This window comes from Flavobacterium hibisci (assembly GCF_020026925.1).
GTDB classification, from domain to species: Bacteria; Bacteroidota; Bacteroidia; order Flavobacteriales; family Flavobacteriaceae; genus Flavobacterium; species Flavobacterium hibisci.
Genome location: NZ_JAIQDW010000003.1, coordinates 173,015 through 349,389, shown reverse-complemented (window position 1 = coordinate 349,389; position 176,375 = coordinate 173,015). Strand labels below are relative to the sequence as shown.

Sequence of the window (176,375 nt, the reverse complement as noted above, 5' to 3'; positions counted from 1 at the left end):
CTTGCCTAAAAATCAGTCAAAAAAAGGAAAATCATCTTTAAAGCCGAATTCCGAAAACCGAATTAATTTTTTATAGCTATCTTAATTTTTTATAAACGAAAAGAAGCTGTCCTTTTGAGACAGCCTCATTTTTGTTTTCAATAATTGATTTTTATACCTTGTTTTACTAATACTTGTATAAAAACCAAGATTAATCTACTACCTAATAATATAAGAAATGTTTTAATGTTTGTTTTACAAAAAGAGATTTCCTTTGGAATAAATTTCTAATTTATTTAACTTAAATTCCAATAAAAAGTACGAATTTAGATTCTTAAAAAATATATTTCTGTTTTATGACAAACAACAATCCTATAGGTGTTTTTGATTCCGGAATTGGAGGTACTTCAATATGGAGTGCCATTCACAAATTACTTCCAAATGAAAAAACAATTTATTTAGCAGATAGTAAAAATGCTCCTTATGGTCAAAAAACTAAAGAAGAAATTGTTGCTTTAAGTAAAAAAAACGTCGATTTTTTAATTGAAAACAACTGCAAATTAATTGTAGTTGCCTGTAATACGGCTACTACAAATGCAATCCAGGAACTTCGTGCAGATTATGACATTCCGTTTATAGGAATTGAACCGGCAATAAAACCAGCCGCACATAATTCAAAAACCCAGGTAATAGGTATATTAGCTACTAAAGGCACCCTGAATAGTGAGTTATTTAATAAAACTGCCGAGATGTTTCATGACACAAAAATCATCGAACAGGTAGGTTACGGACTGGTTCAGCTTATTGAAGAAGGCAATCTGAATTCACCGGAAATGACTATGTTACTAGAATCTTATTTACAGCCTATGATTGAGGCCAATATTGATTATCTGGTTTTGGGCTGCAGCCATTATCCGTATTTGATTCCGCAGATTAAAAAAATACTGCCACATCACATTCAAATTATAGATTCCGGAGAAGCAGTGGCCAGACAAACGAAAAATGTACTGCGTGAAAAAGTAGGTTTTTCAGATGCGGAACAAAGCGAACCTATATTTTATGTCAACTCAAATCCTGCTGTTCTTAATTCAATTTTAGATCATAAATACAACGTCATCGAAAGAGATTTTTAGTTGTTATTCAATTTTTCGCTTGACGAACCATATTCCGTCCAATGATAAATTGAGTGATAGTTTATGGTAGTTTTCCTTTATCAGACCATCTCCAATTTTGCCTTTCTGACCGTAAGAGTAAGAAATATGAAGAGCAGAAAACGTGTTGTCTACGGGTAAAGAAACTCCAATAGAAATTGCAGCATTATTAACTCTCTTTCCATCAACTTCCAGATAACCGGTATCAAAATTTACTCCTGCCCCATACTGAACACCATCCCAATAGCTTCGTAAATTTTTATTTCTTCGATAAGTAAAACCTAAAGCAAAGCGGTCCTGATTTACAAAATCACCATATAATTCTGATTGATTGGTATCATTCCATAAGCTTTTTTCATAATCAAGGGTCATATTAAGATTATTCTTGAAACGTTTACTGACTCCAAAACCTATCTCCAAAGGCATATAAAAATCATCTGTATCTGATACCGCATCTGATTCTATGGTACTTTCGCCTGAACTGCTTATAATTCCTAAAGACTGTACTTTTGATGCTTTAATTTTGGAAGGTGCCTTAAAAGTAGAGGCAATGGTAAGAGTCGAATCAATTTTATACTGAACTCCTAAAGTTGCACGTACACTGCTATAATCAGTTTTTTTATTAATCGAAGTTACTGAGTTTGAAATCGTATAACTTCTTTCATCAGTAGTATTTCCGAAAAGAACATTTCCTGTAAACCCGGCTGATAATTTTTTACTGATACGATATCCGTATGAAATATCAAAATTATTTAATCCCCCGGATCCTTCAGCGTTTAAAATATAATACTCTGAACTGTTTTCTACAGGTAATTTAAATTCTGAAATTTTGAATGATGCACTCGAATAAGGTCGCAGACTAATACTAAAAGCAGATTTTTTATTTACTGCAAAAGCAAAAGCGATATGTGAAAACTGAAAATTGTTGCGTTTCTCAGTTTTAGAACTGCTCTGAAAAGTGGTTTCAATTGCCTTTCCTCCTACTTCAAACATAAAATGATTGAGTGGTAAATAACCTAATGAAGCCGGATTTAAGTTATTAATAAAAGCATCTGATGGCAATGCAATCCCTGAAGAACCAATAGACGGAATTACTCCATAATCTGCATCATACAAACTTCCTAAACCGTACAATGAATAAGGAGAACTGGAAATACTTTGCGAAAAAGAAGTTGCATACATCAAAATGAAGCAACTTAAAAAGATTATTCTATTTTTCATTTAATAAGAGAGGTAGTAAATTTTCAATTGAATTTTATTATTCTGATGCTTCTGGTCACCCAAAACAATTCTGTTAACAGCTTTGTTAATATTAGGCAAAGCAAAAACTAATGAAGATTTAGAGTCTGATTGTTTTAGCATTTCTTTCTGAAGAAAACTGCCTACAGATAATGAATAACCCACATTTTCATTAAATTCATCACTTTGTTTGTTTAGTTTAGCATATAATGAGGCACCGGATGCATCATTTAATACGCCACTAATCCTGTTTAATTTATCAGCCACATATACCTGCAGGGAGTCCGATAAGGGAAATCCTTTGGAATATGTGTTATTGACAGGTTTTAAAATCAATTCGGCATCAACAATTGCACCTTTATCAGCAATATATTTTAGCTGCCTGATATTTGGAAAATCTACTCTGCAGGCAAGTCCCGTACCAGACTGAATATATCCCTGATTATTGGTTAACAAACTTGACAATCTACTATTTGAGGCAGGTAAATTCTGAATCAAAGTTCCTGTCTTATCTAAAGAGATAGCATTAAACTGTTTGGCAGCATCTACTATAGTAAAATCTTTTACATAAGAGTCTATGTCGTCACCAAGATATTTTGAATAATACAATCGTACTTTACTTGTCAGATTAAAACCAATTATACTTGAAGAATTAGCGGTTTGAGGAATAATTACAAGTCCTTTTAGATATTCAGCAAAACTATCGAAGTCCGTAATTTCTCTTTTCTTAAGTTTTAAAAAAAGTGCTTCTCCAAATGCAGCATCCATTTTTACATTTATAGAATCTTTTTCTATTGGCCTGGGTTTATATGAAATGGTCCCCAAACTTTCTGAGCTGTAATTCAAAGCTGAATTATTATAAAATGAATCATCATCAGTATTAGGTTTGACCTTTTGAATGAGTCTATGGATATTGAAAGTCTGTACCTTGGTTGTATCTCCATAATAGTAATTATCATATTTTAAAATCATCGAAATAGAATCAAAAACATAATTTGCTGATTCTGTATCACTGGTACTAATTAAAGAATATGAATCTGATGCAAGTTGAAAATAACTGCTTGATTTTACTTTGCCAAATAGAGGGTCGTCATAATTGCCTATCAAAATTCTACTCTTATTAGAAGTAATCAGGGAATCGAAATTGATGGTTGACATTTCAACTGTAACCGTATCAATTAAAATCACTTTGTTGTTTACCGACAGATAATCAGAGCCGACAACAAATTCGCCAGCGTCAGTATCTGTACCACATGAAACTACAGCAAATCCAAAAAACAACATCAATATAAACTTATACATAATCCGAATTTTTGAACAAATATAAAAGGCACATTTCTGGGCAACACTATAACATATACAAGCCTTCATTTTTATACTACAGAAAGCCCAAAAACATCTACAACATCCACTGGCAGACAAATAACTCTTTAAGCCAAAAAAAATGCCATTTGGTCTACCAAAATGCCTTATACATATATATTCTTTTTTTTAAAACAGACTCCCTCCTACTTTTGAACCAATTAAATAAATAATGAAAAAAAAGGATTTGGTCTTGGTGCTGTTTTGGATTAGCTTCCTTAATATGAAAGCGCAGGAAAAGCTTGTTGCTGATTTTAATTTAAAGACGGAGCCAACAGAAAAAATAAATTTTAATGAAATAAATACCGGTATCGCTGTTTATAAAAAAATAGATGATAAAAATGAGATTACAAATAAATTAGAGTACACAAATCTGAAAATAAAATACGACACACGAGCTTATTATGATTTTGAGAACCTGAATCAGTTTAATCAGATTCAAAACAAATTAGAAATATCACGTAAAATTTCTGAGTTGACGAGATTGAATTTTTCAGTTAAACCAACAATCAATTTTCAACAAAATTTAGACATTTCTGATGTAACCCTTTTAGGGAGCTTCCAATTGAAGCAGCAGCTGACTTCAAAAATAGGATTAAATATTGGCGTTGAAAGATCAACAATTTTTGGTAATCCTAAATTTATTCCGACGCTGTCTTTTTACGGTAAAATAAATCAAACCAATATTTTAATAGGTTTTCCAGATTCGGCAATATCTTATTCCAATAATGAGCGAAACAAATTTAGTGTAAGCAATAACTTCAATGGGAATTTTTATAATCTGGATAAATCTCTTGAATCATATAGTAAGGGAACCAAAATCAGCACTTCTCAAATTACAACAGCTTTTGAGTATGAAAGGAATATGGATAAAAACTGGTTTGTAAATTTTAAAGCAGGTTACGATTTTAACAAACAATACGATTTAGTAGACGAAAACAATCATAAACTATATGATTTTAATACAGGAAACGGCTACATTTTAAGCATTGGGATTAAGTACAAACAATAAATAAATTTAATACACTATGAATAATTTAAAAAAAGGAATATTATTCGCGACACTATTTTCAAGTCTGTTTTTTATAGGCTGCAGTAACGATGATGATGATGATGAATTAGTAGGGAACTGGATTAAAAAATCTGCGTTTGACGGACCTGCCAGATCTAGTGCAACAAGTTTTGTTATTGGAGATTATGCTTATGTGGCTACTGGTTACACAGGAGATGAATATTTAAAAGATTTATGGGCTTACAACTCAAATGGTGATTATTGGGAGCAAAAAGCTGATTTTGCCGGAACAGGAAGAAGTTCCGCATCTGCTTTTGAACTTAATGGTAAAGGCTATATTGGTCTTGGATATGATGGAACTAATAAGCTAAAAGACTTTTATCAATATGATCCTATTGGTAATACATGGGAACAAAAAACTGATTTTGCAGGAACTGCCCGTTATGGAGCCGTTGGTTTTCAGGTAGGTGGAAAAGCGTATTTTGGAACTGGATATGATGGAAATTATCTAAAAGATTTCTATCAGTATAACGACACTGACAATACATGGAAACTTGTAAGTGGATTTAGTGGTAACAAAAGACGAAACGCTACTGTATTCGTTATAAATGATTTAGCTTATCTAGGAACTGGTATAAATAACGGAACCTATCAGGAAGATTTCTATGAATTTAATCCTGCAACTGAAGTTTGGACAAAGCTGCGAGACATTGATCAGGACGACGATGACGATTACAGCTGGAACGATGACTATGCAATAACCCGTTCAAACGCATCGAGTTTCAGCCTGAATGGATTAGGTTATATCGTAGGCGGTGAGGGCATCAAAACGGTATGGGAATATAATCCTTCTACCGATTTATGGGTCGAAAGAACTGCACTTGAAGGAGCAGCCAGAACTGATGCCGTAGGTTTTGCCATTAACAACAGAGGCTTTTTAATGTTAGGACGAATTGGTTCAACGTACTTCGATGATGCCTGGGAGTTCAAACCTTTAGAAGAACAAAATGACGATGATAATTAATTCCCCAAATTTAAAATTCTTCCGGAGATTATTCTGGAAGAATTTGCTTTTTATTCTATTTTTCCTGCAGTTGACAGCTTGTACGCAAAAAAAAGCACTACATGCTGAATCTATAAAAACCGCCTCGGGCTGGGGATATACAATTTCGCATAAAGATAAAATTATAATCAAGCAAACCATAATTCCGGTTATTAGTGACGCGAAAAGTTTTAACTCAGAAGATGACGCCTTAAAAGTTGCCGGATTAGTTATAAAAAAACTCTCTCAAAACAGATCGCCATCGGTAACCAAAAATGATTTAATTTTATTAAAAATAAAAATGTAAATGAATATCGGTACCCTTAAAAATACAAATTCAAATAAAGTTTTATTCCATATTACTATATGGACGTTCTTTATACTGACATCATTGATTCAGTTTTACGAAAGTCCTTTTAGAATTAATAATGACTTCTATGTACAATGGGGAACCGGAATTATTTTATTTTATCTCAACTATTTTTATTTGGTACCCGTATTGCTTCTGGAAAAAAAATATTGGCTGTATTTTATTTTTGTCCTGGCACTGATTTTACTTTTTATGGTTATCAGGGTCAATTATTTTATTCCTGAATTCAATCATTTACGTATGCAAAACATGATGCCGCCTAAAATGATGCCTGAGGAAGCAAAGATGTTTTTGAAAGAAGGCAGAATGAAAATCCGTCCGCATAAACAGCCACTTTTTTTTAAAATTGGGCCGTCATTTTTCTATCTTTTAATTACGACCATTAGTGCGATAATTAGGACCTTAACGGAATTTTATCAAAACCAGCAAAACAAATTAATTGCCGAAACACACAGGACTAATACTGAATTGAATTATTTACGAAAACAGACTAATCCACATTTTTTATTTAATTCCCTCAACAGCATTTATTCTTTGGCTCATAAAAAATCTGATTTGGTTCCTGATGCCATCGTAACATTATCAGAATTAATGCGGTATATGCTGTATGAAACGGATAATAAAACGGTGGCTTTAGAAAAAGAAATCAATTATATTCAGAATTATATTGAATTACAAAAATTGAGACTCAACAATATTGAAGACATAGTTATAAATATTCACGGAGATCCTAGAAATAAATTCATCGAGCCTTTATTATTAATTTCATTTATTGAAAATGCCTTTAAATACGGTACTGATTATAAAGGAGCTGCTCATGTAAAAATCAAGATTATCATTATTGAAAATGATCTCGATTTTTGGACAGAGAATACAATTGAAAATTATGAAAAAGACCCTGAAAATTCAGGTATTGGTTTAGCAAACATTCAAAACAGGCTGGATTTGCTATATCCTAATGCACATGAGCTGACAATAAAACAAGACAGCCAATATTATCGCGTACATCTGAATTTGAAATTAGATAAAATACAAACTGACATTCAATAAATCAACAATAAACGAATAAGCTTACTCAATATTTAACTAAATTTTAAAATGTAAGTCGTTTGTTTAAAGCTACTTTTGACACGATTAATTTATTAAAATTTAAATCTAAAAAGATGAAATGTGTAATTATAGATGATGAACCTTTAGCAGTAGATTTGCTAAAAGATTTTGTTAGCAAAGTAGATTCATTAGAATTAATAAGCACTTTTAATAATGCTATTGATGCAGTGTCTTTTATTAATCAAAACAATGTAGATTTAATTTTTCTTGATATCCAGATGCCTCATTTTTCAGGTATTGAATTCTTAAATACTATCGAAAAAAAGCCTTTAATTATTTTCACAACAGCTTATTCTGATTATGCTGTTGAAGGTTTTAATCTTGGTGCTGTAGATTATTTAGTAAAACCAATTCCGTTTCACCGATTCCTGAAAGCTGTAGTCAGGGCACAGCAGGTTTTAAATCCTCCAACCGTTCAGGCTATTTCTGAAAACACTACAATTCCTGAATTAGAACAGGATTTTATGTTTGTAAGGGCTGAATATGAAAATGTTAAAATGAATTTCGCTGATATTTTATTTATCGAAGGTTTAAAAGATTACGTGAAAATTTATACAACAGACAATAAATTCACACTCACTCTGATTAGCCTGATAAAATTAGAAAATTTACTTTTCAGCAAAGGATTTTCGAGGATACACAGGTCTTATATTATCAACATCAAACATGTAAAATCAATACAAAAAAATAAAGTTTTGATTAGTGATAAACGAATTCCTATTAGCGAAAGCTACAAAAATGCGTTTTTCGAAAGAATCAATTTATAACGTTTTTTAAAATTTACAAACAAAAAATTCCAAATTCCAATATTGTTCAAATTCCATTAGAATTTAAATATTGTTTTTTTATATTTTGAAATTATTCTTTAAACCAGCCCGAATACATAACATAATTATTAGAGATACGTTCGATTTCTCCTGCAAAATCTGACTGATCAATATCTTTCACTTTTTTGGCAGGGACACCAGCATAAATACTTCCTGAGGTTACAACTGTATTTTGTGTTAAAACCGCTCCGGCTGCAATAATCGAATTACTTTCTACCACGCAATTGTCCATTATAATCGCTCCCATTCCAATCAAAACATTATCCTGAATAGTACAGCCATGTACAATAGCATTGTGTCCAATTGAAACATTATTGCCAATAATTGTGGGATGCTTTTGATACGTACAATGTATAATCGCCCCGTCCTGAATATTTACTTTATTTCCAATTTTAATAAAATTTACGTCTCCCCTAATTACAGCGTTAAACCAAACACTGCAGGAATCACCAAAAGTTACATCGCCAACAATAGTAGCATTTTCAGCAACATAACAATCATCAGGAATTACAGGAGATTTCCCGTTTACAGCTTTTATCAACATGATATTTTAAATTTAATTAACCGCTGGACATTTACAATCGTAGCGTTCTCTCTTACAGAATAAATTAATACCAAGAGTAATCTGGTGATATCCTCCTGTATCAAATTTTACATCACCCGTTACGTTTGAATAGGTATAAGCAAACATGAATTTTTTATAATTAAGACCAATAATAGGAGTTATATACTGTAATTTTTGGTCACCTGATCCGCTTCCTCCGCTGTATGTCGCTCCGTCAAAACTTCTTCTGTAAGACAATGCCGCCCATATACTTCCGAAATCCATGTTTTTATACGCTTTTAAATTCAGATCAATAGATTTTTCTTTTGTCTGATCAAAATACTGAAATAAAATTGAAGGTTCCCATGTAATATTTTCACTTTTTCCAAAAACATATCCTGCACTTAAAAGAAATTTTCTCAAATTATCACTTTCATAATCCGTATACAATTGCCTTCTGGTTTCAATAAGTCCCTGAACAGTTAAATGGGCATAAAAATCCAAAAAATTATAAGATGCCCCTACATCAACATTGAAATAAGAATCATTTTGTATTGATCCAAAAACAATTGGATCAAAAGTTCCTCCAAATGAAGTTTCATCCAGCTGACTCTGAATCATGCCTCCGCTAATACCAAAAGAAAGCTGATTCAAATCCAGCTCACTTCTTGAAAACATGATATGATGTGCATAAGTAAGCTTTACGCCTTTTTGTGAATGATATCCATTTTTATCGTTAAAAACAATAATCCCTGCACCGGATCTTTCTCCAATTCTTCCATTAAAACTTAACGTTTGTAAAGAGGGCGCATCATCCTGACCAAACCACTGCTTTCTGGCTGTAAGTCTTATTTTTGCACAATTTGCAGCACCGGCCATAGAAGGATGAATCAAGTAATAATTATCTGATAAATAATCAGAATATACCGGAATTCCTTCTTGTGAATAAGAATAGAATGAAGTAATTATAAAAACAAATAAGATTCTGATTTTCAATTTCATGCAAATAAACTTATTAGCTACCTTTTAAATTTAACAAGATTGATTACAAAAAGAATCTTAATTGTTTTATTAAAAAACCAAATATAGCTATTAGTAGAAGATAACTTTATTAAATTTACAAAAAATATAAAGACATGGCAAAAATCACTATAAAAGAAACTCAAAATCCTACCATTATAAAGTTTGAATTTGATGATTTCATTACACAAAATCAAAATTTTGAGTTTAAAAACATTGATGAAGCACAATCATCACCATTAGCCCAGCAGTTATTTTATCTTCCGTTTGTTAAGACCGTTTACATTTCTGGAAATTTTATCGCTGTAGAAAGATTCAGTATCGTAGAATGGGAAGATGTCCAGGATGCAGTAGCCGAGCAAATTGAAGCTTTTGTAAATAAAGGCGGAACTATTGTAAATATAGACGAAAACAAACCTAAAAAACAGCCAATTACAGTTTATGGGGAAACAACTCCAAATCCTGCTGCATTAAAATTTGTGGTAAGCAGAATGCTAACCCGAAATGCTGTTGAATACAAAAACATTGACCAGACAGCTTCTTCTCCGTTGGCTCAGGAATTATTCAAATTTCCTTATGTAAAAGAAGTTTTTATTGATGAAAATTACATTTCGGTAACCAAATACGAGATCAATAACTGGGAAGAAATTACACTTGAACTCAGAACTTTCATCAAACAATTTATTGAAAACGGAGGAACCGTTTTAGATGAAAGTTTAATTCAAACTGCTACTAAAAATGATGCAACCAAAGATGAAGCTTTTGACAAATTAGATGTTACTTCCCAACAAATCATTAACATCCTGGAGGAATATGTAAAACCAGCGGTTGCAGCAGATGGAGGAAACATTGCTTTTGATTCTTATAATGAAGACAATAAGGTTGTAAAAGTTATTTTACAGGGAGCCTGCAGCGGCTGTCCGTCTTCTACATTTACTTTAAAAAGTGGTATAGAAAACATGCTGAAAAGCATGCTAAATGATGAGCAGATCACTGTTGAAGCTCTAAACGCATAAAAAACAAATAATTTACCCACAAAAAAAGCGCCTTTATTAGGCGTTTTTTTATTCCTAATCCACATTGAATATTTTACTAAAATATAACACAATACTAAATTCAAAATACTTAATATTGTATTGTAACTTAATAAACTTTTTAACATGGGATTATCATCGTTTTTTAAAAATTTATTTAGCAAAAATCTGGAAACTTCAACTCAAATAGAAAACCCAGATCAACATACTGGTGAAAAAGCATACATTGAAAAAACAGAAAACTTAGTTGAAGAAACTTTAAACAAATTCAAAGAAGTTTCTGAACCAATACTCGAAGATGCTGCTGAGTTTACTAATCACGCCAAAGACATCCTAAGTGAATATGCAGAAAAAGCCGCTGACTCTATACACGACATCGTTGATGCTGTAAAAGAAAGCATAGAAAGTGATGATAAGCAGTCAATTGTTTATGATACTGTTGTAGATATTAGCGAAAAGCCAATAACAGAAACCGACTGATAACAGTTATATCTTGTAATGATTAAGACTTTTTTTCACAGCAAATTTTTATATTTGCACAATTAATATACCTTCTCATTTAGAAGGTTTTTTTATCTAAAATATGGATGTAAACCCGAACCAGCTTTCCAGTTACGCAACGAAATTTATTGACATTTTAATTGATTATTCACCGAAGTTGATCTCGGCATTTCTAATTTTATTTGTAGGCTTATATGCTATAAGACTGATAAACAGAATTATTAGAAAAATAATGGTCAAAAGACATTTAGACCCTACATTAACTAAGTTTCTTGCTGATATTTTACTTTGGGCCTTAAGAATATTGTTATTTGTAACCTTTATTTCAAAACTTGGAATCGAAACTTCATCATTTGTAGCCATTTTAGGAGCCATGGGACTTGCGGTTGGCTTATCACTACAGGGTTCACTTTCAAATTTTGCGGGCGGAATGCTAATCATCGTTTTTAAGCCTTTTAAAGTAGGGGACACAATTGAGGCACAAGGAGTGATTGCTACCGTAGTCGAAATTCAAATTTTTGTTACAAAATTAGTTACGGGTAATAACCAAACGGTTTTTGTACCAAATGGGGCTTTATCTAATGGAAATATAATCAATTATTCAATGCAGGGTGAGCGAAAAGCTGATTTGACCTTTTCTGTCTCTTATGATTCAGATATCAAAAAAGCTAAAGACATATTACTAGATGTTTTAATTAAGAATCCTAAGGTCCTCAAATCTCCTGCACCTGAAGTATTTGTAAAAAATTTATCGGCAAGTTCTATTGATTTTGCTGTTCGTCCCTGGGCAAAAAATGAAAATTACGGAGCCGTTTTTTCTGAAACTTTAGAGAATTGCAAAATAGCATTAGATGAAGCCGGTATTGCTATTCAGCCATATACCCTACAGAAATAAAAACCATTATTGTTTTTTTGGTGCAGCAACCATAAAATCTTTCAAATAATAAGGTTCAAAGTAAGCGACATCTACAGTGTCGCTTTTTTGATATTTATCGTAACTGATTTTACTCATTGCTGCAGCGGAAGGATATTTGATATCTTCTAAAAACACAAAATTCTCTTTAGTTAAAACTGTCTTGCATTTTTCTGTACAGTCACCAACAAAATACAGTGTTTCTGTGAAATCTTTAAATGAATTTTCATCAATTACTTCTGCAAGAATTGCTCTTTCAGTTTTTAATTCAGCACTAAAAATTGCACTGTACACTTCCATTCTCCGGGCGTCCAGCATTGGAATTATTTTGCCCTCAGAAATTTTAGCCTGAGATGCCAAGGTTTGTAAAGTATCTACTGCAATCAACGGAATATTTAAGGCAAAACACAATCCCTTTGCTGCTGATACCCCAATCCGAAGCCCGGTATAAGAACCTGGTCCCTGGCTTACAGCAACTGCGACTAAATCATGAACAGAAATCCCTGATTCAGCTATTATTTCTTCAATAAAAACATGTAGCTTTTCGGCATGGGAATACCCTTCTTCTGCTATTTCTTTGCATATAACTGTTTCGCCATTTTTAGCAATTGCTACTGAACAATTTTTGGTAGCGGTTTCGATATTAAGAATAAAAGACAAAATTTTTTATTTTAATTATTATTTGAAAAAAGAAAAACACATATTAAAAGCAAAAGCGGCAAAATACATAAATTAATCGCCAGAAAACTCAAATAGAGTATCACTTTCTTAGAGACAGAAAAATAAACATACTCTTCTTTGTAATATTGGCTATTATACACTTTATAATGACTAATAAAGACAAGGATTACAGCCAGAATAAGTCCGGTAATAAATGCCATCATAAAACTTGCCGGAGGGCTTCCACATAGTGAAATCATATCAATATTTTATTTTTTGGTAACTTCAGCTTTTTTAAGTTTTACCTTATCTCCCGAATTTAATTCTTTAGATACTGTCGTGTAAGGCCCGGTAATAACAACATCGCCTGGTTTCAATCCTGACGTCACCTCGATATTAGTATCATCCTGAATTCCGGTTTTGATAATTCTGATTTTTGCTTTATCACCCACTTTCACAAATACGCATTCGAACTTTTTATCGCTTTTTGGCGCTGTTTTTTTCTCATTCGGATCCTCAACTTTAAAATCTTTCACAGCAGTTGTATCCGATTTTACCACAACAGAGCTGATAGGCACAGCCAAAACATTTGTTTTAGTTGTTGTAATAATATCAACCGTTGCGGTCATTCCTGGTCTAAATGGCGAATACGAAGCTGGTTTTCCTTCTAATAAATCCTGATAGGATTCTTTTAAAATACGAACTTTCACCTTAAAATTAGTTACCTGATCTGATGTTAAAGCTGTACTTGCCGAATTAGAAATACTGGTTACAACACCTTTAAATTTCTTTTTTAGGTAGGCATCCACTTCAACATTTGCTTCGTCTCCAATTTTTATTTTTACAATATCATTCTCATTAACATCAACTTCAACCTCCATATTATTAAGGTTGGCCACTCTTAAAAGTTCAGTTCCTGCCATCTGCTGTGTTCCTAAAACTCGTTCACCCAATTCTACATTTAGTACAGAAATGGTTCCGTCTGCAGGAGAATATATGGTAGTACGGCCTAAATTATCTTTTGCTTCATTTACCGATGCAGAAGCACTCTGAACATTATAGTAAGAACTTTGTCTTGTAGCTTTTGCAACTTCAAAAGAAGCGATCGCTTTATCCCAGTCAGACTTAGAAATAACACCTTTGTCATACAAAGTTTTATTGCGTTCATAATTCGCTTTTGCTTCTTTAAAACTAGCCTCCGATTGTGTCAAACCAGCTTTTGTTCCTGATAAATTTGAAACTGAACGATTGTAACTTGAAGTGTATAAATCCGGATTTATTTTCACTAATAAATCTCCCTTCTTAACAACCTGACCCTCTTTTACATTTAATAAAATAATTTCGCCCGAAACTTCCGGGGAAATTTTAACTTCTATTTCAGGTTGAATTTTACCTGTAGCCGAAACGGTTTCAACAATTGTGGAAGCTACTACTTTTGATATCTCTACTTCTTTTCCTTCGTCCTTATTTCCTATCACTCCCGATTTTGAAAGTCCTATTAAAGCTGCAATTATAATTATTGCACCGCCAATTAAGAAATAAATTGTTTTTTTTGACATGATAATTAGTTTTTGATAATTGGGACAATTGGAATTCCGAAGTAGAATTCAAGTATCTTTATTTTAAACATGTAATCGTATTTTGCTCTAATTACATCTGATTGTGCGTTTGTTAACAAAGTTTGTGCCTGAGTAAAATCGAAAGAGTTCATCAAGCCAACATCATACTTTTCTTTAGCATAGTTATAAGACTGTTGTCTTGCTTCTAAAGTTATTGTTGCTGATTCATAAGCATTTAACGCTCCTTTTGCATCCGTAAAAGCAGTATAAACATTACGCTGCAAATCTAAACTTTTTTGCTCAAGATCAATTTTAGATTTTTCCAGGCTTACTTTATTACGTTCTACATTATTTCTTGCAGAGAATCCATTGAAAATCGGAATAGATAACTGAACTCCAAAAGACTGCCCTTTATTATTATCAAACTGATCCAGAATAGGCGCCGCATTTCCCAAAACAGGTGAGTAATTATTCTGTAACACAGACTGATTAGTTCCTTCAACAAAGCCTATTTGATTGGTTGGATTTGCCGTATTTAAAGTAGATCCTGTAATAATATCTGAATAGCTTGCTCTGGTATTAAAGTTATAAAAAGCACTCAAAGTTGGCTGATAAGCTCCTTTCGCAATGGATACATTTTTTTGCGCAATTTCCAGATTAGTTTGTGCAAGCTTTAATTCTGTTCTTGTTTCCTTTGCTTTATTATAAATATCAGTTGGGTTTTGCGCCATAATGTTATTTTCATCCTGTACATTGGTATTATCGGTAACATCAAAATCAGCAAATTCTTTAAGTTGTAATAACTGAGCCAAACTTAATTTAGAAATTAACAAACTATTCTCAGCTACAATAATAGCTTGTTGATCTGTTGCCACAGTAGCTTTTAAATCGAATAAATCTCCGCGAGGAATTGTACCCGCATTTACCATTTCTTCAGAACGCTTAAATCGTTTTTCATCAATAGCAAGCTGTTCCTTTTTTACTTTTAAATTTTCCTTATTGAAAAGAATTTCTAAAAATGCATTGGCGACATTTAATGAAATATCTTCTTGCATCTTTAATAATTGATATTTTGAAGCAATTATAGAAAGTTTAGCTCTTCTATAAGTATTCTGATTTTGTAAACCCTTGTAAATATCAACACCAACACTCGCCCCAATTGATGAATATTGTGTAGTTTGATTTTCAAGCAATCCTGTTGTAATATTTTGATTTAATCCAATATTCCATGAATGTGAAGCATTTGCATTTACAGCAGGAAGATAATTTCCCAGAGCTCCTCTTTTATCTATGACAGAATTCTTAACATCTAATTCAGATAGTTTGATTGTGATATTATTATCCAGTGCATAGCGCACACATTCTTCCAGTGTCCATTGTTTTGTTTGAGCCTGTGTAGATAATGCTAATCCAAACAGGAGAGCAAAAACAAAACTATTACATTTATTTATTTTCATATATTTTGAAATGAAAGCACAGCAGATACCATGCAAATTTAACGTTTTATAAGTCCAAAAATCGCTTTAAATAATCAAATTATTTTTTTTCGCCTTCTCCCTCATTGATGAGTCCCTGATTCCAGATTTTAATTTTATCAGATGCCTTAACACCGCTTTTAATCTGAACATAAATCCCGTCACTTACACCCAGAACTACATCTTTTCTTTGGAACTTTTGAGGTGCTGTTTCGATTTCAACATAAGGCTTTTGAGTTTTTTTGTCAAACTGAACCAATGATTCTTTAATAGCCAAAACTTTGTCTGCTTTTTCTAAAATAATAGAAGCATTTGCACTTAAGCCTGCTCTGATAAAAGTGGCATCATTATTTTCTAAAGAGGCTTTGATCTCAAACTGGATAGCTCCGTTTTCTACTACTCCCTTAGGAGCTATATAGGTTAAAACAGCCATAAATTTTTTGTTTTCAATTGCTCCAATTGTAATTTCAATAGGCATTCTTTCTTTTATTTTACCTACTTCAGATTCATCAATTTTTCCAACAAAAATCATTCTTCCAACATCTGCCACGCTTGCTATTGTAGTTCCCTCATTAAAATTATTACTTTCAATAACCTGATTTCCAACTTTTACAGGCACGTCTAAAACCATTCCGTTTACAGTAGAACGAATCAGTGTATTTGCATAGCTTCCTAATGAAGATGTAGTTCCTGTTTTTACGATATCCAGACTTTGTTTTGCTGACAGATAATTTTGTTTTGCCTGTTTATAAGCTAGTTGGGCTGCATCAAAATCATTTGCAGAAATTACATCTTTATCAAATAATGTTTTTTGTCTCTGATAGATTTTCTCCTGATTGTCTAATGCAATTTTAGCGGTCTGAACCTGATTTTGAGTACTGCTTACATTAGAAACATTAGCAACAACCCTGATTTTTGCAATCATATCTCCTGCTTTGATTTTTTCACCCGCCTTAATATAAACAGACTCAATAATACCTGAAATATTAGGTTTGATCAGAACCTCTTCATCTGGCTGGATATTTCCTGTTGCAATCGTATTTTTTACAATCGTTTTAATTTCAGCTTTTTCAGTTTTAAAAACAACTGGTGACTCCTGATTTTTAGCATACAGATAATAAAGTGCGCCAAAGAAAACTATAGCAATAAAAATTAAAATGGTTACGGTTACTCCTTTTTTCATTTTGTTAGTTGTTAATTCGATTATATTTTGATTGATAATTTATTCTGTTCGTAAAGCATCCACCGGTTTTACATTGATTGCTGTCTGAGCCGGTATAAATCCTGCCAGTAATCCTGAGCCAACAAGGATTAATAAAGCCACAAATACTACTCTTAAATCTACACTTGGATTTGCAAACATGGTATTGCTGTTTGGGGGCATTGAATCTAAAAACATATTTAAAAGCGCGATAAGCCCTGTTGCTACAGCAATTCCCAACATACCTGAAATGATTGTTAAAAATATAGATTCTGACAAAATCTGTCCTCTGATAGCGCCCGGAGTTGCCCCTAAAGCCCTTCGTATTCCTATTTCTTTAGTTCTTTCTTTTACCACAATAAGCATAATATTGGATATACCAATTACGCCTGAAATCAAAACCAAAGTCCCTACAAAATAGGCAATGATTTTTAAAATAGTAAAAAGACTTTGTACCTTGTTAAACTGTTCGTACAAATCGAAGTTTCCTACTGCACGATCATCTTTAGGATTTATAGAATGAAGTGCTTTTATTTTGTCCAAAATCTTTGGCTTTAAATCTGTAATGGAGGTTTCATCTTTTGCAGTAAGTGCCATCCAGCCTACTTTATCCCCATAATTAAAAGACTGCTGAAAAGTAGTAAAAGGGATGAAAATATTTTTTTGTTCCTGCTCTGCATTTCCTCCCTGTTGTTTCGATTTATAAACGCCAACAACCATAAAATTTATTCCGTTAATTTTCACATAAGTGCCAACAGCTTCTTCTTCTTTTCCATAAAGCTCCGCAATAACACCTTTTCCAATCACTGCTATTTTTCTTCTTTCAAGAATATCCTGCTGATTGATAAAACGTCCTTTTATGATATCCATCGGCTGTTGCTTAATCAGTTCGGGATAATCACCATAAATGGTAAATGCCGAAGTTTTTGTTCCCCTAACGACATTATTAGTTCCATTAAAATCGCCTAATTGATTTCGTGGGGAAACATATAATAAATCCGGAAAAGCCTCCTTTAAAGAAGCAACATCACTGTTTCTAAAATCATACCGGCGCACCTTGGGCAAGCCTTTATAAGCTTTTGATGTTGTCTGACTCCACATAAACATGGTGTTTGTCGCTATTCCGTCAAACCCTTTTTTTACACCGTTTTCGAGGCCGTTTCCTGCGGCAAGTAATATTACCAAAATAAATATACCCCAAAATACCCCGAATGCTGTCAGGACTGTTCTGAAAACGTTGGCGGTTAAAGCCTGTAAAATCTCATCCCAATTATCTTTACTAAACATATTTATTCGTCTCTAAGTGCTACAATAGGTTTTATTTTAGCAGCTCTGTATGCCGGAAAAAAGCCAGCCATTGCTCCTGCAAATACAAGCAAAACAAGCGTTGTTAAAGCCACGCCAAAATCTACTTCAGGATTTCTGAAATATTCGCTCTGAACCATTGGCCCAACAAATTCTAATAATAAAAGACTCGCCAATAAACCTGTAAAACCTGCTATAGTAGTTATAAAAATAGACTCATGAAGAATCATAGAAATAATAGAAAATGGTGATGCCCCAAGCGCTTTTCTAATTCCAATCTCTTTTGTTCTTTCCTTTACCACAATAAGCATAATGTTACTTACCCCTACAACTCCGGCGATGATGGTACAAATACCCACCCACCAAAAAAACAGTCTGATAAAAAGATTTAAATCATAAAATTGTTTGGCTTCTTCTACCGAATTATAAGCACGTATTCCACTATCATCATCAGGTGCAACCACATTTTTACTTTTTAAAAGTGCCTTTACCTCTTCTGTAAATTTTTTTGATTGTGCTAAAGCTTCATCATAATTCATTTTTTTATTTAAAACAAACTGCATACCGTTTATTTTATCTCCTGCACCAAAAGCCCGCTGATTGGTAGACATGGGCATATAAACCCTTGATTCTTCACGTTCTCCTGAAGGATCTGTAAAAACCCCAATTACTTTAAAATTAATATTATTGACTAAAATTTCTTTCCCTATCGGATCTTCTTCTTTAAACAGGTCCTGCTTTACCTTCAAACCAATAGCTACTACTTTCTCATTATTTATCATATCGCTATTATTAATAAAACGCCCATTAATAATAGTAGCATTTTCAAGAGACAAGTAATCCGGACTAATTCCTCTAAATTGGTAGTTTCCAGACTCTTTTCCATAACTTACAATCCCTCCCCAGGTACTGCGTACAGAAGATTTTTTATCAATCTCATCACCAAACTTTTTAACCGGAAGATCATAATCACTATTTCTTAACTGAATTTGCCTTCCTGGGTTAAGCCCCTTATATTGTTTGGTTGTTGTTTCGGACCAAACTTCAATTATTCCTTTGGCATCATTCTCGAACTGCTTTTCAATTCCGTTCTGAAGTCCCTTACCTGCACCCAGTAAAATGACCAAAATAAAAATTCCCGAAGCAACAGAAACTCCTGTCAAAAAAGTTCTTAACTTGTTTTTCGAGATTGCTTCAAATATTTCCTGCCAACGCTCAATATTAAACATACGCTGAAGCTCTAACTTGTTCTACTTTTTTATCATCAATGATCAATCCATCTTTCAGCACTACATTTCTTTTGCACATTGCAGCAATATCAGGTTCGTGGGTAACAATCAAAATGGTTTTTCCTTCATCATTAATTCCCTGAATAAGTTCCATAACTTCATAGGAGGTTTTTGTATCTAAAGCACCAGTTGGTTCATCTGCCAGTAAAACTTTTGGGTTTGATGCCAAAGCTCTTGCAATTGCAACACGTTGTTTTTGTCCTCCAGAAAGTTCATTTGGCAAATGATGTGAATGCGACCCCAGACCAACTTTCTCCAGATATTTCATCGCAATTTCATAACGTTCTTTCCTCTTAACGCCCTGATAATACAAGGGCATTGCAACATTATCTAGTGCGGTTTTATAATTTATCAAATTGAAAGACTGAAAAACAAATCCTAAAAATTTGTTTCGATATCTGGAAGCAATTGTTTCATTAAGTTTTTTTATAGGAGTTTTATCCAGGATATAGCTGCCAGAATCTGCTTCATCCAAAATCCCTAAAATATTCAGAAGGGTCGATTTTCCGGAACCCGAAGATCCCATTATAGCAACCAGCTCGCCTTCTTCTATATTAAAATTTATTCCTTTTAGTACGTGCAATTCTGAACTCCCCATTTTATAGGACTTATGCAAATCTTTGATTTCAATCATAATACCGCTGAATTTTAAGACAATAATAACATTTTAATTACGTATTTTATGGTAAGAAAAAGTTAATAAATTTTGTATGGCTTTTAGAATAAGACTTCATTATCGACTAATTGTTACACTTTTTTCAAAGAATATAATTGTTTTCTTAATTTTGCTTCATTAAAAAACCTTCAAATGAAATTTCTTTTTTCTTCAGTTCTTTTCATAATCTTAACATTATGCATCAGCTGTTCGACTTCTCAAAAGCTAGCTACTTTAAAACCTGAACCGGATGATGCAAGTCCGTTGATTTATGACAGTAATCCGTCTTTTATTAATTTACCAATCACGGTAAAATTAAAAGACATAGAAAATCAAACCAATGCTCTTTTAAATGGATTAATTTACGAAAACAATGACATTGAGGATGATGATATCGAAATAAAAATCTGGAAACAGGCGCCAATCAAAATTCAAAATGATCCTGCAAATACAGATAAAAAGATAAAAACTATTTTACCCTTAAAAGCAAATATCAAATACCGAATTGGCACTAAAAAAATGGGCGTTGCACTTTATGACACACGTGAATTCAATTTAAATGGCATCATTACTTTATCAAGCGAGGTCACTTTGACAAACTGGAAACTCAATACAAAAACAGCGTTCAAATCCCTTGACTGGAATGAAAGTCCAACGATGACTGTTTTTGGAAAAAATATGCCTATCACTTATTTAGCAAATCCGGCAATCTCAATGTTCAAATCCAAAATTGAAAAGAGCATAGATGATGCAATTGAAAAATCAATGGATTTTAAACCAAATGTTTTATCTGCTTTAGAAAAAATCTGCACTCCTTTTCAAATGAATGAAACTTATGAGAGCTGGCTCAGAATTGCTCCGGTAGAAATATATTCTACTAATGCCAAACTTAAAAATGATTCATTTTTACTGGACATGGGAATAAAATGCAATATGGAAACTGTTATTGGCAAACAACCCGAATCTAAATTTAATGCTTCAAAGATTGTTTTGAAACCAGTTGCTAAAATTCCAAATCAAATTACGACCAATATTGCTGCTATATCAAGTTATGTCGATACTTCAAAAATCATGACTAAAAATTTTGCAGGACAGGAATTCGGTTCGGGAAATAAAAAGGTAACGGTAAAAAATGTTGAAATTTGGCATAAAGATGCAAAAATGGTAATCGCACTGGATGTTTTAGGATCTGTCAACGGAACCATATATTTAAACGGATTTCCTCAATATAATCCTCAGACCAAAGAAATTTATTTTGATAAACTGGATTATGTTTTGGATACCAAAAGTAAATTGATGCGAACTGCAAACTGGCTTGCTCAGGGTTACATCTTAAAAAAAATGGAAGAAAACTGCCGATATTCCATACAGCCTAATTTAGAAGAGGGCAAAAAAACCATGGCCGCTTATCTTAAAAATTATTCCCCAATGCCTGGTGTATTTATTAATGGAAAAATGGAAGACATACAGTTTGATAAAATACAATTAACCAATCAGGCTATTATAGCATTTATAAAAATAAACGGAACAGTTAATGTTTCTGTTAATGGATTGAAATGAAAAAAGACCGAATTTATTCGGTCTTTTTGCTTTTTGATTGGTACATCTTATAAATTAAAACTCCAATTATAGCTACTAACAAATACGGAATGACCATTAAATAAACAATTCCATCATTTACTGCTTCGGCTTTTTTAATGTTAGACTCTCCTGAAAGCGCAGCACGGCACATGGCACACTGAGCATTTGAAGCAATTCCAATAAAGAAAAAGAAAATTCCAAAAACAAAAGTTTTAAATTTGGAATTTAAGATTTGAATATTTTTGTTTTTAGTGCGCATAATAAGGAGAAATCATTAAATAAACTATTACACCTGTAACGGCAACATATAACCAAAGTGGGAACGTAATTTTAGCAATTTTTCTATGCTTATCAAATCGTTTTGCTAAAGCTCTAACATAAGTGATCAAAACCAAAGGAATAATAGCAATCGACAATAATATGTGAGTGATCAAAATAAAGAAATAGATTAACTTAACAACTCCTTCTCCTCCAAACTTTGTTGAATCAGCCGTCATGTGATAGGCCACATACATTACTAAAAATGCTACTGATAATCCAATCGCAGTTGTCATTAAACGTTCATGGGTTTTCTGATTCCCTTTTTTAATTGCAACAACTGCCAAAACCAAAACAACAGCCGTAATACCATTTATAGCTGCATATATTGGAGGCAAAAACGATAGCGGTTCTACATTATAACCAAAATCTTTAAGTTTTACACCAAATAAAATGGCTACCACAACCGGAATTACAATTGAAACAGCAATGATAAATTTATTGTATTTTTTTTCTAATGAATGATCTTCCATTTTATTCTTCTAATAATATTTTAATATCCTGTTGAATGTCTCTTACTCCTTTTTTATCTAATCCGTCATAATATAAAATTGGATTCCCAAAGTCATCTTTTCTGCAACGGATGTTTCCTTCTTTATCAATTAAGGCAAATAATCCTGAATGCTCAAATCCTCCGTTCACTTTTGCATTTTCACCTGCATAAAGATTAAATCCTTTGTTTGACAAATCCATGATAGCTTCTTTATCTCCCGTTAGGAAATTCCATGTCGAAGATTTGACACCTAACAATTTTCTGTGATCTTTCAGTACCTGCGGTGTGTCATGAGCCGGATCAATAGTAATAGAAACAATTCCAAAATTAGGATTGCCAAAAAAGGTTTTTTCAATCTCTAACATACTCATATTCATCTTTGGGCAAATAGATGGACAGGTTGTAAAGAAAAATTCTAAAACATATACTTTTCCTTTATAAGTTTCATTTGAAACCTTAACATTATCCTGATTAATTAGCTCAAATTTTGGAGCCTTTCCTATTGTCAGTAATTTTGCGTCTCCATTAGAAGTTTTTTCACCTACGTTGTCTAACCGATTTCCTTTAACAACATCGCCATTTTTGATTCTGTCAACAATTTTAGGCACAGCATAAATTCCGAAGATTAAAATGATAAACGAAATTCCGATATATGATTTATTTTTAAACATTATAATTGAAATTTAGAGTTGTTTAGTAGCATTATGATTCTTTTTAAGAGCTGCACGGTATTCGTAAAGAATAATCTTAAAGTCGTCGAGCATCTCGTTGCTCAATTCAGAAGGATGAAAGGTATTATAGCCTTCTTTATATTCTTTATCATCTTTTCTCCCCCTTAAATTTCTTTCTTTATCAACGATAAAAACATTAGGAGTACCCAGATTTTCGTCCAGCTTCGCTTTTAAATGCAACTGATCATAAAACTTCTGAATATCTTGGTTTGATGCAAAAACAAAATTCCAGTTTTTCACATCTGTAAAAGGAGATAAAGCATCTACAATCTTCTGAGCTTGCTTTTCAGTTCCAAGCGGGCATAAAACTACAAACTGAAGATCTTCAAATCCGTTGTAACGTTTGTAAATTTTTTCGTTTAAGTTAAAATAATTACCACGATTGCTTAAAATATCGGAACCTGCAAAACCTAAAATCGTTATCTTTTTATCAAGTGAAATTTTTTTGCCATTTAAGGATTTCCAATTGCCAAAATCACTAATTTTTGGTGTAATTACAGGAAGTGTTGTAAAACTATTTACGCCGGAGGCAAAAAACAAATAGGCGACAATTGGCAAAACAAAAAGCACAAAGAGAACTATATTTTTTTTCATTGTAAGTGCGGAAATTATTGACTACAAAAATAAAAAAAGCTCCGTTAAACGGAGCTTCTTTTCGAATTAATATCATGTTAAAAATTCCATTTAATAGTAGAATCTTTAAAAACCCCATAAATATAATGTCCTTCAGTTAAGAGAATGAACAATAAATACAGAACAAGGAAAATAACAGGCGATACAACAGACCATCTAAGGCTGCTTTTTTCACCTTCCATGTGCATAAATGCCCATACAATATAGTAAGCTTTGAATATTGTTAAGATATAAAATATCCAGTTTAATAAATTCAAACCAATAAAATGATTAAACTCTAATGATGCTGGTTTATAAATACCAAGAATAACCTCTACTGTAGTTACTACTGATAGTAATGCAAAAACAAACCAGATTCTTTTTGTATTTGATACGTGCTCGTGTGACATAATGATTAAATTCTAAAATTAAACTAAGTAGAAAACTGTAAATACAAATACCCAAACTAAATCTACAAAGTGCCAGTATAAACCAACTTTCTCTACCATTTCATAGCTTCTTCTCTTTTCGTAAGTACCTAATAATACATTAAAGAATATAATGATATTAATGATAACCCCGGAAAATACGTGGAATCCGTGGAATCCTGTAATAAAGAAGAAAAAATCAGCAAATAATTTGCTTCCGTATTCATTTCTTGTCAGATTTGCACCTTCAACTACATATTTTGCATTTGCTAAATGAGTTTCAGACTCTTCTCTTGACAAAACAGTTTTTTTCTTATGTTCAGTTAATTTTTCAGTTCTGATTAATAATTCAGGATGTGCTTTAAAACCTGCCTGCACTTCAGCAACAGTATATGTTGGCTGCGTTTCAGCATCTTCCATAAACCAGGTCGAATGGCTTCTTGTTAAAGCTTCTCTTTGTTCTGGCAATTTTACTGCAAAATCTGCAAGCGCAACTCTTTTACCATCTTTGTCAACAAACTGCAACAAACTTCCACCTGCTGTTTCAATTGCACCATATTCACCTTTTATGAAGTTTTTCCACTCCCATGCCTGAGAGCCTACGAAAATAAAACCTCCAATAATAGTAAGGAACATATAAATTGCAACCTTTGTCTTTTTCAACTGATGACCTGCGTCAACTGCCAAAACCATAGTTACAGATGAGAAAATCAAAATAAAAGTCATTAAGGCCACATAATACATTGGAGCCGAAACACCATGCATAAATGGAAAGTGAGTAAACACTTCGTCAGCCAATGGCCATGTTTCAATAAATTTAAACCTAGAAAAACCATAAGCAGCAAGAAATCCAGAGAATGTCAAGGCATCTGATACGATAAAAAACCACATCATCATTTTACCATAACTTGCTCCTAATGGCTGGATATGCTCTCCGCCTCCCCAAGTTTTTTCGTCGTTATTTGCAGTAGTAACTGTCGCTTCCATAAAAGATATTCGTTAAAAAGTTCCCAAATTTACGTTTTTTTCTTATTTAAAGAAATATAAAAATAAAAATAAATAAACCCACAATAAGTCCAGAAAGTGCCAATACATCGCACCTAGTTCTATACCAAGAGTTTGAGTTGAATTGTATTTTTGTTTAAAATGATTATAAATTACAATTAAAAGAGAAATTAATCCCCCTGCAAGGTGCAATAAATGCGTAACAGTGACCACATAAAGAAAAGTAGTCGTTATAGAACTCCCTTTACCGGTAAAATAATATCCGCTTTTTACAATCTGACCAAAACCTTCAAACTGCAAAACCACAAATGCAATACCTAATAATAATGTAGCAAGCAGAAACCCTGTAGTAGCACTTCTTTTATCTTTTTGAATGGCTTTTTTTGCCAAATGAAAAGCAATACTACAACCAATAATTACAGCTGTACTATAATAAAACGCAGATGGCAATTCAAAATTCTTCAACCAGTCTGCCCTTGATTTACTTACCACAAACGCACTGGTAAGTCCGGCAAACATCATAGTCATACTCACCATTGCGAACAACAAAATCAGTTTTGCCGATTTTGATTTTCTTACTTGTTCTTCACTTATTTTCATTGTCATTTCCATAACTATCTTAAAAATTTATCTACTATAAATACTATTTGCAGTAACGAAATATACGAAACACTTACCAGCATTAATGTTCTGGCCGATTTTGCAGTTCTTAACTGATACAAACGCACAGCATAAAACAACATCCAGAGTCCTAATAAAAAAACTACGATTGCAGCAGTTCGCGTAAGAAATAATTGTCCTGTATATCCTAACATTGGTAACAGCGACGCAATTATCAGCCAAATTGTATATAAAATAACCTGCAAAGCTGTTCCTTTATCTTTTTTTCCTGTTGGAAGCATAAAAATACCCGCCTTTTCATAATCTTCATATAAAAACCATCCAATAGCCCAAAAATGAGGGAATTGCCAGAAAAACTGAATCAAAAATAAAGTACCTGCCTCTATCCCGAATTCACCTGTCGCCGCAACCCATCCTAACATAAACGGAATTGCCCCCGGAAAAGCCCCAACAAAAACAGACAATGAGGTTACCGTTTTTAAAGGTGTATAAACACTCGTATATAAAAATATTGAGATTGCTGCAAACATTGCAGACTTTGCATTGATCGTATATAACAAAACAATTCCTGTAATCGTTAGTAAACTTGCTACCAGCAAAGCCACTTTTGGAGACATACGCCCTGAAGGAACCGGGCGGTTTTTGGTACGATCCATTAAAGAATCAATATCTTTTTCGATTACCTGATTAAAAGCATTAGAAGCACCAACCATACAGTAGCCTCCAACCATTAAAACAGCTAAAACACTCCATTGAAAAGGATTTTCATTATTTACACCTAATAAATATCCTGCAATTGAAGAAAACAAAACACTGATAGCTAAACCAGCTTTGGTAATCTCTTTGAAATCCAGAAATATCGATTTAAGTGAAATTGTATTTTTAGTAGCGTTCAACCTGTAATTATTTGTCTATTTTTTTGAGTGGTGCAAATGTACAAATTAGATTATAGAATTCTGAACTATAAAATTAGAAATTCCAAATAAAAACCTTTTCAAAATAAGGACTTGCCAATCTTTAACACAATTATATCGAAAAGTCTTATTAATATTAATAATCAAAATACCAGTTGAAAAGATCAGAACGCAATCCTATTGTAAACCAGGTCGTACTTTGTTTAAAAGTAGTTGCTGTGTTCTGCATTGGGTCGAAATTTCTATAGATAAAACTTCCAAAAAGTTTCAGATTTGTCATTGGATTTATCAGATATCCTCCCTGAATATCGGCAATAAAAATATTGGTTTTATTGCCCTGACCTATCTTTACACCATTGTCATAAGGTCGTTTTTCTTCATAACTTTTATAAATATTACCTCCGTAGTTAAAAGAATCTTCTGCGGTATCAAAATCAAAACCTCTTTTTCCCACAGTAAATTTCGCATCAGCAAAAAGACGTCCTTTATGATAACGGCCAATCGCAACAAGTTCTTCAAAATTACCACCCCATTGATGACCAAGACTTTGATTATTGTGTGCATAATTAGTAATTACAGCACTATGAGAATATACGTAAGGACGAACATGATTGTATTCTAACTGAAGAAGCAGATCTTTAATTTTAAAGGCGTTAAAATATTTAGCACCCAACTGATATCCAATTTTATTTTTCCAGCTGTTATCTGCCGCTTTTATATCTCCAAATGAAAACTCATCAATCAATAACTGTCCATACAAATTGATATTATTATTCCATTTGTATTTAGATGTAATTCCCAAAAGCGCATTACCGCTTTTAGAAGATGATGCAAACTCAACAGAACGATAAAATATAATCGGATTAACAAAATTTACATCAAAACCTCTGTTATTGGTATCTGTCCACACTACCGATTCAAAGAAACCTAAATTCAGCTTATTTGAAACATTCCAGCTCAGATAATGATTTGCCATGTATTTTGATGCATACGTTTTGTCAACTGTAGCCTCAGGACGAACATCTTTTAGCCACATATACGTATTGGTATATTTTATTTTCCAAAAAGTCGTATTAATTTTAAAGTAAGGATAAGGACTAGCTCCATCGCTTTCCAATAATGAACGATATCCGTCTCCGATAAAATTTCTTCCGTAGCCTAAATGAAAATCGAAAAATTTACTTGGCGAATACGAAATATTTGCTTCCGCTAATGGAAAATCATACGAATCGGTTTTAAATTGTTTTGCAATTCCCATACCTGGAATGATCGCAGGATTTCCTCCTGAAGGCTTTAAGGAATTGGCATAATCATTAAAATATCCTGCAAATCTTCCCTGACTTTCAAAAATTGTGGTGGTAAAGTTGATTTGTTTTCCTAAACCTCCTCTGAAATTGATCGCACGTGTGTTTACATAAGTATAGGACGCATTCAGATCTGAAGCCTTACCGATTTGCAGATCAACAATTGGATTTAAAGACAACCAGTAATCTTCTCCCTGAATCTGAACCATATTTTCATTCCACCATTTTCTTCCTAACCAGCTAGAAGTCTTTTTTTGAAGCGACTCGTTTACTGCTTTTAAATTATAATATTTTGAAACTTCTGCATAAGTGTAAGGTTTGGATGCCGTATGATTGTTACTCCCCACCTGATTCATAGCTGCATCAAACTGTGCATAATAACTGTGTGAAAAAGGAATATTTAAATGACTTTCGAATTCAGGATTATTGTATTTTTTATACACAATACTATCCAGTTCAGTCATTGGCTTTTCTATTGGTTTTAAAATTTCTGCTGCAGCAAGATTCTCCGCAGCAATCTGCTCTGAGCTTTTTAATGGAACATCAATCGAAATGGTGTATTTAGAATAAGTTGCAGTACCATTATAAGTTGATGGCTTTATATTTGGAAATTTATCAAAAACACGTTTGGCTTCTTTCGCCAGATTGTCATTTGTCGCATTTACATAAATTACCTTAAAGACTCCATTTGCATCTACTTCAAAAAGCACCTTAACTTCACCTTTATAATTTGACTGTTTCAAATTTTCCGGAACTTCAAAATTGTTATATACAAAATCATGAACTTCTTTGTAAAAGCAGTTTTCCAGATTTTTAGACTCTAAATTTTCACAATTTGGAAAAACAGGGAAACGTTCAGCAGAAAAACCTGGCTTAACAGAAGATTTGCTTGTTTCCTGAGAAAAAACAGACATGCATAATAATGTCAGAAAGAACGTTAAAAAACTTTTATTCAAAATATTTTTGATTTTCATTACTATTCATTTGGGCTATTTTCTCCGTTTGCAATTGCTTTTGCAGATGAAGTGCCGATTCGTTTAACTCCTAATTCAATCATTTCCATTGCCTCTTTATAAGTCTTAACACCTCCCGAAGCTTTTATCGGCAATGGCGATGCATTTTCTAACATCATAATAATTTCCGGGATAGTTGCGCCATTTGGAGAACCGTCCTGGGTTTTATAAAATCCGGTTGACGATTTTACAAAAACCGATGCATAATCTTCCTCTTTAAAATTAGAAATAATAACGTTTTTTATCAAAGATGAAAGCTGAATAACTTCTTTTTCCGTTAAAGCGGCAGTTTCAATAATCCATTTTACTGTTTTATTGTTTGCCAGCCCTATTTGTGTTGCTATTAAAATCTCTTGTTTTACTAATTCTGTGTCACCGTTTTTAAAAGCTTCATAATTGCAAACAAAATCAAGATCATCTGCACCATTTGCTATTGCCTGATTCGCTTCTTTGATCTTTGTTTCTAAATCTGATTTGCCTTCGGGAAAATCAATAACAGTGCCTACGCTCAAATTTGAATTAGCCTGTAAAATCATTTTCTTGGCCAAAGCTACATACTCCGGCCGAATCATAATGACTTTAAATCCCTCATTAATAGCTTCAGTGATTGCATGTTGAACCACAATATCGTTTTCTATTTCTGAAATACCGGCCTGTGAAGCAGTCTTCAAGTAAGTGGAGTCTAAATATTGCCTGATATTCATATCAATTAAGATTCTGAGATAGCGCAAAAATACATTTAAAATTTAGAAAATAAAAAACCCACCGAAGTGGGAATTATTATATTTTGTCAATTTGCTTTTTAAAAGCTATTGCCGTAAAAACTGCAGCTGTAGCTCCAATGGCATTACCTAAAATATCAGCAACATCTGCTGCCCTGGTTTTGGTAAAAATACCTTGCAATATTTCGATAGTTATTCCAAAAAAAACTGAAAATATAAAGGATATTAAGTAGGCTTTAAAATCATCCGTAGTCTTACCTTTTAATTCTTTTTTGAAAAACAAAATCCATGAAATTGTAAAGCCAAAATGAAAACAGAAATGTACTATTTTATCAATGCTGGGAAAACTGACTGCAGGAATATTACTTGAGTCTGTCAGGCAAAGATAGGTAATTATCCCTGTGCAAATTATTGCCCACAATAAAAGCAGTTGTTTAGGCACCTATAAGTTGTTTGTATGCTTCATCTGACAATAATGAATCTATTTCTGAAGCGTTAGCAATTTTTACTTTAATCATCCATCCGGCTCCATAAGGATCAGAATTTACTGCTTCAGGAGTGCTTTCCAAATCTTCATTAAAAGCAATGATTTCTCCCGATAAAGGCAAGAATAAATCTGATACCGTTTTTACGGCTTCTACAGTTCCGAAAACTTCGTCTTTTTCAAGTGTCTGATCCAAAGTTTCTACTTCAACATACACGATATCCCCTAACTCTTTTTGAGCAAAATGAGTGATTCCTACTGTTGCAACATCACCATCTATGCTAACCCATTCGTGATCTTTTGTGTACTTTAAATTTGCCGGTATGCTCATATTATTATGTTTGAAATTGATATTTAATTTTAAAGTAACAAATGTAACAATCTTCTAATTAAAATTAGTTTATAATAACAAAATTAATTCCCAAAATTATATCGAAGTGTAAATCCTGAACGAATGTTTGTTAGTGGAAATGATGTAGAAATAACTGCTTTCGAAAACGAATGATCGTAATAGAAAATAGCCGTAAGGTTCTTGCTGAAAGCATAATCTGCAGTAAGTTTTAATGACCAGATATTTTGTCCGGCTGCCAATTGATTATTATCATAATCTAAATAGCGAACCAGAGTCTGGTTGTTTCTGTATGAAAAATCTGCCTTGATATTAATATCGCTTTTTATAATTCCGGTTGGATTATCGGCCAGAGTTGATGAAAAAATTACATCCTTAAAACGATACCCTAAACCTACCACATATTCAAGACCTTTAACTTCGGTCAATAAATTATTATCAAAACTCATAGATAAAGCTCTGTCTTTCTTTACTTCAGTAAGTACCCTCAATGATCCTTTCAATTCAAAATCAACACGTATTAACGGACTAAACTGTTCTACCAAATTGACATTTGACATAATAGTTTTATTGAAGAAATTGCCATTTACATCTGTACCATTTGGATTTTCGCTATAATCGAAATTAGATCTAAACTGATTAATTGTATAAGATGCCCTGTAATTGTGCTGTAAAGAGAAACGTTTGAATCTGTCTTTAAAATATTTATAACGCATCAATCCATTATATTTTATACTCCAGTTCGGGATAGGAAAATTTCTAAAAATCCCTGTCGAGGAACTCGATGCATCATTTCCTGAATACGCAGCTAAAAATGCGGGAAGCAAAACTGCCTGATTACTTTTTCCATAACCTACAGGATAGCCATCATTTGACTGAATCATCTTTCTATCAGGGTTATTTGGATTTGCAAGATTATCTATAGGGACATTTGTATCTTCAATTGGCAGAGTTCCAGCGTCGTATCGCGGAATTGTGCTTCCGTACCGATCTTCAGCCAAACGATTTGCTATTATTAGACGGTTATTTCTAAAATCATCAAAAGCAGCCGATACATTTTCATCACTTGTAGAAAAAGCGGTTTTAATTAATACCGTGGAAATAGAAAACATTCCATAAGTATAAGGAGATAAAGGCGTATATTCACCATTGACAACACTATACTGCTCTGAAGAATTTTCAGAATAAGACCTGTCCATACTCAAGTCTATTTTAAAATCCGGAAACAAATCAATATTTGCTGTTGCCTTCAAAAGCTTGTTATTGACCTGAGTATAATTTTGATTGAAATTATCGTAAGTTGTCAGCCAGCCATTTTTAGCCGATTCATATCGTATATCATCCTGACTACCAAAAATAAATCCTAACGTTGGTTTAGAGGTTCCTAAAAACCCTATCCCGGGAGTGTAACCTGGCAAGACTGTTCCGCTGTTTTCTGTATAATTTATCTGAATATTTTTAACACTGGTCAAAACCCCAATTAAACCATCATAAAACGGACTTCTAGTTGTTTGTGCTTTATTGGTATTCACTACTTTTTCTCCTGGTTTTGGTGGCCCCGCAGGTTTTGTTTTTGCTGCTTTTTTAGATCCGGGTGTCAAACCTAAATACTTATACAAAGTAGTCATATTAAAAGTAGTACTTAAAGTATTTGAATTGGCATTCTGAATCGTATTACCCAAATCATATGTTGTAAAAGACCCATCTGGATTTTCTTCTTCGTATTGTGATAAGGCAGTTGAAGAACGCTGCCAGTTGTAATCTGCAGTGTAAGAATAATTGGCTTTTATAAAACTAAGAACGGGCACTTTGTTAATTGGAATGTCATAATTTAAAACCAGCTGCTGTGTATGCTGATTTGGCGTTCCAAGATCAAAATAATCATCCCAAATGCTAAAATCTTCTTTAGGAGTATTATCATCATTCAAAAAGTTTTTAACAATGTTATTTGAGGATGCTGTATAATTTAATTTTAAAGATTTAGTCAGATTGAAACCGAATCCATATTGATAATTATGTGCAAAATTTCTTCTGTAAAGCGCATCAAGACCAATTCCCTGGACATCTTCAACCTGTCTGAATTGCTGGCGATTACTTTGTCTGATAATATTACTATTAAAAGAAATATTAGATGGTAAATAATTAAAATTGAAATCGCTTAACAGTTTCCAATATTCACTTTTTTTCATGAATTTGGTCTGCTTGAAAGGAGTTATTTCTTTTGGCTGAAATGTATAAGCATAATTTACAGATGAATTTGACAGTTCATCCTCATAATCCTCAATTTCATAATCATGACGTTCAACCTGATTGTAAGATTGAGAGAAAGTAAAATTCTCAACATCATAAACATGTGACTTTTGTTCAGGTGTCCTGTCCTTTCTAACGCCTATAAAATTGATGCTTTTGCGTTTGGTATAATCTATAGCCCTGTTTTTAATATTATCTTTTTGAGCCTGATCTGTGGTCTCATCGAGCAATTGTTTCAACTTAATATCCTGATTGAAGGGATCATATTCAGGTGTAATCACTTCTTCTCCAATTGCATAATTAAACGGAAGGTTTATACCCCATTTTGGAGGAAGTAATTTTCCTAAATTTAAATTCGTAACAATATTATACTGCTGGATATCTTCACGGTCTCTTTCATTTGCGCCTTCTTCAATAGATCCAAAACCAATTGTACTTTTACGTCCGGTTGCTGAAACTGTAGCAAAATCAGCCATGTTTGTATCAATGTTTAATATGGCTGCCATACCACCTTTGTTCTCCATATCAGACAAACGAAGCTCATTGAACCACACTTCCCCTTTTATTCTTTTATCAACGGTATTCCCATTTTTGATACCCACCATTAAATTTCGGACCAACCCGAAATTAGGATTTCCCTTAATACCCAATACTAATTTACTATCTCCATCACCTTCTGAAACATCAGGATCATTATCAGGGTAGTAAATCCCATTAATATCTCTTTTTGAAGAATTAATATCGATACTCATCCCTTTAATCTTCATCCTGGTGAGTAAATCAAGTGCCAGGTTCATTTCATTTGCTTGAGGCCAAACCAAGTCAGGATTTATACTACAGCCACCTCCAGTGACAGTTACTTTTAAAGGAATTTCTACCTGATAGAAGTTTTCTGTAAAATCATTTCCAAATCGAATAAAGGCTACCATTTCATTGTCTGCAACACTTGCTTCACCCTCCAGAGATTCAGCATGAAGAAACATTTTCAGTTTTTTATACTGACGCATATCAATACTGACATTTTTAAAAGCAGCCCTTGAATCCTGCGCTTCTAATCCGTTACCGGAAACACGTAATGCCAATGATTGTTCATTTTGATTGATAATCGTATTATTATTGTACAATTGTTCTCTTTGAACATTTGGCGGCATAACATAATTTACGGGGCATTTCGTACTGTTTTCCTGAATATTTACTGCCTGTACATCAAAATCAGTTCCGTCATTAGTTGGATCGGTATCAGCTTTATCCATAGTTCCGTCATATCTCCTCCACTCTCCTCTCACTAAATCTAATGCTCCAAAACGTACTGTAACCTGATCATTAAAGCCCGTCATAAACATTCTCATAAACCGTATAGACCTGAAATCAGAAATATTTCCAATAGTACTTTGAGGTTGTGCAACCGGTATTTTAAACTGGATCCATCTTGCTGTCGTACTTCCTCCATTAGGTAATTCAACATTATTTACCACTTTAATATCAGTAATGTAATTTTGCCCAATAGCCATATCCGGCTTAATATCAATACTATACTCATAATACGCATTGATTGTATTCATTGTATTGTCGCGATTAATATCTTCGACATCTGGCAAAGTTGTTGATCCTCGATTTGCATCATTTATATCTACAGGAGAGTTTCCTTCAACACCATTATACTTTTTATATCGATCCTGAACACCTCCGGTTGTGTTTAAGAAATAGGTATAATCGTCAGCTGCGGGGTCTGATTCTGCAGCATAATTAGTATAAATAGCACCTTCTCTTCCATTAGGAAGGCCATCTAAACCTACATCCTGATTGGTTCTGTTTCCGGTATTATTATCAAAAGCATAAATTAAAGATTGCGAAGCCGGAACCTCTCCCCAAATTGGCTTTACCACTAACTGATCCGGTCCAAGTCCGTTTTCATATTGTTTTCTTCCGTCTTTTAAAATATCCTCTGAGACTTCTCCTAAATTAAAATATATTTTTCCGACATTAGAAGGCTGTGCTGATGCATTTCCTACATAAGGATCGAGTATCCAAAATTGAATATACTCCACATTGCTTTGTTCAAAATTGGTTGAATTTAAAGAACGCATAATCCCTCCAAAATTACCATTTACGGGATCTGAACCAAAAGTTGGATTGTTATTATAAGGTCCTCTTTCTGAAGGATAATAACTCAAATCAAGCGTATTGATTACCTGTAATTGACCTTGCGCAATATCTGTGTTTGGATATAATTCTCTACTATAAATTCGTCTTGTAGTATTTAAAGACAAATCATCATTTGATATTCCGGATGGTTTTTGTGTGTAAAAAATAGGATCTATAGAATACCATGCGAGTTTAGCTCTTTTATATCCATAACTAAGAGTATTGGAGTCTGCACCAAAAGTAGTATCTGTATCAGAATTAATAAACGGTGTAGAAGCAAGACTCCAGGCGTAAGCAGATCGCATATCCACAGTAGATTGGGACCCCTCAAAATCATCTACATATATAGTAGCTTCTCCCTCAAAATCACTTGCTTTTGGGGCATCCGGTTTTAAAAAAGCAACTTCTCCTCTTATCGAAAGGGTTGAAGGTACATCTGTATCAATATTTGGCAGTTTATTTACTAATCTGGTGAAAAATGGAATTTCTGTAGAATAATTTCCATTAAATCCGAAAATTGTATTATTTACAGATTCCTGCCCATAACTCGATTTTTGAGTAAATGGCCTTTCTGTCATCTTCAAATAGGTTCCCCCAATAAGAAATTTATCTGAAATTTTATGCTCAACATTGAATCCCATAAACCTTCTTGTCTGTTGACCAAAAACAGAATTATTCTCTAAGGAAACTTCTATTGGTGTATTTGAAGCCTGTAAGGATGCATCCAGAATCTGAACTCTTCCCAGCTGATAATCGACGCTATAATCAATCCCTTCAACCAAAACTCTTCCACCGGCAGTAACTACAACAGAACCTTGCGGAACATTAAAGGCTCCTATCGGAATCCCGTCACTTCCGGATGATTTATATTTTCCTCTTAATAAAAACTTATTTTTATCACTGTCCTGTAAAGCCCCAGACTGTGTAGTCCTATACATATTCCTAAACACATATTTCCTCTGGTTTGGGTTATAAGTAGAAGGATCATTATAATTTTCTCCAGCTGCACCTGTGTTTAATTTATCAAATAATAACTTTCCAAATGGCTCTTTAGTAGTAAATATAATTCGTCCGTTTTGCGCATCAAAAGTAATGCCTTGCAGATAATCAAAGAAACCATCTCCACCTGCCTGTGGATCATTATTGTAATTTAATCTATCCAGATTAAAAACTTTCAATAATGGTGTGTCTTTTACTTCATTACCTGCGGTTGGATTAGAAGGAAAAGGATTTGCAGTATCAACTGGTGAAATATAATTGATTGGTGACGGATCAGTATAAAGGATATTAAATCTAAAATCGTCTTGTTTTATCTGATAAGCCCCAGGTATCTGATAGATGTTTTTCATCATCAGGTTCCAGACAGGATTATTAACATTCGTTAAACTGCTTTTTAGCATTTTCAAAATCAAACTTTGCGTGATAACGGCCTGATTGTTATTTTGAGAACTTCCTGTCACTACTGTACCATCAACTCCATCACTACCAAACTCCCCTACCTGATATACAACTCCTCCAACAGTATATTCATAGGCTACTGCTAAAATTTCATCATTCGCCAAACGCTGCTGCAATGAAATATACCCTAACTGAGGATTAAAAGTATATTCGTTTGAAGTTAATTTTCTGGCATTTTCAAGGACTGAATAATCCCTTCCTTCACTTCTGTTAGGGTCAGCATTATTAAAACCATTTTTTGCAGTAACAATTTCTCTAATGTTTGAATTTAAATATGATCCAGGCTGACCAATTGCAGCCGGATCATATTTATTGTTTTCATTATCTGTAGGTGAATCAACAGGCTTATTAGTATTAAAAAAACCCGTTGAAGGATTTATAACAACGACTTCAGAATCAGGCAATCCTGTAAGCTGTGCTTCTCCCAAATCCTGAAGTGCAATAATGTTTCGCAAATTATTACTTGTTGTACTTACACGATTTTGTTTGTTTGTTACCCAAACTTCCAATCTGGTAATTTGTACACGACTATCGATGAAAGGATAATTTCTTAACGATGCATCGTATTTATTTCTAAAATATTGTGATAAGAAGAAGTGCCTGTCATTGTCGTAATCCAGTGCGTATAAATCAAAGTTCTGAATTGTTCCGCCACCTTCAGCAACTATACTTTTTGTTTGCGATTTCTGCTCAGAGAAAACTCCTGTAACAGTTGTTTTCCCAAATTGAAGCTGTGTCTTAACACCAAACAAACTCTGTGCCCCACGAATTAAAGTACTATTTAAAGGCATACTCACATTACCTACTTCTACTTTCTGAATAATATCATCCTCTGTTGGAGTATAAGCCAGTTTGAAAAGATTTTGAAAAGCAAATGTAGATTGGGTATCATAATTGGCATTTACTTCTAATCTGGTACCTACCTTACCCATTAAGCTCATACTTATTCTTTGGTCAAAATCAAAAGTAAGACTTGATCTGTTTCTTGGCGAAAATGAAGGATTATCCTGTTTGCTATATCGTAATCCCAAGTCCATCTCAACTGATCCTGTGGGCTTTACATCAATTGTATTACTTCCAAAAATAGATTCAAAAAGGCTCGAATTAATATAATATCTTGGCAATAAATCTTTTTTTGCGTTTTCACTACCTGCTTTTTTCCCGTCAACAGCGATCATTTTTTGCCTGAAATAATTTCTTCTGGATTCCTTAAGCAGTAAATCTTCGTATTGTTTTGGGGTTAAAACCAGTGGATAATCAATAGAAAAACCGTCAACAGAACTCGTATAAATATAACGGTCTGTGACAGGATCGTATTTGTACCCGGAAAGTACGCTTGGGGGATTTTCTAATTCTAGTTTTCCAACAGAAAATCCTGTTTTAGTAGTATCCTGAATTGTTGGATTTACCTGTGCATGCAGAGCATTGCCACAAAATAAAACCAGTAAAAAAAGTAAAATTTTACGCATACAATTCAAGTGTCTTAATAGTAATTTATAAAGCTTTTAAAGCTTTTTTGATAATGGTTTCTACAGTAGCGTCCGGATCTTCTTTTACAATTTTCTCAACAACTTTTTCAGATGTCTTTCTAACAAAACCTAAAACTTCTAAAGCAGATAACGCTTCATCTCGGTTTGTATTGTTTTGAACAACAGAAACTTCATCCAAATCATATAATTTTAAGACTTTTTCTTTCAAATCCAATATCACTCTTTGAGCAGTTTTATTACCAATGCCCTTAATAGACTGAATAACACCAACATCTCCTGAAGCAATTGCATTGATAATTTGCTTTGGATCTATAGATGAAAGCATCGTCCTGGCAATATTAGCCCCAATTCCGGAAACAGATATAAGCATTCTAAATATTTCTCTTTCAGACTTTTCTACAAAACCATATAAAGTATGCGCATCTTCTTTGATTAGAAGATGCGTATATAATTTTATAAAATCAGTATTTGGAAGTAATGAAAAAGTATGCAGGGAGATATTAACCTGATACCCAACCCCTGCACAATCAATAATTACCTCTGTTAGATTTTTCTCCACCAATTTACCCTGCAAATGTGCTATCATAATATTATTTGTGGGGTCAAATATACTAAATTTAAGACAACATTAACAACCGTATAAACCCTCTTATTTCGCTAGTTTGATTTTCTTCAATTCTTTTCCCTGAGCATCAATAACTGCAATTGCTGCCATATTTACCATCTCTTCAACACTGGCACCTAGTTGAAAAATATGAACCGGTTTTCCCATTCCCATCATGATTGGTCCGATAGAATTTACTTTATACAACTCTTTTAATAGTTTGTAAGTAATATTTGCTGCCTCTAAGTTAGGAAATACGAGTGTGTTTACTTTCTTTCCTGCCAATTTAGAAAATTGAAATTTCTCCTCAAGCATTTCTGGATTCAAAGCAAAATCGGCCTGAATTTCGCCATCAACAATCATATCTGGATGATTTTTATGTAAATATGCAACAGCTTCCCTTACTTTTGAAGCATTTTGATGAGTCGATGATCCAAAATTTGAATAAGAGACCATTGCAATAACAGGCTCAATACCAAACATTTTAGCCGTTTTAGCAGTCATAATCGCAATATTAACCAAATCATCCGCAGATGGATTAATGTTTATTGCTGTATCAGCCAAAAACATTGGGCCACGTGCTGTAAGCATCATGTTTGTAGTAGCAACAAGAGATGCACCTTGTGCTTTTTCAATTAACTGCATCATTGGTTTTACAACACTTGGATAACTTCTTGAATATCCTGTAACCAAACCGTCTGCTTCGCCTTCGTTAACCAACATTGCTGCAAAATAATTTCTTTCGCGCATAAATCGCTGAGCATCCAGCAAAGAAACCCCTCTCCTTTCTCTTGTCTCCCAATATGAAGTTGCAAATCTGTTGCGCCTTGCTTCTTCTTCACTTGTCTTAGGATCGATTATTTCAACATCGGCATCAAAACCTAATTCCTTTTTAAGTTCTAAAATGATTTCTTTATTCCCTAATAGAATCGGAAAGCCAATACCTTCTTCGTAAACAATCTGAGCAGCTTTTAAAACATTCAAATGTTCTGCCTCAGCAAAAACCACTCGTTTTGGATCCATTTTTGCACGGTTTGTAATCAAACGGACCATCTTATTATCATTGCCCAAACGTTCCAAAAGCTTTTCTTCATAAGCTGCCCAGTCTGTAATCGGATTTTTGGCAACGCCTGATTCTATAGCTGCTTTCGCAACAGCAGGCGCAACTACGGCAATCAATCTTGGATCAAATGGCTTCGGAATAATATATTCACGGCCAAAACCTAATTTTGTTGCACCGTAAGCCACGTTAACCTGTTCCGGTACAGATTGTTTTGCTAATGAAGCCAGTGCTTTTACGGCTGCCATCTTCATAGCTTCATTAATTTTTGTTGCCCTAACATCCAAAGCTCCTCTAAAAATATAAGGGAAACCTAAAACATTATTGACCTGATTAGGAAAATCTGAACGGCCCGTAGCCATAATTACATCCTTGCGGGTTTCGACAGCTAAATTATAATCAATTTCAGGATTTGGATTTGCCATCGCAAAAACAATTGGACTTTCGGCCATTGAAAGCAGCATTTCAGGTGACAGAATATTTCCTGAAGATAGTCCTATGAAAACATCAGCATCTTTTACAGCATCCGCCAAATCAATTTTATCACCATCTACAGCATATTTCAACTGCAACTCTGAAAGCGAAGGATTATCTTTTGTTAAAAGTCCTTTACTGTTGAACATTAAAACATTCTCAACTTTTACACCAAGCAAAACATATAAATCCGTACAGGCTATAGCAGCAGATCCGGCTCCTGAAACTACAACTTTTATATCTTCAGCTTTTTTTCCTGCCAGTTCAAGTGCATTAATTAAGGCAGCCGAAGAAATAATAGCGGTTCCATGCTGATCGTCGTGCATTACCGGAATATCTAACTCCTCGATCAGCCTTCTTTCTATTTCGAAAGATTCAGGGGCTTTTATATCTTCTAGATTGATTCCTCCAAAAGTTGGGGCAATATTCTTTACAGTCTGAATAAATTCTTCAACATCTTTTGTTCCGATTTCAATATCGAAAACATCAATATCAGAGAAAATTTTAAAAAGCAAACCTTTTCCTTCCATTACCGGTTTTCCTGCTTCAGGACCTATATCCCCCAAACCTAAAACGGCTGTCCCGTTTGAAATTACAGCTACTAAATTTCCTTTTGCTGTGTATTTATAAACATCTTCAGGATTTGCTGCGATTTCTAAACATGGTTCTGCAACTCCCGGCGAATAAGCCAGAGACAAGTCTCTCTGAGTTGCATATTTTTTAGTTGGAACTACCTGAATTTTACCTGGAGTTGGCTCTGCATGATATAATAATGCTTCTCTTCTTTTTGTCTCTTTATTCATTCGTTTTCACTTTAATTATATTCTTACAAAGATATAAGACTTGAAATAAAACTGTTTGTTTTTGAGCATACTTTTACTAAAAATGTTTAAATTTTGGATAAAAAAATAGCCCGATACATTCGGACTATTTATAAACTTTTATTATTTTAATTCTTATTGAGAAATATATGAATTCAAATGATTTATCGTATCCTTTTGCAATTCGATAATAGCTTTTACAACATCACTAATCGAAATAATACCTACAACAATTTCGTTTTCTAAAACCGGAAGGTGTCGTATTCTTTTTGTGCTCATAAGTTCCATACAATTTTCTAAATTATCCGAAAGTTTTACTGTAAAAACAGTGCTTTCCATGATTTCATCAACTAAAGTTTCTTTTGATGATTTATCCTTTAAGACAATTTTTCTTGCATAATCCCTTTCAGACAATATTCCTTTTAACTCAGAATCATCGATAATCAGAATAGCGCCTATATTTTTTTCGCCCATTACCTTCAATGCTTCATAAACAGTTGTTGTTGAACGTACGGAATAAACATTTTTCCCTTTTGCGTTTAATATTTGATTTACAGTCATATCTGAAAAATTTTAAGGATTATAAAGTTAAAAAAAATTAAACATAAAAAGATAAGCCACCACATTTTTTAACACCTAACAAATTCATTTTTAAATCATTACAAGACATTTAACTATTTAGAAATATTCTCCTAAAGAAAAGAATCACTCAGAACCTTTTTTTTGTCAAAAATGCAACGTTTCAGTATTAAGTAAGAGCAAAAGGTCTTTCCTTAACTCAGAAAGACCTTACTGTAAAGTTTTTATTTTTTTCAACTACTACTCCAAAAACTTAATATTTCTCTTCAGACCATCGAATTTAGTTCTCTTAATAGGGGAATTTTTAAAAACTGAGCGAAAAGTTTCCTCTGTTATTTCAATCCAGTCTTTTTTGGAAAAAGAAAGTAACTCAGGATTCGGATTAAATAAAGGTTCAGCATGAGGTTTAGAAAAACGATTCCAGGGACAAACATCCTGACAGGTATCACATCCAAACATCCAATCATCGAATTTGCCTTTCATTTCGTTTGGAATATTTTCTTTAAGTTCAATGGTATAATAAGAGATGCATTTGCTTCCGTCAACGACATAAGGAGCGACTATTGCCTGTGTTGGGCAGGCATCAATACAGGCTGTACATGAACCGCAATGATCCGTTACTGCATGATCGTATTCTAGATCTAAGTCCAGAATAAGTTCAGCAATAAAATAAAACGAACCTACTTTCTGAGTTAATAAATTGCTGTTTTTACCAATCCATCCTAAACCGCTTTTTGCTGCCCAGGCCTTATCTAAAACAGGAGCCGAATCTACAAAAGCACGTCCCGAAACATCCCCTATATTTTCCTGGATTGAATGAAGAAATTCTTTGAGTTTTTCTTTAATTACAAAATGATAGTCCTGACCATAAGCATATTTTGAGATTTTGAAACTTTCATTATTCTGAACCTCTGCAGGGTAATAATTTAGTAAAAGCGAAACTACACTTTTGGCATCATCAACCAATAATGTTGGATCCAAACGTTTATCAAAATGGTTTTCCATATAGGCCATTTGACCATTATGATTATTTTTTAACCATTTCTCCAAACGAGGAGCTTCTTCTTCAAGAAATCCTGCTTTAGATATTCCACAGGAAATGAAACCAAGTCGTTTTGCTTCAGATTTAATAAATTTCGAATATGTCTCTTTAGAATTAATGGTCATCTTTTAGAGAATAGAACTTCAGCCCCAACGGGTTTTAAAGTAATTAACGGATTAAACCGTATTTCATTTTTAGTTGATTTAATCACGTATCTTTTCACAATATAAGAAAGTGTCAGACACATTTCATAAATAGCAAATCCTGCCCCAATACACATTCTTGGCCCGGCTCCAAAAGGATAAAAATATTGCAGCGATTTCTTTTTTTGTTTACCAATAAAACGTTCAGGAATAAACTCATTAGGATTTTCCCAATATTTAGGATTACGATGCAGTTCATAAAAAGAAACACCAATCAGGGTTCCTTTTTTAATATTAAAATCTCCCAGGGTATCATCATCGACATTTTCCCTGTCTGTAATCCAGGCAGGCGGATATAATCGCATTGACTCATTTAAAACTGCATTTGTATACGTCATTCTTTGCAGCTGCTCCACTACATTATCAGTATCTGATTCAATTTTGAATATTTCGTCGAATATCTTCTCCTGTACATCAGGATTATTTCCTAAAAGATGTAAGGTAAAAGTTAAAGCATTAGCGGTTGTTTCATGCCCTGCAATAAAAAGAATTTTTATCTCATCTATTAATTGTTCTACACACATTCCTTCACCACTATCCTCATAACGTGTTTCAAGAAGCATATTCAGCAAATCATTAACTTCTTTTTTTGAAACAATCCTTTCCTCTACAATTTCTCTAATAATTTTATTATTTTCATAAGCCAGCTCAAGATGTTTTTTTACCTGACCACTAATTGAAAACCACCACGCTTTATGTGGAAGCCTAATTTCTTTGATTAAGAAATTCTGAACCTCTTCGATAATAAATTTTATACGATTTAATTTTTCATCAGAGGTAGAAAGCTGAAATAATGATTTAGCCACAACATTAAAGGCTAGTTCGCTCATAACAGGAAAAAGATCAATAGGTTTTTCTGCCACTAGATCATTTAGTTCTGAAGCAATTATCTTTTCCATGTTTTCAACCAGCTCATTCATTTTTTGTTTATGAAAAGCTGGCTGAATGAGCCTTCTTTGTTTTAACCAAAATTCACCATCGACAGTTAGAAGTCCCTTACCTAAATATTTCGAAAGATATACAGACTGAAACTTTGATTTATGATAGTTCTTGTGATTTTTCTGCAAAATATATTCGGCAACATCATTGTCCCTGGACAAAATGATATATTTGGATTTTCCAATTCTAATAGAAAATGAATCCCCTAAAACATTAAAGTACCTATTGTGAAACGGAATAGGATTTTTACGTATCCCTTCAGCATCCAGAAAAAATCTTAAAATTGAAAGCTTATTTGGATAATTATATATTTTACTTAGGGACATTGTATAAATAAATTAAAATAATCCTCCTTGAATATTCGTGTTTATTTTTCCTAAGTGTTTATAGGCTTTATCTGTAACTTCACGACCACGGGGAGTACGCATAATGAAACCTTCCTGAATCAAAAATGGCTCGTAAACTTCTTCAATCGTCTCACTGCTTTCAGAGACTGCTGTTGCCAGAGTAGAAAGACCAACAGGGCCTCCTTTAAATTTATTAATAATAGTTAATAAAATTTTATTATCCATTTCATCAAGCCCATGCGCATCAACATTTAGTGCTTTAAGAGCATATCTTGATATTTCTAAGTCAATAATACCATTCCCTTTTATCTGCGCAAAATCACGTACACGACGTAGCAAAGCATTTGCAATACGAGGTGTACCGCGGCTGCGGCCTGCAATTTCTATTGCTGCTTCAAGATCGATCGGCATTTTCAAAATAGAAGCACTTCTTTCCACAATTGTAGTTAAAAGTTCGGTCGTATAATATTGCAAACGGGACGATATTCCAAAACGGGCACGCATAGGAGCAGTCAATAATCCTGAACGCGTAGTGGCCCCAATTAAGGTAAAAGGATTTAAATTAATTTGAACCGTTCTGGCATTAGGGCCGGATTCAATCATGATATCAATCTTAAAGTCCTCCATAGCAGAATATAAATATTCTTCAACAATAGGACTCAAACGATGAATTTCATCAATGAATAATACATCTCTTTCATCTAGATTTGTCAATAAACCTGCTAAATCACCCGGCTTATCTAAAACAGGACCAGAAGTAATTTTGATACCAACTTCAAGTTCGTTCGCTAAAATATTAGCTAAAGTAGTTTTTCCTAGTCCGGGAGGTCCGTGAAAAAGTGCATGATCAAGTGCTTCTCCTCGCTGATTAGCAGCTGCGACAAAAACCTTTAAATTTTCTAAAACCTGGTCTTGTCCGGCGAAATCATCAAATGACAGCGGACGCAATCTTTTTTCAAGATCTAACTCTTCTGGGTTGTATCCTTTTGTGGTAGGATCTAGATTTTCATTCATTTGACAAAGATATGCAAAGTAATCAGTTTGTAAAACAGTAAAAATTCACAGATAAAAACTTTTACAAAACAAAAAGACCATCATTTCTGATGGTCTCTTAAATATTTTTAGTGATGTAAAACTTCTTCACCTTCTTTCATGGGTACATTTTGAGGAACAAAATCTACATCATGATTTGGATTACTGTAGTCATACGGCCAACGATATACATGAGGAATTTCACCTGGCCAGTTACCGTGAATATGTTCAACCGGAGTTGTCCACTCTAATGTTGTAGATTTCCATGGATTCTGAACAGCTTTCTTACCGTAGAAAATACTACTAAAGAAGTTGTATAAGAATACTAATTGGAACGCACCTCCTACAAGAGCAAATGTTGTAATTAAAACATTCACATTTTGTAAATCATCAAATAATGGGAAGTTTGTATTTGTATAGTAGCGTCTTGGTAAACCAGCTAATCCAATAAAGTGCATTGGGAAGAATACTCCATAAGCACAAACTGCTGTTACCCAAAAGTGAATGTAACCTAAGTTTTTATTCAACATTCTTCCGTACATTTTAGGAAACCAGTGGTAAATACCAGCAAACATTCCGTAAAGTGCAGAAATACCCATTACTAAGTGAAAGTGTGCAATTACAAAGTAAGTATCGTGAACGTTAATATCCAGAGTACTATCTCCTAAAATGATTCCCGTTAAACCTCCAGTAATGAAAGTAGAAACCATTCCAATAGAAAATAACATTGCAGGATTGAACTGTAAGTTACCTTTCCATAAAGTTGTAATCCAGTTAAATGCTTTTACAGCAGATGGAATTGCAATCAATAATGTTGTAAATGTAAATACAGACCCTAAGAAAGGATTCATACCTGAAAGGAACATATGGTGTCCCCAAACAATAGTTGACAAGAATGCGATTGCAAGAACAGACATAATCATCGCTCTGTATCCAAAGATTGGTTTACGTGAATTCGTTGCCATAATTTCAGATACAAGACCCATTGCTGGTAAGATTACAATATAAACCTCAGGGTGACCTAAGAACCAGAATAAGTGTTCAAACAATACTGGAGAACCTCCTTGATAATGTAAAACTTCACCAGCGATATAAATATCAGATAAAAAGAATGAAGTACCAAAACTTCTATCAAAAATCAATAATAAAGCCGCAGATAATAAAACAGGGAATGAGATAACACCAATAATAGCTGTTACGAAAAATGTCCAGATAGTAAGAGGAAGTCTGGTCATAGACATTCCTTTAGTTCTTAAGTTAATTACAGTTACAATATAATTTAAAGATCCCATCAATGAAGATGCAATAAATATCGCCATTGAAACCAACCATAAGGTCATACCCGTACCAGATCCCGGAATTGCTTGTGGCAAAGCACTTAATGGCGGATAAATTGTCCAACCTGCAGAAGCTGGTCCAGCTTCAACAAATAAAGAACACAACATTACTACAGCAGATAAGAAAAATAGCCAGTATGAAATCATATTCATAAATCCTGAAGCCATATCTCTTGCACCAATTTGAAGAGGAATAAGTAAATTACTGAAAGTTCCACTCAAACCCGCCGTCAATACAAAGAATACCATAATAGTACCATGAATTGTAACTAAGGCCAAATAAATATCATTAGCCATTACACCATCAGGTGCGAATTTATCTCCTAATAAAACATTAAATATTTTAAAAGACTCTTCAGGCCAAGCTAATTGCATTCTGAAAAGTAAAGACATTACAATACCAATGATACCCATAATAATACCTGTAATCAAGTATTGTTTAGCAATCATTTTGTGATCAATACTAAAAATATATTTAGTAATGAATGTGTCTTTATGATGATGTTCGTGCTCGTGATCGTGTCCGTGATCGTGACCGTGCGCTTCTGCTGACATATAATTGTACTTTAAATTTTCTTAATAATATTATTTAACCGCAACTTTTGCTACAGCTGCTTTAACAGTATCAATAACTGCCTTTACAGTATCTTTTACCTTTGTAGTTGTATCTGTAGTAGGTTCAGCTCCTTCAGCTGGTTTTTCAGCCGCAGCTGCAGCTTTAATATCCTGAGCTAAAGTTGTTTTTTCACTTAACCATTTTTTATAATCTTCAGGAGAATCAACAACAACTTTCATTTGCATATTGTAGTGGGAAGCTCCACAAATTTTATTACACAACAATAAGTAATCAAATGTATATGGGTCTAAAGCTGTACCTCCTTTTGCTACTAATTCAGCACTTTTTTCATTTCTAAGTTTATTGATATGGGCTACTTTCTCAATCATAAAAGGCAGCTCTCTATATTCAGCAGTAGTATAAGTTGGAATAAAAGCAAATTCTGTAACCATTCCCGGAACACAGTTCATTTGTGCTCTAAAGTGAGGAAAATAAGCAGAGTGTAAAACATCCTGAGAACGCATTTTAAAATGAACTTTTTTCCCTTTTGGAATATGTAACTCAGTTACTACAATATCATCCTGAGCATTAGGATCAGACATATCAACACCCAAAGTATTGATACCCTCAATTAAACGAACATTTGCTTTACCTAAAACATTATCATGCCCTGCATATCTGGCAGTCCATTTAAATTGCTGAGCATATAATTCAATTTCTACTACATCTTCGTCTTTGTCAACAAACATGATGTTATTCCATGCATACAATCCGTAAAGTATTAAGATTGCTAATACAACAGAAGGAATTATACTCCAAATTGCTTCCAATTTATTACTATCAGCAAAAAACAAAGCTTTTTTATCTTTATTTCCTTTATATTTAAAAGAAAACCAATATAATAAACCCTGAGTAATAACCTGAACAGTAAAAATTAATACCCATGTAATATTCATTAAATTATCTACCAAAAGACCATGCTCAGAAGCAGGTGTATGAAGTGCCAAATTACCCCATTTTAGCAGACCGTAAATTGTGAAGATATAAATGAAAGCCAAAAAGCCAAACATAATATATCCCTGAACATTGTTATCATTATCAGACGCTACCTGAGAATCGTCCGAAGAAGCACCAACCTGAGTAAGATCGAAAATCTTGGTCAATTGCCATAATGCAACTGCTAATAAAACTAAAACTATAATTACCAACAAACTTGTCATCTGTTTACTTCTTTAAATATTAATAATGAAAATGTTTACTTTCTTCTATGAAAGGATTTCTTTTTGCTAACAGAGGAGATTTACTCAAAGCAGTAAACACTACGAAAATAAATAAACCTAAGAAGAAAAGAATAGATGCAATTTCAGAAACTCCAATAAACCATCTGTCACCAACGGTTCCAGGCATAATCATATTAAAGAAGTCAACATAGTGTCCTAACAAGATCACAATTCCAGCCATTACAATAACCCAGTTAAGACGTTTGAAATCTGTATTGATTAATATCAATAACGGGAAAACAAAATTCATAACTACAGCACCAAAGAAAGGCAGGTTATATAATTGAATTCTTGTTACGAAATAGGTTACCTCTTCAGGAATATTTGCGTACCAAATCAACATAAATTGAGAGAACCATAAATACGTCCAGAATACGCTAATACCAAACATAAATTTAGCTAAATCATGAATATGGCTTGTATTTACATACTCTAAATATCCTTTAGATTTTAAATAGACTGTAACTAATGCGATAGTAGTAATACCGCTTACAAAGAAAGAAGCAAATACATACCATCCAAATAATGTACTAAACCAGTGAGGATCAAAAGACATTATCCAGTCCCAAGACATAATAGACTCAGAAACTATAAAGAATACTAAGAAACCAGCAGACAACTTAAAGTTCTTTTTGTAATATAAATCATCATTAGCTTCATCCTGAGCCAGACAGTTTTTTCTAGAATAAATACGATATAAGTTCCAGCCTAATAAAAAGATAAATGCTCTGATGATCCAAAAAGGAAAATTTAAATAACCAGATTTTCCAGCAATGATAGCGTCATAATTTGGGCTTTTAGGATCAGTAACACCTTCACCTAACCAAACAAATATATGATTAAAGTGCAATCCACATAAAACCAAAATAATAAAGAAAATGATAGAACCAGCCGGTAAGTAAGCTGTAATTCCCTGCATAACTCTAAACAATACAGGAGACCATCCAGCCTGAGCTACTTGTTGAATAGCATAAAATGCTAAAACTCCCATAGTAAGCAATAAGAAGAAAATACAAGCAACATACAAAGCAGACCACGGTTTATTTTGCAATTGGTGTAAAACATGTTCAGCATGAGCTTTAGGATCATGATGAGAAACTTCTTTGTGCTTTTCTGCTTTTACTTCATGATTAGCAACTGCAGTTTCATGAGCTACTTCTGTTTTTGCTTCGTGAACTGTATCTGCATTTGCAACAACTGAATCTTTATTTACAGCAACCTGTGCATGTGTTTCTTCAGCTACTTCGTGATGAGCAACTTCTTGTGTTTTTTCTTCATGAGTAGCTTCAGCTTTTTCTTCATGATGTGCTGCTGCAGTTTCATGATGCCCACCACCGTGCTCTGATGCTTCTTTTTTAAGAAGAGTTTCTACCTCTTCAATATTTTTAGGAGCGTTTAAAAAACCATATCCAATCCCTAATATACCAACGGCCATTAGAATGATAGAAAAAGTTTTTAATTTACTTGAAAATGTGTACATATCTATTACGATCAGTTTGTTCAACAATTATAATTGGCTTTTTAGTTTTAGAACATAGTCAGCAACTAACCAACGTTCATGGGCACTTAATTGATTTGCATGTGAACCCATTGCATTTAAACCATAAGTTTCTACGTGAAAAATACTACCCTCAGTAATTTCCCTGTCTTTATAGCTAGGTACCCCAAGAAATTTTTCTCTTTCAACCAATTTACCTTTCCCATTTCCAGTTGCGCCATGGCAGCTGATACAATAAATCTCGAAAAGCTGTTTTCCTTTTTCAGAACTTTTTTCTTCCTCAGTCAAAGGTGATTTTAAATTAGCTTTAGCCAATTCATACCCTGCCGTTGAATTTTCGTACTCATAAGGTTCAAAACCTCTGTTAATAGTTCCTTCTACAGGAAGCTGTCCTTCTTTCCCTCCCTTAAATACTTTTGACTCTCCATAAGTTTCATATGCTACAGACTCATACATATTTGGGAAATACTGATAGTTTGGTGCCGAATTATTGTGGCAAGATGAAACTAAAATAGTTATACCAACTAAAAGTGTTATTTTATATATCCTTTTCATAGCTACAATTAATTCTTTTCAATTACTTTAACTTCAACAGCTCCTGTACCTTCAAAGAAAGAAACTAATTCAGCTTCATTATCGTTTACAGCCACTTCCATTAAGAAATGGTCATCTGTTGTTCTTACATCAGGATTCTCTGCTTGTTTAAATGGCCATAATCTACTTCTCATGTAAAAAGTAATAACCATTAAGTGAGCTGCAAAAAATACAGTCATTTCAAACATAATTGGCACAAAAGATGGCATATTTTGTATGAAACTAAAACTTGGTTTACCACCAATATCTTGTGGCCAGTCATGAATCATGATATAACTCATCATTGTTGTTGCAACAGAAATTCCAACACATCCATAAAGGAACGCACAAATTGCTAATCTTGTTGGTGCTAACCCCATAGCTTTATCCAATCCGTGAACTGGGAATGGAGTAAAAACTTCTTCTATATGATGGTGTGCAGCTCTGGTTTTCTTTACTGCGTCCATCAAAATATCATCGTCATTATAAATGGCGTATATTACTTTATTACTCATGATGTGAATCTTTACTATTTGCTCTTTCTCTAATGTAATTATCTCCTGTTCCTTTCAAAATTGTCTTAACCTCTGCCTGAGCAATTACAGGGAAAGTTCTTGAATATAATAAAAACAATACGAAGAAGAAACCAATTGTTCCAATGAAAATTCCAATATCAACAAATGTTGGCGAAAACATTGTCCAGGAAGATGGAAGATAATCCCTATGCAGAGAAGTAACAATAATTACAAATCTTTCAAACCACATCCCGATGTTTACTACAATCGAAATTACAAATGAAAACATGATACTTGTTCTTAGTTTTTTAAACCACATAAACTGGGGAGAGAAAACGTTACAAGTCATCATCGCCCAATATGCCCACCAGTAAGGTCCGGTAGCTCTGTTTAAGAATGCATATTGCTCATATTCCACACCTGAATACCAAGCCACAAATAACTCAGTAATATAAGCTACACCTACGATAGAACCAGTAATCATGATAATGATGTTCATTAACTCGATATGCTGTAATGTGATGTATGCTTCAAGATTAGAAACTTTTCTCATAACGATTAGCAACGTATTTACCATTGCAAATCCCGAGAAAACAGCTCCAGCAACGAAGTACGGAGGAAAAATTGTTGTATGCCATCCCGGAATTACAGAAGTAGCAAAGTCCATAGATACAATCGTGTGTACAGAAAGTACAAGAGGAGTAGCTAAACCAGCTAATACCAAAGATACTTCTTCAAAACGCTGCCAGTCTTTTGCTCTACCGCTCCATCCAAAACTTAAGATAGAATAAACTCTTTTGTTAAATGGAGTAATAGCTCTATCACGAAGCATTGCAAAGTCAGGTAACAAACCAGTCCACCAGAAAACTAATGATACTGAAAGATAAGTTGAAATCGCGAATACGTCCCAAAGTAAAGGGGAGTTAAAGTTTACCCATAAAGATCCAAATTGGTTTGGAATAGGTAATACCCAGTATGCTAACCAAGGACGTCCCATGTGAATAATTGGAAATAGACCCGCTTGTACTACAGAGAAAATAGTCATAGCTTCTGCAGAACGGTTGATAGCCATTCTCCAACGTTGACGGAAAAGTAATAATACCGCAGAAATTAATGTTCCGGCGTGACCAATACCTACCCACCAAACGAAGTTAGTGATATCCCAGGCCCAACCAACTGTTTTATTTAATCCCCATGTTCCGATACCGGTAGATACGGTGTAAATTATACAACCCAACCCCCAAAGGAAGGCTATTAATGCGATTGAAAATACAATCCACCATTGCTTATTTGCAGGACCTTCAACAGGTGCTGCCACATCTACAGTTACATCGTGATATGATTTATCACCTATAACTAAAGGTTTTCTAATGGGTGCTTCGTAGTGAGACGACATAATCCTTTATATTGTTTCTTAATTAATAATTTTACTAAGTATTTCTAACTTTAACATGGTAAACCACATTAGGTTTTGTACCTACATGCTCTAATAAGTGGTATGATCTTTCGTCAGCAGCTAATTTAGCAACTTTACTTTCTTTATCATTTACATCACCAAATATCATCGCCCCTGAAGAACAAGCACTAGAACAAGCTGTTTGGAATTCTCCATCTCTAACTGGACGGCCTTCATTTTTAGCTTTTAATTTAGTAGCCTGTGTCATTTGGATACACATAGAACATTTTTCCATAACACCACGAGAACGTACGTTAACGTCAGGATTTAATACCATACGGCCTAAATCATCGTTCATATGATAATCGAACTCAGTGTTTTTGTTGTATAAGAACCAGTTAAAACGACGTACTTTATATGGACAGTTGTTTGCACAGTAACGAGTACCAACACATCTGTTGTAAGCCATATGGTTTTGACCTTCACGGCCGTGAGAAGTTGCAGCAACCGGACAAACTGTTTCACAAGGTGCGTGATTACAGTGTTGACACATTACAGGCTGGAAAGCAACTTGAGGATTGTCTCCTGCTTTTTCCATTTCATTAAATGTAGATAATGAACTAGATAAACCAGCAATTCCTTCTTTTCTTTCGTTATCACCTTCAAAAGTACTTTCAGAAGAATAGTATCTATCAATACGCAACCAGTGCATATCACGACTTCTTCTTATCTCTGCTTTACCTACAACAGGAACGTTGTTTTCTGCATGACAAGCGATAACACAAGCTCCACATCCAGTACAAGCATTTAAGTCAATTGAAAGATTGAAGTGATGACCAGTTGTACGATCAAATGATTCCCAAAGATCTACAGTTGTAGCCTCAACTTCCTGGTGATCTAAAGATACCATTGGCTTTTCATTCCAATGCTCAGCATCTTTAGTATTGAATATTTCTAAAGTAGTTTCTTTAATGATATCTCCTCTACCCATTAAAGTTTTCTGGCCTTGAACACAAGCAAACTCATGAACTCCAGAGGCTTTAGCAATAGAAACTGACTGAACATTATTGAAACCTTTATATAAAGTGTAAGCATTTAAACCTACTTGCATTTCTTCTTTTAAAGCTGCTTTACGTCCGTACCCAAGAGCTAGACCTACAGTTCCAACTGCTTGTCCTGGCTGAACGATTACTGGAACGTTTTCTAATTTAACTCCATCAACAGTAATAGTAGCATAACTACCATTTAAACCTCCGTTTGCAACAATTTCGTTTGACAAACCAAGTTTTTTAGCATCTACATTAGAAACTGTAACGTAATTATCCCAAGAAACTCTTGTAATTGGATCTGGAAACTCTTGCAACCAAGGGTTGTTAGCATGCTGCCCGTCTCCTAATCCTGTTTTAGTGTATAACACTAATTCAAAATCACCAGCAGATTTAGATTTTGCAACAGCATTTGCAGCAGAAGCAGCATCAATAGCACCTCCTGATAATGCTGCAGCTCCAACTATTGCTACACCATCATGTAATACTTTATTCCAAGAAGCACCTGAAGTGTAAGCCCCAGAATTTACTTTTAGGTAGTCATAAAAAGTACCTGCTGTGCCATTTATTGACAATAAAACATCTTGAAATTGTTTTGTGTTAAAAATAGGACGAATCGTTGGCTGAGTCAAGCTGTAAGTTCCACTTGTTAACTCAAGATCTCCCCAAGACTCTAAGTAGTGAGGAGCTGGCGCAGCAATTGAAACAATTGATGCAGTTTCATCTTCTTTTAATGAAAAAGAAACAGACGTTTTAACTTTTTTCAATCCAGATACAAAAGCAGCTGAATCAGCTAAAGTATAAACAGGATTAACTCCACTCATAATTAAAGTATGAATACTTCCAGCATTCAAATCTTTAATTAACTGTGCAACAGCCACGTTAGAACCTTTTCTAATTTGTCTTGCCCCAGCAGTAGTAAAAGCCTCACTAGCTAATACCTGATTAATAGCTAAAACTAGTAATTGAGCATTTTTATCTTCAATTCCTGATACTAAAACTCCTTTTGAACCAGCAGCTTTAAGTTGCTGAGCAGCTTTAACTACTTCTACTTTAAATTTCTCATCTAAAGAAACAGGAACAGAAGCACCTGCAATAATATTATAAATTTGAACTAAAGCTTGCTTTTGAGCAGCTACAGTCATTGGAACTCGCTTATCAGCTGCAGCTCCAGACAATGTCATATTTGATTCAAACTGGAAGTGACGAGACATTTTTCCGTTTTGAGGAATACGCCCTTGCGCATATCCTGTATCATATCCCCCACCTTGCCAGTCTCCTAAGAAATCAGCACCAACAGATACGATTAATGAAGCTTTTGAAAAATCGTAATCAACTAAAGCTCTTTGACCGTAAACAGCTTCAAAAGCATCTAAAGCTTCAGATGATGAAACTGCATCATATACAACGTGCTTAGCGTTTGGATTTTTTGCAATAAACTCAGCAATTAATTTCTCTGTAGAAGGACTAGCTAAAGTATTAGTCAACAATACTACTTGTCCACCTTTTGCTTTAGCATCTGCTAAACTAGATTTAATTTTTAAATCAACTGCTGACCAGGTAGAATCTTTACCATCTACTTTAGGCTCTTTTAAACGCGTACTATCATATAATCCTAAAATAGAAGCATGAATTCTTGCGTTAGCTGCAAATTTAGCACCAGCAATTGTATTGTTTTCAATTTTAATTGGACGACCCTCACGAGTTTTAACCAAAAGATTAGCAAAATCAAAACCATCAAAAACGGTAGTTGCATAATAATCTGCAACACCAGGAATGATTTGTTCCGGTTGTAATACATAAGGGATAGACTTGTGAACAGGACCTTCGCATGCAGCCAATGTAACAGCTGCTGTACTAAACCCTACGTACTTTAAAAAGTCACGACGTGAAGTTCCAGATGTAGATAAAGCATCAGCGTTACCCAAAAACTCATCAGTAGGAATCTCTTCAACAAACTCGTTATTTCTAAGCGCCTCAACAATAGAGCTATTTTCTAGCTCCTCAACACTTTTCCAGTATTTTTTGTTTGATGACATTGTATATATATATTAAAATCTTAATAAATCGATTAATAGTGGCATTTACCACACTCTAAACCTCCCATTTGCGCTGCAGTTAATTTCTCTACACCGTATTTTTTAGAAAGCTCAGCATGAATTTTGTCATAATAAGCATTACCCTCCATCTTAACATCAGTTTTTCTATGGCAATCAACACACCATCCCATTGTTAATTTAGAGTATTGCTTCATAATTTCAAATTCCTGTACTGGCCCGTGACAAGTTTGACATTCAATACCTGCAACAGAAACGTGTTGAGAGTGATTGAAGTAAACAAAATCAGGCAAGTTATGAATACGTACCCATTTAACAGGCTGTGTTTTTCCGGTATAAACCTGTTTAGTTTTATCCCACCCAACAGCATCATATAATTTTTGGATCTGAGCATCATAGAATGCTTTACTGTATTCAGCAGTAGCCGTTGTTTCAGCAACCTCAGAAATATTTTTATGACAGTTCATACAAACATTTAACGAAGGAATACCAGCATTTTTACTTACACGAGCAGCAGAGTGACAATATTTACAATTAATCTCGTTATCGCCAGCGTGAATTTTATGAGAGTAATGAATTGGCTGAATTGGCTCATAATTCTGATCTACACCTACCTGCATTAAGTAACCATAAACAAAATAACCACTAGCCAAAAGCAAGAAAATTGCAGTTACTAAAACCAAGAATTGGTTTCTAGCGAAAGCTTTCCAGATTGGAAGCCTTACTTCTTTTGGAGCAACCTCAATACCATTTTTATTTGCAACTTTAGTTAAAACCTTGTTCACCATAAACAACATCACAACTAAAATAGCCATTACAAGAGCAAGAGCTCCTAAAATAATATTGTTTGAAATTCCACCACCTTCAACTTTCTGCCCAGGAGGAACAGTTCCAGGAGCTGTAGCAGGTTCAGCTTTTACTTCAGAAGTATAAGCAATAATATTATCAATATCTCCTTCAGACAATTGAGGAAAAGAAGTCATTACTGACTTATTATTCTCTTCAAAAAGTTTAACTGCAACAGGATCACCTGACTTAATCATGTCAGAACTGTTATGCACCCACTTGTAAATCCAAGCCATATCATGCTTAGCAGCAACCCCACGTAAAGCTGGACCAGTTGATTTAGCATCTAATTTGTGACATGCAGCGCAATTTGCATTAAAAAGTTCTTTCCCTTTTACCGGATCACCTCCAGATGCCGCAGCCGGAGCAGCAGCAGCTTCAGTCGCCGCAGGAGCTGCAGCAGGATCTTGAGCAAATGAAGTTAGGGAGAAAATCAGCGATAGCGACAAGCTAAGCATCAATTTTCTTGAGATCGAATTATGGTTACCCACCTTTTTCATATAGTATAAAATTATCTACTAATTTTTTGGTATGATTTTTTCTGTAATTAATCAGTTAAATCTAATACCGCTTTTTTAAAACCTGCACAAAAATACAATTTAAGTACTATTCTCAAAACCTTAAAATAGTCTTAAATATCAATTTATATCAATTCTAAATAGCACAAACTTTTCACATATAAATTTTAAACATTATTTTTGTATAAAAACCATCACATTATGAGAATTTTAACCCCTTCAAAAAAGATTTTATTACTATTACCCATGCTTACTTTAACACTCAATATTAATGCTCAGGACCAAAACATTACTTTGAATCAAGATCCTAAATTTGAGCAATTACTAAATGATAAGCGTAAAATTAACACGTCAATTAGTACCAATGACACTTACAAAATTCAAATTTTCAGTGGCAAAAGTGAAGAAGCAAAAAAGACTTTATCTAATTTCAAAAGGGAATTTAACAACATTGACGGAACTATAATTTTTAATACTCCAAACTATAAAGTAGTCGTTGGGAATTTTAAAACAAGAATTGAAGCAGAACGAAATTTAGAAGAAATTAGAAAGAAATACAAAAGCGTATTCCTTATTAAACCAAGCAAATAAATTTTAGGCAAACTCAATATAAAAATACTTGTTATTTGTTTGTACCTTTAAAAGTTAAATTCTACAACATTAAAAAAGACTTTTGTTTTGATTAATTTTAAGTAGTTCTAAGCATTAAATATTAAAAACAGCAAAGAGTAACACATTAAATTTACAGTCATTTTAAAAGCAAAAAAGTCCCGATTAAATCGGGACTTTTTTGCTTTTAAATATTATTTCAATTTCTTTTTAATCGCAACCTCATGATATGCTTCAATAACATCTCTTTCTTCGATATCATTAAAACCTTTGATCTGAATACCGCAATCATATCCTTTTGTCACTTCTTTAACATCATCTTTAAAACGTTTCAATGCTACAAGTTCTCCTGTATGCACCACAACACCTTCTCTGATAACCCTAATTTTAGACGATCTTAAAATTTTGCCGTCAGTTACCATACAACCAGCAATAGAACCTACTTTGGAAATTTTGAAAATCTCACGAATTTCTGCTGTACCAAGAATTTCTTCTTTCATCTCAGGAGCTAACATTCCTTCCATAGCATCTTTCAAGTCGTCGATAGCGGCATAGATAATAGAATAATAACGGATATCTATTTCTTCTTTATCTGCAAGCTGTCTTGCATTTCCAGCAGGTCGAACATTAAATCCGATAATAATAGCATCTGAAGCAGAAGCTAAGTTAACATCAGTTTCCGTAATTGCCCCAACCCCTTTGTGTATAATATTAATCTGGACTTCTTCTGTGGAAAGTTTAGAGAATGAGTCAGATAATGCCTCAACTGATCCATCAACGTCACCTTTAAGGATAACATTTAATTCTTTAAACTGACCAAGAGCAATACGACGTCCAATTTCATCAAGCGTAATATGTCTTTGAGTACGCACTGATTGCTCTCGCATTAACTGAGAACGTTTAGATGCAATTTGTTTTGCTTCTTTTTCGTCTTCAAACACATTGAATTTATCTCCAGCCGTAGCAGCTCCATCAAGACCTAAAACAGATACTGGAGTCGAAGGCCCAGCTTCTTTTACATTATGTCCACGCTCATCATGCATGGCTTTAATTTTACCATGATGTTTACCTGCCAACATGTAATCTCCAATTTTAAGAGTTCCCTGCTGCACTAATATCGTAGAAACATATCCTTTTCCTTTGTCCAGAAAAGCCTCAACAACAGTTCCCTGAGCAGCCTTATTTGGATTTGCTTTTAAATCAAGAATTTCAGCTTCTAACAATACTTTTTCCAGCAATTCCTTTACTCCTGTTCCTACTTTAGCAGAAATATCATGGGATTGAATTTTTCCACCCCAGTCTTCAACAAGTAAATTCATACCAGCCAAACGCTCTTTGATTTTCTCAACATTAGCATTTGGTTTATCAATTTTGTTGATAGCGAATATAATTGGAACTCCCGCAGCTTGTGCGTGAGAGATTGCTTCTTTTGTTTGCGGCATGATATCATCATCGGCAGCTACTACAATAATTGCGATATCTGTAACCTGAGCTCCACGTGCACGCATCGCGGTAAACGCCTCGTGACCAGGAGTATCTAAAAACGCAATTTTCTGACCATTATCCAAAGTTACTCCGTAAGCTCCAATGTGCTGCGTAATACCTCCGGACTCACCAGCGATAACATTTTCTTTACGGATATAATCCAGTAAAGATGTTTTACCGTGGTCAACGTGCCCCATTACTGTTACAATTGGGGCTCTAACCACTAAATCTTCTTCCCTATCTTCAACTACCTCGATAGCTTCTTCGATATCAACTGTGATAAACTCAACTTCATAACCAAACTCGTCAGCTACGATAGTTAGAGTTTCAGCATCTAAACGTTGGTTCATGGTAACCATTATACCAAGCGACATACAAGTTCCAATAACCTTAGTAATTGGCACATCCATCATGATTGCAATTTCACCTACAGTAACAAACTCAGTCACTTTAATAGTCTTACTTCCTTCGTCAAGTGCTCTTTGCTCTTCATCAGATTTCTGACGATGCGTATCTCTTTTATCTCTTCTGTATTTAGCCGCTTTTGATTTTCCACCTTTACCTTGTAGCTTTTCAAGAGTTTCTCTAATTTGGTTTTTTACTTCCTCCTCAGTAGGCTCAACTTTAGCAACTATAGCCGGACGGTTTCCTTTCACAAAGCCAGGTCTCGCACTTCTATTAGCGTTAAAACCACCACCTGTGTTTGGCGTAATTTTATTAGGATTTGGTGTTCCCGAAACATTACCTGTAACTGTTTTTTGCACCCCAGAAGTACCTGGTTTAGGAGCAATTCTTTTACGCTTATTTTTATTAGCGTTATTATTTGCACCCGGAGTACCCGGTTTATTCGGCGTTATCTTTGGATCCTCTTTCTTTTTCTTAGGTTTATTAAATTGAGATAAATCAATTGTCTGACCTGTAAGAGTCGTTCCCGATAATTTTTGATATTGTGTAGTGATCGTTTCTTCTGCAGTTTCGGGATCAGTTGAAACAACTGGATCTTTTGCTGTTTTAGAAGTTTCAGCTTTTATTTCTTTTTTCTCAGTAATAATAGGATCTGCTTTGTCTGCAGTTACCAGACCATCAGTTTTACCATCTTCTTTTTGAATTGGTTTTTCAACTTCCTTGTGAGCAACAACTTTTGACTCCTCAGTCTTAACCGGTTCTTCTGAAGGAGTAGCAACAACTGTCTTTTTTGGGTTTAAATCAATCTTACCCACCTGAACAGGCCCCGTTACAACAGCCTTCGCTTTTATAATCTCCTGTTGTTTTTGACGTTCTTCGTCTTGTCTGCGTTTATCTTCGATTTCCTTTTCGCGCTCAACACGCAATGCTTCTTTTTCCTTTCTTTTCTCTTCCCCTACTTCTTTGGAAGCTTCCTTATTCCCCTTATCGCCCGCAAATTGTCTTTGAAGGATATTAAATTCACTGTCAGAAATTTTAGCGTTTGGATTTGCATCAATAGCAATCCCCTTATCTTTTAGATAATCAACAGCTCTTTCTAACGAAATATTTAATTCCCTTAAAACCTTGTTTATTCTTATTACTCTCTCTTCAGACATATAACCTTTTTATTATTACCTTTTTCGTTGTGTTGTTAGAGCAGATACAACTAGTTATCAAACTCTTCTTTTAGTATTTTCATAACATCCAGAATTGTTTCCTCTTCTAAATCGGTTCTTCTTACTAAATCTTCTACTTCCTGACTCAAAATACTTTTTGCTGTATCCAGACCTATTTTAGCAAACTCTTCAATTACCCAGTCTTCAATTTCATCTGAAAACTCTGATAATTCAACATCATCTTCATCTGCAATTGCACCGGCAACATCTCCTTCTCGAATTACATCTAACTCATAACCTGTTAACTGGCCTGCTAATTTAATATTATGACCTCCTCTACCAATTGCTTTAGAAACTTCTTCTAATTTCAAGAAAACTTCAGCTCTTTTATTTTCCTCATCAATTTTAACTGATGAAACTTTGGCAGGACTTAAAGCTCTTGTAATAAACAATTGAATATTATTTGTATAATTGATTACGTCAATATTTTCATTTCCTAACTCACGAACAATTCCATGAATACGAGACCCTTTCATACCAACACAAGCTCCAACAGGATCTATTCTGTCATCATATGAATCTACAGCTACTTTTGCTTTTTCACCAGGAATACGGACTACATTTTTAACTGTAATTAAACCATCGAATACTTCAGGAATTTCCTGTTCAAATAATTTTTCTAAAAACTTCTCAGAAGTTCTTGACATGATGATTTGAGGTTTATTTCCTTTTAATTCAACGCTTTCAATAATTCCCCTAACATTATCTCCTTTTCGGAAAAAGTCAGATGGAATTTGTTTTTCTTTCGGAAGCACAATTTCATTCCCTTCATCATCCACCAAAATTACAACTCTTGGTCTTACGTGATGCACTTCTGCTGTATAAATATCACCAATAATATCTTTAAATTGTTTATAAAGATTAGTATTATCGTGTTCGTGTATTTTAGAAATCAAGTTCTGGCGAAGCGCTAAGATAGCCCTTCTTCCTAAATCAATCAATTTTACCTCTTCAGAAACCTCTTCACCAATTTCAAAATCCGCTTCAATTTTTCTTGCTTCAGTAAGTGTAATTTCTTCATTTTCAAAGTCAAGATCCTCATCAGCAACAATTACTCTTCTTCTCCATATCTCCATATCTCCTTTATCAGGATTTATGATAATGTCGAAGTTATCATCTGAACCGTATTTTTTCTTCAATGCATTTCTAAACACGTCCTCTAAAATTGCCATAAGCGTTACACGATCAATAAGTTTATTATCTTTAAACTCTGAGAATGAATCGATTAATGCTAAATTTTCCATGCGAATTCTTTAAATTAAAATGTTACTGTAACAATTGCCTCTTTAATTTCTGTATAAGGTATTTGTTGCGTTTTTTGAACTGTTTCCTTTCCTTTTCCTATTTTCTTCGGTTCTCTTGCTTCCCAAGACAAAATTATAAAAACATCATTAGCTTCTACCAATTCTGCTTCAATTTTTTCACTATTTGTAGTAACAATCAATGTTCTACCAATATTTTTCTTGTATTGTCTTGTAAATTTCAGCGGTGAACCAACTCCAACAGACGCTACTTCAAGTGAAAAATCCTGTTCTTCACGATCCAGATTATTCTCTATTGCACGGCTGATATCAATACAATCCTGCAACGCAACGCCATTATCTCCGTCTAAACCAACACTAATTTTAAAAGAATCCGAAACAGCCAGATCAATCAAAAAGATCGATGGCTTTTCCAGAAGCGCTTCATTAATTAATGCGTTTACTTTTTCTTTAAATGTCATAATTTTATAAAAAGAGGGGACAATTAGTCCCCTCATTATTTAGATTTTAATAAATAACGGTGCAAATATAGTGTTTTTTTTATAAATCAAATAATTAGATTGCTCTAATAATATTACTTACCTTCAATTTAACACAAAAATTATTCAACTCAATTGCAATGACATTAATTTATAGAGAAAGAAATTACTAATTTCTCAAACAGCATTAAGCCAATATTGTCAGAATACACACTTACAACAGAACCGGTTTTACCATTTTTCAATAGCAGTATTAACTAACAACTGGCAAACCATACTAAAATCTATTATAAAACTTAAGAAACAGATAAAATAATAAAATAAAAAATCCAATTTAAAACTAAAATGGATTTCTCTCTTTTCTATTTAGACTTTCTGGTTGACTCTCTTTCTTTTAGTTTTGTCTTAATAACAATCGTTTCATAGTCAGAAGTTTCTCCTTCTTCTTCCTCCAGCCTTGAAATTAATCGTTTAGCAGCAACCTCCCCTATTTCAATTCCGTGCTGACTTACAGTCGTTAAGCTTGGGGACAAACGTCTTGATGCTAAAATTCCATCAGCAAACCCTATAATCGAAATATCTTCAGGTACCTTAAATCCTTTTTTCAGACTTACCCTTAAAGCTGCAACTGAATCATTTTCATCTAAAGCAAAAATCCCATCAATTTCATGATCGAAAATCGCTTCAATTTTACTTTTCATATCTTCTTCTGAATTGGTACGAAGGATTATTTTTTCGTTTACCGGAATATTATTATCCTTTAATGCTTTCAAATATCCATCAGCCCTAAGTTTTCCTACACTCAAGTTATCTACCGAAGAAATTAGGGCGATATTTTTACATCCTAAATTTATTAAATGTTGGGTTGAATTTAAAGCCGAATCAAAATCATCAACAACAACTTTATCACATTCTACTCCATAAGCAATTCTGTCAAACATTACAATTGGAGTTCCATCATTTATAATTTCGGTAAAATGAGCATAATCTTCTAATTTTTGAGCCTCCTGCGAAACCGAAAGAATAAAACCATCTATAGTTCCGTTACTCAGCATTTCGAGTGTATGAATTTCTTTTTCTAAAGACTCATTCGAGATACAAGTAATTACATTGTATCCTTTTTTATCGGCTACTTTCTCAATTCCACTAAAAACTTTCGCAAAAAAAGAATTTAATATATTAGGTATAATTACACCAATTGTTTTGGTTTTTCTATTCTTTAAATTCAGACCTATAACATTTGGCTTATAATTTTTGAGTTTTGCATACTCCTTTATCTTCACCTTGGTTTGCTCACTAATTTCAGGACTATCATTTAATGCCTTAGATACAGTAGAAACAGACACACCAAGTTCTTTCGCAATTTGTTTTAGAGTTGCTTTAGCTTTCATCCAATTGAATTTTTTATGTAATTGATACAAATATAACAGAATTACCTAAAATAAAACAAAAAAACACATGCCAGTATTTAAACTGGGAGATTCATTTCAAAACAAAACCATATCAGACTATAATTTTATAAAATCCTGTAAAATATCTTTAGTTTTCCCTTTATAATAATGTAAACTAAATTTTCAGGGATTTAATTCCTTAACTGACAGCCTGATTTTCAGTATTTAAAATATTCTTTTAAGGTATTTGGTTTTAAAATAATTAATTGTACTTTTGCATCCCCTTTATTGGGGATGGAATGTTTAATTAAAATAATATTATGGACGCATTAAGCTACAAAACAGTTTCAGCAAGCAAAGCCACTGTAACTAAAGAGTGGATTGTTGTTGACGCTGAAGGTCATAACTTAGGACGTCTTGCTTCAAAGGTTGCGATGATCTTAAGAGGTAAGTACAAGCCAAGTTACACACCGCACGTTGACTGTGGAGATAACGTAATTGTTATCAACTCAGAAAAAATTAACCTTACAGGTACAAAAATGAATGACAAAATTTACATGCGTCATACAGGTTACCCAGGAGGACAAAGAACTTTAACTGCTAAAGTATTGCAAGCAAAAAACCCTGCATTATTAGTAGAAAAAGCGGTAAAAGGTATGTTACCTAAAAACAAATTAGGAGCAGAACTTTTCAGAAATCTAAATGTTGTTGTAGGATCTGAGCACACTCATGGAGCTCAAAAACCTAGAACTGTTAACCTAAATGATCTTAAGTAATGGGAGTTATTCACAAAATCGGTAGAAGAAAAACCGCTGTTGCACGTGTTTATGTTTCTGAAGGAACTGGAAACATCACTGTAAACAAAAAAGAATTCGCAACTTACTTTCCAACTGCAACTTTACAATACAAAGTATTACAACCGCTTTCTATGACAGAAAACGCTAGTAACTTTGATGTAAAAGTAAACGTTTACGGAGGTGGTACAACTGGTCAGGCAGAAGCTGTAAGAATGGCATTAGCACGCGTAATGTGTGAAGTTAACGCTGAAAACAGAGGAATCCTTAAACCAGAAGGTTTATTAACAAGAGACCCAAGAATGGTTGAACGTAAGAAATTCGGTCAGAAGAAAGCTCGTAAGAGATTCCAGTTCTCTAAACGTTAATATTACCTGTCTTGTTCAGATGGAACAAGACATTATCAATTATTTATTGAAATTAAAAAACACAGTTATTGTTGCTCTCCTATCGAGGTAGGATATAGTTTAGCATCTAAATGTATGAAGCCTGGGAAACCGCCATTTATACATTGCTAATCAACAGAACGTAAACTAGTACAAAAATGGCAAACAAAATAGAAGTAAAAGAATTACTAGAAGCAGGTGTTCACTTCGGACACATGACTAGAAAATGGGATCCAAACATGGCTCCTTACATTTATATGGAGCGTAATGGTATTCACATTATCAATCTATATAAAACTGCAGCTAAAATTGAAGAAGCTAACGAAGCTTTGAAAAAAATCGCTGCATCAGGTAGAAAAATCTTATTCGTAGCTACCAAAAAACAAGCAAAAGACATCGTTGCTGAAAAAGCAAAAGCTGCAAACATGCCTTACATCACTGAAAGATGGCCAGGCGGAATGCTGACTAACTTCGTAACTATCAGAAAGGCAGTTAAAAAAATGTCTTCTATCGATAAAATGAAGAAAGATGGTACTTTCAACACTCTATCTAAAAAAGAGCGCTTACAAGTTGATCGTCTACGTGCTAAATTAGAGAAAAACTTAGGTTCAATTGCTGATATGTCTAGACTACCTGCAGCATTGTTCGTAGTAGATATCAAAGCTGAACACATCGCAATAAAAGAAGCTCAAAAATTAAACATTCCAGTTTTCGCAATGGTTGATACGAATTCTGACCCAAGAGAGGTTGATTACGTGATTCCTGCAAATGATGACGCTTCTAAATCAATTGACAAAATTTTATCTTTAGTAACTACTGCTGTAATCGAAGGTCTTTCTGACAGAGGTGCTGAAAAAGAAACTGAAGTTGCTGCTGAAGAAGAAGCTGCTCCTGCTGTTGAGGCTGAAGCTGCTCCTGCAACTGAAGAATAAATCAAACTTTAAATTCCAAATTTTAAATTCCAGATTCCAAATAAAAAATTAAAAACGTTATGTTGATAATTTAATAAAATTGGATTTTGGGATTTAGAATATGGAATTTTTACTTTTAACATTAAAATTCAAAATATTATGGCAACAATTACTGCTGCAGACGTAAATAAATTAAGACAATCTACAGGTGCCGGAATGATGGACTGTAAAAAAGCTTTAGTTGAAGCTGAAGGAGATTTCGATAAAGCGATACAAATCCTTAGAGAAAAAGGACAAAAAGTTGCTGCTAACCGTTCTGACCGTGAGTCTTCTGAAGGAGCTGCTGTTTCTTTTATCAATGCTGACCACACTAAAGGAGCTATCATCACTTTAAACTGTGAAACTGACTTCGTAGGTAAAAACGAAGCTTTCGTAACTTTAGCTAAAGATTTAGTTGAAAGAGCTATCAATTTCTCTTCTAAAGAAGAATTATTAGCTTCTGATTTCAACGGAATCACTGTTGCTGAGAAATTAATCGAGCAAACTGGTGTTATCGGTGAAAAAATCGAAATCGGTGGTTTTGAAATTTTAGAAGGTGCTTACGTTGGATCTTACGTTCACGTTAACAAAATTGCTGCTTTAACTGCAATTTCTGCTCCAGTTGCTAATGCAGAAACTTTAACGAAAGATATCTCTATGCAAGTTGCTTCTATGGGAGCTGATACATTATCTTACAAAGATTTTGATCCTGCGTTCGTTGAATCAGAACTTGCTGCTCGTATTGCTGTAATCGAAAAAGACAATGAAGAAGCAAAACGTTTAGGAAAAACTTTAAAAAATGTTCCTAAATACATCTCTTACTCTCAATTAACTCCTGAAGTTATCAAACAAGCTGAAGAAGATGCTAAAGCTGAATTAAAAGCTGAAGGAAAGCCAGAGCAAATCTGGGATAAAATTCTTCCAGGAAAAGTACAACGTTTTATTTCTGACAACACTACTTTAGATCAGGAGAAAGCTTTATTAGATCAAAACTTCATCAAAGATGACAGTAAAAAAGTTGGTGATTACGTAAAAGGATTCAATGTTGAAATTACAGGTTTCAAAAGAGTTACTTTAGGTTAATATATTATTTTTTCAATACAAAAAGCCCGAATATTTAGTTATTATTCGGGCTTTTGTCATTTATGAAATATAACACATCGATTAGACGTTTTCTGGTCATTTATTTTTTAGTTCCAGCAACCGGAAAATTTCTGGCACGCATTAACGCGTCAGACTTTGGGGCTCTACCCCTGAAATTTTCATACGCTTTCTCCTGATCAATTGTATTTCCAACACTGAAAACAGTATCATATAGACGTTTTGCCACTGCTTTATCATAAGGGCCTTTTCCTTCTGTAAAAGCTTCCCAGGCATCTGCATTAATAACGTCAGCCCATAAATAACTGTAATATCCTGCAGAATAACCATCTCCTGAAAAGATATGTCCAAATTGCGGAATACGGTGACGCATTACAATTTCTGAAGGCATATGAAGCGCATCTAAAGTTTCCTTCTCAAATTTCTTCGGATCGATTTTTTCTGTAGCCAAATGCAGTTTCATATCAACCAATGAACTGGAAATAGTTTCCACTGTTGAAAATCCTTCTCCAAAATTTGCTGCTCTTTCAATTCTTTCTACAAAAGATTTAGGCAATGGTGCACCTGTTTTATAATGGAGCGCAAATTTATTTAATACTTCCGGAGTTGCTAACCAATGTTCTAACAATTGAGATGGAAATTCAACATAATCTCGAGCTACAGAAGTCCCTGCCAAACTTGGATAAGTAACATTTGAACATAACCCGTGAAGCGCATGTCCAAACTCATGAAATAAAGTCGAAGCATCGTCCCATGAAATTAAAATAGCTTCATTTGGAGCACCTTTTACGAAGTTACAGTTATTAGACACGATTGTCAGAACCTCTCCATCTAATCTCTGCTGGTTACGATAAGCATTCATCCAGGCTCCTGAACGTTTCCCAGCACGTGCATAGGGATCAAAATACCATAAACCAACTGCTTTCCCCGTTAATTTATTACTTACTTCCCAAACACGAACATCCGGATGATAAACCGGCACATTGGCAACTTGCTTAAAATTCAAATTAAATAATTCACCGGCCACCCAAAACATTCCTTCTCTCAATTTTTCTAATTGTAAGTATGGTTTAACTTCGTTTTGATCTAAATCATACTTGGCTTTTCTAACTTTTTCAGCATAATAACGATAATCCCATGGCTGGATTTTAAACTTACCCCCTTCTGCATCTACGATTTTTTGCATTTCTGCTACATCTTCATGCACTTTTTCAACTGCAGGTTCCCAAACAGAAAGCATTAAGTCTAAAGTTTTTTGCGGATCTTTTGCCATTTTGTTTGACAAACTCCAATGAGCAAAAGTTGGATAACCCAGTAATTTCGCTTTTTTAGTTCGTAATTCTAAAATAGAAACTAAAGTCGCATTATTATCATTTGCGTTTCCATTATCACCGCGTTTTACAAAAATTTCGAATGCTTTTTCTCTTAAATCCCTGCGTGTCGAAAAAGTCAAAAACGGCTCAATGGAAGAACGTGTATTAGCAATACACCCCATAACATTCAGCTTTCTTTCTTTAGCCTCAGCAATAGCAGCTTTTTTTACCTCCTCGGGCAAACCATCAAAGTCATTTTCTGTTTTTAATTCTACATATTGATTCTGCTCTTCGGCCAATAAATTTTGACTAAAAAGAGTAAAAAGAGACGCTAATTCTTTATTTACAGCGGCTACTTTCTCTTTATCCGTTTTATTTAATTTTGCTCCCTGACGAACAAAATTTGTATAATACAACCAAATCAAACGCTGCTGTTCGCTGGTTAATTTTTTACTTTCCTTAGAATTATATAAGGTTTCAATTCTTGTAAAAAGTTTTTTATTCTGATTGATTTTATCACTAAATTCAGAAAATTTAGGCGACATTTCTCTGTCAATAACATTAAATTCAGGACTACTTAAGTTTGACCTGTAAATTCCGTAAACGGCAGAAATTCGATCTATAGTTTTACCAGAACGTTCCAAAGCTGCAATTGTATTATCAAAAGTTGGCGCTTTTGGATTATTTGCAATCGCATCAATTTCATTTAGTTTTTCCTGAATTGCAAACTGAATTGCAGGTTTAAAATCTGAAACTTGATATGCGTCAAAAGCAGGAACACCTCCATAGGGACCTTTCCACTCCTTCAGCAATGGATTCTCAGTATTAGTTTGTGCGTTTGACGCAAAAAAGCTTGTACTCATGAGAAAAATTGTGATTATTTTTTTCATTACATTAAAGAATTTGTTTTTCATCATTAAAACGATTATTGTTTCAAAAATAACTAAAACAAACTATATGCATAAAAATTTAACTTTTAGAAACTTAAAAACAAACATTCCAATTTTAACAAACCATTTTTAATTATAAAGAAATAGCTTAAATTTGAAAGATTATTTACAAATTTATATGTTTAAAACAAAAAAAGAAATTGTATTTGTAATTCTGGCAGGGATATTTATAACTAATGCCGTTGTAGCAGAGCTTATTGGAGGAAAATTAATTCAGATAGGGCCATTTGTAATGAGCATCGGGATTTTACCCTGGCCTATTGTTTTTCTGACAACGGATCTAATTAATGAATATTTTGGAGAAAAAGGAGTTAAAAAACTATCATTTATTACGTCTTGCTTAATCGCATATTCGTTTTTAATATTGTTTATGGCAATAGCAATTCCGGCAGCAAAAGGGATTAGTCCGGTTAATGATGAACAGTTTCAGGCAGTTTTTGGACAAAGTATGTGGATTATCGTTGGAAGTATTATCGCTTTTATGGTATCTCAGCTTATTGATGTTAGTGTCTTTTGGTTCTTTAAAAATCGTACCGGCGACAAAAAAATATGGCTCAGAACAACAGGCTCAACCATAATTTCACAATTATTTGATTCGTTTATTGTTCTCGGAATCGCATTTTATCTGCCCGGGAAAATTGATTTTGATACTTTTCTGTCTTCTGCATTAGTTGGCTATACTTTTAAGCTTTCAATTGCAATAGTTTTAACACCTTTAATTTATTTGGGTCATTATTTGATCAAAAAATATTTAAATGAGCACACATCTTTAGTCGATTAGGATTATCTTCACAACATGAAAAATGCAGGGATAATCATATTAATCTCACTATCTTACTTCTTTTTAAGCTGTGGCAATGATGCAAATAAACAGCTTAAAAAGGAATTGATTGTTTCTGTAAATAAATTAAATCCTGCTCCTGAAAAAAAGACCAAAACAGGTTCTTTAGAAAAGCCGGATATAAACTATTTCATTAAAAATTACAATCCCCATAAAAAAAATATTCTTTCACAAAGCAAAGATTCCGAAGACAAATCCGTAATACCAAACTTCTACACTGATACAGAAAATTCCGAAATCAACAGAAAGGAATCAAACAAGAATCTAATGACGTTTGATAATTTAAAAAAAATATTGTCGAATAGCGAAATCGGAGAAACTTTTACCCAAAAAGAACTGATTGATAATTTCGAGATTCCAAAAGAAGCTGTCAAAATAGTTAAAAGCATTACAAAAACCGCTGATGACGAAATAGCTGTAAAATGGAAATCGACATGGCTTCTGGAAAAAGTTTCCGATGCAAAATTCGAAGACGGCATTATGAAAATTATTTTCAAAGCCAATAAGTTATATACTTCCGGAACTGCAATCGGAATAAAATACGAAAAAAGAATCTACAACAATCTGGTTATAGTTGGAAGTTCAGCTTATATTCCGGGTGTAAAAGGATACAGCTGGCAAATTGGCAAATAAAAAACCTAACAATCAGTATTTTATAAAATTTAACAAAATAAAACATAATAAAAACCTGTTAAGACTTGCTTTTCTTTTAAAAACATCTAATTTTGCCATCTTAATTTAACAAATAAAATCAAACAAAATGAAAAAAATTACAATTCTTTTTTTGTCAGTATTGACATTAGGTTTATCAGTAGCATCTTGTAGTAGTGATGACGACAATGATGGGGGTTCAGCTTCTGTTGAAGGAAAGTGGGAACTTAGCCAAGAAGGAGCAATTGTCGGTGGTAAGGAAGTATTAGTAGACGCTGAGAATGGATCTTGTGGTAAAGCTACATATGAATTCACAAACGATGGTAAGGTAAAAGAAACAACTTATTATTCTAACGATGGAAAGTGTGAAGCTGAAACTGACAATGGGACATGGACAAAAAACGGAAATACATTAACAGTTAAATTTACTGGAGATACTCAAGGAGACTCTTATGAAATTGAAGTATCAAGTAATAAAATTAAATTGAAAGAAACTTACACAGAAGGTGGTCAATCTTATACTTATGTGTATGTATATGTAAAAAAATAATTTTAAAAAAAATAATTTTTAAAACCTCAAACATTACGTTTGAGGTTTTTTTATACCTTTAAAATAAAAATTTTGAAACTAATTCGTTGCAGCTGGTGTACTTCCAGCGATTTATACAAAAAATACCATGACGAAGAATGGGGCGTTCCGGTTTATGATGACCCTACTCTGTTCGAATTTTTAATTCTTGAAACTTTTCAGGCCGGATTAAGCTGGATTACGATTTTAAATAAAAGAGAGAATTTCAGAAATGCTTTTGACCATTTTGATTATAAAAAAGTAGCCCATTATTGTGAGGGCAAAATCGAAGAATTGATGCAAAATACCGGAATCATCCGCAATAAACTAAAAATTAAAGCCGCTGTTTCAAACGCTCAGGCTTTTATGAAAATTCAGGAAGAATTTGGAAGTTTCTCTGATTATATCTGGAAATTTACCGATGGAAAACCTATCATAAACCATCCCAAAACTTCAAAAGATGTTCCGGCTACCACTCCGCTTTCTGATGAAATCAGCAAAGATTTAAAAAAAAGAGGTTTTAAATTCGTAGGCTCAACCGTAGTTTATGCCCACATGCAAGCCACCGGAATGATCAATGATCATGCGGAAGATTGCTGGACGAGAACTAAATAAAAAGTTCTTTTGTTTCAGGCTTCAGGTTTCAGGTTTGCTATGCTGATCGCATAAAAACTGCCAAAAACTTTAACTTGAAACCTAAAACTTTAAACAAAAATTATCTATATTTGCTTCACACTTTAGGGGTGTCTGCATTGCGCAGGCTGAGATTTTACCCTCTGAACCTGATCTAGTTCATACTAGCGTAGGGAAAAGTAAGATGACTTCTTCACGCATTTCTATGCGTAATTGTAGCCATTCCTAAGGTTTAGATGCACTACTGTGCATTTCTACAGTAACTAAATCAAAAGGGAATGGAACTAAAAATCAACCAACAAATCAAACAATTCAATGCTGAATCGCTTAGCGTTCAGTCATTGCTCGATCTCGAAATTCCAAACAAACAAAACGGAATCGCTGTTGCCATTAACAATACCGTTGTTCCAAAAGTAAACTGGAGCCAGCATTTTGTATCCGAAACCGACGAAATCCTAATTATTTCAGCTACTCAGGGAGGATAAATTTTAAATCCAAAATTTTGAGATTCCAAATTCTAATTTGGGACTAGAAAAGACGCACAGCAGTGCGTCCCTACATTCACATCTTACATTTTTACAATATATAACTTACAGACTATGACAAACGAAGAACAAATATCCAGAACCCCGTTTCCAAATTCCAAAAAAGTATATATAGACGGCGAAATCCATCCCATTAAAGTGGCCATGCGCGAAATTCAGTTAAGCGATACCAAACTTTCAAATGGAGGAATCGAAAAAAACCCTCCCGTAACCGTTTATGACACATCAGGCGCTTATACCGATCCAAATATTGAAATAAATATTCGAAAAGGTTTGCCACGTTTAAGGGAACAATGGATTTTAGACCGAAATGACGTTGAAATCCTCAGAGAAATTACCTCAGATTACGGGCAAACGCGTTTGAAAGATGAAAGCCTAAATCACCTTCGTTTCGAATATTTACATCAGCCAAAACGCGCAAAAAAAGGCGCAAACGTAACACAGTTGTATTACGCAAAACAAGGAATCATCACACCTGAAATGGAATATATTGCCATTCGTGAAAACCAGCGCATCGAACTTTTAAACGAACAAACCAACGCGATGCAGTGTCAGCACGGTGGACATAGTTTTGGTGCCAATACACCAAAAAGTAAAATAACACCCGAATTTGTCCGCTCTGAAGTAGCCTGCGGAAGAGCCATTATTCCAAATAACATCAATCATCCTGAAAGCGAACCGATGATCGTTGGCCGTAACTTTTTGGTGAAAATCAATGCCAATATCGGAAACAGCGCTGTGACTTCGAGCATTGAAGAAGAAGTAGAAAAAGCTGTCTGGGCTTGCCGATGGGGAGCTGATACCATTATGGATCTTTCGACAGGAAAAAATATTCATGAAACCAGAGAATGGATTATCCGTAATTCCCCTGTGCCAATTGGTACAGTTCCGATTTATCAGGCACTGGAAAAAGTAAAAGGAATTGCAGAAGATTTAACCTGGGAAATTTTCAGAGACACTTTGATTGAACAGGCAGAACAGGGTGTTTCCTACTTTACAATTCATGCCGGAGTTTTACTTCGTTATATCCATTTAACGGCAAATCGTGTTACCGGAATCGTTTCCCGGGGCGGTTCGATTATGGCAAAATGGTGTTTATTTCATCATAAAGAAAACTTCCTTTACACCCATTTTGAAGAAATCTGCGAAATCATGAAACAATACGATGTGGCTTTTTCTCTTGGCGACGGATTGCGTCCGGGTTCGATTGCAGATGCAAATGACGCTGCACAGTTTGCTGAATTAGAAACACTTGGCGAATTGACAAAAATTGCCTGGAAACATGATGTTCAGGTTTTTATTGAAGGTCCTGGTCACGTTCCAATGCACATGATCAAAGAAAACATGGACAAACAGTTAGAGCATTGCCATGAAGCTCCGTTTTATACTCTTGGCCCATTAACAACTGATATCGCCCCGGGTTATGACCATATCACCTCAGCAATTGGTGCTGCGATGATTGGATGGTACGGCTGTGCTATGTTATGTTATGTAACGCCAAAAGAACATCTTGGTTTACCAAATAAAAAAGACGTAAAAGACGGCGTAATCACTTATAAAATTTCCGCCCACGCTGCCGATTTAGCAAAAGGGCATCCCGGAGCGCAATATCGTGACAATGCTTTGAGTAAAGCCCGTTTTGAATTCCGCTGGGAAGACCAGTTCAATTTGGCATTAGACCCGGATACAGCAAGGGAATTTCATGATGAAACGCTTCCGGCGGATGGTGCAAAAGTGGCTCATTTCTGTTCGATGTGCGGACCGAAATTCTGCTCCATGAAAATATCTCAGGAAATTCGTGATGTAGCTGCAGCAGAAAAAGGCATGCAGGAGAAATCAGAAGAGTTTATCGAACACGGAAAAGAGATTTACATATAATGTGAGATGATACTTGTAAAATGTGAAAGGTCATAATTTTCACATTTTACATCTCACAAAAAACATTTTACTAAATATGATCGTAATTACAAATCCTTCGGCAGCCACAAATGAAATTGGCATTATTGATTCTTTATTTGAAGAAGGATTGTCTCTGCTTCATATTCGGAAGCCTAGTTTTTCAGAAGTAGAAACAGCAAAATTTATTCATCAGATAAAACATCAGTATCGAAGAAATCTAGTTTTGCATAACCATCATGAAATAGCAGCTGACTTTGGAATTAACAGAATTCATTTTTCAGAAGCAGAAAGAAAAAAAAAGATGAATTTTACTGGATTATCTGATCTCGTCTTGTCAACTTCAACGCATTCTATTCAGGATTTCAATGCTTTGGAAAACATTTTTGAATATGCTTTTTTGAGTCCGGTATTTCCCAGCATTTCGAAAGAAAATTACATTCCAAAAACTGATTTATTTCAAGATCTGAAATTGCGGGAAAATTTTAATGCTAAGGCTGTTGCTTTAGGCGGAGTACATTCAGGCAATATTCAAGAGACACTTCAAAATGTTTTTGATGATGTTGCCCTTTTAGGTACCATCTGGAATAGTCCAAATGCAATTAAAAATTTTAAACTATGTCAAAAAATCGTCCTTTCGCTCTCAGCATAGCAGGTTTAGATCCTTCAGGAGGTGCCGGAATTTTAGCCGATACCAAAACATTTGAGCAGCATCAGGTTCAGGGATTAGCTATAAGTACCGCAAATACAATTCAAACCGATTGTAAGTTCTACGAAATTGAATGGACGCCGATTGATTTTGTATTGCGTTCCATCAAAAAGTTATTCAAAAACTATTCGATAAAATCGGTTAAAATTGGTATTGTTCCTTCTTTTTTTTACCTAAATAAAGTGGTTTCTTTAATTAAAAAATTAAGTCCAAACACCCTTATTATTTGGGATACTGTATTGAAATCATCTACAGAATTTGAGTTTTTAGCCATCGAAAAACAATCAGATTTACAACAAATATTATCAAAAATTGATTTGATAACGCCCAATTATGAAGAAATACTACAGCTTTATCCCAATTTCATTTCTGAAAAACTTTGGGTCAAAAATGAACTTCCAACTGCTATTTTATTGAAAGGCGGTCATAATCATACTGCTTTGGGCACTGATTATTTATTCCTGAAAAATAATTTGATAGAACTCTCACCTTCTAAAGTTAACTTCCTCCCAAAACATGGTTCAGGGTGTGTTTTGTCATCAGCAATTGCTTCAAATTTAGCCTTGGGTTATGACTTAAAAACCGCTTGTTTAAAAGCTAAAGTATACATCGAAAAGTATTTAAACTCTACATCAACACTAATTGGACATCATTATGCTTAACAAATTACAATATATCTCACAAGGTGAAACTGCAGAAAAGCAATTGTATAACATTCATCAGGCACTTGATGCCGGCTGTAAATGGATACAAATGCGGTTTAAAAATCAAACTTTTGAAAAACGATTTGCTTTAGCTGAAGCTGTAAAAAAATTATGCGAAGAATATCTGGCAACTTTCCTTGTAAATGATGATGCCTTGCTTGCTCAGAAAATTGCTGCTGATGGTGTGCATTTAGGCTTGACTGACATGAGTATCCCGGCAGCGAGGGCTATTTTAGGAGATACTAAAATCATCGGTGCGACAGCAAATACTTTTGAAGATGTTCTTCTTCAAACAAAAAACGGCTGCGATTATATTGGTTTGGGACCTTTTCAATTTACCGAAACAAAAGAAAAACTAAGTCCCATTTTAGGAGCAGAAGGTTACGTTTCTATTCTAAATAAAATGAAATCAGAAAACATTACAACACCGGTTTATGCTATTGGCGGAATCTCTTTGGAAAATCTGGAACACCTTATGGAAACAGGAATTCACGGCATTGCTGTTTCCGGAATGATTACAAAAAGCCGTCAAAAAGAAAAATTGGTTCAACAACTTAACGACAAATTATATGCCAACGTCATTATTTAATATAGGAGATAAAACTTTTAATTCCCGATTATTTTTGGGAACGGGTAAATTTGGTTCTAACCTGCAAATGGAAGAAGCCATTTTAGCTTCAGAAAGCCAATTGGTCACAGTCGCCTTAAAACGCATTGATCTCGAAACAGATACGGATGCTATTTTATCACATTTACAACATCCAAACATCAATTTATTGCCTAATACATCAGGTGCCAGAAATGCCAAGGAAGCTGTTTTTGCCTCGCAATTAGCACGAGAAGCTTTAGAGACGAACTGGATTAAACTTGAGATTCATCCGGACCCAAAATATCTTATGCCGGATCCAATTGAAACTTTAAGAGCAACAGAAGAACTGGCGAAATTAGGATTTATTGTATTGCCTTATATTCACGCCGATCCAGTTTTGTGTAAACATTTAGAAGATGCCGGAACTGCTGCTGTAATGCCTTTAGGTTCACCAATTGGAAGTAATAAAGGCTTAAAAACAATTGATTTTTTAGAAATTATCATCGAACAAAGCAATGTACCCGTAATTGTAGATGCCGGAATTGGCGCCCCCTCTGATGCCGCAAAAGCGATGGAAATTGGGGCTGATGCCGTTTTGGTTAATACTGCAATTGCTGTAGCCGGAAATCCAAAATTAATGGCTGAAGCTTTTAAAGAAGCCGTAATTGCAGGAAGAAAAGCTTTTGAAGGCAAAATTGGAACTCAAAACAATCATGCTTCGGCTTCCAGTCCTTTGACATCTTTTCTTTATGAATAAGTTTTTACTCTCGCAGATTTTGGAGATTGAGCTGATTATTTTCTGGAATATTTAAATCAAAAGTAAGGTTTTTCGTTATTTTTGATATTTGCATCAAAAATAATTTTATGACTGAAAATGAAATTTCATATCAAATAAGAGGACCAATTTTTAAAGTTTATAATACACTTGGTCCTGACTTATTGGAATCAATTTATGAATGTGCTTTATTTTATCAATTAAAAAAAGACGGCCTAAATGTTATCAAACAGGTTGATGTACCTGTTAAGTACGGCTACGTATACTTAGATATTAATTTTCGATTAGACTTATTAGTAGAAGACAAAGTAATTATAGAATTAAAATCTATTGACGAAATTAAATCTATCCATTTTAAACAATCAAATACATATTTAAAATTGACAAACAAAAAATTAGGGTTGTTAGTCAATTTTAATTGTGGAAATATTCTCGATAATATTCATCGAGTAGTAAATAAAATATAATCTGCGAGATCTGCAAAATCTGCGAGATAAATCAAAATTAAATGAAAACATTCAAATCCATTTTTGAACAGTATGATTGGGATTCCATTCAATCAAAAATATACCAAACTACATCAAAAGATGTTGAATATTCTTTGTACAAAACTAAACGAAATCTGGAGGACTTTCTGGTTTTGATTTCACCTGCTGCTCAGTCTTATCTTGAGGAAATGGCGCAGAAATGCCATGAAATTACAAAAAAGCGTTTTGGTAAAACCATTCAGCTCTACGCTCCGCTTTATTTAAGCAATGAATGTCAAAATATCTGCACGTATTGTGGTTTTAGTTTAGATAACAAAATCAAAAGAAAAACACTTTTAGATTCAGAGATAAAACTAGAAGTTGAAGCACTGAAAAAAAACGGTTTCGATCATGTTTTATTGGTTACCGGTGAGGCTAATTTTACTGTAAATATTAATTATTTTCTAAATGCAATTGATTTAATAAAAGATCAGTTTTCAATTATTTCTGTTGAAGTTCAGCCACTTTCTACCGAAGAATACCAACGTTTGCATGAAGCTGGCGTATATTCGGTTTTGGTTTATCAGGAAACGTACCATCAGGAAGTATATAGAAAATACCATACTAAAGGCAAAAAATCAAATTTTGATTATCGGCTGGAAACGCCGGACCGAATTGGAACTGCAGGAATTCACAAAATAGGTTTGGGCGTTTTATTGGGTTTGGAAGAATGGCGTACAGACAGCTTTTTTAATGCCCTGCATCTGGATTATCTTCAAAAAAAATACTGGCAGACCAAATATTCGGTTTCTTTTCCGAGATTGCGTCCGGCTGAAGGCATTATCGAACCCAATTTCATAATGGACGATAAGGATCTTACACAGTTAATATGCGCTTATCGCTTATGGAACGAAGACTTGGAAATTTCGATCTCAACCCGTGAAAACGAAAAATTCAGAAATCATATTATTCCGATTGGTGTTACCAGCATGAGTGCAGGTTCAAAAACTAATCCCGGGGGTTATGTCGTTGATCCGCAATCTCTGGAACAATTTGAAATCAGCGACGAAAGATCTGCAGAAGAAATTAAACAAATCATAAAAAACTCAGGTTACGAACCCGTTTTGAAAGACTGGGACAGGAGTTTTAGTCATCAAGTCTAACATTTTACAATACACATTTTACAATACACATTTTACAGCAATGAGCATTATAAAAGAATTTTTACGTTACAACCGACAAACCATTTTACCGGAAATTGGCGACGAAGGCCAGGAAAAACTTAAAAGAGCAAGAGTTCTGGTTATTGGAGCCGGAGGTTTAGGTTGCCCTGTTTTACAATATATTGCCACTGCCGGAGTAGGTTTTATTGGAATAATGGATTTTGACACCATCGAAATCCATAATCTTCACCGACAAATATTATATACTGAAAGCGAAATTGGTCAGCGGAAAGCCATTGTCGCCCTAAATATGGTTTCGAAACTGAATCCTTTAATTCAGGCTGAAGCTATTGCTGAAAAATTAACGATTGAAAATGCAGCAGAGATAATTCAGCAATATGATATTGTAGTGGATGGTTCTGATAATTTTACGACCCGCTATCTTGTAAATGATACTTGTGTTGATTTAAACAAACCCCTGGTGTATGGAAGTATTTTAAAATTTGAAGGTCAGGTAGCTGTTTTTAATCATAACGGAAGCAAAAATCTCCGTGATTTATTTCCTGAAATGCCCGATCCAAAGTATGTTCCGAATTGTAATATAAACGGAGTTTTGGGCACTCTACCTGGAATTATCGGTACAATGATGGCACATGAAACGCTTAAATTAATTTTGGAATTGCCTTCTTTAAAGAATGAGCTGGTACTTTTTAATACCCTTGACTGGAGCTTTACAAAACTGAATTTTTAGAAAACAAGGGCGTCACCCACCTTAATTATTCCCGGATTTAAACCCACTATATTGGTCCCGAATAAAACAGAATTGTCGAAATTCCTGTATTTGCTTAACGTTTTCAGAGGTTCTTTTTTCACAATCCCATTCTGCGGATCATTGTTAACCATAATACATCTTCCGCACGGTTTTACATTTTTAAAATGAACTTCACCAACTTTAAAATGCTCAAAATGATCCTCCTCATGAGCATACTGAGTGCTTACAACAATATTCGGGCGAAATCTTTTTACAGTAATTTTTTCCTTTAGCTTTTCATTCAAAAAATCAAGACTTTTTGTCCCAATTAGTAAGTATGGGTATCCATCTGCGAGACTAACATTATACGTTTCTTTTGACCTGGAACTTTCGTGTTTGCGATCACCGGTTTTGATTATTTTAACTAATTTACATTCAAATCCTAAACAATCGCTAAACCATTTTGAAGTCGCCTTATTTACTTCAAAAACAAAACTTTTATCCTCCCATACTTTTGTGTAAATCTGATCATTTAAGTGCTCACTGATCGAAAATTCATGTTTTTGATCCTGAAAAGTAATCGTAATTTTTCCGTCTGAAATTTGCGGATAAAACTGACTCATTATGGGATATTCACGTTGTGTAATATGCTGATTATCTGAATCCAGCAACATCCAGCGACGGTCGTTTTCAAAACCCATTTCCTCAGCAAAAGCCTGTTGGCAGCTAATTCCGGCAAGGCTTTTTATCGGATAAATATAAATTTCTTTTACAATGTAAGCAGTGCTCATTTTATTCACTTTTTAAAATAGACATAAAATCGTCACGGTCAATTTCGCGACAGCCTAAACTTTCTAAATGTGGATTATAAACCTGACAATCTATTAGTTTGTAATTTTCCTTTTTTAAATAATTTACCAAAGCTATAAAAGCAACTTTGGAAGCATTTGAAACTTTAGAAAACATACTTTCGCCACAAAAAACATGGCCTAAATCAATTCCGTATAGGCCGCCAACCAAAACATCATCCTGCCAAACCTCAACCGATTTTGCAATTCCTTCAGTGTTTAATTTGCAATAGGCATCAATCATTTCGTTTGAAATCCACGTGCCGTTTTGACCATCACGTTTTATCTTTTGGCAATTGGAAATCACATCTTTAAAGCTTTGATTTAGAGTAACTTTAAACCGATTTCGGTTCAAAATATTCCGCATACTTTTAGAAACAATCAATTCATCTAAAAACAAAACCATTCTTGGATCAGGAGACCACCACAGAATTGGTTCACCTTCATTGAACCATGGAAAAATTCCACTTTTGTAAGCTAGATGCAATCTTTCTGAACTTAAATCTCCACCGATTGCCAGAATACCATCTTCATCGGCTACAGAAACTGGTGGAAAAAATAAATCATCCTGTCGTAAATAATACATCTGTAAAAATTCCAAAAATTAAACTCCAAATTCCAACTAAACACAATCTTCTTGTTTGTATATTTTGGAATTCTCCGTTGCAAAACTACTTTCAAAAAACAAAATTCCAAATCCCAATACGTTATGAATTTTGGAATTTGGAATTTTTAATTTTGGATTTTAAACTTTTTAGAATGGCAAATCGTCCGGTTCGTCTTCGTTTAAATTAGTTGCTGGAGCAAAAGTTTCTGCAGTTGGCATAGCTGGCGTTTGCACTGGGCCTTCAGGAGCTAATCTTTCGATTCTCCATCCCTGAATACTATTGAAATATCTGGTTTCTCCCTGTGGATTAACCCATTCTCTTCCTCTTAAATTGATAGAAACTTTTACAGCCTCACCTTGTTTGTAGCTACTTAATAAATCACATTTATCTTGTGTAAATTCGATTAAAATATGCTGTGGGTACTGCTCATCAGTAGTAACAACTAATTCTCTTTTTTTGAATGAGGCACTAACTTGCTGCTCCGGATTAACCACTTTTACTTTTCCTGTAACTTCCATCTTCTGTCTATATTAATTATTGTATCTTTTCTTTATTTCTTTGCCAAAAGCACTTTCCATGCTGATAAAACATCACCCTCATCGAGATATTTTTTGGCTTCTAAATGTATTTTTTTCTGGTCATCAGAGCTCAAAACCCCTTTTACCGAAAAATTTTCTTTCACAAATATACTAACTTCTTCTTTTGTGGGCAAGGCTTCTATGTTCCCTAATTTCCCAAAATCATTTCCGTTAAAAACAGGGCTTTCTTTGATAAAATTCGGAATTGCATCTACTCCCACACCCAAAGTTGTCAGTGGTTTTTCGACTTCAAAAAGTCCCTGGTTTGATCTCGAATACCAGTTATTTCCTAATCTTGAAACCAAATCAATTTTATACTGATCGATTGCCCCGTTTTCATCTAAAACAGATTCGTGAATATGAATTTTTACCACTTCACAAAGAATCAGGTTTCCCGCTCCGCCTTCTGTTCCCAAAGGAATAATCTGAGTCACTTTACATTCAAATTGTACGGGAGATTCTTTAACACGATAAGGTTTTACTATATCCGAAGGAATTTGTGTCACACCGGCTTTTATAAATTCGTTCACACCGTCGGCATATTCAGTACTTGCCAAAGAAGTCTGCTGAACCAAATCATAATTGACCACATTAATCACAACTTCACGTGTTGCTTCGGCATTCATCAAAGTGTGCTTAATAGTATTGTCCCGCACGCGCCTTGAAGGTGAAAAAACTAAAATTGGAGGATTCGCACTAAACACATTAAAGAAACTAAAAGGCGACAAATTGGGAATGCCTTTGGCACTAATTGTACTCGCCAAAGCAATTGGTCTTGGTCCTACAGCGCTTTGCAGATAGCTTTGTAATTTTACTGTTGCTATTTCTTTTGGGTTAATGCTAATCATATTTTCTCTTTTAACCGATCTGTTTTCAGTATATACAAAAGTATAGAAATGGTTTAAGTCAAGGAAATAGTTTCGTGCTTAAAAACAAAAATCTTTAAAGACTCACAAAATATAAAATGTGTTTATTTCGTTATATTTATACTCAAAAAAATCACTGTATGCATTTTTCTGAAAGCAGAAATACAACCCGTTGGACTATTATTTTTATTTCCTTTTCAATCATTTCACTGATACTCTGGAATACCTATACTTTTTTTCAAATATTCAAAAATGAAGAACGGTTAAAAATGAATATTCTCGCCAATGCACAAAAAACAATCATTAATGCTGACGAATATACTGATCTTGATTTACCTCTGGAAATAACAAATAGCAATTCTTCTGTTCCGGTAATTTTAGTGATGTACGATAAAGTTATTAATTCTAAAAATGTCCCTGAGGAAATTCTTAACGACAAAGCGAAATTTAAAGAACTTTTGAAAAAATTAAAAAATGAAAATGAACCTATTGTTTTTGAATATGCGCCCGGGAAACACCAACAGCTGTATTACGGAAATTCGGCATTACTAAACAAACTTAAATATTATCCCATTGCTCTGTTATTGATTATTTTTCTATTTGCAGCCTTAATTTATAATTTCTACAAAAGCACTAAAATAGCTACACAAAATAAACTTTGGGCTGGTATGGCTAAAGAAACTGCCCACCAAATTGGAACCCCTCTTTCTTCTTTAATAGGCTGGGTCGAAATATTAAAAACGGAAGAAATCGATCAGACTATTACATCTGAAATTGAAAAAGATGTAGAACGTCTACAGACAATCACCGACCGATTCTCTAAAATTGGTTCAGTTCCTGTTCTGGAAAATCATGATGTAGTTGCAGAGACCTTAAGTACTTTTGAGTATTTACAATTGCGTTTTTCGAAACAGGTAACCTTTTCTTATCAAATTCCGGACAAGCCTATTTTTGCACTGATCAATCCAACGCTTCATAGCTGGACTATCGAAAATCTGGTTAAAAATGCTATCGACGCCATGAAAGGAAAAGGCACTTTAGACCTCCAAATTGAACAGGACCATCATCATGTAAAAATAAACATAAAAGATTCCGGGACCGGAATTTCAAAAAACCAATTTAAAACTATTTTTGAACCTGGTTTTACGACTAAAAAACGCGGTTGGGGACTTGGACTTTCTTTAACCAAAAGAATTGTGGAAGAGTATCATAGCGGAAAAATCAAGGTTTTGCACTCTGAAATTGGTAAAGGAACCACATTTCAAATTTCACTAAATAAAAAAGTGCAGTAAAACTAATTTACTGCACTTTTCTAATTTTTATTATCTGCTGTATTAGAGATTCGCCTGAATACTTTTGGCTAAAGCCTCGAACTCATCTTTAGAAAGCGATACTTTGTTGATAAAGCGCATTTCATCCATTTCGTTTAACGGAATCAGATGTACGTGAGCGTGAGGAACTTCTAACCCAACGACTGCCATACCGACTCTTTTGCAGGGAACGGTTTTTTCTAAAGCAATTGCAATCTTCTTAGAAAATTTCATCAGACCTAAATACAGTTCATCTTCAATATCAAAAATTTTATCTATTTCCTGCTTCGGAATACAAAGTGTGTGTCCTTTAGCATTTGGATTTACATCTAAAAAAGCTAAAAAATTATCGTCTTCTGCAATTTTGTATGCCGGAATTTCTCCGTTTACTATTTTGGTAAATATCGATGCCATTGTTTATTTTTTCTTGATAGTGAAATTACTTGGTTCCTCACAATGACTTAGTCTCTTGAAATTTCAAGAATTTCAAATTTCAAAACACCGTTTGGCACTGTTATTTCTGCTACTTCACCAACTGATTTTCCCAACAATCCTTTTCCAATAGGAGAAGTTACCGAAATTTTTCCGGTTTTTAAATCTGCTTCACTTTCAGCAACAAGTGTATATTTCATTTCCATTCCGTTGCTTTGGTTTTTAATTTTCACACTCGAAAGAACCAAAACTTTAGAAACATCCAATTGAGATTCATCAATTAATCTTGCATTTGCGTAAACTTCTTCAAGTTTGGCAATTCTCATTTCTAATAAACCCTGCGCTTCTTTTGCAGCATCATATTCGGCGTTTTCAGACAAATCACCTTTATCTCTTGCTTCTGCTATATCCTGAGATGCCTTTGGACGCATTACACTTTTTAAATGCTCCAGTTCATCTTTTAATTTTTTTAACCCGTCTGCGGTGTAATAAGATACTTTACTCATAACTTCATCGTTTATATAAATACAAAAAATCCCATCGCGACGGGATTTTCTTATTACAAATATAGCATTATTTTTTATAGTACATAATTATATGTTAATCATATAGAATTCAAAAGCAAATAAATTATTTTTGTTTCACTAATCCCTTTTAAAAACAATGAAAAAAATCTTGTTTATAGCCGTTTTTATTTCTGTTCTTTTTTCATGCAGCGACAGTAGCAACAGTAATAAAAATCCAAATATACCTAATTATACTGTCGATTTGCGCTTAAATACAAACCTTCCTGCGTACAATAAGCTTATTTATCCAAGCAATCCTATTTATGAAGCAAGTCAAGGGGCAAAAGGGATAATAGTAATGATGACTGGTCCCGGAACCTATACTGCTTTTGACGCTGCCTGCCCAAACCAGGCGTTCAATTCCTGTACTGCAATGACAATTGACGGAATTAATGCAAAATGTTCGTGTGATAAAAGCTCTTATAGTTTATTTACCGGACTTGGATATGCAAAAGAAGAATATCCAATGAAACAATATCGGGTGGAAGCAAATGGAAATTTGATTCACGTATATAATTAAAAATAAAAGCCTGAAAATTTAAAACTTTCAGGCTTTTGTTTTTTGGATTTAGTCTTAGAATTTCAATGTCAGTCCAATTAAGAAATTGGTTCCTGCCTGTGGATAATAATAAGGATAAATATCCCACATAGCGCCATTCGATACATATTTTTTATCTAAAATATTATTTACCAAACCTGTAATCATTACCGATTTAAAAATAGATTTTGGTTTAATTTCAAAAGAAACATTCAAATCATTTACAAAATAATCCGCAAGTTTTGCTGCAGGCAATTCAATATTGTTCATATATTGTTCGCCAACATATTTTTGCAATAATGAAAAATGCAAATTCGGAATGGGGCTGTATACGATTATGTTTCCTGCAATAACTGAAGGTGAATACGCAATATCTGTTGTCCCGTAATTTTGGTCTTCTACATTTAAATCAACGTTTTTATTACTGCTTAAGGTGAAGTTTGGTCTAAGGATAAATTTATCTGAAAGTTTAATCGTTGCATCTACTTCAAAACCTAAACGATAGCTTTTATCGGTGTTGGAACGGATTGGATTTCCAACATCGTCTAATGTTCCGGTTAAAATCAATTGGTCTTTATAGCCCATATAATAGAAATTTGAATTCAACTGAAATTTCTCTGAATTGAACCTCCAGCCTAATTCAAAATCATTTAATTTTTCAGGTTTTACATTTCCTCCTTCATAATCAGTTCTGTTGGGTTCACGATTGGCTCTGGCATAAGAGAAATACAACGTATTTTTTTGATTGATTTCAAAATTTAAACCCGCTTTTGGGTTAAGGAAACTAAAATTATCATCTACCAGGCCTGTTTCCCAGCTATTGGCTTTATACTGAACTGTCCTGTATTGAAAGTCACCGTATAAACTCAACTTTTCAAATAATTGATAATTGGCTTTCAAAAAAATATTCCCGTCAACTTTTGTTGAAAAATCATCGTAATAGTGATCTCCCAGCTCTGATTGTGATGCATATCTTGCCCAGATTACTTTTCCGAAGTGGCTCCCTTCATATTTATTCCAGCCCTCTCCTAAAATAACATCCAGTTTTTCATCTTTATATTTTAATGAAAATGTTGCCCCGTAGAAATCATTATCTAGCCATTTTTGACGTACTAAATCTGTAGTTGTTACGGCTCCAACTGGCAGTAATCCATAATCGGCCATAGTGGCATCTTCTTTATAATTTTCGTAGTAGCCTTTTCCTTTCGTGTAATGAAACGCTAAATTAGTACTCCACTTATCGGTAAACGATTCGCTCCAATGCAGTTGATAATGATCCTGATTGTAATTATCTGTTTCATTATCATAAAAACGATCATTACCAGCTTCATCTTTGTAGGCCCCTGCAGAATTATATCTTCGGTTTTTATGTAAAGTTTCAGCATCAATTCCGTTCCAGGACTGATATGTCTTTTGGGTTCCGCCAAAAACCAAGGCCTTAATCAAAGTTGTTTTTCCCACATACGTTCCCTGTAAAAAATACGACTTCAAATCTGAACTTGCGCGATCTACATAACCATCAGATTTCATATTGGACAATCGTCCTGCCAATTCAAAATGATCGTTTAACAAACCTGTACTAAATTTTACGGTATGTTTATGCGAATTGAAACTGCCGAAAGAATTTGAAATTTCTCCATTTGCTTTTGTTGCATAATTATCAGTCAGCATATTTAAACTGGCGCCGAAAGCCCCTGAACCATTCGTTGATGTTCCAACACCGCGCTGCAATTGCAGACTTTCTACTGAAGAAGCAAAATCGGGCATATTTACCCAGAAGGTTCCCTGGCTTTCAGCATCATTATACGGAATTCCGTTTATGGTTATGTTTACCCTTGTCGCATCACTTCCACGCACACGGATTCCAGTGTACCCCATTCCGTTTCCGGCATCAGAAGTAGTTACGACTGATGGAAGATAATTCATTAATATTGGGATATCCTGACCTAAATTTCTGGTCTTAATATCTTTTTTGTCCAGATTACTAAAACTTACGGGCGTTTTTGTTGTAACACGTACAGCAGAAACCAATACATTATCTAACTGATTTACTTTGGTTGAATCCTGCTCTTGTGCGATAGAGAATAGAGTAAAGAATAAAGAGAATAGAGTAAAGAAAATAAACTTTTGGTTCAACTTCGAACCTTTGTAACTTAGTACCTTAGTACCTTTTAAAAAAGTTTTCATCCGTAAAGAATTACGAATAAAAGGGGGAATTATTCTTTTGTTAAATTAATAAATGTGTTTCACGACAAAATATAGCTTTACTAAATAATCGTCGTTTTTTCCCTTAGCAACATTACTCGCTCAGGTTCTTTGGGTATGATCTCAGCTCGTTATTTAGAGCACCCCTTTGAGACAGTGCAAAGGTAATGTTAAAATAATTAAAATTCCAAAAAAGAAATTCCTTTTAAAATTCCAAATTGTAAAATTCCAAATTCCAAAACAATGGCAATAAAGTTGATTTGGAATTTGGAGTTTTAAAAATTGAAAATTATTCTAAATTGGGTTTCTTACGGGATTGCTTCAATTCAGAAATATTCTTCTTTTCTTTAATTCTTTTCTTTATTACCGATTTCGGAACTTTTGTAGCTTTGCGAACCTTCGGGACATATAATCCTTTTTTAATAATTTCCAGAAACCGCTTTATAACAATATCTTTATTTTTAAGCTGGCTTCTGTCTTCATCACAATTTAAAATCAGAATATTTTCAGAAGTTAATCTTGTCGGTATATTTTCTTTTAAGAGTGTTTTTTCTTCATCGGATAAAGCCTGAGAAGCATTTAAATCGAAAGTCAGCACCACTTTTGAAGATACTTTATTTACGTTTTGCCCTCCTGCACCACTGCTTCTTACTGCTCTAAAACTTAATTCTGATATAATTTTTTCAATATCCATTATTTGTGAGGCTGATGTGCCGGTTTTAATAAATCATTTACGGTTTTTACCGGATTAAATGTTATTAATGGCACTGCAACAAAAATGGTTAGCCAGTTTGACATTCCACCATTCCATAATCCCGGTAATTCATAATTTTTAACAATTTTACCTTCAGCGCTTTTCTCAACAATGAATCCAGTATTATGATCTACAAATTCTTCCAGATTAAAGGATTCTCCTTTATAGTTTTTGGTTCCACAAACCAAATCAACCGGATTAAAATGTGTCGAACTTTCTAAAATTGACTTTTGTTTTTTATTGGTTAAATCCACCTGCGAGCTTTCTACAATCTGCAATGAAATTTCCCCTTTTTCGTTTCGAATCCAGAAAGGCCCTCCTCCTGCTTCACCTTCATTTTTAACCATTCCACAAACGCGGATTGGTCTGTCGAGCAATTCTTTTATTTTATTGATTTTGTTTTCAAAAGTAAATTTATTGAAATCGCGCACCATTTCTATATTAAGCTTTTGCATTAAAAACTTTACTATTTCCTCGACATCCTCTTCTTTAATTTCACCCTTTTCTATGGCATTCAAATAACCGAAAACTTTTTGCTGTGCTTCTATTAAAATTCCCGCTAATCCCTTTTTGTATAAAGTAGTCTTCTTAATATTATTTTGAATTACATTATCAATATTCTTTATAAAAATAATGTCGGCATCAATATTGTTCAAATTTTGAATTAATGCTCCGTGTCCTCCGGGCCTGAAAATAAAAGATCCTTTCTGGCTCCTGAAAACATTATCTTTAACATCGACTGCGATAGAATCTGTTTGCTTATTTTGATAGGAGAAACTAATATTGATTTGTGTCCCCGTTTCTGATTCGACTTTTTCTTTGACTTCCTCAATTGCTTTTTCAAACAATTGCTGATGTACTTCTGAAACTGTGAAATGCAAATTCGAAGTTTTATTTGTCTCAGCATAGTGCACACATTCGTTCAGATGTTCTTCTATTGGGGTCGCAATATGTGTTTTATATTTATGAAAAGGCAAAACTGCTTTGGGTTTATTAGCAAAATCAAAGTATTCCGGAGATAGCAATACTTTTATAAAGTAATAATTTTTATAATCCCTTTCTAAACTATCAAAGTCAGGATATATTTCTTTCAGTTTTTTATATACCGCTTTAAAAAAAGGGAATTTATCCATCCCTACAATAAAAATCGACAAATCATTATCTTTATTCCTATTAATATACGAATTGATTGTCTCTTTTTCAATATCATAATTATTTAAAAAAGCGATCAAAAACTTAAACATTCGGGTTGCTGCACCAGAAGCCGGAATAAATTTACATATTTTAAAACATCCTTTGTTCGCATCAAAAAAGGCAGCTTTTTCTTCAAAATCATGAGTGGTCAAACTTAAAATTCCGTTATTGACAGTAGCCGGACTTATTAAGTTACATTTAGAAATTCCTTTTTTAAAAATTTTAAGCTGTTTCAGTATATTATCGAAAGGAATTCCGTGATTATAGATTTCTACAAAATCTGCTGACGTAAAGCCTTTTCTTTTAGCAATTTTTAGGTTATCAACAATAGCAGTAGCTTTTTCCAAACGGCTTTCCTTATCGCCTGAAATTGTGATGAAAGGTTTATTGTTATCTATTAAAGCTTGTTTAAAAACAGAGAAAACAGTTTCCCTTTTATTTGGATTATCGCGGATATCATCTTTTTCCCATGGGACATCAATATCAGTCAGGAAAAACAAATCATATTCATGGGCTAAAGCTGCTTCATTTAAATTTGGATTACAAAAACCATAATATACTTCAGAAAAAACTTTGGTCACCATTAAATTAGTATCACAAAACAAATATTCTTTTGCGTTGTCCAGTTTTTCATTTTCTAATGCAACTTGCCCATAAGCAATTGGCATCATGTCTGCCTCAGTGCATACCTGCTTATTGTCTTCCCATTTTTGCTGCAGATAATCCCGTGCAAACTCCTGAACCCACTCGGTTTCGTAGTATTCTGCAAGCTGTTTTGCCAATGTTGTCTTACCTGTGCTTTCAGGTCCGAATAAGGCAATTTTTATAATATTTGTTTTTTGCTGTCTAAGATTTTTCTCCATTCTATATAAGCTGAAATTGCCAAAATTGTAAAAATTAAATACTGAAGTGACAACATTCCTAAACCACGATACGCATAAAGCGGTACAACAATAATATCACCTATAATCCAGAGTGTCCAGTTTTCGATTTTTTTCCTTGCCATGTACCACATTCCTGCAAAAAATATCCCTGACGAAATCATGTCAACATAATTATCCGGATTGATGGTATAATCGAAATATTTATAAATACCGAAAACTACAAAAAAGGTAACAATAAACAATAAAATTCCTGTTATTTTTTCATTTAAATTTGTCCTTGTAATAGGCAAATTATCTTCAGTTGTCCCTCCTTTTGCCCAAATATACCAGCCGTAAATACTCATGACCGAAAAATAACCATTGATAATCATATCTCCTATATAACCTGCCATATATAAAAGATATACTGAAATTACAGTTGCCACTAAACCTGTTGGATAGACCCAGATATTTTCTTTTTTTGCAAACCAGACGCTTAGTATCCCACACACAAATACTAAAAACTCTAAAGCAATGTGCCAAAGTGAAGTATTTTTATAGCTGTCTAAAAAAAAATCAATCATTGTGTTGTTCTTTGATTTGTTTTGGCTCAAAAAAATGACTGTCATTCTCAAAAGCAGTTCCAATTACTACTAAATCGGCGCCGGCTTCATAGGCTTTTTTAATTCCCAGTAAATCTGTAATTCCGCCTCCAACAATTATTGGTATTTCAATATTCTGCGCAATCAGCTCAATCATTTTCAGAGGCACTGGATTTTTAGCTCCACTTCCGGCTTCTAAATACATTAATTTATTGCCTAGCATCTCTCCGGCCTGAGCAGTAGCCAGAACCAAATCAAAATTTTCGCGGTTAAGCGGTTTTGTTTTACTGACGCGCGCAACAGCAGTTTCATTACCGCTCTCGATTAAAATATAACCTGTCGAAATCACTTCCAGATTTGTTTTTTTAAGAATTGGCGCTGCCTGAACCTGATATTCGATCAAATAATCCGGATTTCGTCCAGATAATAATGAAAGAAACAAAATAGCATCTGCCTGAGGTGAAATCTGCGAAGGATCACCCGGAAATATAACAACGGGTAAGTTTGTTTTTTGTTTTAACTGCGTAATTAATTCTTCTAAAATAGTTGCCCGAACAATACTTCCTCCTACAAAAATATGGGTTGCAGGAGACTGATTCATTTTTTGGATTAACCTCTCCAGATTTTCCAACGCAATTTTATCCGGGTCCAAAAGTATAGCAAGCAGTTTCTGACCTTTACTTTTAGCGTCTAAAATTTCCTGGAGTATATTTACTATTTTTTGCTGCATAACGACTGTAAAAGTAAAAGTTTTCATGTATAAGAACTACTTTGAATGCATTATATTTGTATAACTGATCTCAACAACCAAAGAAACAAACACTATGATTTCCCTTGAATTATTAGAAAAATATGGTGCTGTAAAGAAATCTTTCGATAAAAATGAGATTATTTTTGAAGAAGGGATTTTTCCTTCAAACTACTTTCAGATTGTTTCAGGAGAAGTAAAAATGAGCAATTATAATGACGACGGACGAGAGTTTATTCAGGGAATATTTTACAAGGAACAATCTTTTGGTGAACCGCCGCTATTTCTGAATCAAAAATATCCTGCTAATGCTATTGCAGTTGAAAACAGTGAAATTATTCTTCTTCTAAAAGCAAACTTCATGAAACTGCTGGAAGAAAACCCAAAAATCAGTATTCAAATAATTGAAAACCTGGCACAGCGTCTTTATTACAAATCTGTTATGGCTGCTGAAATCTCGACTCAGGAGCCGGAACACAGGGTTTTGAAATTAATCGATCACGGAATTGCCTACTTTAATTTTCAGAAAGATAAAAACGGTTATCTTATTAATTTTACCAGACAACAAATTGGGGATTTGACCGGTTTGCGTGTAGAAACCGTAATCAGAGCTATAAAAACGTTGGAAAAAAAAGGCGAACTGAAGATTATAAACCGAAAAGTATACAGATAAAATAGTTCCTGTTTTATGATTTAAATCATAAAACGCAGTGGTATAGTGGGCGTATCTTTGTCCTATAAAAATCTGAATATCATGACACTATATCAAACAACATTCGACATTTTCAATAAAAATTACATGGGATCAGCTGCAATGGCTGTAATTGGTCAAAGCTGTTTAGGAGGCGCTGCAGCGATGTATGTTTTGGCAAACGGAACTTCAGTTCTGCAAATGCTTCAGTTAGCAATTATTGTTTTAGCCTGTATCTTTGTAAATACTTCAATTTTGGCACAGATGAAACATAAAGTGGTTTTTAATCTTTTAATTCTGAGTTCAATTTTAAGTGTAGTATTTATTCTTTTAAACACTATTTTTCTGTGAAAAAGCAAATAGAAAACAGAACTGACATTTCTTTATTAATACATGAGTTCTATGCGAAAATAAGAGCCGATCATGGAATCGGCTTTTATTTTAATGCCATGATAAAAGACTGGGATGTGCATATGGAAAAACTGACTGATTTTTGGGAGATGAATTTATTTGGCGCAAAGAAATACAACGGGAATCCGCTGACGGTTCACAATGAAGTTGATGCACATTTTGATGGGAAAATCACTTCAAATGAATTCGGAATCTGGCTGAATCACTGGTTTCAGACTATTGATGAGTACTTTGAAGGCGAAAATGCCGACACTTTAAAAAGACGTGCCAGAAAAATGAGTACTTTTTTATACATGAGCATGTTTCAGCATCGCCAAAAAGAAAGTGAAGTTTAAATAATATACATTTAGTTTGTCATTTCTGACAAGATTCTGGAAAATTGGAATTTAGAATTTGGAAAATTTAGAATTTTACTTTTCAAAAGCATAAACCAAAGTAAAATTCCCTTCAAAATTATCGGATTGAATTTCCTTGTAATGCACATCAAAATCTTTTACCAAATCATCAAAATGAAGGCTTGCGCTGGTTTGGGGTTCGTCTAAAGAAAAATCCTCAACTAAAATATGATCTTTAAAACTAATTCCTTTTTCATTTCTGATTTTAAAAATAGCTTCTTTTGCTCCCCAGATTACCGTTAGTTTCTTTATGTATTCTTCTGTAAAATCAGGATTTAAATAACCGCATTCGTAATCAGTAAATTTATCTGCGATTCTCTGAATTTTTTCACGCTGTAATTCCATATCGATTCCAACCTTTTCTTTACTTATAATTATGGCTGCAAAATGATAGGAATGTGTAATTGAGATATGATTATCACAATCAAAATACGGTTTTCCAAATTCATCATAATGCAAATCCTTGTCTGTAAAACCCATTTCCTGAATCAGCATACGAACACTCAAAAAAGCACGCTGATGCATTTCAGATTTCATTCCGTCCAGTCTCTTTTGCGTTTTCTCCTTTAAAATCACTTTACTTCTTAGTTCGTCAAAAGACTCGGTTATTTCCCAAACTAAAATTCGGGTGTTTTCATTGCATTGTATGGTCTGGAATAAAGGCATTCTTTTTTAATTATGAATTATAAATGGTGAATTATAAATTACTTCTGTTTGAAAATTACCTCTGAAATTAAATGTCTGGTATTCTAGCCCTGATGGGAGCGGCATCCTTTTATGGTGGGGTTCACCATAAAAGATACAGCGGACAGCAGGATTAGCTTCTAAAAGCCATTATTTCTAACATTCTAAAGATTAATAAATTAAACATTTCATAAATCTGATAGAAAGTAGCAAAATTCAAAAGCTATTATGTAAATTTGCAAAAAATTATACATATACAAATATACTATAAATGAGTACTACAACTACGCCATATGTGGCTTTCAAAGTAAAAGACATTTCTCTGGCTGCCTGGGGAAGAAAAGAAATTGAGCTAGCTGAAGCTGAAATGCCAGGTTTAATGGCACTTCGTGCTGAATATAAAGATGAGCAGCCTCTTAAAGGAGCTCGTATCGCAGGATGTTTACACATGACAATTCAGACCGCTGTATTAATCGAAACTTTAATCGCTCTTGGTGCAGAAGTTACCTGGTCTTCCTGTAACATTTTCTCAACTCAGGATCAGGCTGCTGCTGCAATTGCTGCTGCCGGAATATCAGTTTATGCCTGGAAAGGTTTAAATGAAGAAGAATTTGACTGGTGTATTGAGCAGACTTTATTCTTTGGTGAAGACAGAAAACCATTGAACATGATCTTAGATGACGGAGGAGATTTAACTAACATGGTTATCGATCGTTACCCGGAATTAGTTCCAGGAATTAAAGGTCTTTCTGAAGAAACTACAACTGGTGTACACAGACTTTACGAAAGAGTAAAAGCGGGAACTCTTCCAATGCCTGCAATCAACATCAACGACTCTGTTACTAAATCTAAATTTGACAACAAATACGGATGTAGAGAGTCTGCAGTAGATGCGATTCGTCGTGCAACTGACTTAATGTTGGCTGGAAAAAGAGTTATTGTTTGCGGATACGGAGACGTAGGAAAAGGAACTGCAGCTTCTTTCAGAGGTGCTGGTTCTATCGTAACAGTTACAGAAATCGATCCAATTTGTGCTTTACAAGCTGCAATGGACGGTTATGAAGTTAAAAAATTAGATACTGTAATTGCTAATGCGGATATCATCATTACAACTACAGGAAACAAAGATATCGTTGTGGGAAGCCACTTCGAAAAAATGAAAGACAAAACTGTTGTTTGTAACATCGGACACTTTGATAACGAAATTGATATGGCCTGGTTAAACAAAAACCACGGTGCTTCTAAAATCGAAATCAAACCTCAGGTTGACAAATATACTATCAACGGAAAAGATATCATCATTTTGGCCGAAGGTCGTTTAGTTAACCTTGGTTGTGCTACAGGTCACCCAAGTTTTGTAATGAGTAACTCATTCACCAACCAGACTTTGGCTCAAATCGAATTATGGAATAACAGTGCAGCTTACAAAAACGAAGTTTACATGTTACCAAAACATTTAGATGAAAAAGTGGCTGCTTTGCACTTAGCTAAATTAGGCGTTGAATTGGAAACTTTACGTGAAGATCAGGCTGCTTATATTGGTGTTGAAGTTCAGGGACCATTTAAACCAGAATACTACAGATATTAGTATTACGTTTTTAGTACTAAGAATTAAGATAGAACCCTTACAGTAATGTGAGGGTTTTTTATTGGGGCGTGCCACCATTTAAAAAAAGTCCCAAATATACTTTGCGCTCATGAGGCCTTTTCTTAAATACTGTCGGGCTATCCGCGCTACTTCGGTAGCCTGCTCCTATCCCTCACGCTCACGTAATACCAGAATGATATAATTTTAACAAGACATTTACAGGTTTTTTATTTTATAACTTTAAATTTGAACTTAAAGCTTCTAAACTTAAAATAATGATCGAAAATATTATATGTGATCTGCATGGAACAAAAGAAATTTCTTTCACTTGTATTCATATTGCAATGGCAATAGACGGAAGAGAAAAAGTAGGTTTCTATTATTCAGAAGCTGAAGGAGACCTTCCTCAAATTGCCTGGTGTACTTCATGCGAACAATATCTTCTCGATAATGGCGAGGAATGGACAGATGCATTTCAAACCCTGGCCGACTTTAAAATGCTTTGTTCCGATTGTTTTGATGAAGCAAAAAGCAATGAATTAAAGATTCATCTCAGATAAAAATATTTTCATGAAAAAGACTATTATCCTTCTAACATTCATTATTCTATATTCGTCTTCATATTCCCAAAATAGTAATATCTGGACTTCTTTTACAAATAAAGACACAACCCTTATTGGTTTTAAAGACAAAAATGGACTAATCAAAATAGAACCAAAATTTACAGGTTTTACAACTGCCCGTAAATTTGAAAACATAATTGCTGTTACCGAGGAATTTAACAACGGTTGGAAAAGTTATTATTTAACCAAAACCGGGAAAATAGTTGGTCGCGACAGTTTATATGTATTTGACAATAGTCCAGATTGCGAAAATGAAGGTTTTATCCGTTTTAGAGACCCCAAAACCGACAAAATGGGGATACTCGATGGCGAAGGAAAAATTGTAATTCCTGCTGATTATAGCAATCTGACGAAAATCAGGAATGGAATGATCATTGCTTTAAAAGATGCTGTTAAAGAACAAGACGGTGAACATTTCTTCTGGAAAGGCGGAAAAGAATTTCTAATCGATATCAACAACAAAATTCTTGTTCAAGATTTTACTTACAATGAAAATTTAAATTTCTATTCTGTAGAAAAATCAAAAGAACCTAGTAAGGATGAAACAAGAGATAGTTTTCTGGGGGTTGATGGCTTATATTATTCGTTTATTAATTATGAGAAAGAATTTAAATATTGGCTAAAAAACACTTTGCTTTCTGATTTATCGAAAGCCAATTTAGAAAAACATTCTTTTGATAAAATTACGTATTGGAAAGAACATGATGGCTGGATCAGCGAACCGAAAACTAAGTTTATCAATCAGAATTTTACTTATTTAAAATTAAAATTACAAGAACTTAAAAATCCAAAAACCGATTATTTTGTATCTACTAACGGATTAAATCAATTTATTTTTGAATCGAGTGAATATGAAATTTATTTTAATAATTGTCATGAATCAAAAGATTGGCTTTATCCTGTAAAGAGCATTATAATCAATCCAAAAAATAAAGCCGATTTCAAACAAGATCATTTTGAATTTTTAAGAACCGAAAACGGTTATAAATTGATCAGTGTTTCTACTGCAAAAGACAATTTTAAATAATTTATTTCTGCTATAAAGTTACCTTTGTAAACAAAGTAAACTCTGAAGAATTTTCTAATAATCTCGCAAAGTCGCAGAGACCCAAAGTTATTTTTTAAGTTTTACTAAACTTTGCGACTTTGCGAGCAAAAAAACACTTGCAAACTTTGTGTAAATCTTAGCGCCTTTGTTAAAAGAAACAAAGCAAGTTTCGGATTTTATAACTTCTAAGACCAATCGATATTTGTATTATAAAATTGAATGAAGATGAACACACAAGAAACCATCAATTATAATCGTATCGCCGAAGCTATAGATTATATCAAAGCTAATTTTAAAGATCAGCCCAATCTAGATGAAGTCGCGGAAAAAGTACATTTGAGTCCTTTTCACTTTCAACGGCTTTTTAGTGAATGGGCAGGCACAAGTCCGAAAAAGTTTTTACAATATACAAGCATCGAACATGCCAAAAAGTTACTGAAAGAAAATCAGGCCAGTATTTCTGAAACTGCTTTTGAAACCGGATTATCAGGCACAAGCCGTTTACATGATTTATTTGTAAATATCGAAGGAATGACTCCAGCCGAATATAAAAACGGAGGAAAAAATCTGGAAATCAATTACAGTTTTGCCGAAAGTCCATTTGGGAATATTATGGTGGCTTCAACTCAAAAAGGCGTTTGTTTTATGGCTTTCGCTGAAGATGAAACGAACGGGTTTGTAGCGTTGAAAGACAAATTCACGAATGCTCAATTTTCAAAAAAACTTGATTTAGCACAACAAAATGCCTTATTTATTTTCCAAAACGACTGGAGTAAATTATCCGAAATCAAACTGCATTTAAAAGGAACCGATTTTCAATTGAAAGTTTGGGAAGCTTTACTGAAAATTCCAATGGGACAATTGTCTACTTATGGTGCTATTGCGAACCAAATTCAGAAACCAAACGCATCGCGTGCCGTTGGAACTGCCATTGGAAGTAATCCAGTTGCATTTTTAATTCCATGTCACCGTATTATTCAATCTTCAGGAACATTTGGCGGTTACATGTGGGGAAATACCCGAAAAACAGCCATTATAGGCTGGGAAGGTGCACAAATAAATCTTTAAGTTTTTTCCGCCACGAATGACACAAATGAACACGAATTAATTTTATTAATCAGACGAAAAATTAGTGCAATTCGTGTAATTCGTGGCGAAAAAAAATCTCAATCTAAAATTCTTATGCAAAATATACAATCAAAAATTGCTTCTCAAAATTGGGAAAGCATTACCGAATCTATGCATCAAAATGGTTTTGCCATGATTCCAAATGTGCTTAATTATAAACAATGTGAACACTTAAAATTCGATTATGACAATCCAAATTTATATCGAAAAACAGTTGTAATGGAACGTCATCGATTTGGTCTGGGCGAATATAAATATTTCAATTATCCATTGCCTGATTTAATTCAGAATCTCCGCTCTTCAATTTATCCGAAACTTGTTCCAATTGCCAATTCCTGGATGAAAGCTTTGAATATAGATACTGTTTTTCCAAAAACACATGCTGAATTATTACAGCAATGTCATGACAACAATCAGCTCAAAGCAACTATTTTAATTTTAAAATATGGCAAAGGCGGATTCAATACTTTGCATCAGGATTTATATGGAGATGTTTATTTTCCAATTCAGATTGTGCTTTTTCTAAATGAACCTGATGAAGATTTTACTGGAGGCGAATTTGTCTTGACGCAACAAACGCCAAGAGCACAATCGAAGGCTATTGTTTTAAAACCTAAAAAAGGAGATATTCTGGTTTTTACAACCAATTTCAAACCTGTAAAAGGAACAAAAGGGTATTATCGTGTAAACATGAAACATGGTGTAAGCGAAGTTCATTCTGGCGAAAGATATACATTGGGGATTATTTTTCACGATGCTCTTTCATAATTTTATATCTCGCAAAGTCGCGAAGTCGCAAAAAAACAACTAAACTTTATGCTTTAAGTTTTAAACTCTTTATATCTTAAATCGAAACAAAAACTTTGCGTTTTTGCGACTTTGCGAGAAATTTATTTTTAATCAATATGCTTCAACATAACAAAATTTCAGATACTGATCTTCGGAATAAATTTAAAAAAGGCGAAATTTGTTTCGGTGGGAACCAAAAATTAAAAATCTACGGAACATTGAAATGTTCTTCGGGAAAAAGGATGAAACGTGAAAATCGGGTTTTCTTTTTATCTGAAAATGAAGCGAGAAAAAATGGCTTCAGACCTTGCGGACATTGTATGAAATTGGAATATCAAAAATGGAAAAATGGACTTATTTAACCCTCAAATAGACGAAACAACAAACTTACTTCCAAAAGATGGAACTGTGAATTATTACGGAAAATTATTCTCTAGAGATAGGGCTGATTTCTACCGCGATATTTTACTAAATACAATCGAATGGAAAAATGACGAAGCCATAATCTTTGGTAAATTAATTCTAACTAAGCGAAAAGTAGCTTGGTACGGAGATCAGGAATTTGAATATACCTATTCGAATACAACCAAAAAAGCATTGCCTTGGACTCCTGAACTTTTAGAGTTAAAGAAGATAATTGAAGAAAAAACAGGTGAAAAATTTAATTCTTGCCTGCTGAATTTATATCATTCAGGCGAAGAAGGAATGGCGTGGCACAGCGACGCCGAAAAAGATTTGAAGAGAAATGGAGCAATTGCATCCGTAAGTTTTGGCGCTGAACGTAAATTTGCCTTCAAACATAAAGAATCCAAGGAAACCGTTTCTTTAATTCTGGAACACGGAAGTTTATTGGTTATGAAAGATGAAACGCAAACGCATTGGCTGCATCGTCTGCCCCCAACAAAAACTACACATAAACCCCGGGTAAATTTGACTTTTAGAACTATTATAAGATAGATTGTTATTTCTTTTTTGAAGCGACATTTTCATACGAACGTATTAAAGCATCTTCAAACATTTCATGCCTTACCTTTGAAAGTTCTACAATTGTCCATCCTTGTTTTCCCCATTTATTCGGAACTGGATAAAAAATCATTTCACTTGATGCACAAAAAACGGATTGATCAATTTCATTTAATTTTAAAACAGCCGTATTGTTCTTTTCATCAAAAGTTGCAAATATTTTCTTGTTTATCCGAAAAGATGTTTTTTCAAAATGAGGTTCTTCTGCAACATCATGAAGAGACAAAGCTAATTTTCTAAATGTTTCAATTAAGACCATAATTTTAGTTTAAATTCAAATTAAAGGTCTTAATAGAATCATTAAAAGACCAAATATTATAGAAATTCTAAAGTTCTTTCTAATGCCATACCACGTGATCCCTTAATCAGGATAATACTTGATTCTTTGGGTTTATTAATTTTTAAATATTCAGAAAAATTATCAAAGGTTTCGAAAAAATGAAGATTTTCTTTAGAAATACGATTTTCATAAAACGACTTTCCAATCAAATAACAAATAGATTTCTGCTGCTTTGCTAAAGAATCAACAATAGTTTTATGTTCTTGATGACTTTCACTACCAAGCTCAAACATATCACCCAAAACCATCACCTTATCAGGATTACCTAATTGTAAAAAATTAGTTATTGCTACAGCCATACTGCTTGGGTTAGCATTATAGGCATCCAGAATAATTTCAAATGATTCCTTTTTTAATAACTGAGATCTATTATTGGTTGGAGTATAGTTTTCAATTGCTGATTTAATATCATTTTTTTCAACTTTGAAATGTTTTCCAATAGCAACGGCCGCATTAATATTGTTGGCATTATAAAGACCGATCAAATTAGATTTTACAAAAAAATCATCATAATGAATCAAAACAAACGGATTTGCTTCTATTGAGCGAATATTAATATCAGCATGACTATTATTTAATCCAAATGTAAAAGATTTAATTTTTTTAGATTTTTCAATCTGAATAGCATCATCTAAATTAACAAAGGCCAATTTATCGTTTTCAAGCAAGTATTTATACATCTCGCTTTTTCCTTCAATTACGCCTTCGACACCTCCAAAACCTTCTAAATGCGCTTTACCAAAATTTGTAATATAGCCATAATCAGGCTGGGCTATTGAACATAAAAACTCAATCTCTTTTTTATGATTAGCACCCATTTCTACAATTCCAATTTCGGTTTCTATGCCAAAAGACAATAAGGTTAACGGAACACCAATATGGTTATTTAAGTTCCCAACAGTTGCCTTAGTTCTATATTTCTGTGCCAAGACAACATTTATTAGTTCTTTTGTTGTTGTTTTACCATTGCTCCCAGTTAACGCAACAATCGGAATTTTTAAATATTGTCTGTGAAATTTTGCCAACTCCTGTAATGTTTCTAAACTATTTTTTACCAGAATTGTTCTTTCGTCAATTAAATAAGACGGATTATCAATTATTACAAATAAAGCCCCCCGTTCTAAAGCTTCCTGAGCAAAAGTATTAGCATCAAAATTTTCTCCCTTGATAGCAAAAAACATCGAGTCTTTTTCAATTTTGCGTGTATCAATTGAAAGAGATTTACATTTTAAAAATAAGTCATGAATTTCTTTAATATTCATTTTATAAGCATTTATTTATATTATAAAAATAGAAAAAAACAATAAAAAAATCCAAATCCCTTACTGAAGTCAGTTTTGGAATTTGGATTTTTTTTATTGGAATTTTTAAAATTTAATTCCTTGGTGATTTTCTTCTTTCAGTTTTAGCACCTACTCTAGACATTGCGCATCTAAAACCAATGTAATCAGTAGCCATATCCTGAGGAAAATATCTTCTTTGTGCAGGATCTAACCAGTAAGCTCTGTCTCTCCATGAACCGCCTTTATAAACTCTTGCATTATCGTTTATTAAAGTTGTTCTTTTACTTGAGTTATCGTATTTTCTCACCATGTTACCTAAACTATCTGTCGTAACATTATGTATTGGAGAATTATACATTGTTTCTTTTTTAGCATCATCAGCTGATTCAGAGTCTCCAAAATCATAGTATCGTGAAGATTGTTTATCTCCATCTCTATAATTTATGTTGTCACTTTTACTGAAATTCTGTCTCAAATACGTTTCATTTTCATCAACCGGAACCTGAGCTATTTCTCCAGGTAAATTTGTAGCAACTAATTTACCATTACTTAAAGTGGTATATTTGATATTATCTTTTGTAATAATTTCTAATTTACCGTCTTTACCAATTTTATTTTTAGCATATTGATTTCCTCTGTAATAGTTAAAATCATTTGCTTCGTTATCGATTATTGGTCTGTATACGTCAGCAACCCATTCTGCTACGTTACCTGCCATATCGTATAATCCAAAATCATTAGCAGGATAGCTTTTTATCTTATTTGTAATATCGGCACCATCATCAGACCAACCAGCAATTCCGCCATAATCACCATTACCTTGCTTAAAGTTTGCCAATTGATCACCTCTGTTTTTACGTTTCGCAGAACGAGTATAATCTCCAGACCAAGGATATTTCTTTTGACCTTTATAGATGTTGTATTCTCTCTGTCCAACATCAGCTGCAGCTGCATATTCCCATTCAGCTTCTGTTGGAAGTCTGTATTCTGGCAAAATAATACCTGATGAACGCTGTGCATAAACATTTTTCTGCTCTTCTACAGTACCATCTTTACCTTTTTTAGGTCTTCTGCCATTTGGGCTTTTCTTTAGGACAATCTCTTCATTACCTCCATAAGAAGTAGATGGAGATGCAAGATATGCTTCAGTATTGAACAAACTTTCAGCACTAACATCTTGTGTTTTCGCACCTCTTTTAATATATCTTTCTTTTTCTAAAACAGCTTCGTTAACACGGTCTGTTCTCCATTTGCTAAATTCAACTGCCTGTATCCAATTAACACCAACTACAGGATAGTCAGCATAGGCTGGGTGTCTTAAATAGTTATTTGTCATCGTTTCGTTGTATCCTAAACGATTTCTCCAAACTAAAGTATCAGGAGACGCACCGGCATAGATGTTTTTGTAACTTTCTTCTGTAGGTGGGAAAACTTTTTTAAGCCATTCAAGGTATTCTAAATACATACCATTCGTAACTTCCGTTTCATCCATGTAAAATGACTGAACGTGTTGTTGAGTCGGTGTGTTATTCCAATCGTGCATAACATCATCCTGTACTTTACCCATAGTAAATGTACCTCCTTCAACGAAAACTAATCCAGGACCTGCCTGTTGTTTTTTTCCTGCATTTCTAGCAGCTGTTCCGTTCTGACTATCAACATCCCAACCTGTTGCTCTTGAACCGCGGCTAGAACTTGATTTTTTGCTACAACTAGCCGTGCCCAACATCAATACTATTGACATCATTACTTGCAAGGCTACAATTTTGTTTACTTTCATACTCATTCTTAGGTGATAAATTTAGGTGCTGCAATATAATAATTAACATTTAATTAGCAACATCTGTTCTAATAATTTTATTTAGCTGTTTTTTACCAGAAAATAACCTATAGTTTCGAAACGCAAAAATATACTTTTTATTATTACTATTACATTAAATACTATATTTTTACTTATTAAAATATTTTTAAATTAATTTCGTTTTCTTTCACTATGAAACAAGCCGTTTTTTTATATCTTTTTCTTATACCTTTTTTGCTTTTTTCCCAGAAAAATGGGAGCCTCACGATAGATTGGCAAAATAAAAAAGAAATGAGTTTTGGTGAATTAAAAATAAATATACCTTACTTTACAGGTGATAATTTTAGATTTGACATTACAAAAAAAACCATAACATTATTGTTTAGTCCAAAATATTCGGATTATTCAAGCGGCAATGAAGTTCAGATTACGAATGTTATTTATGAAACTGTTTCGGCTGATGATTTAGGCGATTTATCCTTAGCAAACATACCCAAACAACCTGACGAAACACTTCAAATAGCTGTTTCAAGAGATCAAAAACAAGGTTTTATCTCTTTGTCTCCAATTGTATCGGAAGGAAGCAGCTTTAAAAGAATCAGATCATTTTCTTATTCAATAAACAGCAATTCATCAAAAAACAATAGCTCTGCTTCGACTTTGAAATCAAATGGTATTTCAAACTCGGTTTTATCCACCGGAGATTGGTACCGCTTTTATGTAGAAAAATCAGGTGTTTATAAAATTTCAAGGTCTTTTTTACAAAGCCTGGGTTTTGATGTAAACAAAAGTGATCCGCGAAAAATAAAAATCTACGGAAACGGAGGAAGAATGCTTCCATTATCTAACAACAGTTATTATCCTGAAGATTTAACGGAAAATGCGATTCAGGTCATTGGTGAAAATGACGGGACTTTCAATAATGAAGACTATATTCTTTTTTACGCTGAGGGAATCAACAATTGGAGTTCAGAAAGCAAAACCAATATTAACTTATACGCCACCAGGTCATATTATTATATTACTGCACAGGGAAGCGACGGAAAAAGGATTCCAAATATGATACAGCCTTCCGGAAACAGCACTTTAGAATTAACTACCTTCGACGACCATCAGTTTCATGAAGTAGACTTAATTAATATTGCGCACACGGGACGTCAATGGTTTGGAGAATCTTTTGAAATCAAAAACGAACAGGAGTTTGAGTTTAATTTTCCGAATTTTGAGTCCGGTTCGCCAATAAAAATAGAAATTACCGCAGGAGCTGCAGCATTCACCAGCACTTCTTTTACTGTTTCTGGCAACGGACAGAATATTGGAAACCTATTTTTTAGCCAAATTAACAGCAGTTCTGATGCGAAATTTTACACAGGAAACCTGCCTGCGAACACTACTTTTACAGGATCTGAAAACGTAAAAATAAAACTTATTTACGACAACAACGGAGTACCAGGTTCTAAAGGATACCTTGATTATATTAACTTAACAGCAAAAAGAAAATTAACAGGCTACAGCAAGCAATTCCAGTTTCAATATGATCAGGCTGGCTCAACAACCGGCATTGTTAATTATACTATTTCGAATGCTTCAGGCATTTCACAAATTTGGGATATTACAGACCTATATAATGTATCAAAAATTGAAAACACCAATTTAAACAATTTAAGCTTCAAAGCTTCTCTAGGTGAAATTCGAAAATATATTGCAGTTGACCCATCAGATTATTATAGTCCTTTAAAAGAGACCCAGTCTAAAATTGCAAACCAAAACTTAAAGGGGACACTTTTTAAAAATGCCCAAAATAATTTTCAGGATATTGATTATTTGATTATTACTCCAAAGCCTTTCCTTTCACAAGCTGAAAAACTGGCGAACTTTCATAGGAATTATTCCAATTTAAATGTAAAAGTTGTTACGCTTGAAAACATCTATCAGGAGTTTTCTTCAGGAAAACAAGACATAGCAGCAATCAGGAATTGCATTAGGTATGTATACCAAAACGCCTCTTCATCTAATAAAAAAGTAAAATACGTAAACCTGTTTGGTGACGCTTCATTTGATTATAAAAACCGTATCTCTAACAATACCAATATTGTACCGATATATCATTCTTTAACTAGTAACACAATTGGAGAATCTTGTTTTGCATCTGATGATTTTTACGGATTAATGGATGATAATGAAGGAAATATAACTTCTTTTTACGGAGGAATAGATATTGCAACCGGCAGGATGTTAGTTGCAGATAATGCACAGGCAGAAGAAATGGTTAATAAAGTTATAGAATACCACAATATTAAATCTTACGGAAACTGGCGAAACAATGTCGTTTTAATTAGTGATGATTCTGACAAAGCTTCTGATGCTACACTGCAGTCACGACAAAACACTTTAGCTGATAAAATTACCACTGAAAAACCATTCTTAAATGTTGAAAAAATTCTTATGGATTCTTATACGCAGGAGGCATCGGCAGGAGGCTCAAGATATCCAAAAGCAAAAACAGATCTTTTTGATGCTTTTGAAAAAGGCGCGTTAGTCTTTAATTACTTAGGTCACGGAGGAGAAGATGGCTTATCCAGTGAGAGAGTTTGGGAAAAATCAGATGGCCAAAACTTAAACAATCAATATAAATACCCATTATTTATAACCATAACCTGTGAGTTTTCCCGTTTTGATGATCCAACCCACCCTACAGCCGGAGAATATACTTTTTGGAACCCAAAAGGAGGAGCTATAGCAATGCTAACAACTATACGTTCGATTGGACAATATAATGCTGAAAATTTTAATGATATCCTAACTAAAAACCTGCTGTCTTTCGGTTCAAATCAATACATAACTATTGCAGAAGCGCTTCGGGTTTCAAAAAATGAAAACCCGAGTTCATCCAGTAATGTTGTTTTTTATTTAGGTGACCCAGCGATAATGCTTGCAATTCCCAAACCCCGAATTAACTTAACAAAAGTAAATGACGTACCGGTTTCAGGAACAATTGAGGACTTTAAATCTTTAGCTAAAATTAAAATATCAGGAGAAATCACCGATGAAAACAACAACCGGTTAAACAATTATAATGGACAGCTTTCAACTGCTATTTTCGATAAACTGGTTACAAATACCACATTAAACAATGACGGTAACAGTCCGTCAATACAATTTAAAAGACTAGGCGAAACTATTTTTAGAGGAAATGCTTCTGTGACTAATGGCCAGTTTGAATTTAGCTTTGTAGTTCCAAGAGACATTCGAATACCTGTTAATAACGGCAGAATCAGTTTTTATTCAAAAAAGAATGAAGTTTTAGAAAACCAATCCGGCTATAACGACTTCATAAAAATTGGAGGAATTAACGAAAATGCGCCTCAGGACAATATTAGCCCAAAAGTGAAGTTATATATGAACGATGAAACTTTTGTATCAGGAGGAATAACAAATGACTCCCCTTTTCTTTTAGCGTTTCTTGAGGACGAAAATGGGATTAATACAGCAAGCGGAATCGGCCATGATATAATCGCTATTTTAGATGGAGATGTTAGTAATCCTTATATTTTAAATGACTACTATCAAACAAAATTAGATGATTACACTAATGGAAATTTGCGCTTCCCATTGCGTAATTTAAGCGCAGGAATGCACACTATAAGTTTTACCGCCTGGGATGTTTACAACAATCCGGTAACAAGTGAAATACAATTTATAGTCGTTGGCGATGAATCGCTTACACTTAATCACGTTCTTAATTATCCTAACCCGTTTTCTACCTACACACAGTTTTGGTTTTCCCACAACAAGCCTTATGAACCTTTAGATGTTCAGGTACAAGTGATGACAATAACAGGAAAGGTAGTGTGGACAAAAAATCAGATCATTACCACTGAAGGTTTTTTATCAAGAGAAATTACGTGGGACGGCAAAGATGATTTTGGAGACAGAATAGGCAAAGGAGTTTACATTTACAAACTTACTGTCAAATCTAGCTTAACAAATAAAAAAGCCGAAAAGTATGAAAAACTTGTTATTCTATAATATATATTTGCAAAACCAACAACATAAACTAACACCTTATCTAAAATAAATGAAAAAAATATCCTCTTTATTATTATTTTATTTTATCATCATATCACTTGCCAAAGCACAAGAAAGACCAATTACAACCGGGGTGCCTTTTTTACAAGTTGCAGCTGATGCAAGAGCAGCCGGACTTGGCGATCAGGGAGTTGCTACATCTGCAGATGTATTCTCCCAGCAATGGAATCCCGCAAAATATGCATTTTCTATCGACAAACAAGGATTTTCTGTCAGCTACACTCCTTATTTAGCTGATTTGGTTAATGACATTTCACTAAGCCAGGTAACCTATTACAACAAAATTAATGAACGAAGTGCTTTTGCCGGAAGCGTACGTTATTTTAGTATAGGAGACATTGATCTAACAACTGAAAATGGAACCGTTATTAATACTGTTAAGCCTTCAGAATATTCAATTGACGGATCTTACTCATTGAAATTAAGCGAAATGTTCTCTATGGCCGTTGGAGCAAGATTCATTAGTTCAAATTTAGGCATCACAACCGAAGGACAAAGTTTATCTGCAGCCAGATCATTTGCTTTTGACGTTGCCGGATTTTACCAATCAGAAGAATTTGCCTATACTAATTTTAACGGGAGATGGAGAGCCGGTTTTAACTTTCAGAATCTTGGGCCAAAAATCAATTATGATTTAAGCGGTATAACGGATGGATCCGGATCTAATTTCCTTCCTGCCAATTTAAGAGTTGGGGCTGGTTTTGATTTTATATTAGATGACTATAACAAAGTAGCCGTAGGTCTTGAATTCACAAAACTACTAGTTCCTACTCCACAAATTCCTACACCCACTCCTGCATCTGATATAAATGGCAATGGTACCATAGAGCCGGGTGAAGGAGCAAGTGATGGCATTCAGGAAGCCAACAACCAATACAATTCTATTGGCTGGGTACCCGGAATTTTCAAATCTTTTGGTGATGCCCCAGACGGTTTCAGCGAAGAATTAAAAGAAATAACCTATAGTTTGTCAGGAGAATATACTTATCAGGATTCGTTTTCGATGCGAGCAGGATATTACCACCAAAGTCCTGAAAAGGGCGCTGTACAGTTTTTCTCATTAGGAGCCGGATTTAAATACAATGTCGTAAAAGTGGATGTTTCCTACTTATTCTCCGCTTCAAAAGTTAAAAATCCGTTAGAGAATACACTTCGCTTCTCATTAACCTTTAATTTTGGCGATAAATACGAAGAGTATTAATCAAACAAGAAATAAAACAATATCAAATCCAAATTCCTAGAAATAGAAATTTGGATTTTTTTTCCCTTAAAAACAATGAAAGAAATAAGCGTAACATCATCCTTTTTGGTTTTCGACACCTTACAAGAATTACCAAATGACGTTCGAAACCTGATGAGTCAGGCAATAGAAATTCGTAAAAAAGCGTATGCACCTTATTCACAATTTAAAGTTGGCGCAGCACTATTATTAGATAACGGAAAAATTATTTTAGGATCAAATCAGGAAAATGCTGCGTATCCATCCGGATTATGTGCAGAACGAGTAGCTATTTTTCATGCAGGAAGTATTTATCCCGAAGCTAAAATTTTAAAAATGGCAATTACAGCGGCATCAGATCTGAATCAGACCCATGCTCCTATTCCGCCCTGTGGTTCGTGCCGTCAATCGATTGCAGAATATGAAATTAAACAAGACACCCCTATAGAAATCTATTTTATGGGAGAAATTGGTGTAATTTATCAATCCGCATCCCTCAAAAACCTGCTTCCTTTCATGTTTGATAAAAAGTTCTTGTAAAAAAGCCAAAAAACAGCTTTTAAATTTTAGTTCTTAAATGTAATGTCTTATTTTTGCATCCCGACCCTTCGGGCGCAAATTTGTGGGAGGAAACTATTTTTGCGTTATAGGTGATATTGATAACACAAAAAAACAACTTTAGCAAAAGAAAGAATTCAGATGAAAGAAGTTACAAAAGAGGTTTACTTAAAGTGGTATGAAGACATGCTGCTTTGGAGAAAGTTTGAAGACAAACTTGCAGCATTATACATCCAACAAAAAGTCAGAGGATTTCTTCACCTCTACAATGGTCAGGAAGCAGTATTAGCCGGAGCTTTACATGCTATGGATTTGACTAAAGACAAAATGATTACTGCATACAGAAATCACGTTCAGCCAATTGGTATGGGAGTTGACCCAAGACGTGTTATGGCCGAGCTTTTAGGAAAAGCAACAGGAACATCTAAAGGTATGGGAGGTTCTATGCACATTTTCTCAAAAGAACACCGTTTTTACGGAGGTCACGGAATCGTTGGAGGACAAATTCCGGTAGGAGCTGGTTTAGCTTTCGCTGATAAATATTTTGAAACTGGCGGTGTAACTATGACTTATTTTGGTGACGGAGCTGCAAGACAAGGTTCTTTACACGAAGCTTTCAACATGGCGATGTTATGGAAATTACCCGTTGTATTTATCGTTGAAAACAATGGTTACGCAATGGGAACTTCTGTAGAAAGAACTGCAAACCACACTGACATCTGGAAATTAGGTTTAGGCTATGAAATGCCTTGCGGACCTGTTGATGGAATGAATCCTGTAAAAGTTGCCGAAGCAATGCACGAAGCTATCGAAAGAGCGCGTCGTGGAGACGGACCAACTTTCCTTGAAATGAAAACATACCGTTACAGAGGGCATTCGATGTCTGATGCTCAATTATACCGTTCTAAAGAAGAAGTTGAAGAGTACAGAAAAATTGACCCAATTACTCAGGTTCTTGATGTAATTATGGATCAAAAATATGCTACACAAGAAGAAATCGATGTAATCGACCAAAGAGTTAAAGACTTGGTTGAAGAGTGTCAGAAATTCGCTGAAGAATCTCCATACCCAGACTTACAACAATTATACGATGTAGTATACGCACAAGAAGACTATCCATTTACACCTCATAAACTATAACATTATATTATGGCTATAAAAGTAACAATGCCTCGCTTGAGCGATACTATGACGGAAGGAACGGTAGCGACTTGGTTAAAAAAAGTAGGCGACAAAGTTAGCGAAGGAGATATCCTAGCTGAAATTGAAACAGACAAAGCAACAATGGAGTTCGAATCTTTCAATGAAGGAACTCTTTTACATATTGGAATTCAGGCTGGAGAAACTGCTCCGGTTGATTCATTATTAGCCATCATTGGTAACGAAGGGGAAGATATTTCTGCTCTTTTAGCCGGTGGTGACGCTACTGGTGCTGAAGCTCCAAAAGCAGATGCTCCTGCTGCTGAAGCAAAAACAGAAACTGCTGCTCCTGCTAAAACTGCAGCTGAATTACCAAAAGGGGTTGTAGTGGTAACTATGCCTCGTTTGAGCGATACCATGACTGAAGGAACAGTTGCAACCTGGTTGAAAAAAGTAGGTGATGCTGTTGCTGAAGGCGATATTTTAGCAGAAATTGAAACAGACAAAGCTACTATGGAGTTTGAGTCTTTCAATGCTGGTACTTTATTATACATCGGAATTCAGGAAGGAAGCACTGCGCCTGTTGACAGCTTATTAGCTATCATCGGACCTGCAGGAACTGATATTTCCGGAATTGCTGAAAACTATACTGCCGGAGGTGCTGCACCTGCAAGCGCCCCTGCTGAAGAAACAAAAGCAGCTCCTGCTGCCGAAAAAGCACCAGAAGCTGCAGCTGAAACTTCTAACGGAAGAGTTTTGGCTTCACCATTGGCTAAGAAAATTGCTTCTGATAAAGGAATTCAATTATCTCAAGTTAAAGGTTCTGGAGAAAACGGACGTATCGTAAAAAGCGATATCGAAAACTTTACTCCATCTACGCAAGCTGCCCCTGCTTCTAATGCTTCTGCACCAGCTGCAAAAGCAGAAGAAACTAAAGCTGCTGCTTCGAAAGTATTTGTTCCTGCCGGAGAAGTTTACACAGAAGAGATCAAAAACTCTCAAATGCGTAAAATCATTGCAAAACGCCTTTCTGAGTCATTATTCACTGCTCCTCACTACAACTTAGTGATTGAAGTAAGCATGGACGAAGCAATGCAAGCTAGAGCTGCTATCAATAGCGTTCCTGATACAAAAGTATCTTTCAACGATATGGTAATCAAAGCTTGTGCTTTAGCATTGAAAAAACACCCAAAAATCAACTCTACCTGGAAAGAAGATGCTATCATCATCAACCACCACGTAAACATTGGTGTTGCTGTAGCTGTTGAAGATGGATTAGTAGTTCCTGTATTGAAATTTACAGATGCTATGAGTTTATCTCAAATTGGCGGAAGCGTTAGAGATCTTGCTGGAAGAGCTAAAAACAAAAAACTTGGACCACAAGAAATGGAAGGAAGTACTTTTACAGTATCTAACCTTGGAATGTTTGGTATTACTGAATTTAATTCAATTATCAACCAACCAAACTCTGCAATCCTTTCTGTAGGTGCAATTGTTGAGAAACCAGTAGTTAAAAACGGTCAGATTGTAGTTGGAAACACCATGATGCTATCATTAGCTTGTGACCACAGAACGATTGACGGTGCTACGGGAGCTCAGTTCTTACAAACATTAAAACAATACATCGAAAGCCCGGTTACTATGCTGGCGTAATTAGCTGTAAATTTTATAATTAAATCCCGTCCCGAAGTTTTTCGGGACGGGATTTTTTGTTTAATTTCCATCCTCAAATTCAAAAACTCATAAAATGAAGAAACTAATCCTTGTAGCTTTATTTCTAACAGTAATTGCCTGCCAGAAAAAAGAGCAAACCGAAAAACAAGCAGTTGTTACCGATGAACACAGCTATTCTAAACCAGAACTCGCTGTGGTCAAGCATCTGGATCTTGATATTAAAGTTGATTTTGATACCCAGACTATTTCAGGAAAAGCGTCCTGGTTGATTGATAATATCAGTAAAGGAAATGAAATTATTTTTGATGAAAACACTTTAAATATTACCAAAGTAACTTTAGGAGACGAAGAAAAAGAAACCAAGTTCGAACTTGGAAAAGATACTGAATTTCACGGAAAACCACTTCATATTACTATTGAACCCAACACAACTAAAGTAAATATTTACTACAGTACAACTAAAGACGCTGTTGCTTTGCAATGGTTAAAACCAGAACAAACAGCTGACAAAAAGCATCCGTTTTTATTCTCTCAAGGAGAAAGCGTTTGGTCTCGTACCTGGATTCCGTGTCAGGATTCGCCTGGAATTCGTTTTACTTACAATGCAAAAGTTACAGTTCCTAAAGATTTATTGGCTGTGATGAGTGCTGTAAATCCACAGAAGAAAAATGATACTGGAGTTTATACTTTCAAACAATACAAAGCAATTCCGTCTTATTTAATGGCAATTGCTGTTGGGGATATTGCATTTCAATCTATTGATAACAGAACCGGAGTTTACGCAGAACCATCGATGCTTAAAAAATCGGCTTGGGAATTTGCTGAACTTGGAAAAATGGTTGTTGCAGCAGAGAAACTATACGGTCCGTATCGTTGGGGACGTTACGATGTTTTGGTTTTGCCGCCAAGTTTTCCTTATGGCGGAATGGAAAATCCAAACTTAACTTTCTTAACTCCTGGCGTAATAGCGGGAGATCGTTCGTTAACAAGTTTATTAGCACATGAATTAGGCCACAGCTGGAGCGGAAATTTAGTGACCAACGCAACCTGGGATGATATTTGGCTAAATGAAGGTTTTACCACTTATGTAGAACACAGAATTGGAGAAGCTATCTTTGGAAAGAAAGAATTTGAAATGCAAAACGTTATCACCAACAAAGAGCTAGTTGATAATGTTGCTGAATATGGAAACACAAGTCCGGACACAAGATTAAAAGTGAGTTTGACGGGAAGAAATCCTGATGACGGAATAAGTATGATTCCGTATGTAAAAGGATATGCTTTTTTAAGAATGATTGAAAATGCTGTGGGACGTGAAAAATTCGATCCGTTTATTAAAAACTATTTTGATGCCCACGCTTTCAAATCTATTACAACAGAAGATTTCGTAAAGTATATCAACGAAAATCTTATTAAAGGCGACAAAGCTTTAGCCGATAAAATTAAATTAGGAGACTGGATTTACAAACCGGGAATTCCATCAAATATAACCCCTGTAAGTTCAGCAGATTTTGATGCTATTGATAAAATCCAAAACAACTGGAGAAAAACCGGTGTTGCAGGTTTAAGCAAAAAAATCACTACAACTGCAGAAAAACAGCATTTTATAGATCATCTTCCAGCGGATATTACAGTTGCAGAAATGGAAGCTATTGATAAAGAATTCAACTTTACAAAAGGTGGAAATTTCATAATCAAACGTCAGTGGTTTGTTCAGGCAATTCGTCATCAATACAAGCCGGCTTATCCTGCAATTGAGCAATTTTTAATTGGAATCAGCAGAACTGGATCTGTCATAATGCTTTACAAAGAAATGGTTAAAACTCCTGAAGGAAAAATTTGGGCGAAAGAGGTTTTTGAGAAAGCAAAACCTGGTTATCACGCTACGACTATTCAGGCTATTGAAGATGTTTTGAAGTAAAATTCTTCATATTTATAAATTTCAAAAGAGATTATTCATAAAGGATAATCTCTTTTTTTATACGCTGCTGTCTGTCAATTTCGACCGTAGGGAGAAATCACAATCGTAACCACAAAGATTAGCGATATAACTTTACGGAATTTCTAGTGTGATTTCTCCTTTCAGTCGAAATGACAAAAATAACGAAGAACACTCTTATGAAAATGAGAGCCCTAGCCCCGATAGAAGTGAAAATCCTTTTGTGGCGGGGTTCGCCACAAAAGATTGTAACGAATAGCGGGATTAGCTCCTGAAAAAAATCACACTTTTTAACCTCAAAATAAAAAGAGGGAAAATTGTCCATCACATAGCGCCAATTCTCCATTTTCTAAAATCTGTAATCGTCGCACCTTTGTAATGTCAAAAGACAACAACAAATAATAACAATTAAAAATTAAATAAAATGACACGATTAACAGCATTAAACCCGGAAGAAGTAACAGGAAAAACTAAAGATTTGTTCAACGCTGTACAGGCAAAACTAGGAGTTGTTCCGAACATGATGAGAACAATGGGTAATTCTCCAGCAGTCTTAGAAGGATATTTAAACTTAAGCGGAGCTTTAAGCCACGGAAAATTAAGCGCGAAAACAGGAGAATTAATCGCTTTGGCCGTTTCAGAAAGCAACTCATGTGATTACTGTTTAGCAGCTCACACTTTTATTGGAGAAAAATTAATTAAAGCAGATCCGGAAGTTTTAAAAGCAGCAAGATCCGGAAATTCTACAGATCCAAAAACAGAAGCGATATTACAATTGGCCAAAACTTTAATCAGCAAAAATGGTTTAGTAAATGATGAAGATGTAAATAAAGCTAAAAATGCAGGAGTTGCAGATGCTGAAATCGCTGAAACTATTGCTCACGTCGCTTTGAATGTGCTGACAAATTATTTCAACAATGTCGCTAATACTGAAATTGACTTTCCAGCAATTTAATTTCAGAATAACATAATAACAAAAATCAATTTATAAAGATAGTGGTGAATTATTTTCATGCCTATCTTTATATTTTTAAAACCGCCCTTTATGAGTTCTCAAAATGTTTACACTTTAATAAATCCGAAAACCGGAAATTTAGCATTTAAAATTCTTCCATTTGAAGACAATATTCATTTTGACCATTTACAGCGCAATAATTATTACTCTTTAATTTGGGTAACCAAAGGAAAAGGCAAAGTCAAAGCCGATTTTGCAGAACATCATTTTGAAGAAAACTCGCTCCTCGCCTTTTCTCCTTATCAGCCTTTTATGCTTTGTGTAAGCGAGCCAATTGAAGGAATCGCGATTCACTTTCACCCTGATTTTTATTGCATTCATATGCATCAAAAAGAAGTTTCGTGCAACGGTGTTTTGTTCAACAATATTTATCAGCCGCCTTATGTAAAAGTTACGGAGCAGGCTGAACTGACTTTTAATATGGTTATCGACCAAATGAAAGCCGAGATTCTAAATGCTGAATTGGCGCAATACGAACTACTGATTTCGTATTTGAAAATATTCTTAATCACAGCATCAAGATTAAAGACAGAACAATTGGAAGAAATGAATTCGGTTCCAGATTCAAAAGAGCCTGTTATTCTTCAAAACTTAAAAGATGCGATTGAATTGAATTTCAAAACCAAACATTCTGCAGGAAATTATGCTGACTTGTTGAATATTTCTTCCAAAGCCCTCGCAAAACTATCCAAGAATTATTTTAATAAAACGTTAACCGATTTAATTTCGGAAAGAATTATTATCGAAGCCAAAAGAGAGTTATACCTGACCAGTAAAACCGTCAAAGAAATAGCATATGAACTGGGCTATGATGACGAGCATTACTTCAGCCGTTTCTTTAAAACCAATGCCGATATTTCACCTCAAATGTATCGTGAGACAGTTGGTTTTGGAAAAATGGACGTTTAATTTTTGTTCTTTGCCTCTATCCATTTTGCCATATATTTTGTACTTTTTAAAGTGTGATGCTGCAATAGGCTTCCCATAAAATTATGAAGGCGATGCGTTTCAGAGTCATTCAATAATAAATTAACCCTATCTATTAATTTTTCCGAATATTTATCTTTTGAATAACATTCGTTTATAATTGCAATTCCGTTTTTTTGAGATTGCTTCCAAAGATTTTCATCCTGATAAAGTAAAATTGCTTTTTTAGCAAACTCATCTGGATTATCTTCAATGAAACCATTCCAAGACAAATTTTCATGCATAGCTTCAGAACCAATTGTTGAAGTTACGCTTGGTGTTCCGCATTGCATCGCTTCTAATAATTTACCTTTTAAACCTGCTCCAAAACGTATTGGCGCCAGGACAACTCTTGATTTTTTTATTATTTCATTTGCATCTACTGCTCTTCCCATGATAAAAAACCCGTTTTTAGGCTGATGCAATTGTAATACTTTTTGCGAAGGATAAGCTCCATAGATTTCCAGGACAGCTTCTGGCAAATCTTTTTTAATTAAAGGCCAAATGGCTTCTTTCAAATATTGAACCGTATTCCAATTGGGTTCATGCAGAAAATTTCCGATGAAAACAAAATGCTGCCGTTCTTCAAAAGAAGGTAATACCAACAACTCTTCTTCTTCTATTTCTTCAACTAAAAAGGGTAAATATTGTAATAAAGCGGAATCCATTTTAAAAATATCCTTTAAAACCTTCATTTCGAATTTAGAAATTATATAACTCAAGTCACATCTTAAAATACTGGCAATTTCGCGTTTTGCTACTTCTTCAGAAAGTAAATCCGTCAACTCAAAAGTTCGGTTTTCCTTTAAAGCTTTTTGCCTTGCTGTTCGTAAACAATGTAAATCTTCTGTATCTAATAACCGAAGGGTTTTTGGGCAATTTTCTGCAACACGCCAGCCAAATTGTTCTTCAATCATGAAACGATCAAATAAAACAACATCCGGATCAAGTTCTATTATGAAATTATCAAAACTCGAATTATTCAGCTCAATTGATTTTCTTTCAACACCAAATTCAGACAAATCAACCATAAAATCACTGTCCTGTGCAGCGCTTGCCAAAGTGATTTCGAATTCATTTTCACGAAAAATTGAAATTAGCTGCATCATTCTTCCGCCAGCAGCAGAAGAATTTGGTTCAGGCCATACAAAGCCAATGATTAAAAGTTTTTTTGTTGGATTCATTTTAATTGTTTGAACTACAAAATAATGCATTTTTAAGCGTATTTACATGATGTTTCCTGATTTAAGCTGATAAAAAAGAACTAATTTTGCAAATATAAATCTGCAGAATTATGTTAGGATTAAAATTAGCCACAGATCCTCGTTGGGTAAATATCGTTGAATCCAATATCGAAGAAATTTTAACGGATCATGCCTGGTGTGAGCAAAAAGCAGCTTCAAACGCGATAAGCTTAGTTACGTATAACTCTGAATTAGAGGAATTGGTAACCGAAATGCTTGTTATTGCCAGAGAAGAACTGGAACACCTGCAAATGGTTCACAATTTAATCAAGAAAAGAGGCCTGACTTTGGGGCGGGAGCGAAAGGATCATTATGTAAATGAGCTTTTTAAATTCATGAAAAAAGATGGCAGCCGTAAAGATGCCCTTTGCGATCGCTTATTATTTTCAGCAATGATAGAAGCCAGAAGCTGCGAACGCTTTAAAGTGCTTTCAGAAAATATAAAAGACGAAGAACTGGCTAAATTTTATCGTGATTTGATGATTTCTGAAGCGGGACATTATACCACATTTTTAGGATTTGCCAGAAAATATCAAGACAATATAGATATCGACAAACGCTGGAAAGAGTGGATTGAATATGAAGGTTCTATTATTACCAATTACGGAAAAAACGAAACTGTTCACGGATAATCCACACTTTTAATTATTATTTTTAAACCACTTCTCAATAGTATTCATGTCAAAAAATAAAACTAAATCTATCTTATTAAAAATTGCCAAATATTCCGGAATAACGTTTGTCGTTGTTTTGGGATTACTTTTTTTGACACCTATTGTTTTTGCCGATAAAATCAAGGAACAGATTAAAAAGACTGCCAATGAAAAACTGAGCGCAGAACTGAATTATTCTGATGTTTCACTTTCTTTTTTTCATCATTTTCCTTCGTTAACTTTGACTTTAAATGATTTACATCTAAATGGATCAGCGCCTTATAAAAACGAAAAATTCATAACAGCCAAAGAAGTTTCTTTTGGAATTAATGTCGCCAGTCTGCTATTTAGCAAAGAAGTAAAAATCGATCAGATTTATTTATCGGATTCCTTTATTAATGTAAAAGTGAATCCAAAAGGAGAGGCAAATTACAACATTTATAAATCTTCTTCACAACAGGAAAAATCAAAAGACAGTTCAGATACTGCTTTAAAGCTGGAGAGAATTGAAATTTTGAACAGCAAAATCATTTACGACGACCAGTCAACCAAAGTGCATTTTGACGCTTTGGGATTTAACTATCTAGGAAAAGGGGATTTAAACAAGGCTGTTTTCGACTTATATTCAAAAGCCAAAATTGAAAAACTAAATATTGTTTATGAAGATGAGCCTTATCTGATGAACAAAAAGATAGATGCTGATTTGATTACGAAAGTAAATGTAAATTCATTATCGTTTTTCTTTGAACAGAATAACCTAAAAATCAATCAGCTTTTGGTTGATTTCAAAGGAAAATTCGACTTTTTGAAAGATGGTTACAATATGGACTTTGTTATTAAATCTGACAATAGCGATTTGTATGATATTTTCACTGCATTTCCTCCAAAATATATTACCTGGCTTTCTAAAACCGAATTAAAAGGAAATACTAATTTACTTTTTACTTTAAAAGGAGATTATATCGCTTCAAAAAATATAGCACCTGATTTAAATTTAGATGTGAAAATAGATAACGGATTTGTAAATTATGACAAAAGTGCTTTTCCGGTTTCAGATTTGAATTTGTACATTAAAACAAAAATCCCATCTTTAAATCCGGATCTTTTAATTGTTGATGCTAAAAATTTGTCTTTGAACATTAATAAAGATTATCTAAAATCAAAATTTTATATAAAAGGAGCAAATACTCCTGATATAAATGGTGATTTTAAAGCCAAAATTGATCTTGACAAATTAAGCCACGCTTTAGGAATTCCAGGAATTACCTTAAAAGGCACATTGACCGGAGACATTAAAACCAATGGAAAATTTGATCAAAAAAACAGACTTTTTCCAACCACAAAAGGTTTTATTGATTTAAATAATGGATATGTTAAAACCAAATATTACCCAAATCCAATTACAAATATTGTTGTAAAAACTACAATTGACAATCAAAAAGGCACTTTTGATGATTTAAAAGTGAAACTAAAACCTGCTCAGTTTACTTTTGAAGGAAAACCTGTTTTTGTATCAGCAGACCTGAACAATTTTGATGATTTACATTATGATATAAGAGCTAAAGGAGAGCTTGATGTTAATAAAATATACAAAGTCTTTTCTACAAAAGGTCTTGATTTGGATGGATTTATAAAAGCTGATCTGGCTTTAAAAGGAAAACAAAGTGATGCAACAAAAGGAAATTACAGCAAACTTAGCAATAAGGGAACACTTGAATTACGAAACATCGGAATTGCATCAGAATATCTTCCTAAAAAATTCATCATTAAAGAAGGTATTTTTAAAATCAATCAGGACAAAATGTCCTTCAATAACTTTTTGGCTGCTTACGGACAATCTGATTTTAAAATGAATGGCTACCTGCAAAATGTTTTTAATTATGCCATCACTAAAACCGGAATTCTAAAAGGTTCTTTTACAGTTTCTGCGCGATATATTAACGTAGATGAATTTATGTCAACTACAGAAACGAACAAATCTGCATCAAAAAATCCTGTTCCTCAAACTGAAACAAAACCTGTTACAACGCACCAGACAGGAGTTATCATAATTCCGGCGAATCTAAATCTGCAGTTAATGACAAATGCACAAAAAGTATATTTTGACAAGCTTAACCTTCAAAATGCAAGAGGAAACTTAAGCATGAAAAATGGCAAACTCAACATGCGAAATACAGGATTTAATTTAATTGGCTGCAATGTCAGCATGAATGGCAGTTATGAATCTGTCACTCCTCAAAAAGCAAATTTTGATTATGCCATTACTGCGTCAGACTTTGATATTAAAAGGGCGTATAATGAAATTGAAGTATTTAGAAAAATGGCCAGTGCTGCTGAAAAAGCGCAAGGAATTGTTTCTTTGGATTATAAATTAAAAGGTCGCTTAAACGGAAGTATGGAACCTGTTTATTCGTCCTTTGCAGGCGGCGGAACACTTTCTGTAAAAGATGTAAAAATAAGAGGATTGAAAATGTTTAATGCAGTAAGCAAAAAAACAAGCTCTGAAGCCATAAAAAATCCTGATGTTTCCAGAGTTGATATCAAAAGTACAATCAAAAACAACATCATGACTGTTGAACGCTTTAAATTTAAATTTGCCGGATTCAGACCAAGAATAGAAGGTACAACAAGTCTGGATGGAAAACTGAACTTGAAAATGCGTTTAGGACTGCCTCCGTTAGGAATATTTGGAATTCCACTGACTGTTACCGGAACACAGAATAACCCAAAAGTAAAAGTTGGCAGACATACTGAAGACCTGGAAGAAACTCAGGATGCTGAGAAATAACAATATCAAAATTCAATAGCAATATCAAATTTCAATCTTGGAAATTCCAAATTCCAATCATCAAACAGCCTTTGTCAAAGTGTAAAACTTAGACAAAGGTTTTTCTTTTACAAATAATGATCGATTATAATGTCACCATAAATGACAAACATCAAAGAAAATGGGAACGCAATTATTAAATGAACTTATATTATATGGTTAAAACAAACTTTGCTTTTTTATAAAACAAAAAACCCGATCTTTTCAGATCGGGTTTTCTATAATAATTTATCTAATGATTATGCTTCGAATGGAAGGATAGATACATAAGATTTGTTATCTCTTTTCTTTTGGAACTTAACAACTCCATCAACTTTAGCATGTAAAGTGTGATCTTTACTGATGTAAACGTTTTCACCTGGATTATGTTTTGAACCTCTTTGTCTAACGATGATGTTCCCAGCAATAGCAGCCTGTCCACCAAAAATCTTAACGCCTAGACGTTTTGATTCTGATTCTCTACCATTCTTCGAACTACCGACACCTTTCTTGTGAGCCATGACGTATGAGTTTAAATATTGTTATTATTCTTCTTTAGCTTCTTTTTTTGCTTTTGGAGCTGCTGCTTTTTTTGCTTTTGGAGCTGCTTCAGCTTCAGTAGCCGGAGCTTCTTCTGCTACAACTGCTTTTTTAGCTGCTGCTTTTTTAGTTCCGCCTGCTGCAGTAATACCTTCAATTACAATTTGTGTAAGATATTGTCTGTGACCATTTCTCTTTTTGTATCCTTTTCTTCTTTTCTTTTTGAAAACGATAACTTTATCACCTTTTAAGTGTTGTAACACTTTAGCTTCTACTGAAGCACCTTCTATAGCTGGGGCGCCTAAAGTTACGCTTCCGTTATCATCTAATAAAAGAACTTTGTCAAAAGAAACTTTTGAACCTTCTTCATTAGCCAAACGGTGAACATAAACCTTTAAGTCTTTGCTTACTTTAAATTGTTGCCCTGCTATCTCTACGATTGCATACATACCAAATTGATTTATTGATTTTTAAGGTTGCAAATATACAATTAATAATTTACTGTGCAATCCCTTATTTCAAAAATATTTTTAAGCCTTTTAAGTCTGCTTTTCAGGACTTTGCACTATATCTTTAGATGGATTCAAAAGTAAAAGATTGTTAAAATACACCTAAATAAACACCTATTCTTAAATGATGGCTAAAAAAACTTATTTTTGATGTAACATAAACCAACTCTTGAATACCTACACTTATTAATTAGGTAAAATAAATTATTAATCTTTATGAAAAAATCAATAATGATGTTAAGTGCTGCAATAATACTCGGCGGAGTAGCTCATGCCCAAAAAGTAGCTTTCGAAGAATACAATTTAGACAATGGCATGCATGTTATTCTGCACAACGATCCCTCTGCCCCTGTGGTTGTTACTTCTGTAATGTATCATGTAGGTTCAAAAGACGAGCGACCTGACCGAACGGGTTTTGCACATTTCTTTGAACATCTATTATTTGAAGGAACCCAAAATATAAAGCGCGGAGAATGGATGAAAATCGTTACCGCAAATGGAGGTGTAAACAATGCCAACACCTCTGATGACAGAACCTATTATTATGAAGTTTTTCCATCAAACAGTTTAGAATTAGGATTATGGATGGAATCTGAACGTTTGATGCACCCAATTATTAATAAAATTGGCGTTGACACTCAAAATGAAGTTGTAAAAGAAGAAAAGAGAATGCGTTACGACAATCAGCCGTACGGAAATATTTTGCCTGAGGTCAAAAAACACATGTTCAAAAACCACCCATACCGCTGGACGACTATTGGCTCGATGCAAGATCTTGACGCTGCGACTCTTGAAGAGTTTCAGGCTTTCAACAAAAAATTCTATACCCCAAATAATGCGGTTTTGGTTGTTGCCGGAGATTTCGATAAAACCAAAACAAAAGAATGGATTCAGAAGTATTTTGGACCAATCCCGAAAGGGGAAGTTTTGAAAAAACAAACTTATACGGAAGAACCGATTACACAAACCATAAAAGCATCTTATGAAGATCCAAATATTCAGATTCCGATGGTAGTTGCTTCATACAGAACCCCATCAATGAAAACAAGGGACGCGAGGGTTTTAGATTTAATTTCTTCCTATTTAAGTGACGGAAAAAGCTCTAAACTATACAAAAAAATAGTGGATGACAAAAAAATGGCACTTCAGATCGGTGCTGTTGGTTTTAGTCAGGAAGATTACGGAATGTACATCTTATATGGTTTGCCAATGGGTAAATACACTACAACAGACATCTTAAAAGAAATGGACGAAGAAATCGTAAAAATCCAAACGGATTTGATTTCTGAGAAAGACTATCAAAAATTACAAAATAAATTTGATAATAATTTCGTCAATGCCAATTCAAGCGTCGAAGGAATTGCAGAAAATTTAGCTTCTTATTATTTGCTTTATGGAGACGTAAATCTTATAAACACTGAAATCGACATCTACCATTCTATTACCCGGGAAGAAATCAGGGAAGTCGCTAAAAAGTATTTAAACCCTAATCAGCGTTTAATTTTAGATTATGTTCCTTCAAAAAAAGTTCAAAACTAAGCCCCGAATCATGAAAAAAATACATACAGTTTTAATCCTTTTATTCCTTACCGGAATTATGCAAGCACAAGATCGTCCACAACCCAAACCAGGAAACGCACCAGTAGTTAACATCAAAAAACCGCAAACTTTTGTTTTGGCAAATGGTATGAAAGTTTTGGTAGTTGAAAATCATAAATTGCCACGCGTGAGCTTTAATCTTACACTGGACAACGCCCCTTTTACTGAAGGAAACAAAAAAGGCGTTGATGAATTGACCAGCAGTTTAATTGGAAACGGAACCAAAAAAACTACAAAAGAAGCCTTTAATGAAGAAATTGACTTTTATGGAGCCAGTATAAACTTTACATCGTCTGGTGCTTACGCAAGCGCTCTTTCAAAATATTCAGGACGTATTTTAGAATTACTGGCCGAAGGTGCTTTACAGCCTAATTTCACTCAAACAGAATTTGACAAAGAAAAAGCAAAACTACTGGAAGGTCTCAAAGCTGATGAAAAAAGTGTTCCTGCCATAGCCAATCGTATTGTAGATGTTTTAACTTTTGGGAAAAACCATCCTTCGGGAGAATTCGTTTCAGAAGAAACGCTGAAAAATGTTACTCTTGATGATGTTAAAACTAATTACAATACTTATTTCGTTCCTGAAAACGCCTATTTAGTTATAGTTGGCGACATTAAATTTAAAGAAACAAAAACTGCCGTAGAGAAACTTTTTGGAGGATGGAAAAAACAAACTGCTCCAAAAAATACTTATCCCAATCCGGAAAATGTATCTAAGCTACAAATCAATTTTGTAGATGTTCCAAATGCGGTTCAATCTGAGATTTCATTAGTCAATACAGTAAATCTAAAAATGAGCGATCCTGATTTTTTTCCTGCTGTAATTGCAAATCAAATTTTAGGAGGTGATTTCAATAGTTACCTGAATATGAATTTACGCGAACAGCACGCCTGGACATACGGAGCAAGTTCTAATATTGGAAGTGGTAAATATGTGACCAAATTCAAAGCCTCGTCTGCTGTTCGAAATGCCGTTACCGATAGTGCTGTTGTACAATTTATCAAAGAAATTAAAAGAATCCGAACTGAGAAAGTTTCTGAAGATGTATTAAAAAATGTAAAAGCAGGTTACATCGGAAGGTTTGTGATGCAGGTTGAAAAACCTCAGACTGTTGCGCGTTATGCTCTTAATATTGAAACCGAAAAACTTCCGGCTGATTTTTACGAAAAATACATTCAGACCATTAACAATGTTACAATTGATGATATTAATCGTGTATCGAATAAATATTTCCAAATCGACAACATGAGAATTGTAATTGTTGGAAAAGGATCTGAAGTACTTCCTGGTCTGGAAAAACTACAGATTCCGATTTCTTATTATGACAAATACGGAAACCCTGTTGAAAAGCCAGTTACCAAAAAAGAAGCTCCGGCAGGAATTACTGCAAAAAGCATTTTTGACAATTATATTAAAGCAATCGGAGGAGAAAAAGCCGTTTCTGCAGTAAAAACATTGTTCATGAACGGGACTACTACAATTCCGCAGGCGCCAGCTCCTTTGACTTTTGTTTCAAAATTAGATTCGAAAGGAAAAATGATGGTTTCTCTTTCTATGGGAAGCATGGCCTTAATGAAACAGGTTGTAAACGAAAAAGGCGCTTATTTAGAGCAGCAAGGACAACGCAAAAATTTAGAAGGCGCAGATTTAGCCGAGATGAAAGCGAATGCAGCTCCTTTTGAAGAGTTGCAGTTAAGCAAAAGAACAGATTTAACCGTAAACGGAATTGAGCAAATAAATGGAAATGATGCTTATTCTATAAAAGATGGCAAAACGATTTACTTTTATGATGTCAAATCAGGATTAAAAGTAGCCGAAACTAAAGTAAAAGAACAAAGCGGACAATCGACTACACAAACAACCTATTTTAATGATTATAAAGAAGTAAAAGGTGTAAAAGTCCCTTTTAACTTAATACAAAATGCAGGTTTTGAATTGGATATAAAAATGTCTGATATTAAAATCAATGAAGGAGTTACTGAGAAGGATTTTCTTTAAAATCTAACATTGTTAAAAAAAGAAAGGCCGTCGTAACTGACAGCCTTTCTGTTTTTAGTTTGTGTCATTTCGACGAAGGAGAAATCACACTCGGGATTCGACAAAGATTGGCGATTTTGATTGCGGAGTTTCTAATGTGATTTCTCCTTCGTCGAAATGACAAACTGATATTCAAATCTTTCCAACCTTTTATTTTTTCGCCGACAAATAAACCCCAATTAAAATCACAAAAGCACCAAAAAACTGAATTAGCGTCAGCATTTCGTTATCCAGCAATCCCCAGAAAAAAGCCACTATTGGAATTAAATACGTTACTGAAGTTGCAAATACCGGTGAAGACATTTGAATTAATTTAAAGAATAATACATTTGCAATTCCGGTTCCCAAAACACCTAAAATCATTACAAACAGAACAGAGTATTGCGTTGTTTCAAGATGTATTTTTTGAGTAAAATCTGTAGTGCTTAAAATAATCAAAGCCGGTAAAAACAAAATCGCAAAATTACCTGTTGTAATGCTCAGGGAATTCAAATCAGATAAATATTTCTTTATTAGATTAACGTTGATTGCATAACAGAGTGTTGCAATTACTACTAAAATCAAATAATAATAGTTTTGTCCTGTATGACCTGAAGTCCCATTCAAAACCAATAACAAACATCCAATCAGCCCAATAAAAACTCCTATGACCTGTCGTTTATGAAACTGAATTCCAAAAAATATAATTCCTAAAACCAAAGTATTTAAAGGTGTCAGCGAATTCAAAATAGCTACAATGGAACTGTCAACCTGAGTCTCTGCAATGGCAAAAAAGAAAGCCGGAATAAATGTCCCGAAGAATGAAGTCAGAGCCACAAATTTCCATTGACGCAGCGAAATTTTCTTCAAACTCGAAAAACCGACTATAAGCAGAAACAAGCCGGCAAAAATTATTCGGAGCGAACCTACCTGAATTGCCGTTAATCCTACTAACCCCCTTTTTATTAGAATAAATGAACTTCCCCAAATTAGCGAAAGCAGTAATAAATAAAACCACTTTAATTGTTTTGCATCCATAAATCGTATTTTAATGCAAATTTGTAATAATTTTAGGAACTGACCTTTCCTTTTTTATTAATTTTGCAACAAACATATTGACATCTAAAATTATACATAATGAAATTTACAAAAATAATAGCATTGTTAACCATTGCAGGTTTGGTACTGGTAAGCTGTAAAAAAGAAGAAGATAAAAGTTTAGCCGTTGTAAAAGGTGAAAAAACTGAAACTCCAAAAGAACACAAACCAATCGCTGCAGAAAATGTACAGACTGCCAGTTTTACAATTGACGGAATGACCTGCGCTGTTGGATGCGCCAAAACTATTGAAGAAGAGTTAGCTAATCTTGAAGGAGTTGAAAAAGCAGCTGTTGATTTCGACAAAAAAACAGCAACCGTAACTTTTGACAAAACAGTTCAAAATCCTGAATCATTGACAAAAGTCGTTCAGGAAACAGGAGACGGAAAAACATATAAGGTTTCGAATATGAAGTCTTAAAAATTTATAATTTAAGTAGCGCTCAATTTGAGCGCTTTTTTATTAAGTAAAAATTTAAGCTTTTATAGTATAAAATTATATTTTTAAAGTCTTATTCAGAAAATATTGTTTTATTTAGTTTTAAATGGATCTTATAGAAATAGTTTCGGGAAGATATTTGTTAGAGCTTTTAGGAGCAAGTGCCAGATACGTATATGCAAATATGATAGTCCTGCTAAATGAAAACGATTTTATCTCATTTTCAGAAATTTGGTCACCAAAAGGAAATATCAATAAAAAGAATGGCAATAGTGAAAGAAATCACATGATAGGAACAATTATATTTATAGGGATTATCGTTGTTATGCTGATTTTTACACCATAAAAAATGAAGAATCATATAGTTTAAAAGATCAGATAATTACATTTTAAAAAACTAAAATCAAAAAAGAATCCAAATTAAAATCGTTCCCTTTTTTCCTTATTTCCATTTCAAAGTCTCCATAAGCCGCTGCATATCATTTTTGATATAACTTGCTGCCGGCATAACCGAATCGAAATTGGGTTTGGTATAAAAATAAACAGACCCCGTGATGAAATGCTTAGTACTATCCGTCACATAAAATTGTGAGTTAGTTGCCGCATTTCCATTTACCTGATAAAACATTCCGTACACCTTTTTCTCAGGATTTAAATAAGGCTGTTCTAATATATCATCTGCTTTGATAACATGTTCGTAGGTAAGTTTCTGAGCATCTCTAAGCAGTTTATCGATATTGTTATTTACCGGTTTATAGGTCAGGTAAATAGTCGCTTTCATTTTTGGATATGTAATCGCAAATCCACATTCTTTTTCACCCTTAATTACAGCGTCCTCATTCATTTGAAACGAAAAAGGACATGTGTTTTCAAAGTTTACATATTTAGCCATCGGATAATCCAGACGCAAAAAAGCAGCCGGCTTTGGCAAAACATCATCTTTACAGCTTATAACAGTGAGGCTCAGTAAAATTACTGCTATCCAAATTGTTTTTTTCAACATCTTATTCTATTGTTACTTTTATTTGTTTTATGCGTTTATTATCAACAGTCTCTATAGTAAATACACAGTTTTCAAATGCTATTTTTTGATTCTTTTTAGGGAAATTGCCCAGAATTTCAAGAATAAATCCTGCTAATGTTTCTGCCTCTCCTTTGCGTGATTCAAAAAGGTCTTCATCAACATCAATAATTCTGTAAAAATCCTTTAGATTAATCTTTCCTTCAAAAAGAAAATTATTTTCATCAATTTGGGAGAAATTTAAATGCTCATCATCAAATTCATCACTGATATCGCCAACTATTTCCTCGATTACATCCTCTAAAGAAACTAAACCTGAAGTTCCTCCGTATTCATCAACCACAATCGCCAAATGACTTTTCAGGCTCTGGAAATCTTTAAGCAGATTATCTAATTTTTTATTCTCAGGAACAAAAAAAGCTTCTCTGATTAAGGTGGTCCAGTCAAATTCGGTTTTATCAATATGAGGCAGTAAATCCTTAACAAACAAAACGCCCTCAATCTGGTCAATATTGTCACGATAAACCGGAATTCTTGAAAAACCAGTTTCAATTATTTTAGGATAAATTTCCGCAAACGTTTCTGATATTTCCAGTGCAAAAATATCAATTCTGGGACTCATTACCTGTTTGGTATCTGTGTTTCCAAAAGAAACAATTCCTTCCAGTATTTTCTGTTCTTCACTTGATGTCCCTTCCGAATCGGTGAGTTCTAATGCCTGCGAAAGCTGATCGACTGAGAAATTTGTTTTTTGTTTTCCTAATTTATTGTGCAAATATAGCGTAACGGCACGCATTGGCAAACTTACAGGAGAAAGTAATTTATCTAAAAATGCAATTGGATAAGCGACACGTTTCGCAAATTTTATATTATTACGGCTCGCATAAACCTTTGGCAAAATCTCTCCAAACAACAAAATCAGGAAAGTAACCAAAATAACCTCTAAAAGAAATTTTAATGAATCAGAAACGACATCCTTAAAAATATTTCTGCCGATAAAAGAGAAAAGGATAACGACCCCAATATTCAAAAAATTATTCGCAACCAATAATGTAGCTAAGAGTTTTTTGGGTCTATCCAAAAGATTGGAAATTATTTTTCCCTTCGAGTTATTTTCCTGCAGTACATCTTCGATTTCTTTTTGAGACAAGGAAAAAAAGGCAACTTCAGCACCAGAAACAATGGCTGATAAAAAAAGTAAAATAAATATTCCGACAAAACCAACAATGAGATTGGTGTCTGTGTATACAAAAAATAAACTGGGCTCCGGGTCCAAATTAAAAAAGATTAGTTAAACAATCAAAAAGGCAAATCGTTGACCGGCAAGCCTTCATTAGGATTTTCAAAGTTAGTGTTTTTTGGCGATTCAGAAGCCTGATGGTGTTTGTGCTCTGTTTCTTTTTTAGTTGTCAAAAAGGTAAATTCGGTTACCTGAATTTCATTGGTATATTTTGTAGTTCCGTCTTCAGCCTGCCATTGCCTTGATTTTATACGGCCTTCAACATATATCTTGTCTCCTTTGGACAAATATTTTTCACAGATTTCAGCAGCTTTATTGCGTACAACTAAGTTATGCCACTCTGTCGAGGTAATTTTTTCATTGGTAGTTTTATTGATATACACTTCGTTTGTTGCCAGCTGAAAACGTCCGATGCAATTACCTCCGTCAAAATAATGCATTTTAACATCGTCGCCTAAATAGCCTATCAACATTACCTTGTTTAATGTTCCGTTCATGGTATAGCATTTGTGTGAATCAAAGATACTTTTTTTTAACGACAAATTTCTTCCTTTTCAATAAAATTATAAATCACAATCGGAAAAGGAAACTCTTTTAATTCATTACAATTCAAACCATTAGACAAAACATCACCGATTTTTACCTTCCAGAACTGTATATGCAAATGCTGGTGTGAAAGTTTATGAATTACTGTTGCATGCGCACAATCCTCAATACTTTTAATGTCATAAGAAGACAAAATACCATGCTGCACTGTTTTTGTAATAAAATCAAAATCAACAATTTTATCTGTTTCCAATAAAGGAAACTCATATAAATTATGCCAGATACCTTTTGTAGTTCTTTTTTGGATTAAAGTTTTTCCCTCAATATCTTCTAATACCAGATAATTAAAGAAACGGTTTGTGATTTTTAGTTTTTTAGATTTTACAGGCAGAGTGTCAACCTTTTTCTTTTGCAGAGCCAGACAACTGTCATTAAAAACACATACAGAACAATTTGGACTTTTAGGCACGCATTGCAAAGCACCAAATTCCATTATTGCCTGATTAAAAATTGCTGGATTCTCTTTTGGCATTAATTCTTTTGCAAGCCCAGTAAATTCTTTTTTGGTTGCTGGCAAAGCGATATCGGATGCTATATCAAAATAGCGTGAAAGAACCCTAAATACATTACCATCAACAACCGGGACAGCTTCATTATAAGAAAAGGATGCAATTGCAGCAGCTGTATATTCGCCTACTCCTTTTAACTTTAATAAATCATTATAAGTAGCCGGAAAGACTCCTTTTAGATCATTGGCTATATATTGAGCAGTTTTGTGCAGATTTCTTGCCCGTGAATAATATCCTAATCCCTGCCAGAGTTTTAGAACTTTTTCTTCATCAGCATTAGCTAAATCAAAAACAGTAGGAAATTCCTTTGTAAATGAAAAAAAATAGGGCATTCCCTGCGCCACTCTTGTCTGCTGGAGCATAATTTCTGAGAGCCAAATATGATACGGATTTACCGTATTACGCCAGGGTAAATCGCGTTTGTTTTGTAAATACCAATTTATCAGTGTGTTATGAAAATTCATTTTAAAATACTTAGAAAACAAAAGTAAATCTTTATGTAATTAAAATTTAACGAATTAGCTTGATTAATTATTTTTTTAATTCCTATATTTGCATCCTCAAAAAAATAGTACATCATTTATAAAATAAAAACAGGAAAGAAAATGACGAAAGCAGATATCGTAGCGAAGATTTCAGAGAAACTAGGTCTTGAAAAAGGAGACGTTCAGGCAACAGTTGAAACTTTTATGGAAGAAGTTAAGACTTCATTAGAAACTGGTGACAACGTTTACCTAAGAGGTTTCGGAAGTTTCATCGTAAAGACCAGAGCTGAGAAAACAGGAAGAAACATCTCTAAAAATACCACAATCAAAATTCCTGCACACAATATTCCTGCTTTTAAACCTGCAAAAGTTTTTGTAGAGGGAGTAAAAACAAACAACGAAGCAAAATAACACTATTAATTAATCATAAAATCGATACGATATGCCAAGTGGTAAAAAAAGAAAGAGACATAAGGTAGCTACTCACAAAAGAAAAAAAAGAGCGAGAGCTAACCGTCACAAAAAGAAAAAGTAGTTTTAAACTACTTTTTTCTTTTTAAACGTTCATTGAAATTTGGGAAGTTTCAAAAATTCCAAAAAATAAAATCCAAAATCCAAAAATTAAGAAATCACTATAGAGTGCAATTGGAATTTGGAATTTAAAATTTGGAGATTAAAATTTTCCCTCCGGGTTAATACCTGTTAAAAATATTGTTTAATCCATCCTTACAATTCAGTTATGAGTTATAAGTTATGAGTTATGGGTTGTAAAACCCTAAACTTGAACCTAAAACCGGAAACTAAAAGTCTGGATAAAAATTTACAGAGTGAATAAAGAATTGATCATTAGATCTAGTTCTGAAGCCGTAGATTTTGCCTTATTAAAAGATGGAAAACTAATTGAATTACACAAGGAACAAGAGACAAGCAACTTTCAGGTTGGTGATATTTTTATTGCCAAAATACGAAAACCAGTTGCCGGACTTAATGCTGCTTTTGTAAATGTAGGCTTCGAAAAAGATGCTTTTTTACATTATCACGATTTAGGTCCAAACTTAGCTTCCCAGCTGAAATTCATAAAACTTGTAAGCGCAGGTAAATTAAAAGATTTCTCCCTAAAAACCTTTCAGTTTGAAAAAGAGATTGACAAAGATGGCATCATTACTGATATTTTAAGTGCCAATCAATCTGTCTTAGTTCAAGTTGTAAAAGAACCTATATCGACCAAAGGTCCAAGAATAAGTGCAGAGCTTTCATTGGCCGGAAGATTTATTGTTCTGGTTCCGTTTTCTGACCGTGTTTCTATTTCACAAAAAATAGAAGACAAAAAAGAAAAGGACCGACTAAAAAAACTTGTTCTATCGATCAAACCTAAAGGATTTGGTGTTATTGTTCGTACAGTAGCCGAAGGCAAAAATACAGCCGAATTAGAAAAAGATTTGCAGAACCTGCTTGGCAGATGGACTGCAATGTGTAAAAAATTACCAACTGCTCATCATCCATCCAAAGTATTAGGAGAGCTTAACAGAGCTTCTTCAATATTGAGAGATGTATTCAATGATACCTTTAGCGGTATTCAGATAGATGATGAAGAGTTGTATCATCAAACGAAGGATTATCTGCAAGAGATTGCACCTTCAAAACAATCAATTGTGAAGTTTTATCAATCAAACGACACTCCAATTTTTGAGAAATACAATATAGAGAGACAAATCAAAACTTCATTTGGAAGAACAGTTTCGATGAGCAAAGGCGCTTATCTTATTATTGAACATACTGAAGCTTTGCACGTTATAGACGTCAACAGCGGAAACCGTTCTAATAAAGCGACTAATCAGGAAGATACCGCCATGGAAGTAAATATGATTGCAGCTGCTGAAATCGCAAGACAATTACGTTTGCGGGATATGGGCGGAATCATAGTTGTTGATTTTATCGATATGTCTAATCCTGAAAACAGGAAAGTCCTGTTCGACTTCTTGCGAGAAGAAATGAGCGACGATAAAGCAAAACATAAAATATTACCGCCAAGTAAATTTGGTTTAGTCCAGATTACCAGACAGCGCGTAAGACCAGAAGTTAACATTAAAACCAGAGAAGAAGATCCAAACAATGAAAATGGCGAAATTGAAGCGCCAATTTTAATCATTGACAAAATCTCATCTGATTTAGACCGGCTTCTAAAAACCCACAAAAATGTTGTGCTCAACGTACATCCGTTTGTGGCTGCATACCTCAGTAAAGGTTTTCCATCCTTACGTTCAAAATGGTTTTTTGAACATAAGAAATGGGTGAAAATCATACCTCGTGACGCTTACACGTACTTAGAATATCATTTCTACGATAAAAAAGGAAATGTTATTTCAGAATAAAATAAAAACCGCCTTCGAAAGACTGGCGGTTTTTTTATGCGTAATTGTGAGCAACAAATTAATCTCACTTTGCATTTCACTTTTAACTTTGGGGTTTCCAATTGAAATTTGTTTTATTAGAAGCAATTTCCAGCTATCCGCTTGTATCTTTTCCCGGCTAAAGGAGCCAGAAAAAGGATACCGCTCCTATCTGGGCTAGGCAATCATTTTCATAACAAACTTTAATTCATCAAAGTATCATTGATTTTGGAATCTGGACTTGAGCGATAGTGAACAGGCGAAACAATCAAAAAAATTGGATTTTCTTTTAGAATTTATTCTCTAACAATCTCAATTTTTCTCCTTATTTCATTCCCGGAAGCATCAACAACCGTAACATAATGTATGCCCGAAGCTGGAGTAATAGGTAATTCATGAAATGTTTTGGTCGTGGCTTTGTAAACATTATCGACATACCAAAACAACTCTTTATCTCTTTCTGAATAAGCGACTTTTAAAATTACGGGCTGTACATTACTATTAAAATCTTTCGTTAAATAAATTTTACTGTTCGCTTTCGGATAAATAAAATCCATTGTAGTGGTTTGTGTCCCTTCACAGCCCTCTTTAAAAGGAGGCAACGGCAAATATTCAATATGTTGACTCTTGTAATACCATGCCATAACCGGAGGCAGTACAAACCAATTTTTAGTTACAATATTATCTATACTTTCACAACTGCTGTTTACCTGAAACTGTTCTGTTTTATCTAAATGAATGGTTTTGTGATATGGACAAACTTTTGTCGATTTTCCTTTTTTAGAAACCAATTGTTTAATTTTCGGACAACTATCCTTTGCCAAATAACCGCTTAATCGGCATACCTCAACTTCAGCCAAATCATTATACGGTGTATCAAACCATCTTTGTCTTGGCAGTAAATTAAAAACATCAAATAAAATTGGCGCTGAGCTTGTAACGCCAGTCAAAGTTGGTCTTCCTTCGCCTGTTGCATTTCCAACCCAAACTCCAACTACATATCTTGAATTTGTTCCAATCGCCCATGCATCCCTGTTTCCGAAACTAGTTCCGGTTTTCCAGGCAATTTTAAGTGAACTGTCATAAAACTTCCAGGCTTCATCTCCTTCTGGCCTGTTGACTTCTTCCATTGCATTGTAAGTCAGCCAGATTGATCCTGCTCCCAAAATATTCTTTTGATTCGTTTGTGAACCAAAGTCGGGTTTAAAATCATTTTTATAATTGAGCTCTGTAAATTCATTTGTTCTATATTGCCCGTTATTTTTATTGAAATAATTAACCGTAGAAGAAAGATTCGCATATGTTCGGCACAAATCCCACAAGTTACTTTCTGCTCCTCCCAAAATTAACGATAAACCGTAATGATCTGGTGTTTTATTGATATTCTTTAATTTGAACTTCTGCAGTTCTTCATAAAATTTATTTACACCAAAATCCTGAAGCATTAAAACCGCAGGAATGTTTAACGAACGTGACAATGCACGATGCGCAGGAACAGCTCCATCAAAAGTGAGATTAAAGTTTTGGGGTGTATAACCCGAAATCTGTGTTGGAATATCAGCAATTAAAGTATTGGGCAGTAATTCACCGTCATCGAGCATAGCTCCGTATAAAAGCGGTTTTAAGATACTTCCTGTACTTCTTGGCGCATCGATAATATCCACATCTTTTTGATGATCTGCATCTGCCGGAGAATTCCCAACATAACTCATTACCTTTCTGCTCTGAACATCAATTACCAAAATCGCCAGATTGTGGACTTCGTTCTGTTTGTATTGATTGTAATAATATCGCGCAATTTGATTGACCCTGTTTTGTAAAGCATAATCAATTGTAGTTTTGACTCTCGTTCCTTCTTCATTTTTAGCGACTCTTTGCAATAAATGTGGAGCAATTTGAGGCAAATCATACGGTTTTTGAGGCAATGGTTCTTCTATCGAAAGTTCGTACGTTTGCTTGTCGATTATGTTTTCTTGGTGCAATTTTAATAAAAGTCTGTTGCGTTTGTTCAGTAATTTTATCTGGTTTTTTCCCGGATAAATTAAACTTGGCGCATTGGGTAAAACAGCCAAAACTGCATTTTCTGCCCATGATAATTGATTGGACTGAACGCCAAAATAACGCCATGAAGCCATTTCAAGCCCGACAACATTTCCTCCAAATGGCGCGTGTGCCGCATACATTTCGAGAATTTCGTTCTTAGAATAGCCTAATTCTAATCTTGTTGCCAAAATAATTTCAATCAGTTTTTCAAAATAAGTTCTATTTTTTCCTTTTCGCGAAAGCCTGATAACTTGTTGTGTCAGCGTACTTCCTCCTCTGACCACTTTTCCTGCTTTTCTATTTTGTTTGAAAGCATTAATCATTGCTCCTGGATTGAAGCCGGGATGTTTATAGAAATATTCGTCTTCAAAATAAACAATACATTTTTTGAACTTGTCCGGAACGCTGTCTTGCGCCGGAAAACGCCATTGTCCGTCGCGTGCAATTTTAGCTCCGAGAAGTTCTCCTTCTTTGCTTTCTATGACGGTTGAATAGGGTTCTTTGAATAAAGTTCGAGGTATCGAAAAATAGTAAATCAGCAAGAGCAGAAATGCAATTGCTGATTTTATTTTATTTTTTTTTATCCAGTTAATAATACGCTGGAGAAATGCTTTTAATTGATTTTTCAACTCCTATACTGATGTTTTTTTGCTATCCTAACAGGTTTTCAAAACCTGTTAGGTATTTTTAGATTCTAAAAGAAAACAATTATATATCTAATATTTATAAATACCTAAAAGACTTTTAAAAACCTGTTAGGATATGAAAATTATTCATCTTGTAGATCTATTTCATTTATCACCCCATCATAAACAATTCTTCTTTCATTATGACAGAATTTAAAATTATCTAAATCATTAAATAATCCCAAAATAAACTCACGGTCTAAACTAGTTGATTTCGCAGATAAATAAGCACGATACGATGAATGTAAATAAGTTTCAAATCGTTCCGTAAATTTATGTTTGACAGGATTTAAGTGAACATATACAATTAATTGTTTTAAATATTCCTCATTTTCTATTCTGTTTCGTTGTAAATGTTCCTGAAATAAAACTTCCGTTTCTTCCATACATTTTATTTATGCTTTTTGAATATGAATTAAAAAGATTAGAAAATGGCAAATGAATTTTTTCTTTGAACTTTTCAGGCAAATCAATTTTATCTTTTACTCTAAGAACTATATGAAAATGATTCTTTAACAAACAATAGGCATAAATATCTGCAATGGGTAAAATATATTTCTTAACCTTTTCTAGAAAATAACTGTAATTCTTTTCTTCTAAAAAAATATTCTCATTATTATTTCCTCTATTGTAAACATGATAATATTGTCCTGCCTCAAAAACTTCTTTTCCCAATTTATTATCTTCTTTATTTATCATAACAGGTTTCCAAAACCTGTTAGGTATGTTTTTTTAAATCTATTATTCCCCTCTTTGTCTAGCATATAATACCTAACAGGTTTTTGAAACCTGTTAGGATAGGCTAAACTTACTTCACAACCTCAACCCAGAAACCTTTTGTTCTGGCCAGGAATGTATTATCGTACATGGCTTCGCATTGTAATCCTGGCAGGTAATAGTTTCCTAAATACGATGCATTTAGCAGAATACGGAAAACTTTCGTTTCTCTCGCTTTCATTCCGAAATAGAAATTAGTTCTGTCATCGCGAATATCAATATAATCTGCAATGTTATTTACCGCATCGCCATAATCGGTGAAACGAGTATTTACAATTTCGAATCCTGAAGGCAGAATTTGCGACAACGCCACATTTTGAACACTTTCACCTCTTTGGTTTTTAATGGTAACCTCAGCAACAAATTCCGTTCCTTGAGCAATTCTCGAAACATCAATAGTACTTCCTTTTCTGTTTTTGAAAACAATCGAAGCCGTTACATCAGTTTGAACCGCATTTTCTTGCCCGATTGGTAATATTCCTGTATTCAATACCCGAACATAAACTGTATTCGCTTTATTGTTTTTCAGCGTAATACTATTTCCGCCTGAAGTAACAAACAAACTACGATCTGCAACTGATTTACCAGTGTTTATGGTTTCTCCTTTTCCGTTTTTACTAAACTGGATATTGATTCCTTTTGAACCATTACTGACCGCAAATTTTGACATTGCATACAAACAATAAGCCGTTGTCTGCGTACTCATCCATTGATTAGCCGACATTTCTTTCGCCAGTTTTGCTGCTGTTGTAAATGCCTTTTGCTTCTGTCCTAAAAGAATCATCGTCTCAAGAGCCATTGCCCTGTTTCTTTCGCTTGAGCCATAATAGTAATAGCTGTAACCATCTGAACTACCGTCAATGCTCGTTTTCAGGAACAAACTTTGTCCAGCCGATTTTTGACCTGCCAAAACATAAGCCGCAGCCAAACGAAGCATACTTTCATTCGAAATTCCTTTGGTTTCTCTCAACCTGTTCATCGCTGATAAGTCGGCATTTCCCGCTAAAGCCAAAGTATATAAACGATACGCCTGAGCCAAATCATTTCCGTATTTCGGTTCAAAACGCCATTGTTTTGCTTCGCGTTGCTGATAACCCAGCCATTTAGATTTGAAGTTTATCGGTAATACATATCCTTTTTTCTCTGCTTCAATTAAGAAATGTCCAGCGTACGAAGTTCCCCAATCGTCTGCAATTGCATTTCCTTGCCAATACGGCATTCCACCATTTGATAGTTGGAAATTCCCCAATCTTGCAATTCCAGCCGCAATATTTTTCTGAATCAGATCTTTGCGTTTCGCATCGATATCAGCGACATCTCCCAAATACAATTGTGGAAAAACTGATGATGTCGTTTGCTCCACACATCCATGAGGATACTGAATCAGGAATTGCAATCTTCCGTTGAGATTCATCGATGGCATTGACGAAACTTCTAGTCTTGCTTTGTTACTTCCAGCAATTCCAAATGTTTTCCATGAAATTGTTTTTGAGCTATTTGGCGTTAAAACAACATCAGTAAATGTACTCGTAACCGGATTCGGGTTCGTCATATCGATTTCAACATCATAAACCGATTTCTCACTTCCAGATGTTGCGATTACCTGAACTTTTGCAATTCCAGTCGCAGATCCTACAACCAGATTAAAATAAGCCATTTTTTCATCCGGCTGTTTGAAGTTCAGTCTTTGAACCGTACTTCCAACAACTCTCAATCCGTTGCTGGTTTTTACCTGAACCGAAACATTTTTGATTTTGTTTTCAGTTGCAAATACCGTTACCGGAAGCGTTACTTTTTCCGATGGTGAAATTTTTCTTGGCAGTGAAGCCAACACCATCAGCGGACTCTTAACAGGCGTTGCTTTTTCAACACTTCCGTAAGCGCTTGTATTCGCATCTCCCGCCACAACCATTGTTCGGACTGAACCAATATATTTAGGCAATTTTAATTGATGCGATTTCGTTTCTCCTTTTCCTAATTTAAATGGTCCGTAGTACAATACAACTGGTTTAAAACGATTGGCTTTTTTAGCTTTTCCACCGCCTAAATCCTGATCTCCACCAATACTAAAAATCTGATTTATTTTTCCACCATAAGCTCCGATTACATCATCATAAATATCCCAGGTTTTTACTCCTAAAGCTTCCCGAACGTAAAAACTATCCCAGGCATTTGGTGTTTTAAAACGGGTTAAATCTAAAAGTCCTTCATCGACAACGGCAATGGTATAGGTCATTTCTTTACCTGATTTTTCGCCTACTTTAACCGTAAAATCTTGTTCGGGTTTCAGAACATCAGGCATTGAAAGTGTTGGTGCCAAAATAGTGTTTTTATCTACTACTTCAATCGGAACAATTCCGTACATACGAATTGGCGAATCGTTTTTAGTTGAAGCATGCGGCTGCAACAACGTAATATTGAAATACACATTTGGTGCCATTGCTCCTGTAATTGGAACTTCAACTTTGGTTTCTCCTTTTTTAGTTTCTGCCCAGATAGTCTGCACTACCCTTGATCCGTTTTCGATTGAAATTAAAGCACGTCCACCTTCACTTGAAGGGAAAGAAATTTGTGCTTTTTCTCCAACGGCATAGTTTTTCTTATCGGTAGAAAAAACCAGCATATTGGCTGTTGAAGCGTCTCTGTTTCTTGTTTTCCCCGACCAGATTGGCCAGTCTATATTTACAGTTAGAGAAGCCGCATGACCGTCTTCCTGATCTTCCACACGAATTAAATAACGTCCCCATTCTTCATCTGTCAAAGCAAACTGAAAACTTCCTCTTCCGCTGGAATCGGTATTTATTATAGTGGATTTATAAGATGTTGTAGCATTTGAAGAGTTATAATTCGATAAATTATCACTTGAAGAATCCCACCACCATCTCCATTCGACTTTATAGATTCTTACTTCCAGATTACGAACCGATTTTGGCCTTCCGTTTTCATCAACCGTTACCACTTCAAAACGATTATTGGTTCTGGTTTCCAGCATTCCATATTTATTAGGTTCCGGCGATTTGATTCCGACATACGTTTTATAAGGCGAATAAGTTGTTGACATTACATCAGTACTAAAATCTCCTCCTTCTTCATACACTTTTGTAATGAAGGAGGCACGAAGCATTCCAGGTGCCTGACCTTGTAATCTTGGCTGGATATTAACCGAAGCTTTTCCACTTCCATTTAATTTTCCTGAGAATACATTGATTTCTTCTGTACTGAATTGACGTGCTAAATCATCAAAAGTATATTTTTCATAACCTTTGAAAGTAGTCGCTTGCTGAGAAAATTTTGCCTGCATTTCTACATTCAAATTCTTCGCAATGGCCCCGTGCAGCCAGGTTACTTCCAGATTATCTGTATTTGGATAGGATGAAGAAAGTGTTTTTCTTGAGAATGTATTTTTGATTTTTAAACGATTTGGTTTAATCGTTTCTATCTTGATGCTCTTATAGAATTTTGCTCCTCCAACGCTTACCATTGCTTCCCAGTTACCTGTTGGTGCATCTTGATTCGTAGGAACTACAAACGCATAATGATTCAGTTCATTCGTTTTTTGAACGATCTGATAAACGGTTTTTCCGTTCGGATCGTTTAATCTGAATTTAATTGGATGCGATTTTGGCAATTTATTCGCTGCATCATTCAAAATAAATGACAAATACAAATTATCCCCTGGACGCCACACGCCTCTTTCTCCGTAAATAAATCCTTTTAAACCTTTTTGCAAAGTCTCTCCCCCAACATCAAAATTACTTACAGACAACGAAAGTCCGTCATCCAGCTTCACATAAGTCGATTGATCTCCTAAAGTAACAATGGCGAAATATGCGAATTTATCGAGTTGAAAAGATGCAATCCCATCACTATCTGTACTTCCACTAGTAATTTTCTGCTGTTGAAAATTATACAAATCCACTTTTGCATTCGAAACCGGTTCTGTCGTTACAATATTATTTACTGCAAATAAATACGATTTATTTTCGCCTCTCTTTGCAATTACACCTAAATCTGTCGCGAGAATATTGGTTGCAATTTTAGCATTATAATAATACGAACCAGAACACGGATCCTGGCTTTCTCTCCAGTCATAATCATCATAGTAATAATCGTCGTAGGAGTTACCGCTATAGTTTACATCATTTTCATCAACCTCTTCTTCCTCTTCCTGATTTGAATCTTCGTCTGAACTATCACATTTGTATAACGAATATTTTCTTTTATATTCAAACTCCACTCTGTAAATTGCACCCGGTTCCGGTTTTATAATTTTAGACAAGTCCAGGGCATATGTATTCCATTTGGTTAAATTTACAAGCGTACTTTCTTTTAAGTTGAGTGTTGTTTTGGCGATCGGTTGTGCCACCTTCTTGAGATTCTGAGCTCCGTTTAATTCATTATACTGAAGAAACTGCAGAATATTATTTTTATAAATTTTATAAACCTTTACATCAACCGCACTAAGATTTACAGCCTCAAAATTCAATTTTAAATTATTTGAACTTGGCAGAATCGTTCCGTTTTTAATAAAGCGGACATTTGGTTTTATCTGATCAAAAGAAATTTTCTCTGAGTAATTTGCTTCCAGTTTTTTACCATACTGGCTTTCAATTCCCTGAAAAACCTCTAACAATAATTCCCCTGTAATAACTTGTTGGGGTTCTTCATCCGGGACATATTCAACAGCTTCTTCTACAACAGCGGCAGCTGAATCAACTGCAACTGATGCTGAATCTACTACAACAGCAGCCGAATCCACAGCAGAAGCAACTGGTTCTTCTACAGCTACTACTACCGGCTCTTCCTTTTTAGGGGCATTTTGATTTGTAAAATAAACTTTCAGTAAATTTCCCTGAGTCGAAAACTTCAGATTATTAGTATTTTGAATCGAAACCAATCCTGCAAAATCCTGTCCTTTTTCTAAAGGTTCGGAAAAATTGATTACAACCGACTGATTATTACCATCAGGAACTTCAACCTTTATAACTTTAAACTCATTAATACCTGTAATCGGAAAATCGATTTGTCCTTTCTGATCGATATCAAAATCATCACCGTCATACAGAATCTCCAAATTTGTAGCTTCAGAATAGCGCTGAATACTGTCTATGATAAAATGAAACTCTTTGCCCGAAGCCGGATTTCTATCAAACTTAATTTTAAGATCATTTCCTTTCTGTTTGGCTTCAACTAGTTTTTTCGCCGTTTCCAGATCAATATTGTCAGCCGTTTTTAAAACACAGTTTAAGTATTGATATTCTTTGCTATAGGACTGGATATCTGCCGTATTTATAGTAAAATCCTGTTTAACAGTCTTAACTGTAAAGTTGAATTTTGAAAGTTCTTCTTCTTTCTCTTTCGGAATTGCCGTCAGCTTATCTAAATTTAAAGTGACCTGATATTCTGTTCCCGGTTTTAGTTTTTTCTCCGGGATAAAAGCTAAAGTATTGGTAGAAAGCGCGACCACTTTTCCACTTACATTTGGTGAAATATCAAACAAATCGTCATCCAGTTCTTGATTCGGCTTCCAGTCGTTTTTATCGAATGCCAAAACCACACGAATATCAGAATCTGCAGAAACAATTCCGCCGGTAAAACTGACTATATAGTCTTTAAATAGTGAAAAATCGGAATTAAAATCTGCAGCTGATTTTCTTCCGCAGGATTGAAAAATAAAAAATACAGAGAGTACGAGAAATAATCCTTTTTTCACTTGATTTAGAGTTAATGGGTTAGAAAACTATAAAATTAACAGAATTTACTATTAATTGCATAACAGTAAAAAGTAATTTAAATTATGTTAAAAGTAAAATATTTTTAGAAGAAATTTCCGTCCGACAATTATTTAACTTTTGTTGAAGTTTATAAGTGCTATATGAGTAATCAGGAGCTGTTTCCAGCTTTACGCTATATTCCCGATAACAAAAACTACGGCCAATAAAGCCTTGTTTTTCTAAAGCGGGAGATGCCGCTCACATCTGGGCTAGGGATCAGGTTTCCATAAGATTATTTACGTCTTTCCACAAAAAAACGTTTCATTAAATCGGCAGCTTCATTCGCCATAACACCAGAAACGACAGTGGTTTTGGGATGCAGTTTTGTTCCCATATTCATAAATCCGCGTTGTTCATCACGTGCCCCAAAAACAATTTTCGAAATCTGGCTCCAGTACAACGCTCCGGCACACATCTGACAAGGCTCTAAAGTAACATATAGCGTGCAATCCTTTAAATACTTCCCTCCCAGAAAATTTGCCGCTGCGGTTATCGACTGCATTTCAGCATGAGCTGTAACATCATTTAGCAATTCCGTTAAATTATGACTGCTTGCAATCACTTTATCGGCTACAACAATAACTGCCCCTACAGGAATTTCACCTTTATTAAAAGCCATTTCAGCTTCCTGTAAAGCTTTTTTCATAAAATATTCGTCGGTAAAAGGATTTATCATGAAACAAAAATACATTTTTAGTTAGTAATTTTTATTACATTTATTTTTTGAAATTCTAATTTATGGATAAACAGTACAAAATCTCAATTCCGGAAGCCTGCCATGAAAACTGGAACAAAATGTCTCCAAAAGACAACGGAAGATTTTGTTTGAGCTGCTCTAAAACGGTTATTGATTTCACTTCTATGCTTCACGAAGAAATTCAGCATTATTTCATTCAAAATCAAAACGAAAAAATTTGTGGCAGATTTAAAAAATCGCAATTAGATTCTATTACTATTCAAATTCCGAATCGGGTTTTATATTCTCAAACAAATTATCATAAAATATTTTTACTGGCTTTGTTTATTGCTATGGGAACAACTTTATTTAGCTGCGCCGATAAAGACGGAAACAAACAGAAAATTAATAAAATCGAAGTTGTTGACAATACTGAACAAAATCAGGACGAACAAGCTGTTTCCTCCTGTTACGGACATGAAATAGAATCTAAAAAGCCTAAAAAAATAAAACACGACAAAGCGGCAATTACAATGGGATTAATAATCCCTCCTAATAGTAGTCAGGCCGGAAATTTTAAGTATCATATTATCTATAATCAAACTGATTTAGATGTTGTACCTGTTCCTGAAAAAGGGATGAAAGAATTCTATAAATTTTTCAATAAAAATTATACCGCTTCAGCAAAAGGCAAAATTACGGTGTTATTTGTCGTAGAAGAAGATGGCAGTCTGAGTAATTTTAATATAGTCAAAAATACGCCAGCAGAAATAGGAGAAGAAGCTATCCGAATCTTAAAAATGAGTCCAAAATGGATTCCGGGAAAACGAAAAAATAAAAGTGTCCGATCCACTTATACATTATCAATTTCACTTTAAATATGCAGAAATATTGCTTTAAAATATTTTTACTCGCTTCGTTTTTTATCATAGGAACAACGCTGTTTAGCTGTGCGGATAAAAATGAAAATAAGAACCAAAATAACGAAATTGAAGCTGTTGATACAGAAAAGGATGAAATCAACAATTTAGAACAGATTCCTGACACCTCTCAGCTATCAAAAGAAGATAGCCTGAAACTTCCTGAAAAAAACATTGAAATTAATAAGGAAGTAGTTATTCCTTCTAAAACAACTTCTCACAAAAACAATCCCAATCATTCCGTTGCATTACCAGCAAATGAAAGTCTTGCAAAATCGGTAAAAATCAAAGAAAACAAAAATCTTCAGCCTGAGAAAATAAACAATGATAAAAATAGCTCTGCAAAGGTGAAGACTAAAGCTATTCCTGCCACAGAAACCCCATCTCAAATAAATGCTGAATTTCCCGGTGGAATAGAACAGTTTCATAATTTTTTTATGAAAGAATATAAAAAACCTGAAAGTGCAAGTTATTGGAAAATCAACATTAATCTCGCTTTTGCTGTAGAAAAAAACGGTACACTTTCATTTCTTGAATGTTCACCGGCAGTTGAAGAACTTGTAGAAAAAGAAATAATCAGAGTTCTCAACTTATGCCCTAAATGGAAACCAGGAGAATTCAACGGAAAAAAAATCAAACTCCAATATTCCGTTCCACTTTTTTTGAAATAAGACTCATCCAAAAAAATTAAATTTAAAACCGTAAATTTGCTTTTTATCCTTACAATGAAAAGCAATTTACTTTCAGGTATCTATAATCCAGCCGATTTACGCCTCTTACAAGAAGAGCAGCTTGTACAAGTTGCTCAGGAATTACGTCAATTTATTATTGAGGTGGTTTCAGTAAAAGAAGGACATCTAGGCGCGAGTTTAGGAGTGGTTGAACTGACAATTGCATTGCATTACGTTTTTAACACTCCCGAAGATTTATTAGTTTGGGATGTTGGTCATCAGGCTTACGGGCATAAAATATTGACGGAAAGAAGAGAAAATTTTCATACCAACAGACAACTTGGCGGGGTTTCTGGATTTCCAAAAAGAGACGAAAGTATTTATGATGCTTTTGGTGTTGGACACTCCTCGACTTCAATTTCTGCAGTCCTTGGGATGGCGATTGCATCTAAATTAAAAGGAGATTTTGACAAAGAGCACATTGCTGTTATTGGTGATGCGTCAATTGCAAGCGGAATGGCATTTGAAGGGTTAAACCACGCCGGAGTTACAGATGCTAATATTCTGGTTATTCTGAACGATAATGCAATCGGAATCGATCCAAGTGTCGGAGCTTTAAAAAAATATTTAACAGCGGTTAAAAACGGAAAAAACCCAAAACAGAATAACATCATCAAATCTTTAAATTTTGATTATTCCGGGCCAATTGACGGGCATGATCTTCCGTCATTAATCAAAGAATTAAATCGTTTAAAAAAGATAAAAGGCCCAAAGTTCCTTCATATTGTTACTACAAAAGGAAAAGGACTGCAGCAGGCTGAAGAAAATCAGGTAAAATATCATGCACCTGGAAAATTTGATGCCTCAACCGGAGAAATTCATTTAAAATCTGAAGAAAATCTGCCTCCTAAATATCAGGATGTTTTTGGCTTAACAATTTTAGATTTAGCCAAAAAGAACGAAAAAATTATCGGAATCACTCCTGCAATGCCGTCTGGAAGTTCTTTAAAATTTATGATGGATGAAATTCCCGAACGTGCTTTTGACGTGGGAATTGCCGAACAGCATGCTGTGACACTTGCAGCCGGAATGGCAACACAAGGCATGATGGTGTATTGCAACATTTATTCTACTTTTCTGCAACGTGCTTATGATCAGGTGATTCATGACGTTGCCTTACAAAATTTACCGGTTATTTTTTGTTTAGACAGAGCCGGTCTGGTTGGCGAAGACGGCGCAACGCATCATGGCGTTTTTGATATTGCTTATTTGAGAGCGATCCCAAATATGATTATTTATGCGCCAATTAATGAAATTGCCCTCCAAAATATTCTATATACTGCCCAGTTGGGATTAGATCATCCAATAGCAATTCGATATCCGCGTGGACGTGGTGTTTTACCAAATTGGAAAACAGAAAATTTCGGGCATTACAATACAGTCCCGATTGGAAAAGCAAATTGTTTAAAAGCCGGAACAAAAACAGCTGTTTTATCTACAGGTGCAATTGGAAATAATGTAATCGCTGCCTTAAAAGAATTAGACAATCCTGAAACCATAGCCCATTACGATTTCCCATTTATAAAACCTTTGGACAATGATTTGTTAGACAAAATATTAGCTTCTTTTGATGATATCATTACCATTGAAGACGGAACAAAAATTGGTGGTTTTGGAAGTGCGGTTTTAGAATATGCAACAGCAAATAATTTTGTAAAGAAAATAGAAATTTTGGGTATTCCGGATATTTTCATCGAACATGGCACAGTAATTGAGCAACAACATTTTTGCAAAATTGACGTTAAAAGTCTTGTAAATCTTTTTAAAAACTTATAAAATAAGTATTTTGCACAGCCGAAAAGAAATCAAAAGTTAAACCTAATGAAATTACTCCGCTCTACCCTTTTTTTATTCATTATTTTATTATTTACAGCTAACAGTTTTTCTCAAATTATCAGAACAACATTAGATCCTGGGCAAATAGCTCCACCTCCTTCTAACTGGGCTAAAAAAAACAAACTTGGTTTTGATATTTCAGAAATTGCGTTTGTTAACTGGAGTGCAGGGGGAACCAGTTCTGTTTCAGGACTTTTTAAGGGCGAGTTTACCAGAACCTACAATAAAGACAATCATAAATGGTTTAATGAACTTATTGTAAAATACGGAATGAATAAACAAGATGGTACCGAACTAAGAAAAACGGATGATGCTATCCAGTTTAACTCCACTTATGGTTTTAGAAAAGATACTATCTCTAATTGGTTTTATTCTGCAAAATTCAATTTCAATACTCAGTTTACCAACGGTTACCGATATCCAAACAGGGATGTAGCAATCTCTAAACCTTTTGCTCCCGCTTATATCTTTCTGGGAGCCGGAGCAGAAAATTCAGATAAGAAAAAGAACAGAACCTTTTATTTCTCTCCAATCACGTTAAAAACCACTTTAGTATTAGATCAGGATTTAGCAGATCAGGGAGCTTTTGGTGTTAAAAAAGCGGTTTATGCTACCGACCCTCTTGACCCTAATAACCAAATTTTAATTGAAGAAGGCCAGAAAGTAAAAGCTGAGTTCGGTATCTTATTTACAGGTTACATGAAAAGCGAGATTTACAAAAATGTTTTTTACGAAAACAGACTGACTTTATATACTGATTATTTAAACCGCTTTGGAAATGTTGATATCGATTATGATACTCGTTTAGATCTTGTGGTTAATGCTTATGTAAAAGCTAATATTGGTGTTCATCTCGTTTATGACGACGATATTAAAACTAAAAAAGATGTTGTTGACCCTGTCTCAGGTTCAAAATCACAAATTGATGATGGACCAAGAATGCAATTAAGACAAGTTCTGGGTGTTGGCCTTGTATATGCTTTTTAAATGGATTAACTTTTTTTTCTGCCGTTAATCATTTCATATAGTTCTAACGCATTTCCATCCGTTAAAAGGGAAACGTAGTGACAAATATGAAGCAGACGCTCATATAAATTACCTTTTTCCAAATGATGTTTTTCAGGAAGCATCTTCAGGATTAATTTATCGTAATTTGAAGCAGTTCCTTCATATTTGTTATTAAAAGCGGTGATAAATTTATCCAGCAAAGTCTGGATTATTTGATAGCCTACAATTTCTTTTTCAATTACTTCACGGCTTTGGTAGATTTTATCGATACTTAGTTTGATAATATCATTCATCTGTGCCTTATATTTGCTTTTATCTGTTAAGGCAAAAGGGAAATTTCCGGCCAGGATTTCTTCTTCGTTTTCAATAAAAACTTCTACAGCATCATTAATCAAAGCTCCAATCGCCAAAGCACGAAGATAACTGATTCGGTCTTCTTTTGTTTCTAATAAATTGTATTTATCAACACCAATATTATCTTTTACCAGTTTGATGAGGTATTCTAAAGCATAATCTTCAGAAACCAAACCTAAATTTATGCCATCTTCAAAATCAATTATAGTATAACAGATATCGTCTGCCGCTTCAACCAGATAGGCAAGAGGATGTCTTTCAAAGCCAATATCCCCCTCTTCTTTGTTCGAAATCAAACCCATATCTTCAGCAACTTCCTGAAAGAATAACTTATCCGCCTGAAAGAAACCGTATTTTTTATCCGCAATATTATTAGTCGGTTTTTTAGGAAGGCTTTCTTTTGGATATTTCATGAAAGCGCCAAGAGTTGCGTACGAAATCCTAAGCCCGCCTTCTATTCCCGGACGGCTTCCGGTTAGCACCGAAAACCCATTGGCATTTCCCTCAAAATCAATCAGGTCCTGCCACTGTTTTGCAGTAAGTTTATCTTTGTATTTTAATCCTTTTCCACTCGAGAAATATTCTCCAATAGCTTTTTCACCAGAATGTCCAAATGGCGGATTTCCTATATCATGTGCCAGTGAAGCCGCAGCTACAATTGCCCCGAAATCATTCATATGATAACCGTGAACTTCTTTTAAATAAGGGTACTTCTCTATAATCTTTTTACCAACCAGGCGTCCTAATGAACGTCCTACAACTGAAACTTCCAGACTATGCGTCAATCTGGTATGCACAAAATCTGTTTTAGAAAGCGGAATCACCTGTGTTTTATCCTGCAAAGACCGAAACGCAGCCGAAAAGATGATTCGGTCATAATCGACCTCAAAACCTAACCGCGTATCATCTTGTTCTATACGTAATCTTTTGCTTGTGTCACCTTGTTTTTTAAGAGATAAAAGTTGTTCCCAGTTCATTTTTATACTTTGATTGTAAGTTTCTGATTTAGATTCAAGCTCAAAAATACATTTTATTTTACGATTTTATAATGATTAAAACTAAAGTGCCGTACTATGTTTGATTTCTCCCATTACGAAAATACTATTTGTGTTTCCGATATTTTCAATCGTCGATAATTTATTCATCACAAAATACTGATAACTCGCCATATCTTTTACTAAGATTTTGAGCATAAAATCATAATCGCCTGCAATATTATAACATTCTATAATTTCAGAAAGTGCCACAATATCTTTCACAAAATTGCTTCCCACATTTTTCGCATGTTCTTTAAAAAGCGAAGAAATGGTGAAATTGCTAGAGAAAGCTTCAGCGGTAATTCCCGTAGATCAGTTATGGGTTAATCCGGATTGTGGTTTGAAAACACCCCATTGGGATGAAACCAAAAAAGCCTTAATCGAAATGGTTTCTGCCGCTCAGGAAATGAGAGCTGAAATCGGATATCCTGTAAGCTTATAATGCCTTTTAAATAATTTCTTGTTTTTTATTGTCAACAGGTGAAGTCGGTCTCTTGTAGTTATGATTCGTTCCGGCTTCACTTTGTTGGCATTTTTTTGAAGCAGAGACATCTTCATTAGCACAAAACCTGTCCCGCTATTCACTATATCTTTTCCCGGCTAAAGGAGCCAGAAAAAGGATGCCGTTTCTATCGGGGCTAAATCACAGGCTTTCGTTTTCATTATTGTTTTCTGTTTTTTAAGGCCAACCTTTTAAATTTTCAATTTAATTAAGTTCAATACAGAACAAAATTTAGCAACCGATACTATTTCTGTTTATTTTTGCAGTAAATAAAAAGTCATGTCGATAGAAGTAAACAACATATCAAAAAGTTACGGAACTCAAAAAGCATTAGATGCTATTTCATTCTCGATTCAAAAAGGGGAAATAGTTGGATTTCTTGGTCCAAATGGCGCCGGAAAATCTACTTTAATGAAGATTTTGACCACTTATTTACTTGCAGATGATGGCTCAGCTTTAGTAAATGGCCAGGATGTTTTGGCAAATACAAAAGAGGTTCAGCGTTCTATTGGCTATTTACCAGAACATAATCCTCTATATTTAGATTTATATGTTCGTGAATATTTGGCTTTTAATGCCGATGTTTATAAAGTGAATAAATCCAGAATCGAAGAAGTAATTCAACTCACAGGACTATCACCGGAGAGCCATAAAAAAATCAGTCAGTTATCAAAAGGATACCGCCAGCGTGTAGGACTTGCCAATGCCCTATTACACAATCCTGATGTATTGATTCTGGACGAACCTACTACAGGTTTAGATCCGAATCAATTGATTGAAATTAGAAATGTAATCAAAAATGTAGGCAAGGATAAAACCGTATTTTTGTCAACTCACATCATGCAGGAAGTAGAGGCGATTTGTGACCGCGTGATCATTATTGACAAAGGAAAAATTGTAGCGGATAAAAAACTGGACAATTTAATCTCGGCAGATAAAGAACAGGTAATCGAAGTTGAATTTGATTATAAAATTGAAGAACAGTTAATTGCTGCAATCCCGCATTTAAAATCATACGCTAACATACATGATTGTTTGTGGGAATTAACGTTTCTGGCTGATAAAGACATGCGACCGGCTGTTTTTGATTTTGCACACGATAACGGATTAAAAACATTACAGCTTAATCAGAAAAATAAAAACCTGGAAGCTGTGTTTAGGGAGATTACCAAATAAGTTCCTGTTTTCAGATAAATAAAAAAACACGTTTTAAATTAAAAACGAGTTTTTTTATTTCATCAATGATTTGAGATAAGCCTTAAATGTTTATTATATAGCCAATCTAAAAACATATTTTATTAAAACCATTACAACTTAAAAGAAATACAGATATGCATCTATGTAAGTAGATTTTTCTTTACAAAAACATGGTTTTTTATTTTTATTTAGTCTAAATTATTTTATTTTTGCGGTCTAAAATTTAAATAACCGCCATGAAGTTTACTTATTTAGTAGTATTGTTAGCCTTTTTCAATATGGGGCAGGCACAAAATGCAAAAATTACAGGAAAAATAATTTCCGATAATGATGAAGCTGTTTCGTATGCTTCTATTTCCATTAAAAGCTTAAAAAAAAATACCGTTTCTGATGATAACGGAAATTTCGAAATTTCGAATCTTGTACCAGGATTTTATACTGTTTCTTTTTCCGCAATGGGGTTTTCTGCTTTGGAAAAAACAATTGAACTGCATGAAAATGAAAATGCAGAAGTTTCTATAATTTTACAAAAAAACATCAATACGCTCCAGGCAGTAGAAATTACAGGTCGAAAAGAGAAGTCCTATAAAAACACCAAATCTTTTATTGGAGCCAAAACAGAAATTGCTCTAAAAGATTTACCTCAGGCAGTTTCTTATGCCACAAAAGAGTTAATCGCAGATCAGGGTACCATTCGCGTAGGCGAGGTTGTAAAAAACTTCAGCGGGGTAAGTCAGTTTACTTTTTATGATGATATCTCCATTAGAGGATTTCGTATCAATGGAGGAAGTAATACGCAATTATTAAACGGAATGCGAACCTCGACAGGTTTTTGGAAACAGCCGCTTGCCAATTACTTAGAACGTGTTGAAGTTTTAAAAGGTCCGTCTTCGGCTTTGTTTGGAAATGCATCACCTGGAGGAGTTTTAAATCGTGTTACCAAAAAACCTTTAGATCAGGCGGCCAACAGCGTCAGTTTTTCTACAGGCAGTTTTAATACATTAAGAGCTCTGGCTGATTTTACTGGTCCGCTCACTGAAGATAAGTCTCTTTTATACCGTCTGAATCTGGGGTATGAGAACGCCAATTCATTTAGAGATTTACAATTTGATAAAAATATCGTGTTAGCCCCGTCTTTATCTTTTTTGCCTAATGATAAAACGAGCGTCAATTTTGATTTGATTTATACCTCATCAAAAAGTATTCTTGATCGAGGACAGTCTACCTATGAAGATAATTTGTATTCGACAAAGATTTCCAACTCTTTGAATTCGACAAATGATTATTTAAATGAGGAAACCTACATTGTAACCACTTCCCTAAACCACCAATTTACAGATCGTTTGTCTTTTTCAGCTTCCTATATACGTACAGGCTATAACGAAGATCTGCTGGAACACCGCGGTGCTAATAAATATGCTTCTGCAGGTGATGGAAGCACAATTTCAACGGCAATTGAAATGCAGGTTTTTCAACGCAAGCGTAAACGTTATATCGATAATCTTTCTGCTTTTTTAAAATATCAGGTTAAAACCGGAATTTTCGATCATAATCTGATTGCCGGTTACGACTATGCACAGGAAAATGTTCCCCCGGGTGGTTCTCAATTACAGGCATCCGGATACCGAAATGCTGCCAACACAGGATTTATCGCAACATATAATCCGAATAACAAAAGCGCTTATTTATTAGATTCTAAAGGAAATCCAGTACCAAACGTAGCGCATTTTGACTTGACAAATCCATCAGCATCTCAGCAACTAAAAGACATGAGCAAATATTTTTATACGGTTCGGGCGTATGATCCTACGTATTACTCTTTGTATGGGGTATATTTTCAGGATCATGTAAAATTTGGGGCTTTTCAGGCATTACTAGGAATTCGATATGATGAGTATACCGATAAAGAGAATTATAAAAAAGATACTGAGAAAAAAGTAAAGCAGCATTCATTTTTACCGCGTTTTGGTTTAACCTATACGCTTAATCAAAATATTAATCTTTATGGGACTTATGTAAAAGGATATAACCCCCAATTGGCTTCCTCATTATCAAATCCAAATGCAGGAGGTCCTTTTGATCCTTTAGAAAGTAATATGATTGAATTTGGAGGAAAATCTTCCTGGTTCAGGGAAAGACTTTTCGTAACGGTAGCCTTGTTTAAAATTCAGCAGAAAAATACCTTGTATCCGGCGAATGATACCACAAATCCAGATTTAATGCGAGCTGTTGGAGAAGAAGAATCTAAAGGTATTGAGATTGATGTAAACGGAAGTATAACAAGAAACTGGAGCATCTCGGCGGCCTATTCTTATAATGAAGCGTATATAACAGAAAGTCCGGAAGCAACCGAAATTGGAAGACAAAAACCTAATACACCCGTTCAGCAGGGCAATATCTGGACGCGTTACAATTTTACTGATGGTGCACTTAAAGATTTTGGAATCGCAATGGGATCTAACTTTGTAACAACCCGAAATTTAAGTCAGACCATAACACAAACAATTCCAGGCTATACGTTATTTAATGCTGCTTTGTATTATAATATTAATAAGTTTAAAATACAGTTGAATGCCAATAATATAACTAATAAAACCTACTGGGTTGGCGGTTATGACTATATTCGTCTGTTCCCCGGGGCACCATCAAATTGGCTCTTGACACTTGGGTATTCATTTTAAATTTTAATATCCTAACCAAAATAGTAAAAATGTATCTGAATAATTAGCCTGGAGTAATATCCGGGCTAATTGTTTTATTTCTACCCGATGGTGAATGACTGTAACTTCCAAATCAAATTCAAAATCCTTATTTCAAAAAATAATTATTATCCTCAAACCAGTCTGTTAATCGCTGTGACCAGGTTTTCAGTGAGTTTGTTTTAGCTCTTTTGCCCATATTAAAAGCATGCCCGCCTTTAGAGTATAAATGCATTTCTACCGGAACATTCGCTTTTCGGTATCCGTTGAGCAATTCCACTATTGGTCCTGAACAGCAGGAATCATCATTTGCCGCTACTAAAAAAGCTGGTGGCGCATCAGCCTTAATTTCTTTCGGAACAAACAATGGTCCCGGATACACTAATATTTGAAAATTGGGCTGTGCGTCTAATTTGTCTATTGCATCTGAAGTGTTTTTCACAACATTATTAGATTTATAGGCAATCAGCGCAACCACTTCACCGCCTGCAGAAAATCCCATCGCACCAATTCGGTTGACATCAATTTTATATTCAGCTGCTTTGCTTCTTATGAGTCTCATCGCTCTTTCAGCATCCTGCTTAATATGAGTTTCTAATTTGTATGGAGAATCTTTTGTTCTGGCTAAACGATATTTCAGGACAAAAGCTGTAATTCCTATACTGTTTAAAAACGCAGCAGCATCTTTCCCTTCCGAATTAAAAACCAGGTTTTCATGCCCGCCTCCGGGACAAATAAGTATTGCCAATCCATTTGGCTTCTCTGGAAAATAAGCTGTTATGGATGGATTATGAATATTTCTCACCCACCAGTCCTGAGCTTGTTCGGGTTCATCTTTACGATTTTCAAAACCGGGAGCACCATTTTTCCAAAGCGGAATTTTAACTCCTTCCTGTTGTGAAAACAATATATTAGCAAACATTAGAATAAATAAACAACTATATATCTTTATCATTATCTGCTTAATTTAAAATTAGTGCTAAATATAAGAAAAATCAATATAATCTGTTTGGTACAAAATCATCATATCCTGATTTTAAGACTTAATTGTTTTAATTTTTCTTTTCCCCCACTTTCTATTGTACCAAATAATAAATCCGGTAACAGGTAAAGTGGCACCAATAAGTGCAGCAAAAAAAGCAAGTATTTTTCCCGGAAACCCTAAAATGGATCCAATATGTATATCGTAATTCATTTTTCTTAATTTACCTCCAAAGCCCAGCTCTTTATATTTTTTACTGTCAAAGGCTTTATCTGTAATTCGTTTTGAAGTGTGCTGATCAAAATAGTAGAAATTCGCATTATAAAACTGCCCTTTATTAGGGTAAGCCATCATATAAATAGCCGCTTTAGCATTTGTTGTATCGGGGAATCTATAATAAAAACCCTCTGATTTTGGATTATCTGCGATTACCTTTTTCCAGGAAGCATCCATTGCTTGTTTTAAAGTATAATGTTTTCCTTGTTGCAAAGAGTCCGACTCTTTTTCTTTCCATTCCGTAAGAGTTTCTCCTCCGGAAGTAGTGTAATATAATCCCTTACTGTACCATTCTATTCCCCAAACCATTCCGGTAAGTGCAATAGCAAGTAAAAACAAAAGCGAATAAAACCCAAATACGTTATGTAAATCGATGTTGATACGCTTCCAATTGGCAGTCCATTTGATTTTAAAACTTTTGTCACGTGTTGTTTTATTCCATTTTTTTGGATACCACCAAACCAATCCGGTAATCAATAAAACAACAAAAACCATTGTTGCATAATTCACTATTGGTCTTCCTATTTTCCATGGAAGCCATAAAAAACGATGTCCTTTTAATACCCAGTCAAAAAAGATAAATTCGTCTTTGTAATGTGTTTCAACATCAACAATTTTACCATTATAAGGATTCCGTTTAATGTGTATCGCTCCTTATCTTCCCACTCCCCAATTCCTACATCAACAGTTCTTCCTTCTTTGAAAATAGCCGATTCAATCTTTTTACCAGGGAATCTTTTAGCTGCTATTTCCAGTATTTTTGACGGAATTACAACTTCCTTTTGTTCTGGTTTTATATTGCTTTTAGAATCTATCAATCCCGTAATTTCCTCATTAAATACCCAAATGCAGGCAGTAAGACAAACAACAAATACAATTGCGCCGGATATAAGCCCAAGCCACAGATGCAGCCAGTTATTAATTTTACGAAAACGTGATTTAGATTTAGTAATAGGCTTAACAGTTTTTTTTGGGTTTTGGTCATGATTTCAAATTATTAAATCATTAGTATAAAAAAACCATATAATCAAGGCTTTAGCAGCAATGATTATATGGCTCAAAAAAAATAAGTTTTTTTATTGTGGAGTTAATTTAGTAATTGCCGAGATATCTGTTCCTCCTCCGGTTACTTTTGCTCCTGCAATTGCAACACCAGACGCAATATTAATTTTATAAACACGAACTTCGTCATTAGTTACAAAAGCTTTGTAAGCGTTTCCGTCTTCAACAAATAAACTACCAATTCCAAAATAACTGTCACCTGCATGAAGAGGTAATCCTGTTACTGGAGTTATAGTTTTAGATGGCAAATCAATAATTGCTGATTTAAATTTGTATGAAGAATGGTTTAAGAATCCCCAATCTACTGTATCATCAGCTGTAGGAACATAAACAATATATGCTTTTTCTCCACCTAAAGGATAAGCAGCCACTACTTTACCATTTAATGAACTAGCCTGAACGTCAAAGAAATAATTAGCATCAAATTCTGTCTGACCTTTATTAATACGAAGTATTCCAGAAGTTTCACCTTCTGCAACTTTGTATCCAGAAGCCATAGCATTTGAAGAGAAAGTATAAACATTTCCAGACTCTGTACGGATAATTCCAGTATTTGTGTAATACATCCCTACTGCGGTAGTACGAGTATCTGCAATTCTTTTTACAAAGTTTAATGAAGGATAGTCATAAACTCTTATGTACGCATTTTTTTGATCAATATCCCAGTTATCACTAGCATCTCTGTCAAATACAGAAACAAATATTTTGTCTCCAACTACAGTTACACCTGTTGGAAAATCAAAACGTCCTGTAGTGGTAGCAAAGTTGTTAAATTTACGACCTGTAATAGCCTGCTTTACCGGATCATAAATAATCAACTCATTATCTGTTGAACTTCCTTCCCAGGAAGCACCAACAATTAATAATTTATTATCATCTGTCACTCCGTATGCAAATTGTGATTCAATAAATACACGGTTTCCAGGAACTAACTGACTGGCTGAATTTAAATAAAAAGGAGCTGCTCCTTCTACTTCGGTATCACAAGCAAACATAGTATTTGCGATAGGAATATAAGAACCTCCTTGTTCAATACCTTTTCCTGTCATATCAATTGTTCCGCTCATTATTTGATCTAATGAATCAAAACTCCACATGTAATTACTGTTCCATGTCGCAGTTTGATAGCCCAAAACATATTTACTTCCTTCTGTTGTGCTTTCTGAAGAATCATCACTACTGCAAGAAAATAAAGCAGCAGACATTAGCGTAATTGCCAATAAACTTTTAATTGTTTTCATTTTATTTGATTTTAATTAATTATATCTGTCGTAAAACAGAATTAAATATTTAGTTTATAATCTTATTCTTAGAGTAAAAATTACATAAAGAAGTATCTTAACTTCATAGTAAATGATCTTCCTGGTTTTTGCACGTTATAATAATCATACAATTTAACATCTGTCAGGTCATGACATTCTAAAGCGATATTGTAACGTCCTCCTTTAAGCGTATAAGCTAATGATGCTGAATAGTAAAGCTGCTCAGGTATTTCCTTTTTATTCTGGCTACCTAAAGTAGGAGGATTTAAATAATAACTTGCTCCGTAAGTTGTCGATAAATTGAAGGTTAGAAAATCATCTGTAAATTTTAGCTTTTTAAAATGAAAGCCCAGATTTCCGTTACCATAAAAAATTGGTTCATTCGGAACTTGTGTTTTATATAAATAATTCACCTGATTTGTTCCCGGTAAAAGACTATCGTCCATGTTCAATTTCTTTTGATAAGTGGCATTAGCATCAAAAGTGAACCATTCTTTGTAGCCGTAATGAACTACTCCATCTACACCGGTAACTTGTACATTTTTAAAGTTTCTGCTTTTACTTTTTGTAGCGTCATTTGGGTCAATTCCCGGTTGTATAAAATTATTTCCCTGACGATAGATAAAACTTGTTTCTAAACCTAAAGAATGTACTCCAAACGTTTTTTTATAAGCGAAACCAAGATTAACATTATCACTAACCTCTCTTTGAAGCTCTGGATTTGGATTTACTCTGTATCCTCCATCTCCTAATAATTCAAGGGCCGAGGGGAGTCTGTAAGCATGTTCGTATGATGCTTTTACCTGAAATTCCTCTGGAATAATAAAATAAGCTGCTGCTGTTCCATAACCAATATCATTAAACATTGGTTTTGTAATATTCCCGTTTTGGTCTTTAATTTCACCTTTCATATCAAACATTTTGGTAAATGCTGTAAAGGAGAACCTCTTTTCTAAGGCAGATAAATTATAAGAAAGACCTAAAACATTTTTGTTTATAAATGGTTCACTTGGAGTGTCTTTAGTACTGTATTCATTATCTTCTTTACGCTTGTAGTATAACAGAGTATAATTAAAAGCCAAAGCATTATTCTCATTTAAATCATATCGAAGATTTGCATTGCTTTGAAGCGATTTAATGTCAAACACCATAAGAGTTTTTACTGTATTTATCTCTCCGCCACTTTCATAACTTTTAATTGAATAATTTCCAGACCAGTCATATCGTGCTGATGAAGTATCCACTACTCTGTCCTGAGAAATATTATAGGATGCAGCCAAACTTGCTGTCAATCCTTTGGTAAATAAATCACTCTTTTTATATTTTAATGAAGGAACAAAGTTTTTACTGTCTGTAAAAGCATCTCCAACAACTCTCAGCATTGTAGTTCCTTGTTGAATTTCTTTTTCATTTGCACTGACAGTTGCTCCAAATAATAAATAATCTGCATATTTTTTATCTTTCACACCTACTTCTGCCATAACAGATGCCTGTTTATAGCCGTCATGAAAATGTTCAAGTTTTTGCTCAGGTCCATAAACACCGGAAAATGAATCTGGAATACGGGCTGTAACTTTAAAATTATTATCAGAATAATTTCCAAAGGCTAAAATATTTGCTATTACACCTTTTTTACTTGTCAATCTCGTATTGATAGATAATTTGTGTGTATTAAAAGAGCCAAAACTATACGAAGCATCTACAAATCTATTGATACTTCTGTTTGTAACAATATTTACTGCTCCTCCTAGTGCATCCCCTCCTAACTCAATTGGCACAACTCCTTTATATACATCAATTCGTTCGGCCATTGTTACAGGAATATTATTTAAGGTAAAAGAAGAACCATAATTATCCATCGGGATTCCGTCCAGAAAAAATTTAATCTGTTCACCTGAAAAACCATTTACAGAAAATTTAAACTCAGATCCCATTCCACCAGATTCACGTACACGCACACCAGTAGTTGTATTTAAAACCTGATTTAAATCTGCTGATGTATTATATAATTGTTTTAAATCAACTGTAGAAATATTAAAAGGCTGCTCTTTAACACGTTGCACTTTAGTTTTTCCTTTAACCTGAACTTCTTCAAGAGCCGCCATATCTTCTTCGATTGTGATATTTGGTGCCGTTTGATTTGACTGAAGGTTAATTTTTGTTTGTTTCGATTTGTAACCTATATAACTTACTGAAAGTGTATAATTACCGGGAATTGCATTAATTTCATACTTTCCTTCTTCATTTGTTAATGCCGAATATGCTGTTTCTTTTAATGCTACAGAAACGCCTTCAAGGGGTTTTCCATTGTTCCCGAGTACAATACCACTTAAAATTACTTTACTGTTTTGCGAAAATCCTTGTTGTGAGGTAAACAAAATTAATAGCAATACTAATATTCTATTTATTTGCATTATTTAGATTTAGTTTAAATTAAATTTGAGACAAAATTAACATCGCAGTCAAGGTTGTGCAAATTATTTTTAATTATTCTAAATAAAAAATAAAAACAGCTTTAAAATTATCATATTTGTATTTTATTTACAAAAAACAGAGATTTAACTTAAAAAAAATAAAAAACCTAAATAATCAAAAATAAAAGCAATAATAAAAGAAAACTATTTTTAATATTAAACTTACAAATTAATCAAAAAAAATCCTGTCTCTATTTGGAACAGGATGATTAAAAAACCGAAAATTAGTTTTTTTTATGAAGAGAAAACTGAATTCATTAAGTTGACAACTGCTACAACATCCTCTTTATTCGTACGCCAATTTACAAACGAAGCCCTGATTCCTTTTATGTCTTGATATACAGTAGGTGTCATAAATACTTTTCCGGTATCATTGAGGTTTGTCAAAAACTGAGATACTTTTTCCTGATTGTCCTCTCCTTTTAGAGTAAAACAAACATTATTTAGATGTATTGGAGCCAGAAGTTTAAAATTTCCTTCATTCGAAAGAGCATTTCCAAAATCCAAAGCCAGTGAAACACTATTTTCAACTATATCCTGAAAACCTTCTTTTCCATACGCCAATAATGAAAACCAAACCGGTAAGGCTCTCAAACGTCTTGAATTTTCCGGCAACACATTCAGGTAATTAAAATTTTCTAATGGATTCCCTAAATACGGTGCATTAGAGTTCTGAAAAGTTTCAATCTGTAAAGCTGTATGCTGCTCTTTTATCAAATAAAAGGCGCTTTCGTAAGGCACATTCAGCCATTTATGGCAATCAATTGTAATACTGTCTGCGCCTTCCCAGCCTTTTACCAAATGTTTGTATTTATCCGATACAGCTGCAAAACCTCCAAAAGCAGCATCAATATGCCACCAGAAATCATATTTTTCTTTTAGTTTTGAAATAGCTTCAAAATCATCAAAATCGGCAGTATTTACTGTTGCTGCACTTGAAATCAAAATAAAAGGTTTCCCGTTTAGGGATTTAATATTTTTCTTCAGATCTACTATATCAATTGCTTCGCGATTTCCTTCAATAGTTTTAATCGCAGTATAATTTTGACTTCCAATTCCTAACATCGATAATGCTTTTATGGAAGAAGAATGTGGCGTAGCAGAAAAAATATTTAGGTTTTCTGAAATTCCGTTTTTGGCAAAATCCTTCCCAAATTGTATTCCAAACCATTGCCTCGCAACTCCTAAGCAGGTAAAATTGGACATCGTCGCACCTGTTACAAATCCGCCCAAAAATGATTTTGGCAACTCTAATAATTGCAAAAGCAGATTTATTGTTTCAAATTCTATCAATGCCGATACGCCGCCCTGCGCTTTTACAGCTTGTGTGTTTTGATCGTAAATTGAAGTCAGCCAGTCACCAACAATCGATGCAGGTGTTGAACCGCCGGTTACAAAACCCCAATATCTTGGCCCGGAAGAAGCAACCATTAAAGGTGCCAGTCTTGCATTAAATTCTTCTAAAGCTGCCAGCGATCCTAAACCTAATTCGTTTAATTCTCTGCTGTGATCGATTGATTTTTTGTTAGAAGTTGGAATATTTCCAAGATTATTCAAAAAGTCGATTCCCTGCTTTTTTGTTTTTTCTAAAATGTTTTCAAAATTATTTAAATCGTGTTGAAGTACTGAATTCACTATATAAAATTTAAAAAGTTTGACGTATTAAAACGGTAATAAAACAGAATGAATTATTACCATTATTGGAGCTGAAAAAAATTACTTCTCTAAAACAATCGTAGTAAAAGCCCGGTCAACAAGCTCTCCTGTTTTGCTTTTTACTTTTTCGGTCTGGCTTTCAGTGTAAACAACTCTAAAAACTGTTTTTTCAATTAGTTTAAGTGCTTTTTCTGTACTATAAAGCTCAAATTCAAATTGCGTAAACGGAAGCGTTTTCATAAAACTTTCCTCAGCAAATGTCAGGCAGAAATTTCCATTTGGCTTTAAAACCCTGTAGATTTCTAAAAGCAGTTTTTGAGGATCCTGCCAAAAATAAATAGTATTTACTGTGAAAATTTTATCGAAAGATGCTGCGTCAAACGGAATGATATTTCCGTCATAAACCGAAAAGAAAGCTTGTTTTTGAGAAACAAAATTTCTATTGATCTGGCGTGCTTCCTGAAACATTAACTCAGACATTTCGAGTCCGTAATATTTTAGATTTTCCGCTTGTTCAAAAAGAAATTCAACATGGCCTGCGTTTCCGTGGCCTAATTCAAGAATACTATTTCCTGATGAAATATTGAGATTCTGAATTGAATGGCGCGTCATGTTGATGTTGGTTTCATGCATCATGTTCGCAATCTCAATTCCTTTTTCTCCTGTTGGATGTTTTAATTGGGATGCTATTGCCTGTAGTTCTTCATTTTTCATGATAATAAGGTTTAAATTCCAATTTAAAAAATTCCAAATTCCAATTTTATGTCAGTCATTACGAGGGACGAAGCAACCAAAGCTACAAAATCTTCAAAGATATACTTCGTGAGATTGCTTCGTCCCTCGCAATGACTGTACGCAACAATTAAAAAACCTGACTGGCAATCTGACGGATATTCTCAGATTTACCCATTGAATAATAATGTAAAAACGGAACTCCGGCTTCTTTTAATTCTTTTGACTGCTGAATCGCCCACTCGATTCCTACTTGTTTGATTTCAGCGTTGTTTTTGCATTTATCGACTTCGTGAATCAAATCTTCCGGTAAATCGATGCGGAAAATCTGAGGCAGGATCTGCATGTGTTTTTGAACTGCAATTGGCTTAATTCCCGGAATAATTGGCACTGTAATACCCATTTCCCTTGCTTTTTCTACGAAAGCAAAATATTTAGCGTTGTCGAAAAACATTTGCGTTACCACATAATCTGCTCCGGCATCTACTTTTTCTTTTAATCTTCGCAAATCAGACTGTAAAGAAGGCGACTCCAGATGTTTCTCCGGATAGCCTGCAACACCAATACAAAAATCGGCTCTGTTGTCGACATCCATCACTTCATGAAGGTATTTACCGCAGTTCAAATCATTGATTTGTCTAACCAGATCAACAGCATAATGATTACCGCCATCTTTAGGAACGAAAGATTGCTCGTGTTTCATCGCATCACCACGAAGCGCCATAACATTGTTGATTCCTAAATAGTGACAATCTACCAGCATATATTCTGTTTCTTCCTGTGTGAATCCGCCGCAAAGCAAGTGCGGCACAGTATCAACATTGTATTTGTGTTTTATAGAAGCGCATATTCCAAGCGTTCCCGGACGCATACGAGTTAACTTCTTATCTAAAAGTCCGTTCCCTTTATCAATATAGATGTACTCTTCGCGAGAAGTTGTTACATCAATAAACGGCGGATTAAACTCCATTAACGGATCAATGTTATCGTACAATTCCTGAATGCTTTTCCCCTTTTGAGGCGGAATAATTTCAAATGAGAATAATGTTTTTCCTTTGGCGTTTTCTATATGTTCTGTTACTTTCATTCTTTATCTTTTGTTTCAAGTTTTAAGTTCCAGGTTTCACGTTCTTTACAGCAACTTGAAACCTGAAACCTGAAACCAAAATAACTTTTGTTAATCTGCTATATTAGGGTTTAACCATTTCATTGCGTAATCAAGCGGTACATTTCGGCGTTTAGCGTAATCTGTTACCTGATCTTCTTTTATTTTTCCTAGTCCGAAATATCGGCTTTTTGGATTCCCAAAATAGTATCCCGAAACTGATGAAGCTGGCCACATCGCCATACTTTCTGTCAGTTTAACTCCTATTTGTTTTTCAACATCCAGGAGTTTCCATATCGTAGGTTTCTCCAAGTGATCAGGACAAGCCGGGTAACCCGGAGCCGGACGAATTCCTTTATAAGATTCTTTAATCAATTCTTCGTTGGTCAAATCTTCACCTGAATCATAACCCCAGAAATCCTTACGTACTCTTTCGTGAAGATATTCGGCGAAAGCCTCTGCAAAACGATCTGCAAGTGCTTTAACCATAATCGAATTATAATCATCAAGATTCTTTTCGTATTCTGCTGCCCACTCATCTACACCAAAACCGGTTGTCACACAGAAAGCTCCCATGTAATCATCAATTCCGCTTTCTTTTGGAAGAATAAAATCAGCCAAAGCAATATTCGGAGCGCCTTTTGTTTTTTGAGATTGTACCCTCAAAGTCAAAAACTTCTCTAATACTTTTCCGTTTTCATCACGCAGTTCGATATCGTCGTCATTTACCTGATTACAAGGGAAAATTCCATAAATACCTTTTGCTTTTAATTTTTTCTCCGCCAAAATAACTTTCAGCATAGCCTGAGCATCGGCAAAAACAGCAGTCGCTTGTTCGCCCACAACCTCATCTGTTAGAATCGCCGGATATTTTCCGTACAATTCCCAAGTTTGAAAAAATGGTGTCCAGTCGATATACGGAACCAAAACATCCAATTCTACTTCGACAATTTGTGGACCAATTACCTTTGGTTTAACTGGTGTATACTCAGACCAATCTAATTGTAATTTATTTTTACGCGCATCTTCGATCGTTAAGAAATTTTTGTCTCTCGAACGATTTAAAAACGTTTCTCTAAAAGAATCGTATTCTGCACGAATATCTGCTGCATATATTTTTCGGTTATGATCTAACAGATTTCCTGCAACAGTAACAGCTCTCGAAGCATCGTTTACGTGAATTACAGTTTCTCTGTATTGAGGTGCAATTTTCACGGCTGTATGCGCGCGCGAAGTTGTTGCCCCACCAATCATAATCGGGATTTTAATATCTTGTTTGTCTAATTCTTTGGCCAAATACACCATTTCGTCAAGCGAAGGCGTGATCAGTCCGCTTAATCCGATAATGTCAACTTCGTGTTCGATCGCCGCTGCAATGATTTTCTCCGGAGGAACCATTACACCTAAGTCTACAATCTCATAATTGTTACAAGCCAAAACAACCGAAACTATGTTTTTTCCAATATCGTGAACGTCACCTTTTACAGTTGCCATCAGGATTTTTCCGTTTCCTTGTTTGTCTCCCGCTTGTTTACTCGCTTCGATAAACGGCAATAAATAAGCCACTGCTTTTTTCATTACACGAGCCGATTTTACAACCTGAGGCAAGAACATTTTTCCGCTTCCGAATAAATCTCCAACGACATTCATTCCGGCCATCAAATTGATTTCGATAACTTCAATTGGTTTCGTTGCTGCCAAACGTGCTTCCTCGACATCTTCTTCAATAAACGCATCGATTCCTTTTACCAACGAATGCGTAATACGGTCCTGAACTGACCCTAAACGCCATTCCTGAATCGCTTTTTCGTCGCTTTTTACTTCGCCTTTTACATTTTCTGCAAAATCTAAAAGTCTTTCTGTAGCATCGTCACGTCTATCTAAAATTACGTCTTCAACATGTTCTAATAAATCTTTCGGAATATCATCGTAAATCGTCAACATTTCTGGATTCACGATTCCCATCGTCATTCCTTCTTTAATCGCGTGGTATAAAAACACAGAGTGCATCGCTTCACGAACAACGTCATTTCCTCTAAACGAGAACGAAACGTTACTTACACCACCGCTGATATGTGCGTGTGGCAAGTTTTCGCGAACCCATTTTGTTCCTCTAAAAAAGTCCAATGCATTCAGGCGGTGTTCTTCCATTCCTGTTGCAACCGGGAAAATATTCAAATCGAAGATTATATCTTGCGGAGGGAAACCTACTTTGTTCACCAAAATATCATACGAACGCGCACAAATCTCTACACGACGATCGTAATTATCGGCCTGACCTACTTCGTCAAAAGCCATGACAATTGCCGCTGCACCGTAACGTTTGATTAATTTGGCGTGATGAATAAAGGCTTCTTCTCCTTCTTTTAACGAAATCGAGTTAACGACACTTTTTCCTTGTACTACTTTCAGGCCTGCTTCAATAATTTCCCATTTCGAACTGTCGATCATAATCGGCACTCTCGAAATATCCGGTTCTGCAGCAATTAAATTCAAAAATTTAGTCATTGCAGTAACTCCGTCCAGCATTCCTTCATCCATATTGATGTCGATGATTTGTGCTCCTCCTTCTACCTGCTGTCTTGCAATATCAAGTGCCTCGTCATACTTCTCTTCCTTGATTAATCGAAGGAATTTTCGCGAACCCGTTACATTCGTACGCTCACCAACGTTTACAAAAACGCTTTCCGGCGTAATAATCAAAGGTTCTAATCCTGCTAATACAAGGTCTCTTCTTTTTTCAGTCATTTTCTTTAAAGTTGCTAAGCTTCTGAGGTGCTTAGGTTCTAAGTTTTATTCTTTATTTCTGTCCTGCAAGGTTTTCAAAACCTTGTAGTTATTTATGTCTATTATTTTGGCCGTGTCCCAAGGGCCGGGCTATCCGTTACAAGTCCTCGACCAATTTCGTTATCACTATATTCGTCTGCGGGCTTTTCACTTCTATCCCTCACGCAGACTCGGTTTCATAATAAAATTATTTTTTTCTTATTCTAACAATTTACCCAATTGATTTTGAAGCGTTTTTTTATCCGGCAAATACAATTGATATTTACTCAGCAAAACTTTATTTGTAATACTATCTGTCGCATATTCAACCAAAATATGATTTTTATGAGCGCCTAAAACAATTCCAATCGGTTCATTATCTCCTTCTGTTGCTTCTTCTTTTTTAAAATAGTTCAAATACAAATTCATCTGACCTATATCCTGGTGATCAATTTCGCCTCTTTTCAAATCAACCAAAACGAAACATTTTAATATTCGGTGATAAAAAAGCAAATCCAGATAAAAATGTTTTCCTCCAATACTCATTCTGTATTGTCTTCCAATAAAGGCGAATCCTTTACCCATCTCCATGATGAATTGCTGCAAATTAGAAATTATTTTTTCTTCCAGTTCATTTTCCAAATATTGATATTGCTCCGGAATATTCAGAAAATCCAACACAAAAGGATCCTTAATCAAATCCTCAGCATTTTCTACAATATGTCCTTCTTTCGCTAATTTTAAAACTCCCTCTTTATCTTTACTTAAAGCCAGTCTTTCAAACAAAGAACTTTTCATTTGACGTTTTAACTCCCTCACACTCCATTTTTCGTGTTGGCATTGTTGGGTATAAAAACCTAATTCTAAATCATTATTAGCTTTTAAAATCTCTGTATAATGACTCCATGTCAATTGTCCAGACAGTGTCTGGATATTTTGAAACTTGATATAAAACTGACGTATTTGAAACAAATTAGAACGGCTAAAACCTTTACCAAAACTTTGAGACAAATCTTTAGAAAGAATATCCAACAACTGAGTTCCGTACTCTGCTTTTTCGTTTCCTTTTTGTTCAAACTCAACAATATGCTGCCCAATATGCCAATAAGTCTGCACCAAAATAGCATTAACCGATTGCACCGCCTGCTGTCTGCCTTGCTGCAACAAGCTGCCAATTTTATCGATAAGAATACTATATGATTGCCTTTCTGGGGTCATAACTACTTTATTGTCTCAACTTATTTTATATTATTTGCTCTTTACAAAGCTCTTTTTTTAATATTTTGGGCGTGTCCCAAGGGCCGGGCTATCCGTTACAAGTCCTCGGCCAATTCCGTTTCACTGCATTGGTCTGCGGACTTTTCACTTCTATCCCTCACGCGAACTCAGTTTCATAATTATATTCCGAGTTAATTATTCATAGAAATAATCTGATTTTGGCATTTTCTTTATTTCTTCTTTTTTTTCTAAAATGTCCCAAATCATCTTATATAAATCAAGGAAAGGCTTCACCTTTTTCTCATTTAAATCATCAGTAAATCCATTTTCATAACTCACATATTTCTTTTTGCCGTTCATAAAAACCGATATACTATTTTGAAAACTAGGCATTCTTACTTTGATAGTTCCTGATTTTCCCGTTGGCTCAAAGATCATTGGCATATTAAAAAAATCAACTCTCTTAATAAAGTCAAAAATTCTCCTTTTTTCCTCTAATGTTAATTCAACTTTTACTGTTTTTTCCTCATTTAAATATTTTCTGTAAAAACTGTTAAACTGAGAATTATATGCATCATTTCCTCCACTGTTAATCACAAAAGAAAAATCAGGCGGTATTTCTTGTGCCACTTTTAACCAAGTCTTTTCACTTCTAAAACCAAACAAGCCAAAAAGTATAAAAACAACGGATAGTATTCTTAATTGCTTCATCGGCAGTTTATTTATTCCAAAACCGGCGCCACACGTGGCTTATAATCCTTTGCAACTTCTGCCATTAATCGAATATGATCTGGAGTTGTTCCGCAACAACCTCCAATGATATTGATTAAATTATCTTCTAAATATTCTTTAATGAATGCCTGAGTTTGTTCTGGCGTTTCATCGTATTGTCCGAAAGCGTTTGGCAATCCTGCGTTTGGATGCGCCGAAACATTAAAACTTGTATTATGCGCTAATGTTTTTAAATACGGCTTCAACAAATCGGCTCCTAAAGCGCAATTGAATCCTACGCTTAATAACGGAATATGCGAAACTGAAATCAAAAATGCTTCAACCGTTTGTCCGGAAAGTGTTCTTCCTGAAGCATCAGTAATTGTTCCTGAAACCATAATTGGCACATCGATATTACGTTCTTCTTTTACTTCTTCAATTGCAAAAAGTGCCGCTTTTGCGTTTAAGGTATCGAAAATCGTTTCTACTAAAAGTAAATCACAACCTCCGTCTAATAATGCTTCTACTTGTTGTTTGTAAGCGATTCGTAAATCGTCGAAAGTTACGGCTCTGTAACCCGGATCGTTTACGTCTGGTGACATACTTGCGGTACGGTTTGTTGGTCCGATGGAACCGGCTACAAAACGTGGTTTTTCCGGATTTTTTGCTGTGAATTCATCCGCAACTTGTCTCGCCAGTTTAGCAGATTCGTAGTTTAATTCGTAAACCAGATCTTCCATGAAATAATCGGCCATACCAATTGTAGTTCCGGAGAATGTATTGGTTTCTACGATATCTGCTCCAGCTTCGTAATACGCTGCGTGAACGTCACGAATTGCCTGTGGCTGAGTTAGGGATAATAAATCGTTGTTACCTTTTAACGGATGCGGAAAATCTTTGAAACGCTCGCCACGAAAATCTTCTTCTGAGAAGTTGTAGCGCTGTAACATGGTTCCCATTGCTCCGTCAAGGATTAGGATATTTTTTTTGATTGCTTCTTGTATAGACATTTCTCTTTTGCCGCTAAGGCACTAAGGCACAAAGCTTTTTTTAATTTATTATCTTGAAAGTTATACCTAACAGGTTTTAAAAACCTGTTAGGATATACTCGTTTCGTTTAATTCCAAAAGTGCACAATTGCCGGCTCATTAGTCCCGATGGTTGCGATATCCTTTTATTCTGGGGTTCAGAATAAAAGATATAGCATACAGCGGGAATTATGACTGCAAAAATGCGCCAATGATTCGCTCGAAATACTGAATCTGTTTCAGAATATTGTAAGTTGTCAGGAAAAGTTTTTGAGAAATACGTACTGTATTTTGCGTTATCTATCTTGAATACATTTTGTTGTATTAAGTAGAATGTAGCACCTTCTTTATGGCAAAGGGTTGCTAAGGTTTCATTGGGTCTTTCCCTCCGCCTTTCGTGATAACTTTCAATAAAATTAGGAACGGCGCAAAGGTACAAAATAGCCTTTCGACTTGCAAGTTTTTTTTAAGATTCTAAAATGCTAAAGTTCTGAGGTTCTAAGCTTAAATTTTATGGAATAAAAAAAGCCCGAACTACTATAGTTTGAGCTTTTTTTATTCCAAATTCCTCGTTAATAAGCCTAAAGACCGGCTTATTAATAAATCAAAATGTGATTTGTTTAAAAACTTCTGTCCCATTTTAGAAATGTATCCATGACTTCCTGATGATCTGTTAATTCATTATCTGTCATTTTCATTTCACTGCCGACTTTGGAATTTTCTTCTAGTAGTTGTTCGTCATTGTTCATAATAGATAATTTGTTTAATACTTTCTTAAAGTTAATATTTTATATTGGTAATTCAAAATACTAAAATCAAAATTTCTTATCTGAAAAAAATTAATACTGCAAATTTAATCCACTTCTTACGGACTAAGTTTAAATTAACATCAACAAAAAAGCCCAAACTAAAAAAGTTTAGGCTTTTACCATATAAAATCTTTGACCTTAGTCGCTAAGCAACTTAGTACTCAGACTACACTATTGCTTTTACAACTGCTTTTGGAGCTTCTTTACGAGTTCCGTCAAAACCGTCTACACCAGATACTGTTGTATATTTCAACACATATTTTTTACCTGGATTGATAATTTGGTAGGCTGCCTGACACATCAAAGTCGCTTCGTGGAATCCACAAAGGATTAATTTTAATTTTCCTGGATATGTATTAACGTCTCCGATAGCGAAAATTCCAGGAATATTGGTTTGGTAATCTAATGCGTTGTTCACTTTGATTGCATTTTTTTCGATTTCTAATCCCCAGTCAGCGATTGGCCCTAATTTTGGAGTCAATCCGAAAAGTGGAATGAAATAATCGGTTTCAATTTTACGGTGTGCTCCGTTTTCTTCGATATCCAAAGCTTCTACATGCTCAGCACCGTGAATTCCAACTACCTCAGCAGGTGTAATTAATTTGATTTTTCCGGCCGATTTTAATTCCTGTACTTTTTCTACAGAATCTAAAGCGCCTCTAAATTCGTTTCTTCTGTGGATCAACGTTACTTCTGAAGCGACGTTGGCCAGGAAAATACTCCAGTCTAATGCTGAATCTCCTCCTCCTGCAATAACCACTCTTTTATCCCTGAATTTCTCAGGATTTTTGATGAAGTATTTTACACCTTTATCTTCATAAAACTCTATATCTTCAATAAGAGGCTTTCTTGGTTCGAAACTTCCCAAACCTCCCGCAATTGCGATAACCGGTGCGTGGAATTTTTTTCCTTTGTTTGACGTTACGATAAAACTTCCGTCTTCTTGCTTTTCGATAGTTTCTGCACGCTCGCCTAAAGTAAAACCTGGCTCAAACTGTTTAATCTGCTCCATTAAACCATCTACTAAATCACCTGCCAGAACTTCCGGAAAACCAGGAATATCATAAATAGGCTTCTTTGGATACAACTCAGAAAGCTGTCCTCCAGGCTGAGGCAAAGCATCTAAAATATGGCATTTCAATTTTAATAATCCTGCCTCGAAAACGGCAAATAAACCTGTTGGTCCTGCTCCAATTATAAGTATATCTGTTTTAATCATTATGGTGTTGTTTATAATCATTCTTAATAATACAAAGAAACGAATAATTTATTCTAATTTCAATGATTTTTATCATTCATTTCCTTGCGAAATTTTACTCTTTATTTTTTAACGAAGCGGTAATTTCGTTCATCTTCTTCACCTTATCTTCAAAATCACCTTTCAGGGTTTTTCTGTATTCATTGAGATTCTCAACCATCTTGTTGATATCCTCCGGAATCACTTCTTCAAAAAACTCCCTTAGTCTTTTAGCTGTTGTTGGTGATTTTCCGTTGGTAGAAATAGCAATTTTTACATTTCCTTTTGTTACGATTCCACCTAAGTAATAATCACATAAATCGGGCGTATCGGCAATATTGCAAATCAAATAGCGTTTTCTGGATAAATTGTACACTCTTTTATTGACTTCAAGATCATCTGTACAAGCGATTACCATGTGGCGCTTTTTGAGCATTTTCTTTTTGAACTTCGCTTGCGTCAATTTAACTGAAGGATGGTTTTCAGCTAAAACTTTTATTTCCACATGGAAGTTTGGAGCCACTACCTCAACGTTTGCATTCGGGCTTGATTTCAGCAAAAAAGAAAGTTTTTCTAAGCCAACATTTCCTCCACCCACAATCAGCACATTCAGATTGTGAAGTTTTAAAAATATTGGATATAATTCGTTTTGTTCCATTTTAATTTTTTGTTTCGCCTAAAATACTGAAATCCGACGTTACAATTTTTATTTTATCAATTGGATAAAATCCAACGTCCTTAATTTTGTTCGTTATTTCATCGGGTTAAAACCCGACACTACAACATGTTTCGTTGCTACGGAACTTTACTGAGCGATTTCTTTTGACAGAAATTCTTCGTAAAATCCTTTTAGCTTGTGACTTTCTTTTACAACTTCTCCAAGAACTATAACGGCCGGCGAACTTAAATCTTGCTGCTTTACAATTTCAACAATTGAATTTACTGAACCTACACCTATTTTTTCTTCTGCTGTGGTTCCGTTTTGGATGATAGCAACTGGCAGATTTCCTTTGTTTTCTTTTTGAAACAATTCTACAATCTGAGACAGTTTGTGCATTCCCATCACGATTACAACTGTTGCAGAGGACTGGGCTGCCAAAGCAAAATCAGCTGATAATTTCCTGTCGGAAGTTGTTCCTGTAATTGCCCAAAAGCTTTCTGAAACTCCTCTTTTTGTAATGGATATTCCCTGACTTGCGGGAACTGCTACTACTGATGAAATTCCAGGAACTATAACCGTCTCAATTCCGAAACTTTCTGCGTATTCTATTTCCTCGCTTCCTCTTCCAAAAATAAACGGATCTCCGCCTTTTAACCGAACTACATTTCCATACGTCAACGCATTATCCACAATCAGCTGATTGATCTGATCCTGCGTGTAAGCATGGTTTCCTATTTTTTTTCCAACAATAATTCTGATGGCATTTTTAGGAGCATGCCTTAAAATTTCATCATTTGCTAAGGCATCATACAAAACCACATTCGCTTCAGCCAGTGCCCTAACACCTTTCAGTGTAAGCAATTCCGGATCGCCGGGACCTGCACCGACTAAAGTTACTTTTGGTTTTATACTATTATGCATTGGCTAATTCCTGAGCTCTGTATTTTTCTATAATCGCAAAAAATGCAATTCCTTCTTCAATATATTGTTTTGCGAAAGCTTCAGTTGGTTCATTTTTGTTGATTTGATAAACCAATTCTCTGAATGTTGTCGGCAAACCGATTTTAGCGCTTTCCACAAAAACAGTATCAAATAAATCTACTATTCCAGCGTGATTGTTTGTTTTTTGATTTTCAGAAAGTAACAACGCTTTTGCACCATTTACGAATCCCGCATAAGTATGATAGATTGCATCTGCCCATTTTCCTTCGTCGAAAGACTCCTGTGCGAAAGTCAGTTTGTCTTTAGCTTCTAATAACAAAGTAGCAACCAAATCAATTACAACTCCGGCACATTCTCCAACTCCAACCGCTTTTACGTAGTTATCTGCGTTACCCCAGTCAATAAAATCTGCTTCGGTAAGATTCGTTACATCTGCAAAAGGTTTTAAGATTTCGTAGAAATATTTCTCTCCTTTAGCATCATAATAATTCAGGAATTTTTGTCCGTTTCCGTTAGTGTCAAAATCATTTAAGATAGTACGCAATGCATCTGGTCCTCTACGGCTTGGGATTTTGATTACTTTATCAGCAAAACGCCCTTCACCGTTTCCTAAACGTCCTCCACCTAATAAAACCTGTAAAGCCGGAGCTACCAGTTTTCCTGAGTTGATAGACATTCCCTGAAATCCAATGGCTGACATATTATGCTGTCCACAGGCATTCATACAACCGGAGATTTTAATTTCAATTTCGCTGTTGTTGCTGTACTGTGGATATTCTGCTTTGATTACTTTTTCTAATTCTTCTGCAATTCCGGTACTGCTTGCAATCCCCAAATTACAAGTATCTGTACCCGGACAAGCTGTAATATCGCCAATTGTATTGTAACCTAAAGCTACCATATCTAATTTGGCTAATTCCTGGTAGAAGAATGGTAAATTTTGTTCTTTAATATTACGGATAACAATATTTTGTCTTAATGAAAAACGCAATTCATTTGCTCCGTAATTCTTAATTAAATCAGCTAATAACCTCGCTTTATCCGTATAAAAATCGCCTAATAAAACTTTGATTCCGATTGCATAATAACCAGACTGTTTCTGCGCAATTACATTGGATGCTTTCCATGCTTCATAAGCTGCTGTGTCATCAATCGTTACCTGAGGCACTTCTAATAAAGGTTCCTGAATTGGTCCTTCAAAAGCAGTTGTGTCGATTTCGTAAGTTTCAAAAGCAATTGCTTTTTTCTCTTTTTCAACCAAATCAAGGAAAACATCTTTCCCGATTTCTTTGATTAAAAATTTCATACGTGCTTTCATTCTTTTGGCACGTTCACCGTATCTATCAAAGATTCTGATGATTCCTTCTGCCGTTGGAATGATTTGATTAACCGGAACAAACTCTGAAAGTAGTTCAGCGTGAGCTGGCTGAGATCCTAAACCTCCTCCAAAAACAACTTTGAATCCTTTTTGCCCGTCTTTAATTTTCGGAATAAATCCTAAATCATGTAAATAACTCAAGGCAGTATCTTCGTCTGAAGAAGAGAACGAAATTTTGAATTTACGTCCCATTTCCTGACAGATTGGGTTTCTTAATAAGTATTGAAACATGCCGTGTGCATATGGCGTCACATCAAACGGCTCGTTTACATCTACACCTGCTAATTCGCTTCCTGTAATATTTCTAACCGTGTTACCACAAGCTTCACGCAATGTGATATCATCTTTAGCCAATTCTGACCAAAGTTCAGGTGTTCTGTCCAGACTTACGTAGTGAATCTGAATATCCTGACGTGTTGTAATGTGCAAACGTCCTGTAGAATATTTGTCTGATACTTCGGTAATTCTTCTCAATTGCTCGCTGGTCACTTTACCATAAGGCAATTTGATACGAATCATCTGAACGCCTTCCTGACGTTGTCCGTAGATTCCTCGTGCTAAACGAAGACTACGAAAACGCTCGTCATCAATTTTTCCCCCACGGAATAAGTGAATCTTTTTTTCTAATTCGATAATCTCTTTCTGAACTATCGGATTTTCTATTTCTGTTCTAAAACTTTCCATTTCTCTTTAGTTGTTGGTTGTTCGTTTTTGGTTGTTGGTTATTGTTGAAACTATCAACTAAAAACCATCAACTATCAACTGTTTATTGAATAAACCCTACTCCTGCTGTTGTATTGGTTACGGCATCAATTAAAATAAAAGCTCCGTTTGACTTGTTTTCATTGTAAGAATCAAAATACAAAGGCTTGCTTAATTTGATATTTACTTCTCCTATTTCATTAATTGCTAATTGTGAAGCCGGAGTTGTACCTGAATAATCAGTCGCAATAGTATTTTTAACGCTTTCAATTTTTGCCAAAACCCTGTTTGTATTGTGCTGTACAAAATATTTAGTTCCGGGAACCAATTTTTTACTGTCCATCCAACAAATAGTGGTTTCAATATCTTTTTCAATTTTTGGAAGCTCTGATGATTTTACGATCATATCACCTCTCGTTACATTGATATCATTTTCTAATTCGATTGTAATTGAAGAACCTGCAACAGCCTCATCAAATTGCTTATCGAAAAAGTGAATATTTGTAATTTTTGATTCGGTTAAAGAAGGTAAAACCGTAACGGCATCCCCAACTTTAATAGAGTTCCCGTATAATTTTCCGGCGTATCCTCTAAAATCGTGGTATTCTTCTGTTTTAGGACGAATAACCGTTTGAACCGGGAAACGTGCTTTTCCGCTTTCAAAAACATCTGAAGAGTGCAATCCTTCCAAATGCTCTAAAATAGTCTGTCCTTTGTACCAAGGCATTCCATCTAATTTATCTACCACATTATCTCCTGTCAAAGCACTTAACGGAATATAACTTACGTTTTGTTCTTTGAAAGTACTTTTTGCATTTAATGCCTGAAAATCGGCTTTGATTTTATTGAAAACTTCTTCTGAATAATCAACCAAATCCATTTTGTTGATCGCTACAATTACCTCTTTTACTCTCAATAAATTATTGATAAAAAAGTGGCGGTATGTCTGCTCAATTACCCCTTTTCTCGCATCGATCAAAATAATCGAAACCTGAGAAGTTGAAGCTCCTGTAACCATGTTTCTTGTATATTCTACGTGACCCGGAGTATCGGCAATAATGTAACTTTTCTTTGCTGTCGAAAAATAAATATGAGCGACATCTATCGTAATTCCCTGCTCTCTTTCTGCGACTAATCCATCAGTTGCCAAAGAAAAATCCAGGTAATCGTATCCTTTTTGTTTACTGCTTTTTTCGATTGCTTCTATTTTATCTGTAGTCAATGATTTTGTATCGTACAATAATCTTCCGATCAAAGTACTTTTTCCATCATCTACACTTCCTGCTGTTGCTATTTTTAAAACGTCCATCTTGTATACTGTTTCAGGTTTAAAGTTTCAGGTTCCATGTTCTCTCGAAACTTATAAATCTGTATGTTTTGTTTTTTTGATTCTTCTTACTTCTAACTTTTAACTTCTCACAAAAAATTAAAAGTATCCTTGTTGTTTTCTTTTCTCCATTGCTGCTTCAGAACGTTTGTCATCGATTCTGGCTCCTCTTTCTGAAATGGTAGACTCTCTGATTTCACCTACTACTTCTGCAATAGTTGCTGCATAAGATTCAACAGCTGCTGTACAGCTCATATCTCCAACGGTTCTGAAACGAACGATTCTTTCTTCGATTTGCTCGTCTTCTTCCTGATAAACAAAAGGAGAATGTGACCAGATTAAACCATCTCTTAAAAACACTTTTCTTTTATGTGAAAAATAAATCGATGGAATCTCAATGTTTTCTTTTTCGATATAACTCCAAACATCTAATTCTGTCCAGTTTGAAATTGGAAAAACACGAACGTTTTGTCCATTTTCGATTTTTCCGTTCAAAATATCAAACAACTCAGGTCTCTGATTTTTTTCGTCCCATTGTCCGAAATCATCACGAACTGAGAAAATACGTTCCTTAGCTCTTGCTTTTTCTTCATCACGACGTGCACCACCAATA

General features: G+C 34.4%; 154 protein-coding genes, 2 pseudogenes and 2 riboswitches (1 of these 158 cut by a window edge). Of the genes and pseudogenes, 63 read left to right on the top strand and 93 right to left on the bottom strand.

Annotated features, from left to right (window positions below; translation table 11 throughout):
- The first annotated feature begins 335 nt into the window (after positions 1-335).
- Positions 336-1,112 carry a glutamate racemase gene (gene murI, locus K8B81_RS05520; protein ID WP_223679690.1) on the top strand — a complete coding sequence of 259 codons (777 nt, stop codon included), beginning with the start codon at positions 336-338 and terminating at the stop codon, positions 1,110-1,112.
- A gap of 3 nt (positions 1,113-1,115) precedes the next feature.
- Here murI and K8B81_RS05515 read toward each other — a convergent pair whose 3' ends face one another.
- Entirely contained in the window at positions 1,116-2,351 is a 1,236-nt protein-coding gene (locus tag K8B81_RS05515; protein ID WP_223679688.1) for an aromatic hydrocarbon degradation protein, read from the bottom strand.
- Positions 2,352-3,671, bottom strand: coding sequence for a DUF4270 family protein (locus tag K8B81_RS05510; RefSeq protein ID WP_223679686.1), 1,320 nt, complete (start codon positions 3,669-3,671; stop codon positions 2,352-2,354).
- A 232-nt stretch (positions 3,672-3,903) separates the two neighbouring features.
- Between K8B81_RS05510 and K8B81_RS05505 the strand changes: the two genes are divergently transcribed.
- The 5 genes from K8B81_RS05505 (at position 3,904) to K8B81_RS05485 (ending at position 8,032) form a co-directional block, all read left to right on the top strand.
- Positions 3,904-4,743, top strand: a complete 840-nt coding sequence (locus tag K8B81_RS05505; RefSeq protein ID WP_223679684.1) for a DUF6268 family outer membrane beta-barrel protein — start codon at positions 3,904-3,906, stop codon at positions 4,741-4,743.
- 16 nt (positions 4,744-4,759) lie between these two features.
- Positions 4,760-5,767 carry a Kelch repeat-containing protein gene (locus K8B81_RS05500; protein WP_223679682.1) on the top strand — a complete coding sequence of 336 codons (1,008 nt, stop codon included), beginning with the start codon at positions 4,760-4,762 and terminating at the stop codon, positions 5,765-5,767.
- 70 nt (positions 5,768-5,837) lie between these two features.
- Entirely contained in the window at positions 5,838-6,092 is a 255-nt protein-coding gene (locus tag K8B81_RS05495; RefSeq protein WP_223679680.1) for a DUF4907 domain-containing protein, read from the top strand.
- Positions 6,093-7,205 (top strand): sensor histidine kinase, encoded by a 1,113-nt coding sequence (locus K8B81_RS05490; RefSeq protein WP_223679678.1) that lies wholly within the window; start codon positions 6,093-6,095, stop codon positions 7,203-7,205. It abuts the gene before it with no gap.
- A 113-nt stretch (positions 7,206-7,318) separates the two neighbouring features.
- A complete protein-coding gene (locus K8B81_RS05485) occupies positions 7,319-8,032 on the top strand; it encodes a LytR/AlgR family response regulator transcription factor (RefSeq protein WP_223679676.1) in 714 nt (237 codons plus the stop codon).
- A gap of 91 nt (positions 8,033-8,123) precedes the next feature.
- On the opposite strand, the gene K8B81_RS05480 is transcribed toward K8B81_RS05485, so the two are convergent.
- Positions 8,124-8,636, bottom strand: a complete 513-nt coding sequence (locus K8B81_RS05480; protein ID WP_223679675.1) for a gamma carbonic anhydrase family protein — start codon at positions 8,634-8,636, stop codon at positions 8,124-8,126.
- 12 nt (positions 8,637-8,648) lie between these two features.
- Positions 8,649-9,638: a PorP/SprF family type IX secretion system membrane protein gene (locus tag K8B81_RS05475; RefSeq protein WP_223679673.1), complete on the bottom strand. Its 990-nt coding sequence runs from the start codon at positions 9,636-9,638 to the stop codon at positions 8,649-8,651.
- 134 nt (positions 9,639-9,772) lie between these two features.
- Between K8B81_RS05475 and K8B81_RS05470 the strand changes: the two genes are divergently transcribed.
- From K8B81_RS05470 to K8B81_RS05460, 3 genes are all read left to right on the top strand, one after another.
- Positions 9,773-10,672: a NifU family protein gene (locus K8B81_RS05470; RefSeq protein ID WP_223679671.1), complete on the top strand. Its 900-nt coding sequence runs from the start codon at positions 9,773-9,775 to the stop codon at positions 10,670-10,672.
- 144 nt (positions 10,673-10,816) lie between these two features.
- Positions 10,817-11,170 (top strand): YtxH domain-containing protein, encoded by a 354-nt coding sequence (locus tag K8B81_RS05465; protein ID WP_223679664.1) that lies wholly within the window; start codon positions 10,817-10,819, stop codon positions 11,168-11,170.
- Positions 11,171-11,273: 103 nt separating this feature from the next.
- Entirely contained in the window at positions 11,274-12,086 is an 813-nt protein-coding gene (locus K8B81_RS05460) for a mechanosensitive ion channel family protein (RefSeq protein ID WP_223679663.1), read from the top strand.
- A gap of 6 nt (positions 12,087-12,092) precedes the next feature.
- On the opposite strand, the gene tsaB is transcribed toward K8B81_RS05460, so the two are convergent.
- From tsaB to K8B81_RS05420, 8 genes are all read right to left on the bottom strand, one after another.
- Positions 12,093-12,764, bottom strand: coding sequence for a tRNA (adenosine(37)-N6)-threonylcarbamoyltransferase complex dimerization subunit type 1 TsaB (gene tsaB, locus K8B81_RS05455; RefSeq protein ID WP_223679659.1), 672 nt, complete (start codon positions 12,762-12,764; stop codon positions 12,093-12,095).
- A gap of 11 nt (positions 12,765-12,775) precedes the next feature.
- A complete protein-coding gene (locus K8B81_RS05450) occupies positions 12,776-13,024 on the bottom strand; it encodes a hypothetical protein (RefSeq protein ID WP_223679657.1) in 249 nt (82 codons plus the stop codon).
- A gap of 9 nt (positions 13,025-13,033) precedes the next feature.
- Entirely contained in the window at positions 13,034-14,323 is a 1,290-nt protein-coding gene (locus K8B81_RS05445; RefSeq protein ID WP_223679655.1) for an efflux RND transporter periplasmic adaptor subunit, read from the bottom strand.
- A gap of 5 nt (positions 14,324-14,328) precedes the next feature.
- The gene (locus K8B81_RS05440; protein ID WP_223679653.1) at positions 14,329-15,780 is read right to left on the bottom strand and encodes a TolC family protein; all 1,452 of its coding nucleotides are present in this window, start codon (positions 15,778-15,780) and stop codon (positions 14,329-14,331) included.
- 79 nt (positions 15,781-15,859) lie between these two features.
- Positions 15,860-16,981: an efflux RND transporter periplasmic adaptor subunit gene (locus K8B81_RS05435; RefSeq protein WP_223679651.1), complete on the bottom strand. Its 1,122-nt coding sequence runs from the start codon at positions 16,979-16,981 to the stop codon at positions 15,860-15,862.
- A gap of 39 nt (positions 16,982-17,020) precedes the next feature.
- Positions 17,021-18,286, bottom strand: a complete 1,266-nt coding sequence (locus K8B81_RS05430; RefSeq protein ID WP_223679649.1) for an ABC transporter permease — start codon at positions 18,284-18,286, stop codon at positions 17,021-17,023.
- Between the two features lie 2 nt (positions 18,287-18,288).
- Positions 18,289-19,533, bottom strand: a complete 1,245-nt coding sequence (locus K8B81_RS05425) for an ABC transporter permease (RefSeq protein WP_223679648.1) — start codon at positions 19,531-19,533, stop codon at positions 18,289-18,291.
- Complete coding sequence (locus tag K8B81_RS05420) at positions 19,526-20,227, bottom strand: ABC transporter ATP-binding protein (protein WP_223679646.1); 702 nt, start codon at positions 20,225-20,227, stop codon at positions 19,526-19,528. The genes K8B81_RS05425 and K8B81_RS05420 overlap by 8 nt, the downstream gene beginning before the upstream one ends.
- Positions 20,228-20,401: 174 nt before the next feature.
- Here K8B81_RS05420 and K8B81_RS05415 point away from each other — a divergent pair, with 174 nt between their 5' ends.
- Positions 20,402-21,808, top strand: coding sequence for a DUF4403 family protein (locus K8B81_RS05415; RefSeq protein ID WP_223679644.1), 1,407 nt, complete (start codon positions 20,402-20,404; stop codon positions 21,806-21,808).
- A 13-nt stretch (positions 21,809-21,821) separates the two neighbouring features.
- Here the strand turns inward: K8B81_RS05415 and K8B81_RS05410 are convergent, their stop codons facing one another.
- The 27 genes from K8B81_RS05410 to K8B81_RS05280 all read right to left on the bottom strand — a co-directional run bounded on the left by K8B81_RS05410 (position 21,822) and on the right by K8B81_RS05280 (position 56,871).
- On the bottom strand, positions 21,822-22,088 hold the full coding sequence (locus K8B81_RS05410) for a hypothetical protein (protein WP_223679642.1): 267 nt from the start codon (positions 22,086-22,088) through the stop codon (positions 21,822-21,824).
- Positions 22,078-22,620 carry a DUF420 domain-containing protein gene (locus K8B81_RS05405; protein ID WP_223679640.1) on the bottom strand — a complete coding sequence of 181 codons (543 nt, stop codon included), beginning with the start codon at positions 22,618-22,620 and terminating at the stop codon, positions 22,078-22,080. The genes K8B81_RS05410 and K8B81_RS05405 overlap by 11 nt, the downstream gene beginning before the upstream one ends.
- Before the next feature lies 1 nt (position 22,621).
- Positions 22,622-23,311, bottom strand: coding sequence for an SCO family protein (locus tag K8B81_RS05400; protein WP_223679638.1), 690 nt, complete (start codon positions 23,309-23,311; stop codon positions 22,622-22,624).
- A 12-nt stretch (positions 23,312-23,323) separates the two neighbouring features.
- Positions 23,324-23,965, bottom strand: coding sequence for a hypothetical protein (locus K8B81_RS05395; RefSeq protein WP_223679636.1), 642 nt, complete (start codon positions 23,963-23,965; stop codon positions 23,324-23,326).
- Between the two features lie 77 nt (positions 23,966-24,042).
- On the bottom strand, positions 24,043-24,393 hold the full coding sequence (locus tag K8B81_RS05390) for a cytochrome C oxidase subunit IV family protein (RefSeq protein WP_223679634.1): 351 nt from the start codon (positions 24,391-24,393) through the stop codon (positions 24,043-24,045).
- 18 nt (positions 24,394-24,411) lie between these two features.
- Positions 24,412-25,398 (bottom strand): cytochrome c oxidase subunit 3, encoded by a 987-nt coding sequence (locus K8B81_RS05385; protein ID WP_223679631.1) that lies wholly within the window; start codon positions 25,396-25,398, stop codon positions 24,412-24,414.
- 42 nt (positions 25,399-25,440) lie between these two features.
- Positions 25,441-26,028: a cytochrome c oxidase subunit 3 gene (locus tag K8B81_RS05380; RefSeq protein ID WP_223679629.1), complete on the bottom strand. Its 588-nt coding sequence runs from the start codon at positions 26,026-26,028 to the stop codon at positions 25,441-25,443.
- Between the two features lie 2 nt (positions 26,029-26,030).
- Complete coding sequence (gene cyoE, locus K8B81_RS05375; protein ID WP_223679627.1) at positions 26,031-26,933, bottom strand: heme o synthase; 903 nt, start codon at positions 26,931-26,933, stop codon at positions 26,031-26,033.
- A gap of 154 nt (positions 26,934-27,087) precedes the next feature.
- Positions 27,088-29,229 carry an energy transducer TonB gene (locus tag K8B81_RS05370; protein WP_223679625.1) on the bottom strand — a complete coding sequence of 714 codons (2,142 nt, stop codon included), beginning with the start codon at positions 29,227-29,229 and terminating at the stop codon, positions 27,088-27,090.
- Positions 29,230-29,231: 2 nt separating this feature from the next.
- Positions 29,232-29,972, bottom strand: a complete 741-nt coding sequence (gene deoC / locus K8B81_RS05365; RefSeq protein WP_223679623.1) for a deoxyribose-phosphate aldolase — start codon at positions 29,970-29,972, stop codon at positions 29,232-29,234.
- A gap of 76 nt (positions 29,973-30,048) precedes the next feature.
- Positions 30,049-30,432: a VanZ family protein gene (locus tag K8B81_RS05360; protein ID WP_223679620.1), complete on the bottom strand. Its 384-nt coding sequence runs from the start codon at positions 30,430-30,432 to the stop codon at positions 30,049-30,051.
- Positions 30,425-30,805, bottom strand: coding sequence for a glycine cleavage system protein GcvH (gene gcvH, locus K8B81_RS05355; protein ID WP_223679618.1), 381 nt, complete (start codon positions 30,803-30,805; stop codon positions 30,425-30,427). The genes K8B81_RS05360 and gcvH overlap by 8 nt, the downstream gene beginning before the upstream one ends.
- A gap of 83 nt (positions 30,806-30,888) precedes the next feature.
- Positions 30,889-38,145 carry a T9SS outer membrane translocon Sov/SprA gene (gene sov / locus K8B81_RS05350; RefSeq protein WP_223679616.1) on the bottom strand — a complete coding sequence of 2,419 codons (7,257 nt, stop codon included), beginning with the start codon at positions 38,143-38,145 and terminating at the stop codon, positions 30,889-30,891.
- A gap of 25 nt (positions 38,146-38,170) precedes the next feature.
- Positions 38,171-38,752, bottom strand: coding sequence for a Holliday junction branch migration protein RuvA (gene ruvA / locus K8B81_RS05345; RefSeq protein WP_223679614.1), 582 nt, complete (start codon positions 38,750-38,752; stop codon positions 38,171-38,173).
- A gap of 63 nt (positions 38,753-38,815) precedes the next feature.
- The gene (locus K8B81_RS05340) at positions 38,816-41,107 is read right to left on the bottom strand and encodes an NADP-dependent malic enzyme (RefSeq protein ID WP_223679612.1); all 2,292 of its coding nucleotides are present in this window, start codon (positions 41,105-41,107) and stop codon (positions 38,816-38,818) included.
- Positions 41,108-41,260: 153 nt separating this feature from the next.
- Positions 41,261-41,686 (bottom strand): CBS domain-containing protein, encoded by a 426-nt coding sequence (locus K8B81_RS05335; RefSeq protein WP_223679610.1) that lies wholly within the window; start codon positions 41,684-41,686, stop codon positions 41,261-41,263.
- 258 nt (positions 41,687-41,944) lie between these two features.
- Complete coding sequence (queG, locus tag K8B81_RS05330) at positions 41,945-42,871, bottom strand: tRNA epoxyqueuosine(34) reductase QueG (RefSeq protein WP_223679608.1); 927 nt, start codon at positions 42,869-42,871, stop codon at positions 41,945-41,947.
- Positions 42,868-44,214, bottom strand: a complete 1,347-nt coding sequence (locus K8B81_RS05325) for a cytochrome P450 (protein ID WP_223679606.1) — start codon at positions 44,212-44,214, stop codon at positions 42,868-42,870. Before K8B81_RS05325 ends, queG begins: the two co-directional genes overlap by 4 nt.
- A 12-nt stretch (positions 44,215-44,226) precedes the next feature.
- Positions 44,227-45,249 carry a Holliday junction branch migration DNA helicase RuvB gene (gene ruvB, locus K8B81_RS05320; protein WP_223679602.1) on the bottom strand — a complete coding sequence of 341 codons (1,023 nt, stop codon included), beginning with the start codon at positions 45,247-45,249 and terminating at the stop codon, positions 44,227-44,229.
- Positions 45,250-45,356: 107 nt separating this feature from the next.
- Positions 45,357-47,159 carry a cytochrome c oxidase subunit I gene (locus K8B81_RS05315; RefSeq protein ID WP_223679593.1) on the bottom strand — a complete coding sequence of 601 codons (1,803 nt, stop codon included), beginning with the start codon at positions 47,157-47,159 and terminating at the stop codon, positions 45,357-45,359.
- Positions 47,160-47,189: 30 nt separating this feature from the next.
- A complete protein-coding gene (locus K8B81_RS05310) occupies positions 47,190-48,380 on the bottom strand; it encodes a cytochrome c oxidase subunit II (protein ID WP_223679590.1) in 1,191 nt (396 codons plus the stop codon).
- 19 nt (positions 48,381-48,399) lie between these two features.
- Positions 48,400-49,920, bottom strand: a complete 1,521-nt coding sequence (locus K8B81_RS05305; protein ID WP_223679588.1) for a cation-translocating P-type ATPase — start codon at positions 49,918-49,920, stop codon at positions 48,400-48,402.
- Between the two features lie 27 nt (positions 49,921-49,947).
- Positions 49,948-50,493 carry a c-type cytochrome gene (locus K8B81_RS05300; protein WP_025572649.1) on the bottom strand — a complete coding sequence of 182 codons (546 nt, stop codon included), beginning with the start codon at positions 50,491-50,493 and terminating at the stop codon, positions 49,948-49,950.
- An 8-nt stretch (positions 50,494-50,501) separates the two neighbouring features.
- Positions 50,502-51,026, bottom strand: coding sequence for a DUF3341 domain-containing protein (locus tag K8B81_RS05295; protein WP_025572651.1), 525 nt, complete (start codon positions 51,024-51,026; stop codon positions 50,502-50,504).
- Complete coding sequence (gene nrfD, locus K8B81_RS05290) at positions 51,019-52,422, bottom strand: NrfD/PsrC family molybdoenzyme membrane anchor subunit (RefSeq protein ID WP_025572652.1); 1,404 nt, start codon at positions 52,420-52,422, stop codon at positions 51,019-51,021. The genes K8B81_RS05295 and nrfD overlap by 8 nt, the downstream gene beginning before the upstream one ends.
- A gap of 34 nt (positions 52,423-52,456) precedes the next feature.
- Complete coding sequence (locus tag K8B81_RS05285) at positions 52,457-55,507, bottom strand: TAT-variant-translocated molybdopterin oxidoreductase (protein WP_223679586.1); 3,051 nt, start codon at positions 55,505-55,507, stop codon at positions 52,457-52,459.
- Between the two features lie 32 nt (positions 55,508-55,539).
- On the bottom strand, positions 55,540-56,871 hold the full coding sequence (locus K8B81_RS05280) for a c-type cytochrome (RefSeq protein WP_223679582.1): 1,332 nt from the start codon (positions 56,869-56,871) through the stop codon (positions 55,540-55,542).
- A gap of 219 nt (positions 56,872-57,090) precedes the next feature.
- Here K8B81_RS05280 and K8B81_RS05275 point away from each other — a divergent pair, with 219 nt between their 5' ends.
- On the top strand, positions 57,091-57,480 hold the full coding sequence (locus K8B81_RS05275; RefSeq protein WP_223679580.1) for an SPOR domain-containing protein: 390 nt from the start codon (positions 57,091-57,093) through the stop codon (positions 57,478-57,480).
- A 212-nt stretch (positions 57,481-57,692) separates the two neighbouring features.
- Here K8B81_RS05275 and infB read toward each other — a convergent pair whose 3' ends face one another.
- The 4 genes from infB to K8B81_RS05255 form a co-directional block, all read right to left on the bottom strand.
- On the bottom strand, positions 57,693-60,545 hold the full coding sequence (gene infB, locus K8B81_RS05270; protein ID WP_223679577.1) for a translation initiation factor IF-2: 2,853 nt from the start codon (positions 60,543-60,545) through the stop codon (positions 57,693-57,695).
- A gap of 50 nt (positions 60,546-60,595) precedes the next feature.
- Positions 60,596-61,849 carry a transcription termination factor NusA gene (gene nusA / locus K8B81_RS05265; RefSeq protein WP_025572262.1) on the bottom strand — a complete coding sequence of 418 codons (1,254 nt, stop codon included), beginning with the start codon at positions 61,847-61,849 and terminating at the stop codon, positions 60,596-60,598.
- A 14-nt stretch (positions 61,850-61,863) separates the two neighbouring features.
- A complete protein-coding gene (rimP, locus tag K8B81_RS05260; protein ID WP_223679574.1) occupies positions 61,864-62,328 on the bottom strand; it encodes a ribosome assembly cofactor RimP in 465 nt (154 codons plus the stop codon).
- Positions 62,329-62,708: 380 nt separating this feature from the next.
- Positions 62,709-63,737, bottom strand: coding sequence for a LacI family DNA-binding transcriptional regulator (locus tag K8B81_RS05255; protein WP_223679572.1), 1,029 nt, complete (start codon positions 63,735-63,737; stop codon positions 62,709-62,711).
- A 320-nt stretch (positions 63,738-64,057) separates the two neighbouring features.
- Between K8B81_RS05255 and rplM the strand changes: the two genes are divergently transcribed.
- The 4 genes from rplM (at position 64,058) to tsf (ending at position 66,950) form a co-directional block, all read left to right on the top strand.
- On the top strand, positions 64,058-64,513 hold the full coding sequence (rplM, locus tag K8B81_RS05250; RefSeq protein ID WP_025572266.1) for a 50S ribosomal protein L13: 456 nt from the start codon (positions 64,058-64,060) through the stop codon (positions 64,511-64,513).
- Positions 64,513-64,899, top strand: coding sequence for a 30S ribosomal protein S9 (gene rpsI / locus K8B81_RS05245; RefSeq protein ID WP_025572268.1), 387 nt, complete (start codon positions 64,513-64,515; stop codon positions 64,897-64,899). Before rplM ends, rpsI begins: the two co-directional genes overlap by 1 nt.
- A 176-nt stretch (positions 64,900-65,075) precedes the next feature.
- A complete protein-coding gene (gene rpsB, locus K8B81_RS05240) occupies positions 65,076-65,849 on the top strand; it encodes a 30S ribosomal protein S2 (RefSeq protein WP_025572269.1) in 774 nt (257 codons plus the stop codon).
- Positions 65,850-65,987: 138 nt separating this feature from the next.
- Entirely contained in the window at positions 65,988-66,950 is a 963-nt protein-coding gene (tsf, locus tag K8B81_RS05235) for a translation elongation factor Ts (protein WP_025572271.1), read from the top strand.
- A 100-nt stretch (positions 66,951-67,050) separates the two neighbouring features.
- Here tsf and K8B81_RS05230 read toward each other — a convergent pair whose 3' ends face one another.
- Positions 67,051-69,171, bottom strand: a complete 2,121-nt coding sequence (locus K8B81_RS05230) for a M3 family metallopeptidase (protein ID WP_223679570.1) — start codon at positions 69,169-69,171, stop codon at positions 67,051-67,053.
- A gap of 178 nt (positions 69,172-69,349) precedes the next feature.
- Here K8B81_RS05230 and K8B81_RS05225 point away from each other — a divergent pair, with 178 nt between their 5' ends.
- From K8B81_RS05225 to K8B81_RS05165, 13 genes are all read left to right on the top strand, one after another.
- Positions 69,350-70,012, top strand: coding sequence for a queuosine precursor transporter (locus tag K8B81_RS05225; protein ID WP_223679567.1), 663 nt, complete (start codon positions 69,350-69,352; stop codon positions 70,010-70,012).
- 15 nt (positions 70,013-70,027) lie between these two features.
- Complete coding sequence (locus K8B81_RS05220; protein WP_223679565.1) at positions 70,028-70,705, top strand: hypothetical protein; 678 nt, start codon at positions 70,028-70,030, stop codon at positions 70,703-70,705.
- Positions 70,706-70,832: 127 nt separating this feature from the next.
- Positions 70,833-71,273 carry a lipocalin-like domain-containing protein gene (locus K8B81_RS05215; protein WP_223679563.1) on the top strand — a complete coding sequence of 147 codons (441 nt, stop codon included), beginning with the start codon at positions 70,833-70,835 and terminating at the stop codon, positions 71,271-71,273.
- Between the two features lie 72 nt (positions 71,274-71,345).
- The gene (locus K8B81_RS05210; protein ID WP_223679560.1) at positions 71,346-71,906 is read left to right on the top strand and encodes a DNA-3-methyladenine glycosylase I; all 561 of its coding nucleotides are present in this window, start codon (positions 71,346-71,348) and stop codon (positions 71,904-71,906) included.
- Positions 71,907-72,020: 114 nt separating this feature from the next.
- Positions 72,021-72,117: riboswitch (TPP riboswitch) on the top strand.
- Between the two features lie 85 nt (positions 72,118-72,202).
- Positions 72,203-72,409: a sulfur carrier protein ThiS gene (gene thiS, locus K8B81_RS05205; protein WP_223679551.1), complete on the top strand. Its 207-nt coding sequence runs from the start codon at positions 72,203-72,205 to the stop codon at positions 72,407-72,409.
- 114 nt (positions 72,410-72,523) lie between these two features.
- A complete protein-coding gene (gene thiC / locus K8B81_RS05200) occupies positions 72,524-74,347 on the top strand; it encodes a phosphomethylpyrimidine synthase ThiC (protein WP_223679550.1) in 1,824 nt (607 codons plus the stop codon).
- 76 nt (positions 74,348-74,423) lie between these two features.
- On the top strand, positions 74,424-75,017 hold the full coding sequence (locus K8B81_RS05195; RefSeq protein ID WP_223679548.1) for a thiamine phosphate synthase: 594 nt from the start codon (positions 74,424-74,426) through the stop codon (positions 75,015-75,017).
- Positions 74,984-75,736: a hydroxymethylpyrimidine/phosphomethylpyrimidine kinase gene (locus K8B81_RS05190; protein ID WP_223679546.1), complete on the top strand. Its 753-nt coding sequence runs from the start codon at positions 74,984-74,986 to the stop codon at positions 75,734-75,736. The genes K8B81_RS05195 and K8B81_RS05190 overlap by 34 nt, the downstream gene beginning before the upstream one ends.
- Entirely contained in the window at positions 75,729-76,367 is a 639-nt protein-coding gene (locus K8B81_RS05185; RefSeq protein ID WP_223679544.1) for a thiamine phosphate synthase, read from the top strand. The genes K8B81_RS05190 and K8B81_RS05185 overlap by 8 nt, the downstream gene beginning before the upstream one ends.
- Entirely contained in the window at positions 76,348-77,124 is a 777-nt protein-coding gene (locus tag K8B81_RS05180) for a thiazole synthase (protein ID WP_223679536.1), read from the top strand. Before K8B81_RS05185 ends, K8B81_RS05180 begins: the two co-directional genes overlap by 20 nt.
- 107 nt (positions 77,125-77,231) lie before the next feature.
- Positions 77,232-77,609, top strand: coding sequence for a GxxExxY protein (locus tag K8B81_RS05175; protein ID WP_223679534.1), 378 nt, complete (start codon positions 77,232-77,234; stop codon positions 77,607-77,609).
- 41 nt (positions 77,610-77,650) lie between these two features.
- A complete protein-coding gene (gene thiH / locus K8B81_RS05170; RefSeq protein WP_223679532.1) occupies positions 77,651-78,772 on the top strand; it encodes a 2-iminoacetate synthase ThiH in 1,122 nt (373 codons plus the stop codon).
- Positions 78,773-78,812: 40 nt separating this feature from the next.
- The gene (locus tag K8B81_RS05165; RefSeq protein WP_223679530.1) at positions 78,813-79,523 is read left to right on the top strand and encodes a HesA/MoeB/ThiF family protein; all 711 of its coding nucleotides are present in this window, start codon (positions 78,813-78,815) and stop codon (positions 79,521-79,523) included.
- On the opposite strand, the gene K8B81_RS05160 is transcribed toward K8B81_RS05165, so the two are convergent.
- The 4 genes from K8B81_RS05160 to K8B81_RS05145 all read right to left on the bottom strand — a co-directional run bounded on the left by K8B81_RS05160 (position 79,520) and on the right by K8B81_RS05145 (position 82,405).
- A complete protein-coding gene (locus K8B81_RS05160; protein WP_223679528.1) occupies positions 79,520-80,314 on the bottom strand; it encodes an MOSC domain-containing protein in 795 nt (264 codons plus the stop codon). The two genes, K8B81_RS05165 and K8B81_RS05160, sit on opposite strands and share 4 nt — an antisense overlap.
- 1 nt (position 80,315) lies before the next feature.
- Complete coding sequence (gene aat / locus K8B81_RS05155; RefSeq protein ID WP_223679525.1) at positions 80,316-80,957, bottom strand: leucyl/phenylalanyl-tRNA--protein transferase; 642 nt, start codon at positions 80,955-80,957, stop codon at positions 80,316-80,318.
- 168 nt (positions 80,958-81,125) lie between these two features.
- A complete protein-coding gene (locus K8B81_RS05150; RefSeq protein ID WP_025572569.1) occupies positions 81,126-81,497 on the bottom strand; it encodes a DUF3127 domain-containing protein in 372 nt (123 codons plus the stop codon).
- A 32-nt stretch (positions 81,498-81,529) separates the two neighbouring features.
- Positions 81,530-82,405, bottom strand: coding sequence for a flavin reductase family protein (locus tag K8B81_RS05145; protein WP_223679515.1), 876 nt, complete (start codon positions 82,403-82,405; stop codon positions 81,530-81,532).
- Positions 82,406-82,563: 158 nt separating this feature from the next.
- Between K8B81_RS05145 and K8B81_RS05140 the strand changes: the two genes are divergently transcribed.
- Positions 82,564-83,715 carry a sensor histidine kinase gene (locus K8B81_RS05140; RefSeq protein ID WP_223679513.1) on the top strand — a complete coding sequence of 384 codons (1,152 nt, stop codon included), beginning with the start codon at positions 82,564-82,566 and terminating at the stop codon, positions 83,713-83,715.
- A 42-nt stretch (positions 83,716-83,757) separates the two neighbouring features.
- Here K8B81_RS05140 and K8B81_RS05135 read toward each other — a convergent pair whose 3' ends face one another.
- Complete coding sequence (locus K8B81_RS05135; protein ID WP_223679511.1) at positions 83,758-84,147, bottom strand: HIT family protein; 390 nt, start codon at positions 84,145-84,147, stop codon at positions 83,758-83,760.
- A gap of 47 nt (positions 84,148-84,194) precedes the next feature.
- On the bottom strand, positions 84,195-84,671 hold the full coding sequence (gene greA, locus K8B81_RS05130; RefSeq protein ID WP_025572576.1) for a transcription elongation factor GreA: 477 nt from the start codon (positions 84,669-84,671) through the stop codon (positions 84,195-84,197).
- Between the two features lie 157 nt (positions 84,672-84,828).
- Here greA and K8B81_RS05125 point away from each other — a divergent pair, with 157 nt between their 5' ends.
- Positions 84,829-85,251: a Rieske (2Fe-2S) protein gene (locus K8B81_RS05125; protein ID WP_223679509.1), complete on the top strand. Its 423-nt coding sequence runs from the start codon at positions 84,829-84,831 to the stop codon at positions 85,249-85,251.
- A gap of 54 nt (positions 85,252-85,305) precedes the next feature.
- Here the strand turns inward: K8B81_RS05125 and K8B81_RS05120 are convergent, their stop codons facing one another.
- From K8B81_RS05120 to K8B81_RS05100, 5 genes are all read right to left on the bottom strand, one after another.
- A complete protein-coding gene (locus K8B81_RS05120; protein WP_223679506.1) occupies positions 85,306-87,456 on the bottom strand; it encodes a TonB-dependent receptor in 2,151 nt (716 codons plus the stop codon).
- Positions 87,457-87,763: 307 nt separating this feature from the next.
- A complete protein-coding gene (gene arfB, locus K8B81_RS05115; RefSeq protein WP_223679504.1) occupies positions 87,764-88,168 on the bottom strand; it encodes an alternative ribosome rescue aminoacyl-tRNA hydrolase ArfB in 405 nt (134 codons plus the stop codon).
- Entirely contained in the window at positions 88,168-90,285 is a 2,118-nt protein-coding gene (locus tag K8B81_RS05110; protein ID WP_223679502.1) for a DUF4301 family protein, read from the bottom strand. Before K8B81_RS05110 ends, arfB begins: the two co-directional genes overlap by 1 nt.
- Positions 90,246-90,869, bottom strand: coding sequence for a nicotinamide riboside transporter PnuC (gene pnuC, locus K8B81_RS05105; RefSeq protein WP_223679501.1), 624 nt, complete (start codon positions 90,867-90,869; stop codon positions 90,246-90,248). The genes K8B81_RS05110 and pnuC overlap by 40 nt, the downstream gene beginning before the upstream one ends.
- A complete protein-coding gene (locus tag K8B81_RS05100) occupies positions 90,862-91,617 on the bottom strand; it encodes a geranylgeranylglyceryl/heptaprenylglyceryl phosphate synthase (protein WP_223679706.1) in 756 nt (251 codons plus the stop codon). The genes pnuC and K8B81_RS05100 overlap by 8 nt, the downstream gene beginning before the upstream one ends.
- 94 nt (positions 91,618-91,711) lie before the next feature.
- Between K8B81_RS05100 and K8B81_RS05095 the strand changes: the two genes are divergently transcribed.
- From K8B81_RS05095 to K8B81_RS05085, 3 genes are all read left to right on the top strand, one after another.
- Complete coding sequence (locus tag K8B81_RS05095; RefSeq protein WP_223679499.1) at positions 91,712-92,308, top strand: Crp/Fnr family transcriptional regulator; 597 nt, start codon at positions 91,712-91,714, stop codon at positions 92,306-92,308.
- 81 nt (positions 92,309-92,389) lie between these two features.
- Positions 92,390-92,677, top strand: a complete 288-nt coding sequence (locus tag K8B81_RS05090; RefSeq protein ID WP_223679498.1) for a hypothetical protein — start codon at positions 92,390-92,392, stop codon at positions 92,675-92,677.
- Positions 92,674-93,072, top strand: a complete 399-nt coding sequence (locus K8B81_RS05085; protein ID WP_223679496.1) for a group III truncated hemoglobin — start codon at positions 92,674-92,676, stop codon at positions 93,070-93,072. Before K8B81_RS05090 ends, K8B81_RS05085 begins: the two co-directional genes overlap by 4 nt.
- 75 nt (positions 93,073-93,147) lie before the next feature.
- Here K8B81_RS05085 and K8B81_RS05080 read toward each other — a convergent pair whose 3' ends face one another.
- The gene (locus tag K8B81_RS05080; RefSeq protein ID WP_223679494.1) at positions 93,148-93,798 is read right to left on the bottom strand and encodes a 4'-phosphopantetheinyl transferase family protein; all 651 of its coding nucleotides are present in this window, start codon (positions 93,796-93,798) and stop codon (positions 93,148-93,150) included.
- Positions 93,799-94,087: 289 nt separating this feature from the next.
- Between K8B81_RS05080 and ahcY the strand changes: the two genes are divergently transcribed.
- From ahcY to K8B81_RS05045, 7 genes are all read left to right on the top strand, one after another.
- Positions 94,088-95,404 (top strand): adenosylhomocysteinase, encoded by a 1,317-nt coding sequence (gene ahcY, locus K8B81_RS05075; RefSeq protein ID WP_223679492.1) that lies wholly within the window; start codon positions 94,088-94,090, stop codon positions 95,402-95,404.
- Positions 95,405-95,679: 275 nt separating this feature from the next.
- Positions 95,680-95,964, top strand: coding sequence for a hypothetical protein (locus tag K8B81_RS05070; protein ID WP_223679490.1), 285 nt, complete (start codon positions 95,680-95,682; stop codon positions 95,962-95,964).
- A 10-nt stretch (positions 95,965-95,974) separates the two neighbouring features.
- Positions 95,975-97,054 (top strand): WG repeat-containing protein, encoded by a 1,080-nt coding sequence (locus K8B81_RS05065; protein WP_223679488.1) that lies wholly within the window; start codon positions 95,975-95,977, stop codon positions 97,052-97,054.
- Positions 97,055-97,300: 246 nt separating this feature from the next.
- Positions 97,301-98,143 carry a bifunctional helix-turn-helix domain-containing protein/methylated-DNA--[protein]-cysteine S-methyltransferase gene (locus tag K8B81_RS05060; RefSeq protein ID WP_223679486.1) on the top strand — a complete coding sequence of 281 codons (843 nt, stop codon included), beginning with the start codon at positions 97,301-97,303 and terminating at the stop codon, positions 98,141-98,143.
- Positions 98,144-98,257: 114 nt separating this feature from the next.
- A complete protein-coding gene (locus K8B81_RS05055) occupies positions 98,258-98,971 on the top strand; it encodes a 2OG-Fe(II) oxygenase (protein WP_223679484.1) in 714 nt (237 codons plus the stop codon).
- Between the two features lie 137 nt (positions 98,972-99,108).
- A complete protein-coding gene (locus K8B81_RS05050) occupies positions 99,109-99,354 on the top strand; it encodes an Ada metal-binding domain-containing protein (protein WP_223679482.1) in 246 nt (81 codons plus the stop codon).
- Positions 99,341-99,949 carry an alpha-ketoglutarate-dependent dioxygenase AlkB family protein gene (locus tag K8B81_RS05045; RefSeq protein ID WP_223679480.1) on the top strand — a complete coding sequence of 203 codons (609 nt, stop codon included), beginning with the start codon at positions 99,341-99,343 and terminating at the stop codon, positions 99,947-99,949. The genes K8B81_RS05050 and K8B81_RS05045 overlap by 14 nt, the downstream gene beginning before the upstream one ends.
- Positions 99,950-99,953: 4 nt before the next feature.
- On the opposite strand, the gene K8B81_RS05040 is transcribed toward K8B81_RS05045, so the two are convergent.
- From K8B81_RS05040 to gldJ, 3 genes are all read right to left on the bottom strand, one after another.
- Positions 99,954-100,274: an MmcQ/YjbR family DNA-binding protein gene (locus K8B81_RS05040; RefSeq protein WP_223679478.1), complete on the bottom strand. Its 321-nt coding sequence runs from the start codon at positions 100,272-100,274 to the stop codon at positions 99,954-99,956.
- 56 nt (positions 100,275-100,330) lie between these two features.
- Complete coding sequence (locus tag K8B81_RS05035; RefSeq protein ID WP_223679476.1) at positions 100,331-101,617, bottom strand: UDP-N-acetylmuramoyl-tripeptide--D-alanyl-D-alanine ligase; 1,287 nt, start codon at positions 101,615-101,617, stop codon at positions 100,331-100,333.
- Positions 101,618-101,729: 112 nt separating this feature from the next.
- Positions 101,730-103,418 carry a gliding motility lipoprotein GldJ gene (gene gldJ / locus K8B81_RS05030; protein ID WP_223679474.1) on the bottom strand — a complete coding sequence of 563 codons (1,689 nt, stop codon included), beginning with the start codon at positions 103,416-103,418 and terminating at the stop codon, positions 101,730-101,732.
- A 213-nt stretch (positions 103,419-103,631) separates the two neighbouring features.
- On the opposite strand from gldJ, the gene porU reads away from it, so the two are divergent.
- The 8 genes from porU to K8B81_RS04990 all read left to right on the top strand — a co-directional run bounded on the left by porU (position 103,632) and on the right by K8B81_RS04990 (position 115,982).
- Entirely contained in the window at positions 103,632-107,468 is a 3,837-nt protein-coding gene (porU, locus tag K8B81_RS05025) for a type IX secretion system sortase PorU (RefSeq protein WP_223679467.1), read from the top strand.
- A 49-nt stretch (positions 107,469-107,517) separates the two neighbouring features.
- The gene (porV, locus tag K8B81_RS05020; RefSeq protein ID WP_223679459.1) at positions 107,518-108,729 is read left to right on the top strand and encodes a type IX secretion system outer membrane channel protein PorV; all 1,212 of its coding nucleotides are present in this window, start codon (positions 107,518-107,520) and stop codon (positions 108,727-108,729) included.
- Positions 108,730-108,804: 75 nt separating this feature from the next.
- Positions 108,805-109,287: a cytidine deaminase gene (gene cdd / locus K8B81_RS05015; RefSeq protein ID WP_223679457.1), complete on the top strand. Its 483-nt coding sequence runs from the start codon at positions 108,805-108,807 to the stop codon at positions 109,285-109,287.
- Positions 109,288-109,446: 159 nt separating this feature from the next.
- Entirely contained in the window at positions 109,447-110,445 is a 999-nt protein-coding gene (pdhA, locus tag K8B81_RS05010; protein ID WP_025572856.1) for a pyruvate dehydrogenase (acetyl-transferring) E1 component subunit alpha, read from the top strand.
- 9 nt (positions 110,446-110,454) lie between these two features.
- Positions 110,455-112,098 carry a pyruvate dehydrogenase complex dihydrolipoamide acetyltransferase gene (locus tag K8B81_RS05005; protein ID WP_223679455.1) on the top strand — a complete coding sequence of 548 codons (1,644 nt, stop codon included), beginning with the start codon at positions 110,455-110,457 and terminating at the stop codon, positions 112,096-112,098.
- Between the two features lie 94 nt (positions 112,099-112,192).
- The gene (locus tag K8B81_RS05000; RefSeq protein ID WP_223679452.1) at positions 112,193-114,040 is read left to right on the top strand and encodes a hydrolase/aminopeptidase; all 1,848 of its coding nucleotides are present in this window, start codon (positions 112,193-112,195) and stop codon (positions 114,038-114,040) included.
- A gap of 442 nt (positions 114,041-114,482) precedes the next feature.
- Positions 114,483-115,013, top strand: a complete 531-nt coding sequence (locus K8B81_RS04995) for a carboxymuconolactone decarboxylase family protein (RefSeq protein ID WP_223679450.1) — start codon at positions 114,483-114,485, stop codon at positions 115,011-115,013.
- A gap of 90 nt (positions 115,014-115,103) precedes the next feature.
- A complete protein-coding gene (locus K8B81_RS04990; RefSeq protein ID WP_223679440.1) occupies positions 115,104-115,982 on the top strand; it encodes a helix-turn-helix domain-containing protein in 879 nt (292 codons plus the stop codon).
- On the opposite strand, the gene K8B81_RS04985 is transcribed toward K8B81_RS04990, so the two are convergent.
- Positions 115,979-117,223, bottom strand: a complete 1,245-nt coding sequence (locus K8B81_RS04985) for a glycosyltransferase (protein WP_223679439.1) — start codon at positions 117,221-117,223, stop codon at positions 115,979-115,981. The genes K8B81_RS04990 and K8B81_RS04985 overlap by 4 nt on opposite strands.
- A 110-nt stretch (positions 117,224-117,333) precedes the next feature.
- On the opposite strand from K8B81_RS04985, the gene miaE reads away from it, so the two are divergent.
- The gene (gene miaE, locus K8B81_RS04980; RefSeq protein WP_223679437.1) at positions 117,334-117,915 is read left to right on the top strand and encodes a tRNA-(ms[2]io[6]A)-hydroxylase; all 582 of its coding nucleotides are present in this window, start codon (positions 117,334-117,336) and stop codon (positions 117,913-117,915) included.
- A 46-nt stretch (positions 117,916-117,961) separates the two neighbouring features.
- Positions 117,962-120,724 (top strand): AsmA family protein, encoded by a 2,763-nt coding sequence (locus tag K8B81_RS04975; protein ID WP_223679435.1) that lies wholly within the window; start codon positions 117,962-117,964, stop codon positions 120,722-120,724.
- Between the two features lie 278 nt (positions 120,725-121,002).
- Here K8B81_RS04975 and rpmA read toward each other — a convergent pair whose 3' ends face one another.
- Both rpmA and rplU read right to left on the bottom strand, forming a co-directional pair.
- On the bottom strand, positions 121,003-121,263 hold the full coding sequence (gene rpmA / locus K8B81_RS04970) for a 50S ribosomal protein L27 (RefSeq protein ID WP_025539465.1): 261 nt from the start codon (positions 121,261-121,263) through the stop codon (positions 121,003-121,005).
- A 24-nt stretch (positions 121,264-121,287) separates the two neighbouring features.
- Complete coding sequence (gene rplU / locus K8B81_RS04965; RefSeq protein WP_025539466.1) at positions 121,288-121,731, bottom strand: 50S ribosomal protein L21; 444 nt, start codon at positions 121,729-121,731, stop codon at positions 121,288-121,290.
- Between the two features lie 276 nt (positions 121,732-122,007).
- Here rplU and K8B81_RS04960 point away from each other — a divergent pair, with 276 nt between their 5' ends.
- Both K8B81_RS04960 and K8B81_RS04955 read left to right on the top strand, forming a co-directional pair.
- Positions 122,008-123,330 (top strand): M16 family metallopeptidase, encoded by a 1,323-nt coding sequence (locus tag K8B81_RS04960; RefSeq protein WP_223679433.1) that lies wholly within the window; start codon positions 122,008-122,010, stop codon positions 123,328-123,330.
- A gap of 10 nt (positions 123,331-123,340) precedes the next feature.
- A complete protein-coding gene (locus K8B81_RS04955; RefSeq protein ID WP_223679431.1) occupies positions 123,341-125,389 on the top strand; it encodes an insulinase family protein in 2,049 nt (682 codons plus the stop codon).
- Positions 125,390-125,578: 189 nt separating this feature from the next.
- Here K8B81_RS04955 and K8B81_RS04950 read toward each other — a convergent pair whose 3' ends face one another.
- Positions 125,579-126,445, bottom strand: a complete 867-nt coding sequence (locus K8B81_RS04950) for a DMT family transporter (RefSeq protein WP_223679429.1) — start codon at positions 126,443-126,445, stop codon at positions 125,579-125,581.
- A gap of 99 nt (positions 126,446-126,544) precedes the next feature.
- Between K8B81_RS04950 and K8B81_RS04945 the strand changes: the two genes are divergently transcribed.
- Together K8B81_RS04945 and K8B81_RS04940 are read left to right on the top strand one after the other, a co-directional pair.
- Complete coding sequence (locus K8B81_RS04945) at positions 126,545-126,925, top strand: heavy-metal-associated domain-containing protein (RefSeq protein WP_223679427.1); 381 nt, start codon at positions 126,545-126,547, stop codon at positions 126,923-126,925.
- Between the two features lie 124 nt (positions 126,926-127,049).
- On the top strand, positions 127,050-127,289 hold the full coding sequence (locus tag K8B81_RS04940) for a hypothetical protein (protein ID WP_223679425.1): 240 nt from the start codon (positions 127,050-127,052) through the stop codon (positions 127,287-127,289).
- 96 nt (positions 127,290-127,385) lie between these two features.
- On the opposite strand, the gene gldD is transcribed toward K8B81_RS04940, so the two are convergent.
- Genes gldD through mutY form a run of 4 tightly spaced genes read right to left on the bottom strand, consistent with a single transcriptional unit; the run spans position 127,386 to position 130,783 of the window.
- Positions 127,386-127,946 (bottom strand): gliding motility lipoprotein GldD, encoded by a 561-nt coding sequence (gene gldD, locus K8B81_RS04935; RefSeq protein ID WP_223679423.1) that lies wholly within the window; start codon positions 127,944-127,946, stop codon positions 127,386-127,388.
- 1 nt (position 127,947) lies between these two features.
- Positions 127,948-129,240, bottom strand: coding sequence for a gliding motility-associated protein GldE (locus K8B81_RS04930; protein WP_223679421.1), 1,293 nt, complete (start codon positions 129,238-129,240; stop codon positions 127,948-127,950).
- Positions 129,241-129,263: 23 nt separating this feature from the next.
- A complete protein-coding gene (locus K8B81_RS04925; protein ID WP_025539175.1) occupies positions 129,264-129,701 on the bottom strand; it encodes a single-stranded DNA-binding protein in 438 nt (145 codons plus the stop codon).
- Positions 129,702-129,736: 35 nt separating this feature from the next.
- A complete protein-coding gene (mutY, locus tag K8B81_RS04920) occupies positions 129,737-130,783 on the bottom strand; it encodes an A/G-specific adenine glycosylase (RefSeq protein WP_223679419.1) in 1,047 nt (348 codons plus the stop codon).
- 123 nt (positions 130,784-130,906) lie between these two features.
- On the opposite strand from mutY, the gene K8B81_RS04915 reads away from it, so the two are divergent.
- Both K8B81_RS04915 and K8B81_RS04910 read left to right on the top strand, forming a co-directional pair.
- The gene (locus tag K8B81_RS04915; protein ID WP_269237889.1) at positions 130,907-131,215 is read left to right on the top strand and encodes an HU family DNA-binding protein; all 309 of its coding nucleotides are present in this window, start codon (positions 130,907-130,909) and stop codon (positions 131,213-131,215) included.
- 416 nt (positions 131,216-131,631) lie between these two features.
- Positions 131,632-133,176, top strand: coding sequence for an Rne/Rng family ribonuclease (locus tag K8B81_RS04910; RefSeq protein WP_025539170.1), 1,545 nt, complete (start codon positions 131,632-131,634; stop codon positions 133,174-133,176).
- Between the two features lie 314 nt (positions 133,177-133,490).
- Here K8B81_RS04910 and pbpC read toward each other — a convergent pair whose 3' ends face one another.
- The 5 genes from pbpC to K8B81_RS04885 all read right to left on the bottom strand — a co-directional run bounded on the left by pbpC (position 133,491) and on the right by K8B81_RS04885 (position 143,150).
- Complete coding sequence (pbpC, locus tag K8B81_RS04905) at positions 133,491-135,866, bottom strand: penicillin-binding protein 1C (RefSeq protein WP_223679417.1); 2,376 nt, start codon at positions 135,864-135,866, stop codon at positions 133,491-133,493.
- Between the two features lie 140 nt (positions 135,867-136,006).
- Complete coding sequence (locus K8B81_RS04900) at positions 136,007-136,309, bottom strand: hypothetical protein (protein ID WP_223679415.1); 303 nt, start codon at positions 136,307-136,309, stop codon at positions 136,007-136,009.
- Complete coding sequence (locus tag K8B81_RS04895; RefSeq protein WP_223679413.1) at positions 136,251-136,622, bottom strand: transposase; 372 nt, start codon at positions 136,620-136,622, stop codon at positions 136,251-136,253. The genes K8B81_RS04900 and K8B81_RS04895 overlap by 59 nt, the downstream gene beginning before the upstream one ends.
- 109 nt (positions 136,623-136,731) lie before the next feature.
- The gene (locus tag K8B81_RS04890; protein ID WP_223679411.1) at positions 136,732-142,413 is read right to left on the bottom strand and encodes an alpha-2-macroglobulin family protein; all 5,682 of its coding nucleotides are present in this window, start codon (positions 142,411-142,413) and stop codon (positions 136,732-136,734) included.
- Between the two features lie 293 nt (positions 142,414-142,706).
- Complete coding sequence (locus K8B81_RS04885; RefSeq protein ID WP_223679409.1) at positions 142,707-143,150, bottom strand: nucleoside deaminase; 444 nt, start codon at positions 143,148-143,150, stop codon at positions 142,707-142,709.
- A gap of 62 nt (positions 143,151-143,212) precedes the next feature.
- On the opposite strand from K8B81_RS04885, the gene K8B81_RS04880 reads away from it, so the two are divergent.
- From K8B81_RS04880 to K8B81_RS04865, 4 genes are read left to right on the top strand one after another with little or no spacing between them, the layout of a single operon-like run.
- The gene (locus K8B81_RS04880) at positions 143,213-144,028 is read left to right on the top strand and encodes an energy transducer TonB (protein WP_223679407.1); all 816 of its coding nucleotides are present in this window, start codon (positions 143,213-143,215) and stop codon (positions 144,026-144,028) included.
- A 2-nt stretch (positions 144,029-144,030) separates the two neighbouring features.
- Positions 144,031-144,741 carry a hypothetical protein gene (locus K8B81_RS04875; protein ID WP_223679405.1) on the top strand — a complete coding sequence of 237 codons (711 nt, stop codon included), beginning with the start codon at positions 144,031-144,033 and terminating at the stop codon, positions 144,739-144,741.
- A 54-nt stretch (positions 144,742-144,795) separates the two neighbouring features.
- Positions 144,796-146,577, top strand: coding sequence for a 1-deoxy-D-xylulose-5-phosphate synthase (locus tag K8B81_RS04870; protein WP_223679403.1), 1,782 nt, complete (start codon positions 144,796-144,798; stop codon positions 146,575-146,577).
- 45 nt (positions 146,578-146,622) lie between these two features.
- Positions 146,623-147,624 (top strand): DUF3078 domain-containing protein, encoded by a 1,002-nt coding sequence (locus K8B81_RS04865; protein ID WP_025571115.1) that lies wholly within the window; start codon positions 146,623-146,625, stop codon positions 147,622-147,624.
- Between the two features lie 5 nt (positions 147,625-147,629).
- Here K8B81_RS04865 and K8B81_RS04860 read toward each other — a convergent pair whose 3' ends face one another.
- Both K8B81_RS04860 and K8B81_RS04855 read right to left on the bottom strand, forming a co-directional pair.
- The gene (locus K8B81_RS04860; protein WP_223679395.1) at positions 147,630-148,976 is read right to left on the bottom strand and encodes a deoxyguanosinetriphosphate triphosphohydrolase; all 1,347 of its coding nucleotides are present in this window, start codon (positions 148,974-148,976) and stop codon (positions 147,630-147,632) included.
- Between the two features lie 81 nt (positions 148,977-149,057).
- Positions 149,058-149,273, bottom strand: coding sequence for an Lrp/AsnC ligand binding domain-containing protein (locus K8B81_RS04855; RefSeq protein WP_223679393.1), 216 nt, complete (start codon positions 149,271-149,273; stop codon positions 149,058-149,060).
- 22 nt (positions 149,274-149,295) lie between these two features.
- Here K8B81_RS04855 and K8B81_RS04850 point away from each other — a divergent pair.
- From K8B81_RS04850 to K8B81_RS04840, 3 genes and pseudogenes are all read left to right on the top strand, one after another.
- Positions 149,296-149,478, top strand: a pseudogene (locus K8B81_RS04850) (hypothetical protein); the annotation flags it as partial.
- Positions 149,479-149,817: 339 nt separating this feature from the next.
- Positions 149,818-150,714 carry a gliding motility-associated ABC transporter ATP-binding subunit GldA gene (gene gldA / locus K8B81_RS04845; protein WP_223679385.1) on the top strand — a complete coding sequence of 299 codons (897 nt, stop codon included), beginning with the start codon at positions 149,818-149,820 and terminating at the stop codon, positions 150,712-150,714.
- Between the two features lie 257 nt (positions 150,715-150,971).
- Positions 150,972-153,416: a TonB-dependent receptor gene (locus tag K8B81_RS04840; protein ID WP_223679383.1), complete on the top strand. Its 2,445-nt coding sequence runs from the start codon at positions 150,972-150,974 to the stop codon at positions 153,414-153,416.
- 127 nt (positions 153,417-153,543) lie between these two features.
- On the opposite strand, the gene K8B81_RS04835 is transcribed toward K8B81_RS04840, so the two are convergent.
- The 19 genes and pseudogenes from K8B81_RS04835 to cysD all read right to left on the bottom strand — a co-directional run.
- On the bottom strand, positions 153,544-154,389 hold the full coding sequence (locus K8B81_RS04835; protein ID WP_223679381.1) for an alpha/beta hydrolase: 846 nt from the start codon (positions 154,387-154,389) through the stop codon (positions 153,544-153,546).
- Positions 154,390-154,470: 81 nt separating this feature from the next.
- Positions 154,471-155,271 carry a PepSY-associated TM helix domain-containing protein gene (locus tag K8B81_RS04830; RefSeq protein ID WP_223679703.1) on the bottom strand — a complete coding sequence of 267 codons (801 nt, stop codon included), beginning with the start codon at positions 155,269-155,271 and terminating at the stop codon, positions 154,471-154,473.
- Entirely contained in the window at positions 155,250-155,597 is a 348-nt protein-coding gene (locus K8B81_RS04825; RefSeq protein ID WP_223679701.1) for a PepSY domain-containing protein, read from the bottom strand. The genes K8B81_RS04830 and K8B81_RS04825 overlap by 22 nt, the downstream gene beginning before the upstream one ends.
- A 171-nt stretch (positions 155,598-155,768) precedes the next feature.
- A complete protein-coding gene (locus K8B81_RS04820) occupies positions 155,769-156,995 on the bottom strand; it encodes a DUF4374 domain-containing protein (RefSeq protein ID WP_223679379.1) in 1,227 nt (408 codons plus the stop codon).
- An 80-nt stretch (positions 156,996-157,075) separates the two neighbouring features.
- Positions 157,076-159,430, bottom strand: coding sequence for a TonB-dependent receptor (locus K8B81_RS04815; protein ID WP_223679377.1), 2,355 nt, complete (start codon positions 159,428-159,430; stop codon positions 157,076-157,078).
- Positions 159,431-159,724: 294 nt separating this feature from the next.
- The gene (locus K8B81_RS04810; RefSeq protein ID WP_223679375.1) at positions 159,725-161,125 is read right to left on the bottom strand and encodes a pyridoxal phosphate-dependent decarboxylase family protein; all 1,401 of its coding nucleotides are present in this window, start codon (positions 161,123-161,125) and stop codon (positions 159,725-159,727) included.
- Positions 161,126-161,206: 81 nt separating this feature from the next.
- Positions 161,207-161,860 carry a class I SAM-dependent methyltransferase gene (locus K8B81_RS04805; protein WP_223679373.1) on the bottom strand — a complete coding sequence of 218 codons (654 nt, stop codon included), beginning with the start codon at positions 161,858-161,860 and terminating at the stop codon, positions 161,207-161,209.
- Between the two features lie 148 nt (positions 161,861-162,008).
- Positions 162,009-162,965, bottom strand: a complete 957-nt coding sequence (metF, locus tag K8B81_RS04800) for a methylenetetrahydrofolate reductase [NAD(P)H] (protein ID WP_223679371.1) — start codon at positions 162,963-162,965, stop codon at positions 162,009-162,011.
- A 90-nt stretch (positions 162,966-163,055) separates the two neighbouring features.
- A pseudogene (metH, locus tag K8B81_RS04795) lies at positions 163,056-165,767 on the bottom strand (methionine synthase); the annotation flags it as partial.
- Between the two features lie 201 nt (positions 165,768-165,968).
- Positions 165,969-166,967 carry a PDDEXK nuclease domain-containing protein gene (locus K8B81_RS04790; RefSeq protein ID WP_223679367.1) on the bottom strand — a complete coding sequence of 333 codons (999 nt, stop codon included), beginning with the start codon at positions 166,965-166,967 and terminating at the stop codon, positions 165,969-165,971.
- A gap of 195 nt (positions 166,968-167,162) precedes the next feature.
- Positions 167,163-167,678 (bottom strand): hypothetical protein, encoded by a 516-nt coding sequence (locus K8B81_RS04785; protein ID WP_223679365.1) that lies wholly within the window; start codon positions 167,676-167,678, stop codon positions 167,163-167,165.
- An 11-nt stretch (positions 167,679-167,689) separates the two neighbouring features.
- The gene (locus K8B81_RS04780; protein ID WP_223679363.1) at positions 167,690-168,688 is read right to left on the bottom strand and encodes a homocysteine S-methyltransferase family protein; all 999 of its coding nucleotides are present in this window, start codon (positions 168,686-168,688) and stop codon (positions 167,690-167,692) included.
- Positions 168,689-168,999: 311 nt separating this feature from the next.
- Positions 169,000-169,113, bottom strand: a riboswitch (SAM riboswitch).
- Between the two features lie 213 nt (positions 169,114-169,326).
- The gene (locus K8B81_RS20940; protein ID WP_262494090.1) at positions 169,327-169,455 is read right to left on the bottom strand and encodes a hypothetical protein; all 129 of its coding nucleotides are present in this window, start codon (positions 169,453-169,455) and stop codon (positions 169,327-169,329) included.
- A 226-nt stretch (positions 169,456-169,681) separates the two neighbouring features.
- A complete protein-coding gene (locus K8B81_RS04775) occupies positions 169,682-170,734 on the bottom strand; it encodes an NAD(P)/FAD-dependent oxidoreductase (RefSeq protein WP_223679355.1) in 1,053 nt (350 codons plus the stop codon).
- A 94-nt stretch (positions 170,735-170,828) separates the two neighbouring features.
- Complete coding sequence (locus K8B81_RS04770; RefSeq protein WP_223679353.1) at positions 170,829-171,410, bottom strand: precorrin-2 dehydrogenase/sirohydrochlorin ferrochelatase family protein; 582 nt, start codon at positions 171,408-171,410, stop codon at positions 170,829-170,831.
- 147 nt (positions 171,411-171,557) lie between these two features.
- On the bottom strand, positions 171,558-172,334 hold the full coding sequence (gene cobA, locus K8B81_RS04765) for a uroporphyrinogen-III C-methyltransferase (protein WP_223679351.1): 777 nt from the start codon (positions 172,332-172,334) through the stop codon (positions 171,558-171,560).
- Positions 172,327-174,417: a nitrite/sulfite reductase gene (locus K8B81_RS04760; protein ID WP_223679349.1), complete on the bottom strand. Its 2,091-nt coding sequence runs from the start codon at positions 174,415-174,417 to the stop codon at positions 172,327-172,329. Before K8B81_RS04760 ends, cobA begins: the two co-directional genes overlap by 8 nt.
- Positions 174,418-174,499: 82 nt before the next feature.
- Positions 174,500-175,744 carry a sulfate adenylyltransferase subunit 1 gene (locus tag K8B81_RS04755; RefSeq protein WP_223679347.1) on the bottom strand — a complete coding sequence of 415 codons (1,245 nt, stop codon included), beginning with the start codon at positions 175,742-175,744 and terminating at the stop codon, positions 174,500-174,502.
- Positions 175,745-175,861: 117 nt separating this feature from the next.
- Positions 175,862-176,375: the 3' portion of a sulfate adenylyltransferase subunit CysD gene (cysD, locus tag K8B81_RS04750; protein WP_163397979.1), read on the bottom strand. Its footprint extends 386 nt past the window's final position; only the last 514 of its 900 coding nucleotides appear in the window; its start codon lies beyond the right edge, outside the window; it ends in the stop codon at positions 175,862-175,864.

Excerpts from the sequence above, each read along its gene's own strand:
- murI (WP_223679690.1), top strand. The coding sequence starts at position 336 with ATGACAAACAACAATCCTATAGGTGTTTTTGATTCCGGAATTGGAGGT.
- K8B81_RS05515 (WP_223679688.1), bottom strand. The coding sequence starts at position 2,351 with ATGAAAAATAGAATAATCTTTTTAAGTTGCTTCATTTTGATGTATGCA.
- K8B81_RS05510 (WP_223679686.1), bottom strand. The coding sequence starts at position 3,671 with ATGTATAAGTTTATATTGATGTTGTTTTTTGGATTTGCTGTAGTTTCA.
- K8B81_RS05505 (WP_223679684.1), top strand. The coding sequence starts at position 3,904 with ATGAAAAAAAAGGATTTGGTCTTGGTGCTGTTTTGGATTAGCTTCCTT.
- K8B81_RS05500 (WP_223679682.1), top strand. The coding sequence starts at position 4,760 with ATGAATAATTTAAAAAAAGGAATATTATTCGCGACACTATTTTCAAGT.
- K8B81_RS05490 (WP_223679678.1), top strand. The coding sequence starts at position 6,093 with ATGAATATCGGTACCCTTAAAAATACAAATTCAAATAAAGTTTTATTC.
- K8B81_RS05485 (WP_223679676.1), top strand. The coding sequence starts at position 7,319 with ATGAAATGTGTAATTATAGATGATGAACCTTTAGCAGTAGATTTGCTA.
- K8B81_RS05480 (WP_223679675.1), bottom strand. The coding sequence starts at position 8,636 with ATGTTGATAAAAGCTGTAAACGGGAAATCTCCTGTAATTCCTGATGAT.
- K8B81_RS05475 (WP_223679673.1), bottom strand. The coding sequence starts at position 9,638 with ATGAAATTGAAAATCAGAATCTTATTTGTTTTTATAATTACTTCATTC.
- K8B81_RS05470 (WP_223679671.1), top strand. The coding sequence starts at position 9,773 with ATGGCAAAAATCACTATAAAAGAAACTCAAAATCCTACCATTATAAAG.
- K8B81_RS05465 (WP_223679664.1), top strand. The coding sequence starts at position 10,817 with ATGGGATTATCATCGTTTTTTAAAAATTTATTTAGCAAAAATCTGGAA.
- K8B81_RS05460 (WP_223679663.1), top strand. The coding sequence starts at position 11,274 with ATGGATGTAAACCCGAACCAGCTTTCCAGTTACGCAACGAAATTTATT.
- K8B81_RS05450 (WP_223679657.1), bottom strand. The coding sequence starts at position 13,024 with ATGATTTCACTATGTGGAAGCCCTCCGGCAAGTTTTATGATGGCATTT.
- K8B81_RS05445 (WP_223679655.1), bottom strand. The coding sequence starts at position 14,323 with ATGTCAAAAAAAACAATTTATTTCTTAATTGGCGGTGCAATAATTATA.
- K8B81_RS05440 (WP_223679653.1), bottom strand. The coding sequence starts at position 15,780 with ATGAAAATAAATAAATGTAATAGTTTTGTTTTTGCTCTCCTGTTTGGA.
- K8B81_RS05435 (WP_223679651.1), bottom strand. The coding sequence starts at position 16,981 with ATGAAAAAAGGAGTAACCGTAACCATTTTAATTTTTATTGCTATAGTT.
- K8B81_RS05430 (WP_223679649.1), bottom strand. The coding sequence starts at position 18,286 with ATGTTTAGTAAAGATAATTGGGATGAGATTTTACAGGCTTTAACCGCC.
- K8B81_RS05425 (WP_223679648.1), bottom strand. The coding sequence starts at position 19,533 with ATGTTTAATATTGAGCGTTGGCAGGAAATATTTGAAGCAATCTCGAAA.
- K8B81_RS05420 (WP_223679646.1), bottom strand. The coding sequence starts at position 20,227 with ATGATTGAAATCAAAGATTTGCATAAGTCCTATAAAATGGGGAGTTCA.
- K8B81_RS05415 (WP_223679644.1), top strand. The coding sequence starts at position 20,402 with ATGAAATTTCTTTTTTCTTCAGTTCTTTTCATAATCTTAACATTATGC.
- K8B81_RS05410 (WP_223679642.1), bottom strand. The coding sequence starts at position 22,088 with ATGCGCACTAAAAACAAAAATATTCAAATCTTAAATTCCAAATTTAAA.
- K8B81_RS05405 (WP_223679640.1), bottom strand. The coding sequence starts at position 22,620 with ATGGAAGATCATTCATTAGAAAAAAAATACAATAAATTTATCATTGCT.
- K8B81_RS05400 (WP_223679638.1), bottom strand. The coding sequence starts at position 23,311 with ATGTTTAAAAATAAATCATATATCGGAATTTCGTTTATCATTTTAATC.
- K8B81_RS05395 (WP_223679636.1), bottom strand. The coding sequence starts at position 23,965 with ATGAAAAAAAATATAGTTCTCTTTGTGCTTTTTGTTTTGCCAATTGTC.
- K8B81_RS05390 (WP_223679634.1), bottom strand. The coding sequence starts at position 24,393 with ATGTCACACGAGCACGTATCAAATACAAAAAGAATCTGGTTTGTTTTT.
- K8B81_RS05385 (WP_223679631.1), bottom strand. The coding sequence starts at position 25,398 with ATGGAAGCGACAGTTACTACTGCAAATAACGACGAAAAAACTTGGGGA.
- K8B81_RS05380 (WP_223679629.1), bottom strand. The coding sequence starts at position 26,028 with ATGGAAATGACAATGAAAATAAGTGAAGAACAAGTAAGAAAATCAAAA.
- K8B81_RS05370 (WP_223679625.1), bottom strand. The coding sequence starts at position 29,229 with ATGAAAATCAAAAATATTTTGAATAAAAGTTTTTTAACGTTCTTTCTG.
- deoC (WP_223679623.1), bottom strand. The coding sequence starts at position 29,972 with ATGAATATCAGGCAATATTTAGACTCCACTTACTTGAAGACTGCTTCA.
- gcvH (WP_223679618.1), bottom strand. The coding sequence starts at position 30,805 with ATGAGCATACCGGCAAATTTAAAGTACACAAAAGATCACGAATGGGTT.
- sov (WP_223679616.1), bottom strand. The coding sequence starts at position 38,145 with ATGCGTAAAATTTTACTTTTTTTACTGGTTTTATTTTGTGGCAATGCT.
- ruvA (WP_223679614.1), bottom strand. The coding sequence starts at position 38,752 with ATGATAGCACATTTGCAGGGTAAATTGGTGGAGAAAAATCTAACAGAG.
- K8B81_RS05340 (WP_223679612.1), bottom strand. The coding sequence starts at position 41,107 with ATGAATAAAGAGACAAAAAGAAGAGAAGCATTATTATATCATGCAGAG.
- K8B81_RS05335 (WP_223679610.1), bottom strand. The coding sequence starts at position 41,686 with ATGACTGTAAATCAAATATTAAACGCAAAAGGGAAAAATGTTTATTCC.
- queG (WP_223679608.1), bottom strand. The coding sequence starts at position 42,871 with ATGACCATTAATTCTAAAGAGACATATTCGAAATTTATTAAATCTGAA.
- K8B81_RS05325 (WP_223679606.1), bottom strand. The coding sequence starts at position 44,214 with ATGTCCCTAAGTAAAATATATAATTATCCAAATAAGCTTTCAATTTTA.
- ruvB (WP_223679602.1), bottom strand. The coding sequence starts at position 45,249 with ATGAATGAAAATCTAGATCCTACCACAAAAGGATACAACCCAGAAGAG.
- K8B81_RS05315 (WP_223679593.1), bottom strand. The coding sequence starts at position 47,159 with ATGTCAGCAGAAGCGCACGGTCACGATCACGGACACGATCACGAGCAC.
- K8B81_RS05310 (WP_223679590.1), bottom strand. The coding sequence starts at position 48,380 with ATGACAAGTTTGTTGGTAATTATAGTTTTAGTTTTATTAGCAGTTGCA.
- K8B81_RS05305 (WP_223679588.1), bottom strand. The coding sequence starts at position 49,920 with ATGTACACATTTTCAAGTAAATTAAAAACTTTTTCTATCATTCTAATG.
- K8B81_RS05300 (WP_025572649.1), bottom strand. The coding sequence starts at position 50,493 with ATGAAAAGGATATATAAAATAACACTTTTAGTTGGTATAACTATTTTA.
- K8B81_RS05295 (WP_025572651.1), bottom strand. The coding sequence starts at position 51,026 with ATGAGTAATAAAGTAATATACGCCATTTATAATGACGATGATATTTTG.
- nrfD (WP_025572652.1), bottom strand. The coding sequence starts at position 52,422 with ATGTCGTCTCACTACGAAGCACCCATTAGAAAACCTTTAGTTATAGGT.
- K8B81_RS05285 (WP_223679586.1), bottom strand. The coding sequence starts at position 55,507 with ATGTCATCAAACAAAAAATACTGGAAAAGTGTTGAGGAGCTAGAAAAT.
- K8B81_RS05280 (WP_223679582.1), bottom strand. The coding sequence starts at position 56,871 with ATGAAAAAGGTGGGTAACCATAATTCGATCTCAAGAAAATTGATGCTT.
- K8B81_RS05275 (WP_223679580.1), top strand. The coding sequence starts at position 57,091 with ATGAGAATTTTAACCCCTTCAAAAAAGATTTTATTACTATTACCCATG.
- infB (WP_223679577.1), bottom strand. The coding sequence starts at position 60,545 with ATGTCTGAAGAGAGAGTAATAAGAATAAACAAGGTTTTAAGGGAATTA.
- nusA (WP_025572262.1), bottom strand. The coding sequence starts at position 61,849 with ATGGAAAATTTAGCATTAATCGATTCATTCTCAGAGTTTAAAGATAAT.
- rimP (WP_223679574.1), bottom strand. The coding sequence starts at position 62,328 with ATGACATTTAAAGAAAAAGTAAACGCATTAATTAATGAAGCGCTTCTG.
- K8B81_RS05255 (WP_223679572.1), bottom strand. The coding sequence starts at position 63,737 with ATGAAAGCTAAAGCAACTCTAAAACAAATTGCGAAAGAACTTGGTGTG.
- rplM (WP_025572266.1), top strand. The coding sequence starts at position 64,058 with ATGGACGCATTAAGCTACAAAACAGTTTCAGCAAGCAAAGCCACTGTA.
- rpsI (WP_025572268.1), top strand. The coding sequence starts at position 64,513 with ATGGGAGTTATTCACAAAATCGGTAGAAGAAAAACCGCTGTTGCACGT.
- rpsB (WP_025572269.1), top strand. The coding sequence starts at position 65,076 with ATGGCAAACAAAATAGAAGTAAAAGAATTACTAGAAGCAGGTGTTCAC.
- tsf (WP_025572271.1), top strand. The coding sequence starts at position 65,988 with ATGGCAACAATTACTGCTGCAGACGTAAATAAATTAAGACAATCTACA.
- K8B81_RS05230 (WP_223679570.1), bottom strand. The coding sequence starts at position 69,171 with ATGAAAAAAATAATCACAATTTTTCTCATGAGTACAAGCTTTTTTGCG.
- K8B81_RS05225 (WP_223679567.1), top strand. The coding sequence starts at position 69,350 with ATGTTTAAAACAAAAAAAGAAATTGTATTTGTAATTCTGGCAGGGATA.
- K8B81_RS05220 (WP_223679565.1), top strand. The coding sequence starts at position 70,028 with ATGAAAAATGCAGGGATAATCATATTAATCTCACTATCTTACTTCTTT.
- K8B81_RS05215 (WP_223679563.1), top strand. The coding sequence starts at position 70,833 with ATGAAAAAAATTACAATTCTTTTTTTGTCAGTATTGACATTAGGTTTA.
- thiS (WP_223679551.1), top strand. The coding sequence starts at position 72,203 with ATGGAACTAAAAATCAACCAACAAATCAAACAATTCAATGCTGAATCG.
- thiC (WP_223679550.1), top strand. The coding sequence starts at position 72,524 with ATGACAAACGAAGAACAAATATCCAGAACCCCGTTTCCAAATTCCAAA.
- K8B81_RS05195 (WP_223679548.1), top strand. The coding sequence starts at position 74,424 with ATGATCGTAATTACAAATCCTTCGGCAGCCACAAATGAAATTGGCATT.
- K8B81_RS05190 (WP_223679546.1), top strand. The coding sequence starts at position 74,984 with ATGTCAAAAAATCGTCCTTTCGCTCTCAGCATAGCAGGTTTAGATCCT.
- K8B81_RS05185 (WP_223679544.1), top strand. The coding sequence starts at position 75,729 with ATGCTTAACAAATTACAATATATCTCACAAGGTGAAACTGCAGAAAAG.
- K8B81_RS05180 (WP_223679536.1), top strand. The coding sequence starts at position 76,348 with ATGCCAACGTCATTATTTAATATAGGAGATAAAACTTTTAATTCCCGA.
- K8B81_RS05175 (WP_223679534.1), top strand. The coding sequence starts at position 77,232 with ATGACTGAAAATGAAATTTCATATCAAATAAGAGGACCAATTTTTAAA.
- thiH (WP_223679532.1), top strand. The coding sequence starts at position 77,651 with ATGAAAACATTCAAATCCATTTTTGAACAGTATGATTGGGATTCCATT.
- K8B81_RS05165 (WP_223679530.1), top strand. The coding sequence starts at position 78,813 with ATGAGCATTATAAAAGAATTTTTACGTTACAACCGACAAACCATTTTA.
- K8B81_RS05160 (WP_223679528.1), bottom strand. The coding sequence starts at position 80,314 with ATGAGCACTGCTTACATTGTAAAAGAAATTTATATTTATCCGATAAAA.
- aat (WP_223679525.1), bottom strand. The coding sequence starts at position 80,957 with ATGTATTATTTACGACAGGATGATTTATTTTTTCCACCAGTTTCTGTA.
- K8B81_RS05150 (WP_025572569.1), bottom strand. The coding sequence starts at position 81,497 with ATGGAAGTTACAGGAAAAGTAAAAGTGGTTAATCCGGAGCAGCAAGTT.
- K8B81_RS05145 (WP_223679515.1), bottom strand. The coding sequence starts at position 82,405 with ATGATTAGCATTAACCCAAAAGAAATAGCAACAGTAAAATTACAAAGC.
- K8B81_RS05140 (WP_223679513.1), top strand. The coding sequence starts at position 82,564 with ATGCATTTTTCTGAAAGCAGAAATACAACCCGTTGGACTATTATTTTT.
- K8B81_RS05135 (WP_223679511.1), bottom strand. The coding sequence starts at position 84,147 with ATGGCATCGATATTTACCAAAATAGTAAACGGAGAAATTCCGGCATAC.
- greA (WP_025572576.1), bottom strand. The coding sequence starts at position 84,671 with ATGAGTAAAGTATCTTATTACACCGCAGACGGGTTAAAAAAATTAAAA.
- K8B81_RS05125 (WP_223679509.1), top strand. The coding sequence starts at position 84,829 with ATGAAAAAAATCTTGTTTATAGCCGTTTTTATTTCTGTTCTTTTTTCA.
- K8B81_RS05120 (WP_223679506.1), bottom strand. The coding sequence starts at position 87,456 with ATGAAAACTTTTTTAAAAGGTACTAAGGTACTAAGTTACAAAGGTTCG.
- arfB (WP_223679504.1), bottom strand. The coding sequence starts at position 88,168 with ATGGATATTGAAAAAATTATATCAGAATTAAGTTTTAGAGCAGTAAGA.
- K8B81_RS05110 (WP_223679502.1), bottom strand. The coding sequence starts at position 90,285 with ATGGAGAAAAATCTTAGACAGCAAAAAACAAATATTATAAAAATTGCC.
- pnuC (WP_223679501.1), bottom strand. The coding sequence starts at position 90,869 with ATGATTGATTTTTTTTTAGACAGCTATAAAAATACTTCACTTTGGCAC.
- K8B81_RS05100 (WP_223679706.1), bottom strand. The coding sequence starts at position 91,617 with ATGCAGCAAAAAATAGTAAATATACTCCAGGAAATTTTAGACGCTAAA.
- K8B81_RS05095 (WP_223679499.1), top strand. The coding sequence starts at position 91,712 with ATGATTTCCCTTGAATTATTAGAAAAATATGGTGCTGTAAAGAAATCT.
- K8B81_RS05090 (WP_223679498.1), top strand. The coding sequence starts at position 92,390 with ATGACACTATATCAAACAACATTCGACATTTTCAATAAAAATTACATG.
- K8B81_RS05080 (WP_223679494.1), bottom strand. The coding sequence starts at position 93,798 with ATGCCTTTATTCCAGACCATACAATGCAATGAAAACACCCGAATTTTA.
- ahcY (WP_223679492.1), top strand. The coding sequence starts at position 94,088 with ATGAGTACTACAACTACGCCATATGTGGCTTTCAAAGTAAAAGACATT.
- K8B81_RS05070 (WP_223679490.1), top strand. The coding sequence starts at position 95,680 with ATGATCGAAAATATTATATGTGATCTGCATGGAACAAAAGAAATTTCT.
- K8B81_RS05065 (WP_223679488.1), top strand. The coding sequence starts at position 95,975 with ATGAAAAAGACTATTATCCTTCTAACATTCATTATTCTATATTCGTCT.
- K8B81_RS05060 (WP_223679486.1), top strand. The coding sequence starts at position 97,301 with ATGAACACACAAGAAACCATCAATTATAATCGTATCGCCGAAGCTATA.
- K8B81_RS05055 (WP_223679484.1), top strand. The coding sequence starts at position 98,258 with ATGCAAAATATACAATCAAAAATTGCTTCTCAAAATTGGGAAAGCATT.
- K8B81_RS05050 (WP_223679482.1), top strand. The coding sequence starts at position 99,109 with ATGCTTCAACATAACAAAATTTCAGATACTGATCTTCGGAATAAATTT.
- K8B81_RS05045 (WP_223679480.1), top strand. The coding sequence starts at position 99,341 with ATGGACTTATTTAACCCTCAAATAGACGAAACAACAAACTTACTTCCA.
- K8B81_RS05040 (WP_223679478.1), bottom strand. The coding sequence starts at position 100,274 with ATGGTCTTAATTGAAACATTTAGAAAATTAGCTTTGTCTCTTCATGAT.
- K8B81_RS05035 (WP_223679476.1), bottom strand. The coding sequence starts at position 101,617 with ATGAATATTAAAGAAATTCATGACTTATTTTTAAAATGTAAATCTCTT.
- gldJ (WP_223679474.1), bottom strand. The coding sequence starts at position 103,418 with ATGAAAGTAAACAAAATTGTAGCCTTGCAAGTAATGATGTCAATAGTA.
- porU (WP_223679467.1), top strand. The coding sequence starts at position 103,632 with ATGAAACAAGCCGTTTTTTTATATCTTTTTCTTATACCTTTTTTGCTT.
- porV (WP_223679459.1), top strand. The coding sequence starts at position 107,518 with ATGAAAAAAATATCCTCTTTATTATTATTTTATTTTATCATCATATCA.
- cdd (WP_223679457.1), top strand. The coding sequence starts at position 108,805 with ATGAAAGAAATAAGCGTAACATCATCCTTTTTGGTTTTCGACACCTTA.
- pdhA (WP_025572856.1), top strand. The coding sequence starts at position 109,447 with ATGAAAGAAGTTACAAAAGAGGTTTACTTAAAGTGGTATGAAGACATG.
- K8B81_RS05005 (WP_223679455.1), top strand. The coding sequence starts at position 110,455 with ATGGCTATAAAAGTAACAATGCCTCGCTTGAGCGATACTATGACGGAA.
- K8B81_RS05000 (WP_223679452.1), top strand. The coding sequence starts at position 112,193 with ATGAAGAAACTAATCCTTGTAGCTTTATTTCTAACAGTAATTGCCTGC.
- K8B81_RS04995 (WP_223679450.1), top strand. The coding sequence starts at position 114,483 with ATGACACGATTAACAGCATTAAACCCGGAAGAAGTAACAGGAAAAACT.
- K8B81_RS04990 (WP_223679440.1), top strand. The coding sequence starts at position 115,104 with ATGAGTTCTCAAAATGTTTACACTTTAATAAATCCGAAAACCGGAAAT.
- K8B81_RS04985 (WP_223679439.1), bottom strand. The coding sequence starts at position 117,223 with ATGAATCCAACAAAAAAACTTTTAATCATTGGCTTTGTATGGCCTGAA.
- miaE (WP_223679437.1), top strand. The coding sequence starts at position 117,334 with ATGTTAGGATTAAAATTAGCCACAGATCCTCGTTGGGTAAATATCGTT.
- K8B81_RS04975 (WP_223679435.1), top strand. The coding sequence starts at position 117,962 with ATGTCAAAAAATAAAACTAAATCTATCTTATTAAAAATTGCCAAATAT.
- rpmA (WP_025539465.1), bottom strand. The coding sequence starts at position 121,263 with ATGGCTCACAAGAAAGGTGTCGGTAGTTCGAAGAATGGTAGAGAATCA.
- rplU (WP_025539466.1), bottom strand. The coding sequence starts at position 121,731 with ATGTATGCAATCGTAGAGATAGCAGGGCAACAATTTAAAGTAAGCAAA.
- K8B81_RS04960 (WP_223679433.1), top strand. The coding sequence starts at position 122,008 with ATGAAAAAATCAATAATGATGTTAAGTGCTGCAATAATACTCGGCGGA.
- K8B81_RS04955 (WP_223679431.1), top strand. The coding sequence starts at position 123,341 with ATGAAAAAAATACATACAGTTTTAATCCTTTTATTCCTTACCGGAATT.
- K8B81_RS04950 (WP_223679429.1), bottom strand. The coding sequence starts at position 126,445 with ATGGATGCAAAACAATTAAAGTGGTTTTATTTATTACTGCTTTCGCTA.
- K8B81_RS04945 (WP_223679427.1), top strand. The coding sequence starts at position 126,545 with ATGAAATTTACAAAAATAATAGCATTGTTAACCATTGCAGGTTTGGTA.
- K8B81_RS04940 (WP_223679425.1), top strand. The coding sequence starts at position 127,050 with ATGGATCTTATAGAAATAGTTTCGGGAAGATATTTGTTAGAGCTTTTA.
- gldD (WP_223679423.1), bottom strand. The coding sequence starts at position 127,946 with ATGTTGAAAAAAACAATTTGGATAGCAGTAATTTTACTGAGCCTCACT.
- K8B81_RS04925 (WP_025539175.1), bottom strand. The coding sequence starts at position 129,701 with ATGAACGGAACATTAAACAAGGTAATGTTGATAGGCTATTTAGGCGAC.
- mutY (WP_223679419.1), bottom strand. The coding sequence starts at position 130,783 with ATGAATTTTCATAACACACTGATAAATTGGTATTTACAAAACAAACGC.
- K8B81_RS04900 (WP_223679415.1), bottom strand. The coding sequence starts at position 136,309 with ATGGAAGAAACGGAAGTTTTATTTCAGGAACATTTACAACGAAACAGA.
- K8B81_RS04895 (WP_223679413.1), bottom strand. The coding sequence starts at position 136,622 with ATGATAAATAAAGAAGATAATAAATTGGGAAAAGAAGTTTTTGAGGCA.
- K8B81_RS04885 (WP_223679409.1), bottom strand. The coding sequence starts at position 143,150 with ATGATAAATCCTTTTACCGACGAATATTTTATGAAAAAAGCTTTACAG.
- K8B81_RS04880 (WP_223679407.1), top strand. The coding sequence starts at position 143,213 with ATGGATAAACAGTACAAAATCTCAATTCCGGAAGCCTGCCATGAAAAC.
- K8B81_RS04875 (WP_223679405.1), top strand. The coding sequence starts at position 144,031 with ATGCAGAAATATTGCTTTAAAATATTTTTACTCGCTTCGTTTTTTATC.
- K8B81_RS04870 (WP_223679403.1), top strand. The coding sequence starts at position 144,796 with ATGAAAAGCAATTTACTTTCAGGTATCTATAATCCAGCCGATTTACGC.
- K8B81_RS04865 (WP_025571115.1), top strand. The coding sequence starts at position 146,623 with ATGAAATTACTCCGCTCTACCCTTTTTTTATTCATTATTTTATTATTT.
- K8B81_RS04860 (WP_223679395.1), bottom strand. The coding sequence starts at position 148,976 with ATGAACTGGGAACAACTTTTATCTCTTAAAAAACAAGGTGACACAAGC.
- gldA (WP_223679385.1), top strand. The coding sequence starts at position 149,818 with ATGTCGATAGAAGTAAACAACATATCAAAAAGTTACGGAACTCAAAAA.
- K8B81_RS04840 (WP_223679383.1), top strand. The coding sequence starts at position 150,972 with ATGAAGTTTACTTATTTAGTAGTATTGTTAGCCTTTTTCAATATGGGG.
- K8B81_RS04835 (WP_223679381.1), bottom strand. The coding sequence starts at position 154,389 with ATGATAAAGATATATAGTTGTTTATTTATTCTAATGTTTGCTAATATA.
- K8B81_RS04820 (WP_223679379.1), bottom strand. The coding sequence starts at position 156,995 with ATGAAAACAATTAAAAGTTTATTGGCAATTACGCTAATGTCTGCTGCT.
- K8B81_RS04815 (WP_223679377.1), bottom strand. The coding sequence starts at position 159,430 with ATGCAAATAAATAGAATATTAGTATTGCTATTAATTTTGTTTACCTCA.
- K8B81_RS04805 (WP_223679373.1), bottom strand. The coding sequence starts at position 161,860 with ATGAAAAATGAAGAACTACAGGCAATAGCATCCCAATTAAAACATCCA.
- metF (WP_223679371.1), bottom strand. The coding sequence starts at position 162,965 with ATGAAAGTAACAGAACATATAGAAAACGCCAAAGGAAAAACATTATTC.
- K8B81_RS04790 (WP_223679367.1), bottom strand. The coding sequence starts at position 166,967 with ATGACCCCAGAAAGGCAATCATATAGTATTCTTATCGATAAAATTGGC.
- K8B81_RS04785 (WP_223679365.1), bottom strand. The coding sequence starts at position 167,678 with ATGAAGCAATTAAGAATACTATCCGTTGTTTTTATACTTTTTGGCTTG.
- K8B81_RS04780 (WP_223679363.1), bottom strand. The coding sequence starts at position 168,688 with ATGTCTATACAAGAAGCAATCAAAAAAAATATCCTAATCCTTGACGGA.
- K8B81_RS20940 (WP_262494090.1), bottom strand. The coding sequence starts at position 169,455 with ATGAACAATGACGAACAACTACTAGAAGAAAATTCCAAAGTCGGCAGT.
- K8B81_RS04775 (WP_223679355.1), bottom strand. The coding sequence starts at position 170,734 with ATGATTAAAACAGATATACTTATAATTGGAGCAGGACCAACAGGTTTA.
- K8B81_RS04770 (WP_223679353.1), bottom strand. The coding sequence starts at position 171,410 with ATGGAACAAAACGAATTATATCCAATATTTTTAAAACTTCACAATCTG.
- cobA (WP_223679351.1), bottom strand. The coding sequence starts at position 172,334 with ATGCATAATAGTATAAAACCAAAAGTAACTTTAGTCGGTGCAGGTCCC.
- K8B81_RS04760 (WP_223679349.1), bottom strand. The coding sequence starts at position 174,417 with ATGGAAAGTTTTAGAACAGAAATAGAAAATCCGATAGTTCAGAAAGAG.
- K8B81_RS04755 (WP_223679347.1), bottom strand. The coding sequence starts at position 175,744 with ATGGACGTTTTAAAAATAGCAACAGCAGGAAGTGTAGATGATGGAAAA.